A 228,656-nucleotide genomic window follows, 5' to 3' on the forward strand; every position below is an offset into this window, starting at 1 on the left:
CCCTGGACGCCGGCACCGGCCACGGCCGCATCAGCAACGCGCTCAAGAACGACGGCACCACCGAACTCGACATCCGCGCCACCACCTCCCACGGCGACATCACCGCCCGCAGCCTGTAGATCCGCAGTCAGTAATAGGGGGCACCTCTCATGACCAACCTGGCCATCGCGGCGAACGGACTGCGCAAGTCCTACGGCGACAAGGTCGTGCTCGACGGCGTCGACCTGGCCGTTCCCGAAGGAACGATCTTCTCCCTGCTCGGCCCGAACGGCGCAGGCAAGACCACCGCCGTAAAGATCCTCTCGACCCTGATCAGCGCTGATACCGGCGTGATCCACGTCGGTGGCCATGACCTGGCCACCGACCCCCAGGCGGTCCGCGCCGCGATCGGGGTCACCGGGCAGTTCTCCGCCGTCGACGGCCTGATCACCGGTGAGGAGAACATGCTCCTCATGGCGGACCTGCACCACCTCTCCCGCCGCGAGGGCCGGCGCACCGCCGCCGAGCTGCTGGAGCGCTTCGACCTCACCGAGGCCGCGAAGAGGCCCGCATCCACCTACTCCGGCGGCATGAAGCGGCGCCTCGACATCGCCATGACCCTGGTCGGAGGCCCGCGGATCATCTTCCTCGACGAGCCGACCACCGGCCTCGACCCACGCTCCCGCCACAACATGTGGCAGATCATCCGCGAGCTCGTCTCCGACGGCGTCACCGTCTTTCTCACCACGCAGTACTTGGAGGAGGCGGACGAGCTCGCCGACCGTATCGCCGTGCTCAACGACGGGAGGATCGCCGCGGAGGGCACTGCCGAGGAGCTGAAGCGGCTCATCCCCGGCGGGCACGTGCGGCTGCGCTTCGCCGACCCGGCCGCGTACCAGAGCGCCGTCCTCGCCCTGCGCGAGGTCACCCGGGACGACGAGGCACTGGCGTTGCAGCTCCCCAGCGACGGCAGCCAGCGCGAGCTGCGCTCCATCCTCGACTGGCTGGACTCGGCCGGCATCGAGGCGGACGAGCTGACCGTGCACACCCCCGACCTCGACGACGTGTTCTTCGCCCTGACGGGCGGCGGCGACGTCCCCAACCAGCCCGAGGAGACCGTCCGATGAGCTCTTTCTCCCTCGCCGTGCGCGACTCGTCCACGATGCTGCGCCGCAACCTGCTGCACGCCCGGCGCTACCCGTCCCTCACGCTGAACCTGCTGCTCACCCCGGTCATGCTGCTGCTGTTGTTCGTCTACGTCTTCGGCGACACCATGAGCGCGGGCATCGGCGGCGGCGCCGACCGCTCCGCATACATCGCCTACCTCGTGCCGGGCTTGTTGCTGATGACCATCGGCAGCACCACGATCGGTACCGCGGTGTCCGTGTCCAACGACATGACCGAGGGCATCATCGCCCGCTTCCGCACGATGGCGATCCACCGCGGGTCCGTGCTCGTCGGGCACGTCGTCGGCAGCGTGCTGCAGTCGATCATCAGTGTGGTCCTCGTGGGGGCCGTCGCCGTGGCCATAGGCTTCCGGTCCACGAACGCCACGGCCCTGGAGTGGATCGCGGCGTTCGGGCTGCTGACGCTGTTCGCCCTGGCGCTCACCTGGATCGCGGTCGGGATGGGCATGGTCAGCCCGAACGCCGAGGCCGCCAGCAACAACGCGATGCCGCTGATCTTCCTGCCGCTCATCTCCAGCGCCTTCGTCCCGGTCGACGCGATGCCGGGCTGGTTCCAGCCGATCGCCGAGTACCAGCCGTTCACGCCGGCCATCGAGACCCTGCGCGGCCTGCTGCTCGGCAGCGAGATCGGCCACAACGGATGGCTCGCGATCGCCTGGTGCCTGGCGCTGACCGTCCTCGGCTACCTGTGGTCGAAGTCGGTGTTCAACCGCGACCCGAAGTAGCCGACACGAGCACGCGGGCCGCCTCCCACTGCCCGCCCCCGCCCGAGGGCGGCGTACACCGACACCGCGTCGGCCGTACGCCGCCCCGTCGGTGTTCTCGGCGATCCGCCGGGCCGGCGCCGTCCGCACCCGGCGCCGCAGCCCCGGCCGGAGGAACTGCCCTCCTGCCGGTGGACCCCCGCCGGAACGGGGGGTTGTCCCCAGTGCGGGGAGGCTCCCGCGTCCCTACCGTTGGGCGCATGAACGGAATGGACGCGCGCGACGCCGACCTGAAGAAGGAACTCGACGCCACCCTGCAGGCGCGCAGGGAACTGGGCGAGGAGTACGAGTCGGCACTGGTCGAATCCTTCCTGGAGAAGGTCGACCAGCGCATCGACGGCGCGATCGACCGCCGGGTGCAGCGGCAGCTGGCCGAGCAGCGCATGGTCGTGGCGCGCGGCGCTCGCTCCCCTCGGGCGACGGACTCGTGGGGCGAGCGCTTCGGCTTCGGCATCGTGTCGCTGGTGGTGGCGATCCCGCTCTCGGCCATCGGCGGCTCCTTCGGGGGCATGTCGGGCCTCGTGGCCGCCTGGTTCGGCATCGTCGGCGTCAACGTGGTCCAGGCCGCCCGCACCAACCCGGACCTCTTCGCCCGCCGCCGCAAGTCGCGCCAGGCCGCCGAGCGGGAAGACTGATCCCTCCCAGGCCCAGCGTTCCCGCGAGCCGAACAAAAGACGCGACGACCACCGCAACCATCAATTGAGCAGCCCCGACGGCGAGCAACCAGGCCCGCGAGAGCGGCGCCGGCTCAGGCGCAAAAGGGAGCCCGCGAGAGCGGCGCCGGCTCAGGCGCAAAAGACTGTGCGCGGGGACCGCCGCACCCCCGTTGCCGGGGGGCGGGACGACGGCGGTCCCCGCGGGGGACGCGGGCCGGGTCAGGGCCGGGCTTGCGCGTCCGTGGCGTCCATGGAGGTCCGGGAGCCGCTCCGGAGGTCCTTGGCGCCGTTCGCTGCCGACCGGGGCGGGGAGCCGCTCCCGCCGCCTGCCGACACCCACTAATGTGCCGGAACCGTGTTAAGCGGGTGCTGCGCGGACGTGACGTGCTCGTACCACTTCCGAGAAGCGGCTCTTCCCGCCCGTCACCGGAAGTTCCCCGGCGACACGCCCGGTTCACCGGACGTTCGCTACTGCTTTCCCCCCTTGGCCAGGAACGCCAGGAGGTCCTGCCGGCTGACCACCCCGGTCGGCTTGCCCTCGACCAGGACGATCGCCGCGTCGGCCGCACCGAGCACCGACATCAGGTCCGCGACCGGCTCACCGGAGCCGACCTGCGGCAGCGGCGGGGACATGTGCTTCTCCAGCGGGTCGTCGAGGGAGGCGTGCTTGGTGAACAGGGCGGCCAGCAGCTCGCGTTCGACGACGGACCCCACGACCTCGGCGGCCATCACGTCCGGGTGGCCCGCGCCCGGCTTGACGATCGGCATCTGCGAGACGCCGTACTCGCGCAGCACCTCGATGGCCTGGCCGACGGTTTCGTCGGGGTGCATGTGGACGAGGGAGGGGATGGCGCCCTCCTTGTCCTTGAGGACGTCGCCGACGCGCGCGCTCGGGCCCGTGTCCTCGAGGAAGCCGTAGTCGGCCATCCACTCGTCGTTGAAGATCTTGCTGAGGTAGCCGCGTCCGCTGTCGGGCAGGAGCACCACCACGACGTCGTCCGGACCGAGCCGCTCGGCGACCCGCAGGGCGGCGACGACGGCCATGCCGCAGGAGCCGCCCACCAGCAGGCCCTCCTCCCGGGCCAGCCGCCGGGTCATCTGGAAGGAGTCCTTGTCGGAGACGGCGACGATCTCGTCGGCGACGGTGGGGTCGTACGCGGTCGGCCAGAAGTCCTCACCGACGCCCTCGACCAGGTACGGGCGCCCGGAGCCGCCGGAGTACACCGAGCCCTCGGGGTCGGCGCCGATGACCTCGACCCGGCCGTCGCTGACGTCCTTCAGGTAGCGGCCGGTGCCGGAGATGGTGCCGCCGGTGCCGACGCCGGCGACGAAGTGGGTGATCTTCCCCTCCGTCTGCTCCCACAGCTCGGGGCCGGTGGAGTGGTAGTGCGACAGGGGGTTGTTGGGGTTGGAGTACTGGTCCGGCTTCCACGCACCCGGGGTCTCACGGACGAGCCGGTCGGAGACGTTGTAGTAGGAGTCCGGGTGTTCCGGGGCCACCGCCGTCGGGCACACGACCACCTCGGCGCCGTACGCGCGCAGCACGTTGATCTTGTCGGTGGAGACCTTGTCCGGGCAGACGAAGATGCACTTGTAGCCCTTCTGCTGGGCCACGATCGCCAGGCCGACGCCCGTGTTGCCGCTGGTCGGCTCCACGATCGTGCCGCCCGGCTTCAGCTCGCCGCTCTGCTCGGCCGCCTCGATCATGCGCAGGGCGATGCGATCCTTGACGGAACCGCCGGGGTTGAAGTACTCGACCTTCGCGAGAACGGTCGCCTGGATGCCGGCGGTCACGCGGTTGAGCCTGACCAGCGGGGTGTTGCCGACCAGGCTGATCATCGAGTCGTGGAATTGCACCGTTGTCTCCGGTTGCTGCACAGGAAGTGGTCGTGATGGTTCCGCCAGCGTAAGCGCTCGTACCGCCCGGGCGGGTGCGCTGAGCGAACGAGCCCTCGGGCCGGGGCCGTCCCGGGGCGTTCACGCGTCGTTGAGATTGGGCGACGGGGCGTACGGGGCAAGCAGTGGGTGTACGGCTACGAGGAGGTGGCGGCGACGCATGTCGAGCATGTCGAGGGCGAGAGCGGCCCGGCGCATCGCGGCGGGCGCGGCGTACGGCGGCGGCGGTATCGGCCTGGTCGGGGCGGCCGCCGTCGGCCTGCTGGTCGCCGAGGTACAGCTGGCCAAGCGCCATGTGGGCAACGGACACAGCCCCCATCCGCCGAGCGCGGACGGCCTGTACGGGTGGGGGTCCCCCCGCTCGAGCGCAGCCGGGAGTGGGGGAGGCCACAGCGCCCTCGGCGAACCACCGCTGAGGCTGGTGATGCTCGGCGACTCCACCGCCGCGGGGCAGGGCGTGCACCGCTCCCGCCAGACGCCGGGGGCGCTGCTGGCATCGGGGCTGGCGGCGGTGGCGGAACGGCCGGTGGAGCTGCGCGTCATCGCCCTCCCCGGGGCGCAGTCGGACGACCTGGACCGTCAGGTGACGCTGACGCTCGCGGCGCAGGACCGGATTCCCGACATCTGCGTCATCATGATCGGCGCGAACGACGTGACGCATCGGATGCCGCCGACGCGGTCGGTGCGGTATCTGTCGGCGGCGGTACGGCGCCTGCGCACGGCGGGCGCGGAGGTCGTCGTCGGCACGTGTCCCGACCTGGGCACGATCGAGCCGGTCCAGCAGCCGCTGCGGTGGCTGGCCCGCCGGGCCTCCCGGCAGCTGGCCGCAGCCCAGACGATCGGGGTCGTGGAGCAGGGGGGCCGGACCGTGTCACTGGGCGATCTGCTGGGCCCGGAGTTCGAGGCGAACCCTCGGGAGCTGTTCGGCCCCGACAACTACCACCCCTCGGCGGAGGGGTACGCCACGGCCGCGATGGCGGTCCTGCCGACGGTGTGCGCCGCGCTCGGCCTGTGGCCGGCGGAGGAGGAGCGCCCGGACGCGTCCCGCCGCGAGGGCTTCCTGCCGGTGGCCCGGGCCGCGGCGGAGGCCGCGGACGAGGCGGGCACGGAGGTCGCGGCCGCGATGCCGACCGGGCCGCGGGGGCCGTGGGCCCTGCTCAAGCGGCGCCGTCGCCGCCGCCTGCCGACACCGGAGGCGGCCCCGACCACGGCCCCGGAACCATCCGTATGACGCCGGGGGCGCGCCCTCCGCCCCCGCGTCACACCGGAGGCGTTCCTCGCCCCCGCCGCCCCTACCCGTCCCCGCGTCCCCCAGCCGGGGCTGCGCCCCGGAAGGGGCGCGGGGAACTGCGCGACCAGCCACACACAGCCCGCAGCCGCTGTACCTGCCCCACCACCCCTCCCGATGCGCGAGCGGCGCCGCCCCGCGACGTTCGGCCCGTCCGGCGGTCGATGGACTCGGCCGCAGCCGCAGCCGCAGGCCGAAACCGGGCCCCTGGGGGCGCAGCCCCGAGCGAACAGCGCGCCCACCCCACCGGCACTGGTTCCGGCCCAACCGCCCGCGACCCAAGCAAGCGCTTAGAAAATTGCGGCCCGAGTCACACGCCCATGCCCGTGACCTCCACCGTACGTACGGGTAACTTCCCCCACAGCCCTGCTCATCCTCGCGCAATGGAGCCGTGATGCCCGAAGCCGTCATCGTCTCGACCGCCCGTTCCCCGATCGGCCGTGCCTTCAAGGGCTCCCTGAAGGATCTCCGCCCGGACGACCTCACCGCCACGATCATCCAGGCCGCCCTCGACAAGGTCCCCGCCCTGGACCCGAAGGACATCGACGACCTGATGCTCGGCTGCGGCCTCCCCGGCGGCGAGCAGGGCCACAACCTCGGCCGTGTCGTCGCCGTACAGATGGGGATGGATCACCTCCCCGGCTGCACCATCACCCGGTACTGTTCCTCCTCCCTCCAGACCTCCCGCATGGCCCTGCACGCCATCAAGGCCGGCGAGGGCGACGTGTTCATCTCCGCGGGCGTCGAGACGGTCAGCCGCAGCGTCAAGGGCACCTCCGACGGCCTCCCCGACACCCACAACCCCCTCTTCGCCGACGCCGAGGCCCGTACCGCCGCCGTCGCCGCGTCCGAGGGCGCCGACTGGCACGACCCGCGCGAGGACGGCCTGCTCCCCGACCCGTACATCGCGATGGGCCAGACCGCCGAGAACCTCGCCCGACTGAAGGGCGTCACCCGCGAGGAGATGGACGAGTTCGGCGTCCGCTCGCAGAACCTCGCCGAGCAGGCCATCGCCAAGGGCTTCTGGGAGCGCGAGATCACCCCGGTGACCCTCCCGGACGGCACGGTCGTCAGCAAGGACGACGGGCCGCGGCCCGGGGTGACCCTGGAGGCCGTCTCCGGCCTCAAGCCCGTCTTCCGGCCCGACGGCCGTGTCACCGCCGGCAACTGCTGCCCCCTCAACGACGGCGCCGCCGCCCTGATCATCATGAGCGACACCAAGGCCCGGGAGCTGGGGCTGACGCCGCTCGCGCGGATCGTCTCGACGGGTGTGTCCGGCCTGTCCCCGGAGATCATGGGCTACGGTCCCGTCGAGGCCAGCAAGCAGGCCCTCAAGCGCGCCGGTCTCACCATCGACGACATCGACCTCGTCGAGATCAACGAGGCCTTCGCCGCCCAGGTGATCCCGTCCTACCGCGACCTGAACATCCCGCTGGAGAAGCTGAACGTCAACGGCGGTGCCATCGCCGTCGGCCACCCCTTCGGCATGACCGGCGCCCGCATCACCACCACCCTGATCAACTCTCTCCAGTGGCACGACAAGCAGTTCGGCCTGGAGACGATGTGCGTCGGCGGCGGCCAGGGCATGGCGATGGTCATCGAGCGCCTCAGCTGACCTCCGCCCGCACCAGCCGCGCAACGGCCCGGAGCTCCGCCGTTCCAGGATCCGGCGGAGCTCCGGGCCGGTTTGTAACCCAATCTCCCCCAGGATGTGACCTATCTCCCTCCGAGAGGGAGATCCGCAGGTCACAGCGGTTCCCCTGGTAAACATTGAGGGCAACCTCATGTCCGTTTCGTGACGTTACGCACTGACAGCTGGTTAGTCCACCCTTCAAGCTGATGTAGGAAGTCGGGGGCCGACCTTGAACCAGGAGTACGTCAGTGAGCGCCATGCCGATAGCTCTGCTGCTCACCACCGCCGCGACCGCGGGCGTGGGCGTCGCCGTCCTGTGCAGCGTGCGGGCGCTGCGCCGGCAGGTCGCGGCCCTGCACGCCGAACTCGTCGAGAGCCGTGCCGTGCAGGCACGCGGGCTCGTGCCCGCCGCCCGCACCGCCGCCGACACGGAGGACATACGCGCCGCCGTGGCCGAGGCGCTCGCGGAGGAGCGGGAGCGCGAGCTGGCCGAGGCGCGCGCCTTCTGGGCCGCCCAGGAGGCCCGGGACATCGCCGACGCCCCCACCCTGTTCGGTCTGCCCGACAGCGAGCTGTTCCTGCCCCGTCCCGCGGACTTCGCGGGCCTGGAGCACGACAGTCTGGAACCGGTGACCGAGGCCGGCGCCGACGAGACCGAGTTCCCCGGGGACTCCCCCGAACTGGCCGCCGCCCGCCGCCGTCACCCCTCGCACCCCGACTTCGTCCCGGCCCCGTCGCCCGTCACGGGCGACCACGAGCGCACGGTCGCGTGCCTGGAGAGGCTGGCCGACGCCGGCACCGAACTCGCCGACGTCCGCCCGGGCCCGCTGGGCACCCTGGACGTGTACGTCTTCGCGGACGGTACGACGCTGTGCATGACCCCGGGCCACCGCGAGACCGCGGAGCGCCTGGTCGCGGCCCTGACCGCCGGCCACACTCCGGTCCTGCTCGGCGGCTCGGGCGTCTCGGGCGCCTACGCCCTCACATTCGCGTGCGGCGAGGAGACCGTCTACGTCCTCGCGGACCGCGTCATCGCATCCCTGTAGTCACGCCGCCACGCCATCACGGTAGCCGGGCCGGCACGGCATCACGCCGTCACGCCGTCACGCCGTCACGCCGTGACAGCACGGGGCCGCGCCGGGGAGCGGGAATCGGCCGTCCCGCTCCGGCGCGTTCCGGCGCGTTCCGGCGCCTCCTCGACGCCGGCGCGTCGCGTGCCCCCTTCACACCCCGGCGCGTTTCTGCGCCTCCTCCACCAGCGCCACGGCCTCGGCGAGTTCCCTCTCGTCCCGCAGGACGACGGCCAGATCGTGCCCGGCGACCGTGATCTGGTCGGCGGCCGCGAACATGCCCGCGTCCGGCATCTCCCGCGGCTCGGCCGAAGGGTCCTCCAGAAGCTGGGCGCGGCGCGCCAACTCCCTGGCGAGCGCGAGCGCTTCGGCCGCCGCGCCCCGTTGCAACCGGCTCTGCGGAGCGGCCCGCAACCGGTCGGCGAAGTGATCCACGGCCCGGGTCAAAGGCGTCGTATCAAGCACGCGGCGAGCGTACGCGTCGCGGCAGCACTGTTGCCAACGGGCGAACGCTCAGGCACGGTGACCTGAAGGACCGGCTTCATCGAGTGCGTCCGGAGGCGCCGATGTCCCAAGTCTTCTCCGAGGAGACCCATCGCAACCTGCTCGCCCGCATCCCCCACTGCACCGGTCGTGAAGTGTCCGACTGGCTGCGAACCGTCGACGAAGGCCCCGCTCTCTGCTTCGAGGAGAAGGTCAGCTGGCTCCGGCACGAGCACAATCTCGCGTACGGGCACGCCAAGGCGATCATCCACGAGTACGACCTGAGGAGGGCCGCGCGCAAACTCATGTGAGCCGCGCACAGTGAAAGGGCCCGTGAACCACGGTTCACGGGCCCTTCAAAGCGCCGGGAGCGCCGACGGCGACTAGTCGTTGCTACTGAAGATCGCGACGAGCCGCAGCATCTCCACGTAGATCCACACGAGGGTCATGGTCAGGCCGAACGCGGCCAGCCAGGCCTCCTCGCGCGGTGCCCCGTACGCGATACCGTCCTCGATCTGCTTGAAGTCGAGCGTCAGGAAGAACGCACCGAGCAGGATCGCGATGACACCGACCAGCGCGCCCAGCGGGCCCATGCTGCGCAGCCCGCCGTCCGGCGCGACGCCGAACGCGACCAGCAGCAGGTTGACCGCCATGGTCAGGACGAAGGCGATGGCGATGGCCATGCCGATCCGGGCGTACCGCGCGGTGACGCGGATCCAGCCCGCCCTGTAGACGAGCAGGGTCGCGCCCGAGACCGCCATCGTGCCGAGCACGGCCTGGAACGGTGCGCCGTGCCACTGCGCGTTGTACATCTCGCTGATGACACCGAGGAAGACGCCCTCGAAGGCGGCGTACCCCAGGATCAGCGCGGGCGACGGCGTGCGCTTGAAGGACTGCACCATCGCCAGGACGAACGCGACCAGCGCGGAACCGAACGCGAGGCCGAAGCTGGTGGACGAGACCGGCAGCAGCGCCCAGGCGAGAATCGCGCCGACGGCGACCGTGCCGAGCGTCATCGCCGACCGCATGACGACGTCGTCCATCGTCATCCGGCCGGGGGCGGCCGGGGCCTGCGGCGGGGCGCCGTACTGCGTCTGCTGTCCGTACGGGTTCTGCGCGTAGGGGTTCTGCGCGTAGGGGTTGCCGCCCGCGTAAGGGTTCTGCGCGTACGGGTTGCCCTGCGTGCCGACGGCGGCTCCCCCGGCCTGCGGCGCGGTGTTGAAGCCCGCGTAGCCGTTGTCGCGGCTGAACCCCCGTCGCGAGAAGACCGGGTTGCTGCTCCTCATTTCACTCCTCCATGACCACCCTGCGTGGCCTTGGCTCAAGAGTAATAGACAGGCAAAGAATTGGCCGTACTGCTTGAGGAGGATCTTCCCCTCCTCATCGCAGGCAACACGCTACGCGCTGGTGTGATTCCCGGCGAGGATCCGCCTCACCCATGACGAAGCCGGTACAGAGTCGAGACCGGCCACTGATCATCCGGGCCGGCGACCAGTGCCCTCTTCGCCCGGACGGGTGACGCCATCCGCGTCACCCGTGACGTCCACCCGCGGACGTCACCCCGGGGACCCACCGGCAGCCGTCACCCCAGCGGGAAGCCCGTGTATCCGTCGGCGAGCTCGGCCTCGGCAGCGCGCGAGGTGGTGAGCCGTTCCAGCCGGGCCAGCTGGATGCGGTCGTCGAACGGCGTGGCGTCCGGGGCGCGGTGCAGCAGCGTGGTCATCTCGTAGGAGAACCGCTCGGCCTGCCAGACGCGGCGCAGACACGTCTCGGAGTAGGCGTCGAGCAGCTCGTCGGAGCCCGTCTCCTGCTGGTGCGTCAGCGCCCGCGCGAAGGTGACGACGTCGCCGACGGCGAGATTGAGCCCCTTGGCACCGGTGGGCGGCACGATGTGGGCGGCGTCCCCGGCGAGGAAGAGCCGGCCGTGGCGCATCGGCTCGTGGACGTAACTGCGCATCGGGGTGACCGACTTGGAGGTGATGGGGCCCCGGGCGAGTGTCCAGCCGTCGGCGGTCTCGAAGCGGCGCTCCAGCTCGTCCCAGATCTCCTCGTCGGCCCACTCCCCGGCGTCCGTGCCCTCCGGCACCTGGAGGTAGAGCCTCGAAACGAAGGATTCGATGGGAAGCGAAGCGACTTCCTTGGAAGGGTGGTGGCGGGTGGCGGGCGGGCGCATGCTCAGCAGGGCGAAGCCGCGGTCGTGGCGGGCGTAGACGAGTTCGTCGTGCGAGGGTGCGACATCGGCGAGGACGCCGAGCCAGCCGAACGGGTACGTACGTTCGAAGACACGGGACAGTCCGGCGGGAACCGCCTTGCGGGACACGCCCCAGAAGCCGTCACACCCGACGACGTACTCACACTCCAGGACGTCCTCGCCTCCCTCGTGCCGGAAGCGCACCCGCGGGCGCTCGCCGTCGACGCCCTCGACGGCGAGCGCCTCGGCCTCGAACAGCAGCGGGCCGCCCTCCTTGAGCTGGAGCGCGATGAGGTCCTTGCAGACCTCGGTCTGGGCGTACACCATCACGGAGCGGCCGCCGGTGAGCGCGGGGAAGTCGACACGGTGGCGGCGGCGCGCGAAACGCAGCTCGATTCCGTCGTGCCGCAGCCCCTCACGGTCCATGCGCTCGCCCGCCCCGGCGGCCCGCAGCACGTCGACGGACCCCTGCTCCAGGATCCCGGCCCGCTGGCGCCGCTCGACATAGGCCCTGTCGCGGGCCTCCAGCACGACGGAGTCGATGCCGGCGTTGTGCAGCAGCCGCGCGAGCAGCAGCCCGGCGGGCCCCGCTCCGATGATGCCGACGGTGGTACGCATCCCGACGCCCCTTCGTGCTGTTCGCATGGTGAAACTTACTTCACATATGCCCGGGGAGAAGTCTCCGGCCGCACGGCCGCTCCTGTCAACGACTGCTCCTTCCCCTCCTTCCCTTGTCCACGAAGAGCCGCGGCGCCGTGCCGCACCCCGGCTGAAGCCGTTCGGCTCAGCAGCGGTGGTGGGCCGCACCGGCCGCGCCCAAGGTGGAGCTGGCGGGGGCATGGGCAGGGAGCGACGGCCGGAGGACACGCGTGGTACTCGATGAGGTCCAGCTGCTCAAGGCTGGCGAGCAGCGGCTCGAGGACATCTTCCGCACGAGTCCGCCCGGAGAGGTCCCGAGGGGTCCGCTGGAGGGCACCGCGATTCTGCCCTGGGCCGGATCGGCGGGAGCCCGGTTCGTCGCCGTGTTCGTGAGCCTCGGCCTGTGGCGGGGCAAGGTTTTCAGTCCGGACGGCCATCTGAGCAACCGGTTCACGGCCCTGGACGTGCTCGCCTTCATCGCGAAGGTCTCGGTGGGGCCGAGCCGGCTGGACGGCAAGGACTGCATCGTCGTCGACTACTCGCGGACGTCCCTGCTGGCCATGGGCCTACGGGACGAGGTGCGCGAGGTGGCCCCGAATCTGTACCTGGGCCTCGTCTGGCTGTTCGGCCACAAGGTCGGCTGGTTCTCGCTGCGGTTGCCGGGAGGCGAGACCACGAAGCCCGCGACCCACCTCGACGAAACGTACCTCTGACGCCCCGCCCCTGAGTGCCACCTGCCCGCACAGCCGACGGCACCCCGCCCCCCGGCTCCGGCAGGAACTGGAAGAGTGACCAACGGGTTACCGATGAGGGAAGTGCCCGGAGCCGGACTCGAACCGGCACGCCCGCGAAGGGGCAGCGAGGTTTAAGCTCGCCGTGTCTGCATTCCACCATCCGGGCAGGCCTGGGCACCGCATCGAGCGCTCCGAGCCTATCGGGACGCATCCCTCGAACAGCGGGCCCGGGACGCGATGTTGTCTTATTTTATTGATGTCTGAGGGTGCATCAGCACCGGGTACGGGCCATCCGCACTTGCCAATAGCCTTTCGGGGAAGCGCAGCCCTTGTATGCGAAATGACGGAATTTCACCGCCCTGAAGGAGGGGTGCGGGAGCGGTTCCACTTCGGGTGATCAACCGCTTTCCACAGCCCGCGGCTCAGGGGAGCGTGTCATCCCCAGGTATGACGCGGGCCGTGGCGGTCCGACCGAAGGCTGTCCCGGGAACCGGAGCAGCGACTGACTCCACGGCGGCGAAGCGCCGCGACGATGGGACACGTCCTCCTCACCGTCGCCTTCCCGACAGGAGCAGCTCCCGTGACCAGCACCCCCCTCGCCGACCGGACCACCACGGTGGCCGCCCGCGCCACGGACCTGTCGAAGGTCTACGGTCAGGGCGAGACCCAGGTGGTGGCCCTGGACCGGGTCACCGTCGACTTCCAGCAGGCCCAGTTCACGGCGATCATGGGACCCTCGGGCTCCGGCAAGTCCACGCTGATGCACTGCGTCGCCGGGCTCGACTCCTTCTCCTCCGGTTCGGTGCGCATCGGCGACGTCGAGTTGGGCTCGCTGAAGGACAAGCAGCTCACCAAGTTGCGCCGGGACAAGATCGGGTTCATCTTCCAGGCGTTCAACCTGCTGCCGACGCTGACCGCGCTGGAGAACATCACCCTCCCGATGGACATCGCGGGCCGCAAGCCGGACAAGCAGTGGCTGGACACCGTGATCCAGATGGTCGGCCTGTCGGACCGGCTGAGCCACCGGCCCGCACAGCTGTCCGGTGGTCAGCAGCAGCGCGTGGCGGTCGCGCGGGCGCTCGCCTCCAAGCCGGACATCATCTTCGGCGACGAGCCCACCGGGAACCTGGACTCCCGGTCGGGCGCGGAGGTGCTGGGCTTTCTGCGGAACTCCGTACGGGAGTTGGGGCAGACGGTGGTGATGGTCACCCATGACCCGGTGGCCGCGGCGTACGCGGACCGGGTGATCTTCCTGGCGGACGGGCGGATCGTGGACGAGCTGTACGGGCCGAGTGCGGAGGGGGTGCTGGACCGCATGAAGCGGTTCGACGCGAAGGGCCGCACGTCCTGACGCGGGCTGCCCCCGTCACTCCCGAGAGCTCCGCCCTCGGCCCCCGGCGGGGCTGCGCCCCGGACCGCCGCGCGGGGACCACGTCCCCAGCGGTCCCAGGGGCTCCGCCTCCGGACTCCCCGATCGTCCTGCGGCCTCGTCCTCAATCGCCGGACGGGCCGGTTCCGCCTGCACTCGGCTGAAAGGCCCCCGGCTCGGCTGCACACTCAGCCCCTCCGCCGTCTGAGGAGCGAGGCCCAGGGGGCGGCACCCCCTGGCGCGTCGAAGGGGCGGAGCCCTGGGGACGAACACCACTCACCGCAACCACCAAGCCCTGGACAGACACATGTTCCGTACCGCCCTGCGCAACGTGCTCGCGCACAAGGCCAGGCTGCTCATGACCGTGCTCGCCGTGATGCTCGGCGTGGCGTTCGTGTCGGGCACCCTGGTGTTCACCAACACCATCTCGAACGCCTACCAGAAGAGCTCCGCCAAGGGCTTCGACCACGTGGACGTGGCCATCCAGCCCGAGAGCCGCAACGACACCGGCGACACCGTCGGCAAGGAGCCCAAGCTGACGCAGGCGCTGCTCGACAAGGCGGCCAAGGTGCGCGGCGCCGACAGCGCCGTCGGGGTCGTCAGCGGCTTCACCGCCGTCGCCGGCAAGGACGGCAAGCTCATCGGTAACGGCTTCCAGTCCCAGGGCGGGAACTACTGGGGCGACAAGGACCCGCGGTACGCGCTCGTCAGCGGGCACGCGCCCAAGGGGCAGGACGAGGTCCTCATCGACTCCCACACCGCGCAGCGCGCCGGCTTCAAGGTCGGGGACACCGCGCGGCTCTCCATCGACGGTCCCGTGCTGACGCCGAGGATCGCCGGCATCTTCACCACCGACGACGGCAACGTCGCCGCCGGAGGCAGCCTCGCCCTCTTCGACACGGCCACCGCCCAGCGGCTGTTCCACAAGGCCGGCGCGTACGACGAGATCGATGTGAAGGCGGCCCCGGGCACCAGCCAGACCGCGCTGCAGGACGCGCTCGACGCCGTCCTGCCCAAGGACGTCGCCTCCACCACCACCGGCAAGCAGCTCGCCGACGACCAGGCCACGCGGATCGCCGACCAGACGAGCAGCCTGCGCAGCTCGCTGCTGGTCTTCGCGGGGATCGCGCTGTTCGTCGGCACGTTCATCATCGCCAACACCTTCACGATGCTGGTCGCCCAGCGCACCAAGGAGCTGGCGCTGCTGCGGGCGGTCGGCGCCTCCCGCCGACAGGTCACCCGGTCCGTGCTCGTCGAGGCGTTCGTGGTCGGCGCGGTCGCCGCCGTCACCGGGCTCGTCGCCGGCATCGGTATCGGCGCGGGCCTGCGGTCCCTGATGGGCAGGCTCGGCGGCAGCGTTCCGGACGGGCCGCTCGTCATCTCCCCCGGCACGGTCGCCACCGCCCTCGCCGTCGGCATCCTGATCACGATGCTGGCCGCCTGGCTGCCCGGCCGCCGCGCCGCGAAGATCCCGCCGGTCGCCGCGATGAGCAGCGTCCACGCGAAGGCCACCACCAAGTCCCTCGTCCTGCGGAACACGCTGGGCGCCCTGCTGGCCGCCGCCGGGGTCGTCACCGTCCTGTACGCCACCACGCTGGACGACACCTCGGACGCGCAGGCCCCGATGGGACTCGGCGCGGCCCTCCTGGTCGTCGGCGTCTTCGTCCTCACGCCGCTGCTGTCCCGCCCGCTGATCGCGGCCGCCGCGCCCGTCCTGCGCGTCTTCGGTGTCGCGGGCAAGCTGGCCCGGCAGAACTCGGTGCGCAACCCGCGCCGTACCGCGGCCACCGCCTCCGCCCTGATGGTCGGCCTGACCCTGATCACCGGTCTGACCGTGATGGCGGGCAGTCTGCAGACCGCGATCGACAAGATGGCGTCCTCCGCGATCAAGGCGGACTACGTGGTGTCCATGGCGAACCGCTACCCGCTCTCCCCCGACGTCGAGAAGACCCTGAAGTCGACCGAGGGCGTCACCGCGACCAGCCCGCTGCGCAACGCGCCCTCCCGCATCGACGGACAGACCGAGTACCTGACCGGCGTGAACGGCGCCACCATCGGCGAGCTGACGGACCTGAAGCTCGACGACGGCACCTTCAAGGTCGGCGGCACCCAGGTCGTCGTCGACGACGACACCGCCGCCTCCCACCACTGGACGGCCGGATCCCGGTTCACGGTGTCCTACGAGGACGGCAGGAAGCAGCAGCTGACGGTCACCGGCGTCTACCAGGGCACCGAGATGATGCGCGGCATCATGCTGGACAATGCGACGCTCTCCCTACACCAGAGCGACCCGTCCGACATGCAGGTGATGGTGAAGACGTCCGGCGGCGCCTCCTCCTCGGCCAAGGACCGGCTGGTGAAGGCCCTCGGCGACAACCCGGCCATCGAGGTGCAGGACAAGAAGGACATCTCCAACAGCGTCGCGCAGGTCTTCACGCTGATGCTGAACATCCTCTACGGCCTGCTCGCCATGGCGGTGATCGTCGCCGTCCTCGGTGTCATCAACACCCTCGCCATGTCCGTCTTCGAGCGTGCGCAGGAGATCGGGATGCTGCGCGCGATCGGACTTGACCGCAAGGGCATCAAGCGCATGGTCCGTCTGGAGTCCCTCGTCATCTCGCTGTTCGGCGGGGTGCTCGGCATCGGGCTCGGTGTGTTCTTCGGCTGGGCGGCCGGTGAACTGCTCGGCACGAAGATGGCGACGTACGAACTGGTCCTGCCCTGGACCCGGATGGCCGTGTTCCTCCTGCTGGCGGCGGTGGTCGGCGTCCTGGCCGCGCTGTGGCCGGCCCGGCGCGCGGCGCGCCTGAACATGCTGACGGCGATCAAGTCCGAGTAGCGGTGCGTACGACGGAAGGGGCCCCGTTCCACGCCGGAACGGGGCCCCTTCCGTCGTACGGGCGAGACTCACGCACCCCAGGTGCGCGCCCGCAGCGGCATCCCGGACCCGCCCGACTCCGGTGTCCGGACCGCGAGGACCTGGTTGACGCCGATGCGGTTGCGTTCGAAAGCGAGGGCGGAGGCCGCCATGTACAGGCGCCAGACGCGGGCCCGGCCGGGGCTGGTGAGCGCTTGCGCCCGCACCCACTCGGCCTCCAGGTTGGCGACCCAGCGGCGCAGGGTGAGGCCGTAGTGCTCGCGCAGCGACTCCACGTCGCGGACCTCGAACCCGGCGCGCTCCAACTGGGTCACCGTGGAGCCGATGGGGGCCAGTTCGCCGTCGGGGAAGACGTAGGCGTCGATGAACGCGTCGACGGAGTACGCGGACTCGTCCTGCTCGGGGCGACGGGCGATCTGGTGGTTGAGCAGCCGCCCGCCGGGCTTGAGCAGGGCGTGCAGAGCGCGGGCGTAGTCCAGGTATCTCTCCGCGCCGACGTGTTCCGCCATGCCGATGGAGGAGACGGCGTCGTAGGGGCCGTCGGCGACGTCGCGGTAGTCCTGCACCCGGATCTCGACGCGGTCGGTGAGTCCCTCGTCGGCGACCCGCTTGCGGGCGTAGGCGGCCTGCTCCTGGGAGAGGGTGACGCCCACGACGCTCACGCCGTGCTCGCGGGCGGCGTGGATCGCCATGGATCCCCAGCCGCAGCCGACGTCGAGGAGGCGCTGACCGGGCTTCAGATCGAGCTTGCGGCAGACGAGTTCCAGCTTGTCGCGCTGGGCGTTCTCGAGGGTGCCGTCCGGCGATTCCCAGTAGGCGCAGGAGTACACCATGGACGGGCCGAGGACGATCTCGTAGAAGTCGTTGCCGACGTCGTAGTGGTGGCTGATGGCGCGTTTGTCGGTGCGCCGGGTGTGCAGATGGCCGCGGACCCTGCGCGCCTCCTCACGGGGCGGTGCGGGCGGCGGGAAGGGCCCGGCCAGCTTCACGAGTCCGCGGACGGCGGCGCGGACGTCGGGGTCGCGGAGCGCCTGGGTGAGGGTGCGGGCGTCCTCGCCGCGTTCCCAGATCAGGCCGGCCATGAGGTCGAGGGCGGTGTACAGGTCGCCGTCGACGCCCAGGTCCCCGGCGACCCAGGCGCGGGCGAGGCCCAGTTCGCCCGGCTTCCACAGCAGGCGGCGCAGGGCGCGGCGGTTGCGCACGACGAGGGCGGGAGCGCCCGGAGGCCCTGCCTCGGAGCCGTCCCAGGCGCGGAGGCGCACGGGGAGCGGGGCTCCCACGATCTGTTCGACGAGGCTCTTCAGCCGCGGCGCGGCGTCTGCCATGGTGCACACCTCCGTGACGGGGGATCCCGGAATGTCCGACACCACGTAAACACCTGCAGGGCTCGGACGCAGTCCCCCGTTGGCGTTACGGCTGTGCAAAATGCCTGCGTACACCGCGGAACGGCCGGGCCGGCCCGACCACGCCGAAGGGGCCGCCCGCACCACGGATGGCGGGCGGCCCCTTCGGGCGCTGTCGGTGACCTGGGGTCAGGAGGCCTTGGCCTTCTCCTCCGACTTGGGCGCGGCGGCGACCGGGGCCGGCTTGGCGGCCTCGTAGAACTCCTCGCGCGGGGACTCGATCGCGCCGAGCGAGACGACCTCGCGCTTGAGGAACATGGCGAGCGTCCAGTCCGCGAAGACGCGGATCTTCCGGTTCCAGGTCGGCATGGCCAGACCGTGGTAGCCGCGGTGCATGTACCAGGCGAGGCGGCCCTTGAGCTTGATCTTCATCTTGCCCATGACGATCATCGCGACGCCCTTGTGCAGGCCGAGGCCCGCGACCGCGCCCTTGTTGGCGTGGCTGTACTCCTTCTGCGGGAAGCCCCGCATACCGGAGACCACGTTGTCACCGAGCACCCTGGCCTGGCGCAGCGCGTGCTGGGCGTTGGGCGGGCACCAGGCGTTCTCCACACCGGCCTTGCGGGCGGCGAGGTCGGGCACCTGGGCGTTGTCACCGGCGGCCCAGATGTAGTCCGTGCCCTTGACCTGGAGCGTGGGCTCGCAGTCGACGTGACCGCGCGGGCCGAGCGGCAGCCCGAAGCGGGCCAGCGCCGGGTTGGGCTTGACGCCCGCGGTCCACACGATGGTGTTGGAGTCGACCTCGAGGCCGTTCTTGAGCACCACGTGGCCGTCGACGCAGGACTCCATGGAGGTGGACAGGTAGACCTCGACGCCGCGGCCCTCGAGGTGCTCCTTGCCGTACTTGCCGAGCTTGGGGCCGACCTCGGGGAGGATCTTGTCGGCGGCGTCGACGAGGATGAAGCGCATGTCCTCGCGGGACACGTTCTTGTAGTACTTGGCCGCGTCCCGGGCCATGTCCTCGACCTCGCCGATGGTCTCGGCGCCGGCGAAGCCACCGCCGACGAAGACGAAGGTGAGCGCCTTGCGGCGGATCTCCTCGTCGGTCGTGGAGTCGGCCTTGTCGAGCTGCTCGAGAACGTGGTTGCGCAGGCCGATGGACTCCTCGATGCCCTTCATGCCGATGCCCTGTTCGGCGAGGCCGGGGATCGGGAAGGTGCGGGAGACCGCGCCGAGCGCGATGACCAGGTAGTCGAAGGGCAGCTCGTACGCCTCGCCGACCAGCGGGGCGATCGTGGCGACCTTGCGGTCCTGGTCGATGGTGGTGACCCGGCCGGTGAGGACCTCCGCCTTCGGCAGCACGCGTCGCAGCGGGACGACGACGTGCCGGGGGGAGATGCTGCCGGCGGCGGCTTCGGGAAGGAAGGGCTGGTAGGTCATGTACGAGCGCGGGTCGACGACCGTGACGGTCGCCTCGCCGTAGCGCATCTTCTTCAGAATGCGACGAGCTGCGTACAGGCCTACGTACCCACCGCCTACTACGAGGATCCTGGGACGCTCCGTGGTGCTCATGCCATCGAGTATCCACCCGCCTCAGGGGGGTGGCTCGTGCGCCCCTTCACAAGCTCGGGTGGGGTATCTGCTACACTCCGCCGCCCACGTGACCGAGGTCATGGTGCCGAGCAGTGGGCCTCGGGGGGAACTGTCCGTTGTCAAGGCCGCGTGAGCTGCCCTTCCGGGTTCCGAAGCGCCCCACCGGGGCTCCGCACAGAGCCTCTCGGACCCCCTTGTGACACCCTCCGACACGCTGACGCGAGGGGCCTCGGAGGCCCCATGAGCCACACGGACGGCCCAACGGCCGCGAATCGTCGCCCAACAGGGGCGTTTCTCTTGTGAAGAACTTCACGAAGTTTTCCGGCGGCCTGTCGGCCGGGGGCCGGGAAGGCCCCGGGGACCGCGCTCATACGTTACCCAACCTGCTCAGGAGAGGCTACCGGCGGGTAGAAAAATCTCGGCATGAGGACACGTGAGGGGCTGTCAGCGGGCTGGCGAGAAGGAGGAGTCGGGCTCCATGGGGACCGCGACGCGCGGAGGGGCTGCGGGCCGCTCGGGGCTGACGGCCGGGGTTACGCGTCCCCACCGCCCCGCCCGGGCCTGGGGGGCTGCCGCCCCCTGGTGCCCGCTGAGGCGACTCGAGTGAGGACGGCTCGCTCGGGACGGCTCGCCAGGGACGGCTCGTTGAGAACGGCCGCCCATGGCTCACTGAGGGCGGGCCGTGGGCGCGCGGCACCGGCCAGGCCGACCCGCGGGCAGAGCGCCCGGCGGCGGCGAGCCGGCGCCGTACGACCGTACGGAACGGGCGCGGACGCACGGCTCCGGCATCGGCCACCGCGCCGGTCGACGACCACCCCACCGCCAGGGGCGGCGGCGGTTACGCGATCGACCAGGCGATGCCGTCGAGGATGTCGTGCTCGCTGACCACGACCTCCGTCGCGTCGATCCGTTCCATGATCGCCAGCAGTACGAGCGCGCCGGCGCCGATGACGTCCACCCGGCCCGGGTGCATCGACGGGATCGTCGCGCGCTCGGCGTGGGTGGAGTGGAGCAGCGCACTTGTGATCTCCCGAACCCGGTCGAGGGAGATCCGGGAGTGGTGGATCCGCGTCGAGTCGTACTCCGGGAGGTCCTGGGCGATCGCCGAGACCGTGGTGACCGACCCCGCGAGACCCACCAGCGTGTGCGCCTCCCGCAGCGGCACCGTCTGCTCCGCCAGGTCCAGCGCGGCCTCGATGTCGGACCGTATGGCCGCGATCTGCTCCTCGGTCGGCGGGTCGGTGACCACCCCGTCCCGCACGAGGTGGCGTTCGGTCATACGGACACAGCCGATGTCCACGGACCGCGCGGCGCGCACGTGGCCGTCGCCGACGACGAACTCCGTGGAGCCGCCGCCGATGTCCACCACAAGGAACGGTGTGGCCAGATCCGTGCGGCCCATCAGCTCCCGGGTCGCCCCCGTGAAGGAGAACTCCGCCTCCTGGTCGCCGGAGATGACCTCCGGCTCGACGCCGAGGATGTCCACCACGCCGCGGACGAACTCGTCCCGGTTCTCCGCGTCCCGGGAGGCGGACGTGGCGACGAACCGGATCCGCTCGGCGCCGTGCTTCCTGACGACCTCGGCGTACTCCCGGCAGGCGGCGAACGTGCGCTCCAGCGCCTCGGGCGCCAGACGTCCGGTGCGGTCCACGCCCTGCCCCAGCCGGACGATGGTCATTCGCCGGTCGAGTTCGACCAGTTCACCCGTGCCAGGGTCGGCGTCCGCGACCAGGAGCCGGATGGAGTTCGTACCGCAGTCGATGGCGGCGACCCGCGTCACTTGGTGTCCTCCTCGGAAACCTCGGCCCCCACGCACGACCCCTTGCGCCACCACTCCGGCAGCATCGCGATGGCCTCGTCCCCGAGCGGGTTGACGCCCGGTCCTGCGGCCAGGGAGTGCGCCACGAGGACGTGCAGGCACTTCACCCGGTCCGGCATGCCGCCCGCGCTGGGGAAGCCCTCCAGGACCTCGATGGCGTCACGGCGGGAGATGTAGTCCTCGTGCGCGGCGCGGTAGGCGGCGGCCAGTTCCGGGTCCGCGCCCAGGCGCTCGGTCATCTCCTTCATGACGCCGTCGGCCTCCAGCGTGCCGATCGCGGAGGCCGCCTTCGGGCACGTCAGGTAGTACGTCGTCGGGAACGGGGTGCCGTCGGGGAGCCGCGGCGCCGTCTCCACGACGTCCGGCTGCCCGCAGGGGCACCGGTGCGCGATCGCGCGCAGCCCGCGCGGGGGGCGCCCGAGCTGCTGCTTGACGGCCTCGACGTCCGCGTCCGTCGGCTCGGTGCGCGGGGTGGGCGGCGGAGGGGTTTCCATGGCTCTCTTTCGGACTGTCTTTCTCATGGGTGCGTCGGGGTGCGTCGGGATGCGTCCGGGTGCGTGACGGGTGCGTCAGGGCGCGGTGCGCTCACCGGTCGGACCGTCGGCCCCGTCCGCCTCGTCGGCCCTGTCCACCGCGTCCCAGAGGCCGGCGTACCAGGGGCGTACGGCCGTCGTCCGGTCCGCGCGCGACGGCCTGACCGCATCCGGGTCGATCATGATGTAGCCGGTTTCCCCCGGCATCACATAGTGCAGCCGCTGCCGGATCTGCTGCTCCGCGTAGGCGTCGTCCTGCCAGCGCGCCTTCAGGTCACGCAGCTGTTCGACGCGCGTGCGGGCCTGCTCCTGCTGCCGCTCCAGGTCGGCGATCTCGCCGCGCTGGGAGACGTACTGCCGCATCGGGTAGGCCAGCGCCACGATCAACGAGCACAGGACGAGGGCGAGGAGCGCGGCCCGGCCGGTGAGCCGGGAGCGGCGGGCCTGGCGCCGGGTCTGGGAGCGGTAGACCCGGGCGGCCGTCTGCTCGCCGAGCAGCCTGAGCCTGGTCGCGGTGGAGAACCGGTCGCGGTCCTTCCCGGCCATGTCTCCCGCCTCCCCTTCACACGCGCGTACGTCCCCGCACACGGTACGGGACCGAGTACAGGGACGTACGTACCACCGGCCAAGCCTTGCCCGGGCTTGTCCCGGCGGCTTGCTCCGGCCTCGTCTCAGCCCTTGAAGCGCGGGAAGGCCGAGCGGCCGGCGTACACCGCGGCGTCGTCGAGGATCTCCTCGATGCGCAGCAGCTGGTTGTACTTGGCGACGCGCTCGGAGCGGGCCGGGGCACCAGTCTTGATCTGGCCGCAGTTGGTGGCGACGGCCAGGTCGGCGATGGTGACGTCCTCGGTCTCGCCGGAGCGGTGGGACATCATGCACTTGAAGCCGTTGCGCTGGGCCAGCTCGACGGCGTCCAGGGTCTCCGTCAGCGAACCGATCTGGTTGACCTTGACCAGCAGGGCGTTGGCCGCGCCCTCCTCGATGCCGCGGGCGAGGCGCTCGGGGTTGGTGACGAACAGGTCGTCGCCGACCAGCTGGACCTTGTCGCCGAGCTTGTCGGTGATGACCTTCCAGCCGGCCCAGTCGTCCTCGAACAGCGGGTCCTCGATGGAGACGAGCGGGTAGGCCGCGACGAGCTCCTCGTAGTACTCCGTCATCTCGGCGGCGGAGCGCTCCTTGCCCTCGAAGAGGTACTTGCCGTCCTTGTAGAACTCGGAGGCGGCGACGTCGAGGGCGAGGGCGATCTGCTGGCCGGGGGCGTAGCCGGCCTCCTTGATGGCCTCGAGGATGAGGTCGAGGGCCTCGCGGTTGGAGCCGAGGTTCGGAGCGAAGCCGCCCTCGTCGCCGAGGCCGGTGGCGAGGCCCTTGCTCTTCAGGACCTTCTTCAGCGTGTGGTAGACCTCGGTGCCCCAGCGCAGCGCCTCGGAGAAGGACTCCGCGCCGATCGGGGCGATCATGAACTCCTGGATGTCCACGTTGGAGTCGGCGTGCGAGCCGCCGTTCAGGATGTTCATCATCGGCACCGGCAGCAGGTGCGCGTTCGGGCCGCCCAGGTAGCGGAACAGGGGCAGGTCGCTGGCCTCGGAGGCGGCGTGGGCGACGGCCAGGGAGACGCCGAGGATCGCGTTGGCGCCGAGGGAGCCCTTGTTGTCGGTGGCGTCCAGGTCCATCATCGCCTGGTCGATCAGGCGCTGTTCGGTGGCGTCGTAGCCGACCAGCTCCGGGCCGATCTGCTCGATGACGGCGAGGACGGCCTTCTCGACACCCTTGCCCTGGTAGCGGTTGGGGTCACCGTCGCGGAGCTCGATGGCCTCGAAGGCGCCGGTGGAGGCGCCGGACGGGACGGCGGCACGACCGGTGCTGCCGTCGTCGAGGCCGACCTCGACCTCGACCGTGGGGTTGCCTCGGGAGTCCAGGATTTCCCGGGCTACGACGACGTCGATGGACGGCACGAGCATCTCCTTCTTGGATGTGACGCTGGAAGTGCGGGGCTGTGTGCCTTGCGGCTGTGCCTTGCGACTAGAGCCTAACCGCCCCGGGCTGTCGGCCGGCCTACCGACCGTCCCGTGGACAGGGTGACGGTACACATTGTTCCCGTCCGGAACAAAGAGCCGGGGAAAAGTGAGGTGAAATCCGCGCGGCCGGGCGGCGGAGCGGCCGGACGACGAAGGGGCCGTACAGCAGAAAGCCCCGCTCCGGTGCGTACGGGGGAACACGCACCGGAGCGGGGAGCCCGTGGGGACGGGGGTGGGCCCTCACGTGACCCCCACGGTGGGGGGTCACGCCCGAAAGGGGCCTGTGGCCCGGCTACCGGGTGGCTGTCACTTCAGGTGCAGCTGCTGGCCCGGGTAGATCAGGTCGGCGTCCTGAATGATGTCCTTGTTCAGGTCGAAGAGCTTCTTCCAGCCGCCCTGGACGTGGTGGCTCGCGGCGATGGAGCTGAGGGTGTCGCCCTTGACCACCTTGTACTCGCCGTCGCCCTTCTTGACCTTCTGGCCGGTCGGGGTGGTGACGGTCTTCTTCGGGGCCGGGCGCTGCGCGGAGCGGTTGGCCGCCTGCTGCCCGGTCGAGCGGGTGGTGGTGCTCTTCGGGGTGGCGCTCTTCGCGCTGCTCGAGGAGCCGGTGGCCGCGGAACCGTTGTACGTGGCGCTGGTCAGGCCCTTGCCGCACACCGGCCAGGCACCCTTGCCCTGGCCCGCGAGGACCTTCTCGGCGACGGCTATCTGCTGGCCCTTGGTGGCCAGGTCGGCGCGGGAGGCGTAGGCGGTGCCGCCGTACGCGGCCCAGGTGGAGTTGGTGAACTGCAGGCCGCCGTAGAAGCCGTTGCCGGTGTTGATGTGCCAGTTGCCGCCGGACTCGCACTGGGCGACGGCGTCCCACTGGGCGGCGGTGGCCGCGGAGGCGTTCCCGGCCGCGAGAAGCGGGCCGGCGATGGCAGCGCCGGCGACACCGGCGAGCGCGATGGCACGGGTGGCCTTGGACGGGCGGCGGTGCTTTCCGTTGCCGGAACACAGCATGGTTCGTTCCCCTCACCGACGCCTGCGAGGTGAGCTGTCGGGTTCGGGCCGGTTGAGTTGCCCGGCCGTGTCCCTTGCGGGACACGGCTTCACCCCGAGCCGCTTCCGGTCAACTCCCGGACGCGGCGCCTACCTTGGGTCCCCCGCTCCTGCCTACGGCGCTTGACGCGACGACTGTTCCCGTACGGCCGCTGGCAGGATTCGGCGTTGCGACCGCAGGGGCTCGCTGTGGCGAGCGATCACGACCGTAAGCAGTCGATCGCCGGAATTTCAAAGACGATCAGGGCTTATGAGACCCATATCTCACTTTCATCAAACAGGACATTCGCCGCGAAGTGGGTCGCGAACTTCCGCCACACAAGGGGCAGTTCAGGACGACCCGCCGACCGGGTCGACGTCGAGCGCAAGGCTCTGACCGGGGAGGATGAGGTTCGGGTCGGCACCGACCGTCTGCTTGTTCACCTCGTACAGCGCCGCCCATCCGCCGCTGAGGTCAAGGGAGTCGGCGATGGACGACAGATTGTCCCCGGGGCGAACGGTGTACGAGCCGTCGACGGCGTCGCGCGCGTCCGCGGTGCCGCGTGAGGCGTGCCGGCCGGACACGTCCGACGTACGGCCGTCCGCGGCACTCTCGTCGGCGTTGTCGCCGCGATGACGACCGGCACCCGAGGTCTCGGTCGAACTCGTCCCCGACGAGGCATCGTTCTGTGCCGACTTGTCCGACTCACTGCTCTTCGTCGTGGCCGTCGGCGCACTACCGGACTGCTGTGCGCTCTCGGCGGTGCCGGCGGTCGACGCCCCGGACGAGGGGGAGGACGAGGAGGGCGAAGCAGATGAAGAGGGCAAAGAGGGCGACGGAGTGGTCGACGCGGACGATCCAGACGAGTCGGACAGGCCGGAGTCCAGGCCGGAATCGGAGGAGGATCCGCCGCCGGACGACGAGTCCCCGGCGACACCCGTGTCGACGTCGGCGGAGCCGGAGTCCTTGCTCAGACCGTTCAGCAGGCCGCAGGTGCCCCAGACCCCGACACCCCGGGCCGCCAGGACCTTCTCGGCGACGGCGATCTGCTGCGAACGGCTCGCCTGGTCGGGGCTCGGCGCGTAGTCGAGACCGCCGTGCTTGTCCCAGTCGTCCTGCGTCAACTGCAGCCCGCCGAAGCGGCCGTTGCCGGTGTCCGCGCTCCATGAGCCGCCGCTGACGCACTCCGCGACCTGGTCCCAGGTGGTGCCGGTGGCCGCGCTCGCGCCGGTGGCGCCGAGCAGCGGGATCGCGATCGCTGATCCGGTCACCCCTGCCGCGACGAGGAGAGCCGGAGCCTGACGGGGGCGACGGTGACGACCGTTCCCGGAGAGCATGCGGTTGCCTTTCACACGACAGCATCGACCTACGCGACGGCCGTGGCGTGCGGACCGCCGCGTTGCTGCGTGAACGTATCGGCACTAGATCGCTTGTCACAAGTTAATGCAGCGTAGATCACGTGAAGATCACAGAGGTGAGATCCTGTCACCTTCTTGTGACCATCGGCGTGTTCGCGTGTCATGTCTGGATTTCGGCGGGACGTTCGCGACCTTTCTCCGGTACCGGTGTGAACGCCACGGGCAGCGTGCGCAGGCCCCGCATGATGAGTCCGCCGCGCCAGCGCAACGCGGACGGGTCGACCGCGAGCCGCAGGTCCGGCAGGCGGGTCAGGAGCGTGGCGAGCGCCGTCTGTCCCTCCAGGCGGGCCAGGGGCGCGCCCAGGCAGTAGTGGATGCCGTGCCCGTACCCGAGGTGCTGGTTGTCGCGGCGGGAGAGGTCGAGGACGTCCGGGTCGGCGAACCGCGCCGGGTCCCGGTCCGCGGCGGCCAGGACCACCAGGACGGGGTCGCCGGGGGCGATGTGCTGCCCGCCGACGGTGAGCGGCCGGGTGGCGAACCGCCAGGTGGCCAGTTCCACCGGGCCGTCGTAGCGCAGCAGCTCCTCGACGCCCGTCTCGAGCAGGTCGCGTTCCCCGGCGGCGAGCGACCGCTGCAGACGCGCCCGCTGCCCGGGGTGCCCGAGGAGCGCGAACGTGCCGTTCCCGATGAGGTTGACAGTGGTCTCGAACCCGGCGAAGAGCAGGATGAAGGCCATCGCGGCGGCCTCGTTCTCGGTGAGGTGCTCGCCGTGGTCGGAGGCGCGGATGAGCCCGGAGATGAGGTCCTCGCCGGGGCCGGGCTCGGCGGGCAGCGCCTGGCGCTTGCGGTGGATGAGGTCGGCGAGGTAGCCGCGCATCTTCTTCACGGACCGCGCGACGCCGCCTCGCGGTCCTCCCCCGTGGCGGATCATCATCCCGGCCCAGTCCCGGAAGTCGTCCTGGTCCTCGCGCGGGACGCCGAGCATGTCGCAGATGGCGTAGATGGGGAGCGGAAAGGCGAACTCGTGGATGAGGTCGGCCTCTCCCCTGCCCGCGAACCGGTCGATGAGCTGGTCGGTGAGTTCCTGGACCCGCGGCGCGAACTCCGCGACACGCCGGGGCGTGAAGGCCTTGGAGACCAGCCGGCGCAGCCGGGTGTGGTCCGGGGGGTCGATGTTGAGCAGATGGGTCATCAGCTCGGCCTTGCGCTCGCCGGGGATGCCGGTCTTGCCCTTGGCGTGCGCGGGCTCGTCGTGATGCGCCGGGTTCTTGCTCAGCCGCGGATCGGCGAGCGCCTGCTTGGCATCCGCGTACCGGGTGACCAGCCAGGCCTCCACACCGCTCGGCAGCCTCGTCCGGTGCACGGGGGCGTGCTCACGCAGCCAGGCGTAGGCGGGGTACGGGTCGGCGGCGAACTCCCAGGTGAACAGTTCGGGCGCCGGGGAGGCGGTCTGGCCGTTCACTGTTTCGAGCCCCCGCTCTCCACCTCCCGGATCGCGTCCCGGTACGCGCGTGCCGCCGCGCGCAGGGCCGCCTCCGGGTCCACGCCCTCCGCCTCCGCGCGCGCGGCCAGCGCCAGCAACTCGTAGCCGATGCCGTCGCCCTGTGGGAGCGGGACCTGTAGGCCCGCCGTGCGGACGCGCGAGTGCAGCTTCGCGGCGAGGGCGAGGCCCGGCTGGCCGAGCGGGATGCCCTCCGTCACCGACGTGCGCCGCTTCTCGACCGCCTTGGTCCGCAGCCAGTGCTCCTTGACCTCCTCCGGTGTCGTCGCGGTCTCGTCCCCGAACACGTGCGGGTGGCGGTGGATCAGCTTGGCGACGATGCCGCCCGCCACGTCGTCGATGGAGAAGGGCGCCTGAGGGTGCTCCTCGGCTATCCGGGCGTGGAAGACGACCTGGAGCAGGACGTCGCCCAGCTCCTCCCGCAGCTCCTCGCGGTCGCCCGCCTCGATGGCCTCGACCAGTTCGTACGCCTCCTCGATGCCGTACTTGGCCAGGCCCAGATGGGTCTGCCGGGACGACCAGGGGCACTCGGCGCGGATGCGGTCCATGACCTGCACCAGGTCCAGGAGACGGGCGCCCGGGAGGTCGTACGACGCGGGCAGCAGCTCCAGCTCCGGCATCTGGACACGGCCCGATCCGGCGAGGCGCGCTAGGCCGTCGGTCAGCGCGGGTTCGCCCTCACCCGTGGCGACGACGACCACCGTGCGGCCGCCGGCGCAGGCGTCGACCAGCTCCTGCGCGCTCGGAGCGGCCTCCTCGACCGCTACGCCCGCCTCGCGCAGATAGGGCAGCTGCGGGTGCGCGCCGTCCGCGCACAGGACCCGGTCGGCGGCGTGCAGTGCCTGCCAGGCGGGCCAGGACAGGAGACCGGGCGCGACCCGGTGGCTGGTGGTGAGCAGGACGATCCGGCCGGGCTCGGCGGTCGCCTCCGGTCCCGGGGCCGCTTCGAAGCTGGTTGCGTTCACCCTCCGAACGTAACGCACGCCACGGACGGCCCCCGGAGTCATCCACAGGCATGGGCCCGTCGCCGCCGGAGTCATCCACAGGCATGGGCCCGTCGCCGCCGGAGTCCTCCACAGGCCCGCAGCACCGCTCCCGGACGCCTACGTCCCGGCCCCGCTCCCGGACCGCCCGTCTACGCCGTCTGCTGCGCAGCCGCCGCCGTGACCTCCTTGACCCACGGGGTCTTCGCGTCCGCCAGGCTGCTCTTCTGCACGTCCCAGGTGCCGTAGCGGGGGTTGAGGTCGACGTGCAGTTCCCGGGACGCCTGCGACATGGCCTTCCAGAAAGCGGCCTTGCCCTCGGTCGTGCTCATGTCGGCGCCGAGCGCGGCGGCCAGCTTCTGCGCCTCGACCTCCGTGCGGAGGCTGTCGTCGAGGCGCTGGGGGGCCACCCCGTACTGCTGCAGCCACACGGTCTGCAGCTCCTTCGCGCCGCCCGCCTGCGCCTGGAGGCCCGCCCGCATCTGTTCGACGTCCCTGGCGGTGACGCTCACGCCCGCGTTCTTCGCGGCGCGGTCCAGGACCCTGTCCAGCACCAGGCTGTGCAGCGTGTCGCGGGTGAGGCTGCTGGTCTGGGCGACCGCCTGCTGGTATTGGGCGCCGTCCGTGGCGGCGGCGCGCTGCGCCGCGCGCACCTCGTCCACCCGGCTCTCCAGCTGCGCGACCGTGATCCGCTCACCTCCGACGACGGCCGCGGCACCCGGGTGCGCGGTGCCGCCGCACGCGGTGAGGAGAGGGGCCGCGACCAGGGCGGCACTGAGGGCGATCGCGGGGCGACGGCGGTGCAAAATGACCTCCCAGGGTGGGGGATTGTGCGACGGTGCACAAGGTCTTGCGGTGATCGATGGTAAGGAGCGGACCGGCTCCGGCCAACCCATTCGACCAACGATTCACCGGCGCTTCGGGCACCGCCCGCCCCTGGTGAGCCCCCGTCCGGCCGCTCAGCCCCGTCCGTCCACCGCTCGCTCGACCGCCCCGGCCACGTCGGCACGCAGCTTGTCGCCGGTGTCGAGCCTGGTCACATTGGCATCGGCGGCCTCGCCGCCCCCGGTGCCGACGAGCACGAAGCCGACCTTCCGGTACCCCGGTGCCGTCTGCGCGGCGGCCGAGGTCTCGGCCCGCCCGACGGCGAGCACCACGTCGCAGGAGCGCTGAAGCAGACCGTTGAGGTACGGGCGCGCGTTGGCGGCGCTCTGCTCCCCGGTCACGGGGGCGTAGCTCACGCGCGCGTGCGTCTTGAGGGAGGCGTCCTGCATGCCCTGCCAGACCTCGGCGGCGGTCGTCCCCGCCGTGATGCCCTTGGCGTCGGTGAGCAGGCAGGCGTCGACGTCGTTGTAGTGCCTCGCCCGGGTGTCCGGGATCGGCGGCCGGTCGTCGTGCCGGAGGAGCAGCGTGCCGGCGACGACCACCGCGGCGACGACGGCCAGCGAGCCCGCCGTCAGCGCGATGGTGCGTCCGCGGAGCGAGCGCAGCCAGGTGACGGCGGCGCGCCCCACCGCGGCGAGCCGCCCTCCGGATCCCGCCTGCCCCGCATTCCCCGGGCGCGCCTGCGCCACCTGCCTGACCTTCTTGGCCACCGGTTCCCCGCTCTCCTGCCGTACGTCGATGTCTGGTCCCCTGCCGTACGAGTGTCCGCTGTCCTGCCCCGTACGTCTGTGTCAGCCGTCCTGCCCGCCGTACGTCTGGGTCAGCGGCCGCCGGGCCGTCGCGGCCAGACCTTCCAGGCGTGGATCGAGGCGCCGGCCATCGACAGCAGGATCAGCAGGACGTCGAGCGCGAACAGCGGCCCGTGCGTGGTGTCCGGCGTCAGGTCCAGCTCGGCGACCCAGGCCGCGAGGACCGCGCTGAACGCCACGAAGGCCCACCAGTCCGTCGCCCTGCGCCGCCGCAGGGCGAGCACGAGGGACGGCACGGGGCACAGCAGCCCCAGGCTGACGACGGGCAGTGCGGCGATGCCCGCCCGCACGGCGAACAGCCGGACTGCCGGTATGGCGACGACCTTCATGTACCACCCCTCGTGTCGTGGCTCGGCGGCCGGTTCAGCCGGTGATGGCGACGGGCGCGTCCCAGGCGTCACGGTCCACGGTGATCGTGTAGCCGTTGCGCGTCTCCTTGCTGTTCACCATGTACTGGTGGGCGCGACTGTGGTTGGTGTACTGGGTGGAGCCCCACGGCCAGTCCGTGGTCGTGGTGTACTGCTTGTCCCACAGCGCGTACCAGAGGTTGCCCGGCAGGTCGGTCTTGTTGGTCGCGGTGGCGACGGCCTTGGCGCTGGAGCTGCTGAAGCCGTAGTACCCGGCGCGGTAGACCTTGGCGCGCAGCTGCTTGTCGAAGGCGCGGACGTACGTCAGCACGGCGTTGTTGCACGACGTGTTCGTGATGTCGTACGGCTCCATGTCGAGGTAGATGGGGCTGCCGGCCTTCATGCCCAGCGCGGACGCCTTGGCCACCGCGTCGTTCGCGTCGCTCGTGCCCAGGGAGGCGGCGGTGGTGGCGGTGAGCTTCTCCGGGTTGGAGCCGCTCTGGCAGGGCGGTTGGGCGCCGACGTAGATCGGGATGAGCTTCCAGCCCATCGAGCTGACGGACTTCACCCAGGACGCGGTGAGGTTGGGCTGGCTGCAGCCGCGGTTCTTGCCACCGACGTAGACGGCGGCCGCCCCGTAGGCACCGGTGTTCCAGGCCTTCATCGCGGCCGTCGAGGGCGCGGTGCAGGTGTCGAAGGCGTGTCCGGTGTACGTCTTCTGGGCGGGCCAGGTCGTGGCCGCCATCGACGTCTGCGCCGCTATCCCGGCACCCGCGACGACGGCGGCACCCGCCACCGACCAGGTGATGTACCTGAACTTCTTCGACTGCCGATGGCCGGCCATCCCCACCCCAATTCACGACAGGCGGACGCGTGCGGCGTCCGCCGGAAAGTCTTCTGAGCCCCTGAAGCGACGCGGGTCCGGCACGGCGACGTCTGTACGGATTTGCAGGGAAACGTCCGCAGGCACACGGGACTTGAGCGTCCGAAGCGGATCGCACCGTAACCGACGGCGCCCTTCCGCTTGGAAAACGGACCCCCTCGATCGCCACAAGATTATCCCAGGGAACAGCAAAAACACCGGCCACGGGGAACGGGGACCCTGCCCACTCCGTCGCTCCTGCCTGATGTGGCGGTCACGCGGGCCGCCCCAGGGCTGTGCGTGACCTGCACATGACCTGGCCGCATACGGTCCGTTCGGCGCGGCGCCCCCGCAGACGCTCTAGCCTTGCCCCCTGCGCTCTCCCCGCCTGTCTGCGCGGGAGAGCCGTGGGTTGTGGGTCGAGGGTCGGGGACTGGGGGGTTCGGATGGAAGGACGAGTGGAAGCCGGCTGGCTCCAGCGGATCGCCTGGGCGGTCCTGGTGTGGGGATCGCTGGGCCTGCTGGTGTGGGTGCCGTTCCTGTACGCGGCGATCCGCCGCAGGCGGCCGTCGGACTGGGGCGCCTTCGGGTCGTTCGTGCTGTACGAGTGCGTGACCCTGCCATGGGGGGCGGCCCGGGGAGAGGGGGCGGGCGACCCCGTCCTCGGCGCGGTCGTGATGTTGAGCCTGCTGACGGCGACGGGTCTGCTGCTGTTCGCCCTGTTCGACAGGCGGACGCCGCAGCGGGCGACGGTGCACGGGGCGATGCCCGCGCCTCCACCGCCGCAACGGAACCCGTACATGCGGTAGTCCGGTGCCGTAGGCCCGTACGAGTACCGTCCCGGCGCCCCCGCAGTGTCCCTCATGCCCTCCGCGTCCGCCGCAGGATCCGTACGGCGGGCCAGGCCGGCAGGGCGGTGACGCCCCACATGAAGCCCGCGATGCCGAGCCACTCTCCGGTGCTGGTCTGCGCGTCGTGGCCGAAGACCGTGACCGCGAGGGCCAGGAAGGCGAAGAGGCCGGCGAGGAGGCCGAACACGACCACCGCCGCCGTCTGCCGTCCGGTGCGCCGTGCGGGTGCGGGCCGCTGCTCGCCGTTCGCCGAGGTCACCCCGTTCCCCTGGGCTGTCGCGGCCGGTCGCGGCTTCGGCTGCTGTTGCCGGGGCGGCAGCCACACCACCGCGGACTGCGGCACGGCGGCGTCGACGGCCGCCATGGTGTGCGCGTCGACGCCGTACAGGCCCGGCTCCACCTCCACGATCAGCCCGTCGGTCCCGATGAGCTGACGGCCGCCGTCGGGCCAGCTCAGCACCGCCGCGCAGGCGCGGTAGGCCACGGTGACCGCCTTCTCCGTCCCGTCCTCGGCGCGCACGGTCATGCTGACGCCCTCGTCCCCGACCACCAGCGCCGACCCGTCACCGCCCACCGAGGCGAACCGCCGTCCGGTCACCGCGTACGTCGAACGCGTGGGTGCCGCCGTGTACCCGGCCCAGTCCGCGCTGTGCCCGCCGGGCACCTGCATCAGGGCGGTCCCGGCCGCCTCCAGGGCGACCGCGTGCAGATGCTCCGGCGTCACCGCCCACAGTTCGGAGCGCAGTTCGTCGAGGCCGCGCACCGGCCGCCCGACGAGCAGGTCCTCCGCCGCCCCCGGCAGCCTCCGTGCGGCTGCCTCGGGCACGGTCAGCGCCCCGTCGGCCCGGGTGCGCACGGCTTCCAGGTCGCCCTGCCCGATCCGGCCCACCTGGAGCCCGGCGAGGACGTCGGCGAAGCCGCCGAGGACCGCGTCCTGCTTGGCGGGCAGGCTGTCCGCGAAGGCGGTCACGAGGGCGAAGCCGTCGCGGCGCGAGGCGTAGTCGGTGGCCGCCGTATAGGAGTAGCCGCCCTCCTGCCGCAGGGCGCGGGACAGCTCGCGCTCGAGGACGCCCGCGTACACCCGGGCCGCGGTGGTGTCGGTGACGACGGCGTCCAGCAGGACGCCGCCCTTGCCGTCGGAGAAGTAGGCAGGAGCGGTGGGCAGCGCGGAGGTGACGGCGGGCAGGGGGCGGCGCCGACCGGCGGGCAGCTTGAGGGTGAGCCCGGCCGGCAGCCGCTCACCGGCGATCCACAGCGCGGCGTTGCCCTGGGTGAACCAGGTGTGCACCCACTCCCGTACGTCGTCCGGGCGCAGGCTCCGCACGCCCCACTCCGGGTAGCTGACCAGGCCGTACCCCTGGGCGCCGTAGCGCCACAGCGGGAGCTGCCCGACATCGCGCCGGGACTCCTCGGTGCGCAGGATCTCCTTCTCGGTCTCCAGGCGCTCCATCGGCAGATCGGTGAGGGACGCGCAGACACCCTGGAGGTAGGCGACGACCTCGTGTTCGGCGCCCTCCACGTGGAAGTGGGTGAAGGCGGCCTTGGTGGCGCCGTTGAAGTGGTAGTCGGCCAGGCCCTGGCGGTGCAGGGCCAGGTGCTCGACCAGGTGCGTGACGCCGGTCCGGGCGAGCGTCTCGTCGGCGACACCGACACGGAAGACGAGTCCGGCGCGCATCGGGCCGGTGGCGTGGGCGAAGAGGGTGGGGATGCCGTCGACGTCGGTGAGGAGGATGTCGGCCTGCGGGTTCATGAGCGGTTTCTCTGTTCTGATGCGGGCAGCGCCGGTCAGCCTCGGGCGAGGGCCGCGTCGCGGTGGCGTATGTAGGCCTTGGCGGGGTCGCCGAGGTAGTCCCACGGGTAGTCGGAGGCGAGGTTGCCGAGGGTGCGGAAGCAGGCTGCGGCGCGGGCCAGGTCCCCCATGAGGGAGAAGAGCGCGGCGAAGCAGCCGGTGACGGTGACCCAGCCGTACCCGCGCTGGAACCGCGGATGGAAGACGGACCGGTCGGCGGCCTCGGCGAGTTCCTTCTGTACGTGGGGCTGACGCAGGTAGGCGTCCCGCTCGGCCCCCTTCAGCGTGAACCAGTGCTCGACGTGGGCCTCGGCGACGAGACCGGCGCTGAGCGCGCCCTCGGGAGCGGCGGCCGCGCACTCCCGTACGAACCCGTGGGCGGCCTCCCAGCTCCCGCTCCACTTGGGGCAGAGCTGCTGGAGGAGCCGGGCCTGCCCGGTCAGGTGGTAGGGGTGGTGCTTGGCGAGCTGGTCGTACCGCCTGCGGGCCTCGTTCTGACCGAGCTGGAGCCCCATGGCGGTGGTGATCCGCTCGGCCCAGGCGGCGTCGAAGGCCGGGTCGAGGGCGGTGGCCCGGATGAGCAGCTGCTCGGCCTGCCGCAGGTGGGCGTGGAGCCCGGCGAACTGCTCCCGGCTGACGTGCTCGGCGGCGTACGACGTCCGGATCTCCCAGCCGATGTTGACCTCGCGGGCGCCGAGGACGGTGAGCGCGAGGACGTCGTGCGGCTGGGCCTCGACGAGGGGCCGCAGCCACTCCTCCACGCCCTTCACCTCGGCCACCTGCCGCACGGCGAAGGCCCGGTCGGTGCCGGCGGGCAGCGAGTCGACGTACGTCCGGATCCCGGCCCAGTCCTGCGCGGCGGCGGCCTGCCGCAGCCAGGCGGCCTCGGGGTGCGCGGAGGCGGCCTCGAAGTCGGGAGGCGGGAGGGCGGGGGCGGATGCGTGCGACATGCGGCGCATCGTAAGGGAGGGCACTGACAGCGGCGCCCGCGGGGGCGCCTGGTCTGACTTGCGCTTTACCGTTCGGGGGTCGCCTTGAGGGGGGTCGCCTTGAGGGCGCGGAGGAAGGGGGCGAAGGCGGTGGGCGGGAAGGCGAGGGGGGCGCGGGTGGGGGTTTTGGAGTCGCGGACGGCTATGTGAGGGCCGACGTGGGCGATCTCTACGCAGTTGTTGCCGTCGCCTTCGCCGGAGTAGGACGACTTACGCCAGCGGTCGGGGCTGATCACGGGGCGCCTCACAGTTCTTTGGCCAGTCGGTGGATGAAGTCACGCGAGCGGTCGGGTGCGAGTGACACTGCCTCCACCTTACGGAAGCGCGTTCGATAGGCACCGAGTTGTGCCTCGGAATCGACGAAGACGGAGCCAACGCCGCCTCGGACGCGCCGATCGGGACGAGCCACACGACGATGGTCTCGAGGCCGTTCTCCAGGACGACCGACGCGAAGTCGTCGTCGAAGCAGACCGGGAGTGCGGCGTAGAGAGCGGTCATCGTGCCGCCTGGGACGAGCGGCATGGGGAGGGGGACGACGTCGCCGCGCAGGAGGGCCTCCCCGCCGGTCAGGAGACGCCCGGCGATCCACTCCAGGACGCCCGGCAGCGGGCCGGGGTCGTCCCCGGGGGCGGCCCGGCCGCACGCCAGCAGTTCCATGTGCTGGTGCCGGCCGAACACGCGCGACGTCAGCGGGGCCTTGAACAGGCCGATGGTGGCGAAGGCGTGGACGCCCGGGAGGACGCCCCCGCTGAAATACCCGATCCGCGGGGCGCCCTCGGGCGCCCCCTCCTCGGGCGACCATGCGCCGGCCAGGGGGCCGAGGCGGCTTTCGAGGTGGTCGACCAGGGCGGCCATCGTCAGCTTCGCTGTCCGGCCGTCGGCACCGGTGCCGGTGTGCGCCGCTTGCCCGCCTTCACGATCGCCAGGGCGCGGGCGCGGTCGTACATGGCGACGGGGTTCGCGTGGTAGGTCCAGGGCTCTCCGCCGACCCAGGGCTCCAGGAGGCGGAAGTGGTCCAGGGCCTCGGCGCCCTTCCCGGCCAGGGTCAGGGCCGCGGCGAGGCGGTGGCGGACCAGGGGGGCGCGGGGGTCGTCGGCGGGTACGGCGGCCAGCGCGGCGCGGACGGCGTCCAGTTCGGACTTGGGGTGGCGGCCGGCGAGGGGGACCGGGCCTCCGCCCTGGAGGGCGCGTTCGAAGGCGGCCTCCAGAGGGAGGACCGAGAGGAGCGACTGCGGTGGGGCCGAGGCCGCTGCCTCCTGGGCGAAGCGGTGGGCCAGGCGGTCCGAGCCGCACCACTTGGCGCACCAGTACTGGAGGGCGTTGAGGTGGGCGTAGAAGTGGTGGGGGGCGCGGGCGGTCAGCTCGGACCAGAGGCGGCGGAACTCCTCGTGCGGGAGGACGAGGCCGCGGGCCGCGGTGACCAGGGTGACCCAGGGGGACGGGTCGTGGGGGGCGAGGGCGGCGGCTGTCCGTGCTTCTTCGAAGGCCGCCTGGAGCAGCTGCTTGAAGCGGGCCAGGCGGTCGGCGGAGGTGTCCTTGGCGTAGCCCTCGCCGCGGGCGTGCCAGGCGCGGTAGAGCAGGGCCTGGGCGTGGACGGCCGCCGCGTCGGGGTCGTCGGGGCGCTCGGTGCGCCAGGCGTTCAGCCAGGCGTCCTCCTCCGGGGTGATCCGGGCGAGGCAGGTCAGCACGTACCAGCGGCGGTCCCAGTCCTGGCCCGCCGCGGCGAGCAGGGCCGCGCCCGGGCGCCAGTCGCCCTGGCGGGCGGCGAGGGTGGCGTCGGCGAGCTCGGGGGCGATCGGGCCGTACTCCGCGGCGTCCAGCTCCTCGCGCGGCAGCAGGCCGTACGCGGTGACGTCCATGCCGGCCGTGCCGTTGCGGTTGGCGCGGGCCAGGCGGGCGCTGTTCCAGAGGGCCCAGGCGAGGACCGGGAGGCCTATGGCTATGGCGGTGTACTGGAGGAGGGGCGGCATCGGCAGGTGGTGCTTTCGGATCGGTGTGTGAACGGGTACCGAGACGATCATCCCGGGCGGCCGATCACAGAACGCACACGGGTCGGTCACCTTTCAGATAGCAGTGTGGGCGCCCCACCGGATTGATCCGGCGGAGCGCCCACCTTTGTTCACGGATTCCGAGGGATTACTCGGATCAGCCTGATTTTCAGCGGGTGGCCGTCAGGGAGACCGGCTTCCGGTACGGATTCCAGAAATCGACTCCCGCTCGTTCCTGAGCGTCGACCAGCGCACCGATCCCGTGCCGCACGGCGAAGTCCAGCTCCGCGGGGAAAGCGGGAACGAGCATCAGGAATTCCACGTGCCTGCCATCGGCAAGCACCATGCTCGTCATCTCGCCTTCGAAGGGATCCATGACCACGAAGCCGGCGAGTTCGGTCCCCGGCCAGAGCGGTCCCGGCGCCCGGTAGATGTTCTGCGCCGCGAGGGCCTTGCCCGATCGCGCAGCGTAGATCCCCACCTGGGCGATCGACTCGGCGATGTCGTCGCACTCCGGATCGCACGACAGGAAGAACTCCTGCCGGTGCTTTCCGTCAGCGCCCGGCACCGGGACGTCACAGGCACCCGAGGTGCGGTAGAAGGTCAACTCGTCCTCCCCCTCACCTTCGACCCACTTCAGGATCCGGATGTCGTAACCGTCCCGGGTCTGGAACGACGCCTCGCGCAGTGGTTCACCCCACTTGCGGATGAAGAACTCCGCGGGACTCGACGGGAGATCTGTCATGGTGCTCCTCCAAATGGCCAAGAAGTTCCTGCCGGCCACCCTGGGGGCCACCATTGCCCTGGCCCTGTTCCGATGGGTTTGTCCTGCTTGGAAGAATTACACGGCCCGCAGGCGCCGGTCGTGTTCGACGGTCGATTCACTCGAGAGGACCGGGCGTTACGGCTGTTCAGCCAGCCGCCCTTGCTCCAGTCTTCCTTCTGCGGTGTCACGTGCTCGAAGTCCGTAGACCTGCTCTGTCCGCAGTAGGGACACGTGGGCGACTTGTTGATCGCCGCGGTCCGCACGGCACGTGTCGGCCTCTTGTACTTCTTCCTCGCATAGCTCGGCGGTTCGATGTCCTGGACACCACCGACCGCGCAGGCCTCGCCGACCTCGCCGATGGCTCCATTGTTGTTGTGGACGAGGATCGCCTCGGTCCCGGCCACGACATAGTACGTGTGCAGGCCGTCGATGCTCAGGTCGTAGGTCACGCGCTGCGCCGTGTACGACCTGACCTCGATGATCCCGCTCGTGGAACCGTCGTCGGTCTGGAGCTTCTGGCCGGCCTTGAGGTCGCCCGCCTGGGTCCAGGAGTTGCGGCTGACCTCGTAGAACTGGTGGTGCTTGGTGGTCTGGATCGTCTTCGGACCCGACTTGGTGGCCACGACGACATCGACGTAGTCACGGTCGGTCTTGGTGACGATCACCTCCTTGACCTTGTGTTTCTCCTGCTCCTTCTTGCCGGGCTCGGCCGTCAGGACCCAGTCGCCGGCCTTGATCTCGGAGATCGGCTTGACCGTGCCGTTGGCCATCAGCACACCGGTCAGGCCGGTGAAGCTGTGCGGAGTCCTCCGGCAGCCGCCGCCGGACGACTCCCCGTCCGCCTCGCGCGACTTGCCCTTCGGACCGTACTTGCTGGCTGCCGCACCGAAGACACCACCGGTCACGGCACCCACGGCCGTGGCCTTGGCCGCGCCGGAGACGCTGCAGCCTTCCTCACTCGCGGCACAGGAGACGCCATAGCCGACCGCGCCTTCCGCAGCACCGCCCGCAGCGCCCATGGCCGCGCCCTGGACCACCTTGCCGCCGACACCGGCGAGCAGGCGGCCCACGGCGCCGGAGGCCGCACCGCCGGCCGCGCCACCGAGAGCACCGGTGACACCGCCGATCGCGACCGCGCCGAGGAAGCCGCCGACGGACTTGGGTCCGTCGCTCATCATGTAGCCGACGCCGTTGGCCGCGGCGCCCGCGAGGGCCGCGCAGCCGATCGCACCGGCACCGGCCGTGGCCGCCGTACAGCCCGCGAAGACCACGACACCGACCGCCACCGAGGCGATGGTCGCGGCGTGCTGCTTCACGAAGTGGGCTGTGGCCTTGGCCGCCTTCTTGAGGCCTCTGCCGATCTTCTTGACGGCCTTCTTGGCCGCCTTGACCGCCTTGCTGGCTACATGTTTGACCGCCTTGGCGACCTTGCGGATGGTCTTCTTGACGTGCTGTACGACCTTATGGACGTACTTCTTTACTCGTTTGTATGTTCGTTTGACGTATCTCTTGATCTTTTTGACGCTGTCGTGCACATAGTGCACGGCCTTCCGGACCGCCCGGCGGGCCTTCCGGACCACATTCTTGGCCGCCTTCTTGATCTTCTTGGCGGCCTTGCGGACGACCTTGGCCGCCTTCTTGACGGCGTGCTTGGCCTTCTTCCAGGCCGACTTGGCGACCTTCTTGACCTTCTTGGTGACCTTCTTGATGGCCTTCTTGATGAAGCCGAACCAGTGCCCCGTCGGGTCGGTGCCCGTCATCGGGTTGTCGTTGGCGTACGCGTACTGGTTGGCGTTCACCGAGTCCGGCAGCGGCTCGTTGCTCACCGTGTCCCGGCTGTTGAACTGGCCGGTCTGTGGCGAGTACCAGCGCGCGGCCATGTTGACCTTGGCCGTCTGCGGGTCGGTCCACCCGGACTGGTAGCCCAGGTTGCCCACCATGCCGGACGAGGACGACGTTTTGCCGAACGGCGTGTACGTCGCCGAACCGGTCAGCGCCTCCGCCGAGTCGGTGAACTGGGCCACGACGTCGTCGTGGACGTCCGTCATGACCAGGGCCGACGACACACCCGTCTTCACGCCCAGCAGAGAGCCGTCGGCGTCGCGGCTGTAGGACGCGTAACCGTCCGAGGCGACGTCGTTGCCGATACCGCTGTACTTGAAGGAGAAGACGTCGGCGCCGGTACCGTCCTTGGCGCTCAGGACACGGTCCAGACCGTCGTAGACGTACGTCCGTTCACCCTCGTTGATCACCCGGTTGAAGGCGTCGGCCTTGAGCAGGGTCTGTATCCCGCCCTCGTCCGTGATCGTCTTCAGCGTGCCGCGCGCGGTGTACGTGTACGAGTTGTGCCCGTCCGACGTGAGCCGGTTGCGGGCGTCGTACGTGTACGTGTCGCCGCCGACGCGGGTGCGGTTACCCGAGGCGTCGTAGCCGTAGGACTCCGTCGTCGTGCCGTTGTTCCACGACGTGAGGCGGTTCGCCCAGTCGTAGGTGTACGTGTTCGACGAGGCGCCGCTGACCCCTGTCGTCGTCTTCGACGTCAGGTTGTCGTTCTCGTCCCAGCCATAGGCGATGTTGGCGAGGACCTTGCCGGTCGGCGAGGTCAGCTTGTCGTTGGTGATGCGCTCCAGGGAGTCGTAGGAGAACTCACGCTTCGACTTGCCGGTGCCGTAGTCGACCTGCTTGACGTTGTTGTTGACGTCGTAGGTGTAGGTCAGCGCGGAGCCGGTGGCCCCGTCGTTGACCGTCTTCAGCCGGCCGGCCGTGTCGTACCCGTAGGTCGTCGTGCCGGAGGCGTCCGTGCGGGAGGTCAGCTCACCGTCGCCGTTGTAGGCGAAGGACGAGCCGCCCGACGGGCCGGACGTCGACAGCAGCAGACCGCGGTCGTCGTAGCTGAAGGTGTTCAGGTCGGTGCCCGCACCCGCGACGGCCGTGATGTTGTCGTCCGAGTCGTACGCGTAGGTGTGGTCGACCGTGGCGGCCTCCGCACCCGTACCGGTGGTCTTCGTCAGCCGGTTCTTGGCGTCGTACTCGTTGGTGACGACCACACCGCCCGGGGAGCGCTGCTCCTTCACCCGGCCGTTGGCGTCGTACACCGTGGTGAAGGTGCGGTCAGCCGGGTCGGGGTGGGCCGGGGTGGACGGCTCGATCAGAGACTCGGGCAGCCCCCAGGTGTTGTAGGTGGTGATGAACGGGTTGCCACGGCCGTCGGTGAAGCGCGTGCGGTTGCCCGCCGCGTCGTAACCGTAGGTCGTGGTGATCGACTCGGTCGCCGAGACCGGCTCGACCGCCTTGGTGACCAGGCCCGAGGGGTCCACGGTGAACGTGGTCGTGTGGCCGCGGGCGTCGGTCACCGACAGCGGGTTGCCCGCCCGGTCGTAGGTGGAGCGGCTGGTGCGCAGCACGTTGCCGAGCGCGTCCAGGTCCTGGGTGGTGACCAGGTTCCCGAACCCGTCGTAGGTGTTCTTCGTGCTGGTACCGTCCGGGTCCTTGGCGACCAGGACGTCGCCGTCCATGTTGTACGTGTACGACGACACGTTGCCCGCCGGGTCGGTCACCTCGGTGACCTCGCCGAGCGCGTTGTATGTGTACGACGTGCTCACACCCGTCGGGCTGGTCTCCCGGGAGAGGTCGCCGCCGGGCGCGTTGTACTCGTTGATCGCCGTGTAGGCCCGCTGCGTCGGCTGGCGCACGATGTCCGTGCTGGTCAGCTCGTTGCCGAGGTAGTCCCAGGTGGACTCCTCACGGGCGCCGTTCGGGCGGGTCGTCGAGAGCAGGTCGCCGTTGGTGTCGTAGACGTACGTCGTCTTGTCGCCACCCGGTTCCGTGACCGAGGCCACGTCGCCGAGCTGCGTGTACGAGTACGTCGTCCGGTTGCCCAGCGCGTCGACCTCGGCCGAGACCTGTCCCAGGTCGTTGTACTCGTTCCAGGACGTGGCCGTGATCGGCGTCGAGGACCCCGGCGGGGTGTAGTTCGGCAGCCTGGTCGAGGTCTCCTGGCCCTCGGCGTCGTAGGCGGTGACCGTGACGTTGCCGTTGGCGTCCGAGGTCTCGGTCACCTCGCCGAACGTGTTGTAGCCCGTCATGGTGACCGGGCGAACGGCCGTGGCCGTGCCACCGTTCGACTCGGCGTTCACAACCGGCTCGGTGATCGTGGTCTGCTGGGCAGCCTCGTCGTACCCGTAGTCGGTGACGCTGCCGTTCTCGTCGGTCATCGACAGCGGCAGACCCCGCTGGTCCAGCTGGTACGTGGTGGTGTGCACCGCGCTGCCGGCCGCCGGAAGCGTGCCGTTGTACACCGACGACACCTGCGAGCCGGTCAGTGCCTCACTGTAGACCTGGACGTCGGCGATCGAGCCGTTGGCGTTCTCGGCGTACGTCCCGTTGTAGAGCCGTCGTCCGATCTGCAGCGGGCCGGTGGCCTCCCAGGGAGAGGTGAAGGCGGTCGTGGTCCCGGACTGGGAGCCGTTGACGTACAGCTTCAGCGACGCGGTGGCCTGGTCGTAGACACCGGTGAGGTGGGTCCAGGTGCCGGGCGTCACCGCGGACGTGCCGGAGTAGGTCCGGATGGTCGCGGCACCCGTGGTGTCGGTGGCGTGCCGGTTGAACGTCCAGCCGTACGTCGTCGAGTAGTACAGCTGGAAGCCGCTGGCCACCTTGCCGTCCTGGCCGAGGAAGGTGCTGTTCGCGCTCGTGGAGGCGAGCTTGACCCACGCCGAGACGGTGAAGCTGCCGCTGGTGTTGACCGCCGGGCCGTCCGCCTGGCCGTAGGCGTTGGCGGTGCCGTTGAAGACGGCCGAGCCGCCCTTCTCGGTGGAGCGGGTGACGGCGCTGCCCAGCGTCACCTTGCGGTTGCCGCCGGAGGAGTCGCCGACCGAGTAACCCGTGGTCTCGTCGAGCTTGTAGCGGGCCACGGGGGCCGTGGTCCCGTCGTGCTCGACGGTGCCCTTGACGTTGCCCAGGTCGTCGTAGAGCGAATCCGTCGTCGCGACGTCACCCGTCGCCGGATCCGTCTCCGTCTCGCTGACCACATTGTCGTCGGGGTCGTAGGAGACCTTCGTGGTCCGGTTGGCCCCCGTCGGGTCCAGAACCGACGACGTGACCCGGTCGTCCGCGTCCACGGTGAACGTGTTCGTGGTGCGGCCGTCGTTGGTCACCTGCTTGATCAGGTTCCCGGCCATGTCGTACGTGTTGGACTCCTCGACGAACTGCTTGCCGTTCGCCGGGTCCTTCCGGGTGACGCTGGCCGTGAGGCCGTCGTCGGTGTAGGTGTACGCCGTCACCCAGCCCATCGCGTCGGTGATGGACGCGAGGCGGCCGGCCGGGTCGTAGGCCCGGGACTCCTGCACCAGCGTGGTCGGCGACGACGGGTTGTTCGGGTCGCCGGTGTAGTTGAGCAGGTTCGTCGTGAGCGGGCGGCCTTCGCCGTCGAAGGTGTAGGTGTTGACGTTCCCCGCGGGGTCGGTCTCCTTCACCTTGTTGCCGTAGACGTCGTACTCGAACGACGTGGTGTCGCCGCCCGGGTCCGTGCGCGTGGCGAGACGGTTGTAGGCGTCGTACGTCATCGACGTCGTCCGCGAGGCGTCGCCGCCGGTGAGGTCGGCGACGGTCTGCGAGGTGACGTCTCCGTCGTAGTCGTAGACGGTCGTCGTCTTCGCCTGGTGCACCGCGCCGGTGACGCGGTTGGTGACCGCCGGGGCGGTCTCCGTGGTCACCTGGTCGTTCTTGTCGTACGTCCAGGTGGTGGTCAGGCCGTTCGGCTGGGAGTCGGATATCTCCTTCTGGGAGACCTTACGGCCCAGGTTGTCGTACGTGTACGTCACCTTGGCGCCGTTGGCGTCCGTGACCGAGGCCAGGTCGCCGTTGGCGTAGTAGACGTTCTTCGTCGTCTTGCCGCCCGGCGTGGTGACCGTGTCGACCAGACCCGCGGGGGCCACCGCCGTACCGCCCTCGGCCGCGGGGGTCGTGGACGTGGTGTAGGTGGTGGTGGCGGTGCGGCCGTTGGGGTGGCCGGGCACCGGCGGGGTGGTCACCGACAGCAGGTTGCCGCCGGTGTCGTAGGTGTAGCTGGTCAGGTACGTGTTGTCCGTCGCGGACGCCGAACGCGCGTCCCGCTCGGTGAGGAGCAGGTCGTTGCGCGGGTCCATCGGCGGGAACGCGGTGGTCGCGTCGGGGTAGTAGGTGTAGTACTCCGTCGCGCACTTGTTCGCCGCCGTGTCCTGGCAGTCGGTCTGCGAGACCGTGTTGCCGCGCACGTCGTGACCGGTGATGCTGCGGTTGCCGTTGGCGTCCGTCACGGTGTGCAGGAAGCCGCCCGTGTCGTAGCCGTACGTCGTCCGCTTGCCCTCGGTGTCGATCGCGGCGAGCAGGCGGTCGCCCATCTCCGCGTCGTACACGTACGTCAGCGTCTTGTTCGTCGGGTCGGTCAACTGGACCGTCTTGACCGGCGCGATGCCGGAGGACGCCTTGTACGCCGACCAGTGCCGGTCGACCTCGTCCTCGCCGAGCGCGTGGTCATAGGCCGCGACCTCGGCGACGGAACCGGTGAAGTAGCTGACGTCACCGGGCGACTGGTACCAGTTCTTGCCGTAGCCCGCGCCGATGAAGGTGCGGGTGTTCGACTGGTCGGCCGGTGCTCCGGTGAAGTCGGCCACCTTGGCGCCGTCGAGGTACATCGTCTGGGTCGTGCCCGAGGAGGACAGGACCGCGTGGTGCCACTGGTTGTCGGTGACCGTGCCGGTGGTGCCGAAGGCCGTGCCGCCGGTGCCGGCGGTGGTCCACCAGTGACCGTGCAGCTTGTTGTCGGCGCCCACGTACAGCAGCGGGTTCCAGGTGCCGCTCGGCGTGGTGCCGGTCGGTGCCGTCGACTGGTCCGAGAGGATCACGCCGGGCTTCGCCGTCTTGAACCACAGTTCGACCGCGCGGTTCGCGGAGGAGTGCCACGGGGTGAACGGGATCTCCGCGTAGGAGGAGGTGCCGTTGAAGGACACCGCCGTCACGTCACCCGTGCCGAACGGACCCGCCACACCCTGCGTGACGGTGTTGTACGTGCCGAAGCCGGTGTGGATCTCGTTGGCCGCCTGCGCGGCGCCGCCCGTGTCGGACAGCCTCCAGTAGCCGGAGGGGGCGGAGCCCATCACGGCGGAGCGGTAGACCTGCGAGGAACCGGTGATGGTCGGCGGGTTCAGCTTCCAGGTGCCGCCGTCGCCGTCCGTGGCCTGCGTGACCAGGTCGTCGGTGGGACCGTAGGTGATGGCCGCCTGCGTCTTGCCGCCCGGCGTGGTGATCTTGCTGAGCAGACCGGCGGACCGCTTGGCGGCCTGGTACTGCGCGGTGATCACCGACGGGTCGAGCGGCTCGGAGTAGATGGCGACCTCGGCCATCTGACCGGTGTAGTGCCCGAGCTGGTCGTTCGGGTTCATCGCCGGCCAGCCCTGGGTGTTCACACCCGCGCCGAGCGAGATGTACGGCTGGTTCCAGTCGTTGATCGTGCCCGACAGGGAGCCCTGGGCGACACCGTCCAGGTAGAGCGTCTGGCTGGTGGCCTGACCGGTGAGGACCGCGTTGTGCCACTGGCCGTCGGTGACGGTGGCGGTGGACACGATGTTGGGGCTGCAGCTGGGCGACATGGCCAGGCAGCCGCGCAGCTTGCCGTCGGTGCCGACGTACACCGCGGGGGTGTTCTTCGTCGTGTTGGCCACCGGGTTGGCGTCGCTCAGCGGCTTGTCGCCGTAGTAGAAGAGCACGCCGCCGGCCGTGGTCGTCTTGAACCACAGCGAGACCGACGTGTACGACGGCGTCGCACCCGGCGCGGACGGCATCTCCACGTAGGAGGTGGTGCCGTTGAACGTGGCCGTGGTCTGCGTCGAGCCCGCGAGGACCGACGAGCTGCCCAGGGTCACGTTGTGGTACAGGCCGTTGTAGCGGCCCTGGTTCAGGTCGACCGTGTCCTTGGCGACGGTCGCCCCGGCCGCCTCGCCGAGCCGCCAGTACGCGTACGGGTCGGCGTCCAGCACCGTGGTGCGGTAGTGGTTGCCGGTGACGTACGAGTACGACGTGCAGTGCGTCCAGTCGGCGGGCGGGCAGACCTTGGTCAGCTGGTCGCCGCTGTAGCTGTACTGCCACGTCTGCGCGGTGTTGGAGTCACCCGCGGTGGACGGGTCGGTGGCCACGGTCGCGACGTGCGCGGTGGTGGCACCGGCCGGGGTCTGCCACGCCAGCGTCAGGGAGCGCTTGGACGTGTCGTTGGTGATCTTTGTGAGCTGCTTGGACGTGTTGTACGTGAACGTCTCGGTGCGGCCCGCGTAGTCCTTGATGCTGGAGATGGCGTAGGTGCCGGCCTTCGCGGTCGCCTGCTTGAAGGCGTACTCCGTGAAGTCCTTGTCCGTCAGCGTGTAGCCGCCGGTCACCGACTGGAGGCGGGCGTAGCGGCCCAGCGGGGGCTGAAACGTTCCGTCGCTGTTGCGGCCGAAGGCGACCTGCTCGCCGCCCGGGTAGGTGACGATGACGCTGGTGACCGCGCCCGCCGGGTCCTTGACCTCGGCGGCCTTCATGTCGACGACCGTCGACCAGCCGGCGCCGAAGGCGCTGTCGATACGCGGGTCGATGCTGTTGTACGACCGCTCGATCTCCAGCGAGGGGCCGACCACCTCGACGTCCGCGTCACTGTCGTCGGTGGTGTAGTTCGCCTCGGACGGGTCGAACTCGTGGCCGTCGTTGTTCTGGGCCAGGCCCGAGGTCACCGGCGGCTGCGGCACCGCGGTGGTGAAGCGGCTGGAGTAGGTCACCTCCTCGTAGCCGTCGGTCACACCCACGTACCAGGTGTAGTTCTTCGACCAGGTCAGCTTGCCCGCGGGGATCTTCCAGCTGCTCTTGGTGAGGTTGCCGGAGGTGACCACCGGGGTGGTGCTGCCGGAGTCGGCGTCGTACACCTCGAAGCTGTAGGTCAGGCTCGCGTTCGGCCACTTGTCGGCGTCGCTCGCGTAGACCAGCAGCTCCGGCTGGAGGGTGTTGGCCTGGAAGTTCTCCGGCGGGTACTGGGCGTTGACCTGCGGCGCGGTGTTCGGCGCGTAGGTCAGGTCCAGCGAGGGCCGCCAGGCGGCGGTGGCCGAGTCGTCGGAGTGGAACTTCTTCCAGTGCAGGCCGTCGCCGGTCGGCGCGGCCATGGCCAGGCCGTAGTTGGCACCGCCGGTGGCGACCTGCGTGAACCACGAGGTCGACAGCGTCACCGGCATCTTCACGCCGACACTGGCGCTGCCGGAGCTGTTGGTGCAGGAGGCGCCCGGGTCGGGGGTGGTGGTGCCGATGGCGGAGCCGTAGGACGGACCGGGGTAGGTGGTGGTCGTCGACGGCGACCACGACTGGGTCACCGGGTAGACCGAGAAGGCCTCCGGCGTGCAGGTCGAGGACCACAGCGCCCAGACGTTCAGCTGGGCGGCGGACACCTTCTGGCCCGCCAGCGTCGTCCCCAGGTTGGAGAACTGCAGGAACGAGTTGGCCTTGGTGGTGCCGCTGTCGTAGGAACCGACCTTGATCTGCGTCTCGGCGGAGCGGTTGGCGGCGTAGTCGGTCTGGACGTACGTCGCCTCGCTCGCGAGGACCGTGGTCGGGTCGACGGTGACCGGGTAGACCCGCTCGGGGTCGTCCAGCCAGGACCGGTCCGCGGTCATCCGCAGCGCCGGCTCGCCGTCCACCGTGGTCAGCTCGTACGAGACCTTCGCGGAGCGCGCGCCCTCACCGGAGCGCCGGTCTATGTTGGCGTCCTCCATGTAGGCGTGCGGGACGGTGGCGGCGACCTTGCCGTCGGCGCCCACGAAATCCACGTCGCCGTTCTCGGCCAGGCGCGGGGTCAGGCCCTGGGCGTCCAGCTTGAAGACCCAGGAGTTGGCGGCGTCCGGCGAGCGCAGGACGACGTTCTCCTTGAAGCCGTCGGCGATCGGGACGAGCTGGACGTCCGTGTCGGGCAGCACGCCGTTGTAGACGACTGTGCCGTCGGTGCCCTTGGTCGCGGCCACCTTGGCCGCGCCGTTCAGCTCGTAGGCGAGGGCACGGCCGGAGCCGAGGCCGACGGAGGCCAGCTCGTCGTCGGCCGCGTTCGGGGCGAAGTCGACGTCGAGGGAGTTGGCCTTCTGCGCGAAGCGGCCCTCCTCGTCCTTGACGAGGCGGGTGTCGATCGGCTGCCAGGTGCCGTCGGCCGCCTTGAAGTTGGTGCGGCCGCTGTAGTGACGGATCGTCGTGGAGCCGTCCTCGTTGACGTAGTAGTCCGAGGTCTCCGTCGACTTCTTCGCGTCGCGCTTGCTGGTGGCCGGGTCGAAGCTCTTGCCGTTGCCCCGGGCGGGGCCGGTCGTGGCCTGCTCCGGCTTGTCCACGGGGCGCTGGTAGGCGTCGAGCTCGCCCTTGCCCTTGCCGGGCGCGCGGCCGACGCCGCGGTCGGCGTCGGTGGCGTCGGCGGAGGCGTGGTGGCTCTTGCCGCGGGCGGTGCCGCCCTCCTGATCCGGGGTGTCCGGATCGTCCGGCTCGCTCACCCACTTCCAGAGACCCGACAGGGACATCTCGGGCATTTTCGGTGCCGAAAGGGTGGCACCGGTGGCTTCTGCCGTCTCTGTGGTGAGCATGAACGACAGGGACACAAGGACAGAAAGTGCGGTAGCCCTCGCTCTACGCCGTCCGGAACCACCCGGAGGGTACAAGCGAGGGCTACGCACCCAGCGAACACGCATGGGCAAGCCTTTACTCACGAGCCGACAAAAGCTTCGCAAGTTTGCCCCAAGAACGTGCAAAGACTCCAGACGAGATCGACAACGTTAGCCGATCTTTACCGAAGAGCCGGAACCCCGGGAGCAGTTCACGCGTTAGATGACCTCACGGCCTGTCTGATCGCCCGCGCCACCGCCTCCTTGAGACCTTCGTCCGGCTTCGCGACGGTCACGTTCCCGGCCGTCTCCGCTTTCGCCGCCGACGCGTCGTCGACCAGGACGAAGCGCACCGCGGCGTTCTTCGCGGCGGCAGCCCGCGTGACCTGGACCTGCGGTGCGCCGACCGCCACCACGACATCGCACTGACGCTGGATCAGGCTGTTGAAGAACGGCTGGACGTTGCCCACCGACTGCGGCCCTGTGACCGGCACATAGGTGACCCGGGCCAGCGTGTCCCGGGATGCCTGCTGCATGCCCTCCCACGCCGAGGCGGCGAGCGTGCCCCGCGTGATGCCCTTGTCCCCCGTCAGCATGCACGCGTCGAAGTCCCGGTACTGGCGCGCCCGCGGATCAGGGGGCGCGGCCCGCTCCTCCCCGGCGAACAGCCAGGCGCCCACCAGCCCCAGCACGACGACGGCCGCACCGCCGGCCACCCAGGCCCCACGGCCCCGCAGCGCGCCGGCCGCCGCCGCCAACGCGCGGACCACCGGAGCCCCGCGCGTGGATCGGGCCTTCTTCTTGCCGACCCGCCAGCCACGCCGGGTCTTCATCGGGCGTCTCCGCCCGACGGCCTGACGAACAGGCAGTGCAGCGCCGCTCCGAGCGTGGAGGCGAACAGCAGCAGGATGTCGGCGGCGTACTGCGGGCCGTGGGTGTCCACCGGGGTGAGGACGGCCTCGAACAGCCATGCCACGTTCACCGCGGTGAAGACCACCGCCGCCAGCCAGTCGGCGCGCGTGCCCCGCCGGAAGGCCAGCACAAGCGAGGGCACGGCACCCAGCATTCCCAGACTCAACAGGGGGACGGCCGCCAGAGCCGCCCGGGACAGCAGTCCGGGCACGGTGCCTGTCACCGCTTCAGTCGCGCGCGCGGCGACAATGTCGTGCTTCACGGCCGTTTACCTTCGCCTCTCAGGAACGCCTACATAGAGGTCCGTACATATACACGAATATGTACGGGACGCCGTAGGCTACCTCCCCGGCCGGACGATGCCGACGGGGGAAGTCGCCCGCGAGGCCACCGCCTCAGCCGCCGCACTGCCGCAGCATCATCTGCTTGTCGGCCGCCGTCACGGGAAGGTCGTACTTCAGCGACACCTGGGCGAAGCGGACCGAGTAGGCGCAGCGGATCTGTGTGTTCGGGGGCAGCCAGGTCGCCGGCCCGGAGTCGCCCTTCGCGCCATTGGTCGGCCCGTCCACCGGGATCAGGTTCAGCGGGTCGTTGGCGATGTCCTCCCGTTTGTCCTTCGACCAGCGCGAGGCACCCATCTGCCAGTCGTACGACAGCGGCATGACATGGTCGATCTGGACCGTCGCCGCACGGGACTTGGTCCACTCGATCGTCTTCCCGGTGTACGGGTCGTGCAGCGTCATGGAGGTGACGACGCAGTCCGAGCCCGCCCGGAAGCGGACCTTCTCGCCGTCGCGCTTCAGGAGATCGTTGCGCGAGTCACACCCGTTGTGGGAAAAGGGGATGCCGCCCGGGGCCGAGTCGGTCCAGGCGTAGCCGAACTTGTCCCGCTCGTAGCCCGTCTTCGGTCCGCGGCCCTTCGTCGCCACTTTCTCGATCAGCGACCGGGCCTTCGCCTTGTCCGCGCTCGAAGTGACGGCTGCCAGGCCCGGCTTCGTCCCGTCGGGGTTGTCCAGCGGGTTCACCGCCCGGCCGTAGGCGGCCGTCGGAACGGCGGAACCGGAGGGTCCGCCGTCCACGGGCGGGGCGACGCCCTTGCACCCGGTCACCATCGATCCGGTGGCCAGCAGCGCGGCGGATGCCAGCAGGACGCGCCGCCATCCGCCACGGTGCCCGACGTGCCGCTCAGTACGCATTGCGCGATGCCCTCCCCTTGCCTGTACCGCCCGCGCCGGGCCGTTCTCCCGGTCTCACGGTAGCCGTCAAGGGGTTATGTCCCTCACATCGCCTCCGTCATGCGTACGAGAACCGCCCCGCTCACGCGCCGCGACCCGATACGACCGCTCCGACCAACTAGGCCCGATTAGGGCCCACTAGGTCCCCATCCGGGCCGCTCAGGGCCGGATGGGGCCGGATGGGGTCGCTAGGACCCGCTAGCCCGCTAGGCCCGCTACGACCCCAGGATCGACGTCAGGAACTCCCCGACCCAACCCAGCAACTCCCGTCCGACCAGCGGCTTTCCGCCGACCTTCGCCGTCTTGGGGCGGGGGACCAGGACCTGGTGGACGGCCGGCTTGACGATGGTTCCGGGGTACAGGCGCTTGAGCCGCAGCTCCTGGGACTCCCTCAGTTCGACCGGGGCGAAGCGGATGTTGGTGCCCTGAAGGACGATCTCGCCGACACCGCAGGCGCGGGCGAGCATGCGCAGGCCCGCCACCAGGAGGAGGTTCTCGACGGGCTCCGGCAGCTTGCCGTAGCGGTCGACGAGTTCCTCGCGGACGGCCTTGATGTCCTCCTCCGAGTTCACGGAGGCGATCGCGCGGTAGGCCTGGAGGCGCAGCCGCTCGCCGGGCGCGTAGTCGTGCGGGACGTGGGCGTCGACGGGCAGCTCGATCTTGACCTCGAGCGGCGCCTCTTCCTCGATCTCGCCGGTCTCCAGCTGGCGCCGGTAGTCCGCGACCGCCTCGCCGACCATCCGCACGTACAGGTCGAAGCCGACGCCCGCGATGTGGCCGGACTGCTCGCCGCCGAGCAGGTTGCCCGCGCCGCGGATCTCCAGGTCCTTCATCGCCACGTACATGCCCGCACCCATCTCCGTGTGCTGGGCGATGGTCGCCAGCCGCTCGTGGGCGGTCTCCGTCAGCGGCTTCTCCGGCGGGTAGAGGAAGTACGCGTAGCCGCGCTCCCGGCCACGGCCGACGCGGCCGCGCAACTGGTGCAGCTGGGACAGGCCGAAGGTGTCGCCGCGCTCCACGATCAGCGTGTTCGCGTTGGAGATGTCGATGCCCGACTCGACGATCGTCGTGGAGACCAGCACGTCGAACTTCTTCTCCCAGAAGTCGACGACGACCTGCTCCAGTGCCTGCTCCGACATCTGGCCGTGCGCCGTGGCGATCCGCGCCTCCGGGACGATCTCGCGCAGCCGCGCCGCCGCCCGGTCGATCGACTCCACCCGGTTGTGGATGTAGAAGACCTGGCCCTCGCGCAGCAGCTCACGGCGGATCGCGGCGCCGATCTGCTTCTCCTCGTACGGCCCGACGAAGGTCAGCACCGGGTGCCGCTCCTCCGGCGGGGTGGTGATCGTGGACATCTCACGGATGCCCGTCACCGCCATCTCCAGGGTCCTCGGGATCGGCGTCGCGGACATCGTCAGCACGTCGACGTTCGCACGCAGCTTCTTCAGCTGCTCCTTGTGCTCGACGCCGAAGCGCTGCTCCTCGTCGACGATGACCAGACCGAGGTCCTTGAACTTGGTCTCCGACGAGAACAGGCGGTGCGTGCCGATGACGACGTCCACCGAGCCCTCGCGCAGCCCCTCCAGGACCGCCTTGGCCTCCGTGTCCGTCTGGAAACGCGACAGCGCCCTCACGTTCACCGGGAACTGCGAGTAGCGGTCGGAGAACGTCCCGAAGTGCTGCTGCACCAGCAGCGTCGTCGGTACGAGGACGGCGACCTGCTTGCCGTCCTGGACCGCCTTGAACGCGGCCCGCACCGCGATCTCCGTCTTGCCGTAGCCGACGTCGCCGCAGATCAGGCGGTCCATCGGGACCGACTTCTCCATGTCCTCCTTGACCTCGGCGATCGTGGTCAGCTGGTCCGGGGTCTCCGCGTACGGGAACGCGTCCTCCAGCTCCCGCTGCCAGGGGGTGTCCGTGCCGAAGGCGTGGCCGGGGGCCGCCATGCGCGCGGAGTACAGCTTGATGAGATCGGCGGCGATCTCCTTGACGGCCTTCTTCGCGCGCGCCTTCGTCTTGGTCCAGTCGGCGCCGCCCAGGCGGTGCAGGGTCGGGGCCTCGCCGCCGACGTACTTGGTGATCTGCTCCAGCTGGTCGGTCGGGATGTAGAGGCGGTCGCCGGGCTGGCCGCGCTTGGCGGGGGCGTACTCCACCACCAGGTACTCGCGGGTGGCGCCCTGGACCGTGCGCTGCACCATCTCGATGTAGCGGCCCACGCCGTGCTGCTCGTGGACGATGTAGTCGCCGGACTCCAGGGTGAGCGGGTCGATCGTCTTGCGGCGGCGGGCCGGCATCCGGGTGCCGTCGCGGCCGGCCGCCCGCTGGCCGGACAGGTCGGTCTCCGTGAGCACGGCCAGTTTGAGGGCCGGGTCGACGAAGCCGTACTCGATCGAGCCGCACGCCACGTGCACGACCGACGGGGACAGCGCCCCGAGGTCGGCGTCGAGGCGGGCCGCGATGCCTTCGTTGCCCAGCACCTCCACGGTGCGGGACGCCGGGCCGTGGGCCTCGGTGACGTACACGGTGCGCCAGCCGTCGGCGAGCCAGCCCTTGGTGTCGGCGAGCGCCTTGGCGGTGTCGCCACGGTAGGTCTCGGGCGCGTGCATGCCGAGCGTGAGGGTGTCCGCGTCGAGGTCGGCGTCCGCGGCGAACGGGGACACCGACCACCACATCATGCCCAGCTCGCCGGCCCGGTCCCGGACGTCCGCGAGGGACCACAGGGAGGCGGCGCCGACGTCGATGGGTGCCTCTCCGCCGCCGGCCGTGGCCGCCCAGGACGCCTGCAGGAACTCCTGCGACGTGGCCACCAGGTCCGCGGCGCGCGTGCGCACCCGCTCCGGGTCGCACACGACGGCCATGGCGCCCGCGGGCATGACGTCGAGCAGCAGCTCCATGTCGTCGACGAGGACGGGCGCGAGGGACTCCATGCCCTCCACGGCGATCCCCTCGGCGAGCTTGCCGAGCAGTTCGCCCAGCTCCGGGTGGTCCTCGGCGAGGGCGGCGGCGCGCTGCCGCACGTCGTCGGTGAGCAGCAGCTCGCGGCAGGGCGGTGCCCACAGGCCGTGCTCGGCGACCTCCAGGGAGCGCTGGTCGGCGACCTTGAAGTAGCGGATCTCCTCGACGTCGTCGCCCCAGAACTCGATGCGCAGGGGGTGTTCCTCGGTGGGCGGGAAGACGTCCAGGATGCCGCCGCGCACGGCGAACTCGCCGCGCTTCTCCACCAGCTCCACGCGGGAGTACGCGGCGGCGGCGAGGGCGTCCACGACGTCGTTCAGGTCGGCGCTCTGGCCGGTTCTCAAGGACACCGGTTCCAGGTCGCCGAGGCCTTTGACCTGGGGCTGGAGCACGGAACGCACGGGGGCGACGACGACGGAGACCGGGCCGGTCTCGGGGTCGTCGGAGCTCGGGTGGGCGAGCCGTCTCAGGACGGCGAGGCGGCGGCCGACGGTGTCGCTGCGGGGGCTGAGGCGCTCGTGCGGGAGGGTCTCCCAGGACGGGTACTCCACGACGCCGTCGGGCGGCAGCAGGGAGCGCAGCGCGGCGGCGAGGTCCTCGGCCTCGCGGCCGGTCGCGGTCACGGCGAGGACGGGCCTGCCCGCGTCGCGGGCGAGTGCGGCCACGGTGAAGGGGCGTGCCGCCGGGGGGCCGACGAGGTCGACGTGCATACGGTTGCCGTCGGTCGCGGCCTTGACCGCTTCCGCGAGTGCGGCGTCCTTGACTACGGCGTCGAGCAGACCGTGCAGGCTCATGGAGGGGCATCCGTCCCGGGGTGGGCAACACGAACACCCGGCCGCGAGATTTTCTGGGGCCGGGGTTGTCCAGCCTACGACGCCGGGCGCGTGACCGTCGGGGCTGTGGACAACGTCCCGCCGTGGGGCTGTGGACAACGTCCCGCCGGTCGCGGGGTGCGGGCGCCGGACGGTGTTCGCCCCCGCCGGACCGGACGGCGCCGGGAAGCCCGGCGTCGGAGAGCCTGTGCTCCCCGGCGCCGGGCTCCGCCCGATTCCCCGTGCTCCCCGCCTCGGGGGCTACTCCGTCGCGATCGCGTTCAGCACGTTCATCCGGCCCGCCCGGAACGCCGGGATCAGGGCCGCGAACAACCCCACGAAGGCCGAGGCGACGAAGACGCTCGTGATCGTGCCCCACGGGATCTGGAGGACGTTCAGGCCCTCCAGGGCGAGGAGCTTCTGGGCCGTGGCCCCCCAGCCCATGCCCAGGCCGAGTCCCAGCAGGGCGCCGAAGAGGGCGATCACCACCGACTCCATGCGGATCATGCGGCGCAGCTGGCGGCGGGAGAGGCCGATCGCCCTGAGCAGGCCGATCTCCCTCGTCCGCTCCACCACCGACAGGGCCAGCGTGTTCACCACGCCCAGGACCGCGACGATGATCGCGAGGGCGAGCAGGCCGTAGACCATGTTGAGCAGCTGGCCGACCTGGTCCTTCAGCTCCTTCTTGTAGTCGGTCTGGTCGCGCACCTGGTACTGCGGGTACGGCTTCATCGACTGCTTCAGCGCCGCGTACGCCTGCTTCTCCTGGCCGTCCTTCGCCTTGGCGAACATGATCTGGTTCGGCGGGATCCTGTCCTTCGGGACGTACTTCTCCATGGTCGCGATGCTCATGTAGCGCGCGCCCTGGTCAAGGGCGGTGTCGTCGCTGGTGATCGCCGCGACCTTGAGCTTCGCCGTCCGGCCGCCCTTGAAGGCGACGGTGATGGTGTCGCCGACGTGCACACCGTGCTTCTTGGCGTAGTCGGAGCCGACCGACATGGCGTCGTCGCCGTAGGCGGCGGACAGGGTGCCCTGCGTGGTCGTACGGCGCAGGTCGTCGGCGTACGACGGGTCCGCGGCCGTGATCCCGGTGTCGTCGGCCTTGCCGTCCGGCGAGGTCAGCGTGGCGTCGAGCATCTTGTAGCGGGTGACGTGCGCCAGGTGCGGGCTCAGCTGCATGGCCTTCTCGGCCTGCGGCACGATCCGCTGGTTGCCCTGGACGATGAAGTCCGCGCCGACCGACTTGTCCAGCTCGCTGGTCGCCGAGGCCACCATCGAGGAGCCGACCACCGACAGGCAGGCGACCAGTGCGAGGCCGATCATCAGGGCCGCGCCGGTGGCGCCGGTGCGGCGCGGGTTGCGCAGGGCGTTGCGCTCGGCCATGCGGCCCACCGGACCGAAGGCCCGCAGCAGCACCGCGCTGATCACCCGGACCACCCCGCCCGCCAGCAGCGGGCCGATGACCACGAAGCCGATCAGGGTCAGGACCACGCCGACACCCAGGACGAGCGAGCCGTCGCTCGCCTTCTTGGCACTCGCCGCCGCGTACAGGGCGGCGGCACCGGCGCCGGTGAGGACGAGGCCGATCAGGGCGCGCACCCGGCCCGCCTTGCCGTCGGCCGGCGTGCCGGCGTCCCGCAGGGCGGCCATCGGGGAGACCTGGCCGGCGCGGCGGGCCGGCAGGTAAGCGGCCAGGACGGTGACGACGACGCCCAGGACCAGGCCGGCCACCGGTGTGGTCGCCTTGATCGTCAGGTCCCGCGTCGACAGGTCCATGCCCATCGAGCCCATGACCTTCATCAGGCCGATCGCGATACCGACACCCGCGCCCACACCGAGGACCGACCCCAGGACGCCCAGCAACAGCGCCTCGACCAGCACGGACCGGTTGACCTGGCGGCGGGAGGAGCCGATCGCCCTCATCAGGCCGATCTCCCGCGTCCGCTGGGCGACCAGCATCGAGAAGGTGTTGATGATCAGGAAGATGCCGACCAGGAACGCGATCCCGGCGAAGCCGAGCATGGCGTACTTGATGACGTTCATGAACGACCCGACGCTCTTGCGGTTCTCGTCGGCGTTCTCCTTCGCCGTCCGGATCTTGTACGACCCGGTCCCGGCGAGCGTCCGCGCCACGTTCTGCTTGAGCTGCTCGTCCGAGACGCCGGGGGCGGCGGTGATGTTCAGGTGCGTGAACCTGCCGGTGCCGCCGAGGAGTTCGCGCTGCGCGGTGGCGGTGTCGAACCAGACGATCGCGGCACCGGGGTTGGTCACCTTGAAGGTGGCGATGCCGACGATCCGCGCCTTGAAGTCACCGGTCTGCGCGATGGTGCGCAGCTCGTCGCCGATCTTCAGGTGGTGCTTGTCCGCGGTGTCGGCGTCGACGAGCATCTCGGCCGGCCCGCGCGGGGCGTGACCGGAGGTGAGGTCCATCGACTTCAGGTCGTTGCGCGTCCAGTTGGCGGCGATCGTCGGAGCGCCGGTCGAGGAGCCCATGTTCTCGTTGTCGTCGTCGACGACGGTCACGTTCGACGAACTGACGCCGCCCTCGGCCGACTTGACGTCCTGAGCCTTGCGGACCCGGTCCAGCACGGAGGCGGGCAGCGACTCGGGCACGCCGTTCTGCGGGGTCTCGTCGCTCTTGGCGGCCTTCGGCGAGACGGACACGTCGGACGCCGTCACCGCGAACAGCTTGTCGAACGTCGTGTTCATCGTGTCCGTGAACACGAGCGTGCCGCACACGAACGCCACCGACAGCAGGACCGCGACGGCCGACAGCGCCATGCGTCCCTTGTGCGCGAAGAAGTTGCGCAGCGAGGTCTTCAGGACGGTCATGACGTGCGCCCCCGGGCGTCGAAGTCCTTCATGCGGTCCAGGACGGTCTCCGCGGTCGGCTTGAGCATCTCGTCGACGATCCGGCCGTCGGCCAGGTACAGCACGCGGTCGGCGTAGGAGGCGGCGACCGGGTCGTGCGTGACCATGACGATGGTCTGGCCGAGTTCGTCCACGGACCGGCGCAGGAAGCCCAGCACCTCGGCGCCCGCGCGGGAGTCGAGGTTTCCGGTCGGCTCGTCACCGAAGATGATCTCGGGGCGGGCGGCCAGGGCGCGGGCCACGGCCACGCGCTGCTGCTGTCCGCCGGAGAGCTGGCTGGGCCGGTGCTTGAGGCGCCCGGCGAGCCCGACGGTCTCCACGACCCGGTCCAGCCACGCCTTGTCCGGCTTGCGGCCGGCGATGTCCATGGGCAGCGTGATGTTCTCGATCGCGTTCAGCGTGGGCAGCAGGTTGAACGCCTGGAAGATGAACCCGATGCGGTCCCGGCGCAGCTGGGTGAGCTTCTTGTCCTTCAGGCCGGTGATCTCGGTCTCGTCGAGGTGGATCTGGCCGCTCGTCACGGTGTCGAGCCCGGCCAGGCAGTGCATCAGCGTGGACTTGCCGGACCCCGAGGGGCCCATGATGGCGGTGAACTGGCCGCGGGCGATGTCCACGTCGACGTGGTCGAGGGCGACGACCCGGGTCTCCCCCGCCCCGTACGCCTTCACGACCTGCCGAGCCCGCGCGGCAACGGCCGTACGCCCTCCACTGCCCCCGTGCCTGGGAATGGTCACGGCCGATGTCATGGTTGATCCCCTTTTGTCCATCAATGAATGCCATGCGCGTGAGTGCGCTGATCGGTGATCGATCGGTGCCGATCGGCGGTCGGTCGGCGGTCGATCGGCGGTCGGTCGGTGTGATGAGTACGCCGGTCAGTCTGGTGCCGGCGCTCGGTCCGGCGCGCTGGTGCCCGGCCCCGTCTTCCGCTGGGGAAAACCCCACCCCCCTCTGGTGCGGCCGGCGCGACCCCCGTGCGCCCCGACCGCTCCCCAGCGGCGTAAAGCCAGGCTAAGGAACGGCACCGGTCCCTCTCGTCCTCCGGTGGGACGAGCCCTCCCCGAGCCCTGATACGGAGGAACCCCTAGGGGTCCTCCACCTCGAGGTGGACCGGCTTCGGGGCCCTCCTCCACCCGTCGGCCCACCCACTCTCCACCCTGACGCCGCGTGAGGGTCAACTCTCCCCAGGCGGGGGCCGCGAGTGAGAGGGTGTCGTACGGCAGATACGTGCACAGGGAAACGACCAGGAGAGGATTCCTGTGGACCAGGGGGACACGGACATACGGACCGCTGCGGGCGGCCGAACCCAGGACGCGACACGACGCCGCGGGGCCGTCGTAGCCGCGCTGATGCTGGCGATGGCGCTGGCCGCGCTGGACTCGACGATCGTCTCGACGGCCGTACCGCAGATCGTCGGCGACCTCGGCGGATTCTCCGTCTTCTCGTGGCTGTTCTCCGGCTATCTGCTGGCCGTGACGGTGACGCTGCCCGTCTACGGCAAGCTGTCCGACACCTTCGGCCGCAAGCCGGTGCTGATCGCGGGCGCGTCCGTGTTCCTGCTGGGCTCGCTGTTGTGCGCGCTCGCCTGGAACATGGGCGCGCTGATCGCGTTCCGCATCGTGCAGGGCCTGGGCGGCGGCGCCCTTCAGGGCACGGTGCAGACGCTCGCAGCCGACCTGTACCCGCTGAAGGAGCGTCCGAAGATCCAGGCGAAGCTGTCCACGGTGTGGGCGGTGTCCGCGGTGGCGGGCCCGGGGCTCGGCGGGGTGCTCGCCGCGTACGCGGACTGGCGGTGGATCTTCCTGGTCAACCTGCCGATCGGGGCGGTCGCGCTGTGGCTGATCGCCCGCCATCTGCACGAGCCGAACCGGGAGTCGGGCCCGCGGCCCCGCGTCGACTGGGCGGGCGCCCTCGCGGTGTTCGCGTGCGGAGGCGTGCTGCTGACGGCTCTGGTGCAGGGCGGGGTGGCCTGGCCGTGGCTGTCGGCGCCGTCCCTGGCGCTGTTCGGGACGGGGCTCGCGCTGGTCGCGGTGGTGGTGGCGGTGGAGCGCCGGGCGGCTGAGCCGATCATCCCGGGGTGGGTGTGGCGGCGCCGGACGATCGCCGCGGTCAATCTGGCGCTCGGCGCGCTGGGGCTGCTGATGGTGGCCCCGACGGTCTTCCTGCCGACGTACGCCCAGGCCGTCCTCGGTCTCGCCCCGGTGGCGGCCGGGTTCGTCCTGTCCGTGTGGACGCTCAGCTGGCCGGTGTCGGCGGCGCTCAGCCAGCACGTGTACCGGCGCATCGGCTTCCGTGACACGGCGATCCTGGGCATCGGCCTGGCCGCGCTGCTCCTGCTGGCGTTCCCGTTCCTGCCGTACCCCGGCTCGCCCTGGCAGCCGGCCCTCGTGATGCTCCTGCTGGGCGGTGCGCTGGGCCTGTTCCAGCTGCCGCTGATCGTGGGTGTGCAGTCGACGGTCGGCTGGGCGGAGCGCGGCACGACGACGGCGTCCGTCCTGTTCTGCCGTCAGACCGGTCAGACGATCGGGGCGTCGGTGTTCGGCGCGGTCGCCAACGGGGTCCTGGCGTCCCGGCTGGGCGGCTCGGGCGACCTGGACGCGGTGACGCGCGGCCTGAACGCGGGCACCACGCCGGAGGCGACCCGCCGGGCGATCGCGGACGCGGTGCACGCCGTGTATCTGGGCGCGTCGTGCGCGGCCGCGCTGGCGTTCCTGGTGCTGCTGTTCGTGGCCCCGCGGAAATTCCCCGTGCTCAAGGACTGAGCGGCCCCCAGCCTGTGACCATGGTGAAGCTGGAGCGGCTGCGGGCCGACCATGCCGAGGCCCTGCTGGCAACGGCCAGGCCAACCAGAAGTGGAACGTCAACTCCGACGGCACGATCACGAACGTCAACGCGGGCCTGTGCCTGGACGCGTCGGGCGCGGCCACGTCCAACGGCACGAATCTCGTCCTGTGGTCCTGCAACGGCGGCGACAACCAGAAGTGGACGCTGACGTAACGCGCACGCGCACAGGAGCGACAAAGACGAACCCCCACCCCGCAGACCGCGGGGTGGGGGTTCGCATCAGAGCGCCGGGCAGGCCTTGCACCTGCATCTCCCCGCAGGAAGCGGGGCGTCTTTCCTTGGACCACCAACGCACGACCGGGCACCGGGAGTTCCGGGCGACCAGCACATGATCAAGTGTAGCGCACTCCTGTCAGGCGCCGCGCCTCGCGCCTCAGGACGGCGGCTGCTGCCGGTACGCGGCCAGCGCGGGCGCCGTCTTCGTCGCCAGGAACTCGGTGATCCGGTACGCGCACACGCCCGCCGCCACGAACGGGTCGGTCGCCGCGAGCCGCTCGATCTCCTCGCGGTCCTCGCCTGCGGCCAGGATGACCCCGCCGTCACGCGGGACCTTGCGGCCGGAGGCGAGGAAGACACCGGAGGCGTACTGCTCCTCCAACCAGGCCACATGCGCCGGCAGGGCGGCGTCGACGGCTTCGAGCGGGGCGGTGTAGGTCAGCTCCAGTATGAACACGCGCGCCAGCCTATCCGCCCGCACCTCACCGGCCCGATGGTCGTCCACGCCTGAAGCAACCAGAGGTAACCGTGGGTAACATCACAGGTCGGTGTAGTAAGCGCATACCGACCGGCCAGTTTGCCGAAAAGCCTTCGCGGCCCGAATCCCCACGAGTAGCGTGCGTCGCTCACCCCCCGCTCCCTGCGGTCCGCCGCACCGGACCCGAGCCACGCAAGGAGAACCGGGATGTCCGACGCGTTCATACCGCGGCACTCGTCCCCCGAGTACTCAGTACCGCACCACTCACCACCGCCGTACCCGACGTACCCCTGGCAGCCGCCGCCCGCCCCGCCGGCCCGGCCGCGGATGCCGGCCCATCCGCCGCTCGGACACCACAGCGACCTGCGCCTCCTGCGCACCGCCTACCGGTGGCAGCGGCGCGTGGCCACCCTGACCGCCCTCGGCTACTTCGTGCTGTTCCTCCTGCTGTCCGCGTTCGCGCCCTCCTTCATGACGGCCACCGTCTCCGGCGGCCTCACCATGGGCCTGCTGCTCGGACTGCTCCAACTCCCCGTCACCTGCGTGGCGATCGGCGTGTACGAGTACACGGCACGCCACGGCGTCGACCCGATCGCCGACCGCATCCGCAGACAGGCCGAACTGGACACCGGGCGGGGGGCAACACGATGACCACGGCGAACGTGCCGGTTGGCATCACCGGGTTCAGCAGCTCCGCACAGGCCATGTCACTCGTGGCGTTCACCACGGTCGCCACCATCACGCTCCTGCTGTGCGTGATGACCGGACCCGACCGCGACGACCTCGTCGAGTTCTACACCGGCTACAACTCCCTGTCCCCGATGCGCAACGGCCTCGCCATCGCGGGCGACTACATCTCCGCCGCCACCGTGCTCAGCACCGGCGGGATCATCGCCCTCACCGGATACGACGGTGTCGTCCTCGCACTGAGCACGGCACTGTCGCTGATGCTGCTCATGTTCCTGCTGGCCGAGCCCCTGCGCAACGCGGGCCGGTTCACCATGGGCGACGTGCTGGCGCGGCGGATGCCCGGCCGGGCGGTGCGCATGACGGCGTGCGCCGTGACCATCGCCGCGCTGCTGCCGCTGATGCTCGTCCAACTCGCGGGCACCGGCGACCTGCTGGCCTTCATCCTCGGCTTCTCCAACGACGCCTTGAAGACGGGCTGCATCATCGGAATCGGCGCACTGATGATCAGTTACGCGGCGATCGGCGGCATGAAGGGCACAGCCCTCATCCAGATCCTGAAGATCGTGATGCTGCTCGGCTCCGGCGCGGCCGTCGCCGCGCTGATCCTGCACCGCTTCGACTGGGACCCGGGCGCGCTGTTCGCAGCCGCCGCGAAGAACAGCGGCGTCGGTTCCGCCTTCCTGCACTCGGGCCTGGAGTTCGCGGGCGGCCCGGCGCCCCGCCTCGACATGATCAGCTCCGAGCTCACGGTGGTGCTCGGCGGCGCCTGTCTGCCGCACATCACCATGCGGATGTACACGGCGAACAGCGCCCGGCAGGTGCGTCGCTCGATGTCCTGGGCGGTGCCGTCGGTGGCCCTGTTCGTGCCCGTCATCACGGTCGTCGGCTTCGGCGCGACCGCCCTGATCGGGCGCGCCACCATCGCGGCGGCCGACCCCCAGGGCCGTACGGCCTATCTGCTGGGCTCCCGCGCCGCGTTCGGGACGGACGTGTCGACCGGCGCGACACTGCTGTTCACCGCGGTCACGGCGGCGATCTTCCTGACTCTCCTCGCCTCCGTGGCCGGAATGATCCTCGCCTGCGCCAACTCCCTCGCACACGACGTCTTCGCGGCCCGGAAGCACGAGATGCCCCCGCGACGCGAAATGACCACGGCGCGTCTGTCGGCGATGGCGGTGGGCGCCGTGGCGATCCTGCTCGCCACCCTCGTCCAGCACCGCAGCCTGCAGCCGCTGGCCACGCTCTCCTTCTGCATCGGCGCATCCTCGATCGCACCGGCCCTGGTGTACAGCCTCTTCTGGCGCCGCTACACCCGAACCGGCCTGCTGTGCACGCTGGTCGGCGGCACCGTGACCACCCTCGTGCTCATGACCGGCACCAGCCTGGTCTCCGGCTCCCCCGCCGCGGCCTTCCCCGACGCCGACTTCAACTGGTTCCCCTTCACCACCACCGGCCTCGTCTCCATCCCGCTGGGCTTCGCCTACGGCTGGCTGGGCACGCTCGCCTCCGGCCGCGACAGGGCCGCCGAGCAGCGCCGGCAGTACGAGGCGATCGAAGGCCGGATCCTGGCGGGGGCGACCCGCAGGAACGGCTGACGAACGGCCGGGCGCGCGCGGAGGCCGTAAGAGCCCCGAACAAAAGGGGAGTCCGATCAGCTCGCGGCGTCATGGGGGTCTCCCCTGCTCGAAGAGCCAGGGGGAGTACGTGCCGGGCGTCGCGAGCCGGGCGCCCATTTTGTCCGGGGCTCTACGGGCCGTCTACTCCGCGGGAGCCCGGCCCGTCAGCATCGCCAGGCTGTTGCGCACGTGGTCCATCTGGGCCTGCACACAGTCCCAGACCTCACCGTGCTCCCGCAGCACCCGCTCCGTCTCCCGGGCGATACGGTCCTCCCGCAGCCGCGCCTCCGCGACCAGCTCGGCGGCGCGCGCCTGGGCGTCCCGCTGCACCTGCCGGGCCGACTCCTCGGCTCCGGCCAGCGCCTGCTGCGCCTCCGACAGCGCGGCCTCCGCGCGCGCCACCCGCTCCGCCTCCCACGCCTCGACCTCCGCGACCCGTTCGGCCGCCACCCGCTCCTCGTCCGCCCACCGCTCGGCGTGCTCCCGCTCCTGCTCGGCGAGCAGCGCCGCCGTGCGCTGCCGCACCTCGCGCAGCGCGGCCAGCGCCTCCCCGCGGCCCTCCTTCACCTCACGCCGCGCCGTGATCCGTACATCGTCGGCCTCGGCCCTCGCCGCCAGCAGCCGGGTGCGGACCCGTTCCTCGGCCTCACCGCGCACCTCGTCGGCGTACGCCTGCGCCTCGTCCCGCACCCGCCGCGCCTCCTGCTCCGCCTCCGCGAGCACACGCCCGGCCTCCTGCCGCGCGTCCTCCCGCAGGGCCTCGGCCTCCTCCCGCGCCAGGTCGAACAGCCGGCCGGCCCGATCGCCCAGACCCTCGTAGGTCTGGGCGGGAAGCTGCGCCACCCTCTCCCGCAGCCGCAGCAGACCGGCCTCCATCTCCTTGGCCAGCACCGTCAGCCGGGCGGCCCGCTCCCAGGCGGCGTCACGCTCCCGTGAGAGGGCCGAGGTGTAGGCGTCGACCTGGTCGGGACGGTAGCCGCGCCGCACGGACACGAAGCCGTACGGCGGCCTCGATGCGCTGCTCATCGTGGAACCCCTCTCCAGCTGACCCACGAATCGATGATTTTGCGCACATCTTGATGGATCAGTCAGAAGTGTTCATAACGCGACACTCCACGCACAAGCAACGGATCGCCCCGAAGATCACTCGAAAAAGGGGCCGGGCCCGGTCGTCCGTACGACCGGGCCCGGAACTGACGAGACGTCAGAACAGAGGTGTGCGCGATGAGCTCAGAGCAGCCCGTCCCACATCTGCTCCAGCAGCACCGACCACCAGCTCTCCGGCGAACTCAGCGCCGCCGGGTCCAGGGAGGCGAGCTGCGCCTGGAAGTCCACCGTCCAGCGGCCCGCCTGCTCCTGGTTGAGGCCGTAGCGCAGCCGCCACATCCGGCCGAGCAGGGCCAGAGCGCGGACGAACTCGGGCAGACCGGTGTTCACGAACTGCGGCGGCACGGAAGCACCGCCCGGCCCCGCCTCCACGGGCACCGCGACGATGTTCGCCGTCCCGTACTGCACACAGATCGCCTTGCCGAAGTCGCTGCCCATCACCAGGTACGAGCCCGCGTCAGGGGCCGGCTGCACCCCGCGCTCCTGCGCCAGCTCCGCCAGCGTCGGCACCGGACGGCCCGGCTGGGCCTGCGCCCAGAAGAACGGGCCCATGTCGAACGGCAGTCCCGCCACCACCAGGGTGTGCGCCACGATCGGCGGCACACCCTGCCGGGACACCGCGGCCTGCTCGAACCGGAAGATCCCCGGGCCGAAGGAACCCGCCAGCTCCTGCGCGATGCCCTCCGGGGGGACCGGCGGCGCGGGCTGCACCGCGGGCAACGGCGCACGCACCGGCCCCGGACGCGCCGGACCGTCCGCCACTTGGTGCAACTCGCCCTGATGGGCCAGCAGTTGCCGCATGCCCTGCTGGCGGGAGGCGTGGTCGGTGCCGTACGGGGCGATGCTGGTGATCCGCGCCTGCGGCCAGTTCTCCCGGATCATCCGCGCACAGTACGCGCCCGGCAGCTCGCACGACTCCAGCTCCGTGTGCAGCTCCAGCACCTGGCCCGGCGGCACGTTCATGGCACGCAGCTCATGGAAGATCTGCCACTCCGGGTGCGGCATGCCCGGCGCCGAACGCCGGATCAGCTGCTGCTCGGAACCGTCCTGCGCACGGTAGCGCAGCACGGCCTGGTAGCCGGGGCCGACGGTCGGCGGGCCCTGCGGCGGATACCCGTACGACGGCTGCGCACCGGGCACGGGCTGCCCGGGCGGCTGCTGCCCCGGCACGGGCTGTCCGGGCGGCTGCTGCCCCGGCACGGGCTGTCCGGGCACGGGCTGTCCGGGCGCCGGCTGTCCCGGCACCGGCTGTCCCGGCACCGGCTGTCCCGGCACAGGCTGTCCGGGCGCCGGTCCGCCCATGGGCTGTCCGGGCACCGGCTGTCCCGGCGGCTGCGGGGCGCCCGGAGGCATGCCGGGGGCGCCCGGAGGCGGCGGCGGGGGCGGCGGGGCCGCCGCACCGGGGCCTCCGGCCGGCGGCCCGGCCAGCATGGTCTCGGCGTGATGTACGGCACCGGGGGCACCCGGCGCCCGCGAAGCACCCGACGGGTTCGGCGCGCCGGGGACACCGGGCTGTCCACTGGCCGCGGGCTGCCCCGGAGCACCGGGCTGCCCCGGAGCCGCGGGCAGGGCCGAAGGGCTCGGCGGGCCCGGGGGATTGGGGGCGTCCGGAGCGCCGGGGCCGGGCCGGTTCGGGTCCGCGAGCATGGTGGCCGCGTGGTGCACACCGCCCAGGGGCGGGCCCGGAGGGGTCGGCGCCGCGGGAGCACTCGGCGCCCCCGGAGGGTTCGGCACACCGGGCGGCTGGGGGCCGCCCGGCGGAGGAGGCATCCCAGGACCCGCCGCGCCCTCGGGCCCACCCGGGCCGAGCTGCGAGACGAGCTGGGTCGGCACATACCCGCCCGCCGAAGCACCCGGTGCGGACGGCGGCGGGGGAGGCGGCGGAGGCGTGACACCCGGCCGCGCACCCGGAACCCCGGGCGCGCCCGGCGGATGCGGCGGACCACCGGCGCGCGCAACCCGCGGAGGCACCGCCTTGCTGGTCGCGGCATCCGCGATGTCCGCGGCGTTCGGCGCGGGAGCCTGCGGCACGCCGGGCGCAGGGGCGCCGGGCGCAGGGGCGCCGGGCGCAGGCGTGCCCGGAGCCTGCGGATAGCCGTACGACGCAGCGCCCGGCGTCTGCGGAGCACCCGGCACACCACCGGGAGGCTGCGGGTAGCCGTACGCCGCCGCCCCCGGAGCACCCGGGGCGTGGGCGGCACCCGGCGCACCAGGCGCGCCCGGAACCTGCGGAGCACCCTGCGGCGTACCACCAGGCACCCTTGCCGCCTTCTCATCCGGCGGCGCGGCGCCCTCGTCCGAGTCGCTCAACGGCGGCGCGAACACCGTCTCCGGCAGCGGCACCGAACGGTCCTCGCCGACCTCCGCGTTGGTGTCCGTCCCCGCCCACGGCGTATCCCCCGCGGACGCACCCGGCACCTCCTCGCCACCACCGGCCGCAGGCCACGCCGTACCCGACGCACCCGGAGAAACCGCCGCGGCCGGACGTGAACCCGCCCCGTCCGACACGCCGTCACCGGACGTCCGGCGCTCCGGAACCCCCCTCCTGTCCGCCGCCTCCTGGAGCCACTCCGGCGGCGTCAACAGGAACGACGTCTGGTTCAGATCCACCCGGGCCGCAGGCGCCGGAACCGCGGATGCCTCCGCGTCCCGCGCCCCGTACTCCTCCTCGTACCGGCGGATCACCTCACCCACCGGCAACCCCGGCCACAACGTCGCCTCACCGCTGTCCCGGGCGATCACCAGCCGCTGAGCGCCCCCGTCCGAACGCGGCCCCCCGTCCCGGTCCTCCGCCCACACCACGAACCCGAGCTCGAACTCCCGCACCCGCACCTCACGATGCAGATACGCCGGAACATCCCCGTTGATCCACTCTTCCGCGCGCTCCTGCGCCTGCGCGAACGTCACCATCGCCCGAACTCACTCCCCCACCGAAGACGCCGACGGCTCCGACGACACCGACACCGCACGCGCGAACCCACCGTCCACCATCAGATTCGCCACGGTCTCCAACTCCGGCGGACGACCCGCGAGCCGCCCCAGGAACTGGTCGAAGTCGTCACCGCACGGCAGCAACAACCGCTCCACCCGCTCCGCAGGCGACCACGACGCGTCCACATCCCGCGCATCGTCATACGCGCAGAACCACACCGAACCGATCCGGTCACCCTTCACCTTCACGGCCAGCAACCCGCCCTGCACAAAACCGACGCCCAGGTAGTCCTTCGTCAGATGGTCACGCAGACACTTGTTCACATACACCAGGTCATTGACCGCCGCCTCGTCCCGCACCGTGAAGAACGGCTGGTCCACCAGCAGTCCCAACTCCGCGTCCAACGCCGCACCCACCGGCGCACAACCACCCGCCGCCTTCAAAAACGACCGGTACGCACCCGGCAGCCGATACCCCAGGTCCTCCTCGACCCCCTGCACCTGCGACTCCGTCACCGCCACCGACGACTTCGGCAACCCGAAATGCACCGGCCGCGTCTCCTGCAACGGCCGCGTCCCCCGCTTGCCCTGATCCACCTTCGCCGTCGCGATCCCCCCGTGATGCCGCAACAACGCCTTCACCTCGACCGGAACCAACTCCAGCCGCCGCGAACCCCGCACGTGATGCCACGTCCAACCATGCGGCGTCGCCACCGACGCGACCGTGTCCCACAACTCGTGCCCCGACGCCGCCAACGCCGCGTTCGCCGACACATAGTCCGTCAGCCGCAACTCGTCCACACCGAAACCCTCCGGCGGATCCGCGATCTCAGCGGCCGCACGGGCATACGGCGAGAAATCCGGATAACCGTACTCGTCGACCCGCACCCCCCTCGGGTGCCGAGCCGCCCTCACCGGATCCGGAAAGTGCACGACCTGCCCGGCGTACGCCGCGTTCGGCGGCGCGGCCTGCTGCCCGAGCCGACCTGTCGTCACGGTTGCCCCCTGCGGCTTTCTGTCTGGCCTGTACGGCGATACGGATCGCGGACCCCGACAGCCTATGCGGTACGACGACACCGGTCACCGGCCCACTACTCCCCCGCCCCCGGCCCACCACCCCCACGTGACCAGCCGTCACCCCACCGTGACCGAACACCCCGACCCGGGCGTGTCACAGCGCCCCAGCTTCCGCACCCGCCACGGCATTTGGCAGTCTGTGTCCCCACCGGGGGGATGCACGGGAGGGGAAAGACGATCATGAACACGGCACCGACAGACACGTCCGGCGACCCGCGCATCGGCTGGAGCACCACCGACGCGCCCCCCGCCCCCACCCTCCGCCACCGCCGCGACGGCATCCTCCCCACCATCGCCGCCGCCCTCTCCGTCCGCGGCGCCACCCTCACCGGCACCGCCGCCCGCGGCGACCAACCCCCCGCCCTCCACCCCCTCGTCCAGGACTTCCTCGACACCCTCACCAGCAACCAACGCGACCGCTACACCGGACGCTGCGCCGAAACCATCCTCATCTCCCGCCACATCACCGCCGCCGACGCCGCCCGCAGCAAACGCGCCGCCCGCAAACCCATGACCAACGGCGAAGCCCGCAAAGCCCTCAAACACGCCAAACTCACCACCCGCCGCATCCGCGAGGACGGCGACCCCCTCCACGGCAGCTTCGCCCCACCCTGCCGCGCCTGCACCGCACTCAGCGCCCACTTCGGCGTCCGCATCATCGACCCCACACCGCAGGACTGACACCACCCCCCACACACACAACGGCCCCCCACGCCGGACCAGGAACCCGACGAACGAAGAGCAGATGCACGCCAACCGCTCCACCTCCCCCAAGCTCTCCACTCCGCTCGAGCAGGGGGGACCCCCATCCCGCTTCTCCGTCCCCGTCGACGCCGCACTGCGCACCGCAGGCTGGCAACCAGGCCGCTGGGACATAAAGCAAGCGGAAATCTGGGCCGACACCCTCCGCAGCCACACCTCACCCGCAGGCCACCGGCACGCCGTCTTCCCCGCCGCCGTCGAAGCCTGGGCCGAATTCGGCGGCCTCCACATCACCGCCCAAGGACCCGGCCGCCAACTCGCCCCCGCCACCCTCCACCTCGACCCCCTGCACGGCCTCCACATGGCCCGCACCCTCGGCGACCTCGGCCGCGCCCTCGACACCGAAGTCAGCCCCCTCGGCGAAGAAACGGACAGCCACACCCTCATCGCCATCGACACCGAAGGCCGCGTCTACGCCCTCGACCACACCGGCGACTGGTACCTCGGCGCCGACATCGACCACGGCCTCACCACCCTGCTCACCGGAATCACCCCCGCACGACTCACCACCGGGTGACTCAGGCCGCCACCGCCGGAATCACCGCCGACACCCGGAACCCACCCGCATCCGTCGGCCCCGACACGAACACCCCACCCAGCGCACCGACCCGCTCCTTCATCCCCAGCAGACCATTGCCCCCACTCGGCAACCGCGCCGCCACCACCGCACCCGGCTCCGGCGGCGGCTCGTTCTCCACCTGCATCGCGATCTCCGCACTGCGATGCGCCAACCGCACATGCGTCTTCGCCCCCGCCGCATGCTTGTGGACGTTCGTCAACGCCTCCTGCACCACCCGGTACGCCGTCTGCTCCACCTCCGGCGCATACGACCGCACCTCCCCCTCCACCGACAGATCCACCACCATGCCGGCCGCAGCGGACTGCCCGATCAACTCCTCCAACTCCGCGAGGCAGGGACCGTCGCAGGACTCAGGCTCACCCGCCCGGGACGCCGCAGCGGCAGCCGCCACCCCCACGGCCGCAAGAGACACAGCAGCCCGAGCAGGCCGCGCCACCACCCCGTCCCCGCTCCGCAGCACACCCAGCATCTGCCGCAACTCGGTCAGCGCCTGCCGCCCCATGTCCCCGACCAGGGCGGCGTTCTTCACCGCCTTCTCCGGATCCTTCCGCGCCACAGCCTGAAGCGCCGCCGCATGCACCACCATCAGACTCACCCGATGCGCGACGACGTCATGCATCTCCCGCGCGATCCGCGTCCGCTCCTCGTTCCGCGCCCACTCCGCACGCTCCTCCGCCCGCTCCGCAAGCAGCACCAGCTCCCGCTCCAGCGAATCCGCCCGCTCCCGCAAGCTCTCCATCAGCCGCCGCCGGGCACCGACGTACAGACCGAGAAGCACCGGAGGGGCGGTCATACCAAGAGCGGTCGTGACAGACAGAAACGGGATGAACCCACCAGCGATCGACAGATCCCCCCGAACCATCCCCTGATGCGCCCGCACATACGTGACGACGAACATCCCCACGAACGACATCCCCGCCAACGCACCGATGATCCGCCGAGGCAACTCCGAAGCCGCAAGGGTGTACAACCCGACGAGCCCCATCAGGAACCCCATCTGCGCCGGCGTGACGGCGATGCCCACCAGCACGACAGCAACGGGCCACCGCCGCCGCAACAACAGCGTCAGCCCCGCGAACAGCCCGAACACCATCCCCACCGGAGCCGGCAACCCGGCATCCCGCGAGAACTGAAGCCCCTCCACCGCACACTCCACGGCGGACACCGCCGCGAGCCCGATATCGAGCACGGCACTACGCCACCGCACCCACCACCACGGCCCCCCGGCCGCGATGTGCACTTCCCCCGACGTGGTCATGGCTCCAGCCTACGGGCGCCCACCGCGGCTTTTCCGGTGAGTTTCCACGACTGCGCCACACCACACTCCGTAACCGAACAGAAGCGAAACGCCCCGGAATCCCTCGAACTGCTGAATCGCACACCGTTCGACCCCGGAAGGACGGATTCCGCCCAGAGGTTATGCCCATGGCACACGCACGGGGCAAGTACGCGGACTTCGAGGGGCTACGGGAGCGGGCGGTGGCGCTGCGGCGCGGCGGCGCGGCGGCTACAGCCTCCGGCAGATCCGCGACGAGCTGAAGATCTTCAACAACGACATCCTCAACCAGCTGGTGAAGGGAGAGCCGCCCCCGGAATGGACGAAGCGCCCCCGCGCCAAGGACGACCTGAGGGCGAGGGCACGCGAGCTACGGCTCCAGGGCTGGACGTACGACCAGATCGAGGCGGAGCTGGGGTGCTCCCGGAGCTCGGTGTCGCTTTGGGTGCGGGATCTGCCGAGGCCGGAGCGCAAACGCAGCCGCGAAGAGGCTGCCGAGATCGCGCGGCGCGGTTGGGAGGCGAAGCTCCGCATCCGCGACGAGGAACGACAGCGAACCAAGGATGCGGCCAAGCAGGCGATCGGCAGTCTGTCGGCCCGAGAGCTGTTCCTGGTGGGTGTGAGCCTCTATTGGGCCGAGGGCGGCAAGGACAAGCCGTACGACCGCCGCGAGCAAGTCACCTTTGTGAACAGCGATCCGGGGATGATCAAGGTCTTCCTCACCTGGCTCGACCTGCTCGGAGTCGAGCGCGAGCGCCTGCGGTACACCGTGATGATCCACGAAAGCGCCGACGTCCCAGGCGCCGAACAGTACTGGGCCGATCTCGTCGGCGCTGATCGCTCGGCCTTCAACAAGACGACCCTCAAGAAGCACAACCCCAAGACGGTTCGCAAGAACGTCGGCGAGGCCTACCGAGGCTGCCTCGTGATCAAAGTCCTGAAGGGAGCAGAGTTGTACCGTCGCATCGAGGGCTCTTGGTACGGCATAGTGTTGGGAGCCGACTCGGCGATCTAACCGAATGTCCGGTTTAGTCGAGTTTGATCCCCCATGGTGTAATCAGGCAGCACTGAGGGTTTTGGTCCCTTAAGTTCAGGTTCAAATCCTGATGGGGGAGCTGCTCGCACGCGGGCCCTGACTGACCCAGTCAGGGCCCGCTCGCATGTCCCCCGAGAAACGCCCCGGTATCCTGCGGGTGTCCACCCCACCCCTTGAAGCCGAAGGGCATCCCCGTGAGCGCCAACCGCCCGGCCGCAGTCGTTGTTCTTGCAGCGGGTGAGGGCACCCGTATGAAGTCGGCCACACCCAAGGTTCTGCACGACATCTGTGGTCGTTCCCTCGTCGGGCATGTGCTCGCCTCCGCGCGCGAGTTGAAGCCCGAGAATCTCGTCGTCGTCGTGGGCCATGCCCGTGAGCAGGTCACCGCGCACCTGGCCGAGATCGACCCGGATGTCCGCACGGCCGTGCAGGCCGAGCAGAACGGCACGGGGCATGCCGTGCGGATGGCTCTGGAGGAGCTGGGCGGGTCCGTCGAGGGGACCGTGGTGGTCGTGTGCGGGGACACTCCGCTGCTGACCGGTGAGACGCTGCGGCGGCTCGCCGCGACCCACGGTGAGGACGGCAACGCCGTCACGGTGCTGACGGCCGAGGTCCCGGACGCCACGGGTTACGGCCGGATCGTGCGGGACGACTCGGGTGCCGTCACCGCGATCGTCGAGCACAAGGACGCGACTGACGCGCAGCGGGCGATTCGTGAGATCAACTCGGGTGTGTTCGCTTTCGACGGCCGGTTGCTGGCCGAGGCGCTGAAGCAGGTGCGGACGGACAACAGTCAGGGTGAGGAGTACCTGACGGATGTGCTGGGGATCCTGCGGGAGGCCGGGCACCGGGTGGGGGCGTCCGTCGCCGCCGATCACCGTGAGATCGCCGGCATCAACAACCGCGTGCAACTCTCGGAGGCGCGCCGCATCCTCAATGACCGGTTGCTGACGGCCGCGATGCTGTCGGGTGTGACCGTGGTGGATCCGGCGACGACCTGGGTCGATGTCACTGTGACGTTCGGGCAGGACGCCGTGGTGCATCCGGGGACGCAGCTTCTGGGTTCGACGCACGTCGGTGAGGGTGCCGAGGTGGGTCCGAATGCGCGGTTGAAGGACACGGAGGTCGGTGCGGGGGCGCGGGTCGTCAACGCGGTGTCGGACGGTGCGGTGGTCGGGCCGCAGGCGTCGGTCGGTCCGTATGCGTATCTGCGTCCGGGTACGCGTCTTGGGCTGAAGTCCAAGGTCGGTACGTACGTGGAGACGAAGAACGCGTCGATCGGTGAGGGTACGAAGGTCCCGCATCTGTCGTACGTCGGTGATGCGACGATCGGTGAGTACACGAACATCGGTGCCGCGAGTGTCTTTGTGAACTATGACGGACAGGACAAGCACCACACCACGGTGGGGTCGCATTGCCGTACCGGTTCGGACAACATGTTTGTGGCTCCTGTCACGATCGGGGACGGCGCGTACACCGCGGCGGGTTCTGTGATCACGAAGGATGTGCCGCCCGGTTCGCTGGCTGTGGCCCGTGGTCAGCAGCGGAATATCGAGGGTTGGGTGGCTCGTAAGCGTCCGGGGAGTGCGGCTGCGAAGGCGGCTGAGGCGGCTTCCCGGGAGTCGGATGGCGAGGGCTGACCGGAATCAGGTGCGTCTGTGACGGCGTACCGTGATAAGTGCACACCCGCACCCCACCAGCTGAGACGGTCGTCCGTTTCCAGCCGTTGTGGCTGTGGCGGCCTCTGGATGCCCAGCTGAGTTATGACCTCTGAGGAGACAGTGTCGTGACCGGGATCAAGACGACCGGCCTGAAGAAGTTGATGTTCTTCTCCGGCCGCGCCCACCCCGAGCTTGCCGAGGAGGTCGCCCAGCAGCTGGGTGTCGGGGTCGTCCCGACGAAGGCCTTCGATTTCGCGAACGGTGAGATCTATGTGCGGTATCAGGAGTCGGCGCGGGGTGCCGACTGCTTCCTGATCCAGAGCCATACGGCTCCGATCAACAAGTGGATCATGGAGCAGTTGATCATGATCGACGCGTTGAAGCGTGCGTCGGCGCGTTCCATCACCGTGATCGTGCCGTTCTACGGTTACGCGCGGCAGGACAAGAAGCACCGGGGACGTGAACCGATTTCGGCGCGTCTGATCGCTGATCTGATGAAGACGGCGGGTGCGGACCGGATTCTGACGGTGGACCTGCACACGGATCAGATCCAGGGTTTCTTCGACGGTCCGGTGGATCACCTGTTCGCGTTGCCGCTGCTGGCGGACTACGTGGGCGGGAAGGTGGACCGGGACAAGCTGACCGTGGTGTCGCCGGACGCCGGCCGGGTGCGGGTGGCGGACCGGTGGTGTGACCGGCTGGGTGCGCCTCTCGCGATCGTGCACAAGCGGCGGGACAAGGATGTCGCGAACCAGGTGACGGTGCACGAGGTCGTGGGTGAGGTCGAGGGCCGGGTGTGTGTCCTGGTCGATGACATGATCGACACGGGTGGCACGATCTGTGCGGCGGCGGACGCGTTGTTCGCGCACGGTGCGGAGGATGTCATCGTGACGGCGACGCATGGTGTGCTGTCGGGTCCTGCGGCGGATCGTCTGAAGAACTCGCGGGTGAGTGAGTTCGTCTTCACGGACACGCTGCCGACGCCGGGTGAGCTGGGCCGGGATCTGGACAAGATCACGGTGTTGTCGATCGCTCCGACGATCGCGAGTGCGGTGCGTGAGGTGTTCGAGGACGGTTCGGTGACGAGCCTGTTCGACGAGCAGTAGTACCGGTGGTGCCTACCGGCCCTGGAGCTGGTGGTGATCGTTTTGGGTGCGGCCTCCTTGTGCGAGTAAACTGCTGCAGTTGCTCGGCGAGGGAGGCCGCACTCGTTTTTCGGATGCGGCGGTCCGTTATCGACGCGCTCTTCGTAGCAGGCCGTTCGTGGCCGGGTGACCCCGACCGTTTGTCCTACGTTCTACTACGAGGAGTGAGAGATGTCCGAGGTGAAGATCGCCGCTGAGACGCGCACCGAGTTCGGCAAGGGTGCCGCGCGTCGTATCCGCCGTGCCAGCAAGGTTCCGGGTGTGCTGTACGGGCACGGTTCCGACCCGCTGCACCTGACGTTCCCGGGTCACGACCTGCTGCTGGCGCTGCGTACGCCGAACGTCCTGATCGCGCTGGACATCGACGGCAAGTCCAACGAGCTGGCGATCCCGAAGTCCGTGCAGCGTGACCCGATCAAGGGCTTCCTGGAGCACGTGGACCTGCTGCTGGTGAAGCGCGGCGAGAAGGTCACGGTCGAGATTCCGGTGCACGCCGAGGGTGAGCTGGCTCCGGGTGGCAACCTGCTGGAGCACGTGCTGAACGCGCTGCCGGTCGAGGCGGAGGCCACGCACATCCCCGAGGCGCTGACCGTTTCGGTCGAGGGCCTGGAGGCCGGCGCGTCGGTGCTCGCGAAGGACGTCGCGCTGCCGAGCGGTGTGACGCTGGCTGTGGACGAGGACGCGGTGGTCCTGCAGGTGCTGGCCGCGCAGGCCGAGGAGGCCGTTGAGGGCGAGGCCGAGGGCGAAGAGGCCGCTGCCGAGGCCTGATCCCTCACCGACACCGTTTCGTCAGCCGCTGCTCCTTCGGGAGTGGCGGCTGGCGCGTATCGAGGAGACGTGGACGTGACGACCGATCCAGGCGCGCCCTGGCTCATCGTGGGGCTCGGTAATCCGGGGCCCGAGTACGCCATGAACCGGCACAACGTGGGGTTCATGGTGGTGGATCTGCTGGCGGGGCGGGTCGGGGGGAAGTTCAAGCGGGCGGGGAAGGCTCAGGCGCAGGTGGTGGAGGGGCGGATCGGGCCGCCTGGTCCGGGGAGCCGTCGGGTGGTCCTGGTGAAGCCGATGTCGTACATGAACCTGTCGGGTGGCCCGGTGAACGCGCTGCGGGATTTCTACAAGGTGCCGGTGGGGAATGTCGTCGCGGTGCATGACGAGCTGGACATCGATTACGGGACGCTGCGGTTGAAGCTCGGTGGTGGCGACAACGGTCACAACGGGTTGAAGTCGATCACGAAGGCGTTGGGGTCGGACTATCACCGGGCGCGGTTCGGGATCGGGCGTCCGCCGGGGCGTATGCCGGTGGCGGACTTCGTGTTGAAGGATTTCTCCTCGGCGGAGCGCAAGGAGCTGGACTACTTCGTCGACCGGGCGGCGGATGCGGTGGAGTGTCTGGTGATCGACGGGCTGGAGCGGGCGCAGGGTACGTACAACTCGTGAGGTGTCGCCCTGCGGGGTTGACCGGGTGTGCGGGGATGTCCCATGATCCCCGCCATGTCTGCCACCGCCGCCCGTTCTCGTCGGGCCTCGTCCGCTGCGCTCCGCTCGGTGCGGGTGGTGGTGATGGGGGCGGTCGCCGCGCTGATTCTGGTCGGTGGGGTGTGGGGGTCGTGGGGGACGGCTCAGCTTGTGATGCTGACCAAGGGTCGTGAGCGCGGCACGGTCGAGGTGACGCGGTGTGGGGCGGATGCGTGCAGTGGTCCGTTCAGGCCGGTGTCGGCGGGGGCGACGGCGCGTGGGCGTGTGACGATCGAGCAGACGGTGGCGGTGCGGCGGGGGCGGACGTATGCCGTGGTGGTGAAGCCGGGCACGGACGATGTGGTGCGTTCGGGTCCGGCGGGGGTGCTGTATGCGTGGCTTCCGCTGGCCGGGGCGTTGTTGATGGCGTCGGTGGTGGTGGCGGGCGGGCTGCGGCTGAGGCGGACGGGGTGGGTGCTGGCGGGGTCGGGAGTGGCGCTGCTGACGGCTGCTTTTGTGGCGTTGTGACTGCTGTCGTCTGAGCTGGCGTTTGTGATTGAAGTGGCTGTTGTCTCTTCGTGATTGACGTGTGGTGTTCGTGCGCCGGATGCTGAGCTGCCCCCTCCACGTCTTCCGTTCGTTTCTCGAAGATGGACTGCCCATGCGTACCCTCATGCGCGCCGGTGCTTTTGTCGCCGTCGCCTCAGCAGCGTTGCTGACCGCTCCGTCCGCCCATGCCTCGGCTCGGGGCGACAACGGCGACGTCAAGATCCACAAGTCCGCCACGGACGAGTACGACCAGCGGAACGAGCCGCATGTGTGCTCGTTCTACCTGGATGGCTTCAACTTCGATGGCCGGCAGCAGGTGGACTGGCACATCGAGGCGTGGGCCCCGACCGCCGCCACCAAGGGTGAGACCGTGAAGAGCGGTGCGATCACCTTGGACGCCGACGGCCATGGCCGTACGGCCGACATGACGCTGCCCGACGGGCACTACAAGCTGTTCTGGAACTTCGACGGCGAGAAGGGTGCGGCCAAGCACAAGGTGTTCTGGACGGAGTGCGAGAGCTCCGGCGGGGGCGGTACGACGCCGTCCGGCTCGGCCTCGGCCTCCGTGTCGGCGTCCGCGTCCGCCTCCCCGTCGGGCTCGGCCGGGGCGAGCGCCTCGCCGGGTTCGTCGTCCGGTGCGGGCGCGGTCCCCTCGGCCTCGGTGTCCGCGTCGCCCTCGGCGCAGGGTGGCGGCGGTGACCTGGCCGAGACGGGCAGTGGTGCTCCGGTGGGGCTGTTGTCCGGTGCGGCGGCGGCGCTGGTGGCCGCCGGTGGTGGTCTGGTGCTGTGGCGCCGCAGGGGCGCCCGGGGCTGACGTCCGCGGGATGTGACGGTGCCCCCGAGCCTGGTACGGGCTCGGGGGCACTGTCGTGTCCGGGGCGGTGTCAGCCGGTGTTGCGCAGGCCGGCTGCGACGCCGTTGACGGTGAGGAGCAGGGCGCGGGAGAGCAGCGGGTCGGGTTCCTCGCCCGCGGCGGCCGCGTCGCGCTGGCGCTTGAGGAGGGCGACCTGGAGGTAGGAGATGGGGTCGAGGTAGGCGTCGCGGATGGCGAAGGTCTGCTTGAGGACCGGCTGGGCGTCGAGCAGTTCCTGTTCGCCGGTGACGCGGAGTACCTCGCGGACGGTGAGTTCGTGTTCGGCCCGGATGGTGTCGAAGATGTGCCTGAGGTTGTCGGGGACGAGTGTGTCGACGTAGTGCTGGGCGATCCGCAGGTCGGTCTTGGCGAGGGTCATCTCGACGTTGGAGATGAAGTTGCGGAAGAAGTGCCACTGTTCGTGCATCTCGGTGAGCACGGTGTCGAGGCCGGCTTCGCGCAGGGCCTTGAGTCCGGAGCCGACGCCGAACCAGCCGGGGACGATCTGCCGGGACTGGGTCCAGCCGAACACCCAGGGGATGGCCCGCAGGCCGTCGAGCGAGACGCCCGAGCCGGGGCGGCGGGAGGGCCGCGAGCCCAGGTGCAGGTCGGCGAGCTGGTCGACCGGCGTGGAGGCGAGGAAGTACGTCGGCAGGTCCGGGTCCTCGACGAGCTTGCGGTAGGCGGCGTGGGCGGCGTCGGAGACGACGTCCATGGCGGCGTCCCAGCGGGCGAGGGCTTCGCCGGACTGGCGGGGTGCGGTGTGCAGGGCGGAGGCCTGCAGGGTGGCCGCGACCGTCAGTTCGAGGTTTTCTCGGGCGAGGGACGGGATGAGGTACTTGTCGGAGATGACCTCGCCCTGTTCGGTGACCTTGATCTCGCCTTCGAGGGTGCCCCAGGGCTGGGCGAGGATGGCGTCGTGGGTGGGGCCGCCGCCGCGGCCGACGGTGCCGCCGCGACCGTGGAAGAGGCGCAGGCGCACGCCGTGGCGGTGGGCGACGTCGCGCAGGCGGCGCTGGGCGCGGTGGATCTCCCACTGGCTGGTGGTGATGCCGCCGAACTTGGAGGAGTCGCTGTAGCCGAGCATGACCTCCTGGACGTCGCCGCGCAGGGCGACGAGGCGCCGGTAGGAGGGGTCGGCGAGCATGTCCTCGAGGATGGTGTCGGCGGCCTTGAGCTCGTCGGTGGTCTCCAGGAGGGGGACGATGCCGATCTTGGCCCAGCCGGCGTGGAGGTCGATGAGTCCGGCTTCGCGGGCGAGGACGGCGGCGGCGAAGACGTCGTCGGCGCCCTGGCACATGGAGATGATGTAGGACTCGATGACTTCGGGGCCGAAGACCTTCAGGGCGCGCTTGATGGTCTCGAAGGTGCCGAGGGTCTTGGCGCCGGCCGCGTCGAGCGGGGCGGGGGTGGGGGCGAGGGGGCGGCGGGAGCGGAGTTCCTTGGCGAGCAGCTTGTGGCGGTACTCGCGGGGCATGTCGTCGTAGCGCCAGGATTCCTCGCCGAGCCGGTCGAACAGCTGGCCGAGGGCGTGGTGGTGGGCGTCGGCGTGTTCGCGGACGTCCATGGTGGCGAGCTGGAGGCCGAAGGCGGCCAGGGTGCGGATGGTGCGGGCGAGGCGGCCGTCGGCGAAGAGGCCGCCGCGGTGGGCGCGCAGGGAGGTCTGGATGACTCTGAGGTCGTGCAGGAGTTCGCTGGTGCCGAGGTAGTCGCGGCCGGGCTCGTGCTGGGTGCCCTTGGCGAGGCGCTGCTTGGTGTTGACGAGCTTCTGGCGGATGCAGGTGGCCTTGAGCCGGTAGGGCTCCTCGGCGTTGAGGCGCTTGTAGCGGGGGCTGATCTCGGGCAGGAGCTCCAGGTCGGCCTTGAGGGATTCCAGGAGTTCCTCGGTGGCGCCGGTGTAGCGGATGGAGTTGGACAGGAAGCCGCGCAGCTCGTCGATCGTCTCCAGGGCGTCGTTGATGCCGTGCTCGTGCTGGAGGATGAGGACGTCCCAGGTGACCTGGGGGGTCACGTTCGGGTTGCCGTCGCGGTCGCCGCCGATCCAGGTGCCGAAGGTGACGGGGCGGGTCTCGTCGGGGAGCTTGACGCCGACGCGTTCGAGTTCCGCGGTGAGGTCCTCGAGGACGTCGCCGACGGCGCCGGCGTGCAGTTCGTCGAGGTAGTAGATGGCGTTGCGGGCCTCGTCGGCGGGTTCGGGGCGCACGACGCGCAGCTCGTCGGTCTGCCAGATGAGGTCGATGTTCTCCGCGAGCCGGGTGTCGTGGCGGCGGCGGTCGGACTCGATGACGGGGGTTTCCAGGAGTGCGGCGATGCGCCGGAGCTTGTTGAGGACGGACCGGCGCGCGGCCTCGGTGGGGTGCGCCGTGAAGACGGGGCGCACGTTGAGGTTGCGGACGGTCTCGCGCAGGTGGTCGGGGTCGGCGTCCTTGAGGCGGTCGGCGGTGCGGGAGAGCAGGCCGCCCTCGGCGGCGCGCTTGGCGCGCAGCTCTCGGCCGCGGTGCACCTGCTCGGTGACGTTCGCCAGGTGGAAGTAGGTGGAGAAGGCGCGCACCAGCTTGGCGGCGGTCTCCAGTTCGGTTCCGCGCAGCAGTTCCGCGGCGGCGTCACCGTCCTCGCGGGTCAGCCGGCGGACCCTTTCGACCAGTTCCAGGAGCTCGGGGCCTTCCTGGCGGACGAGGGTCTCGCCGAGCAGGTCGCCCAGTCGGCGGATGTCGGCGCGCAGTTCACTGCTGGTCGTCGTCGTCTGGTCGTCGGCACTGCTCACAGGTGCGGCTCCTTGCAGTGTTGAAGCTCGTCTGGGAGGGGACCCGGATGGGTGCCGTGCGCGGCGGGTGCCGCATACGGTCCGGGCATCCGGGAAGAATTCAGAGCGGACCGCGCTGTCCGACCGACTCCAAGGATAGGTGGCTATGCGGACGCGCTGGCTTTCGGGCTCTTGCCGCCGGGCGACGCACTGCCATACTTACGACGCCGTAGGTTACGGAACCGTAGGTGTCCCGTCAGGTGGCGGGAGCACGTTGGGTGCCGTATCCGGGCATTTGTCTTGACCCTCGACCCCACAGGGGACGCCCCATGACCACGAGCTCCGATGTGATCGAAGACGCCCCGAAGGCGAACGACGACTCTCCGCTGCCCTCCGCGACGCTGGGTGGCGAGCAGAAGCGCTCGATCGAGCAGATCACGCTGCTGCTGTTCATCACCGTTCCGTTCCTGGCGCTTGTGGCGGCGGTGCCGCTGGCGTGGGGATGGGGCGTGAGCTGGCTCGATATGGGCCTGCTGGTCTTCTTCTACTACCTGGGCTGCCACGGCATCACGATCGGTTTCCACCGTCACTTCACGCACGGCTCGTTCAAGGCGAAGCGGCCGCTGAAGATCGCGCTGGCGATCGCGGGGTCGATGGCCGTGGAAGGGCCGCTGGTGCGTTGGGTGGCCGACCACCGCAAGCACCACAAGTTCTCCGACGCGGAGGGCGACCCGCACTCCCCGTGGCGGTACGGGGAGACGGTCCCGGCGCTGATGAAGGGCCTGTGGTGGGCCCACCTCGGCTGGATGTTCGACGAGGAGCAGACGCCTCAGGACAAGTACGCCCCGGACCTGATCAAGGACCCGGCGATGCGGGCGATCTCCCGCCAGTTCGCGCTGTGGACGACCGTGTCGCTGCTGCTGCCCGCGCTGATCGGCGGGCTGGTCACGATGTCCTGGTGGGGAGCGTTCACCGCGTTCTTCTGGGGGTCGCTCGTCCGGGTGGCTCTGCTGCACCACGTGACGTGGTCGATCAACTCGATCTGCCACGCGGTGGGCAAGCGGCCGTTCAAGTCGCGCGACCGTTCGGGCAACGTGTGGTGGCTGGCGGTCCTGTCGTGCGGGGAGTCGTGGCACAACCTGCACCACGCGGACCCGACGTCGGCACGGCACGGTGTGGAGCGGGGCCAGCTGGACTCCTCGGCGCGGATCATCCGCTGGTTCGAGCAGCTGGGGTGGGCGTACGACGTGCGCTGGCCGTCACGCTCGCGTATCGATTCGCGTCGCAACGGTGACGGGAGTGGCTCCCGACGCGGGAAGGTGACCGCCGACACGGCATGATGGCGGTGTGGCGACCGACTCCAGCACCCCCAGCAGCGACAAGCCGCGGCGCCCGCGCCGTACTCGGATGACCGGTGCCGAGCGCCGCCAGCAGCTGCTGGAGATCGGTCGCACGTTGTTCGCCGCGAAGGGCTTCGAGGGCACGTCGGTGGAGGAGATCGCGGCCAAGGCCGGGGTGTCCAAGCCGGTGGTGTACGAGCACTTCGGCGGCAAGGAGGGGCTGTACGCGGTGGTGGTGGACCGCGAGATGCGGCGCCTGCTGGACATGGTGACCAGCTCCCTGACGGCGGGGCACCCGCGTGAGCTGTGCGAGCAGGCCGCGTTCGCGCTGCTGGACTACATCGAGGAGTACACGGACGGTTTCCGGATCCTGGTCCGGGACTCCCCCATCCCGCAGTCGACGGGCTCCTTCGCGTCGCTGATCTCGGACATCGCGACGCAGGTGGAGGACATTCTGGGCCGCGAGTTCAAGAGCCGCGGCTTCGACCCGAAGCTGGCGCCGCTGTACGCGCAGGCGCTGGTCGGGATGGTCGCGCTGACGGGCCAGTGGTGGCTGGACGTGCGCCGCCCGAAGAAGGCGGAGGTGGCGGCGCATCTGGTGAACCTTGCGTGGCACGGGCTGGACGGGCTGGAGCCGAAGCCGCGGCTCATAGGCCACCGCAAGAGCTGAGGCACGCCCGCGCGACCCGCGTGCCGCGTGCTCAGGGCGATGTGGCCACCGGCTCCAGGAACTCCAGCCGGTTGCCCACCGGGTCCTGCGAGTAGAAGCGCCGGTGCCCCGGCAGGTTGCCGTCCCAGGTGACCGGTGCCCCGCGTTCGGCGAGCCGCGCCGCGTACGCCTCGATCCCCGTGACCCGCAGCCCCGGATGGGCCTTCTTCGCGGGCTGGAAGTCGTCCTCGACGCCCAGGTGGAGCTGCACGGCCCCCGCCCGGAACCAGCAGCCCCCGCGCGCCGCGAGCACCGGCGGCTTGGGGACCTCCGTCATACCGAGGACGTCGACGTAGTACGCGCGCAGCAGGTCCTCGGAGCCGGGCGGGGCGGCGAGCTGGACGTGGTCGACGGCGGTCAGCATCGGTCAGGCCCCCTTCGTCGCGACGGCGAAGATACGGCGGAACGGGAACACCGTGCCGTGCTCGGTCGCCGGGTACGCCTCGCGCAGCGCCGCACGGTAGTCGGCGACGAACTCCTCCGCCTCCTCCCCCAGCTCGGTGAGGACCGGCCGCAGTCCGGTGCCCTTGACCCAGTCGAGGACCGGGTCCTCGCCCTGCAGCAGATGCAGATACGTCGTCTCCCAGACGTCGGCCGCGCAGCCGAGCGCGGTGAGGTGGTGCAGATACGCCTCCGGGGTGAGGACCGCGTCGTCGTGGCGCAGGGTTTCGGCGAGGCGGTCCGTCCAGCGGGCGGAGTGGGCGAGTTCGCGCATCAGCCGGTGGCTGGGGGAGGCGAAGTTGCCGGGGACCTGGAAGGCGAAGGTGCCGCCCGGCTTCAGGGCTGTCACCCACTCGGCGAACCGCTCGGCGTGTCCGGGTACCCACTGGAGGGTGGCGTTGCTGATGATCAGGTCGTACGGCTCCTTCGGCACCCAGGTGCGGGCGTCGGCGTGCGCGAAGTCCAGGCGGCCGCCGCCGGCCGTGGGGCCCGCGTAGGCGTCGGTCTTCGCGAGCATCTCCGGGGAGTTGTCGTAGCCGGTGATGTGCGCGGTGGGCCAGCGCTCGGCGAGCAGGACGGTGACGTTGCCCGGTCCGCAGCCCAGGTCGGCGATGCGGGGCGGGTCGCCGGGAAGTCCGGGCACGCGGGAGAGCAGGTCGGTGAAGGGACGGGCGCGGTGGTCCGCGTGGCGGAGGTACTGGGCGGGGTCCCAGGTGGGGCCGGTGGCGGGCATGGCGGGGCCTCCTCGGAGCGGGCGGGCGGACGGACGGACGAGCGGGCGCCGCGGCGCGGACGCGCGCCGTCGTACGGAGGCGTCGCCCCCGTTTGACGCCGCCTCCGTACGGTTTGCCATCCTCGTACCGCAACTCTCTCGACGTCAAGAGACTCAACATCAAGATGTCTCACGTCAAGAGACTTCACATCGACACAACCACTACACTGATCGCATGGAGGACGAGGTCGATCGGCTGGTCGCGGCGTGGCGCAGGGAACGCCCGGACCTCGACGTGGAACCGCTCGAGGTGCTCAGCCGGGTGAGCAGACTGGCCCGGCATCTGGACCGCGCACGCCGGCTGGCGTTCTCGGAGCACGGCCTGGAGCCCTGGGAGTTCGACGTCCTCACCGCGCTCCGCCGCGCCGGCAGCCCCTATCAGCTCTCCCCCGGCCAGTTGCTCACCCAGACGCTGGTCACCTCCGGCACGATGACCAACCGCATCGACCGCCTGGCGAAGAAGGGCCTGGTCGAGCGGCTCCCGGACCCCAGCGACCGCCGGGGCGTGCTGGTGCGGCTCACGGACGAGGGCCGGGACCGGGCCGACCAGGCCCTGGCCGGACTCCTCGACCAGGAACGCGCGATCCTCTCCGAGCTGAGCTCGGCCCAGCGCGGTGAGCTGGCCGCGCTGCTACGCCAGCTGACCGCCCCGTTCGACAACATCCCCGGCTAGGTCGACCGGCCCGACACCGGCGCGGCGGGCGAGGGCGACGGCGGCGAGGGTGGAGTGGACGCCCAGCTTCCCCAGCACGTTCTGCATGTGCGTGCGGACGGTGTGCGGGGACAGGAACAGCCGCTCGGCGACGGCCTTGCGGCCCAGTCCGGCGACCATGCACCGCAGCACCTCCCGCTCCCGGGGCGTGAGGGACTCCACCAGACGCTCGCTCTCGGTGCGGTGCTTGCGGGCCGCGGTCAGCTCGCGCAGCACCCCGGTGAGCAGGGCGGGCGGCAGGTGCGTCTCGTCCCGCAGGACGCCCCGGATGACCGTGAGCAGCCGCTGCAGCGAGCAGTCCTTGGCGACCCAGCCGGAGGCGCCGGCCTGCAGGGCGAGGGCGGCGCGGCGCGGGTCGTCCTTCTCTGCGAGGACGACGGTCCGCACGTTCGGCTGGCCGGAGCGGACGCCGGCGACGAGGGAGATGCCGTCGACGAGGCCGTCCTCGTCGCCGTCCTGGACGGGGACCGCCGGGCGTGAGCCCAGGACGTTGCCCCCGAGGTCCGCGTCGACGAGCATCACGTCGAATCTGCGGCCCTCCGCGGCGGCCCGCTCCAGGCAGCGCAGCGCGGCAGGACCGCTGCCGGCCGCGGACACGTCGACGTCCGGTTCGGCCGCCAGGGCGGCGGCGAGGGACTCGGCGAAGATGCGGTGATCGTCGACGACCAGAACTCGGATGCGAACCACTGATACCCCCACTGTTCGGGGGACGGCCCGGCGCGGATACGGCGCCCGGAGCGCTCCCCGGATGTTCTACCTGGGACGGGTAACGCAGCGGCACGGCCGCCGCCGTGCCGGAACTGCTACCCCCGCCCCGGGCGCCGTACCCGACTGTCTCGCCCCCTGATCAGCACCGGCCCCCACCGATGCTGTTCACAGGGTAGGGCTGCCGGCCTGGAGCGGAAGGAGATTTGCAGAACTGGCCGGCCGACGCGTTTATGGTGAGCCGCATGTTTCGTATCGAGACGGAAGTCGACAAGGAGCGGCGGGATCTGCTCCGGGCTCGGCTGCGCGAGACGAACACGGCGGCGTCCCCGGTGCTGCGCGCCCTGCGCGGAACACCGGCGGAGCGCGATGTTCCGCTCCATGTGTGGGCGTTGGACGCGGCGGGGGAGGTGGCGGGCGGGCTGGTCGGGCACACCTGGACGACGTGGCTGCACGTCGCGTACCTGTGGGTGGACGATCGGCACCGCGGCGCGGGCCTCGGCACGCGGCTGCTGGCGCAGGCGGAGCGGACGGCCCACGAGGACCGCGGCTGCACGGCGTGCCGCCTGGAGACGTGGGACTTCCAGGCGCCGGAGTTCTACCGGAAGCAGGGCTACGAGGTGGTGTGCGTGATCCCCGACTATCCGCCGGGGATCACGGAGTACACGTTGACGAAGCGGCTGGACTGAGCCGGGGCGCGATCAGCTCAGGCGGCGTGCCCCGGCCGACGGTACCGCCGGGAACACCCGAGGTGCCGTGTAACCGGCGGCGGCGAACGCCTCCTCGATCGCCTTGGTGATCGTGTCCGTGTCCGACGCCTCCACCAGGACGATCGCCGAGCCGCCGAAGCCGCCGCCCGTCATCCGCGCCCCCAGCGCGCCCGCGGCGTTCGCCGTGTCCACCACCAGGTCCAGCTCCCGGCAGGAGATCCGCAGGTCGTCGCGGAGGGAGACATGGCCCTCGGTCAGCACGGGACCGATCGCCCGGACCTCGCCCGCGTCCAGCAGCCGGACCACCTCACCGACCCGGTGATCGTCCGAGACGACATGGCGCACATAGCGGCGCACCCGCTCGTCCGACAGGCGCGCGAGCGCGGAGTCCAGCTCCTCGTACGCCACGTCCCGCAGATGCGAGACCCCGAGCTGCCGTGCGCCCTCCTCGCATCCCTCGCGCCGCTCGGCGTACGCCCCGTCGCCCAGCGCGTGCTTCACGCGGCTGTCGACGACCAGCAGCGTCAGGCCCTGGGAGGCGAGGTCGAAGGGGATCTGCCGGATGGACAGGTCACGGCAGTCCAGGTGCAGCGCGTGGCCGTCCGTGGCGCACGCCGATGCCATCTGGTCCATGATCCCGCAGGGCACGCCCACGAAGTCGTTCTCGGCGCGCTGGGCGGTCCTGGCCAGCTCGGGGCCGGTCAGACCGAGCTCGTACAGGTCGTTGAGCGCGAGGGCGACGACCACCTCCAGCGCCGCCGAGGAGGACAGACCGGCGCCCGTCGGCACCGTCGAGGACAGGTGGACGTCCGCGCCGGTGATCGGGTGGCCCGCCTCACGCAGCACCCACACCACACCGGCCGGGTAGGCGGCCCAACTGGTGTTGGTCAGCGGCTGCAGTTCGTCGACGTGCAGTTCGACGACCGGGCCCTCGATGTCCGCCGAGTGCAGCCGCAGCACCCCGTCGGTGCGCCGCGAGACCGCCGCGACCGCCGTGTGCGGCAGCGCGAGCGGCATCACGAAGCCCTCGTTGAAGTCCGTGTACTCGCCGATCAGGTTGACCCGGCCCGGAGCCGCCCAGACGCCCTCGGGAGCCGACCCGTAGATCTCCCCGAAGCCCTCGCGTACGCCCACCTACTGCTCCCTTGCGTTGCTTGCGACGTGCCGTGCGAACTGCCACGCGTCCGCGACGATCCCCGCGAGGTCCGCGCGGGACGGGTTCCAGCCGAGCTTCTCGCGGGCCGTGGCCGCGGAGGCGACCAGGACCGCCGGGTCGCCGCCCCGGCGCGGGGCCACGACCTCGGGGATCGGGTGCCCGGTGACCTGGCGCACCGTCTCGATGACCTCGCGCACCGAGAAGCCGTTGCCGTTGCCGAGGTTGCAGATCAGGTGTTCGCCGGGGGTGGCGGCGTCCAGGGCGAGCAGATGCGCCTCGGCGAGGTCGGCGACGTGGATGTAGTCGCGGATGCAGGTGCCGTCCGGCGTCGGGTAGTCGTCGCCGAAGATCGAGATGGCCTCTCGCCTGCCCTGCGCGACCTGGAGGACGAGCGGGATGAGGTGGGACTCGGGGTTGTGGCGCTCGCCGTAGGCGCCGTAGGCGCCGGCGACGTTGAAGTAGCGCAGGGAGACGGCGCCCAGGCCGTGCGCGGCCGCCTCGCCGGTGATCATGTGGTCGACGGCGAGCTTGGAGGCGCCGTAGGGGGAGGTCGGCGCGGTCGGGTCGGTCTCGGTGATCGGGGTGTTCACCGGCTCGCCGTAGGTGGCCGCCGTGGAGGAGAAGACGAGCTTGCGCACGCCGGCCTCGCGCATGGCGCCGAGCAGGGCCATGGTGCCGCCGACGTTGTTGTCCCAGTACTTCTCCGGCTTCACCACCGACTCGCCGACCTGCGAGAACGCGGCGAAGTGCAGGACCGCGTCGAAGGAGGCGTCGAGCCACTTGGCGGCGTCGCGGATGTCGCCCTCGATGAAGGAAGCACCGGCCGGCACGCCCTCGCGGAAGCCGGTGGAGAGGTTGTCGAGGACGACGACCTCGTGGCCGGCCTCCAGCAGGTGCTGCGCGACCACGCTGCCCACATAGCCGGCCCCGCCGGTGACCAGGTACTTCCCACTCATGAACTCGCTACCTCTCGCAGTCGCCGGGCCGCGGCCTCCGGCGGCACGTCGTTGATGAACACGTTCATGCCGGACTCGGAACCCGCGAGGAACTTCAGCTTGCCGGAAGTACGGCGAATGGTGAAAAGCTCGAGGTGGAGCGCGAAGTCGTCCCTGCTCACGCCGTCGAACTCGTCCAGGGGGCCGAACGGCGCCTGGTGCCAGGCGGCGATGTACGGCGTCGGAGGCTCACCCTCGCCGAAGATCCGGTCGAAGCGCTTCAAGAGTTCCAGGTAGACCTTGGGAAACTCTGTGCGTGCCGCCTCGTCGAGCCCGAGCAGGTCGGGGACGCGGCGGCGGGGGTAGAGGTGGACCTCGTAGGGCCAGTGCGCGGCGTACGGTACGAACGCCACCCAGTGCTCGCTCTGCAGGACGATCCGCTCGTCGGCGAGTTCGCGTTCCAGGACGGCGTCGAACAGGTTCTCCCCGCCGGTCGCCTCCTTGTGGGCGGCCAGCGAACGGAGCATCAGGGCGGTGCGGGGGGTGGTGAAGGGGTACGCGTAGATCTGCCCGTGCGGGTGGCCGAGGGTCACGCCGATCTCCGCCCCGCGGTTCTCGAAGCAGAAGACCTGCTCGACGGCCGGCAGGTGGGACAGCTCGGCGGTGCGGTCGGTCCAGGCGTCCAGGACCAGGCCCGCCTGCTCCTCGGTCAGGTCGGCGAAGGAGGCGTTGTGGTCGGAGGTGAAGCAGACGACCTCACAGCGGCCGGAGTCGCCGGCGAGCGAGGGGAAACGGTTCTCGAAGACGACGACGTCGTAGGACGAGTCGGGGATCTCGCTGAGCCTGCCGTCCTGGGAGGGGCACAGCGGGCACTCGTCGGCGGGCGGGTGGTAGGTGCGGCCCTGCCGGTGCGAGGCGATGGCGACCGAGTCGCCGAGCAGCACGTCCTGGCGGATCTCGGAGGTCGTGACGGTCCGCTCGAGCGGCCGGCGGTCGACCGCGTCCCGCACGACGTCGTCGCGCAGGTCGTAGTAGATGAGCTCACGACCGTCGGCCAGCCGGGTCGAGGTCTTCTTCACGTTCGACTCTCCATTCGAGCCACTCACCCTTCAAACATAACCCAACACACCAAAACACAACTCACCATCTGCGTCAACGTCACAATCCAACAAAGACCATCATCAGGAGTGTTCAAATATCGAACGCGGGGGCGTACGGTTCCGCACTGATTGGTTCACGCAACGAAGCGAGCACTCAATGGAAACCCCCACATATCTGGCAGCCGAGCTACGACTCCCCACAAACGGGCTCGACTACGCGATCCTCGGGATCTACTTCGCGGTCGTCCTCGGCATCGGCTTCGCGGCCCGCCGCTCGGTGAAGACCAGCCTCGACTTCTTCCTGTCCGGACGCTCCCTGCCCGCCTGGATCACCGGTCTCGCGTTCATCTCCGCCAACCTGGCCGCCACCGAGATCCTCGGCATGGCCGCCAACAGCGCCCAGTACGGCGCCTACACCGTGCACTGGTACTGGATCGGCGCCATCCCGGCCATGGTCTTCCTGGGCCTGGTGATGATGCCGTTCTACTACGGCTCCAAGGTCCGCTCGGTGCCCGAGTTCCTGCTGCTGCGCTTCGACAAGGGGGCGCACCTGCTGAGCTCGATCCTGTTCGCCTTCGCCGCGATCCTCATCGCGGGCGTCAACCTCTACGCCCTCGCGATCGTCGTGGAGGCCCTGCTGGGCTGGCCGCAGTGGGTGGCGATCGTGGTCGCCGGCTTCTTCGTGCTCGCGTACATCACCCTCGGCGGCCTGTCGTCGGCGATCTACAACGAGGTGCTGCAGTTCTTCGTGATCCTCGCGGCCCTCATCCCGATCACCGTGCTCGGCCTGAAGAAGGTCGGCGGCTGGGGCGGCCTGACCGACAAGCTCACCCAGGCCCACGGCCACGACTTCGTCACCGCCTGGGGCGGCACCGGGATCGGCCACGCCAACCCGCTGGGTGCCAACTGGCTGACGATCGTCCTCGGCCTCGGCTTCGTGCTGTCCTTCGGCTACTGGACCACCAACTTCGCCGAGGTCCAGCGCGCCCTGTCCGCGAAGAACCTCTCCGCGGCCCAGCGCACCCCGCTCATCGCCGCGTTCCCGAAGATCTTCATCGTGTTCCTGGTGATGATCCCGGGCCTGGTGGCCGCCGTCCTGGTCCCGAAGATCGGCACGCCCGGCTCGTCCCTGCAGTACAACGACGCGATCCCGTACCTGATGCAGGAGCTGCTGCCCAACGGTGTCCTCGGCATCGCGGTGACCGGCCTGCTGGCGGCCTTCATGGCGGGCATGGCGGCCAACGTGTCGTCCTTCAACACGGTGTTCACCAACGACATCTGGGCGCGGTACATCGTCAAGGACCGCGAGGACGCGTACTACGTCCGCTTCGGCCGCCTCATCACGGCGATCGGCGTGCTGGCGTCGATCGGCACGGCGTTCCTGGCGTCGTCGTTCTCGAACATCATGAGCTACCTGCAGACGCTGTTCTCCTTCTTCAACGTGCCGATGTTCGTGGTGTTCGTCGTCGGCATGTTCTGGAAGCGCGCGTCCGCGAAGTCCGGCTTCTGGGGCCTGCTCGCGGGCACGGTGACCGCGATGGTGAACTACTTCGTCATCTACAAGCACGGCGTCATCGGCATCCCCTCCGACCAGGGCGCCAACTTCGTCTCCGCGATCGCCGGTTTCGTGGCCGGCGCGGTCGTGATGGTCGCGGTCTCGCTGTTCACCAGGCCCAAACCGGAGGACCAGCTCCAGGGCCTCGTCTACGGCACCCGCTCGCCCGGCATGGCGGAGCCGCCCTCCGCGGGCGACGACGCCTGGTACCGCAGGCCCGCCCTGCTCGGCTGGGGCGCGGTCGTCCTCGCCGCCGCCTGCTACATCCCGTTCTCGCTCTGACCGCGGAGGATTGACCGACCATGTCCGAGTACTCCGAACACGACGTCCAGCACCAAGTCACCGAGCTGGAAGGCAAGTCCGCCACCGCGGCACGCATCTTCGACCTCCGCCGCATCATCGGCGGCCTGTTCGTCCTCTACGGCGTCATCGTGATGATCGCGGGCTTCACGGCCTCCGACGCGGCGATCCGCAAGGCGGAGGGCGTCAACATCAACCTGTGGACGGGCCTCGGGATGCTGATCCTGGGCCTGCTGTTCCTGCTGTGGCTGAAGCTGAGGCCGATAGCTCCGCCGTCCGTCGACGCGGGGTCGGACGAGAAGCCGGAGTAGCTCGGCCACGCTCCGCCGAGCGCGGGGGAACTGCGCGTCGCACGTCGGCTGCGGGTGATCCGTGGCCGACCGCGCCCGCGCGGCGGAGCCGCATGTCGACACGGCCCCGCGCCCACCCCTGTCCGGGCGCACCCTTCGGCTAATCGATCCCGGGCTGGACGGGCCCCGCCCGGTCCAGCAAGCCCGTCCGGGCGGCCAGCGCGGCAGCCTCGAGGCGGGAGCCCACGCCCAGTTTCATCAGGACGCGCTGGACGTGGGTGCGGGCCGTGGACGGGGCGATGCCCATGCCCGCCGCGATCAGGCGGGTGTCCTCGCCGTCGGCCACCCGGACCAGGACCTCGACCTCCCTCGGGGTCAGCATCTGCAACAGGCGCTGGCCCTCGTCGTCCGGCTGAGCCGCCGGGTGGAGCAGTTCGTTGAACGCGCCCTGCAACAACTGCGGCGCCACGGCCGCCTCGCCCGCCCGCGCCTTCATGATGGCCCGCTCGACGCCCTCGATGCGCTCGTCGTGCCGTACGTAGCCCGAGGCGCCGGCGGCGAACGCGGCCGCTATCCCGCGCGGGCTCGGCACCGGGCCGAGCACCAGCACCGCCACCTGCGGGCGCTCCCGCTTGATGCGCACCACCGGGTCGAAGGCGCCCGGCTCCGCGGGTGCCGCCGTGCCCAGCAGGCACACCTCGGGCGCCCTGCTGATCACCAGGTCCGCCGCCCCCGCGGCGGGCGCCGCCGCGGCGAGCACCCGGTGTCCCCTCAGCTTCAGAGCCGAGGCCAGCGCCTCGGCGAGCAATCGGTGGTCGTCGACCACCATGAGCCGCACTCCCATCGAGCAACCCCCCAGTCCGCCCCCGTGGATGCCCACTATGGATGCCCACTGGCCCGCATGGACAGAAGCCCCCCGGCGCACCCCCTGTCCTTCATGCCCCCGGAAGCTACACGCTTGTTCGACATCGCGCTTCCCCTACCGGCCAGAAGTGCCCCGGATTACGGAAATCCCGCCCAATGGCGCCTGATGACGGGTACGTGAAAGGCCCCGCACCCGAACAGGAGCGAGGCCTTCGCCGCGCGCCGCGTACGCGCTACTTGGCGCCGAAGCCGAGCGCGGTGTACGACTTCTGATCGGCCGTGAACGGCTTGCTGACCAGGTCCTTGCCGAGGAACAGCCGGCCGTCGGTGTAGAGCAGCTCGGACGTCTTCGGCACCATGCTCATGATCGCGCCCAGCACCTCGCGGGAGGCCGGGGTCTCCAGCAGTCTCGTCTGCTTCAGGGATCCGCCGTCGACCGAGACCACCTGGGCGCCCTTGTTGTACGGGCCGCTCTTGTACGCCAGCACGTTCCCGCCGTCCATGCGGATCGGGAAGATGTCGTAGCCGTCGCCGGCGTCGATCCGGTCACCGGTGGTCTTCCCGGTGGCCAGCGAGAACGCGATGATCTCGTTGGTGCGGGTGCCCTGTGCCGAGCCGTCGTGGTCGTTGGTCGGCACGTACAGCTTGTCGTTGCCCACCGTGATCGCCTGGCAGTCGTGCACCTTGCCGACGCCGCAGTGGTGCTCGTACTTGCCGTCCTCCAGCGTGATCTTCGTGCGCAGCCTGCCGGTGTCGTCCAGCGAGAAGACGTCCGTGGCGCCGGAGGCGGTGATGCCGCCCGAGTCCACACCGAACACGACCGGCTTTGTGGAGATCACCTTGGCGTTGTCGATGCCCTGGGGGAGCTTGTAGCTCCACCTGGCGCCCCCCGTCCCCGGGTCGAGCAGCTGGACCTCGTACAACTCCCTGCCGAAGGGGCCGCACTTGCGCACCGCTACGAGCTGATCGCCGCCCGCGTAGCCGACGTCCGCGCAGGAGCCCCTCTGGTGCTGCCACAGCACCTTGCCGGTGGTCAGGTCGAAGGCGGCACCGCCGTAGAGGCCGGCGCCGGCGGCGACCGTCGTGCCGCTGATCGAGACCTCACCGAACGGGACCGGGGCGCCACCGGTGCCGACCGATTTCGTCCACAGCTTCTTCCCGGTGGCGACCTCGAACGCGGTGACGTCGCTGCACGGCTTGCGGTCCCGCACGTCGGCCCGCTTGCCCGACTCGGAGACCACCACGGCGATCCCCGAGGAGCTGATCTCGGGGGAGCCCGCGCAGGTCTGGCCGTTGAGCGGCAGCGTCCACTTGGTCGCGCCGGTGTCCGGGTCGTAGCCCACGATCTTGTTGATGCCGGCCTTGGCGTAGACGGAGTCGGTGAGCCAGGAGCCCGCGACGTTGTCGAGCTCCTGTCTGTCCGTGATCCGCGGCGCCGGGATCTGGAAGAGGACCTTGGCACTGGGGTCGGCCGGCGCCTTCTCCTTGCCGGAACCGGAGCCGCCGGTGCTGCTGCCCTGGCCGCCCTGGCCGCTGTCGGCACCGGACGCGGAGCCGCCGCCCGTGTCGCCGCCGGAGGAGCTGTTCGCGTACCAGGCCCCGACGCCGACGATCAGCGCGATGGCCGCGACCGCAGCGACGACGATCCACACCGTGGCACTCGGCCCTTTGCCGCCGCCGCCCGGGGTTCCGTGCGGCGGTACGGGGACCATCGGCGACTGCTGATAGCCGTAGCCGGGGTGCTGGTTCGGGTAGCCGTACCCGGGCTGCTGGGCATACCCGTTCCCCGGTTGCGGCGGGGCCGGCGGCTGCGGGTAGCCGTAGCCGGGTCCCTGGGCGGGCGGCGGGGGCGCCTGGGGCGGCGGCTGGGGTGCGCCGAAGCCGCCCGGCGGCGGAGGCTGCGGGGCGCCGAAACCAGCGCCCGGGGCCGGGTTCTGCGGGGCGCCGAAACCACCGCCCGGCGGCGGCTGGTGGGGCGGCGGGGGCGGCTGGTGGGGAGGGGGCGGCGGCTGGCTCATGGCGTGAGGACCTCGAAGGACACAGGAACAGTGGGCGGGGACGGGCGGGTCGGCGGACCGCTCACTTGCCGTAGGCCAGCATCAGCTTCTCCTTGGACCGGGTACCGCCGGTCAGTCGGGTGGTGGAGAGGTAGAGGCGCCCGTCCACGTAGTCGATCGCCTTGGCGAAGAAGCCGCTCTCGACCTGCGCGGCGCCCGCCGGGTTCTGCAGCAGCCTCGCCGTGGTGTGGCTGCCGCCTGCCGTCGCGATGGACACGACCTGGCCGCCCGTGTCGTACGACGGCTCGACATACGCGATCAGATGGGTGCCGTCCATCTTGAGCGGGAGCATCGACTCGTCCGCGGGGGACTTCACCCGCCACTTCTCCTTGCCGGTGTCCAGGTTGATCGCGACGATCTCGTTCGGGCCGCTCTTCGCGTCGGTCGGCAGGTACAGGGTGCTCGCGTCGGCCACGGCGCCCGTGCAGCCCTGCAGGTCACGGTTGAGGATGGCCCAGCCGCACCGGGGTGCGAAGGACTCGTCGACGTCGAGCTGGGAGCGCACGCTGCCGTCACTCTTCAGTGTGGAGACGTTCCACCGCGTCTTGTCCTCGTTGGTGAGGTAGAGGACGACCGGGTCGACGGAGTAGATGCGGGCGAGCGTCCAGCCCTTGGGGATCTTCTTGGTCCACTTGGCCCTGCCGGTCGTGGGGTCGAGCTCCTGCACCTCGTCGTGCGCGTCGGAGCCGCCGGCGCCGCAGGAGGCGACCGAGAGGAGCTTGGCGCCGCCCGCGAACGCGGTCGGGAAGCAGGCCGCGCCGTACCGCTGCTTCTCCCACAGCTTCTTGCCGGTGGCCACGTCGTAGGCCAGGCCGGACTGCGCGCGGGCGACCAGCAGGGTCCTGCCCGTGACGGTCAGGTCGACGGCGAGCGCGCTGTCGAACAGGGCACCGTCTGCGATCTGCGCGCTCCAGCCCTTCTTGCCGGTGTCGAGGTCGATCTCCTGGATGTTGTTGCACTTGGCGCTGTCGCTCACGCCGCTCATGTAGGCGACCACGACCTTGTCGTCGGCCGTCTTCTGCGGAGTGACCGCGCAGATCTTCTGCGGGAAGGAGATCGGGTTCCAGGTGGGGCTGCCGTCCGCGACGTCGTAGGCGAAGACCTGCTTGTACGCGGCCTTCACCGCCGTCCTGCCGGTGATCCACATGCCGGGGGCGTCGGCGCCGTGACCGGGCGCGTCGGGCGCCTGCTGGTACCAGAGGACCTTGTCCTCGCCCGACTTGCGGTCCTGGTTGAGGTTCTCCGGGTCCGCGCCACCGCCGCTGCCACCGCCCGCGTCGGCCGGGGCGGAGGCGGTGGAGGACGGTCCGGAGCTCCGGTTCTTGCCGGCGGTGGGCTTGTCGTCCCCGCCGCCCCCGCTGACCGCGTACACGGTGCCGCCTATGAGGAGCAGCGCGGCGACGGCGGCGCCCACGACCAGCGCGGGTTTGCCCTTGAAGGGGTTCCCGGAGCCGCCGCCGGGGGGCGGGAGGGGCGCGCCGGGGAACTGGGGCGGCTGCTGCGGGTAGCCGTAGCCGGGGTGGGGAGCGGCGTAGGGGCCGGGCTGCTGGGAGTAGGGGCCGGGCTGACCGGGCTGCTGGGCGTACCCACCGGGCTGCTGGGCGTACGGACCGGGCTGACCGCCGTACGGACCCGGACCACCGTACGGACCCGGCCCGCCGTACGGACCCGGCCCGCCGTACGGACCCGGCTGTGGATACGCGCCCGGCTGCTGGTACGGGCCGGAAGGCGGCGGCTGCGGCGGCTGGGGGTAGCCGTACCCCGGCTGGGGTGGGGTCGCCGGGGGCTGGACGGGCGGCGGTGGGGTCGCCTGCCGGGGGTCCTGCGGGGCACCGGAACCGGCCTGCGGCGGCGGATTCTGCGGTATCCCGGAACTGCCGCCCCGGGGCGGCTGGTCGGGCGGCTGAGTCATCAGCGCTTTCCCCCTCAAAACTGATGTGTCCCCACGCCCGTGGTGCTCGTTTCCGCCACGCCGGTGGTACTCAGGCTGTTCTCAGACGGACCTTTCTATCACTGGGACGTCTTCGAACACCGGGCCGGTCCTGCCCCTGTTCCCAAGGGAGGACCGGCCCGTGATGCCCTCGTTACGCGCCTTCCCGCGCCCCTCGCGGCGCGCGCACCGTGACCGCCGACGCCTAGGCGTCCTCGGCGAGTTCGAGCCAGCGCAGCTCCAGCTCCTCGCGCTGACCGGCCAGCTCCCGGAGTTCCGCGTCCAGTCCTGCGACCTTCTCGAAGTCCGTGGCGTTCTCGGCGATTTGCTCGTGGAGCTTGGACTCCCGCTCGGAGATCTTGTCCAACTGCCGCTCGATCCGCTGGAGTTCCTTCTTCGCGGCCCGGGCGTCCGCGGCGGATGCGGCGGGCTTGGCCACGGCGGGTGCCGGTGCCGCGGCCGCCGCTGCGGCCTCCTCCATGCGGTGGCGCCGCTCGAGGTACTCGTCGATGCCGCGGGGCAGCATCCGCAGCGTGGCGTCGCCGAGAAGGGCGTAGACCTTGTCGGTGGTGCGCTCGACGAAGAAGCGGTCGTGGGAGATCACGATCATCGAGCCGGGCCAGCCGTCGAGGACGTCCTCGAGCTGGGTGAGGGTCTCGATGTCGAGGTCGTTGGTGGGCTCGTCGAGGAAGAGGACGTTGGGCTCGTCCATGAGGAGGCGCAGCAGCTGCAGCCGCCGCCGCTCACCGCCGGACAGGTCGCCGACCGGCGTCCACTGCTTCTCCTTGTTGAAGCCGAACGTCTCGCACAGCTGCCCGGCGGTCATCTCGCGCCCCTTGCCGAGGTCGACGCGCTCGCGGACCCGCTGCACGGCCTCGAGGACCCGCCAGGTGGGGTCGAGTTCGGCTACCTCCTGGGAGAGGTAGGCGAGTTTGACGGTTCTGCCGACGGCGATCCGGCCGCCCGCGGGCTGCTGCTCGCCCTCGCTGCGGGCGGCGTCGGCCATGGCGCGCAGCAGGGAGGTCTTGCCGGCGCCGTTGACCCCGACGAGGCCGATGCGGTCGCCGGGGCCGAGCTGCCAGGTGACGTGCTTGAGCAGCACCTTCGGGCCGGCCTGGACGGTGACGTCCTCCAGGTCGAAGACGGTCTTGCCGAGCCGTGAGGAGGCGAACTTCATCAGCTCGCTGCTGTCGCGGGGCGGCGGCACGTCCCTGATCAGTTCGTTGGCGGCCTCGACGCGGAAGCGGGGCTTGGAGGTGCGGGCGGGGGCGCCGCGTCGCAGCCAGGCGAGCTCCTTGCGGACCAGGTTCTGCCGCTTGGTCTCCTCGGAGGCGGCGATGCGCTCCCGCTCGGCCCGGGCGAAGACGTAGTCGGAGTAGCCGCCCTCGTACTCGAAGACCTCGCCGCGCTGCACGTCCCACATGCGGGTGCACACCTGGTCGAGGAACCAGCGGTCGTGGGTGACGCACACCAGCGCGGAGCGGCGCTCGCGCAGGTGCCCCGCGAGCCAGGCGATGCCCTCGACGTCGAGGTGGTTGGTGGGCTCGTCGAGGACGATCAGGTCCTGCTCGGCGATCAGCAGCTTGGCGAGCGCGATACGGCGCCGCTCGCCGCCGGAGAGGGGGCCGATCACGGTGTCGAGCCCCTGGGGGAACCCGGGCAGGTCGAGCCCGCCGAAGAGGCCGGTGAGCACGTCGCGGATCTTGGCGTTGCCCGCCCACTCGTGGTCGGCCATGTCCCGGATGACCTCGTGGCGGACGGTGGCGGCCGGGTCGAGGGAGTCGTGCTGGGTGAGCACGCCGAGGCGCAGCCCGCCGGAGTGGGTGACGCGGCCGGTGTCGGCCTCCTCCAGCTTGGCGAGCATCCGGATCAGGGTGGTCTTGCCGTCGCCGTTGCGCCCGACGACCCCGATCCGGTCCCCCTCGGACACGCCCAGCGAGACGCCGTCGAGCAGGGCACGGGTGCCGTACACCTTGCTGACGTTCTCGACATTGACCAGGTTGACGGCCATTTCACTCCTGACGCGGGGATCGATCAGCCTTCAAGCGTAGGGCCTCCGGGGGAAGGGCCGGGGCGCGTGCGGATCGTCACTCTTTGTGGTGACGTGGTTCGTGATCGACGGCTACGGTGGGAAGACAGGCCGCAGGATCCCGTCCATGGGAGGAACCATGCCCGCCGAGTCCGTAGAGCACCGCCACCACTGGCCGGTGCCGCCCCCGGACGGCTACACCGTGGACGACCTGTTCACACTGCCGGATCTCCCGCCGCACACCGAGCTGATCGACGGGAGCCTGGTTTTCGCGAGTCCGCAGCGCCGCTTCCACTTCCTTGCGATCGACCTTCTGGTGAACGGACTGCGCAGCACCGTACCGTCCGGCTTCAAGGTCACGCGCGAGATGACGGTCGTACTGGATCGGCGCAACGGCCCCGAACCGGACATCTCCGTGGTCCGTGCCGAAGCGGTCACCGACAGGCGTCAGACCCACTTCAAGGCGGCCGACGTCCTGCTCGCCGTCGAGGTGGTGTCACCGGACTCCGAGGCCCGAGACCGCGATTACAAGCCGCACAAGTACGCCGCGGCGGGCATCCCCACTTCTGGCTGGTCGAGATGGCGGGACAGGACGACCACCCTGCGGTCCAGGTGTACGAACTCGGCGAAGCCACCGGCACCTACGCACTGACCGGCATCCACCACGACCACGTCAAGGTCAGCGTGCCGTACGACATCGACATCGACCTGACCGCCATCGACCACCTCTGAGCCCTGTCCTCAGACGACCGTCGCCCCCGCCACCGGCCCTGCCGCCGTCCGCACCGACCTGCACGTGCCGGACGCTCGCAGGGCCGCTGCCACCTCCTCCGCCGCCTCGGCGTCGCGCGCCAGGAAGGCCGTCGTCGGGCCGGAGCCGGACACCAGCGTCGCCAGCGCACCGGCCCCGCGCCCCGCCTCCAGCGTGTCCGCCAGTTCCGGGAACAGGGACAGCGCCGCCGGCTGCAGGTCGTTCGAGACCGTCGCCGCCAGCGCGCCCGCATCGCCCTTCGCCAGTGCTTCCAGCAGGTCCTGGGAGGCGATCGGCTCGGGGGTCCGTACGCCCTCGTTCAGTCGGTCGAACTCGCGGAAGACGGCCGGCGTGGACAGCCCCCGGTCCGCCGTCGCGAACACCCAGTGGAAGGTGCCCCCCACCTCCAGCGCCGTAAGCCTCTCGCCCCGCCCGGTGCCCAGCGCCGCCCCGCCCACCAGGCTGAACGGCACATCGCTGCCCAGCTCGGCGCAGATCTCCAGCAGTTCCTCGCGCGAGGCTCCCGTACCCCACAGCGCGTCGCACGCCAGTAGTGCGCCCGCCCCGTCCGCGCTGCCGCCCGCCATGCCCCCGGCGACCGGGATGTCCTTGGCGATGTGGATGTGCACGGCCGGATCAAGGCCGCGGCGTCGCGCGAGCGTCAGTGCCGCCCGCGCCGCCAGGTTCGTACAGTCGAGCGGCACCTGCGCGGCGTACGGTCCCGAGCAGGTGACGCGCAGCTCGTCGGCCGGGGTCACCGTGATCTCGTCGTACAGGCCGACGGCCAGGAAGACGTTCGCCAGGTCGTGGAAGCCGTCGGGGCGGACACCGCCCACCGCGAGCTGCACGTTCACCTTGGCCGGGACGCGAACCCTGACACTCACTTACTCGGACTCCCTGTGCTCGGCGATGCGCGCGAACTCCTCCACCGTCAACGACTCGCCCCTCGCCTGCGGTGAGATGCCGGCGGCCACGAGCGCCGCCTCCGCCGCCGCGGCCGACCCCGCCCATCCGGCGAGCGCGGCCCGCAGCGTCTTGCGCCGCTGGGCGAACGCCGCGTCCACGACCGCGAACACCTCGCCCTTCGACGCGGAGGTCTTGATCGGCTCGGCGCGCCGCACCAGAGAGACCAGCCCGCTGTCGACGTTGGGCGCGGGCCAGAAGACGTTGCGCCCGATGGCCCCGGCGCGCTTGACCTCCGCGTACCAGTTGGCCTTCACGGACGGCACCCCGTACACCTTCGACCCGGGCGCGGCGGCGAGCCGGTCGGCGACCTCGGACTGCACCATCACCAGCGTCCGCTCGATGCTCGGGAAGGTGTCCAGCATGTGGAGCAGGACGGGGACGGCGACGTTGTAGGGCAGGTTCGCGACCAGCGCGGTGGGCGCGGGGCCCGGCAGCTCGCGGACGTGCAGCGCGTCGGAGTGCACCAGCGCGAACCGCTCGGCGCGCTCCGGCATGCGCGCCGCGATGGTGGCGGGCAGCGCCCCCGCCAGCACGTCGTCGATCTCGACGGCGGTGACGCGCTCGGCGACCTCGAGGAGCGCCAGCGTCAGCGAGCCGAGCCCTGGTCCCACCTCCACGACGACGTCGTCGGGCCGGACGTCGGCGGTGCGGACGATGCGCCGCACGGTGTTGGCGTCGATGACGAAGTTCTGGCCGCGCTGTTTGGTGGGGCGTACGCCGAGGGCCGCCGCCAGCTCACGGACGTCGGCGGGGCCCAGCAGGGCGTCGGGGGTGGGGCTGCTCACGGGGCAAGCCTACGGGGCGGCGCCCGGGCCCCGAGCCGGTGGCACCGTCACCGGTACAGCCGTGACCCGCAGTGCGGCCACGGGCTGGTCCCCTGGCGCGTGAACAGCTTCTTCGCCCGGTACGTCTGCTCCTCCGCGGGGGCGTCCTGCGGCCGGCCCGAGCCGCCGAGGCTGCGCCAGGTGCGCCGGTCGAACTGGTAGAGGCCGCCGTACGTGCCCGACGGGTCCACCGCCTGCGCGCGGCCGCCGGACTCGCAGGCCGCGAGCCCCTTCCAGTTCAGGTGCTCCGCGCCTTCCACCAGGTCCGGGCGCGGCTTGGTGCCGATCCGGACGAGCTGGGTCTGTGGCTGCCGCACCACCTCGTCGCTGATCCGCCGCGGTCTCTCCCTCACGCCGTTGACGGTGCGCACGGCGTACGTGACCCGGCGCGCGCCCGCCTGCCCGGGCCGCGCGACCACCTCCGTGCCCTTGAGCAGGTCCGGGTCCTTGGTGCGCCGTACGTCGAACGGGATCGGCTCCTCGCGGACCTCCTGGGAGCCCATCACCCGCAGCACGGTCACCGTCTGCCCGTCGTCCGGGAAGCTGTCCGGTGCCACGGACGTCGTGTCCTGCCGGTAGAGCACGACCCCGGCCTGGGCGACGGCCTCGCGGACGGTCGCCGCGTTGGTCCGGATGGTGCGGGCCCGCCCGTCCGCGAGGACCGTCACGGTGCGCTCGGTGCGGACGTCCAGCTCGAGCCCGTCCCGGCCGATCCCCTCGGAGCGCGAGGTCGACACGTAGGCGCCCTCCGCACGCACCCCGAGCTGCTGGAGCGCGGCCTCCACCGTGGGCGCCGTCGTCCACACCTCGCGCTGGATGCCGTCGATGGTCAGCCGCACGGGGCGGCCGTAGCGCACCGCGACCTCCTCGCCGCTCACGAGCGGTGTCCCGGGCGCCGGGGCGACGAGGTCGTGATCGCCGACCTTCACGCCCTGCTGGGCGAGCAGCTCGCCGACGTCGGAGGCGAAGGTGTGCAGCGTGCGGGTGCGGCCGTCAACGGTCAGCTCGACGGCCTTGTCGTTGGCGACGAACGCGGTGGTGCCGCCGGCGAGGAACGCGACGACGAGCGCCTGCGGGATCAGACGGCGCATGGAGTCAGGGCGCGCGCCGCCTTTTCTGCCGCGCGCCGCGTGCCGCGCGTGGGCGCGCCCTGAGGGGCGCGGGGCGGCCTCCGGCTGCCGGCGGGGTGGGCGGACCGTTATCTCCGTGTCCCGTACGGCCGTGCGGGCACGCGCCTCGTACGCGGGCCGGTACGTGTCCGGGTGGGCGTGACCGGGGGCCTCACGGTCCTGATACGCCCCGTACGGCGAGTACTGCCGGTTGCTCACGACGACACGCTCCAGAGAGGTTCCGACACGGCGACCAGAACCTAGCGGCTGGTCGTCACTCTCCAAAGCAACGCGGTTACACGGTGTCGCGACACGGCCCCCGGTGGACACCCCGGCCGGGCGGGCCGGTCAGTACGCGAACGCGCGGGCCGTGTTGCGCGCGACGGCCGCTGCCAGCGCGTCCTCCTCGACGCCCTTCACCGCGGCCATGGCGCGGACCGTGACCGGAATGAGATAGGGCGCGTTCGGCCGTCCGCGGTACGGCGCGGGCGTCAGGAACGGCGCGTCGGTCTCCACCAGGACGAGGTCGAGGGGCGCCACGGCGAGGGCGTCACGCAGCGGCTGGGCGTTCTTGAAGGTCACGTTGCCGGCGAACGACATGAAGTACCCGTTCCGCGCACAGATCTCGGCCATCTCGGCGTCACCCGAGTAGCAGTGGAAGACGGTCCGCTCCGGCGCGCCCTCCTCCTTGAGGACGCGCAGCACGTCGGCGTGGGCCTCGCGGTCGTGGATCACCAGCGCCTTGCCGTGCCGCTTGGCGATCTCGATGTGGGCACGGAAGGAGCGCTCCTGGGCGGCCTTGCCCTCGGGTCCGGTGCGGAAGTAGTCCAGCCCGGTCTCGCCCACGCCCTTGACCTGCGGCAGGGCGGCGAGGCGGTCGATCTCGGCGAGCGCCTCGTCCAGCGCCGCGTCCCCGCCCGGCTCGCGCGCGCCCTGCCGGGAGGTGCCCCCAGGATCGCCGTGCACGATGCGCGGGGCCTCGTTCGGGTGCAGGGCCACCGCCGCGTGCACGGAGTCGTGCGCCGTGGCCGTCTCGGCGGCCCAGCGCGAGCCCCGCACATCGCAGCCGACCTGCACGACCGTCGTCACACCGACCGACGCGGCCTTGGCGAGGCCCTCCTCCACCGTGCCGGACTGCATGTCGAGGTGGGTGTGCGAGTCGGCGACGGGCACGCCGAGGGGCGCGGGAAGCGGCGGCGGCGCGTTCTTCGCGGACTGGTCGGACGCTCGGGAAGGCATGCCCCGATCCTACGAAAGGGGCATGCTGCGCCCGGGGCCGGCCTTACGGCAGGACCGTCAGCCCGCCCTGCGGTGGTTCTGGAACGGGTGGAGCAGGTCCGACAGGTGCCAGTGGTGGTGACCGTCGGTGGCCTCCGGCTGCCTGCGCGGCGCCTCACGGTCCTCGCCGTCGGCCTGCTGGGCCGGGGCGTGGTGCCGGTGCAGGGAGTTCTGCACGGAGGACACCTGGCCCGGGCGCATGATGCGCACCACGTGGCTGTCGCAGTTGTGGCAGGACGGGCGGCTCAGCGGCGAGGGGACGACGCGGCCGTTCGCCACGTACATCACGAACTCGTTGCCGTCCGCGTCGAGGTGGTGCTCTATCTCGTACGACTGCTCCCAGCCGTGCCCGCAGCGCATGCACGCGAAGGAATAGGACTCGTGGACGACGGCGGTCGCCGCGCTGCGGTCGGGCTGCCCTGTGACCTGGCCGGCCGCTGTGGCCTGGCCGGTCCGCCCTGATATCTCACTCATTCCAGCTCCTCTTGTCCGCTGGACAAGCGCCTCCGCGGTGCGGGCCTCCCCCCGGAGCCCCGCGCGGCCCCACGGTGGCGAGGGACGGGTGCGTCCCTGTCCCCCAGTGGACGCCTTCACGAGCGGGAGCGGGAGCGGACCTGTCGAGTGTTGGGGGCGATTTGGACTTCGCTTGCCAAACTCACCCGATCGCCCCACTCCGGCTTTGCCTTCGACGACAGCCCTTTGCCGCCCTATGGGGCGCACGCTCAGGAGAGATGCGCCCTGCTCAGAGCGGGTATGAGCCCCCTCACAGGGGTATCCGGCGATCACGAATCCGGCGATCATGAATCCGGCGATCACGACGGCCCGCGTCACCAGGACGCCGCACCCAGAGGCCGGAACCGCCCGCCGACCAGGAGCAGGCCGGGGGCAGGCCGGGAGCGGGAGCTCCGGGCTCAGCCCGCCGCGTTCGCGTTCTTCGCCGCCACCACCGCGTCGAAGACCTCCCGCTTGGGCAGGCCCGCCTCCGCCGCGACCGCCGCGATGGCCTCCTTGCGGCGCTCCCCGGCCTCCTCCCGGACGCGCACCCGGCGCACCAGCTCGGCCGCGTCCAGCTCCTCGGGGGCCTTCTCGCCGGCGCCCTCCACCACGACCGTGATCTCGCCCCGTACGCCCTCGGCGGCCCACGCCGCCAGCTCCCCCAGCGAGCCGCGCCTGACCTCCTCGTACGTCTTGGTCAGCTCACGGCACACCGCGGCCCGCCGCTCGCCCCCGAACACCTCCGCCATCGCGGCGAGCGTGTCGTCGAGCCGGTGCGGGGCCTCGAAGTACACCAGCGTGCGCCGTTCCTCGGCGACCTCGCGCAGCCTTGACAGCCGCTCCCCCGCCTTGCGCGGCAGGAAGCCCTCGAAGCAGAACCGGTCCACCGGCAGCCCGGACAGCGCCAGTGCGGTGAGGACGGCGGACGGCCCCGGCACGGCGGTCACCCGGATGTCCTTCTCCACGGCGGCGGCCACCAGCCGGTACCCGGGGTCCGACACGGACGGCATCCCCGCGTCGGTGACGAGCAGCACCCGCGCCCCGCCCGCCAGGGCCTCGACCAGCTCCGGTGTCCGGGCGGACTCGTTGCCCTCGAAGTACGACACGACACGCCCCGCCGGCTGGACGTCCAGCGCCTGGGTGAGCCGGCGCAGCCGGCGCGTGTCCTCGGCGGCGATCACATCGGCGGTGGCCAGCTCCTCGGCGAGCCGCGGCGGCGCGTCCGCGATGTCCCCGATGGGGGTTCCGGCGAGGACCAGGATTCCGGTCGTAGTCCCAGGTGCAACTGTCACGTTTCCATCCTCGCAGGCGCCGTGCGCGGGACTCACACAGACGTGTTCCCTACGATGGCGCGGTGACCAGTACCGCGTCCTCCACGGACACCCGGCAGGGCCGGGCCGCCGAAGAGCCGCCGCCGTCGTGGCAGCAGCGGCTGCGCCGTTTCGGTTACGCGGCGCGCCCGAGAAGCGACGTCCGCGACCGGCTCGTGCCGCCGTACAACCGGCCCAGCCCGCGCATCTGGACGGCGATCGGCCTGCGGCCGGACATCGCCGACCGGATCACGCGCTGGTCGGCGTGGGGCGGCCCGCTGCTCGTGACACTGCTCGCGGGGCTGATGCGGTTCTGGAACCTGGGCAGCCCCAGGGCGGTGATATTCGACGAGACGTACTACGCGAAGGACGCGTGGGCGCTCGTCCACAACGGGTACGAGGCGAACTGGGCCAAGGACGCCAACGACCTCATCCTTCAGCACAACGGCCATGTGCCGGTCCCGACGGACGCCGCGTACGTCGTGCATCCGCCGGTCGGCAAGTACGTCATCGGCCTGGGCGAGCTGATCTTCGGCTTCGACCCGTTCGGCTGGCGCTTCATGACGGCCCTGCTCGGCACGCTGTCGGTGCTGCTGCTGTGCCGTATCGGCCGTCGCCTGTTCCGGTCCACCTTCCTGGGCTGCCTGGCGGGCGGGCTGCTGGCGGTGGACGGGCTGCAGTTCGTGATGAGCCGCACCTCGCTGCTCGACGGAGTGCTGGAGTTCTTCGCGCTCGCGGCCTTCGGCTGCCTGCTCGTCGACCGGGACAGAACGCGCGCCAAGCTGGCGGCGGCCCTCCCGGTGGACGCGGACGGCCGGGTGCGCCCGGACGCGCACGCCGCCGAGACCACCCGCCTCGGGTGGCGTCCGTGGCGCTGGCTGGCAGGCGTGATGCTCGGCCTCGCGATCGGCACGAAGTGGAACGGCCTGTACTTCCTGGCCGCGTTCTGTGTGATGGCCCTGCTGTGGGACGTGGGCGCGCGCCGGGTCGCGGGAGCCCGCCGCCCTTACGTCACGGTCCTCAGGCGGGACACGGGCCTGACCTTCCTGGCGACGGTCCCGGTCGCGCTCGCGGTGTACCTGGCCTCCTGGACCGGCTGGATCCTGTCCCCGGCCAACGGCTCCGGCGGCTACTTCCGCAACTGGGCGGCCACCGACGGCAAGGGCGGCGACTGGACCTTCCTGCCCGACTGGCTGCGCAGCCTGTGGCACTACGAGCACGAGGTCTACCTGTTCCACGTCGGCCTGACGTCGCCGCACACGTACCAGTCGAACCCGTGGAGCTGGATGGTCTTGGGCCGCCCGGTCTCGTACTTCTACGAGTCCCCGAACCCGGGTGAGGCGGGCTGCCCCGCGGACGCGGGCGGCAAGTGCGCCCGCGAGGTCCTCGCACTCGGCACCCCGCTGCTGTGGTGGGCGGCCTGCTTCGCGCTCGTGTACGTGCTGTGGCGCTGGGCGTTCCGCCGCGACTGGCGGGCGGGCGCCGTCGCGTGCGGTGTCGCGGCCGGCTACCTGCCCTGGTTCCTGTACCAGGAGCGCACGATCTTCTACTTCTACGCGGTCGTCTTCGTGCCGTTCCTGTGCCTTGCGGTCGCGATGATGATCGGCGCCCTCCTCGGCCCACCCGGCGCGGACGAACGCCGCCGGATCGCGGGAGCGGCGGGCGCGGGCGTCCTGGTCCTGCTGATCGCGTGGAACTTCATCTACTTCTGGCCCATCTACACCGGCACGGCGATCCCGATCGACTCCTGGCGGGCGCGGATGTGGCTCGATACCTGGGTCTAGCCGGGCGGACACACGACGAGGGCGCGGCGGCCGGCCGCGCCCTCGTCGTCGTTGCCGGGCGGCGGGGGCCGGGCGGCGGGGCGACGGGGCCGCCCCGCTCACGTCTCTGGCATTCACGTACGTGGCTGGATATGTGGGTTCAGGTCATATTTCTGATCACTCTTCGACAACGAACGACCACACAGCCCCCAACCGCCCCTCGGGCTGCCTACAGTGCGAGGCCTACGGGGAGGGGGCTGTGTGCCATGCGCAAGGGGGTCAAGGTCGTCATCGTGAGCGGGGTGTTCGCGGTGATGGTCTCAGGGGCCGGATACGGCGCCTACAACGTGCTGAGCGCGTTGAACGAGAGTTCCGGGGGCGGGTCCCAGGGGGCCGCGCAGGTGAAGACCGGGCCGCCGTCGGCCGGTGAGGTCAAGGAGACGACCGGCAAGTTCTTCGCCGCCTGGGAGAAGGGCGACGCGGCCACCGCGGCCTCCTACACGAACAACGCCGACGCCGCGGGGCAGCTGCTCGGCGCCTACGGGTCCAGTGCGCACATCACCGGCGTGCACATCACGCCGGGCGCGCCCAGCGGGGACACCGTGCCGTTCTCCGTGAAGGCGACCGTGTCCTACGAGGGGAAGTCCAAGCCGCTCGCCTACGCCGGCAGGCTGACCGTCGTGCGCGGCGTGACCACCGGGCGGGCGCTGGTCGACTGGCAGCCGTCCGTCGTCCATCCGGACCTGCAGAAGGGCGACACGCTCGTCACCGGGGAGGCCAAGGCCCCGCCGATCGAGGCGGTGGACCGCAACGGGGCGGTGCTGACGAAGGACAAGTACCCCTCCCTCGGCCCGATCCTGGACGCCCTGCGCGAGAAGTACGGCGACACGGCCGGGGGCACCCCCGGCATCGAGCTGTCCGTCCAGCGCGCCGACGCCAACACGCCCGGCAAGACCCTGCTGACCCTCGTCGAGGGCACGCCCGGCAAGCTGCACACCACGCTCAGCGCCACCGTGCAGGCCGCCGCCGAGCGGGCGGTGCAGAACTACGCGGAGTCGTCGGTGGTGGCGGTCAAGCCGAGCACCGGGGAGGTGCTCGCGGTCGCCAACCACCGCCGGGACGAGTTCAACGCGGCGTTCGAGGGGCGGCTCGCCCCCGGCTCCACGATGAAGATCATCACGTCGGCGATGCTCATCGACAACGGCGTCACCACGATGAACGGCCCCGCGCCCTGCCCGCCGACGGCCGCCTGGCAGAGCCAGACCTTCCACAACCTTCAGGGCATGGTCCCCAACGAGGGGGCCACACTGGCGAACAGCTTCATGCGGTCGTGCAACACGGCGTTCGTCAAACTGATCGACGAGAAGCCCCTTACGGACGAGTCGTTGACCGACGAGGCCGAGGAGCGGTTCGGGCTCGGGCAGAACAACTGGAAGACGGGCATCGTCTCCTTCGACGGCAGCGTTCCCGCCTCCACCGGACCGGACCGCGCCGCCAACGCCATCGGCCAGGGCCAGGTCCAGATGAGCCCGCTGAACATGGCGTCGGTCACGGCGACCGCGATCACGGGCACGTTCCGCCAGCCGTACCTGGTCTCCCCCGACCTCGACCACCGTGAACTGGCCACCGCCAAGGGGCTGTCCGCGAGCACGGTCGCGCAGCTGCGGGCGATGATGCGGCTGACGGCGACCCAGGGCACCGCCGCGCACGTGATGGCGGGGCTCAGCGGTGACATCGGCGCAAAGACCGGGTCCGCGGAGGTCGACGGGCAGGCGAAGTCCAACAGCTGGTTCACCGGCTACCGGGGCGACATCGCGGCGGCGGCCATGACCCAGGAGGGCGGGCACGGCGGCGACGCGGCCGGTCCTATTGTCGCAGCTGTGCTACGAACGGGCAGCTGAAGTCACCCGTGTCACCGCGGGACTCTAGTGTGTTGTTCTCGTTGAGGACTGTGAGGGTACTGGGGGACCTGGGGACTGCGGAGGACCGGGAGCTGTGGGCAAGAGAAGGCGCGTCGCCGGGCGCAACAACAGCCGGCCGCTGGTGATCGGCGGGCTGATCGCCGTCGTCGGGCTGGGCGGCGCCGTCGGCGCCTACAGCCTGCTCGGCGGCGGCGCGGCGGCCGACGACCGCAACGCGGCCTCGGGCCACCGGAAGCTGGTGAGGATCGGACCGCCGTCCGCCTCCGAGGTCCGTACGGCGGCCACCGCGTTCCTCACGGCCTGGCAGCGGGGCGACGCGGCGAAGGCGGCGGGTGCCACGGACGACTCGGCCGCCGCGACCGCGGCGCTGACCGGCTACCGCAAGGACGCGCACATCACGGGCGTCACGCTGACTCCCGGCACGCCCACCGGGGCGACGGTCCCGTTCTCCGTCAAGGCCACGGTGTCGTACAAGGGCGTGAGCAAGCCGTTCACGTACGACTCGAAGCTGACCGTGGTGCGGCGGGCGGACGACGGCGTGCCGCTGGTGCGGTGGCAGCCGTCGGTGGTGCACCCGGACCTGACGGAAGGCGACCGCCTGGTGACCGGCGAGGCGGGCACACCCCCGGTCAAGGCGACCGACCGCAACGGCGGCGAGATCACCGTGGCCAAGTACCCGTCGCTGGGCACGGTGCTGGACGGCCTGCGCGAGAAGTACGGCAAGAAGGCCGGCGGCAAGGCGGGCATCGAGCTGCGGATCGTGCGCAAGGCGGCGGCGAAGGGCAAGGAGAAGACGCCCGACAAGACGCTGGCGACGCTGAGCGAGGGCACGCCGGGCACGCTGAAGACGACGCTGAGCCCCACGCTCCAGGCGGCTGCCGAGCAGCAGGTCGCCAAGCAGGCGAACGCCTCGGTCGTCGTCATGCGCCCGTCGACCGGCGAGATCCTCGCCGTCGCCAACACCAGCCACGGCTTCAACGTCGCCTTCCAGGGCTCGCTGGCCCCCGGCTCCACGATGAAGATCATCACCTCGACGATGCTCTTCGAGAAGGGGCTCGTCAGCCCCGAGGCGTCGCACCCCTGCCCCAAGACGTACAAGCTGGCCGGCTGGACGTTCCACAACGACGACGACTCCGAGATCAAGCAGGGCTCGTTCAAGCTGAGCTTCGCGGCCTCCTGCAACAACGCCTTCATCAACTTCGCGCCGAAGCTGTCCAACAGCGACCTGACCGAGGAGGCCCAGCAGGTCTATGGCCTCGGCCTGGACAACTGGTCCACCGGCGTCCCCACCTTCGACGGGTCGATCCCGGTGCAGAGCGGCGCGCAGATGGGCGCCTCGCTGATCGGGCAGGGCGGGGTGCGCATGAACCCGCTGAACATGGCGTCGGTCGCCTCGACGGTGGAGACCGGCGTCTTCCACCAGCCGTACCTGGTGGCCCCGACGGTGGACGACCGGACGCTCGCGAAGGCCTCGCGCACCATGTCCGCGAAGACCCAGTCCGAGCTGAAGGAGGTCATGCAGTACACGGCCGCGTACGGCACGGCCGCCAAGGCGATGGCGGGGCTCGGCCCTGACGCCGGCGCGAAGACGGGTTCGGCGGAGGTCGACGGCCAGAAGAAACCGAACGGCTGGTTCACGGCCTACAAGGGCGACCTGGCCGCCGCGGGCGTGGTCCAGGCAGGCGGCCACGGCGGCGACACGGCGGGCCCGATCGTGGCGGCGCTCCTGCGCGCAGGGAGCTGAGCCCCGGGGCGGGAGCCGTCCCCGAACCGGAAGCCGTCCCGCCGGGCGGGAAGCCGGTCCCGCGGGCGAACGCCCTACCGCCCCGGCCCCGCCCCCACCGTGTACGTCCGGCGCAGGAACCGCATCAGGGCCTTCGACTCGAACTGCACCACTTCCACGCCCTGCGGCGAGTGGAACTCCATCACGGCCTGGACCCGACCGCACGGCCAGATGCGGACCTCGCCCGTACCCGCCGGTGCGTTCAGGCCCTGCTCCAGGAGGTCCCGGGAGAAGGCCCACTCGTGCGGGCCGGGCAGGCCGATGCGCACCGAGCGCGGGTCGGCGTCCGGGTCGTAGCGCAGGACGACGGGGACGGCGTCAGAAGTTTCCGGGGAGTCGGTGACGACATGGGCTCGCGCGTACTGTTCCACCACGGACATCGGACCACTCCTCACGCTGCGTCACCCGAGCAGAAGCTGTGAATCCGCTACCCATCCAATGTCGCACATATGGGCGCCGCCGACCTCCGATGCGAGTGTCGCTTGCCACAGTGGCGCGCCTCCTGCGCGCCCCCTGCACCTTCTACGTCGCTCAAGCTCTTGCAAAGAGGTCGCAATAAGCCGCTATCCTCGAACGGTGCATGTCCCGGACGGATTCATCGACGCCCCCATCTCCGCCGCGACCGGTGTCCTCGCCGCCGGCGCCCTGGCCGTCAGCCTGAAAGGTGCCCGGCGTGAGCTCGACGAGCGCACCGCCCCGCTGGCCGGCCTGGTGGCCGCGTTCATCTTCGCGGTCCAGATGCTGAACTTCCCCGTCGCCGCGGGCACCAGCGGGCATCTGCTGGGCGGTGCGCTGGCCGCGATACTCGTCGGACCCTGCACCGGGGTCCTGTGCGTCTCGGTCGTCCTGCTCATGCAGGGCATCCTCTTCGCGGACGGCGGTCTGACCGCGCTCGGCGTGAACATCACCGACATGGCGGTCGTGACGACCGTCGTGTCGTACGCCGTCTTCCGCGGCCTGGTGAAGGTGCTGCCGCGCAGGCGGCGCTCGGTCACCGTCGCCTCCTTCGCCGCCGCGCTGGTGTCGGTGCCCGCCGCCGCGGTCGCCTTCACGCTGATCTACGCCGTGGGTGGCACGACCGACGTGGCCCTCTCCAAGGTCGCCACCGCGATGATCGGCGTCCACGTCCTCATCGGCGTCGGCGAGGCCACGATCACCGCGCTCACGGTCGGCGCCGTCATCGCCGTACGGCCCGACCTGGTGTACGGCGCACGGGGCCTGGAGCGGAAGCTCAAGCTGCGGGTGAACGGTCAGCTGGTCGACGCGCCCGCCGCCGAGCCCGCCGTCCCAGCGACCGCCCTCCCCCAAGCTCTCGACTCCGCCCGAGCAGGGAGGCACCCCCACCACCGCAAGCTGTGGGCCACCGGCCTGGTCATCTCTCTGCTCCTCGCCGGCTTCGTCAGCTTCTACGCCTCCGCCAGCCCGGACGGCCTGGAGAAGGTCGCCAAGGACCAGGGCATCGACCGGAGGACCGAACCGCACGCGGCGGCCGACTCCCCGCTCGCCGACTACGGCGTCAAGGACATCGCCGACGCCCGCCTCTCCGGCGGTCTCGCGGGAGTGATCGGCGTCGGGGTCACCGTGGTCGCGGGCAGCGCTGTCTTCCGGGTCGTCCGCAGGCGGCGGACGACCGAGCCCTCGCAGGCGCGCTGAGATGGGCGCCGGCCACGCCCATCGGCTGTACCGTCACGGGCACTCCCCCGTGCACGCCCTGCCGCCGCACACCAAGCTCGCCGCCGCGTTCGCGTTCGTGGTGGTCGTGGTCTCCACCCCGCGCGAGGCGATGTGGGCGTTCGCGCTGTACGCCGGCCTCCTCGCCCTCGTCGCGTACGCGGCCCGCGTGCCGGCCGGGTTCCTGCTGAGGCGGCTGCTGATCGAGGTGCCGTTCGTCGCCTTCGCCGTGCTGATGCCGTTCGTGGCCGAGGGCGAGCGCGTCGAGGTCCTCGGGCTCTCGCTGAGCGTGAGCGGCCTGTGGGGTGCGTGGAACGTCCTCGCCAAGGGCACCCTCGGCGTCGCCGCCTCCGTCCTGCTCGCCGCCACCACCGAGCTGCGCGAACTGCTCCTCGGCCTGCAGCGCCTGAAGCTCCCGCCCCTGCTCGTGCAGATCGCCTCCTTCATGATCCGCTACGGCGACGTCATCACCGACGAGATGCGGCGGATGCGGATCGCGCGGGAGTCGCGGGGCTTCGAGGCGCGCGGCGTCCGCCACTGGGGTGTGCTCGCGAAGTCGGCGGGCGCGCTGTTCATCCGCTCCTACGAACGGGGCGAGCGCGTGCACCTGGCCATGGTCAGCCGGGGCTACTCCGGCTCGATGCCGGTCATCGACGAGGTGACCGCGTCCCGTACGCAGTGGTCGTACGCCCTCACCCTGCCCTTCGCCGCCCTCGTCGTCTGCCTGCTGGGATGGACCCTGTGACACCTTCACTCGAAGTGGCCGGGCTGGCCTTCGCCTACCCGGACGGCCACCAGGCACTGTTCGGTGTCGACTTCCGCCTCGAGCGCGGCGAACGGGTCGCGCTGCTCGGGCCGAACGGCGCCGGGAAGACCACGCTCGTGCTGCACCTCAACGGCATCCTGACCGGCGGCACGGGCACGGTGAAGGTCGCCGGACTGCCGGTCGGGAAGCCGCACATGGCGGAGATCCGCCGCCGGGTCGGGATCGTCTTCCAGGACCCGGACGACCAGTTGTTCATGCCGACGGTCCGCGAGGACGTCGCGTTCGGACCGGCCGCGGCCGGACTGAAGGGCGCGGAACTTCAGGAGCGCGTCGACCACGCCCTCGAGCGGGTCGGCATGGCGGAGTTCAAGGACCGCCCGCCGCACCACCTGTCCTTCGGTCAACGCCGCCGGGTGGCCGTGGCGACCGTTCTCGCCATGGAGCCGGAGATCCTGGTCCTGGACGAGCCGTCCTCCAACCTCGACCCGGCCTCGCGCCGCGAACTCGCCGACATCCTCAGGTCGTTGGACGTGACGGTCCTCATGGTCACGCACGACCTGCCGTACGCCCTGGAGTTGTGCCCGCGCTCCCTGATCCTGAGCGACGGTGTGATCGCGGCGGACGGCAAGACCGCCGACCTGCTCGCCGACGAGGAGCTGATGTGCGCCCACCGCCTGGAACTGCCCTTCGGCTTCGATCCGCGGTCCGTGACAATGGGCGCGTGACGAACGAGGAGATGGACGGCTCGCTGCTCCTGGACGACCAGCTGTGCTTCGCGCTGTACGCCGCCCAGCGCGCGGTGACGGCCGTGTACCGCCCGCTCCTGGAGGACCTCGGTCTCACCTACCCGCAGTACCTCGTCCTGCTGGTCCTGTGGGAGCGAGGCGAGACGACGGTCAAGGAGCTGGCGGCCGCCCTGCGCCTCGACTACGGCACCGTTTCCCCGCTGCTCAAGCGTCTTCAGGCGGCGGGTCTGGTCCGGCGTGAGCGGTCGGCGCGGGACGAGCGGTCGGTGCTCGTCGCGGTCACCGCGCGTGGGGAGGAGCTGCGGGAGCGCGCGGCGCGTGTGCCCGGTGCCGTGCTCACGGCGACGGGGCTCGACGCCCCGGGGATCGCCCGGCTGCGCGAGGAGCTGTGGCTCCTGGCGGAGAGGGCGGAGGCCGCGGCGGCCCGCACCCGCTGATCTCGGCTTACCCACGGTTGCCGCCCCCTGGTGACGGCGGTCGACCTACCAGTCGGTACCTTGTGCACGATGTACTTGCGCACACTTGTTCCGGGGGAGGCAGACCATGTCTGACGGCACCGCTGTCGACACCCGTCCGACGAAGATCATGTACGTCGCCGAGGCCACCGCGCACGGCGGCCGGGACGGGTACGTGACCAGCCAGGACGGCCACATCGCGCTGAAGGTGGCGATGCCGCCGGAGCTGGGCGGCGACGGCAGCGGCACCAACCCCGAGCAGCTGTTCGCGGCCGGCTACAGCTCCTGCTTCCACAACGCGCTGATCCTCGTCGGCAACCGCGAGGGCTACGACCTGACCGGCTCCACCGTCGCCGCGAAGGTCGGCATCGGCCCCAACAAGCAGCGCGGCTACGGCCTCGCGGTCGCCCTGAGCGTCTCGCTGCCCGTCCTCGACCAGGAGGTCGCGGCCCGGCTCGTGGAGGCGGCCCACGAGGTGTGCCCCTACTCGAACGCCACCCGCGGGAACATCGATGTAACGATTGTGCTGGGCTGAGGAACCCCAGGAATCGCAGGCTCGAAGCGCGTGTTACGCCCATAGTCGCAGGCGATCCACCATCGACAGCGGGACGGGAGTACGGACGTGGACGTGAACGGCGCTGTGGCCGAGGGCTTCGAGCCGGTCAGGGAGGCGTTCGTACGGAACTTCGAGGCGCGCGGCGAGCGCGGGGCGGCCGTCGCCGTCTACCGGGACGGGCGCAAGGTCGTGGACCTGTGGGGCGGCACCAAGGACGTCGACGGCACGGCGCTCTGGCAGCGGGAGACGGCGCAGATCGTGCGCTCGGCGACCAAGGGCGTCGCGGCGGCCGTGCTGCTGATGCTGGCCGAGCGCGGGGAGCTGGACCTGGACGCCCCGGTCGGACACCTCTGGCCCGAGTACAAGGCGCAGGGCAAGGAGCACACGACGGTGCGTCACGTCCTGGCGCACCGGGCGGGGGTACCGGTCCTGGACCGCGCGCTCACACCGGCCGAGGCAGCCGACCCCGACCTGGCGGCCACGGCGCTGGCCAGGCAGACCCCCGTCTGGGAGCCGGGCACGGACCACGGCTACCACGCGCAGACGTACAGCTGGCTGACAGGTGAGCTGGTCAGGCGGGCCACGGGCCGTTCGATCGGCGAGTGGATCGCCACCGAGATCGCCGGGCCGCTGGGCCTGGACCTGTGGGTGGGCCTGCCGGAGGCGGAGGCGCACCGGGTGGGCCGCGTCGGCCGCATCGAGGCCCCGGCCCGGGAAGGCGCGCTGCGTACCCGCCCCAAGCGCGCGGTCGCCGACGCGTACGCGGACCCGGAGAGCCTGACCCGCCGTGCCTTCGCGGCGATCACCCCGCAGCCCGACGAGAACGACCCCGCCTACCGGGCGGCGGTCCTTCCCGCGTCGAACGGCATCGCGACGGCCGACGCGCTGGCCCGGTTCTACGCGGCGCTGACCGGCGAGGTGGACGGCGTACGCCTCTTCTCCCCTACGACGGTGGAACTGGCCCGCCGGGAAGCCTCGGCGGGCCCGGACCGCGTGCTGGTGGTCCCCACCCGCTTCGGGCTCGGCTACATGCTCCACGGCAGCGCGTCCCCGCTGCTCGCCCCCGGTTCCTTCGGCCACCCGGGCCGCGGCGGCGCGCTGGGCTTCGCGGACCCGGAGTCGGGCATCGCCTTCGGGTATGTGACGAACGGCTTCCACAAGAGCGTGACAGCGGACCCGCGGGCACAGGCGCTGGTACGGGCGGTGCGCACGTCGCTGGCGTAGCCGGGCACGACACGGTGGTGCCCGCACGCCTCGACGTGCGGGCACCGCCGGAATCGGTACTCCTCGCTCTCGCTGTTCGATCTCACTGCGGGCGTCAGTGGAACGTGAGCGGGTGCGACGTCCTCCCGGACGCCTCGTCGATCTCGTCGTGCGCCTTCGTGAGCAGCTGCATCGCCAGCTCGTTCAGCGCACGCGCCCCCGCGATCTCCTCACCGACGCGCGGCTGATTCGAATCCGAACGGTGGCGGCTGGCGTACCCGCGTGCCCGGACCTCCTTGCCGTCGGGCAGCCGGACGAGCGCCGCCGCCCGCGTCCGCTGATCGTCCTCCTCGAACTCGAGTTCCACATGCCATCCGACTGCGGTGTGCATAGACATGACGATCACCTCCGGAACCGCTGATTCCAGGGTGCTCCTCCTCGTCCCCCGATGCACGGCGCGGGCACCTTCGAAATCCTTGGGAGTCTTCAGGAACCGGACTTCTCGTCGAAGCTGGCGAAGTACGCGGCGGCCATGTCCTCGTCGGCGTGGCCCTGGGCGGCGGCGCGGGCGAGGCGTTCGGCGGTCGCGGCGGCCACGTCGAGGCGGACGCCGTGCTCCTCCCCGGCCCGGACGATCAGACGGGCGTCCTTCTCGGCCGTCGCCACGGCGAAACTGGCCGGGGTCAGGGCGCCGTTCAGGAGGAGGTCGGCCTTGGCGTGCAGGTAGCCCATGTCCAGCGGGCCGCCCGCGATGATGTCGAAGAACTTCTGCGGGTCCACGTCCAGTGCCTTGGCCAGGGCCAGTACCTCGCCGGTCGCGGCGGTGGCGGCGAGGACCCAGCTGTTGGCCACCAGCTTCAGACGGCTGGCGCTGCCGGCCGCACCGTCCTGACCGGTCCACAGCGTGCGGGCGCCGACGGCGTCGAAGACGGGCGTCACCGTTTCCCGCCCCTCGGCGGGCCCGGCGGCGAGGACGGTCAGCTGCCCGGCCTCCGCGGGCTGGCGGGTGCCGAGCACGGGGGCGTCGTAGAAGGCCAGGCCGTGTTCGCGGGCGAAGGCGGCCAGCTCGCCCGTGGCCTCGATCCCGGCGGTGGTCGACTGCACCCAGGCGGTGCCGGGACGCAGGGCGTCGGCGGCCTCCCGCATGACCTGCAGCACGGTGGCGCCGTCGTAGAGCATGGTCAGGACGACGTCGGCATCCCGCACCGCCTCGGCGGGGGTGCCGGCGACCTGCGCGCCGTCGGCGGCGAGCGGCTCGGCCTTGTCACGGGTGCGGTTCCAGGCGCGGACGGTGTGTCCGGCGCGAGCGATGTTGCGGGCCATCGCGGCGCCCATGATGCCGGTACCGAGGACGCTCACGGTGAGCTTGTCTGTCATGACGTCAACTTCCTGATCCCACGGTGACTGATGCGCTTCCCATGCTCCCCCAGCGGGCGAGCGTCCCGTCGACGCGTACCGGGCGCGCGGCATCACTCCGCGTCCGACCGCCGGACCAGCGGTCAGCCGTGGCGTCCGTCGCGGCCACTCATACGACGGAGGCCGCGGGCGGTTTCGGCCTCGGGTCGGTGAGGTGGCCCTCCTGGACCTGCCGGGTCGATTCTCCTAATCGGTCCAGACCGGCTTGCGCTTTTCGAGGAAGGCGGCCATGCCCTCCCGGGCCGCAAGGGTCTGGGAAGCAGCCGCCATCACCTCGACGGCAATCGTGTAGGCGTCGGCCTCGGGGCGGTCCAGCTGCGCGTACAGGGTCTGCTTGCCCAGGGCCTTGCTCGCGCGACTGCCCCGCGTCGCTCTGGCCAGCAGCCCGGCGACCCCCTCGTCGAGTTGGGAGTCCGGCACGACCCGGTTGACCAGTCCCCAGTCGAGCGCGGTGGCGGCGTCGATGACGTCGCCGGTCAGAGCAAGCTCCATCAACCGCTTACGGCCGACCGCCCGGGCCACCGGCACCGCCGGGGTGTGGCAGAACCAGCCTCCCTTGCCGCCGGGCAACGCGAAACCGGCCGACTCCGCAGCCACCGCCAGGTCGCAGGACGCCACCAGCTGGCAGCCCGCGGCGGTCGCCAGGCCGTGCACCCGGGCGACGACCACTTGCGGCACGGACTCGATGGTGTGCATCAGCTCGGTGCACAGCTGCAGCAGCTCCCGGACCCCGGCCAGATCCCGAACGGCGACGTCGCCGAAGTCGTGCCCCGCGGAGAACACCGGCCCCGCACCGGCCAGGACGACCCCGGTCGCGTCGGACTCCGCCGTCTCGCGGAAAGCCGCCAGCAGCTCGGTGAGATGATCCGCGGACAGAGAGTTGCGCCGCGAGGCCCGGTTCATGGTGATGGTGACCGTGTCACCCTCGCGCTTGAGCAGAATGTGTTCGTACTCACCCATACCCTGACGTTACGTCGTCCGCAGCCGGAGGAGAACTCAACCGTGGCCCGCGGGAGGAGGTGTCCGAACACGACGGTGACGCTCGCGGCCAGCCGTCGACCGCCCAGTCGCTCGCGGAAGAGCACGGTGCCGAGCAGTGCGGCGATGACAATGCTCGTCTCCCGGAGTGCGGCGATGGACGCCAGGTCACCGTGGTCCTGCGCCCACACCGCCAGTGCGTACGCGGTCAGTGAGAGCACCCCACCGGTCAGTCCACGCATCGGGCGCCGCGCAGCCGGGATGACAGGCGCCGTACGCCCGTGCCGTCGACGACCGTGTATGAGGCGATAATGATGCCGGTGCCGAGGGCAGCCGTTAGTGCCGGCAACTGGGTACGGTCCGGCAAGCAGTCCGCCAGAGCGAAGGCGACCAGCCCGGCGGAAATGATCAGGACGCCGGTGAGTTCGGGGGCTGACAGCCCCTGGCCGAGAACGCTCACCGAGAGGACGGTGACCAGCATGGGTGCGACGCCGCGCGCCACCGGGTACATCTGGCCGAAATCGCCGAGCTTGCAAGCCTGGAGCAGCAGCGTCTGATAGACGACCTGGAGCACGGCTGACCCCGCGATGAACGGCCAGGCGACAGAGCCGGGGAGCGGGGTGAAACAGACCCAGATCGCGCTGACGCCGACGAAGGCGAGGTTGATCAGCGTGAAGCCGGCGAGTTTGTTCGGAATCGCGTGCGCCAGTGCGTTCCACACGGCGTGCAGCACCGCTGCGGTCAGCACCACTACAGGCACAGCAGTGCCTGCTTGCGCAGCCACATCCATGAGCGTCGACCGTTGCATAAGCTCAAGCGTCGGGGAATTTCATTCCGCACTGCTCGCGCCACGGCCGGTTGCGCGGGACATGACGGCAGACTCTCAGCATCCCTGAACAGCGTTGTCGTTACGGCATCAGCAACGCTTGACTGAGCGTCTCCCAGCGCGGCGACGGACGCGAACCCGGCTCTGCGACTGGACTCACAGGCCGCGCTTGTACCTGCGACGGGCAGGACGGCGCCGGGACCCCCACGTCGACGAGGGATTACGAAGTCAGCGGGGGAGCAGCAAGGAGCCGCAGGTCAATGCCACACACACGCACGCGCTCGTGTGCTCAGACTGTGCAGCTCGCGGGAGGAAGTGGCCTGTAGCACTAGCCGAAGTCCGAGATGGCAGGGGATGTCCAGAAGGTCACAGTCGGCCCGTAGGAGCCGTCCTCCTCGTCGCTCACCTCGACGGTGATCTCCCGGTCCGGATAGCGCGCGGACAGGACTCCCTGCCAGCACTCCCCCAGAGCCAGCGCGAGTTGGGGCAGTTCTTCCCCGAGCTGATCGTCATCTGTCAGGGGGGTGTTGCCGAAAGTGGCCCACAACTCGACGTGGTTGGCAACGGCTTCGATACGTTCCCGATCGCCGCCCAGGTTCGTGAACCAGTCGTCGACAGTGTCCTTAGGGAAGCGCTCCTTGAGGAACACGCAGCCCCGGTACTCGACCGTCTCGGGACAGAACAGCCAGGCCGCGGCCAGAACGAAGCGCAGACCGCCCTCGAAGTCGAGGTAGTTCTCCGGGGAGAGCTCCTCGTCCTTCCAGTCAGTGCGCCACTGCCTGAAAAACGCCGGCAGCTCACGCTGGGACCACGACGGTTTGCTGGTGCTCACGGGATCTCCCAGGGGAACGCGGCGCGTGGATGGCGGAGGAGGTGAAGAGGTACGGCCACGCCCGCGCCGCGGGGAACGCCGCGAACAGGGCGATCGCCAGTCCGATGAGCGCCCCGCCGCCCGAGATCAGCGTGAAGCCGACGAGTTTGTCGGTGATGCGGTGGGCGATCGCGTTCCAGCTGGCGTGCGTGACGGCGGCGAGCAGCACCGCCCCGGCGACGGCGGGCGTCACGAGGTCTGCTCGCGCACATCCACCAGCGTGCCGCCCGCGTGGGCGATCAGCGACTTCGGGTCCATCGGGAACACGGTGTGGGGGGTGCCGGCTGCGGCCCACACGGTCTCGTGGTCGAGCAACGCACGGTCGGCCAGCACCCGTGTCCTCGTACGGTGCCCGAAGGGCGGCACGCCACCGATCGCGTACCCGGTGGTCTCCCGCACGACATCGGGCTTGGCGCGGGTCACCTTCTGCGCTCCCAGCTCCTCCCGGACGCGCTCCACATCCACTCGGGAAGCCCCGTCCATGAGGACGAGCACCGGCACCCTGTCCGCCGCGAAGACAAGCGACTTGCAGATCTGACTCAGCTCACACCCGATCGCGGCGGCGGCTTCGGCGGCGGTCCGGGTCGCGTCCGGGAAACGGCGGATCTCGGCATGGAGCGCGCCGAGCCCCAGCTCCTCCAGGGCCTCGGCGAAACGGGGGTGGGCTCCGGAACCTTCGGGGGGCGTCGTCGTCATGAACGGCAGGTTAGCTGCCGGATACAAAGGTCACGAACGAGTTCCAGGCGGTGGGGGCGACGGTGAGGTGCCGGGCTTCGGGGGTCTTGGAGTCGCGGATGTGGATGGTGGTGGGGACTACGGCTATCTCGACGCAGTCGCTCGGGTTGCTGCTGTCGCTGTAGCTGCTCTTGAACCAGTGGAGTTCCGGGGTGCTCATAGTGCTCCCAGCGCTTTCTCGATAAAGGCCAGGGACTCCCGCGGCGGGAGAGCCTGAGCCCGGATGATGCCATACCGCAGTTCGAGGATCCGGAGCTGCCGGGGGTCGGAGACCGGACGTCCACCGAAGTCGTCGTCGGTCCTCCAGCAGGCGCTCAAGTTGCCGTCGCAGGACCGCTGTCCCCCCGATCGGACGTTCGAGCGTCACCTGTTCCTGGACGAAGCCGAGTTCAGGCGCAGGGTCCTTCTCGAAGATGGACTGCCGAGCCATGCGCGCTGCGACACCGCGTTCCAACTCGCCCACTGACAGCCTGGGCCGCCAGGTCTGCAGCAGCGCCCGGGCGTACTCCTCCGTCTGCAGCAGCCCATGGATGTTGTGGTTGCCGTACAACTGGAGCTCGACAGCCCGCTCCTCCAACTGCGCCAGTTCCCGGACCTTCTTCGGATACCGGGCCCGCTCCATGTCTCCCTTGAAGGCCTTCAGATGCCCCTGTGCCTTGAGGAGGTCGTCGGCCTTGTCCAGGAAGTCGGCTCGTGGAATGCGCGCCCCACGCTCGACCTTCCGGATCAGGTCCTCGCCGTACCCCATGACGTCGGCGAACTCCACAACCCTCATCCCGGCCGCCTCACGGCAGAACTTGAGAAGCCGGCCGACCGCCTCCACCAACGGCGCGATCTCGTCGCCGGGCTCGACTCCCCACCCCGCCTCGTCCCCACCCTCGCTCATGGCACCCCACCTCCGGACGGCCGAGACAGCCAGGACCAATGCCAGACGGTCACCTTACGTACACGCCAAGTCACGCAACAGCCTAGGCGCAGCCCGCCATCCTGAGTCACCTGAATCAGCGAACGGCCTCTCAGCAACCGCAACCCGGCTCGCCCATCGGCAACTTCACCACGAGCCCGGCGACGCAGAGCACTGAGCGCCCGCCACGGGAGAAAGAGCGACGGGGCGCCCCACCCACCGGTGAGACGCCCCGTTCGCGTTCGGAAGGAGCCGCTCAGACCTGTACCAGCCGCCGGTCCTGGTCCGGATCCACGTCCGGGTCCCGGCGATCGGCCGCGTCGGCCGCCGCGCGCAGGCCCTCACCCTCGACGTCCACGTTCGGCAGTGCCCGGTCCAGCCACTTCGGCAGCCACCACGCCCGGCGGCCCAGCAGGGACAGGACCGCCGGAACCAGCGCCATGCGGACCACGAAGGCGTCGAAGAACACCGCGATCGCGAGACCGAAGCCGATCATCTTGATCATCGACTCGCTGGAGCCGATGAAGCCGGAGAACACCGCGATCATGATGACGGCCGCCGCCGTCACCACCCGCGCACCGTGCCGGAAGCCGGTCACGATCGCCTGGCCGGGGGTCTCCCCGTGGACGTACGCCTCACGCATACGGGTCACGAGGAAGACCTCGTAGTCCATCGCCAGGCCGAACACCACGCCCACCATGAAGATCGGCATCATCGACATGATCGGGCCCGTCTGCTGGACGCCCAGCAGACCGGACAGCCAGCCCCACTGGAACACCGCGACCACCGCGCCGAGCGCCGCCGTCACCGAGAGCAGGAAGCCGAGCGCCGCCTTCAGCGGGACCAGGATCGAGCGGAAGACCACGATCAGGAGGAGGAAGGCGAGGCCGACCACCAGCGCCAGGTACGGGATCAGCGCGTCGTTGAGCTTCTGCGAGAAGTCGATGTTCATCGCCGTCGTGCCGGTGACCAGCAGCTTGGCGTCCGTCTTCGCCCCCAGCCCGGCGCCCGTGTCCCGGATGCCGTGCACCAGGTCCTCGGTGGTCGTCGAGGACGGCTTGGAGCCGGGGACGACCGTGATCATCGCCGTGTCGCCCGCCTTGTTGTACGTCGCCGGCGTGACCGTCGTGACGTCCTTCAGGCCCTTGATGTCGTCGGTCACCGTCGCGACCGCGGCCTTCGGGTCGTCGCTCGCCTTGGCGTCGACCACCACCATCAGCGGCCCGTTGAAGCCGGGCCCGAAGCCCTCCGACAGCAGGTCGTAGGCCCGGCGCTGGGTCGTGGACGTCGGCTGGGAACCGTCGTCCGGCAGGCCCAGCTCCAGCCGGGACGCCGGAACGGCCGCGGCCCCGAGGCCGATCACACCCAGCAGCAGGACGGCCACCGGGCGGCGGACGACGAAGCTCGCCCAGCGCGTACCCATGTTGGGCTTGCCCTTCTTGCCGGCGGCGGCCCGGCCGCCGCCCAGCAGCCTGCTCTTCTCTCCCGCCGGCTTGACCCTGCGGCCCGCGTAGCCGAGCAGCGCCGGGACCATCGTCAGCGCGATCAGGACCGCGACGGCCACGGTGCCGGCCGCCGCGACGCCCATCTTCGTCAGCATCGGGATGTTCACGACCGACAGGCCCACCAGCGCGATCACCACGGTCAGGCCCGCGAAGACCACCGCCGAACCCGCCGTGCCGGCCGCCCGGCCCGCCGCCTCCTCGCGCTCACGGCCCTCGGCCAGCTCGGCCCGGTAGCGGGAGACGATGAACAGCGCGTAGTCGATGCCGACCGCGAGGCCGATCATCATGGCCAGCGTGGAAGTCGTGGTGCCGAGGTCCAGCGCGTTCGCCAGCGCCGTGATCGAAAAGACGCCGATGCCGACGCCGATCAGGGCGGTGAGCAGCGGCAGCCCGGCCGCCACCAGCGAACCGAAGGTGATGACGAGGACGACCGCGGCGACCGCGATGCCGATGACCTCGCTCGCGCCCGTCTCCGGTGCGGCCTGCAGCGCGTCACCGCCGATCTCGACGGTCAGCCCGGCGTCCCGCGCGTCCTGCGCGGCCTGCTTCAGGGCGTCCTTGGACGAGTCCTTCAGCTCCATCCCGGAGACCTTGTACTTCACCTGCGCGTACGCGATCGTGCCGTTCTTGCTGACGGCGTGCGCGGTGAACGGGTCGGCGACGGAGACCACTTCGGAGCCGGAGCGCAGCTCCCTGACGGTCTTCTCGACGACCGCCTTGTTGTCCTTGGCCGTCAGCTTCTCCCCGCCGGGCGCCTTGAAGACGACACGGGCGGTCGCACCGTCGGCACTCATCCCCGGGAAGCGCTGTTCGAGCAGGTCGAAGGCCTTCTGGGCCTCGGTGCCGGGGATGGAGAAGGAGGAGGAGCCCGCCGCCGGGGCGCTGGCGGCGCCGACGCCCGCGAGCGTCAGCAGCGCCACCCAGATCAGGGCGACGAAGTGCCGTCGCCGGAAGGCGAGACGGCCGAGTCTGTGGAGAAAAGTGGCCACGAGGGCGTACTCCCGGTCAGTCGTGGGTTTTCAGGGCAGGGGTGATCAGCCCGACGACGTGAGCGGTGACGTCAGGTGGGGGCCGGCTCGGGGGACAGGTCAGGTGGTGGGCGCGCCGAGGGCGGGGAGGACCACGGCGTCGATGTACGAGCGCAGGAACGCCTGTGTGGGCGGTTGGTTGTCGATGAGGGAGCGCGTGGCGAAGGCGCCGATCAACATGTGCACCACGTACTGCAGCGCCGGGTTGTCGGCGCGGATCTCCCCGCGGTCGACGGCCCGCTGCAGCACACGCCGGAACTCTTCCCTCTCCGGTTCGACGAGGTGCTCCCGGAACGCCCGCAGAAGGTCGGGGTTGGTGTGCGTCGCCATGGCCAGACCCCGCATCAGGGCGTGGTTCTGCTCCATGGTGCAGTCGTCCTGGTGTGCCGTGAGGGCGTGGAAGTCGCCCCGCAGGGACCCGGTGTCGACGTCCGCGAAGCGGCTCGGCTTGCCGTGCCGGATCGCCTTCGCCACCAACTCGGCCTTGCCGCCCCACTGGCGGTAGAGCGTCGCCTTGCTGGACCGGGTGCGGGCGGCCACGGCGTCCATCGTCAGGGCGTCGTAGCCGACTTCACGGAGCAGGTCGAGCACGGCCTCGTACAACTCGGCCTCGCGCTCGGGGGTGATCCGACTACGACGCCCTGTCGCGACATCGGTCATGCGACTCACCTCTCCTGCTCGGTGTTCCTGCTTCCCGCCCGGAGCGGCAGGGCTCCGAACGAGACTGTTTCGTACGTCATGACGATACCCCGGCAGCCAAACGAAACGAAACAGTTTCGTACGTGTTCTGGGTCACGCGGTTGTCGACGCCCTTGCCGACACACCCTCCCCACGAGTTGCCGCGCACCGTCGCCGGACGAAGCATGGGTAGGTGAATGAAGCGCGCGACGAGTACGAGAACGAGAAGGCACCCGGCTACCTCCGCTTCCCTCACCTGAACGGCGACCGCTTGTGCTTCGCCGCAGAGGACGACCTGTGGACGGCTCCGCTGGACGGGTCCGGCCGCGCCTGGCGGCTCACCGTGGACCGTACGAAGATCGGGCACCCCCGCTTCTCGCCGGACGGCCGGTTCATCGCCTACACGAGCTGGCGCAGCCTGGTCCCGGAGATCCATCTGACGCCGGTGGACGGCGGCCCCGGCCGACGGCTGACCTACTGGGGCAGCGTCGACACCCGGGTGTGCGGCTGGACTCCGGAGGGCGACCTCCTCGCCGTCGCCTCGCACGGCGAGCCCTTCTCGCACTACACCTTCGCCTACAAGGTCCCGACCGACGGCGACCCCGGCGGCAAACTGCCCTGGGGCCCGGTCTCCGACATAGCGGTGGCCGACATCGACGGCGAACGCAGAACGCTGCTGCTCACCGGCAAACCCCCGCACGAACCGGCCTCCTGGAAGCGCTACCGCGGCGGCGCCATGGGCCGGCTGTGGCTGCACGGACAGCGGCTGCTCGCCGACCTCGAGGGCCACCTGGACTCGCCGATGTTCGTCGGCGGGCGGATCGCCTTCCTCTCCGACCACGAGGGCATCGGCAACCTGTACTCGTGCGCCTACGACGGCTCCGACCTGCGCCGCCACACCGACCACGACAGTTTCTACGCCCGCCACGCCGCGAGCGACGGCACGCGAGTGGTGTACCAGTGCGCGGGCGACCTGTGGATCGTCGACGACCTGTCCCCCGACTCGATCCCACGCCGCCTGGACGTGCGCCTGGGCGGGCCGCGGGCCGGGCGCCGCAAGTACCAGGTGCCGGCGGCGCAGCACGTCGACGGGATCTCGGTGGACGACACGGGGCGGGCCAGCGCGGTGGTCGTCCGCGGCAGCCTGTACTGGCTCACGCACCGGGACGGCCCCGCGCGCACGATCACGGACACCCCCGGGGTGCGCATCCGGCTGCCGGAGATGCTGGGCGCCGGCGGACAGATCGCGTACGTCACGGACGCCGAGGGCGAGGACGCCATCGAGATCGCGTATCTGCCGCGGGCCTCGGGCGACCGCGAGCCGCGCCGGCTGGCCGCCGGGCAACTGGGACGCGTCCTGGAGATGGTGGCGGACCCCCAGGGCGAACGGCTCGCGATCGCCTCGAACGACGGACGCCTGCTGCTCGTCACCGTGGCCGACGAGGAGTCCGGCGGCGAGGAAACCGGCGGCAAGGAAACCGGCGGCAAGGAGTCCGGCGGCGAGGAGTCCGAGGGCGCCGTCACGGAGTTGGCCCGCTCGGACAACGGGCCGGTACGAGACCTGGCGTTCTCCCCGGACGGCGCGTGGCTGACGTGGTCGCACCCGGGGATCGGCCGGTCGCTGAGGCAGATCAGGATGGCCCGCATAAAGGACCGGTTGATCGTCGACGTCACCAACGGCCGCTTCGAGGACGAGAACCCGGTGTTCACCCGGGACGGCCGCTACCTGGCGTTCCTGTCCTGGCGTGGCTTCGACCCCGTGTACGACGTACACACCGGCGACCTGTCCTTCCCCCTCGGCTGCCGCCCGTACCTGGTCCCGCTGTCCTCCGCGACCCCGTCCCCCTTCGCCCTGAACCCGGAGGGGCGTCCCGCGGCCGGCGGTCTCGACCCGCTGGAGGAAGAGGAGGAGGGCGGCGGTGTGGTGACCGTCGAGGTCGAGGGGCTGGAGAACCGGGTGACGCCGTTCCCGGTCCCGGCCTCGAAGTACTCGGAGCTGCGGCCGGTCGCGGGCGGCGGCCTGGTGTGGCTGCGCTGGCCGATCTCGGGCGCGCTGGGCGAGACCTTCGTCAACCCGGACGACGTCTCCGGCCGTCCCACCCTGGAGCACTTCAACCTCAGCAAGGCGAAGAAGTCCGAACTGGTCGGCCATCTGGACTGGTTCGCGGTGAGCGGGGACGGGACGCGGCTGGTGGTCGTCGACGAGGGAGACCTGCGGGCGGTGCCGTCGACCGAGGCCGGCGACTCCGACACGACGGTGTGGATCGACACACGCCGGATCATGCACGAGGTGGACCCGGGCGCGGAGTGGCGGCAGGCGTACGCGGAGGCGGGCCGGCTCATCCGGGCCTACTTCTGGGAGCCGAACATGTGCGGGATCGACTGGGACGCGATCCTGGAGCAGTACCGCCCACTGGTCGAACGGGTCGCCTCCCCGGACGAGTTCGCGGACCTGCTGCGCGAGGTGCTGGGCGAGCTGGGCACCTCGCACGCGTACGTGGCGGCGGCCCGGCGCAACGAGGGCCCGCCGCACTACCAGCGCTTCCAGGGCCTGCTGGGCACCAACTTCGTGCGCCGCGACGGGCGCTGGGTGGTGAAGCGGATCCTGCCGGGCGAGTCGTCGGACTCCAAGGCGCGCTCCCCGCTTGCGGGCACCGGCATCCGCGAGGGCGCCGTGCTGACCCATGTGGACGGGCGGCCCGTGGACCCGGTGACGGGACCGTATCCGCTGCTGGCCGGGGCGGGCGGTACGACGGTGGAGCTGACGTTCCTGCCCGCGGACGGGGAGGGCGGGCCCCGCCGTGTGGCCGTGGTGCCGCTGATCGACGAACGGCCGCTGCGCTACCAGGACTGGGTCGCCAAGCGCCGCGCGGTCGTCAAGGAGTTGAGCGGCGACCGCTGCGGGTACCTGCACATCCCGGACCTGGGCGGCTCAGGCTGGGCGCAGTTCAACCGGGACCTCAGGAAGGAGGTCTCACGGCCGGCGCTCATCGTGGACGTACGCGGCAACGCGGGCGGCCACATCAGCGAACTCGTCATCGAGAAGCTGACGCACACCATCCTGGGCTGGGACCTGACACGCAACGCCCAGCCGGTGTCGTACACCTCCAACGCCCCGCGAGGACCGATCGTGGCCCTCGCCGACGAGGCCACGTCCTCCGACGGCGACATGATCACGGCCGCGTTCAAACTGCTGAAGCTCGGCCCGGTGGTGGGCCTGCGCACCTGGGGTGGTGTGGTCGGCATGACGGGCCGTCACCGCCTGGGCGACGGCACGGTGATCACGGTGCCGATGAACGCGGCGTGGTTCGACGCGTACGGATGGTCCGTCGAAAACGGGGGTGTCCCCCCGGACTTGGAGATCGAGCGCACCCCCGTGGACTGGGCGGAGGGCCGCCACAGGCAACTGTCGGACGCGGTCGAAGTGGCCCTGAACCTCCTGGACACCCGGCCGGCGGCAACCCCACCGGACTACAGCCAGGTCCCGAACAGGGCCCGCCCGAAACTCCCACCGAGGCCAACGGGCTGACCCCGCTGCCGGTTGCCGCTTTCCGCCACCGCTGTGGGCAGTCAGCGGGCGCAGGCAGTGGGGCGCCCTCAATGCAAAGGGCGCCCCACTCATCGCTGCTGAAGCCGACCGCAGGCCGACCGCAGGCTACCGCTCGCGGTCCTCGTCGAAGCGGTCCTCCGCTTCCTCCTGCATCCGCTGCGCCTCTTCCCGCGACTGCTGGCCCCGCTGCTGACCACGCTGCTGAGCCTGCTGGCCGCGCTGCTGCGCCTGCTGCTTGGCCTGCTCCATCTTCTGCTTGGCCTGCTGCTTGATCTGCTCGGACTTGTCCTTCATACCCATGTGGGTTCACTCCCGAAGTACGTGAGGGGATCGGGCTCGACCAGACTGACACGCAGGAACAAGGCACGCATTTCGATCAGTTACCGAGCGTACTCCGTCGCTGCTCATCGGCCTGACCACCGGCCCCGACGAGCCCGGTGCGCACCTTCTTGAGCCGCGGCTCGAACCGCCGTATCTCGCGCTGCCCCACGGTCGCGATGATTCCCGGCAGATACCCGCGCACCGCCTGCATCCCGCGCAGCCACGCCTGCCCGTACACATGACTCGACCGCCGCTCGATCCCGGCCACCAGCCGGTCGACCGCGGGCCCCAGCGGATACGTCTTGTTGGACGGCCACGGCAGCCGCTGCCGCAGCTCCCTCATCACCTCGTCCTGGTCGGCGCCCCGCACCATGTCCGTGTCGGTCCAGGACAGATACCCGACGCCGACACGTACGCCCCGGTGCGCGACCTCGGCGCGCAGGCTGTGCGCGTACGCCTCCACGCCCGACTTGGACGCGCAGTACGCCGTCATCATCGGAGCCGGAGTGATCGCCGCAAGGGAGGCGATCTGGAGGAGATAGCCCCGGCTCTCGATCAAGGCCGGCAGGAAGGCACGGGCCGTCACCGCGGAGCCGATCAGATTCACCTCGATCACCCGCCGCCACACCTCGGGGTCGGACTCGGTGAACGGCCCACCGCCCGCCACACCGGCGTTGGCGACCACGATGTCGACCTTCCCGAACCGCTGCCGAACCTCCCGCGCGACCCGCGTCATCGCCTCGTGGTCGGTGACGTCGGCGTACCAGTGCCCGCCCTCCCCGTACAGCTGCTCCGCGACCCGCTTGAGGGCGTCCGCCTCCAGGCCGACCAGGGCGACCGTGGCCCCGCGCGCCGACAGCTTGCGGGCCAGCAGTTCGCCGACGCCCCGCGCCGCGCCGGTGACGACCGCGACCTGCCCCTCGAGGCTCACCCTGCTCATGCGCCCTCCTTGACCGGCTCGTTCGGTGTGTCCGCCGCGTATGCGGTGACGAGTTCGCGGATCTTCCCGGTGACCAGCTCCGGTGCCTCCACGGGTGTCATATGGCCGAGCCCCGGCAGCTCGGTGCCGCCCACGCAGTGCGGCAGCGCGGCGACCAGCGCCCGCGCGTGCACCGGCGGGGTGAGCCGGTCGGCGGTGCCGACCACGACGGCCGTCGGTGCGGTCAACTCGCGTACGGCGTCCTCGAGATCGAGCCGTTCGAGCACACGCGACCAGGCATGGCGCACCTCGCGCGGACAGGCGTGCACCACCCGCGCGCACGCCTCCACCATGGCCGGCGTCGAAGCGGCGCCCATGGTGGCGTACTTGAGGATGCGCCGCGCCGCCGGTGTGACCGGCCCGAGCGGGGCGCGCGAGCCGAGGACGCGCGCGGTGAGCCAGGTGCGCAGGCGCCCGGCGCGCATCGGCACCACCAGCGACTCGGACACCAGGCGCCCGCTGCCCGTACTGCACAACAGGACGGCCGCCGTGTGCGCCCGGAAGCGGGGGCGCGCCGCGGCGGCCAGCACCGTCATCCCGCCCATGGAGTGCCCCACGACCACGGCCCTCTCGCCCGGCGCGAGCGTGGCGGCGAGCACCGCTTCCAGATCGTCGGCGAGCGCCTCGGTGGAGCAGGTGGGGCTCGCGGGGCTGCGCCCGTGCCCCCGCTGGTCGTAGGCGATCACCCGGTGGTCGGCGGCGAGGCCCCGGATCTGCGCCGCCCAGAAGGCGGTCGAGCAGGTCCAGCCGTGGACGAGGACCACCGGGGGCGCGCCCTCGGGTCCGTGCACCTCGACATGCAACCGGGCGCCGTCGGCGGAGAGGACCGTCAGCTCACGGTCCGGGGCCGGGGGCGCGTAGGGGCCTGTGGCCACCGGTGTCGGGCGCCTCATGCGCCGGCCTCCACGCGCTCCTCGGCCTGCGCGCTCCGCCGGGCGGGTGCCCGCAGCACGTCGTACTCCGCGAGGTTCACGCGCCGCGTCGCCGCCCGGAACTCCGTCGTCGTACCGGGCCAGATGGTGGTGTTGCGGCCGTCCGCGTCGAGGTACCAACTGGTGCAGCCGCCGGTGTTCCACACCGTGCGCTTCATACGTTCCTGCACCTTGTGGTTCCAGGCCGCGACGGCGCTCGGGCGGGCGTCGAGCGCTACCCGGCCGCCGAGGACCCGCAACTGCCGCAGGAAGTCGGCCATGTAGTTCAGCTGGGACTCGATCATCAGGATCATCGAGGAGTTCCCGAGCCCGGTGTTGGGCCCGATGATCGTCATCCAGTTGGGGAACCCGGCGGCCGAGGCCCCGCGCAGGGCCTGCATCCCACCCCTCCAGGTCTCCGCGAGCGTCCTGCCGTCGGCGCCGACGACCCGCTCGGCGATCGGCATGTCCGTCACATGGAACCCGGTGCCGAAGACGATCGCGTCGACCTCGGCCTCGGTGCCGTCCGCGGCGACGACCGTGGAGCCGCGTACCTCCGCGAGTCCGCTCGCGACGACGTCCACATTCGGCTGCGCGAGGGCCGGGTAGTACTCGCTGGAGAGCAGGATCCGCTTGCAGCCGATGCGGTAGTCCGGGGTCAGCCTGGCGCGCAGGGCCGGGTCCTTGATGGCGCGGGCCATGTTGGCCTTGGCCAGCTTCTCGACGAAGCCCAGCTCGTTCGGGTGCTTGGTGAACGCCTGCACCTGCACCTCCCGTATCCCCCACAGCAGTCCGCGGCGCAGCCGGGCGGTGACGGGCAGCGCGCGGTGCAGTGCCCGCTCCGGGCCGCTGATCGCGCGGTCGACGCGGGGCAGCACCCACGGCGGGGTGCGCTGGAAGAGGACCAGCTTCGCGACGTCGCGCTGGATGGCCGGCACGATCTGGATCGCGGAGGCCCCGGTGCCGACCATGGCGACCCGCTTGCCGCGCAGGTCCTGGTCGTGGTCCCAGCGGGCGGAGTGGAAGACCGCGCCCGGGAAGGAGTCGAGGCCGGGGACGTCCGGGATCCTCGGGTCGGAGAGCGGGCCGGTGGCGGAGACGACGACGTCCGCGGTGAGCGATCCGCTGCTGGTCTCGATGTCCCAGCGCAGCCTCGCGGCATCCCAGGTCATCAGCTTCACCTCGCTGCGGAAGCGGAGGTGCGGCCGCAGCCCGAAGACGTCCGCCACATGCTCCAGGTACGCGCGGATGTGCTCCTGCCCGGAGAAGGTGCGCGGCCAGTCGGGGTGCGGTGCGAACGAGAACGAGTAGAGGTGGGAGGGGACGTCGCAGGCGCAGCCCGGGTAGGTGTTGTCGCGCCACGTGCCGCCCACCGCGTCCGCCCGTTCCAGGACCACGAAGTCGGTGATCCCTTCCCGGCGCAGTCGCACGGCGGCACCGAGCCCGCCGAACCCCGTACCGATCACCGCCACCCGTACATGCTCGTGCTCGGCCATCCCGCAGCCTCCCGGTCCGCCAGACTCTGCCAGTGAACACTGGCGCAATCGGGAGGGTAGGGCAGCGGCCCTACCGATGGGTAGGGGTGGGGCAAGGAAAGTTACCGGCGGTACGACGTAGGGTTCGGGCGTGGCAGGCAACGGGGAGCGGCGCGAGTACCGCATGGAGGAGCTGGCCGGGAAGGCCGGCATCACGGTGCGCACCCTGCGCTTCTACCGCGAGCGCAAGCTGATCCACCCGCCGCGCCGCGAAGGCCGTATCGCCTGGTACGACGACACACACCTGGCCCGGCTGCGGACGATCTCCGCACTCCTGGAACGCGGCCACACTCTCAGCGGCATCGCGGAACTCGCCGAGGCCTTCGACCACGGCCGCAACGTCGGTGAGTTGCTCGGCCTCGGCACACCCAGCGAGGAGACCCCGGTCCGGCTCACCCCCGAGGCGCTGGCCGACGTCTTCGGCAACCAGGCCACGCCGGAGAACCTCTCCGCCGCACTCGAACTGGGCTACCTCGGCACGGACGGCGGCGAGATCGTGCACGTCAGCCGCCGACTGCTGGACGTCTCGGCCGCCCTGGTCCGCGAGGGCATCCCGCTGGCGGACGTCCTGGCCACCGCCCGCCGCGTCCGCCAACACGCGGAAGCCCTGGCGGAGGTGTTCAACGACCTGGTGGCCACGGAGAACCGCTCCCCGGAGGACGTCAAACGCCTGCGCCCACTGGCGAAGAGCGTGGTGGAGGCGGAACTGTCACTGGCGCTGGACCGGCGACTTCTTGGGGATCAGAGGTCGTAGACCACCGTCACCGGCGCATGGTCCGACCAGCGCGCGGTGTGTGTCGCCGCGCGCTCCACGTACGCCTTGACCGCCTTGGCGGCGAGACCCGGTGTGGCGACCTGGTAGTCGATGCGCCATCCCGTGTCGTTGTCGAAAGCGCGCCCGCGGTAGGACCACCAGGTGTACGGACCCTCGCTGTCCGGATGCAGCGCCCGGACCACGTCGACGTACCCGCCGCCCTCGGGTTCGAAGACCCGCCCCAGCCACTCGCGTTCCTCGGGCAGGAAGCCGGAGTTCTTCCGGTTGCCGCGCCAGTTCTTCAGGTCGGCCTCGCGGTGGGCGATGTTCCAGTCGCCGCAGACGACGACCTCGCGCCCCTCCGCGGCGGACCACTCCCGCAACTCCTTGAGGTAGCCGAGGAACTCGGCCATGAACCGGACCTTCTCGTCCTGCCGTTCGGTCCCGACCTCACCCGAGGGCAGGTACAGGCTGGCGACCGTGACACCGGGCAGATCGGCCTCGACATACCGCCCGCCGCCGTCGAACTCGGCCGACCCGAACCCGATCCGCACCCGGTCGGGCTCGCGCCGCGTGTAGAGCGCCACCCCCGCGCGCCCCTTGGCGGCGGCCGGGGCGTGCACGACATGCCAGCCGTCGGGCGCCCGGACGCCCTCGGGGATCTGCCCGGGCTCGGCGCGCACCTCCTGGAGGCACAGCACATCGGCGGAGGTACCGTCGAGCCACTCCACGAAGCCCTTCTTCGCGGCGGCACGGATCCCGTTGACGTTCACGCTGGTCACAGTGAGCACCCGGGAACGATACCGGCAGGCGGGCGCGGCTCCATCGGCAGTATTCGTATAGATGTACGCTTTCCGGCGTGAATATTCGCCGTGCTTCCTTCGACCATCCCGACGCCGTCAAGCTCAACGACCTCGTCCAGGCCGAATACCACGTTCGCTACGGCGACGGTGGCGACGCCACGTACCTGGACCCGGCGATGTTCGTACCGCCGGCCGGCCTCTACCTGATCGCGTACGACGCGCAGGACCGTCCCGTGGCCACGGGCGGCTGGCGCTCCCAGGAGAAGAACGACGAGGGATACGAGGACGGGGACGCCGAACTCAAGCGGATGTTCGTCATAGAGGAGATGCGCGGCCGGGGCCTGGCGCGCCGCATCCTCGCCGCCCTGGAGGAGGACGCCCGCGCGGCCGGCCGCACCCGCATGGTCCTGGAGACGGGCACCAAGCAGCCGGAGGCGGTGGCCCTGTACACCTCCAGCGGCTACGAGCCGTGCGCGAAGTTCGGCTACTACCGCTTCTACGAATCGAGCCTGTGTTTCGCGAAGCCGCTGTAGGCGTCGGGCGAGGCTCGCCAGTGGCACGAGAAAGAAAGTGGCCGGGGAACCCTCGCGGTTTTCCGGCCCTTCCCTTCGGGATCACCGCTTCGGGGTGACCACCGGGCGGAGTTGGGAACGCCGCCCCGCGAAAGCCGGGGCGGGCATGGCAAGAGGCCCGCCCCCCTTGCGGGGAGCGGGCCTCCATGCTGCGTGGACCTGAGGGGATTTGAACCCCTGGCCCCCTCGATGCGAACGAGGTGCGCTACCGGACTGCGCCACAGGCCCTTGCAACGAGTGAAACTCTAGCATCCCCATCGGCTGGTCAGGAAATCCGTTCCGGAGCCGCCCCGGATGCGGGCAATCGTGCCGTCACCCGCCCCCTACTCGTTCGCGGCCCGCGGCCGCTCCCCCTCCTCGTACTGGTCGAACAGCGGGGTCCGCCCCCGCTCACGCGACCGCCGGGCAGACGCCGCCCGCCGGGCATCGCTCCGGCCGGAGACCTCCACGTCGGCGGCTTCCGCCCGCTCCCCCGGCTCCGCCCCCGACGCCGGCTCCGCGCCGCCCGCCGAGGGCGTGGCCTCCGCCGTACTCGACCGTGCCGAGCTCCACGCGTCCGGCGTGCCGAGGTCCACACTCGGCGTCGCCCGCGGAGCGACCGGCGCGGTCACATACGTCGGCAGCGGCACCGGCACCGGGTCCCAGCTCTCCCCGTGCCCGGGCCTGCGCTGCCGTTCCCGCTGCTGGTCCACCCACTCCGCGTGGTCCGTCTGCTCCACGAGCGCCCGTCGGTCGGCGGCCAGTGCGGACAGCCCGGGGTCGTTCTCCGGCTCGGGGCCGTCCTCCGCCTCGTCCCCGTCGGAGTCGACCGGCGGACGCCGCCTCGGCTGCCGCTCCCGCAGCCGCCGCGCCGCCGCCTCGGCCCGTCGCCGGTCCATCGTGTACGTGAACCGCTTCCGCTCCTGCGCCCGCAGGTACGCGATGTACGCGCTCAGCAGCACGGCCGGCACACCCGGCGCCCACAGGAACGCGAGCCCCCCGACCGCGGCCACGATCGCGCCGAGCGTGAAGGCGAGGAAGAGCATCACGGTCGTACGCCGTCGGCGCGCGAGCACCTTGGAGCGCCGGGCGCGCGCCATGGCCTCCGCCGAGGAGACCTTCCGCGCCCGGGGCACCGGTCCGGGGGCACCCGACTCGGCCGCGCGCGGCTCCCCCGGCTCCGCCCGTTCCCCCTGCTCCCGCCGGGGATGGCCTTCCGGCTCCGCCTCCACCCGCGTCCGCGGCTGCCGCCGGGTCGGGGGCATGGCGAAGGACCGGACGTCCACCGAGCCGGTGGCACCGTCCGGCTGTGCGCCGGGCTCCCCCTCTTCGGCGGAGCGCGCCCGCAGGTCCTTGGCGTATCGGCGCTCCATGCCCGCCCGTCCGGACAGCAACCGGATGGCGGTGCTGAAGCGTTCCGTCGGACGAGACTCGTTCAGCTCGTCCTGCCTACGGAGCCACATCGGCACCAAGTAGGCGGCCCAGGCCCCGACAATGACTGCGTAGATGAGGCCGCTGCTGCTCACGCCTCACACGGTAGAGGGGTTTGCGTGAGGCCATCTGCCAATTGAGCCGGTGTGTCGCACGATCTGGCTGATATTTCGAACTTTTTTTGGGACGGATGCGATCAGCAGATCGACGGGGCCGCTAATTCATTGCCCCCAGACGGACGCGAGACGATCGCCATCCGATCAAATTCGAACACATTTTTTATTTCCCGGGATGGCGGTGGGCCTGCTGAGAGCGTGCCCGGTGCCAGCGCGCCAGCAACCCCTCGGGCACCTCCTCCGCGGTGAGCGCAAAGACCAGATGGTCCCGCCAGGCCCCGTCGATGTGCAGATAACGGGGCCGGAGCCCTTCCTCACGGAATCCCAGTTTCTCCACGACCCGGCGGCTCGGACCGTTCTCGGGGCGAATGCAGACCTCGATGCGGTGCAGCCCGACGGTGCGGAAGCAGTGGTCGACGACGAGCGCCACGGCCGTCGGCATCACCCCCCGGCCCGCGACCCCCTCGTCCACCCAGTAGCCGACGTGCCCCGAGCACATCGAGCCCCAGGTGATCCCCGCCACCGTCAACTGACCCACCAGGCGCCCCTGGTACTCGATGACGAAGGGCAGCATCCGGCCCGCCCTGGCCTCGGCGCGCAGGTGCCGGACCATCTGCCGGTAGGTCGGCCGGTGCGCTGTCGGGCCGCCGGGCGCGGGCGGCGGAACAGTCGCCTCCCACGGCCGCAGCCACTCCCGGTTGCGCCGGTTGACCTCGCGCCAGGCCCGCTGGTCGCGCAGCCGTATCGGCCGGAGGACGACGTCGCCGTCCACCAGCTCGACGGGCCAGGATGGGCTGTTCAGCTCGCACCCCCACTCGGTCTGGGCCGGTCCTCGCGAACCGCGGACCCGCCGGCGTCGGCCCGGGGGTGGTCCCCGCCGCGGATCTGGTCGACGGCGTGGACCAACAGGGGCTCCAGAACGGCCAGTCCGTCCCTCACCCCGCCGGTGGACCCCGGCAGGTTGACGATCAGCGTCCCGCCGGCGACTCCGGCCAGTCCCCGGGAGAGCGCCGCCGTGGGCACCTTCTCCCTTCCGAACGCCCTGATGGCCTCGGGAATGCCCGGCACCTCGTAGTCGATCACCGCGCGGGTCGCCTCGGGGGTGCGATCGGTGGGGGATATGCCGGTTCCCCCGGTGGTCACGATCACGTCGTAGCCGGCGCGTGAGCCCGTCCGCAGCGCGTTCTCCACCGGGTCACCGTCCGGGACGACCCACGGGCCGTCGACCGCGAAACCGAAGCGGGTGAGCGCCTCCGCGATCAGCGGGCCGCCCTTGTCCTCGTACACGCCCGCGGCCGCGCGGTTCGACGCGGTCACCACCAGGGCCGCGTACGGCGCCAGAAGGGCTCCGCCGATCGGAGGCTCGACCGGTGCCGTCATGCCCGGCTCCAGTCGCCCGACTTCCCGCCCGTCTTCTCCTCCACGCGCACGTCCGTGATCACCGCCGCCTTGTCGACCGCCTTGACCATGTCGATCACGGTGAGCGCCGCGACACTGACCGCGGTGAGCGCCTCCATCTCGACACCCGTGCGGTCGGTGGTCTTCACGGTGGCCGTGATCTCCACGGCGTCGTCCGCGACCGACAGATCCAGCTTCACACCCGACACCGCGAGCGGGTGGCACAGGGGGATGAGGTCGGGGGTCCGCTTGGCGCCCATGATGCCCGCGATGCGCGCGGTGGCCAGCGCGTCGCCCTTGGGGACGCCCTCACCGCGCAGCAGTTCGATCACGCGCGGTGAGACGAGCACACGGCCGCTGGCGCGCGCGGTGCGCTCGGTGACGTCCTTCCCTGAGACGTCGACCATGCGGGCCGCCCCCGCGTCATCGATATGGGTCAGTCTGTCCTGCGAACTCATGTGCTGCGGCACTCCCGGTCCTGGCCCGGCACGCGGGCCTGCTGTGCGCGACACGGTACCGCCAACCGGGCAGGATCAGCCGCCCAAGGTCCACGGACCGGATACGGAACCGCGACCGGACCGCACGGACAGACCTGTCCGACCGGGCGCAGCCTCCGAACCCGGACACCCGGGGCGCCCGCCGTCAGCCGAGCAGGAGCACCTCGACCTCCGTGCCCGGCTCGACGGAGGTGTCGTCCTCGGGGACCACGATCAGGGCGTCCGCCTGGGCGAGGGCGGCGATCAGGTGGGAGCCCGCGCCGCCCACCGGGGTCACCGTGCCGTCGGCGTACGTGCCGCGCAGGAACTGCCGGCGGCCCGCGGGCGACGTCAGCGCCTTGTCCGCCTTCAGGACGGCTCTGGTCCGGGGGCGGTGCACGTCCGGCAGTCCCATCAGGGTGCGGATCGCCGGGCGTACGAACAGCTCGAAGGAGACGTACGACGACACCGGGTTGCCCGGCAGCGCCAGCAGCGGCGTGTGGTCGGGGCCGATGGAACCGAAGCCCTGGGGCTTGCCGGGCTGCATGGCGAGCTTGCGGAACTCGACGCCCCCGCCCGCCTCGTCCGCGTCGCCCACGGAGGAGAGCGCCTCCTTGACGACGTCGTACGCGCCCACGCTCACCCCTCCGGTGGTGACCATGAGGTCGGCCCGGACGAGCTGGTCCTCGATGGTGGAGCGCAGCGTGTCCGCGTCGTCGGCGACCGCGCCGACCCGGTAGGCGATGGCGCCGGCGTCCCGGGCGGCGGCGGTGAGCGCGAAGCTGTTGGAGTCGTAGATCTGGCCGGCCGCCAGTTCCTCGTCGGGCTGGACCAGTTCGCTCCCGGTGGACAGGACGACCACGCGCGGGCGCGGGCGCACGCGTACCGTGCCGCGGCCGATCGCGGCGAGCAGCGCGATCTGCGGTGGCCCGAGGACGGTGCCGGCCGCCAGGGCGAGGTCGCCGGCCCGGACGTCGCTGCCCTCGGCGCGCACGTGCGCGCGCGCCTCGGCCGGGCGGTGGACCCGCACCTGCCCCGCGGCTCCCTCGGGCGCGAGACTGCGGGCGCGCATCCCGGAGACCGGGCCGCCGCCCAGCCCGCCGTCGGTCCACTCCACGGGGACGACGGCCTCGGCGCCCGGCGGCAGCGGGGCGCCGGTCATGATGCGTGCGGCCTGGCCGGGCCCGACGTGCAGCAGGTCGGCCGCGCCCGCCGCGACGTCGCCGATCACCGTGAGGACGGCCGGGAACTCCTCGCTCGCGCCCGCGACGTCCGCGACCCGCACCGCGTACCCGTCCATGGAGCTGTTGTCGAACGGCGGCAGCGACAAGGGCACCATGACGTCGTCGACCAGGACGCAGTCCTGGGCGTCGAGCAGGTTCAGCTCGATCGGCTCCAAGGGGCGGACGGTGGTGAGGATGTCCTCCAGGTGTTCGTCCACCGACCACAGGCGGTCCTGGCCGGTGGTGCGGGTCGCGGCGGCGCTCAAATCGCTACATCTCCTCGGCTACGAAGCTGCGAAGCCAGGTCCTGAATTCAGGGCCCAGGTCTTCACGTTCGCATGCGAGTCTGACAATGGCACGCAGGTAGTCGCCACGGTCGCCGGTGTCATAGCGGCGGCCCTTGAAGACCACGCCGTGCACCGGGCCGCCGACCTTCTCGTCCTCGGCGAGCTGCTGGAGGGCGTCGGTGAGCTGGATCTCGTTGCTGCGGCCCGGCTCCGTCTTGCGCAGGATGTCGAAGATGTGCGGGTCGAGGACGTAGCGGCCGATGACGGCGTAGTTCGACGGGGCGTCCGCCGGCTCCGGCTTCTCGACCAGGCCGGTCACCTGGACGACGTCGCTGTCCTCGGTGGTCTCGACGGCCGCGCAGCCGTAGAGGTGGATCTGCTCGGGCGCGACCTCCATGAGCGCGATGACACTGCCGCCGTACTGCTCCTGAACCTCGATCATGCGCTTGAGCAGGGGGTCGCGCGGGTCGATCAGGTCGTCGCCGAGGAGGACCGCGAACGGCTCCTGGCCGACGTGCGGGGCGGCGCACAGGACGGCGTGGCCGAGGCCCTTGGGGTCGCCCTGGCGGACGTAGTGCATGGTGGCGAGGTCGCTGGACTCCTGGACCTTGGCGAGCCGCTCGGCGTCGCCCTTCTTCTCCAGGGCCGACTCGAGCTCGTAGTTGCGGTCGAAGTGGTCCTCGAGGGGGCGCTTGTTGCGGCCGGTGACCATCAGTACGTCGTCGAGCCCCGCGGACACGGCTTCCTCGACCACGTACTGGATCGCGGGCTTGTCGACGACCGGCAGCATCTCCTTGGGCGTGGCCTTGGTGGCCGGCAGGAACCGGGTGCCGAGGCCGGCCGCGGGGATGACAGCCTTGGTGATCCTGGGGTGCGACTGAGTCATGTCCGCAACGATATCCGGTAGGTATGTGCGGAAACTGTGGCTCCGGTTAATTCGCTCTCATATGAGCGCATCGTGAACGAGGAGGCCACTGACCTGTGGGTCCCATGGAACACCAGGCAGATCCTGGCAAGCGAATGTTGCGGCGAGGCTTCCTCGCGGTGAGGAGCGCATTGACCGCCGATGACGTGCGGGAAGCGGCGACGGCGCTGGCCGAACGGGCCCTGGAGCTGCCCGAGCTGGCGCACGCCCGCACGGTGGCCGCGTACGTCTCCGTGGGGAGCGAACCCGGCACGCTCGCGCTTCTGGACGCGCTGCGCGCGCGGGGCGTGCGCGTACTGCTCCCCGTGCTCCTGCCGGACAACGACCTCGACTGGGGGACGTACGCCGGGTCGGATTCCCTGGTGACCGTGGGGCACGGCGGGCGGATGGCCCTCCTGGAACCCGCGGGCGAGCGGCTGGGCCCGGAGGCCGTCCGGGAGGCCGACGCCGTACTGCTGCCCGGGCTGGCGGTCGACGCCCGCGGCATGCGCCTCGGGCGCGGCGGCGGCTCCTACGACCGTGTGCTGTCCCGACTGGAGCGCGCGGGCGCCGACCCCGCCCTGGTGGTGCTCCTGTACGACACGGAGGTCGTCGAGCGGGTCCCCGAGGAGGCGCACGACCGCCCGGTGCACGCCGTGGTGACCCCGTCGGGCGTACGCCGCTTCCACCGTCGGCCGTGACGCCGGCCGTGAGAGCCCCGCACGTGGAAACGGCCCTTCACGCGCGCGTGAAGGGCCGTTCTCACGGTGCGGCGCCCGTCAGGGCTTGAGCACCAGCGCGTCGGTCGTGCTCTTGTCCACCGCGTCCTTCGAGAAGTTCCACGGCAGCAGCTCGCCCTTGACCCACTTCTCCGTCTGGTCGGTGTAGTGGGCGCTGTAGGCGTGGCCCGAGGCACCGCTGAGGTTGATCCACTTGGACTTGTCGAGGTCGGCCAGGTTGACCACCATCCGCATCGACGGCACCCAGACGGCGTTGTAGCCGCCCGCCGCGTTCCAGCCGGTGGCGTTCACGGTCGCCTCGCCGCCGTCCAGCTTCCAGGGGCCGCGGTTGAGCATGTACTGCAGTACGCCCGGGCCGTCGGTGCCCAGGGTCTGGTTCTTCAGGAACAGGCGGTGCAGCCGGCCCCAGCTCCAGGTGTCCATGTCCTTGCCGAGCTTGGCGACCAGCTCCCAGGTCGCGTCCTTCATGGCGCGCCCGAACAGCTCGTCACGCGTCGTCGTGGCCGGGTCGGTGCGCGTCGCGGGCGACTGCCACCAGTCGTTCTTCTCGTCGTCGACGATGTTGCGGACCACCTCGAACCAGCGGTCGCCGCCGTCCGGCTGCGCCTGGTCCGCTTCGCGCTGGCCGCACTCGCGCACCTTGCGGTCCTCGTCGGCCGGGCCGGTGGAGTCGGCGGGCTCCACCCACAGGCACTGGCCCTTGACCCGCAGCTCCTTGGGCAGCTTGTTGCCGAAGGCGAGCTTGAGGATGTTGCGCCAGACCGCGTTGAAGTACGCGGCCGCCGCCGAGTCGGAGTCCTGGGTGTAGTCCCAGCCCTCCAGCAGCTTCTGCGCCGCGCGGACGTGCTTGTCCGAGACGTCGATCTTCAGCAGCTTGGGCACCAGCAGCTTGGCGATCTCGCTGCTGTTGTCGAGCTGCATCTGCCGCATGTCGTCGGTCGAGATCTTGCCGCCGCCCTTGATCTTCGACTCGATCAGGTCGGTGATCCGCTGGCTGCGCGAGCCGTACCCCCAGTCCGTGGTGAGCGTGTAGGGGTACTTGCCCTTGTCGATCACGGCCTGGTTGGCGGTGACGATGTAGCCGCGCTTGGGGTTGAACTCGTAGGGCAGCGCGGCCTTCGGGATGTAGCCGGTCCAGTCGTACTTCGAGTCCCAGCCGGGCGCCGGGATCGAGCCGTCGTCGCCCTGGGCGCGCGTGGGGATCTTTCCGGGCAGCTGGTAGCCGATGTTGCCCTGGGTGTCGGCGTAGATCAGGTTCTGCGAGGGCACGTCGAAGGAGCGGGCCGCCTGGCGGAACTCGGACCAGTTCGACGCCTTGTCGATCGCGAAGACGGCGTCCATGGTGTTGCCGGGGTCCAGCGCGGTCCAGCGCAGGGCGACGCCGTAGCCGTCGGCGCGGTCGGGGGCCAGGGTGTCGACGGTGGCCTTCTTGCCGACGTTGACGAGTTCGTCGTCGCGGTCGGACAGCAGGGGCATGTTGTTGTTCGCCTCACGGACGACGATCTTCTTCGAGTCGCCGCCCGCCACCTTGATCGTCTCGGTGCGGGTGGTGAACGGCACGACCTTGCCGTCCCTCAGGTAGCCGTCGCCGGAGAGCTTCTCCAGGTAGAGGTCGGTGACGTCGACGCCGGAGTTGGTCATGCCCCAGGCGATGTGCTGGTTGTGGCCGATTATCACGCCGGGCATGCCGGCGAAGGTGTAGCCGGTGACGTCGTAGCCGCACTTGCTGGAGACGGTCGTGCAGTGCAGGCCCATCTGGTACCAGACCGACGGCAGCGAGGCCGACAGGTGCGGGTCGTTGGCCAGCAGCGGCTTGCCGGTGATGGTGTGGCTGCCGGCGACGACCCAGGAGTTGGAGCCGATGCCGTGGCCGTTCACGCCGACGGCGGTCGGCACGTCGGCCAGGAGGTTCGTGAGACCCGCCAGCTGGCTGCGCAGGGGCGAAGAGGCCGAGGTCGACGTGGACGTCGAGCTCGACGTGCCGGTCGTCGACTGCGAGCCCGTCGTCCCCGTCGCACCCTTCGAGCCTGCCGTGGCCGCGGTACCCGTCGAGTCGGTCTGCTCGAACGCCTTCGTGAGGGCGTTGTACTCGCCCTCCTGGACGATCGGCTTGTTGCGGCTGTACGGGTACTCCGGGTACAGGTCGGCGATCTGCTTGGGGCCCAGGCGGCTGGTCATCAGGGAGCGGTCGATCTCGTCCTGCATGTTGCCGCGCAGGTCCCAGGCCATCGCCTTGAGCCAGGAGACCGAGTCGACCGGGGTCCACGGCTGGGGCTTGTAGTCGTTGGTCAGGCCCAGCGCCGCGTACTCCAGGGAGATCTCCTTGCCGTCCTTGCCCTTCAGATAGGCGTTGACTCCCTTGGCGTACGCCTGGAGGTACTCCTTCGTGGAGGCCGACAGCTTGGTGTCGTACTCCTTCTGCGCCACCCGGTCCCAGCCCAGGGTGCGCAGGAACTCGTCGTTCTTGACCTGGCTCTTGCCGAACATCTCGGACAGGCGTCCGGACGTCATGTGGCGGCGCACGTCCATCTCGTAGAACCGGTCCTGCGCCTGGACGTACCCCTGCGCCATGAACAGGTCCTCGTCGGAGGACGCGTAGACCTGCGGGATCCCGTAGCCGTCGCGCTTGACGTCGACGGGACCCGACAGGCCCTCGAGCGTGATCGTCCCCTTGGTCTGCGGGAAGGAGGCGCGCACGGTGCTGACGGACCAGTACCCGCCGTATCCGAAACCTCCCACAAGGGCCACAACCAGGACGATCACGATCAGTCGGGCTCTGCGCCCCTTCTTCCTGCCGGACTTGCCGGGCTTCTGGCCGGAAGAGGCGGTGGTGTTGGGGGGCATCGCTGTCCTTGCTGTCCTAACACGAGCGGCAGGGCGGGCTGTGCTTTCTACTGAGCGCTGGAGCAACCATAGGCGCAGGGCCCGGTCCGCCTTGACGCGGAGTCGGGAACCAGCCCGGACTGGAGTTCGATCATGCAGCCGAAGCGTCAAGAAAGCGTCAAGAGTTAGGTAAGCTAATGAAGTAGTCGGAGTGAAGTCCGCCCCAGCACCGGGCTTCGCGTGCTCGGATCGTGGCGTCGCACCGCGGCCCACGGATTGGCGAGAAGGGAACGGCCGCTGACTGTCCACCACCTCAACCAGCTCCTGCTCCTCTGCTCGCTCGTTCTGCTCGTCGCGGTGGCAGCGGTTCGGATCTCGTCGCGCAGCGGCCTCCCCAGCCTGCTCGTCTACCTGGGCATCGGCATCGCCATGGGCCAGGACGGATTCGGCATCCACTTCAACAACGCCGAGCTGACCCAGGTCATGGGATACGCGGCACTGGTCGTGATCCTGGCCGAGGGCGGTCTCGGCACGAAGTGGAAGCAGATCAAGCCGGCCCTCCCGGCGGCCTCCGCGCTGGCGCTCCTCGGCGTCGCGGTGAGCGTCGGCGTCACGGCCGCGGGCGCGCACTACCTGAGCGGACTGGAGTGGCGGCAGGCGCTCATCATCGGAGCGGTGGTGTCGTCGACCGACGCGGCGGCGGTCTTCTCGGTACTGCGGAAAGTGCCCCTCCCCGCGCGCGTGACGGGCGTTCTGGAGGCCGAGTCCGGCTTCAACGACGCTCCCGTCGTCATCCTCGTCGTCGCGTTCTCCACGGCCGGGCCGATCGAGCACTGGTACACGCTGCTCGGGAAGATACTCCTGGAGCTGGCCATCGGCGCCGCCATCGGCCTCGCGGTGGGCTGGCTCGGCTCCTGGGGTCTCAGACACGTGGCGCTGCCCGCCTCCGGCCTCTACCCGATCGCCGTCATGGCCATCGCGGTCATGGCGTACGCGGGCGGCTCGCTGGCCCACGGCAGCGGCTTCCTCGCGGTGTACCTCGCCTCGATGATGCTCGGCAACGCCAAGCTGCCGCACTGGCCCGCGACCCGGGGCTTCGCCGAAGGGCTCGGCTGGATCGCCCAGATCGGCATGTTCGTCCTGCTCGGTCTGCTGGTCACGCCGCACGAACTGGCCGACGACGTACTGCCCGCCCTGGTCATCGGCATGGTGCTGACGATGGTGGCGCGTCCGCTGAGCGTCGTGTTGAGCCTCGTGCCCTTCCGGCTCCCCTGGCAGGAGCAGACGCTGATGTCGTGGGCCGGGCTGCGCGGTGCGGTGCCCATCATCCTGGCGACGATCCCCATGGTGAACGGCGTCGCCGGCAGCCGCCGCATCTTCAACATCGTCTTCGTGCTCGTCGTCGTCTACACCCTCATCCAGGGGCCGACCCTGCCCTGGCTGGCCCGCACGCTACGCCTCGGCGAGGTTCCCGAAGCCGCGGACCTCGGCATCGAATCGGCGCCCCTGGAGCGGCTGCGCGGGCATCTGCTGTCCGTCGCGATCCCCAAGGGCTCGCGGATGCACGGCGTCGAGATCAACGAGCTGCGGCTGCCGGCCGGAGCCGCGGTCACCCTCGTCGTCCGGGACGGGAAATCGTTCGTTCCGCTGCCGACGACGGTGCTGCGGCGCGGGGACGAACTGCTCGTGGTCGCCACGGACCAGGTCCGCGACGCGGCGGAGAGGCGTCTGCGGGCCGTCGGCCAGGGCGGCAAGCTGGCGGGCTGGCTGGGGACCACCGGGAACGGCGCGCCGGGGCGTTGAGGGGGCCCTTGGTGAACGGCACGTTTCGTACCGTTCACACTGCCGGGAATCCCAGGTCGACCGCCGGATGGTGCTCTGTTTCACAGGCGTCCGGTGCGGCGCCCCTGTACAATCCAGGCGCACCCTGATCGAACCAACTCTGCCTGACGCAGAGCTGGCGCGACCGTATGGCGGCCGGGCGCCCTTCCTCCGTAGGGGCCGGTATCTACCGCAGTCCGCGCAAGAGGACAGCTCTCGGCGCGCACCCGCGCTACCAGGCAGCAGAAAGGCACGGGCCGTGGAGTCCACGGTCACCTCGAAGGCGTCCCGCCCGGGCTACGGGCAGCTGCTGCGCACCCGTGGCGCCTGGACGTTCCTGCTCCCCGGCTTCGCGGCGCGTCAGCCGTTCGCGATGCTCACCCTCTCCATCGTGCTGCTCGTCCGGCACACCACCGGCTCCTACGGAGCCGCGGGCGCCGTCGCGGCGGTCACCGGCGTGTCCATGGCCCTGTTCGCGCCGTACAGCGGCCGTCTCGCCGACCGCCACGGCCAGCGGGCGGTACTGCTGCCCGGCGTCCTGCTGCACGCCGTGGCAGGCATCTCGCTGACCGCGCTCTCGCTGGCCCACGCCCCGCTGTGGGCCCTTTTCGCGGCGGCCGTCCCGACCGGCGCGTCGGTGCCGCAGATCGGCCCCATGGTTCGCGCCCGGTGGGGCGTGAAGCTGAAGGACTCGCCCCTCATGTCGACGGCGGCGGCCTTCGAGTCGGTCACCGACGAGCTGACCTTCGTGCTCGGCCCGCTCCTGGCGACCGCCCTGTGCACCGCCGTGGCCCCCGCCGCGGGCCTGCTCACGGAGGCGGCGCTGACGCTGGTGGGCGGGGCGCTGTTCGCGGCGCAGAAGCGCACGCAGCCGGCCGTCGCCGCCGTCACGCACGCGCGCGTGGAGCACGCGTCCGCCCTGCGCGTCCCCGGGGTGCGGGTTCTGGTCGTGACCTTCCTGGGCATCGGTTCCGTCTTCGGCGGCATGCAGGTCTCGCTCTCCGCCTTCAGCCAGTCGATCGGCGAGCCCGGCCTGAACGGCGTCCTGTACGGCGTCTTCGCCGCAGGCAACATGCTCTCCGGCGTCGTGTGCGGCGCCATCGCCTGGAAGGCCGCCCCGCAGCGCCGCCTGGTCATCGGCTACACGGCCCTCGCCCTGGCCGCCTCCGCCCTGTGGACCGCGCACTCGGTGGCCGTGCTGGCCGGACTCGGCCTGCTGGTGGGCATGTGCATCGCGCCCTCCCTGATCACCGGCTACACCCTGGTCGAGGCCTTGGTCCCGGACGGCGCCCGCACCGAGGCCTTCACCTGGCTGACCGGCGCGGTCGCACTCGGCCAGGCGGCGGCGGTCACGGTCGCCGGACAGCTGGAGGACCGGCTGTGGACCGGCGCCGGCTTCCTCGTCCCGATGGGCGGTACGGTGCTGGCGCTGCTGACCCTGCTGTCCCTGCGGTCGTGGCTGGTCACGCGACCTCACGGCCGCACCGTGGCACGTGGCGTCGGTCACCGCGCACCGGTGACGGTGGACTGATCCCGCGGAATAGGTCACTATGGATCGTCGTTAGCACTCATTGAGTGAGAGTGCCAGGAGGAAGACAAGTGCCGACCTACCAGTACCAGTGCACCGAGTGCGGCGAGGGCCTCGAGGCGGTGCAGAAGTTCACCGACGACGCCCTGACCGAGTGCCCCAACTGCGGCGGCCGCCTGAAGAAGGTGTTCTCCGCGGTCGGCATCGTTTTCAAGGGCTCCGGCTTCTACCGCAACGACAGCCGCGGCTCCTCGTCGAGCAGCAGCCCGGCGTCGTCGAAGTCGTCGAGCTCCTCCTCGTCGTCGTCCGACTCCGGATCGTCGTCCTCGTCGGCTTCGTCGTCTTCGTCGTCGAGCACCAGCTCCTCCGCCGCATAGGTCCGTGTCGCGGGACCCCGCCGTCGTCCGACGGCGGGGTCTTCGGGGTTTCCGACCCGCCGGGGATGGCTGCTGCCGAGTTCTCCCCAGCCGGCTCGCACGCCCGTACGGGGCGGCTACTGTGCTCGCCATGACGAACGCGGAGATCGGTGTCATCGGCGGCTCGGGCTTCTACTCTTTCCTCGACGAGGTGACCGAGGTCCAGGTCGACACCCCGTACGGGGCTCCCAGCGACTCTCTCTTCCTCGGCGAGATCGCCGGCCGGCGGGTCGCATTCCTCCCCCGCCACGGCCGCGGCCACCATCTGCCGCCGCACCGGATCAACTACCGCGCCAACCTGTGGGCGCTCCGATCCGTCGGGGTACGCCAGGTCCTCGGCCCGTGCGCGGTGGGCGGGCTGCGCCCGGAGTACGGGCCGGGCACGCTGCTGGTCCCCGACCAACTGGTGGACCGCACGAAGACCCGGGTGCAGACGTACTTCGACGGGCTGCCGCTGCCGGACGGCACCGTGCCGAACGTGGTGCACGTGTCCCTGGCCGATCCCTACTGCCCGGTCGGGCGGGCGGTCGCGCTGAAGGCCGCCCGCGGGCGGGACTGGGAGCCGGTGGACGGCGGGACGCTGGTCGTGGTCGAGGGGCCGCGGTTCTCCACCCGCGCCGAATCGTTGTGGCACCGGGCGCAGGGCTGGTCCGTGGTGGGCATGACCGGCCATCCCGAGGCCGCGCTGGCTCGTGAACTGGAGCTGTGCTACACGTCGTTGACCCTGGTCACGGATCTGGACGCGGGGGCGGAGACCGGCGAGGGCGTCTCGCACGACGAGGTGCTGAAGGTGTTCGCGGCGAACGTGGACCGGTTGCGGGGCGTGCTGTTCGACGCGGTGGCCGCGCTGCCCGCCACCGCCGAGCGGGACTGCTTGTGCGTGAACGCGCTCGGCGGGATGAACCCGGGGTTCGAGCTGCCCTGACGGGGGCGGCCGCGGTGGGGGCGGCTGTAGTCGGGGCGGCTGTGGTGGGGGCGGCCGTGCGGAACGTCCCGTTCGGGTGAGCGAGTTGTCCACATCCGCGGAGTAACCCACAGCCGCCTGCGGCCTCCGCCGCGAAGCGTCATCGTGGATCGCGACCCGATCACTCGCGACGCAGGTGGTGACCAGCATGCCCCGCATCTCCCCCTCCGCCCCTCAGCCCTACGCGGCGGTCCCGGCACCCGCGTACCCGCCCGCCGGACTCTCCCCGCGTTCCGACACGCCTCCCACCTGTGCCGTGCCCCACTTCGCTCCCGTACGGGTGCGAGGAGGGCGGCAGCGGTTGCGGCGGATGCTGCGGTGCCGGAGGCGGGCCGTGGCCGCAGGACTGGCCGTCACCGCTGCCGCGCTCGTCGCGGCGGGGCCCGGCGGGTCCGAGGGTGCACGCGGACATCCGGACGCCGGGGACCGCCCGACCGCGGCGGCCGTACGGGAGCCGCGCCCGATGGAGACGGTGACGGCGCCCGTGCGGATCGCGGACGCGGCCACCGTGCGGCTGTTGCGGCCCGGCGACCGTGTCGACGTGATCGCGGCCGACGGTGGCGGCGAGGCCAGGGTCGTCGCGGCCGGGGCCCGGGTGACGCGGGTGCCCGATGTCGATCCGACGGAGAACGGCGCGCTGCTGGTGCTGTCCGTGCCGCGCCCCACGGCCGCGCGCCTGGCCGGCGCCGGCGCCACCTCACGCCTGGCGGTGACGCTGTGCTGAGCCAGGCTCTGTTTCACACTGCGGGCGACCGCGCTGTGGCGAGCCCGGTCCCCTTCCTCACGGCATGCGGTTGGACAGCCGTGGTACGCCCTGCCGTAGGTTGCGGAGCTGTTCGTTCCGAAGCGTGTGCAGTCGAGAAGGGTTCCAGTGGTGAGCGAGATCAAAATGCCGGGCGTCCTGCAGGGCTTCAAGGCCTTCCTGATGCGTGGAAACGTCGTCGACCTGGCGGTCGCCGTGGTCATCGGTGCCGCCTTCACCGGCATCGTGAACTCCGTGGTGAAGGGCGTCATCAGCCCGGTCGTGGGGGCGCTCGGCACCAAGAGCCTGGACGGCTACAGCTCCTGCCTGAAGGGACCGTGCACGGGCACCGGCGCCAACGCGACGGGCGTCCGCATACTCTGGGGCTCGGTCCTCGGCGCCACGCTCAACTTCGTGATCACCGCCGCCGTCGTCTACTTCCTGATGGTCCTGCCCATGTCCAAGTTCCTGGCCCGGCAGGAGGCCCGCCGCAAGGCCAAGCACGGCACCAGGGACGTGTCCGAGGTGACCGAGCTGGAGGTGCTCGAGGAGATCCGCGACGCCCTCGTCGCACAGCGCGGCCAGAACCGGACCGACGCCTGACGGACGCCAAGACGCACCGCGGGATGCAGGACAGTGCCCACAACGGGCCCTGTGACGTCTCTCACAGGTGGTGGGGGGGCTTCTCGTCCAGGAACCGCGCCAGATCGGCAGCGCTGTCACCGCTCGGGCGGGGCCGCTCCCCCCACCCCTGGTCCGTGTCGTCCGACGACTGCGTGGTCAGCGGGTCGTCGAAGACCAGGGCGTCCTTGGGCTCGGGCTTCGTATCCCGCGGTTCGCGGTCGGGGGTGGACGTCGGGGTGGCGCTCATAGCCCCAGCCTACGTCTCCGGTGCACCGGGACGGGGCGTCCCAACCTCGCAGACCGGGGCGCTCACCACGGGGTGACACCGACGGTGCGCATTTCTGCGGCGTGGTGTCATGACCGGCGCGCGGCGAAGGATCATGGGTCCATGACACGTGACGCTCTGACAGATGTCGTCGGTCTGCGCGTGGGTCACGCCACCCGGATCGGGGACGGCTGGCTCACCGGCACCACGGTCGTCCTGGCTCCGGAGGGCGGCGCGGTCGCGGCGGTCGACGTGCGCGGAGGCGGACCCGGCACAAAGGAGACGGACGCGCTCGATCCACGCAACCTGGTGCAGAAGGTCGAGGCGGTCGTCCTGACCGGTGGCAGCGCCTACGGGCTCGACGCGGCGTCGGGCGTCATGGCCTGGCTGGAGGAGCACGGCCGCGGGGTGCGGGTGGGCCCCGAGCCGTCACACGTGGTGCCGGTCGTGCCGGCCGCCTGCGTCTTCGACCTGGGGCGCGGCGGCGACTTCAAGGCCCGCCCGGACGCGGCCATGGGCCGGGCGGCGGCCGAGGCGGCGGCCGCGAGCGAACCGGGCGCGCCCGTGGCGGAGGGCTGCGTGGGTGCGGGCACCGGCGCGACGGTCGGACCGCTCAAGGGTGGTGTCGGCACCGCGAGCACCGTGCTGGACTCGGGGATCACGGTGGGCGCCCTGGTGGTGTGCAACGCGGTGGGCTCGGCGATGGACCCGGAGACGGGCGCGCTGTACGGGGAGTTGGTCCAGGGCCGGGTCGGCTGTCCGGCGCGGGAGGTGCACGAGGCCGCGCGGCGACGGCTCGCCGAAACCGCCGCGCATCTTGCGCGCCCGCCGCTGAACACGACCCTCGCCGTGGTCGCGACCGACGCCGACCTCACCAAGGCGCAGGCGCAGAAGTTCGCAGGCGTGGCGCACGACGGTCTGGCGCGCGCCGTACGGCCGGCGCACCTGCTGCACGACGGGGACACGGTGTTCGCGCTGGCGACCGGCACCCGCCCGCTCGCCGCCGCGGATCCCCTCGCGCTGAACGAGGTCCTGGCGGCGGGCGCGGACCTCGTGACGCGCGCGATCGTACGGGCGGTGCGCGCCGCGGAGTCGGTGGACGGGCCGGGCGGGGCGTGGCCGTCGTACGGGGAGTTGTACGGCGCGGCAGAGACGATATGACAGGAGGGCATGAGAGGCCGAACGGCCCCGGGGTGGCGGGCGATTGTCCCGGTTCTGTCACGTAAGGGCGTGCGGCGTGGCGGAGGGGAACCCTTCAGCGCGGCGTTCGCTCTCTCTCCACGTACTCGAACGGATCACACACTCGAACGCACACCCCGACGACCTGGAGAAGCCTGTGACAACGCCGGACATGCGAGCGCGGCGCGCGCTGGGGGCCTGTGCCGCCCTGATGGTCGGCGCCCTGACCCTCACCGCCTGCGGCGGCAGCGCCACGGCCGACAACGACAAGGGCGGCAAGGACTCCCAGGAGTCCGCCAAGGTGTCCGCCGCCAGGATCATCATCTCCGCCAAGGACGGTTCGACCGGCGCGTCGATCAACACCACCGGAGTGAAGGTCAGCGACGGGAAGCTGACCCAGGTGAAGATGACGGCGGCCGGAACCGGCACGGCGGTGCCGGGGGAGATCTCCGCGGACGGGACGACCTGGAAGCCGAAGGAGCAGCTGGACCGAGGGACGAAGTACCAGATCTCGGCCACCGCCAAGGACGCCGACAACCGGGTCGCCGCCGCCAACTCCATCTTCACCACGGTCACTCAGGCGGGCAGCTTCATCGGCACGTACACGCCCGACGACGGGGCGACGGTCGGTGTAGGTATGCCGGTGTCCTTCACGTTCGACAAGGCGATCACCGACAGGAAGGCCGTTCAGTCGCACATCACGGTGACGTCCAGCAGCGGCCAGCAGGTGGTGGGGCACTGGTTCGGCGCTCAGCGCCTGGACTTCCGGCCCGAGGAGTACTGGAAGGCCGGCTCCAAGGTGACGATGAAGATCGACCTGGACGGTGTGGCGGGCGCGAACGGCGTCCGCGGTGTGCAGAAGAAGACCGTCACGTTCACCATCGGACGCTCCCAGGTCTCCACGGTCGACGCGAAGACCCAGACCATGACGGTCGTGCGGGACGGCAGGACCATCAGGACGATTCCCGTGTCGACCGGCAGCCCGCAGCACACGACGTACAACGGGCGGATGGTGATCTCGGAGAAGTTCCCGCAGACGCGCATGAACAGCCAGACGGTCGGCCTCGGCGGCGAGTACAACATCCCGGACGTGCCGCACGCGATGCGGCTGACGACCTCCGGGACCTTCATCCACGGCAATTACTGGTACAACCAGGGCAATCCACCCTTCGGCCGTGAGGGCACCAGCCACGGCTGCGTCGGCATGCAGGACGTGCAGGGCGCGCAGGGGAACACGATCGCCAAGTGGTTCTACGACAACTCGCTCATCGGTGACGTCGTGATCGTCGAGAACTCCCCCGACACGACGGTCGCACCGGACAACGGCCTCAACGGCTGGAACATGCCATGGAGCGAGTGGACCGCCGGAAGCACGGTGTGACCAGCCGCCCGATCGGCCTGGTGAGCTGCCCCTCTTCCAGAGGCATATGACTGCGGATCAGGCCGCACGGGAATACGCCGTGCGGCCCGTCCGTTTTCCCACCGTGGGTTTTCCCGGTTCCCGGGCACGATGTCCGAGCAAGGGGCTACGGTATGCACCCACAAGGTGACATGCAGCAACGCCGGGAGAAACCTTGAGCGTTCCGTACGAGACGGCAGCGTACGAGCCGGCCGAGTCGCCGGAGTCCCCTGAGGAGCACCTCGCGCGACTCCTCGGCCGCGCCGTGAACTCCTTCGAGCTGCCCGACGAGACGATCGGGTGCCTGGACTGCGCGCTGGCGTACGACAGTTCACTGCACTCCGCGCACCACAGCGCGGGGCTGCACCGGGAGACCTACCGGCACACCTGGCTGCTCGCGGACGGCACGGCCGTCACCCTGTGGGAGCTCGTCCACAACACGGCGCCGGGCGGCCATCTCGAGCACGAGGTGTACGTGGACGCGGAGGAGCTGCGCACCGCCACGGCCCGGCTCCCGCTGTCATCGGACACACCGGACTTCGAACTGCCGGTGCCGGCACAGCTGTCTCCGGTCCCCGAGCCCCGTCACGCCTACGTGCCCGACGACTCGGCGGACCACGCGCGCCGGCTGCTGCGCCGGGCGGAGAACCCGGACCGGCCGGGCGCGGACCTGTCGACGTTACTGCTGGACTCGGCCTTCGCCCACGAGATCACGCAGGCGTTCGGGCGGCCGCCCCGGGCCGGTCAGGCGGGGGCGGCGCTGCGCTTCTCGCTGTACGAGCACGCGTTCCTGCTGCGGGACGGCAGGGAGCTGTCCCTGTGGGAGGTCGAGCACACGGCGACACCGGACGGCCGGCACATGTGCGAGGTGTACGCGACCGAGGAGGCGGCCCGGGAGGCGATGGAGCGCCGCGCGGCGACGCTGGGCCAACCGGCGGACACCGTATAGCGCCTGCCGCGGCACTAGCTTCCGGAGTGCCCCTGGGAGCGGCCGTCGCCGAAGCGCCGTACCAGGTGGGCGAAGGCGTCCCGTTCGGCAGGGGTGAGGTGGACCGAGTCCCAGTGGGGGGCCGTCCATCGCTGCCGGGGGACGCCGCGGAGGGTTCCGCGCCGCATCACGCCCTTGCGGTACTGGCGGTGCATTTGGAACAGGCCGATCACCCAGAGGCCGGTCGCTACGGCGGCGACGACCACGGAGACCACCAGAGGGATCGACTCGTGCGCGGGCATGCCTCCAGTAGACACCACCAACCGGGCTTCCAGCACCGGACCGTGACCAATCTCGCAGGCGCGACCAGCGTGATGAGTACGACGTCTACGGCCAGTCGCGGCGAAGGCGGGCAAAGGACGAGGTAAGCACGCCAAGAACGCGGTTGGGCCGCGCCCCTGTTGAGGGGCGCGGCCCAACCGCGTTGTCAGCGCCGCCGGATCAGGCGGCGACGGGCTGCTTGGAGTCACGGGCCGACACCGACGCTCCCGCGGCCTCCGTCGCGGAGCCCTCGGGGCTCTGCTTGCGCATGCCCTTCAGGATCACCACCAGAGCCGTGGTCACGCACACGCCGGCGACGAGGGCGACCAGGTAGAGGAACGGGTTGCCGATCAGCGGGACCACGAAGATGCCGCCGTGCGGGGCGCGCAGCGTGGCGCCGAAGCCCATCGACAGGGCGCCGGTGATGGCGCCGCCGACCATGGACGAAGGGATGACGCGCAGCGGGTCGGCCGCCGCGAACGGGATCGCGCCCTCGGAGATGAAGGAGGCGCCGAGCACCCAGGCGGCCTTGCCGTTCTCGCGCTCGGTGTGCGTGAAGAGCTTGCCGCGCACGGTGGTGGCCAGCGCCATCGCCAGCGGCGGGACCATACCGGCGGCCATCACCGCGGCCATGATCTTCATCGCGGAGTCGCTCGGGTTGGAGACCGCGATACCGGCGGTGGCGAAGGTGTACGCGACCTTGTTGACCGGGCCGCCGAGGTCGAAGCACATCATCACGCCGAGCAGGGCGCCGAGCAGGATGGCGTTGGTGCCGGAGAGGCTGTTCAGCCAGTCGGTCATGCCCTTCTGCGCGGAGGCGATGGGCTTGCCGATCACCACGAACATCAGGAACCCGACGATCGCCGCGGAGATCAGCGGGATCACCACCACCGGCATGATGCCGCGCAGCGCCGGCGGGATCTTGACCTTCTGGATCCCCATCACCACGCCACCGGCGATCAGGCCGGCGACCAGGCCGCCCAGGAAGCCCGCATTGATGGTGAGGGCGATCGAGCCGCCGACGAAGCCGGGCACCAGACCGGGACGGTCCGCCATGCCGTAGGCGATGTAGCCGGCCAGGACCGGGACGAGGAAGCCGAAGGACACCACGCCGATCTGGAAGAGCAGCGCGGCCCAGCTGTCGCCCTGGGACCACACGAAGTGGTCCATGACCGAAGGCGCCTTGTTGATCTTGTAGCCGCCGATCGCGAAGCCGAGGGCGATGAGCAGACCACCCGCGGCGACGAACGGGACCATGTAGCTCACGCCGGACATCAGCCACTTGCGCAGCTTGGTGCCGTACCCCTCGCCGGACTCACCGGCGCGCTCCACGGGCGTACCGCCGGAGGCGGGAGCGGTCACCTCGCCGCGCTCGGCCTTCGCGCGCACCTCGGCGATCAGCTCGGCGGGCCGGTTGATGCCCGCCTTCACGCCGACGTCGACGGTCGGCTTGCCGGCGAAGCGGTCCTTCTCCCGCACGGGGACGTCATGGGCGAAGATCACCGCGTCCGCCGCCGTGATGACGGCCGGGTCGAGCCGGGTGAAGCCGGCCGAGCCCTGCGTCTCGACGACGAGTTCGACACCCGCCTCGCGGCCCGCGTTCTCCAGCGACTCGGCGGCCATGTAGGTGTGGGCGATACCGGTCGGGCAGGAGGTGACGGCGACGATACGGAACGGGCGCCCGTCCGCCTCCTCACCGGCCGCCTCCGAGGAGGCGGCGGCGGTGCGCTCCTCGACCGCCGCAGGAGCCTCGACCGCCGCCGGGGCCTCGGCCGCCGCCGGGGCCTCGGCCACCGCAGGAGCCTGAGCCGCCGGAGCCTGAGCCGCCGCGGGAGCCTCGTCGCCGCGGATGAGCGCGGCCGCGGCCGCCGCGTCCTTCACGGACCGCAGCGCGGAGGTGAACTCGGTGTTCATCAGCTGGCGGGCCAGTGAGGACAGGATCGTCAGGTGCGCGTCGTCCGCGCCCGCCGGGGCGGCGATCAGGAAGATCAGGTCGGCCGGGCCGTCCGCGGCACCGAAGTCGATGCCCCGCGCGCTGCGCCCGAAGCCGAGGGTCGGCTCGGTGACGTGCTCGCTGCGGCAGTGCGGTATGCCGATGCCGCCGTCGAGGCCGGTCGGCATCTGCGCCTCGCGGGCGGCCACGTCGGCGAGGAAGCCCTCCAGGTCGGTCACCCGGCCCTGGGCCACCATCCGCTCGGCGAGGGCACGGGCCGCCGCTTCCTTGGTGTCGGCGGACAGGTCGAGGTCGACCAGGTCCGCGGTGATCATCTCGCTCATCGCGGGCTCCTTCGCACGCGTATCGCCCGGGGGTTGTCGTGGGCGGTGGTGGGGACGGGGGTGAGGTGAGGTGCTACGGGGAGGGAGGGGGCGGCGAGGCCGGGGAAACCCCGCCTTCGGGTGGCTGCGGCGGGCACGAGGGCCGCCTTCCGCCGCGTCGGGTGCGCGCTCATGAGACGGGCTCCGTCAACACGCGGTCCACGGGTACCTCCGACGTGACGGTGACGGCGGAGAGGTCGAGGTCGGCGGGGGTCGGCATCACGCTGCCGGGCAGCTGGACCGCTGCGGCGCCATGGGCGACGGCCGAGGCCAGGGCCTCCGGGCCGCTGCCGCCCGCGATCAGGAAACCGGCGAGCGAGGAGTCGCCGGCCCCGACGTTGGAGCGTACGGCATCGACGCGGGCGCTGCCGAACCATGTGCCGGCGGCGTTGACCAGCAGTTGTCCGTCCGCGCCGAGGCTCGCGAGCACGGCGCTCGCGCCCATCGCGCGCAGCTCCTCTGCCGCCTTGGCCGCGTCGCCCACCGTGACGAGGGGGCGCCCGACGGCCTCCGCGAGTTCCTCGGCGTTCGGCTTCACCACGTCGGGGCGCTCGCGCAGTGCTTCCAGGAGCGCGGGACCGGAGGTGTCGAGCGCGATCCGGGCGCCCGCGGCGTGGGCACGGGCCACCAGGTCGGCGTACCAGGACGGGGCGAGGCCGCGCGGGAGGCTGCCGCAGCAGGTGATCCAGGTGGTGTCGGCCGCCTGGTACTGCGCGCGGACCGTCTCCAGGAGGAGTTCGGCCTCGGCGGGGGACAGTTCCGGACCGGGCGCGTTGATCTTGGTGAGGGTGCCGTCGGGTTCGGCGACCGCGATGTTGGAGCGGGTGGCTCCGGCGATCGGGACCGGTGCGACGTCGATGCCCTGGGCGTGCAGCAGGTCGGCGACGAGCGCGCCGGGGGCACCGCCGAGGGGCAGGACGGCGACCGTGCGCTGCCCGGCCGCGGCTACCGCGCGCGAGACGTTCACGCCCTTGCCGCCCGGGTCCACCTGTTCGCCGGTGGCCCGGATGACCTCGCCGCGGTCCAGGGACGGGACCTCGTACGTGCGGTCGAGGGAGGGGTTCGGGGTGACGGTGAGAATCATGCGCGCACTACTTCCGTGCCGCCGCGCTCGATCGCGGTGGCGTCCTCGGGGCTCAGCCCGCTGTCGGTGATCAGCAGGTCCACATCACCGAGGTTGCCGAAGCGGGCGAATTGCTCCTGGCCGTGCTTGGAGGAGTCGGCGAGCAGCACCACCCGGCGCGCGGCGCGGATCGCCGCACGCTTGACGGCCGCCTCTGCGAGGTCGGGCGTGGTCAGTCCGTGGTCGGCGGAGAAGCCGTTGGCGGCGATGAACACGACGTCGGCGCGGATCTCTCCGTAGGCGCGCAGCGCCCAGGCGTCCACGGCGGCGCGCGTACGGTGCCGGACGCGCCCGCCGACCAGATGGAGTTGGATGCCGGGGTGGTCCGCGAGGCGAGCCGCGGTGGGCAGGCTGTGCGTGACGACGGTGAGCTGCGCGTCCAGCGGGATCGCCCCCGCCAGCCGTGCGACCGTCGAACCGGCGTCGAGGATCATCGTGCCCCCGCTCGGCAGCTCGGCGAGGGCCGCCTTGGCGATCCGGTCCTTCTCGTCGGCCGCGGTGGACTCCCGTTCGGCCAGATCCGGCTCGAAGTCGAGGCGCCCGGCGGGGATGGCGCCCCCGTGCACCCGGCGCAGGAGGCCCGCCCGGTCGAGGGCCTTCAGGTCGCGGCGGATGGTCTCGGCCGTGACCTGGAACTCCTCGGCCAGCGAGACGACATCGACCCGGCCGCCGTCACGGGCGAGCCGGAGGATCTCCTGCTGTCGCTCCGGCGCGTACATGTCTGTTCACCTCCGACCATGCCCGAACGTGTGGTTTCAGGTCGGAGGCTACGTCCGAATTTCCGGAAAGTAAACAGGTTGGTGCTACAGAACGGACACGAACGGGCGCGGTGTGCTGCGTCGGCTTGCGGCCTCGGCTACCGGGCCGCCCCGACGGGTTGTGCGCCGTCTGCGGGTTGGGTGTGGCTGCTCGCGCCGTTCCCCGCGCCCGTTTCGGGGCGCTCCGCGGCACGGTCCTCGGCACCGCCCTCGACATGCTGCGCCGGCCGCTCGGGCAGCGCGAACATCAGCAGGAAGATCACCAGCATCACCGCCGCCACCCAACCGAGCGCGTCCTGGAAGGCGTGCACGAAGGCCGGGCCCACCTGTGCGGGGGTCAGCCGGTCGCCGATCTCGCCGAAGAAGACCACCGACACGAGCCCGAGCCCGAGCGCGTTGCCCATCTGCTGCACCGTGTTGATGAGGCCGGACGCCGATCCGGAGTGCTCGCGGGGCACCTCGGACAGGATCGCGTCCGTCAGCGGGGCGACGATCAGCCCCATGCCCACGCCCATGACCACCAGCGGCAGCGCCATCTGCCAGGAGGGGATCGACTGGCCGTACCGGTGGGCCTCCGCCATGTAGAGGAGCACGCCCGCCGCCATCACCAGCGCGCCCGCCTGCAGCACCTTGCGGCCGAAGCGCGGGACCAGCTTCTGCACCGACATCCCGGCCGCGGTGGAGACCGCGATCGAGAACGGCACACCTGTCAGTCCGGCCCGCAGCGCGCTCCAGCCGAGGCCGACCTGCATGTACAGCGTCCAGACCAGGAAGAAGATGCCGAGGCCGACGCCGAACACCGTCTGCACCGCGATGCCCGCCGCGAAGCTCTTCACCCGGAACAGGGACAGTTCGACGAGCGGGGAACCGTCGCGCGCGGTCTTGCGCTTCTCGTACGCCACCAGCGCACCGAAGACGACGAGCGCACCCGCCATCGACGCGTACCCCCACAGCGGCCAGCCCAGCTCCCGGCCACGGGTGAGCGGGTAGAGCAGCATCAGCAGGCCGAGCGTGACCAGGGCGACGCCGGCGAGGTCGAGGCGCAGGGCCCTCGGAGCCTTGGACTCGGTGATGAAGCGCCGGCCCAGGAAGTACGCGACCACGCCGACCGGCAGGTTGATCAGGAAGATGGGCCGCCACTGGAGCCCGAACAGGTTCCACTCGGTGAGCAGCGCGCCGAGGAGCGGCCCGGAGACGGCACCCAGCCCGACGATCGCGCCGAACAGGCCGAAGACCTTGCCCCGCTCGTGCGCCGGGAAGGTGGCGTGCACGATCGACAGCACCTGCGGCACCATCATGGCGGCCATCGCGCCCTGGAGGATCCGCGAGGCGACGAGCATCTCCGGGTTCGCGGCGAAGCCGCACAGCGCCGAGGCGAGCGTGAAGCCGCCGATGCCGATCAGGAAGAGGCGTTTGCGGCCGTGGATGTCGCCGAGCCGGCCGCCGGTGATGAGTCCCGCGGCGAAGGCGAGGGCGTAACCGGCGGTGATCCACTGGATCTGGCTGAACGAGGCGCCCGCGTCCCGCTGGATCGACGGGATGGCGATGTTGACGATCGTGACGTCGACAAGGTCCATGAAGGCCGCGGTCATCACGATCGCGAGCGCGAACCAGCGTCGGCGGTCGCCCGCACCGGCCGTACGGCTGCTGAGTGTCTCGGTGGAGGTCATGCCCAGAAGCTAGGAGCCCATTAGGTCAGATCACGTCCTAGTTCTCCGGCATCCTCGACGTATGACGACCGACACCCCGGCACGGCTCCTCCAGTTGCTGTCCCTCCTGCAGACACCGCGCGAGTGGCCCGGCGGCGAGCTCGCCGAGCGGCTCGGGGTGTCCCGGCGCACCGTGCGGCGTGACATCGACCGGCTGCGCGAGCTGGGCTACCCCGTGGAGGCCAGCAAGGGCGCCGACGGCGGCTACCGGCTGGTCGCCGGAAGAGCCATGCCACCGCTGGTGCTCGACGACGAGGAGGCCGTCGCCATCGCGGTCGGGCTCCGGGCGGGCGCCGGGCACGCGGTGGAGGGCGTGGAGGAGGCCTCGGTACGGGCCCTGGCCAAGCTGGAGCAGGTGCTGCCGAGCCGGCTGCGCCACCGCGTCACCACGCTCCAGGCCGCCACCACCGCCCTGGTCAGCGGCGACGGGGCGAGCATCGCGCCGGAGACACTGACCGTGATGGCTTCGGCGATCGCGGGCCGGGAGCGGCTGCGGTTCGCGTACCGCTCCGGGGACGGCACCCCCTCGCGGCGCCTGGCGGAGCCGTACCGGCTGGTGTCGACGGGGCGCCGCTGGTACCTCGTCGCCTACGACCTGGAGCGCGAGGACTGGCGTACGTTCCGGGTCGACCGGGTCACCGAGCCGTTCGCGACGGGTGCCCGGTTCGCGCCGCGGGAACTGCCGACCGGGAGCGCGGCGGAGTATCTGCGGCAGTCGGTGTACCGGCGGCAGGAGACCTACGAGTTCGAGGCGACCTTCGCCGCCCCCGCCGACTTCGTCGCGGCGCGCATACCCCGGTGGGTCGGCGCCCCGGAACCGCTCGACGAACACAGGTGCCGACTGCGGGGCGTGGCGAGCGACTCGGTGGAGTGGCTGGCAGTACGGCTGGCGCTGGTGGACTGCGAGTTCACGGTGCACCGTCCGGCCGACCTCGTGGCTTCGGTACGGGACCTGGGGGCGCGGCTGAGCCGGGCGGCGGGGTGAGGCCGCGGCTGAGTCGGGCGGCGGAGTGGCGGCTGCGCTTGAGCCGGGCGGCCGGTGGACGGGTGGCCGGGTGAGTCGTGGCTGAGCCGCCCCCTCACGGGGATTCCGGCTCGGCCGCTGTCCACGGGAAGTCCCGCAGGGCGTCCAGGTTGCGTACGGCGAGTGCGGCGGGCCCGCCCGGGCCGACGGCCGGTGCGTCGCCCGCGGCCCAGCTCTCCACCGCCACACGGACGGCCGCACCGGCCACAGCGGCAGCGAATCGGAGGGAGGGGGTGACCTGACCCGGCGTTCCGTCGCCCGCCCGTGCCGCGAGCACCTCCGCCAGCTCCCGCTCGGCCGCCTGGCAGATCTCCGCCCACACCTTGGTGAGCGCGGGGTGGGACTCGGTGAGGCGCAGCAGGGTGCGGACCCACTCCAGGGACGTGGCGGACACACCGGTGCCCGGGGTGAGGGTGTGCCGCACCGCGTGACGCAGGGCCTCGGCGACGGTGAGGCCGGCGGGGGCTTCGCGGACGGCGTCGGTCCACCGGTGGGCGCCCGCGGTGAAGAGCGGCGCGAGCGCTTCCTCCTTGGTCGCGAAGTAGCGGTAGAAGGTGCGCGGGGCGATCCCGGCGGCGCGGGCGATGTCCTCGGCTCGGGTGGCACGCAGGCCGTTCGCCATGAACAGCCCCGCGGCGGCCCGGGCGATCTCCATACGGGTCGCCGCCTTGCGCCGCTCGGTCAGGGACGTGCCGCGTGCGGTACTGCTCACAACGGCAGGTTATGCCGCTGTGGCACAATCTGCCATCCGGGCCGCCCCGGGGTTCAGGTCCGGGGCGCCCCGCCGACGTGCCCCTGCCGTGGCCGGACAGACGAAGAGCCGGCCCCCGGCGCCAGGGGGGAGTGGCGCCGGGGACCGGCCCGGGGAGAGTCCCGGCGCCGGGGGGAGTGCGTCGGGACCCGGCTCTGTGGATGTACGAACCGTGCGGTCGCTGGACCCGGAGGTCTTGTGCCCCGGGCCCGCGTGTTCGATGCGGGGCAACTGCACTGTCGTTACGCCGCCGCGTCGAAGCCGGTCTGGCGGGCCAGCTTCTTCAGCTCCAGCAGGGCGTGCTTCTCGATCTGGCGGATGCGCTCACGCGTCAGGCCGTGCTCCTTGCCGACCTCCGTCAGCGTGCGCTCCCGACCGTCCTCGATGCCGTACCGCATCTTGATGATCGAGGCCGTGCGGTCGTCGAGCCGGCCGATGAGGTCGTCCAGCTCCTCGCTGCGCAGCAGCGTGAGCACCGACTGCTCCGGCGACACCGCGGAGGTGTCCTCGAGCAGGTCGCCGAACTGGGTCTCGCCCTCGTCGTCCACCGACATGTTCAGCGAGACCGGGTCACGCGCCCAGTCGAGGACGTCGCTGATGCGCTCCGCCGAGGAGTCCAGCTCGGCCGCGATCTCGGCGGGCTCGGGGTCCCGGCCGTTCTCACGGTTGAACTCCCGCTGGACGCGGCGGATGCGGCCCAGTTCCTCGACAAGGTGGACGGGCAGCCGGATGGTGCGCGACTGGTCGGCTATCGACCGCGTGATCGCCTGACGGATCCACCAGGTGGCGTAGGTGGAGAACTTGAAGCCCTTGCGGTAGTCGAACTTCTCGACGGCGCGCACCAGGCCCGCGTTCCCCTCCTGGATCAGGTCGAGCAGCGGCAGGCCGCTGCGCGGATAGCGGCGCGCGACGGCGACGACCAGTCGGAGGTTGGAGCGGATGAAGATGTCCTTGGCCCGCTCCCCCTCGGCGACCAGGGCCTCGAGCTCCTCACGGGTGGCATCCGCCTTGGCCTCCTCCTCACCGTCGAGGATCTGCCGTGCGAACACGCCCGCCTCGATGATCTGTGAGAGCTCAACCTCCTTGGCGGCGTCGAGCAGGGGCGTACGCGCGATCTCGTCGAGGTACATGCCGACCAGGTCACGGTCGGCGATGTCTCCGCCCTGGGCGCGAACACTGCTTGCCGCGGCGTCGATGGTTTCGCCCTCGGCGGCCTGGCGACGGGCGACGGCACGGGTTGCCATGCGTGCTCCCTTGCGTTGAGGGTCCCCCCGCTCGAGCGAAGCCGAGAGTGGGGGAGAGCTAGCGGATGGTCTGGTAACGATTCGGCCACCCTTCCGGGTGCCCGGCATCCGAAGGAAACAACGACTGGAATCCGGACAGAATTCCCAACCCGCCCCTCATTTTTTCTGATCATGCAGTACCCTGTCCCGCCACACTGGGAGGCGGGGTAATGGCACAGCGTAGCCACGTGCAGGTCAGGCCGGGAGCGGAGAGTGACCTCCAAGCTCTCACGGACATCTACAACCACTACGTACGTGAGACGCCGATCACATTCGACACCACGGCGTTCACGGCGGAGGAGCGCCGCCCCTGGCTGCTCTCCCACCCTGAAGACGGGCCGCACCGGTTGATGGTTGCCGCGGACGGCGAGTCACAGGAGATCCTGGGGTACGCCACATCCAGCTCCTTCCGCCCGAAGCCGGCGTACGCGACCTCGGTCGAGGTCACGATCTACCTCGCCCCGCACGCGACCGGCCGCGGCGTCGGCGGGCACCTCTACAGGGCGCTCTTCGAGGCCCTGGCGGGCGAGGACCTGCACCGCGCGTACGCGGGCATCGCCCAGCCCAACGAAGCGTCCGTGCGCCTGCACGAACGCTTCGGTTTCCGCCACGTCGGCACCTACCGGGAGGTGGGCCGCAAGTTCGGGCGGTACTGGGACGTGGCCTGGTACGAGAAGGACCTCCAGCAGGGCCCGCAGCGGGACGTCTAGCCGGAACCAGCGCCGGCCACCGTCATCCGAACTGCACCGACCGCTTCGCCATTCCCATCCAGAAGCCGTCGATCACGGACTTCTGGGCGTCGAGCTCACCGCCGGCCTCCGCCGCGCCCATCGTCACGAACAGCGGGGCGAAGTGCTCGGTGCGCGGGTGGGCGTAGCGGCCGGCCGGGGCCTTGTTCAGGAAGTCCAGCAGGGCGTCCCAGTCGCGCGACTCCAGGGCGCGGCGGCCCCAGTCGTCGAACTCCGAGGACCAGGTGGGCACTCCCCCGCCCGCGTGCCGCAGAGCGGCCAGGTTGTGGGTGAAGAAGCCGGAGCCGACGATCAGGACGCCCTCGTCGCGCAGCGGGGCCAGCTTGCGGCCGATCTCCATCAGCTTCACCGGGTCCAGGGTCGGCATGGAGATCTGCAGGACCGGGATGTCGGCCTCGGGAAACATCTCGACGAGCGGGACGTACGCGCCGTGGTCCAGGCCGCGGTCCGGGATGTCCTGGACGGGGGTGCCGGGGGCGTGCAGCAGCTTGCGGACGGCTTCGGCGAGCTGCGGGGCGCCCGGGGCCTCGTACCGGACCCGGTAGTAGTGCTCGGGGAAGCCCCAGAAGTCGTAGACCAGCGGAACGGTGCGTGTCGCGCCGAGGGCGAGCGGGGCCTCCTCCCAGTGGGCCGAGACCATCAGGATCGCCTTGGGGCGCGGCAGGTCGGCGGACCAGGCGGCGAGCTGGCCGGGCCAGACCGGGTCGTCGGCCAGCGGGGGCGCACCGTGGCTCAGGTAGAGGGCGGGCATGCGCTGGGGCGCGGTGCGCTCCTCGACGGCGGCGGACATGACGGCGGCTCCCTTCGTGCGGCAACGGTGCGACGTGCCCCTGGAGATCGGATTGCTTGAAATCTCAAGCTCTCTCGCCCATGAGGTTACGCCCGACTTGTTTAAACTTCAAGAAGGCGCCTCGTACAGTGGAGTCATGAAGACGGCACCCGCTGAGGACACCCGCTGGCTCACCGACGAGGAGCAGCGCATCTGGCGTGCGTACATGCACGCCGTCACCCTTCTCGAGGACCACCTCGACCGCCAGCTGCAGCGCGACGCGGGCATGCCGCACGTCTACTACGGACTGCTCGTCCAGCTCGCCGAGGCGCCGCGGCGGCGGCTGCGGATGACCGAACTGGCCATGCGGGCGAAGATCACGCGCTCCCGGCTCTCGCACGCCGTCGCGCGCCTGGAGAAGAGCGGCTGGGTGCGTCGCGAGGAGTGTCCCTCCGACAAGCGCGGGCAGCTCGCGGTCCTCACGGACGAGGGGTACGAGGTGCTGGCGCGCACCGCGCCCGGCCATGTGGCGGCCGTACGCCAGGCCCTGTTCGACCGGCTGACCCCCGAGCAGCAGAAGTCCCTCGGCGAGATCATGTCGATCATCGCGGAGGGACTGCAGCCCAAGGACGCGGGGGCGGACCTGCCCTGGCTCCGCTGAGCCGCGGGCCGACGCTCACAGACGGGCCCACCCCGCCCGCACCGGACACGGCTCCGCCCCGGGCCCGCACGGCTCCGCCCCGGCCCCACGGGATCGGCGGAGCCGGGGCGGACCCCCTTCAGACGTACGGCCGAGACGTCCCCTTCCTCGTCCGTACATTCATGCTCGGTTCTCTACGGGTACCCCTGCGCAGGCGCCTCAGTGGGCGACCACCGGGACGGCCAGGTCGTCCTCGGCGCCCTCCTCGGAGCCGGAGACGGTGGTCGAGCCGGGGGTGCCGGCGTTGACCAGGGTCACCACGATCACCGCGGCGAGCACCAGCATGCCGACGGCGAACCAGATCGCGTTGGTGTAGCCGTGGACCTGGCCCTGCAGCGCCACCAGCTGCTGCTGGGGCTTGGAAGTCGCGCCGGCGATGTGGTCCTTGATGTACGACGTCGTCGCGGACGCGGCGATCGTGTTCAGCAGGGCCGTGCCGATCGCGCCGCCCACCTGCTGCGAGGTGTTGACCATCGCGGAGGCGACACCGGCGTCCCGGGGCTCGACGCCGAGCGTGGCCAGGGACATGGCCGGCATGAACGCCGTACCCATGCCGAGACCGAGCAGCACCATGGCCGGCAGGATCGTCGAGGCGTACGAGGAGCCGATCTCCAGCTGGGTCATCAGCAGCATGCCGGCCGAGGCGACCAGGAAGCCGGGGCCCATCAGCGCCCGGGCCGGGACCCGGGTCATCAGCCGGGTGCCGATCTGGGTGGAGCCCACCATCATGCCGGCGATCATGGGCAGGAAGGCGAAGCCGGTCTTGATCGGCGAGAAGCCCTTCACGACCTGCAGGTAGTAGGTCAGGAAGAGGAAGGTGCCGAACATCGCGATGATGGCGATGCCGAGCGAGAGGTAGATGCCACCGCGGTTGCGGTCGGTGACCACGCGCAGGGGCAGCAGCGGCGCCTTCACCCTGGCCTCGGTGACGACGAAGGCCAGCAGGAAGACCACGGAGGCGACGAACAGGCCGACGGTCAGCGAGTCGCCCCAGCCGTCGGACTCGGCGCGGGTGAAGCCGTACACCAGCGAGACCAGGCCGAGGGTGGACAGCAGGACGCCGGGGATGTCGAGCGGGTTGCGGTTGCGGCCGCCCTCCGGCTCACGGATGACGAAGTACGCGCCCAGCGCGGCGACCACGGCGAACGGAATGTTGACGAAGAACGTCCAGCGCCAGTCCAGGTACTCGGTCAGCACACCGCCGAGAATGAAGCCGACGGCGCCGCCACCACCGGCGATCGCGCCGTAGATGCCGAACGCCTTGGCGCGCTCCTTGGCGTCCGTGAACATCACGGCGAGAAGGGAGAGCGCGGCCGGGGCGAGCATGGCGCCGAAGACGCCCTGGAGGGCGCGGGCGCCGAACATCATCGCGCCCGTGGTCGCCGCGCCGCCGAGTGCGGAGGCGGCGGCGAAGCCGGTCAGGCCTATGACGAAGGCCCGCTTGCGGCCCCACAGGTCGGCGATCCGGCCGCCGAAGAGGAGGAGACCGCCGAAGGCGAGGGCGTAGGCCGTGACGACCCACTGCCGGTTGCCGTCGGATATCCCCAGGTCCTGCTGGGCGGACGGGAGGGCGATGTTCACGATGGTGGCGTCGAGGACGACCATCAGCTGGGCGAGCGCGATGAAGACGAGCGCCCTCCAGCGGTTGGCGTCAGGGACGCCGGGGGCCGTTGAGGCTGCTTGAGACATGGGGGTACCCACTCCGGGACGTCGTAGAGGAAAAAGGTGACGGTTGGTGACGGCTCGTCGTCGTTGACGGCCGGAAGCTCTGCTGTGAGGGATGACTTCGGTGGAGCGCGGAACTAATCGCTATGGATCGCTACGGATCGCTGCTGATCGCTCAGGCCTGGCGAAGCTCCTCCACGGTCACGGCCGTGCCCGGCAGCGTGGAACGGGCCGGAGCCCGCAGACCGTCCAGGAACAGCTGAAGATGGCGGTGGACGAAACGGTCGGCACTGAAGCACGCGGTACCGGCCGGGGGGCGGCTGAGCTGGGCCACGACGACCATCAGGTCACCGACGCCCACGTCGGGACGGAGCGTGCCGACCGCCTTGGCGCGGTCCATGAGCTCCTCGACGAGCCGCTCGATGCGCTCGCGCGCCGCTTCCAGGTCCGGGTGGTGCTTGTCGAACGTGCTGGAGAGCATCGGGCACAGCGCGCTGACCCGCTCGTCGGCGGCGGCGTGCGCGAAGCGCTCCAGCGCCTCGAAGGGGTCGGTGTCCTCGGCCAGCGCCCTTTCCGCGACCTCGGAGGTACGGTCCATGACCGAGCAGACGACGTCGCGGACGAGGGCGTCGCGGTCGGGGAAGTTGCGGTACACCGTGGCGTTGCCGACGCCGGCCCGACGGGCGATCTCGTCGAACGGCACGTCGGGGCCGAACTCGACGAACATCTCCCGGGCGGCGGTGACGATCCGCTCCCGGTTGCGCAGGGCATCGGCCCGGGGCCGGGACGCCCGTCGCTGCACGGGGGTGGCGGTCTGCACGGCGTACTCCTGGCTGAGTGACGGGGTGATCTCGATCCGGGGATTCAGTCCCCGTTTCGCTCGGACACAGGGCTAAACGGGGAATCGGTCCCCGGTTATTTCGCCAACACGGATTAATTTCATGTGACCTGAGTCACAGCACATCGGCGTCGGACGGCTCCACACCTCTCCGCCCCCACGGTCACCCCTCCCCCGCCCCCGAACCCCTCGTTCGGCCTCCCTCAACGCGCGTCCCGGCACCCCCCGGCACAGGGTGATCGCAAGGGTGCAGCCGGTGAGGCGCGGCTGCCGTGGAGCGAAGGGCCACCGCATGCAGCCGTTCCGCCGCCGCATACGCCCGCGCCGCGCCGCCTCGCTCGCCTCGGTCACCGTCCTGACGCTGGCGGTCTCCACCTCCGCCGGCACGGCACATCTGACCACGGGCTCCACGACGGCGGGCCCCATAGCCCCGGCCCGCTCCTCGACGCTGCGCCCCTGCATGCTCCACGGTCACAACCGCGTGCTGATGCCGGAGAGCATCCCCACCCCCTCCGGCTACGCCCGCTCCACCGGCACCGTCCACGCCCTGAACCTGATGATCGACTTCTCCGACGCACCCGGACAGGGCAGCGCGCTCGACCGGCTGGCGGAGTTCGTCCCGCAGACCCGTCAGTGGTTCACCACCAGCTCCTACGGCCGCCTCGACTACCGCACCGAGGCCCCGATACGCCACTGGCTGCGCATGCCGAAGCCGTTCAGGGCGTACGGCATACAGCGCGGCGCCCCCTTCGACCCCGGCTACCGCGAACTCGTGCAGGACATCGTGACCGCCGCCGACCCCCAGGTCGACTTCCGCCACTACGACCTGGTGAACGTACTCGTCACCCCGAACGCCGGCCCCTCCGCCCTGGACACCGTCCTGTCGGTGACCTTCGCCGGCAACGCCGAAGCCCCGGTCGCCGACGGCGTCCCCGTCTCCAACGCGTCCTTCATCTACAGCCGCCAGGACGACGGCTCCGGCTCCTACCCGCAGACCGGCTTCCGGGTCCTGCCCCACGAGAACGGCCACATCTTCGGCCTGCCCGACCTCTACACCCAGGAGGGCGGCGGCGCCGTCGGGCACTGGGACATCATGAGCGAAGACTGGGGCGCCGACAACGACATGCTGGCCTGGCACAAGTGGAAGCTCGGCTGGCTCGAGGACTCCCAGATCGCCTGTGTGACCGCGCACGGCTCATGGCAGTACACGCTGACCCCGCTGGCCCGCGCCGGGGGCCGCAAACTGGTCTTCCTGCCGTTCAGTTCCAGGGCGGGCTATGCCCTGGAGCTGCGCACTCGTGAGGGCAACGACGCGGCGGTGTGCCGGGCCGGCATCCTCGTCTACCGGGTCGACGCGGACGTCGACACCGGCAACGGCCCCATCCAGGTCTACGACTCCACGCCCGACAGCGGCGGCTGCACCCGCAGCCCGAACGTGCAGACCGAGCTGTCCGACGCGGCGTTCGTGTCCGGGCAGAGCTTCGCGGACCCCAAGGAGGGGATCGTCATCACCGTCGAGGCGAAGGCCCCCTCCGGCGACTACCGGGTACGGGTGACGCGGCGCTGACGCACCCGGAGGTGGTCCCACCGAAGGCATACGGGGGTCGGGGCGCCCTGCGCCGTATGTGAACACGGCGCAGGCGGCAGGCCCCGCATTACCGTGACCCCATGCTCCCGAACGTCACCCCGGCCCCGGACACCACCGCCCCAGCCGAAACCGTCGCCCCCCTCATGCGCGGCCTCAACGTGCTGCGCCGGCTCACCGACGCCGACGGCAGCTGCAGCCTCAGCGCCCTGGAGCGGGCCAGCGGACTCGCCCGGTCCACGGTCGACCGGATCACGGCGACCCTCGCCCGCATGGAGTACGTCCGGCTGGACGGCCGGGACGTCGTGCTCGCGCCGCGGCTGATGGAGCTGGGCAACGCCTACCTCGCGGCGCTGCGGCTGCCGAAGCTGCTGCACGCGCACGCGGACGCGCTCGCCGACGAGCTGGACGAGTCGGTGTCGCTCGCGGTCGCCGACCGGGACGGCATCCGCTTCATCCACCAGGCGACCCGACGCCGCGCGATGTCGCTGAGCTTCCGCATCGGCGATCTGCTGCCCGCGGAACGCACGGCTCCGGGGCCGCTGTTCGCGACCGAGTGGGACGAGGAGGACTGGGCGCGGTGGCACGCGCGGCGGGCGGCGGACCCCGAGGACCGCCGCTTCCCGGCGGTGCCGGCGCGCAGCCGCCCGCTCGACGGCTCCGACCGCTCGGTGGGCGACGACTTCGAGGAGCGCACCGGGCAGGCGCGGGCACAGGGGTGGGCGCTGGACGACCAGTTGATCGAGCCCGGCCTGGTGGCGCTGTCCCTGCCCGTGCGGGAGGAGGACGGCAGGATCGTCTGTGTGGTGAGCGTGGTGAGCCACACCAGCCGGCACACGGCGGACGATCTGCGCCGGGCGCTGCTGCCGCGGCTGCGCACGGCCGTCGCGGCGATGGAGCGGGAGCTGCGCGAGGCCCCGCCCGCCGTGCCCACGGCGCCGTCGGGGCTCGCGGCCTGGACGGGGGCGTCGAAGCAGGAGCTGGGGCGGGAGTTCGTGGAGTCGCTGGCCCGCGGGCTGACGGTGATCACGTCGTTCGGTGAGGGCCGCTCCGAGCTGACGCTGACGGAGGTGGCCGAGGCGACGGGTCTTGCACGGGCCACGGCACGGCGGGCGCTCATCACGTTGGAGCACCTGGGTTACGTCACCGTGCACGGCCGTTTCTTCCGGCTCACCCCGCGCGTACTGGGCCTCGGCTTCCCACCGCTGTCGCGGACGACCCTGTCGGACATCGCGACCCCGCACCTGACCGCCCTGTCCGACCGGGTGCACGAGTCGACGTCGTTGGCGGTGCTGACCGGCGACGACATCCAGTACACGGCCCGGGTGACCCCGAGCCGCATCATGAGCGTCAACATCACGGTCGGCGCCCGGCTGCCGGCCTACGCGACCTCGCTGGGCCGGGTGCTGCTGGCGGACGTCCCGGAGCCGCCGCTGCCCGAGCCGGCCCCGCTGACGCGGCTGACGGTCACGGACCCGGCCGAGTTGAGGGAGGTGCTGGAGCGCGTACGGCGCGACGGATACGCCCTGGTCGACGGGGAACTGGAGGAGGGGCTGCGGTCGATCGCGGTCCCGGTGCGGGAGCGCGGGGGCCGGGTGGTGGCGGCGGTCAACGTGGCCATGCACAGCAGCCGCCGTACGCCCGAGGAGTGCGTGACGGACGTCCTGCCGCAGTTGTACGCGACGGCGGCGCGGATCGAGGCGGACCTGCGTGTGGCAGGGCGGTTCCGGAGGGTGCCGAACAGCTGACGGGGCGACGGTCTGCGACCTTGCGCCCTTACGCGCTTGCGCCCTTGCGCCCTTGCGCCCTTGCGCCCACGCGCCCTCGCGACGGAACGGCGAACCGGTCAGACGACCTCCGCGTGTCTCCCCGTGGCCACCACCCTGTGCTGCGTCGGCGCCGTGGCGATGCGCGGCAGGAGCAGAGACCAGAAACGGGTGAGCGTGATACGGGACAGCCAGCGCACGTCGTGCCCGCCCAGCTCGGCGAAACCGACCGTCGCGCCGACCACCGTGGCGACGAGGTCCCGGGGTGCGACGTCGGAGAGCAGCCCGTCCCGCGCGCACCGGGCGACGATGTCCTCCACCCAGGCGTGCCACCGCTCGTGGAGGCTCACACCGCGACCGGCGTCCTCCGCGACACCGTCGAGGCAGAACCCTGCTCGCATCACGAGGTCCTGACGCAGGCTCAGCAGCAGAGCGTGGCTCGTGTCGACCAGCGCCTGCAGCGAACCGCCGAGCTGGGGCGGCGGTCGCTCGGCGGAGACGATCCGGTCGAACCGCTCGGCCGCCGCGCCCCGCACCGCCGCGGCGAGGTCGGCCTTGCTGGGGAAGTGGAAGTGCAGCGCGCCGTTGCTGACCCCGGCCCTGGCGCTGATCGCCGCCAGCGAGACCACCTCGTAGCCGTCGCGGCTGAACAGTTCGGCGGCGGACTCGATCAAGGCGTTGCGCGTGCGGACAGCACGTTCCTGCTTGGCCATCAGACGCTCCGTTGCTGCGCGGGTACGCTCAGGATAACAAACCGTCCGTGCGGTTTTCAGCCCGAGCGGCTTGGTCGCTCGGCGGCTCGGCGGATTCGGCGGCTCGGCGGCTCGGCGGCTCGGCCGACTCGGGTTCGCCCGGCTCTGGACCGGCTCGGTCAGCTGGGGCGGAGCACGACGGGCAGGGCCCCGTATCCATGGACGATGAAGGACCGCACCGGTTCGATCCCGTCGAGCGGCATCGCCGCCTCCAGGTCCGGGAAGCGGGTGAAGAGCGCCGCCAGGGCGGACGTCGCCTCCAACCGGGCCAGCGGTGCGCCCAGACAGCGGTGGACACCGTGTCCGAACGCCAGGTCGTCCCTCCGGCCGGACCGCAGCACGTCGAAGACGCCCACGTCGTCCCCGTACGCCTCGGGGTCCGAGGCCGCACCCGCGAAGGAGACCAGGATCGGATCGCCCTTCCTGATGAGCACCCCGTCGAGCTCGATGTCCTCGACGGCGAACCGCATCGGCGAGTACGCGGCGGGCGCGTGCGTGCGCAGCGTCTCGGCCACCACGTCGGCCCAGTCCGCGCGGCCCTGACGGACGTGCGCCAGCTGCTCCGGGTGGGAGCACAGCGCGCCGACGGCGTTGGTGATGAGCGTGCAGGTCGTCTCCTGGCCCGCGGCGATCATCAGGTAGAGCGTGCCGAGGAGTTCCTGCTCGGTCAGCCGGCCGTCGTCGCTGTCACGGACCTCGATCAGCGCGGTGGTCAGATCGTCGCCGGGCCTGGCCCGTTTCCCCGCGACCAGCTCGCCGAGCATTCCGAAGACCCGCACCTGCGCCGCGGCCATCTCGGCCCCGGGCACGGCCGTACCGAACACCAACTCCAGGTCTGCGCAAAGCGGTTCGCGCGCCTCCTCGGCGACGCCGAACAGCTCGCAGATCACTCGCATCGGCAGCACCTTGGCGAACCGGTCCCGCAGGTCGACCACTTCGCCGTCCGGCAACGCCTCCAGCTCGTCGAGCAGTTCTCCGGTGAGCTGCTCGACGCGGGGCCGCAGCGCCTCGGTACGGCGGACGGTGAAGGCGGCGGCGACCAGCCGGCGCAGCCGGGCATGGCTGTCACCGTAGGCGAAGAGCATGTTCTCGTTCGCCACCCACGGGTACAGCGGCCAGTCCTGGCCTATGCGGCCGGCGACGAAGTCGGGCCAGTGCCGGCGGGCGTCCTTCGAGACCCGGGGATCCGTCAGGAGCCGCTTGACGTACTTCTGCCGCACGACGGCCCAGGCGCGCACCCCGCCCGGCAGCTCCACCTCGACGGCGGGGCCCTGCGACCGTAACCGCGCGGTCTCGCCCGCCAGGTCACGTCCGGTCACGTCAAGGGTGTACGGGCACGCGGTCATGTCCATGGGGTGTGCACTCCGTTCGATCGGTCGGTCGGCCCTTCGGCTTTCGACGCGGTGCGCCGGCGGAGGCATCACCCGCGTTTTTCTTCTTCGCGTTCTTGCTCGAGCTCTTCGGCGCGGCGTCTCATCGCGGCTTCGAACACCTTCGGCCCCCGCTCCGGAGAGAAGTCCAGGCGGACCAGGATCCCCGGCACGGCCACGGACGGCATCAGGAACCGGTAGAGATCGGCCACCCGCTCGGCCAGGTCCACCCGCCCGGTCATGATCCGCGACAGGACCTGGACCCCGGTGAACGCCCCGACGAACAGCTTGGCGAGCGCGGCGACGTCGACGTGCGGAAGGAGTTCGCCCCTCTGCTTGGCCTCCTCGAAGAGGGCCTGCGTGTGCTCGGTCCACTCCTGCATCGGCACCCGGCGGTTGAGGTGGTCCTTGGGCGACCCCTGGTCCACGGTCAGGCGCACGCTTCCCTGGACGATCGGATCGCCCGTGTCGCTGCGGAGCAAGTACGACAGCAGCAGCGCCTCGTCCAGCGACTCCTGCAGCTTCAGCTCCTGCTCGGGGACGCGCGGCAGCGAGGAGACCTGCTCGGCCAGCACCGCCTGGGCCAGCTCTTCCTTGGAGGTGAAGTGGAAGTACAGGGCGCCCTTGGTGACCCCCGACCTGTTCAGCACGTCGGAGATCGTCGCCGCTTCGTACCCGACCTCGTCGAACACCTGCGCAGCGGCGACCAGGATCGCCCGCCGCGTGCGAATGGCCCGCTCCTGCCGCGCCACAAGCAGTCCCCTCTCCGTCGCACCGGACAATAAAACCAGCCAAACGGTTTGACAACCCTGCTGCACCGCCCCGACAAACGGACACTCGGGAGCGAAAGGGGCTGGCCAGTGCCGGGGAGAGCCCGGAGAGACTCATGAGGGGGTTGAAAAGAAAACCGGTTGGTACGTATCTTCGGTCCTGCTCAGCGCCTGACTCGAGATCCAGACCCACACCAGGGACCCACCCAGGGAAAGCCCCATGACTGTCATGACGTCCGAGACGTTAGGGACGGAAGCAACGTCAGGAACGCAAGCCGGGGACCAGGCACACCCGGTGGCCGACGATCTGGCGCACCTTCTCTTCGAGGGCGCTCGTCGCGATCGTACCCACGGCGTGTGGCGCACGGCGATCTCCGGCCGGGCGTTCGCGTACCGGCCCGGCCTGTCCGCCGCCGAGCGGATCGCTCTCTCCTACGAGCGTCTGCGTCTCGTCAACGATCGCCTCGACGATCCCCTGCGGTTCGCGGCCGACCCGCACCGGCTGGCCGCGCTGCACGAGTGGATCGGACCGGTGGACGGCGGGCTGACCACCCTCGCGAGCATCCACTACAACCTCTTCCTCGGCAGCCTCGTCGACCACGACCACGGGGACCGCGATCTGTCCGCCTTCGGCTCGCTCCGCAACACAGGAACGTTTCTGTGTACCGAGCTGGAGCACGGCAACGACGTGGCCGCGATGGAGACCGTCGCCGTCTTCGACCGCACGAGCGGCGGCTTCCACCTGCACACGCCGACGCCCGGCGCGCAGAAGTTCATGCCCAACACGACCTTGACGGGCGGTCCCAAGACGGCGGTCGTGGCAGCCCGGCTCGTCGTGGACGGCGAGGACCGGGGCGTGTTCCTCTTCCTCACCCCGCTCAGCGACGAGACCGGGCACCTGCCGGGGGTGACGGTCCGCCGGCTGCCGGAGCGCACCGGCACCCCGGTCGACCACGCCCTCACATCCTTCGACCACGTGTGGCTGCCGCGCGAGGCACTCCTGGAAGCCGACCACGGCCGCCTCGCCCCGGACGGCACGCTGACCAGCAACCTCGGCAACAAGCGCAAACGGTTCCTGCGCTCCATCAACCGCGTCACCATGGGCAAGCTCTGCATGAGTGCCGGCACCCTGGGCATGGCCCGCGCCGCGCTCGCCATCGCGGTCCGCCACGCCCACAGCCGTCTGATCGCCGGTCCCAGGGCCGCCGAGCGCATACCGGTCGCCGCCCACCGCAGCCACCACAGCCGGCTGCTCGACGGCCTGGCGACGGCGTACGCGATGACGTTCCTGCACCGCACCGTGGTGGACCGGTTCGCCGCGCACACCGAGGAGGACCGCGAGGAGGTCGAGCGGCTCGCGGCGATCGCCAAGGGCTGGATCACCTGGCAGGCACGCACGATCACCACCGAGTGCCGCGAACGGTGCGGCGCCCAGGGCCTGTTCCCCGCCAACGGCATCTCGGAGCTGCCCGGCAACATCGAGGGCGGCATCACCGCCGAGGGCGACAACCTGGTGATCTGGGTGAAGGCCGCCTCCGAGATGGTCTTCGGCCACGATCCGAGGCCCCCGCACGCACCCCCGGCCGACGCAGACCTGACAGACCTCGCCTTCCTACGGGGCCTGCTCGCCCGGGTCGAGGCCATCTGGCAGCAACGGGCTCGCACGGCCCTGCGCGAAGGCCCGTCCGGCGACCCGGTCGGCCGCTGGAACACCACCTCGGAAGCCGCCCTGGAGATGGTCTCGGCCCACGCCCAGCTCCAGGCGGCGAACGCGTTCGCCACGGCCTCGGAACGGCCGACGGACCCGAGGTCCCGACGGCTGCTGCGCAACCTGTGCCGCCTGTTCCTGCTCCGCCACCTGCGCGCCCACACGGGCGACCTGCTCGCGGAGGGCCACCTGTCGCCGGACCACGTACGCTCGTTTCCCAAGGCACGGGACGCGCTCATCACCGAACTGGCACCGCAGATGACGACCTTGGCCGACGCGTTCGACTTCCCGCTGGAGATGCTGTCGCGCATACCGATCGCGAGCGGGGGGACGGTCGAGCCGCTGGAGCCGACGGAGTAGCTCCAGCCGATCGGGCGAGCACGACCTTCCGGCGGCCGGAGATGACCGGGGCGCCCATGGTGAATTGGTCTGCTCGGGCCGGTCCGCGAACGCAAGAGGTGCCACCGGTCAGCAACGGCCCCGTGGGTCAACTGCGGACGCGAACAGGCGGGTTGACCGGCGAGTAGGCGTGGAACGCCCATCTGAGGGAGCTTGCGTGGTCGATCTGCACGACCTTGGCGATCTCGAACTCGACCATGCGCAGGGCTCCTGGGTGCTTCTGGGCGCCGGCGGGGTTCCAGTCGATCCGGCCCCGCCCGGTCAGCTGCAGCGTGTGGCCGTTCTCCCAGTCCAGGAAGAGCAGACCGGCCGCTGGGTTGAGATGCATGTTGCCGAGCGTCATGTAGAACTGGTTGCCGGCGTAGTCCGGCCAGACGATCTTGCGCGGGTTGACCACCGTGACGAATCCCGGCATGCCGCCGCGGTGCGAGGAGTCGGCTCCGTGCTCGGGTGAGAGACTCGCGATGAAGAACGTGTCGGCACCCCCGATCCACCGCTGCTGGTCTTCGCTGAGCTCTTCGCCGGTCACGGCCGGTCCGGGGCCTTGGGGTGCGGTCTTCTCGATGGTGCGTGTCTGAAGGTACTTCGGGCAGTTGCCCAGTACCTGCTCGGTCCGCACGATGAGGCGGTCCCCGTCGCGTCCGGCGACTCCGTTCATCCGGATCCGGCGCCGCGTCTGCGGCTGGAGGGCGAGCACTCCGATGTCCCGTTCGGTGTCGAAGACCTCGCGGAGTGGGTCACCCGGCGCAGGCAGTGCGTTGATGACGACGGTCCGTTCGTCCACCGGCTCGGCGAAACCGGGCGGCCCGTCCACGATGGTCGACCAGATCGCACCGTCATCGTCGGCCCCGCCGACGACGAGCATGCGCTGGTCCCTGATGAAGGGGACGAACCCCCGGGGGATGTCGGGGCCGAACATGGGAGAGCCCCATCCGGGGCCGCCTTCGCCCGCCTGATGCTGGATCGCCTGCTCGCCCTCGTGTACGAGGTTCTTCACGCTCGTCAATGCTCCTTGTGTCGATGCGACGGCCGGACGCGGGTCTGCTTACTTCCAGACGCGGTCGAGGAAGTCGGCGATCAGTGGGGCGATCTCCGGCAGATGGGTCTCGAGGGCGAAGTGCCCGGTGTCGAAGAGGTGGAGTTCGGCGTCGGGCAGGTCGCGGAGGTAGGCGCGGGCCCCGGGCTCGGGGAAGAAGGGGTCGTTGCTTCCCCAGGTGATGAGGGTGGGCGGGGTGTGCAGGCGCAGCCAGGCGTGCCAGTGGTCGTAGCGCTCGACGTTGGAGTGGTAGTCGAAGATCAGTGCCTGCTGGGCGTCCTTGCGGCCGGGCAGGTCCAGGAAGTACTGGTCGATGATCCAGCCTTCGGGGGCGATGAGGCCGGGGCTGGTGACGCCGATCTCGTACTGGCTGCGGGTGCCGTCGAGGGTGAGCATGTCCTGGATGGCGCCCTGGGCGCCGGGGGTCTCGGGGGTCAGGCCGAGGAGGCCGCGGGCCGCGTCCGAGAGCCCTTCCTCGTAGGCGTTGCCGTTCTGTACGACGAGACCTGCGATCCACTCGGGGTGGCGTTCGGCGATGCGGAAGCCGATGGGCGCGCCGAAGTCGAAGACGTACATCACGAACCGGTCGAGGCCGAGGGTCTGGATGAAGCCTTCGGTGATGTCGGCGAGGCGGTCGAAGGAGTAGGTGAAACCGTCCGGGACCTGGGTGTTGCCGAAGCCGGGATGGTCCGGGGCGATCAGCCGGTAGTGGGAGCCGAGCGCGTCGATGAGACGGCGGAACTGGTGGGAGCCGGACGGAAAGCCGTGCAGGAGCAGCAGCACGGGCGCGTCGGCCCGGTCGGGGAGGGATTCCCGGTAGAAGACGCGGACGCCGTCGACCTCAAGGTGGCGATGGACGGTGCGGGCGACAGGAGCGAGCATGTCTAATCCTTCTTTCGATATCTGATGCATTAGGTATACCGAAGGCGCGACTAACATGTCAACGCAGCGATGTACCATTAGTCATATGAGTGATCTCGTGCCGCTGACCGGAGAACCCCTGGCGCTGGACCTGGTGAACACCCGTCCGTCCGTCGGTGACCTGCTCGCGACCCCGGACGACCTGCGGGCCTGGTGGACCCTCGAGGCGGACCGCCTCCCGGACGAGGCACCTCGCGAAGTGACCGCCGCAGACCTGGCCGCCGTGCGCGCCGTACGCGAGCACACCGCCCGCGCCCTCGATCGGGTCCGCCGAGGCGACGAGCCCTCGGCCGCCGACTTGGAGGCGCTCAACCAGGCGCAGCGTGCCGCCCCGGCGATCAATGAGCTGGCGTGGAACGGGTCTGCGGTGGTCGCCACACGCCGACGCGACGGCTCACCGGGCCTGCGACTGGCCGCAGGCCTCGCGGAGGCCGCCGCCGAACTGCTGGCGGATCCGGCGGTCGCCAGGATCCGGGAGTGCGAGGCCGACGACTGCGTGATGCTCTTCCTGCCCGCCCATCCGCGCCGCCGCTGGTGCTCCGCCGCCCGCTGCGGCAACCGGGTGCGCGTCGCCCGCCACTACCAGCGGCACAAGGCCGGATAGCGCAGACGTTCCGTCGCTCACGTCCGGGGTGAACCGGGGTGACCAGCGGTGCGGGAGCGAACCGAACCGGCCGACCTCGCAGCCTGACGCCTCCCCGCCGCCCGTCCCATCCCCTCGCCCAGCCCAGCGACACCCACTTCCGACCTGACCTGCCTCGCAGCCGCCAACCTGACCAACCTTCCGGCCGACGCGGCACCAGCCGCTACACTGTGGGCGGTGGCACGGCTGTAGGCCAGCCCTGCCATCGCAACACTGCCGGGAACGCGTCTGACGAGGTCCGCCTAATTGGCACCAATTTCAGACATGCCTTCCGACAGATCCCTGCCTTCGTAGCTCAGGGGATAGAGCACCGCTCTCCTAAAGCGGGTGTCGCAGGTTCGAATCCTGCCGGGGGCACAGAGAAACACCAGGTCAGGAGCCCTTCCGTCCAGCGGACGGGAGGGCTCCTGCGCTTGCAGCACACACATGGCACACATGCCGTGCGCGCGGATGGTGGGGAGCTGTGCAGGATGCCCGTCAAGGATGAGCTGGCCCGGCGCCGGTACGAGAAGCTGATCGACCGGCTTGAATCGCTGATGCGGGCGACCCTGAAGCCGCAGTTCAAGGGCTACCACGGTCAGCTGATCCTGAGCGGCGACGATCTTGCGGAGTTGGGCGACCTCAAGGACGTCCGGCATGCCGCTCGGGAAGCGGGACGTCGTCTCGGCTGGAAGACCACCACCCGTCTTGTCGGTGACCGGCTCTTCGTGCTGGACGAGCGGAAGGTACCTGAGGAGATCGAGCGGCTGGCCGGCGACGAGACCGCCGCTGCGATCGACCGAGCCCGGCAGGAGAGCCAGCGACCGCGCGAATGACCTGAGCCGAGAGTGACACAAGGGGCCGCCCCACCGCTCAGCGCGGTGGGGCGGCCCCTTGTGTTGCGGCTCCCCGGCACGGATCAGACCCACATCACGCTGCATCGTCCTCCAGGGCGGCCACCTCCTCGGCGGCCTTGCGGGCCTTCTTCTCCGCCTTCTCCAGCTTGGCCTTCGCCTTGGCCAGTTGCTTGGAACGGCGCTTGTGCATCTTCTTCGAGACCTCGTCCAGGCGGTCGGGGAAGAGATGGCCATACGTGTCCAACGTCAGGGTCGCGGACTTGTGGCCCAGCATCGTCTGTACGACGTTGACGTCCGCACCGCTCGCGATGGCCAGCGACGCCGCCGTGTGCCGCAGCTTGTGCGGGGTGACGTTGAGGTCCCCCAGCCCGGCCTTCACAACCGCCGGTGCGAAGAACCGCTGCCGGAAGTTGCGGGCCCGCAGCGGTCCGCTCTGCGGGGCGGTGAAGAGCAACTCCTCGTCCCCCCGCCCCTGGACGTGCGGCTTCAGCTCCTCGGCCAGGAACCGCGGGATCGGTACCGACCGGCGCTCGTGGTTCTTGGGGGTGTCGAGGTAGAGCTTGCCGTTGTCCTCGGCGTACGCCTCGACGATGTGGGCCCGGCAGGCGTCGAGGTCGACGCGGCCCACCTTCAGCGCGGACGCCTCGCCCCAGCGCAGGCCGGTGTAGGCCAGCAGCAGGATGAACACCCGGTAGGCGCCTGACGCGTTGGCCAGCGCGTCGACCTGCATGTCATCGAGGTACACGTGGTCGGCCGGCGCCGCCTTCGGCAAGGGCACGCCGACAGCCGGGTTGACCGCCAGACGACGAGCCTTGACCGCGTAGCCGAGAACGCGGCTGAGGACGACGTACGCCTTGCGGACCGAGCGGGGGCTGAGCTTCCTGCCGCCGGTCGCCTCGCCGGACAGCAGGTCCGCGAGCCACTCGGCGATGTCCTCGAAGTGGATGCGGTCCAGCGGAGTGGTGCCCCACTTGGGGATCACATGGACGTCAAGAACGCCGCGATAGCGCCCCCGGGTCGAACGCTTGAGATGAATCTGCGCGGCCAGCCAGGACTCCGCCACCTCCGCGAACTTCACGCGCGCGGCGGCCGGATCACGGTAGGAGCCGTCATTGAGTCGGGACTCCATCCTCGTCCGCTCGATCTCGGCGTCGACCTTGCGGGCGAAGGTCTTCATCTTCGGCTTGCCGTCGGGGCCGTACCAGCGCACGCGGTAGCGCCCCGGTGGCGTACGACCCGCCCGCTTGGCCTTCGCCACGGCCTCGGCATACGCCGCGTGCCCTATGCGGTCCTCAATCCAGACTCGCGCCAACTAGCACCCCCTCCGGTCGTCGGTGGACGCCGAGGGGAGCGGCAGGAGCAGGGTCGTGGGAGGGGTACCGAGCGCGGTGGCGATGGCGACGAGGTCGTCGATGTCGCAGCGCCGGCGGCCGCGTTCGGTACGGCTGAGGGCGGTGTTGGTCATCGGGCGGCCCAGTGCGGTGCAACGGGCTGCGAGTTGGTGCTGGGTCAGGCCGCGCACGAGGCGTAGGTGCTCGATGGCGCGGGCGGTGTGAAGGCCGGCGGGCCCTATTTCTACAGGTCGGGTTGCCATAACAGTTAGCTGTAACTTGCAGCCGGACGTTATGGCAAGAGTTGGTTCTTAAACTCTACAAAAGTCGTACCGAGGCTGAGTGGCGTTCCTCTCATCGAATTCCGGCACATCGCGAGCCGTTTCGTCGTGGGCGCCGTGCTACCTTCCCTTCGCGTCGCGAAAGTGGGCGATTTGAGCAAGTATCAGCCGAACCATCCGGCGAGCTCAGCAAGTGGCATCTGACCGATCCGAGCTATCTCTGAGCTGCGGAGGTATCGGATTCCGACACCTCTACTGATCGCCTCGCCGCAAAAAAATTTCATGTTCCGCAGGAGCGATTTCGGCAACCGGGGATCCACCCTTACTGTTCTCGTCTCACCGGCCACACCGAGAGAAGTAGTACAGAGTTTCAGAACCAACTCTGGACTTCCCTCTGGATGGTGTGGCTGTGTTGTCCAGGCACGTTGTCCAAGACCGAAAAGGAGCCCTGTGCCGACCCCTTCCCCCCGCAACACCAGCGCCCCTGCCACCGCTGCGGCTGGCCAGCGCGGCCCGCTTGCCACCCCTGCGGAGGTCGCCGCGTACCTCGGGGTGCCGGTGAAGACCCTCTACCAGTGGAAGTACCGGGGCATCGGCCCCAACGTGCACAAGGTCGGCCGCCACCTGCGCTACCGCTGGCACGACGTGGACGCCTGGGTGAACGCCCACTCCACGTACGACCTCACGGCCTGAATCCGCCCTTCCGGGACAGCGAAACGGCCCTCGGCGTGCCACCGCCGAGAGCCGCAGAGTCCCTGCCCCATCGCCCTTGAACGATCGAATCGGTGGGCCGGGCCTTGCCCGTCCGGCCCACCAGGAAGGAACGCCTGTGGACGAATCTACGTCTCCCGCCACCCCCGCCGCATCCTCCACATCCGCCTGGCCGCCCGTCGCCGCCCCCGGCCAGGCTGCCACTGCGAGAGACTCCACCACCGAGGACGACGAGCCCGCGCAGGTCGGCGAAGGCGCACAGCTGCTGGACGAGCTGCGGCAAGCGATCGCGCGGTACGTGATCCTCCCCAGCAGTGACGCGTTGACCGCTGTCACGCTGTGGGTGGCAGCCACGCACATCCAGCCCGCGCTCCAGCACGCGCCCCGTCTCGCAGTAGTCGGGCCAGCGAAGCGGTGCGGCAAATCCCGCCTTCTGGATGTGATCACGGAAACCGTGCGTGAACCGCTCATCACGGTCAACACCAGCCCGGCGGTGGTCTTCCGCGCGATCGGCGACGATCCGCCCACCCTGCTGGTGGACGAGGCCGACACGATCTTCGGCAGCATCAAGGCCGCAGAGAAGAACGAGGAGCTGCGCGGCCTGCTCAACGCCGGCCACCAGCGCAACCGGCCCGCCCTGCGGATCTCCGGCCCGGAGCACAAGCCGCAGGCTTTCCCCACCTTCGCGATGGCCGCGCTCGCTGGCATCGGGGACCTGCCGGACACAGTGATGGACCGGGCGGTGGTGATCCGTATGCAGCGTCGCAAGGACGGCGAGCGGGTGGAGCAGTTCCGCTCCCGCCGCGACATCCCTGCTCTGCACGCCCTGCGTGACCGGCTGACCGCCTGGTTGCGCCCGCTGTTGGACACCGCAGCGGACCTGGTGCCGCCGATGCCGGTGCAGGACCGGGCAGCGGACACCTGGGAGCCGCTGGTGGTCGTCGCCGAACTGGCAGGCGACTCCTGGCCGGAGCGAGCACGGGCAGCGTGCGTGGCGATGTGCGCGGCCGAGGTCGGCCAGGACGACGAGTCCAATGTGAAGACGCGCCTGCTGAAGGACATCCGCCGCGTCTTCGGGTGCTATGGAGATCCCGACACCGTGCGCACGCGGGACCTGCTGGAGGAACTACTCAAGGACCAGGAGGCTCCGTGGGCCGAGTACCGCAACACCGGTCTGACCCCGCGCCACTTGGGGATCATTCTGAAGGACTTCGGCATCCAAGCGGCCGTCCTCCGCTTCGAGGGCGGACGGCAGGCCCGGGGATTCACCCGCAGGCAGTTCACGGACGCCTGGGCCCGCTACTGCCCCGAGGAGCAGCCACCCGGCAGCGGCGATGAGATCACGCGTCACAGGTCGGCCGTACACCCGTAAACACCCGTCGCACGCGTCGCATCGCAGGTCACCCCCGTGACGGGTCCGGTAGCTGTGACGGGTCCTCCCGTATCACGCCGAGCTCCCGTACCTGTCCTGACCAGGCATGCGACGGGTGCGACGAGTCCGCCGCACTCCCCGTCGGCAGCCCTGCCCCGTGCCTATGGCACCCGTCTCCCTCCGGAGTAACACGCTTGCCCTCACGCACCGCCCCAGCCTCCGTGCCAGTACTGACAGTAGCGATCCGCCTCGGGGTCGCCCTCGTCGGCACGATCGGCTTCGCCCTCTCCTACGACGCCCTGCGGCAGATGGCCGTCGCCATCCACGTGCGCGGGGTCCTCACCTACGCCTTTCCCCTCGTGATCGACGGGTTCATCGCCATCGGCGTCGCCGCCCTGCTCATCCTGCGCACCGCACCCTGGCGCTCGCGCCTGTACGTCTGGGCTTTGGTCGGCCTCGCCACCGTCACCAGCATCTGGGCGAACGCCCTGCACGCCGTGCGCCTCAACCAGCAGGCCCGCACTGCCGGACTCCACCTGGACGATGTCACCGTAGGCGCCCTGTCTGCCATCGCCCCGCTCGCTCTGGCCGGCGCCGTCCACCTCGATCTCGTCATCCGCCGCCACCCCACACCCCGCGCCCAGGAGGCCGCCGCCACAACAAGCCACAACACCCACGGCCACAGCCACAACGGCTCGCACAACGCCGAACCGACTGCTCATGCGGAAGACGACACCCGCCTGCCGGAGCAAGTGCAGAGGTTGCCCGATGTGGCCGTGGCCGACAGCCCCCATGTGGCGGAGGCAGCCGTCAAGGTGCCGCAGCCCGCTAAGCTGCTCACCGCGGCAGAGGGCCACGAACGCGACGCCACGTCGGACGAACTGCTCGCCATTGCCCGCACCGCACCATTGGGACGCGGAGGTCGCGCCTCACGCCGCAACATCGAAGCGGCCATCCGGGCCGCGAGGTACCGCATCGGCAAGGACCGCCTCACCCAGATCAAGGACCAGGTGCAGGCCGAACTCGAGCAAGCCGCCCGCCAACGGCAGACCGAGCCCGACGAAGCCCCCATCGGCGCGCACTGAGGCCCACACCCCCTCCCGCTCGATCCGGTGCTGCTCGTCCCCGCACAGACCAGAGCCGGGACGAGCGGCCCACCGTCGGCGCGATCTCCTCCCCAACCCCGCACGGAGTAGCACTTAATGCACGACCCGCTCCACGAACTGGCCACCAGCCAGCGGCCGATGATCACAACCGCCACCAGCGCAGCAAGGTATGACGTTAGACCGTCCAAGGGTCGGCCCAACGCAGTCCCCTCCGCCCCGGGGGTGGCGGGGGACTTCGGGCACCAGGGGGTGCCCGGGGTGGAGACGCCCGGCGACGTAGCCGAGCAGTCGGCCGCCGACTCCGCCGACGAAGTCACCCTGCGTCATATCGCTCGCCGACGTACCCGCGAAGACGTTCAGCGCAAGCAGCGTGTCGATGTCCGCTACAGCGCCGATGAGAAGACCCGGATCCTCGCCCGCGCGCGCAAGATGGGCATCGCCGGCGCTCACCTCGTCGGCGCCGTGGTCATGGCGTACCTCGACGGTGACCTTAGCGTGGGCCTGGCCGGGCAGCGCACCCAGCTCGATGACTGCCTCGACAAGCTCGACGCCCTGCGGGCCGAGGTCGCCCGTATCGGCAACAACGTCAACCAGATCGCCCACCGCCTCAACGCCGGAGGCGATCCGTACCCTGTGGACACCACCGTCCTCGCCCAGACCGAGCACACCCTGGACGCCGTCCGCGCCGCGATCGGCGACATCGCGCAGACGATGAACCGCGCCGTCTCCGCGAAGGCGGCCCGGTGATCGCCAAGATCGGCAGCGGCAAGAGCACCGCTGGCCTGATCCGGTATCTGTTCGACACGAAGAAGGCGAAGGACCACACCGACCCGCACCTGGTCGCGTCCTGGGACGGTTTCGCCCCCGACCCCGGCCGCGCCAACGACTCCGACGCCACAAAGAAGCGCCTCGTGGCCGACCTCGACCTGCGGGTCAAGCAAGCCCGCCGACTGGGCCGGGCGCCCGAGCGGCACGTGTGGCACTGCTCGGTACGTGCCGCGCCCGGCGACCGGCACCTCACCGACGCCGAGTGGGCCGACATCGCCCACCGGATTGTGGCGGCCACCGGCATCGCGCCACAAGGCGATCCCGATGGGTGCCGGTGGGTCGCCGTACGCCACGCGGACGACCACATCCACATCGCCGCCACCAAGGTCCGAGGCGACCTGCGCACCGCCCGCCACTGGAACGACTACCTGACCGCGGACAAGGAACTCGCGGCCATCGAGAAGGAATACGGCCTGAAGCGGGTGGTGCGCGGCGACCGCACCGCCGCCCAGCGCCCCACCCGCGCCGAGACGGAGAAGGCCCGCCGCACCGGCAAGACCAAGACCTCCCGCGAACGCCTGCGCACCACCGTCCGCCAACTGGTCTCCATCGCCACCAGCCCCGAAGACTTCCTCCACCTGCTCGACGGCGTCGACGGCGTCCTCGTCGACTTCCAGCGCTTCCCCTCCGGCGACGTGCGCGGCTACAAGGTCGCCGTGGAAGGCGACACCAACACCGCCGGCGAGCCGATCTGGTTCTCCGGCGCCAAACTCGCCCCCGACCTGTCCTTCCCCAAGATCGCGGAACGCCTCACCGCGGTCGAGGCCCCGTCCGTCTCGCAGGCGGGCAGCCGGCGCAGGCCCAACCCCTGGCACCAGGCCGCCGCAGCAAGCGAGCGCATCCGCCACCACCTCGACCACGGCGACGACTCAGCCGCCCAGGCCCACATTGCGGCCTTCGGCGAAGCCATAGACGTCCTGCCGCTGCTCGCCCCTAGACACCTGCGGCCACACCTGCAGCAGGCCGCCATCGTCTTCGAACGCGCCACCCGCTCCCGCATCCGCGCCCAGCAGGACCAGGCCCGCGCTCTGCGGAGCGCAGTGCGCGCCCTGCGTATCGCACCGGTCACCGGCGACGGCTCCGGGCTGGCCATGTTCCTCGACATAGCCGTCCTCGTCGTCATAGCCACAGCCCGCTGGCACCAAGCCCGCCGGCACGACCAGCAGGTCACCGCCGCCCACCAGGCCCTGGTCCATCTCCAGGCCGCCTACCGACAGGCTGCTGCCGAGCCGCTGGCCGCCCTGGCCCAGCGCCAGCCACCCGCCGACATCGTGGAACGTCACGCCCAGCGCATCATCGCGATCCTGCCCGAGCACGCCCAACAGGTATTCGACGACCCCGCCTGGCCGGCACTGGCCGCCGCCCTGACCGAAGCCGAGAACATTGGCCACGACCCCGAGCGGCTCCTCCGGTACGCCGCACAGCGGCGCACCCTCGACGACGCCCGCTCCACCGCCAGAACCCTCACCTGGCACATCCAACGGCTCGCTGCCCGGCAGTCACCCAGCGATCGAGCACGAGCCGCACAAGCCCACACGAGCGCGACAGCACGACCGGCACAGCCTGGCCAGACCCCGCCGAACCCGTCGGGACCTGGTACTGCGGCACCTGCTCGGTACCGGTAGGCCCGGCGCTGACGGCCTCGCCACCGGGAGGCTGTCCGCAGAAAGGAAGGTGCCTCACCCCGCCCGACCCTGAGCTGGCTGCGGCGATCCGGAATGCGGATGATCAACCACATTCTGGGCACAAGACTGAACCGAGACAGTCAGACACTGGAGAAGGTGATGGTGCACTCATCCGAGGAGGACAATGACCACGGAACCTCCGAGGCGTACATACGCACGGCAGCCCAGGCGCGTGACATCACCCGCAGCTTCTTGGAATCGGTGGGGCCGTCGAACGGCGCGGAAGCCGAAGCGGTGCTCCTCGTGGTATCCGAGCTGGTGACGAACGCCGAGCGGCACGCTGGCGGCGTCAAAGGGTTCCGGCTGGCTGCCGGGCCCGGCAGCGTCGTGGTCACCGTCTCCGACGCCAGCACCGACCCTCCACGACTCAGTCGCACCAACGCCTTCCAGCCAGGTGGGTTCGGCTGGTACCTCGTCCAGGAGCTGGCCACCGACATCACCGTCGAGGTCCACAGTCAGGGCAAGTCCGTCCGTGCCGTCCTGCCAGTGGCCCACTGAGTTGCGACATGGCCATGGGTGCTGTGGGCGGCGGTCGATGTCAAGGGAAGAGTGCCCGTTTCTGCCGCAGGAGCGAGCAGTTCCGCCCAGATGATTTTGCCGTCCGAGGTGTGGCGGGTACCCCAGCGCGCGGCGAACTGTGCCACCAGGAAGAGGCCGCGGCCTCCTTCATCGCCGGCTTTCGCCCTTCGCATGTGGGGTGCGGTGCTGCTGCCGTCCGAGACCGCGCAGATGAGACGGTTCTCCGTCCGGATGAGCCGCAGGGAAACGGGGCCGCGCGCATGCCGGACCGCGTTGGTGACCAGTTCGCTGACGATCAACTCGGCCGCGAAGGTCAGTTCCTCAAGCCGCCACTGAGCGAGGCGCTCGCCGGTCAGCGCGCGGGCCCGTCCGGCCGTTTCCAGTTCGAAGGCCAGCCCCCATGAGGCGACGCAGTCGGCAGGCAGGGGGCGAGGCCGGGCAACCAGGAAGGCGACGTCGTCCGGAGGACGATCGGGCAGCAGGATGCGCTCCAGGGTGCCGGTGATCTCTTCCAGTGGGCGGTCCGGATGGGCGAGCGCAAAGCTCAGTCGCGCCAGACCGATGTCCATATCGGACTCGGAGGCCGTGATCAGACCGTCGGTGTACAGAGCCACGACGCAGTCGTCCGGGATGTCGACCTCCACCGCTTCGAAGGGCATACCGCCCACACCGAGCAGGGGGCCGATCGGGATGTCGCAGAACTCCACCGGCTTGTTCCTGTGTGCGATGGCAGGTGGCGGATGCCCGGCGCTGGCGAACGTCGCACGCCGCGTGACCGAGTCGTAGACGCCGTACAGGCACGTGGCACCGACCACGCCCTCGGCTCCCTCGGGATGCGCGATCTCGGCCTCCTCGGCCAGGCGCTGGACCAGGTCGTCGAGGTGTGCCAGCAGTTCGTCGGGGGGCAGATCCAGATCGGCGAGCGTGTGCACGGCTGTGCGCAGCCGGCCCATGGTGGCAGCGGCACGCAGGCCGTGTCCGACGACGTCGCCGACCACCAGCCCCACCCGGGCACACGCCAGGGGCAGGACATCGAACCAGTCTCCGCCCACCCCTGCCTCAGAGTCGGCCGGCAGATAGCGGTAAGCAGCTTCCACGGCCGCGCGGGCGGGCATTTCGTGCGGCAGCAGACTGCGCTGGAGCATCAGCGCGGAGTGCCGCTCTCGGGTGAACCGGCGTGCGTTGTCGATGCAGACAGCAGCCCGGGCAGCGAGTTCCTCGACGAGGAGCAGGTCTTCCGGTGTGAAGGGTTCAGGGCTGCGCCACCGCATCAGGGTCGCCACTCCCATGGTCACGTCCCGGGCCCGGAGCGGAACCACCATGTGGGAGTGGATGCCCAGCTCTCGTCTGAGGGTGCTGCGCGCGCTGTCCTCCACCAGCCAAGGACTCGAAGGCGCCAACACCGCGTTCAGGACGGGGCGCCCGCTTGCAAGACACTGCCACTGCGGGGACCCGTCTGCATACCCCACCGTGCCGCCAGGTGGGACGACGACTTCGGGCAGGTCCTCGCGGACGGATCGGTGGACGGCCCGGCGCATGTCGCCCGTCCGGGCGACGGAACGGGCATCGGGTTCACGGCCGTCCAGAACGGCCCCGATCAAGTCGACAGCGATGAAGTCGGCGATCTCGGGCACCAGGATCTCGGCGAATTCTTCTGCCGTGCGGTCGAGGTCCAGGGTGCTGCCGATCCGGGCAGCGGCCTTGTTCAGCAGTATCAGTCTGTGCTGGGCTCGGTACAGATCGGTGACGTCGACCGACTCCTCACACACGCCCAGCGTCCGGCCTGCCGCATCCTGCAGTCGGTAGTAGGACAGTGACCACACGTGCTCGCGATCCGGATCCGCCAGAGTACGTCCCCGATACAGAAGATCTACGACGGACTGCCCGGAGGCGAGCACCTCGCCCATCAGCTGCGTCACCGAAGGCGGGTGCCCAGCGGAGAGCACCTGGCTACCGGGATACAGATCGCCCTCACTGCGCCCCAGATACTGCGCGAACTCCCCCGGCAGCTCTTTTCGCGCCGCGGCATTGGCCCAGGCCACCCGCAGGTCCGGGCCATAGATCGTCAGCGCGATCGAGGAATCAGCGGCAAGGCCGTGGAGCACGGCCTGCCGAAACTGCCACTCCGCATGGTCCTCGGCATCCGCCAGCAACAGGAGGTAGGCGGTGCCCGCCGGGAGCCGGTGCAGCGCCGTCGCTGCCCGAAGAGAGTGACCGGAGCGGTGACGCAGAACCGCTTGAACAGGCATGCCATGGTCCGCCTGCGAGCCAGGCCAGTCCCCGTTCGCTTCACCCGCCCGCGCCGACAGCACACCGACCGGTCGGCCAAGCACTTCCTTCGCATGGTAGCCGAGCAGCCGCTCGGCCTGCGGGCTCCAGCCGGTCACCCGTTTCCGTTCGTCCAGCGTGACGACGGCTGCGCGCGTGACACCCAGCGGGTCGCCCCGATCGGCCGCCCCAGGGACGGGTGTCAAAGTAGCCACGACGTCCATCCTCGCTGTTACTACGGCACGGTCAGCGCGCCTCCTTCCAAGAATCTGCTTGCTGGAGCGGAGGCACAACGGCTGGGCGGGAAAGGTAGCGCTGTGCGCGCAGTGACGCACCTGCCCGGCAGCCCGCAGCCGCGCTAAGATACGCCGCACAGGCCCCGGTCCGGCCTTTCCCCCGTAGGGCGTGACCGGGGCTTTTTGCTGCCTGGTCGCCAGGAGGGGAGTCAGTGCGCGGCCACGACCGCCCAGGGCACCATGAGGCCGATTGAATGAACGGGCCGCCACGATGCCGACGGACCCATCACCGTGCACACAGCCGGCCCTAGTTCATGACCTCCCCCTTCCAGGAGAGCGGCCCTTGGCCCGGCCCGGGCGGACCGCCCGGCCGTGGCCGCGACATCGACCCAGGCTGATCACCCTCCGCACGTTCCAGTTCGCGGACTGCACCAGCGACGAAAAGGTGCACCCGATCGTTGAACAAACCAAGGGCGGGACGAGGACTGCGAGTCACCGCCGTCAGCGCAGACCAACGTCGAGGGAATGACACATGATTCCGTTGCAGCACCGTACGAAGGGGCCGCGCACGCTCGGCGCCACGCCTGAGCGGCCCATCGGTCCGTTCGGCCGCTGGCCGGACGGCAGCGAGGACGAAGAGACGGACTCGGTCGCGGACCAAGCTGCTCACCCCACCCAGCCCCCAACGCCAGGGTCCCCGGAAAGCAGCATCAACGCCTCATCAGCATGATTTGCTCGCCGATCCGGTCACTGACCAGGTCGGGCGGCGGCCTCGGCAAGCTGCGAACTTGCCGAGTCAGAGCGCAGGGCGTCATCGCCCCCGACGGCGTCGGCCTTGCGTTACGACTCTTCGTTCGGCCGACCCAGCCGACCGTTCTCCGGTGTCGCGCCCTGACTCGGCCCCCACCATCCGGACCGGTGGAGGAAGCAGCGTCACCGCGCCGGGCTGACCAGAGGCTCCAGCAAGTCCAGTGCTTCCTCCCAGCTGAAGCGCTCCGCCGCGCCGCCGGCCCTCGGCCGGTGCGGCTCGCACGAACCGACCACGACACCCATCCCCCGCAGCCGGTCCAGGCTCTGCTGGTAGGCGGGGTGGGCGGCCTGGGCGGAGTTCAGGTAGGGCAAAGCCACCGTCGGGATGCCCATGCCGTACGCCTCGCACAGGATGCCCAGGGCGAGGGTGTCGGAGATCCCGGCGGCCCACTTGTTGATCGTGTTGAACGTGGCGGGAGCGACGGCGATCGCGTCCGCCGGGGGCAGTGGGCGCGGGTCTCCCGGTGAACGCCAGGCGGAGCGGATCGGGTAGCCGGTCTGGGCCTCGATCGCCTTGGTATCGATGAAGCCGAGTCCCTGCGGTGTGGCGATGACGCCGACGTCCCAGTTTGACTCCTGGGCGGCCGTGATGAGCTTGCCGACGTCACGGGCAACGCCCGCCGCGCACACGACGACGTACAGGAAGGGCTTCTCGTCCGGGGCGGTCGGTTCGGTCACGCGGGGACTCCCAATTGGCGGCTGAAGTGGTGCAGTTCCGGCAGGGTACGTCGGCGGTCGCGGGCGGCCATATCGGCGACCAGGTGGCGGACATCGGGGCGGCGGATGTCCTGGGCGGCACAGGTCTCGGCGATCCTCAGGGCTTGGTAGCCGTCGGCAAGGCGGCCCTGCTGGCTGTAGGCGCGGGCCGCTTCGACCCATAGTGCGGCCCGGCGTTCGGGGACCGGGATGTGCCGGCGCATGAGGGGCCGGGCCGCCTGAAGGGCGAGGCCGGCGTCGCCGAAGGCCACCAGGGCGCTCAGCTCGTGCAGGGCGACGTTGGTCGGGCTGAAGGTGGCCCAGGCGTCGGGCCGGTCGAGAGTGACGTACCGCGAGACTTCTTTCGCCTCGGTGAGGAATTCCTTCGTGGCCGCGCGATCACCACGACTGCTGGCCGCGGTCACACCGCGCAGGAGCAGCAGTCCCACGGCGGCAAGGTACTTCGGTGAACGCCGGTCGTAGGAGCCGGTGAGCTGGTCGGCGGTGTGCCGGACCAAGGTGACGGCCTCCGTGGCGTGCTTCTCACGGACCAGCACGTGGGCCTGGACACGGACGCTGGAGGCGAGGACGACTGGGTCGCCTGAGCGTTCGGCTTCTGCCATCGCCCGGCCGACGGCGAGCCATGCGTTGCCCTGGTCGTGCTGCTTGAGCAGCAGGCTCGTCGTCGTCTGGTACGCCGTGGCCAGGAGCCGGGACACCGTGTCCCTGTCCGTCGCATCACCGGCCGCCAGTCGCAGGTCGGCAATCAGGCTTGGGAGGGTGCGCTCCAACTCCGTGTATTGACAGGTGTGGAAAAGCCTCAGTGCTGATCCGACGCGTTCGTACAGGACGGCCGTGTCCTGTGGGCCACCGGTGCCCGCGGGGCCGGGACCGGGCAGGAGGGCCTGGACGAGGGCGGTGTGCGAGGCCGAAGAGCCGGCCGGGGCCGCGAGCGCTGCGATGCTCGCGGCGAGGAAGGTGCGGCGGTGCATGTCGTCAGCTTCTTGATCGGCGGCGGAGACGTCCTGAGACGGGGCGAGGCCCAGCTCATGAGGCGGGATGTTCAGTTCCTGCGCGATGGCGCGTAATACGCGGATGTCCTCCGTGCCGCGACCGCTCTCCAGACGGCTCACCTTGGACTGGTGATACCCGAGCGCTGCGGCCACGCCGTGCTGTGAACGCCGCTGTAACACCCGCGCCCGACGGATCCGGTCTCCGATCCGTCTCGCTTCCCCATGCGCGTCGGCCATCTGCCACGGCTCCTTCCGCCGTCGCTGATCCTGCCTGCTCAATCGAGCATAGATCAGCCGTAGTTGGCCGTGATGCAGCCCCTGCATAAGTCATGCATCGCCCGCGTCAGGGCTCACCACTCACGGCGACGGACTGGTTGCTTGGTGTGGCCCCACCTACACCGGGAGGCCGCTCATGGAAGCGCACCAGCTCGCTCTTTCCCTACCCGCGACGCCCGCCGCAGCAAGCCAGGCCCGGCACCAGGCCGTGGATGCGATAGCGGGCTGGGGCTCGGGACTGGGCGCCGAGGTGGTGCACACAGCCGAACTGCTGGTCAGCGAGCTCGTCACCAACGCGGTCCAGTACGCCGGCACCGGATCCGTCTCGCTCGCGGTCTGTCTCGACGAGGCCGTCCTGCGGATCGAGGTCTGCGACACGAGCCCGGTCCTGCCCCAGCCGGCTCTGCCCGACGCGGACAGCGAGGGCGGCCGGGGTCTGTTCCTCGTCGCCGCTCTCGCCGACCGGTACCACGCCGAACCGACGAAGAACGGCAAGCGCTGCTGGGCCGAAATCGACCTGACCAGCAAACCCAGCCAGGAAGTCGCCTGTTTCCTGCCCCTCCAGAGGAGTTGATGATGACGACCACCCACGCCCCCGGCGTGGCCGCCGAGGTGATCGCCGTACGCCCTGGGCCGCCGCTCGCCGGCACCGTGAGCGTCGACGGCTCCAAGAACGCCGCTCTGCCGCTCCTGGCCGCCGCGGCGGCCCTCGGTCGCGCGGTCCGGCTGAGCAACGTCCCGGACAGCACGGACGTCCAGATCATGCTCACTCTGCTGCACCAGGCGGGTTGGCATGTCACGCAGCCCGTCGGCGAACCAACCACTTACGTGATCCTGCCGACGGAGGCATCTCAACGACTGCCCGATCTGGCGCAGGCAGCCCACATCCGCGCCTCGTACTACCTCGTCCCCGCCCTGCTCGCGCGTTACGGCCAGGCGCGGCTGCCTTGGCCGGGTGGCTGCCGGATCGGTGCGCGCGGGATGGAGCTGCACTTCAAGGTGTACGAGGCGTTCGGCGACCGGAGCCGGCAGGACAGCTCCGGGTACGGCATCGAAGCCCTCAGCTCTCACACGGGCACCGTCTCCATCGCACTGCCCTTCCGCTCTCGCGGTGCGACCGTGGCCGCGACACTGCGCGCCCTCACAACCGGCCGGCCCTTACGGCTGGGCCAACCCAACCTCTCGCCCGAAGTCCTGAGCGTGCTCGACGCCCTGAGTTCGGTGGGCTGGGAGACGCGCGCCAACGAGCATGTACTGACTCTCTCGCCGCCCTCCTCGCCGCCGACTGCCCCCGCTGCCTGGACCGTGCCCGGAGACAAGATCGAGGCAGCCACGCTGGCCTGCGCGATCGCCGCGACGCGCGGTACTGCCCGTATCGACGGCGTGCAGGGCAAGGACGTAGGCCCGTTCGTGGCTGCCCTTCATCAGCTCGGCATCCCCGCAGACGCGGAGCCGGGTGGCCTTACTGTCCGCGCGCATGAGACAGCCCCCACTGGTCGTCCCCTGCGGGCCATCGCCTCTCTGAGCCCTGCGGGCCTCGACGCCGACTTCGAACCACCGCTCATGGCACTCGCCCTCGGACTGCCCGGCACGCATCTGTTCGCCGACGCCATCAATCCCGGCCGCCACGGCAACCTGCTGCCGCAGCTGACCCGCCTGGGCGCCCGGATCGAGGAGATCTCCCCCACCGAATGCCGCCTGACCGGGCCCCAGCAGCTGACGGGCGCGGGCGTCGAAGCCACCGACATCCGCACCGGGTCCGCCCTCATGGTCGTCGGCCTCACGGCCCGGGGCGTCACCACCATCGGCGGCCTCGACCAGCTGCGCCGCGGCCACGCCGACCTGTCCGGCAAGCTGCGCATCCTGGGCGCCGACATCTGCGAGGTCACCCCATGACCACCGACGGCCGGAACCTGCGCCAGATCGTCGCCACGACCGACGTCCATTCCGCTTTCGACAACGCCGCGCCCTTCCTGACCCACCTCCACGCGCTGCGCCCGACCTCGCTCATCGTGGACTGCGGCGACTTCTTCGAAGGCAGTGGGTACTACCGCCTCGGTCGCGGCACGATCGAGCGCGAGATCCTGCTCGGGCTGTACGACGTGCTGGCCCCTGGCAACCACGGCTGGCCCCACCACTTCGAACCCGACCTCCACCTGCACACTGTCTGCGCCAACGCCGTCGATGCCAACACTGGCGACGCTCTCTTCAGCCGCCTGCACATCGCCGACATCGATGGACGGCGCGTCGGCGTAACCGCCGTAATCGGTCAACAAGCCTTCCACTCGATCCCGGCCACCCAACGAGCCGGCCACTGCGTCACCGATCCCCTCCAGGCCCTGCGCGAGGTGATTCTCGCCCACGTTCACGAGGTGGACAGCTGGGTTCTGCTCAGCCACTCCGGCTTCGACGAGGACCGGAAACTCGCGGCGGCTTGTCCGTTCCTCGACGTGGTCTTCGCCGGGCACTGCCACAGCGATCAGTACGGGCCGGTCCGAGTCGACGGCACCCTGGTCGTCAAGGGTCGGGAGCTCGCCGAAGGCTATGCGATCGCCACGCCCGTGGGCGCGGGATGGGGCGCGGGCACTACATCCTTCCCGGATCAGGTCCCGAGCTTCGTCCCTGCGGAGCTTGCGGGCCCGCGCTCACGCATCGAGGACGTCAGACAGCAGCTGGCCGCCGTCCTCGGCGCCATCAGTCCGACCTACAGCCACCAGCCCCTCGACCGGCGCAACGTGCTTCTGGACCTCGCCGCCCGCCTGCGTACGGCACTCGGCGCAGACGCGGTCATCCTCAACGAGACGGCACTACGCGCCGTACCACTCGGCGACACCCTCACCCAAGGCGACCTGCTCTCCATCGAACCGTTCGCCAACCAGCTCGTGCACGCCCACGTACCTGAGCCGGCACGCGGCGACCTCCCCGGCTGGCTGTCACAGCTGTCCACCCAGACCGGCCCGCTCGTCACCGCCCCCGATCCCTTGCCGGACACCATCACCACCGTCCTGACCACCGACTACCTCGCCGAGACCTACCTCGGCGAGCGCACGCACGAGGCCGGCCTTCGTCTGGACCAGGCCGTCCAGCACATCCTCACCGCTCCCGACACCGCGGAAGGAGGCAGGTAATGATCCTCACCGGCCCGGAGATCACCGCTGCCGCTCACGACGGCCGCCTCCGCATCACCCCGTTCGCCGCCGACCAGGTCAACCCCAACAGCTACAACGTGCGTCTGGGCCCCACCCTGATCAAGTACACGAGCACGATCCTGGACGCCCACCGGCCCAACCCCACCCGCGAAACCACCATCGGCCCGGACGGGCACGTCCTCCAGCCAGGCGAGCTCTACCTCGGCCACACCCTCGAAGAGGCCGGCTCCGACACCTTCGTGCCGCTGCTGTTCGGCCGCTCCTCCGTCGGCCGCCTCGGCCTGTTCGTCGAGATCACCGCACCCATCGGCGACATCGGGTTCCACGGCCAGTGGACGCTCATGCTCACCCCGATCCGACCGCTGCGCGTGTACGCCGGCATGAAGATCGGGCAGATCATGTTCTTCGTCTCCACCGGCGCCGTGGACCTCTACCGCGGCAAGTACCAGGCCGCCGCAGGTCCGCAACCCTCCGCCTACTGGCGAGACCTCGCCCGACTCCGGGTGGTGGCATCGTGATCCTCACCGGCCCCGCCATCGCCGCCGCCGTCCAGGCCGGCGAGATCACCATCGACCCGTACGAGCCCAGCCGCCTCTCCCCCAACGCCTACGACTGGCGGCTCGGCGGCACGATCCGCGTCTGCCACGGCAACCTCGACGCCGCAACCCCCACCGCCTTCACCGAGCAGCCCATCCCCGACACCGGCCTCGTGCTGCGCCCTGACATGCTCTACCTCGGCATCACGCTGGAGCGGACTGGTTCGGAGACGTACGCGCAGCTGCTGAACGGCGACCGCACCACCGGCTCCCTGGGCATCTGGGTTCACGTGTCGGCTCCGCTCGGACACCAGGGCCATGCGATCCGCTGGACGCTGGAGATCCGCGCCGCCCGACCGGTGCGCGTGTATCCGGGCATGACCTTCGGCAAGCTCGTCTTCCTCACCACCTTCGGCGCCCCGGCCAGTTACCAGCAGCAGCCTGCCAAGTACGCGTCCACGGAAGGCATCGACATCTCGCGCCTCTACGAGGAGATCGACGGAGGAGCGCGGTGAACGCTCGCTCGGCCACCGGCCCGATGGCCGCCACCTTCCTGGACCTCCCCGTCGGAAGCCCCGGCGGCAGCGTCGAACTCTTCCTCGACCTCTACACCGGACAGCAACCCCTCATCCCGGCCCGCGCCTTCATGCTCGCACCGCCTGGTCACTCTCCCCGTCCACCCGCCGGACTCAACGTGCTCCCCGTAGCAGGTAAATGCCTGGAAGGAACGGCCTTCAGCCGCTACGTCGCCACCCTGCGCAGAGCGCTTACAGCCACGCTCGATCCCACACAGATCGGCGTCCTCCACTTGCAGCACCTCGCATTCGGCGCCACTCCTGCCCTCATCCGCGCTCTGCCCACGCATCCCCGGATCGCCCTCGTCCACGGCACGGACCTGCTCTTCGCCGAGACCACCCGAGACCAGCTCCAGGTGCTGCGCGAAACAGCCAGGGCCGCCGACGCCATCGTGGTCCCGACCAACGCGATGGCCGACCGCCTCCTCAAGCTCGCCCCGCAGATCGAACGCCGCAAGATCACCCACATCCCCTGGGGCATCCCCGACCACCTGCTCACCGAACCGCCCGCCCGGCCTGCGCGCGCCACCACCAGCCACCTACGGCTCCTGTACGCAGGACGCCTGACCGCCGAAAAGGGCGCCGAAGTTCTGGTCAAGAGTCTGGCTCCGGTGCCCGGTGTCGAGCTGAGCGTCGCGGCGCCCAGAGCCCAATTCCACGCACTGGCCCCACTGCTGCAACGAGCCGGCGTACGAGCCCGCTACCTCGGCTGGCTCCGCCGCCCACAGCTGTGGAAAGCCTTCGCCGAACACGACGTACTGGTCGTGCCGTCCACCACCTTGGAAGCCATGGGACTGGTCGCGCTGGAAGCCCAGGCATGCGGACTACCCGTCCTCTACCAGCCCGTACCCGGCCTCAACGAAGCCCTCGCCGCATCCGGCATGGCCACCGACTTCACTCACTCTGCGGCGCTGACGCGTGACCTCAACCGACTGCGCACCTACCCGGGCCTGCAGGCCGCCCTGCGGCAGGCGGGGTATACGAATGCGGCACGCTACCCCCTCTCGGCGACCGCACGGTCATTGACCGACCTTGGTCGCCAGCTCTCTTGAACTGCTTCCGATGGCCTGACACGTCACTACCCGAACCGCTCCACCAACGTCACTACGCTGATCGACGGGATGTCCCGGCGAAAAGGGAGACCATGACGTACGACCGCGACCGCATCAAAGCCCTGCTCGACGAGGGAGTCCGCGACAAGGTGTATCCCGGCGCCGTGTGGGCCGTCGGCGACGCCACCGGCACCCTCGCCCAGGGCACCACCGGCGTCCTCGACCCCGACGAGCCGGACGTGCCGATGCGCACCGACACCGTCTTCGACGCCGCCAGCCTCACCAAGATCCTCGCCGTCTGGTCCTCCATCGGCGCCCTGTGGGACGACGGCACCCTCGACCTCGACCAGCCGCTCGGCAGCTTCTGGCAGGAGGTCACCGGCCGCCCGCTCGGAGCCGTCACCGCCCGGCAGCTGCTGACGCACACCGCCGGCGTCCCACTGCGAGCCCAGCTGAAGAACCTCTACGGCACCAACCCGGACCACATCCGCCGCGGGGTACTGCACGAGCCACTCCACCGGTCACCCGGCGAAGCCGTCGAGTACACCGACCGCGCCGCCCTCATCCTTGGCTACCTCGCCGAACACCTCTCCGGCCACCCCTTGGACCAACTGGCCACCGCCCGCACCTGGCACCCACTGGGCATGACCTCCACCCGCTTCGGCCCCCTGCCCGCCGAAATCGCCGCCCGCTGCGCACCGACCGAACTCGACCAGGACACCGACACCCACCTGAAGGGAACGGCCCACGACTTCTCCGCACGCCTTCTGGGCGGTGTCTGCGGTATCGCCGGCGTCTTCACCGTCCTGGACGACCTCGCCGCATTCCTCCGCTACATGCTTGACGGCTCCACGTCCCGCACCAGCGCAGGCTTCACGACCGCGTGGACCGCATGCTCACTGACCATTCAGACCGGCGGACTCCAGCCGGCCCGTGGACTGTTCTGGCACCCCGCCCCTGGCACGTCCGTGGAAGAGGACGTGTGGGTCCACTACGGCTTCACCGGCACAGGGATGTGGATCTCGCCTGCTCGGGGCCGGTGGGCGGTACTCCTGACCAACAAGCTCTACTACACCCGCGACCGCGCGCCACTGACCGATGTCCGCAACGCATTCCGCGCACTCGCCTTCATGTAGGGAACTGGACGAGGGGCCGGGTTCTAGCCCAGACACCGATCCGAGAAGCCCCTCCAGCTGCGGGAGCCGCCGGCACGGTCGTACCCGCTGACGGACGCCTCGCAAGCAACTACTATTCCGGCATTCGGGCTACGCCTGGGGGCAGAGTGAGTCTGTGGGATGCTCGCGTCGCTGAAGCGCGATTCAATCGTCGCCGAGAAGCTCGCGAGAGGGGGTGAATCATGAGCTTCCCCGTAGACCTCACAGCGGCGCTCAGCGGCGCCTCGGTCGCGCAGTTGCACAGCTGGCGACGTACCCACTTGCTGGAACCGGAAGTGCAGGACAACCCGGTCCGCTACTCATTCCGAGATGTGGTGGCACTGCGCACGTTCGTATACCTGCGTAGCAAGCTGCCCCTGCAGCGCATCAGGAAGGCGATGGATCAGCTGCGCAAGTGGGACCTGACCGAGCACCCGGCGGCCTACAAGCTTGTCACTGAAGGGGATTCAGTCTTCCTCATACAGGAGGAACGGGCCATCGACCTTGTCCGCCGGCCCGGTCAAGAGGTGATCTACAGCTTGGCCAACGTCTTCGCGCCCTTCGAAAACATGCAAGGACGCTCGGTCGCAGACTTTCGCCGTCCTCGGCCACACCTGGAGGTCAAGGAGAACCGGCTCGGAGGATGGCCGACCATCCAAGGGACACGCGTACCGTACGACGCTGTCGCCAAATTGGTCGCCGGAGGCGTCGCGCCTGCCGAAGTACATCGTTTCTACCCGACCGTCGAAGTGTCCGGAGCGGCAGACGCAGCAGACTTCCACCAGGAGGTCGTGCAGATCGGCGGTCGCGCCGCATGAGGTTCTTCCTTGACGAGAACGAGACGCCGGCCATCCTGCCCCCTCTGAGTACAGTCTTCTTCCATCACGAGTTCCGCACCGCCCACGACGAGGGGCTGTCCGGGGTGATGGACACAGAACTCATACACGCAGTCAGTGATCGCGGCTTCGACGCGATCATGACGCAGGACCGCAACCAGCTGTCGAACCGGGACGAGCGCGACGCACTCATAGAGACCGGCCTCCACTGGATCGGCCATCGTCAACCGGACGCGGACGGCCTGCTGTACATCGTGAACTCCACGGCCGCCTACCTCGCGGCCATGCCGCATATCCTGGACGAGATAAGCAACGTCACGGGCGCCCACGCCTTCCACGTGCGCAACCTGCCCCTGCTGAAGGGCCAGCGCGTCACAGTCAGCCGCCTCAAGACCTGATCCTTCAGACGCCCTGTCGTCGGGGCAAGTCCGCCCGCGCGTCAGGCCGCCTGACGGCAGGGCGTTCGGTTCACCACGTCATAGGGGTGGAGGACAACGCCGGAGGTGGCCTTCGCAAGCCGGGCCTGGCGCGGACCCACGCGCTCGTACTCGCCAAAGAGCCCGGACCGGGGGGACGGCCCGTGAGGTGATGCGGCACCTACCGTGCCGCGCGCCCGTCGCCGCAGCCGCTTCCGGTTGCGGCCCACGTACGGTTGAAGTACCGAGGGCATTACGCACTCCGGCTGCCCCGCCGAGTCGTCCTCGGCGAGAGACGAACCCCGGGCCGCCCCAGTGGTCGGCGCGGAGACGGGTCGGCATCATGTCCGCCGCGGTCGGAGCAACTCCGCGCAAGCTCATCATGGCAGGGGCCGCGCTGAGCACCCGTGCAGGTCCGCAACCCCGCCGAGGGGAGGCGTGATGACCTATTCCCGGCTGGACATCCATCGGCGGAACCGAGGAGAGCGGACGCTCGTCACGCTTGCCGGTGACATCGGGCCGACCACGACGCCGCTGCTGCGGGCCGCAGTGGAGCAGTGTCTGCTGGACGGCGTCACCGTGATCGATATCGACCTGACCACGGTCGGGTCCTGCGACGCCAGGGGCTTGGACGTCCTCCTGTCGGCATCACGGCGCGCCGGCCGGGTCCACGCTCGCCTGCGGCTGCACCATCCGTGCGCGCAGATCACCCGGCTCCTCGATGCGACCGGATCGACTTCGCTGCTCCTTACGGCCCCCGTGAGTCCCGTGCCGCCCGCCGCGCCCGGTGACCTCACGAGTACCGTGCCGCGGGCGCTCGATGACCCCGCTCGTCGGCCGGATCAGCCGGTCCTCAAGGACGGGATCCGGCTTCGCCGGCTGACCCGCTGGCAGGCCGAAGGTATGCGCGAGGACATCGCGGACCTGGCTGCGGAGTCCGTCGCGGGCACCGCTGGCGAGGCGTACCACGACCGCAGAGACTTCCTGCACCGCTTGGCGGTCACTGCCCACCGCCCCGGCTTCGCCCTGCTGGTCGCCGAGACGACGGTGCTAGTCGGTTGCGCCTTCGGTTTTCCGGTGGGCTCTGACGGCTCCGGTCGCGGGGGGTTCGACGGAACGCTCCAGGAGATGATCCAGCGGCTCACCTCCCGCGCACGGTTCGTCGTCCTCACCCAGGTCGTGGCCCATCCGCACGCTCAGCACCGCGATATCGCCCGCCGCCTGCAACAGCGTCTGCTCACAGACCTGCACTCCTCCCTCGGGGTCACCCTGCTGCATCCTGCCGACCAGGCAGGACAAGCCGCCTTCTCGTCCTGGGGCTGGCAGAACATGGGTGAGGTCGTCGGGCTGCCCGGCCCTGTCGCCCCTTGCGTGTTGACCCTGCCTGTCGAAGGGGTGCCCTTGGCACGCCGATGATGTGGCAGAGGAGCGATGAGCCGACGGTCGTACCGGCCGGGGCGGTCACGGCACCCGTCGTCCGCCGTACGGACGTGTCTCCACGCGGTGGCTGCCTGCCTCTCCGCGCGATGGTTGCGCACCACGCCGCCCGCCACAGCCGGGAGTAGCCTGACAGATACCGAGAGCTTTTCGGGCGCACGACCACGGCGGCGCCGTTCCCGGCGAGTGACAGACACGGGCAGCCTGAAGCCGCCTGGAACGGGATCGCACGATGAACGCCATCACAAAGCCCGCCGAAGGTACGGCGCCAGGTGACGGACACTCCTACCGGATGCCCTTGCCCCGGCTGCGCCTCACGCCGGACGTCAGTCATGGCCCGCTGGACGGGGCATGGTGGCCGCGCTGCGACGCACTGGAACTGGAGCTGCCCGCGCTGGTCGGCTCCTTGGATCCGAGCATCGGCACCGTCACCCGCGTGACCGTGGGGACCGCCGCCTGGCCCGATGCCCCGCAGGAGGTGATGGCGCCCGGCCATGTGATCGAGGTGATCCTGACCGACTTCGCCGCCGAGGCGCATGCCATCACCGTGGACTGCGGCACCGTGGGACGCTGGCAACTGCTGGTGATCCCCCCCGACGAGCCGGCCGGAACGGCAAGCCAGCTGCTGACCGCTGCCGCCGACCCCGAAAACCCACTGTCGGCTCCGCGCCTGCTGGCACTCGCCGAGAGCGGCCTCGACGGACAGGACACATGGGAGTCGGAAGGAGGGTCCGGACTCAGGTGAGAGGCCCGATCCGGACGGGCCCGGGTGACGGGGCCAGTCCCGGGGCGTCTACGACCCCTCGATGGAGCGATGACACTGGCAGACCCTGCGCCGTCCCAGCCCGCCGCTCCGATCGACTCGGATCATGGCGGGTGAGGGGATGACGGCCGGACAGCGTGCGGACCGCTCCGAGAGCTTCGGGGAAGCTCTGCTGGGAGAGGTCCTCGATCGCGCGCATGAACTGCCGCCCCATCTCATCGGGCCATTGGTCGCCGACGTGGTGGAACGGCTCGGGGGCCGTCGGCCGCAGGTGCTGCTGCAGGACTACGGCCAACTGCTGCTCGTACCCCTGCCCGGCGACGGCCTCACGGACGGCGAACCGGAGGTGATCGACGACTCCGAGGCAGGCCGCTGCTTTCTCGACGCTCACCCCGTCGAGCTGCCCGAGGACGACGGCGTGCGAATCTTCCTGCCGCTACTGGACGGCGGCGACCAGGTCGGGGTCATGGCAGTGACGCTGGACAGCATCGATGACGACGACCGCCGCATACTGCACAGGATCGCCGGCCTCGTGGCCGACCTGCTCGTGACCAAGCACGGCTACTCCGACCTCTTCTTCGGCGTCCGACGCAGGGAACCGATAAGCGTCGCCGCCGAGATCCAGTGGGCTCTGCTGCCACCGCTGGCGATGATCATGCCTCGGGTCGCCGTGGCCGGGATCCTGGAGCCCGCCTATGACGTGGCGGGTGACAGCTTCGACTACGCCCTCAACGGAGACATCCTGCACGTCGCCATGATCGACGCGATGGGGCACGGACTGGGCGCGGCCACGATGGCGACCGTGGCCATCGGCTCCTACCGCCACGCCCGCCGCGCCAGCACCGGGCTGCCGGAGATCTACGCCTTCATGGACCGCGCCGTGGCGGACCAATTCGGCCCCGAGCACTTCGTCACCGCGCAAATGCTGCAGCTGGACACCAAGACGGGGCATCTTCAGTGGGTCAACGCCGGGCACCCGTCACCGATGCTCATCCGTGATCACCGCGTCACACTCCGGCTGACCGGTCCGACGACCCTCCCTGTCGGCTTCGGGGGTCCGCACCCGCAGACGAGCGAGATGAAGCTGGAGCCGGGGGACCGCCTCCTCTGCTTCACGGACGGACTGATCGAGGAGCACAAGACCGGGGAGGACGAGTTCGGGGAGGACCTGATGATCGACTGGGTGAACCAGTTGGAGAGAACCGGCCGCGGAATCCGGGCGGTGGCGCGGTCCCTGTCCCACACGCTCAAGCGGGCGCGGGGCGGACACACCACGGATGACGCGACGCTGCTCCTGGTGGAGTGGCGCGGATGACCTCACTCTGGTGGCACCTGCGCGCTTACTGTGTCGATGAGTATCTGATTCGCCTGGGTGACGTTGTCGGCCCGGACGGCCTGAGCCATCGCGGCATGGGCGGCCTCGGGTGCTGTGTCCGGCGGAACCACCAGCATCGAGAAGATGTCCTGGTCACCTCGGGTGATCAGCACGGTGTCGTCGCCCAGCGGAAAGGAGTCGATGTGTACCACTCGGTCGTCGACGACGATCCGCGTCGGGAGCCCTTCCCAGGCCGTGGTGTCCAGCCCGACGCGCGTGACGGGGCCGAGATGACCGGTGAGGGCGCTCAGCAGCGCGGGCAGCTCGGCGGCGATGTCGCGCGACCGCGGCCACCACGCACCGTCAAGGACGCCTTCGCGCGACTCCGTGGTCTCCAGCCTGAGCAGCGCACATCCTGGCTGCACGGCCTCGTGAACACCGCTGGGCAGATGCCGGGAAACAGGCCGTGCATCGGAGCCGGTCATGAGGATCACCCGTCTTCGGGAATCGGCGCGATCACGGGACTCGCCTCGCCTTTTACACGCTACTCCTCGTGCCACGGGGCCGATTTTCAAGATTCGCCCTGTCCCGGGCAGCCAGCTGGCCAGAACGGATTCGGCACACATGAGACCGGGAAACCCCGTGAACACGTGAGAACTACAGAGGGGTGTTTCCCCAGGCCAGACGCCATTTGGCTGCTGTTTCCGCAGGTCACAGCCCCTTCCAGGGAAAACTCCTAAAGCGGGTGTCGCAGGTTCGAATCCTGCCGGGGGCACCAGCCAAAAGGCCACCTACCGATCTTGGTAGGTGGCCTTTGACATCCAGCTTTGACATCGACGAGGGCGGTCACTGACGACCGGGGCGCCTCCTGAGCAGGCGGTCCATGTGGCTCATGGCCTCCCGCTGGGTGTCCTGGACGACGTGGGTGTAGACGTCCATGGTGATGCTGATCTGAGAGTGGCCGAGGATCTCCATGACGACGCGGGGCGCGACCCCGGCCGCTGTGAGGAGGGTCGCCTGCCTATCGCCCACCGGCAGGGCGCCGAACTTCCCGCCTGCGCCTACGACTTCAAAGCCCGCGCCACAGTGTCGGATCGGCTGGCAGGTCCACAGACTGCCCGACGCGCCGGCCTTCGTCGATGCCGAGTTGGTAGATCGTCAGGACCTGGCGGGCATGCTCCGCGTCCATCGCAGCGATGCGGTACTCGGCGGTCGTGTCCATGGTCAGCTCGCCGAAGTGATCTCGTCGACCAGGCCGCGGATGCGCTTCTCGATCTCGTCGCGGATCGGGCGAACCGCTTCAACTCCCTGCCCGGCCGGGTCGGGGAGTTCCCAGTCGAGGTAGCGCTTGCCGGGGAAGACGGGGCAGGTGTCGCCGCAGCCCATCGTGATCACGACGTCGGACGCCTGGACCGCCTCCACCGTGAGCACCTTGGGCACCTCGGCCGAGATGTCGATGTCCAGCTCTGCCATGGCTTCGACGACGGCCGGGTTCACGGTGTCGGCAGGGGCGGAGCCGGCGGAGCGCACCTCGACGCGGTCGCCTGCCAGGTGGGTGAGGAAGGCGGCCGCCATCTGGGAGCGCCCGGCGTTGTGGACGCAGACGAACAAGACAGACGGTCGCTCAGAGGGAGAGGGCATAGCGGGTGTCTTTCCGGGCGGCGGGTCAGAAGCTGGAGGAGGGAGCGGCGAGTTCGGGTTCGCCCTGTGCGGGGACGGATGCGATCGGCGTCGGTGCGGGCTGTGCGAACACGGCGGCCACCAGGCCCAGGCCGACCACGGCACCGGCGACTTGGGCCGCGATGAACGGGCCGACCGAGGCTGGCGCGATACCGGCGAAGGTGTCGGTGAAGGCGCGGCCGACGGTGACGGCGGGGTTGGCGAACGATGTGGATGACGTGAACCAGTACGCAGCGCCGATGTAGGAAGCCACGGCCACCGAAGCGAGGTGGGCGCGACCGATACGTTCGAGCCCGAAGATCAGCAGGACGAGACCGGCGGTGGCGACCAGCTCGCCGAGCCACAGGTGACCGGCGGAGCGGTCATGGCCGGACCACTGCACCAGGGGCTTGGCGAACATGGCATCAGCCAGGACGGCGCCGCCGATCGCTCCGGCCGTCTGGGCGGAGATGTAGACGGCCACGTCCCGGAGGGTCAGGCCGTCAGGGGTGCGCCGACCGGTGGACCAGGCCGCGAGCGTGACGACCGGGTTGAAGTGCGCGCCGGAGACCGGCCCGAACAGCGCGATGAGCACGCCCAGCCCGAACACGGTTGCCAGCGAGTTGGCGAGTAGTTGCACGCCGACGTCGTGGGTCAGCTGTGTGGCCTGGATGCCGGAGCCGACCACCACGGCGACCAGGGCCGCCGACCCCACGGCTTCGGCGAGGGCACGGCGCCCCAGTGGCGCCCTCACGCGGTCGCCTCGGCCTTCTGCGCGGTGGCGAGGAACGCGGCGAGTCGGTCCAGGGTGCCGGGCAGCACCCAGTAGTAGACCCATGTGCCTCGGCGCTCGCAGTCGATCAGCCCCGCCTGCCTCAGCAGCTTGAGGTGATGCGAGATCGTCGGCTGGGACAGCTCGAAGGCCGGGGTCAGGTCGCACACGCAGACTTCGCCACCGGCCCGCGATGCGATCAGCGACAGCAGACGCAGGCGTATCGAGTCGCCCAGCGCCTTGAAGATCTTCGCCAGCTCGGCCGCCTGATCCTCGTCCAAGGGGGCGGTCACCAGCCCCGGGCAGCAGGCAGCGGACTGATCGTCCTGCCCGAGCACCACCAATTCTTGCTTCGACATACTTCTATATTGACGATTCTCGATCCAAGGCGCAAGCTCTGTATTGACAGACATCAATGCAAGCAGATGGGAGTCGCCTCATGTCCCGTGCCCAGCTCGCCCTGCGCGTCAGTGATCTGGAAGCGTCGATCACCTTTTACTCGAAGCTGTTCGGCACCGAACCGGCCAAGCGACGCGAGGGATACGCCAACTTCGCCATCACCGAGCCCCCGCTCAAGCTCGTCCTGATCGAAGGCAGGCCCGGCGAGGAGACCCGTCTCGATCACCTTGGCGTCGAGGTCGAATCCACCGAGCAGGTCAACGCCGCCACCACCCGGCTTAAGGACGCCGGCCTGGCCACATTCGAGGAGAACGACACCTCCTGCTGCTACGCCCTCCAGGACAAGGTCTGGGTGCACGGCCCCGGCAAGGAGCCGTGGGAGGTCTACGTCGTGAAGGCCGACGCCGACACGCTCGGCAAGAGCGCCGAGCCCAACACAACCGGTGACGGCTGTTGCACCAGCCAGACCTCCGCTTCCACAGGTTGCAGCTGCGGCTGAACCAACACGAGCACCCGCCGGTGGTTGCTGTACAGCAACGGAGTACGGCAACCACCGCAACCGCAGCCGACCGACAAAGGCCCTCGAAGACCTCACGACCAGCGCCCTGGACCGCAATGGCCGTCCAGCCAATAGTTCGGGACGAAGCGGTCGTCCCGTTAGGGTGCGCTACATGACCGACGCCCCGGCCTGTCCCGAGTGCAGCAAGCCCATGCAGTTCGGCGGCTTCGTCCTCGTCAAGCGGGAGGACGATGGCCGGCGGACCTGCCGGGCGCTGTGGCGGTGTACCGGTCGGCATGTCTGGTGGCGCTGGGACGACCGGCCGGAGGAGCCGTTGGAGGCCTGCCCGATACCGAGCTGTTCCGCTGACATCCGACGCTGGCGCCGCCATCGCCGTACCCGCCGCCTCGGCCGCCGAGGCCGCCCCTGGTCAGCGAAGCCACGATCGGAGACTCCGGGAGCATGCTGCTGCCGCTACCCCATGGGAAGACCGAGCTCATCGAGGTCGTCCGCATCACCGACCCCGTCAGGCACCTCAGTTCGGACGACCTGGCCGGCGACACTGCCGCGATCTGGGAGGGAGACCAAGCCCAGCAAGCCCTGTCCCTGATCGCCGAGCTACCAGGAAGTGAGCCGTACCGCTGCTTCCTCCCAAGCTGGGGAATCCGGGCGCACAGCTCCACCGACCAGCTCTTCGAGATCGCCTTCTGCTTCCGCTGCCACGGTGCCCGCATCTGGGGACCGGGTCTTCCTGTCGAACAACAAGGCCAGAACTTCGACGCAGCAAGCCCTGCCGCACTTGAACTGCTCCACCGATTCCGCTCCTGCCTGCCGGACTGAGGTCTCAGCAGCTTGGGGACGAAGAGGTCGCCGTGCCAGATGCAGGGGTCAGCAGCGGTCAACAAGGGTGGCTGGTGAGTGCATCCGTGCCCGCTCGCTCGGCCAGCGAAGCCGCAGGTCACCTGCCCTACGCCTCACCCTCTCTCCTAAAGCGGGTGCCGTAGAGCATGTACGAGGCCCCTGACGAACTCAGGGCGCTCGGCGGAGAAGGACGTCGTGACGTTGACGATTTGGGTCGATGACTGGCAGATCCAGTGCTGCGGAACGAACTTCGCGCCTGGGGACGTTGTCTCCTGGACGCTCCTGGAGGTCGATTCGGAGGACTACGCCGACGTCGTCGGTAGCGAACGTGCGGATGAGATCGACTTCCGCGAGGAGCACCACGGCCAGGAGGAGGGACATGAACCCACCTCGGTGGAGGTACTGTCGATCGCTGAGGTCCACTGCCGTTACGAGGTACCCCCGGGCGCCACGGACAAGGTGAACTACCCCGTTCCGGGCACGACTGTGCTGGTTCCGGTCAATAAGGCGGATGGGTGGGCACAGGCCCGGCCGGACGTTCGCTTCACGGGCTACCTGGTGACCGCCCGACGTATCACAGACCTGCCGGAAGCCGCGGTTGCTCCCGGTCAATGAGGAAACCGGCGGGAGAGGCTTACGGCCCGTTCGCTGTACAGCAGCACAGTACCCGCAACCCCAGCAACCGGCCCCGTCCACCAATGTTCTTCCATGGCCTCGGCGCGGCCGGCATGGGCCTCACTGACCGATCCGGCTAGAGCTACGGATCAGAAGGCTTCTGACATCCACCACTGACATCAACGACGCCGGACAGGGGCATACACCAGCGTCTCTGTCCTGCCGTCGCACCAGTCGATGGCAGCAGCTGCAGCGGACGCGGATCGAACTCCTAAAGCGGTGTCGCAGGTTCGAATCCTGCCGGGGGCACAGAGAGAAGGGCCAGCTCAGGAGGAGTTTCCTCCCAGGCTGGGCCTTCGGTGTTCGAGCCTGGCCGAACCGTGCACGCCTCGTTGGATGAGTTGCAGGCCCTAGTGGGATTCGCAACGCTTCGTCCCGGTTGTTTCAGATTCCCCGTCTAGCCGACCGCGACAAACTCGAGTGGGATGTTGTCCGGGTCACGGAATACGACCGTCGAGTACACGAACGGTTCCTTTTCATCCCTGATCGGAGTGTGCTCGATTCCCAAATCGTCCAGCCATGTCATCCAGGATTCCAGGTCGGCACGCGTACGCACCTGGAACGATACGTGGTCCAGACCTGTCCGGGCTTCGAGGAATCCCTCATGCTGGTTTCCTGTGTTGGTGTGAAGCCCGATCACCAGCCCCGATTCCGGAACCACCAACAGGATGCCGTAGCCCGTCCTCTCGCGGAAGAGGTGGTTGAACTTGTAATCCACTTGCTCGGCCCGGAAAACTCGCTTGTACCAGTCCAAGCTGTCTTCCAGGTTCGTGACGGTGAAGGACAGGTGGTGCAGGCCAGTGATTGTCGGCCCAGTTCCCTCAGTCATGGCTTACCTCCGGTCTGAGCACTGGGCGTTGAAGTCGTCGGGGTGCGTCCAGCACAGGCCATAGCCGGCGCCTTCGATGGCCGCACCGGCAGGGCTAGGTCCTCGGTACAGTGCAGGATCAGCACCAGGAGGTCGATCGTCGACAGATCGGTCCGGAAGTGGGTGTGCCACGTGGCCAACGCCAGCGACGGTTGCGATCGGTGATGCGCCGACCGCCGTGTTCCGCGGTCCTGCACGGCCTCGGCGCTGATCCGGCTTACGACCGGTTTGGGACCTGCATGACAAGGATGAGCGGACATCCCGGAGTCGGCAACTTGCGACCGATGGATGCGCGCGTATCGTATGTAAGCGCCGAGAAGCGGGAACAGGATTCTGGCGCCAAAAAACAGGATTTACGCGTCGCACTTTTGGCCGACTGCTCGGCGTCCACACCGCAAACCAAAGCGGAGCCCGACAACGGCCACACCCTGTCTGAATTCCTCACCTTCACGGGCGAGATCAAAGGCTTCCTGACGGCGGGGCTGAACGCGCGCGGCAACATCCATGGGCAGCCGAGCCAGGGAGTGTTCGCCCAGACGAGTTGCGCCACATACAGACTTGGCGCCGATGACGACCCGCAGAAGAACTGCGTGACAACGCCGACGCACAGTGGCGAACAACCGCGGACGTTTGCGGACCGTCGTAACAGGTGAGAGGCGCACCGGGCCAAGGTCAAGTGGCTCGCGAAGTTGCTTCAGGACGAAGAGGTCCGTGCCCCACCCGTGCCCGATCGTGCGGGAAACCAATCTCCGCAGCTTGACGAGGCTGGGAACAGCTGCCCGCCTGAGCCGGCGGCGCCGGTTCTGTCTACCCTCGATATAGGGGGTGACCAACCCGGAAAAGGACCGCCATGGACCTCCAGCTCAAGGACAGGGTCGCCGTCGTCACCGGAGCGAGCAAGGGCATCGGCCTCGCCATCGCCGATGCGTTCGCCCGTGAAAGCGCACACGTCACCGTCGGCAGCCGGAGCATTACTCCCGAGCTCAAAGGGCTCCGCGAGAAGTACGGCGTCACCGCAGTCCCGGTCGACCTGTCCACGGCAGACGGACCGGGCGCACTCGTCCGACACGCGGTGGACCAGTACGGCAGGGTCGACGTCCTGGTCAACAATTTGGGCACCGCGACGCCCCGTCCGAGCTTCCTGGACATCGACGACGCCGAGTGGCAACGGATCTTCGACATGACCCTGTTCAGCGCGGTCCGGGCCAGCCGCGCTGCGCTTCCTCACCTGCTGGTCGTGGACGGGGGTTCCATCATCAACATCAGCTCCATCAACGCGCGTCTACCCTTCCCCATGGTCGTGGACTACTCCGCGGCCAAGGCCGGGCTGAGCAGCCTGACCAAGTCGCTGTCCGAGGAGTTCGCACCGCGAGGCGTCCGGGTCAACGCGATCGCCCCGGGGCCGGTTCGCACTCCCTTCTGGACCGCGCCGGGCGGCTTCGCCGATGCCACGGCAGCCCAGGCCGGCACCACCGCGCAGGAAGCCATCGATGCAGTCGTGCCGCAGAGCATGGGCATCTCCACAGGACGAGTCACCGAAGCTCACGAAGTCGCCGATCTGGCTCTCTTCCTCGCCTCCCCGCTCGCCGGCAACATCACAGGAGCCGAGTTCACCATCGATGGCGGCCAGGTCAAGACATTGTGATCTCTTGCCCCTGCCTGCACACCCCGTTGCTGAGCACCGGGCGGTAGGGATCGAAAGATGGCGCCGCGAACTGGTCCTACAGGTATTCGAGCAGACGCGATGGCAGGACTGTCACGAGCCCTCCACTGATCACTGAGCACAGAGAACTCCATGATCATTCAGGCGCTGGTGCTGTACAGCAGCGAAGTACAGCAACCACGCCCTCCTCGGCCTGCAGCTGCCACCGGACTGCACCTTCGTCGGCTCGATCAACTGGGGCTCGATCGGCTACTCGGTCGCATGGGCCTACGCGGATCTACCGAGAGTGCTCCGCCCGGACACCACGGCGCGATCGTTCGTCGTCAAGACCACCGCGGACCTGGCGGAGGCCCTCAGCGCGCCCAACGACACGCTGATCTTCATCGAAGCGGTCATGGATCCCTACGACGCTCCCACCGCGGTCATGACCAGCAGCAACACCGGCGCGGACATCGACTACGGGCCTCGCGGCCCCCAGCACCGCGACAACGCACAGCTCAGGCCGGCCTGACTCCCCTGCCGACACGAATCAGCGGCGCGGCCAAGAGACGCAGCTGGACCAGCTCCCCCAGCCCCTGCGGCGGTGCTCAGACCGTGAGGCTCTCGATCGCCACGGGAAGGTGCCGGGGGCCGCGCAGCACGGCGTTGGCGCGGTACGGCGGCGGGTCCTCGAGCAGCCCGGAGAACCTGACCCGGCGGAAGAGCTCGGGTACCGCCACATGGAGTTCTATCCGGGCGAGGGGGGCGCCGAAGCAGTAGTGGATGCCGGTGTAGAAGCCCAGGTGTTCGTTGTCCCTGCGGTCGGGGTCGAAGCGGTCGGGGTCCTTGAAGCGTTTGGGGTCGCGGTTGGCCGCGGCCAGCATGAGCCAGACCGGCGAGCCCTTGGGGATCGTGGTGCCGGCGACGTCGATGTCGGCCAGGGCGGTGGTCCACGGGACGAACTGGACCGGGGGCTCGTAGCGCAGCACTTCCTCGATGAGGGGGACGGCCAGGTCCGGGTCCTTCTGGAAGCGGTCGAGGACGTCAGGGTGGCGCAGCAGGGTGAGGGTCGTGTTGGTGATGGCGTTGACGGTGGTCTCGTGGCCGGCGACCAGGAGCAGCACGGCGGTGGCCTCCAGGTCGGCCGGTGTCATGTCGGGGGCGAGCGCGCTGAGCATCCCGGGGCCGGGGTGGCGGCGTTTGGTCTCGATCAGATCGGTCAGGTAGACGCCCATCTCCTGGCGGGCCCGCTGTGCCTTTTCCGGGCCGCCGTCGTCGCCGGAGTGGGGATCGATTGACGACGCCAGGGCATCGGCCCAGCCGTGGAAGCGCGGTTCGTCCTCGCGCGGGACGCCGAGGACCTTGCAGATGGCGGTGACGGGAAGGGGGTAGGCGAAGTCCTCGACGATGTCGACCTGGTCCTTGCCTTCGAAGGCGTCGAGCAGTTCGGTGACCGCCTTGGCCAGCTCTCCGCGCAGGCCGTCGAGGAATCTGGGGCTGTGCGGGGGACCGAACGGCCGGTTGATGGTGTCGCGCAGCCGGTCGTGGACGGGCGGGTCGGTGAAGATGAAGCTGGGCGGCAGACCGGTCTCCGGGTCCGGTTGCCCGACGCGGGCGTAGCCGGACGGGCGGTTGCTCGTGTCGTTGCTCAGCCGTGGGTCGTTGGCCAGGCTCCGCACCTCGTAGTAGGTGCTGACCAGGTAGGTGCCGTCGTCCTCCCGCCTGACCGGTTGCTTGCGCAGTTCCGCGTAGAGCGGGTACGGATCGGCCCGGTTGGCGTAGTCGGTGATCTGCGCGAGGAGTGTGCCGGACGTCATGGTGACTCCTGAGTGCTCCGGGCGGTGCAGGGCCGGTGATCAGGCATGCGCCGGAACGAACGCGACACGCCGCTCGCTCGGCGAGTGACCCGTCAGCGTGACCGTGGCGCCGTGGGTGGGCAGATGGGGGTCGGGGAAGGCCGGGTCGACCGGATCCAGCGTCTCGGTCCGGCGGTCGACCGTGCGGTACTCCGGCGGGAACGGCGCGCCGGACGCGATCTGCTGCTCGTAGAACCCCAGCCACTTGGCTCCGTCGAAGGACGCCGCGGCGATGACGCGGCCCCGGTACCCGTACACCGCGACGAACCGCGCCTCGGTGAGCGCCCCCTGGGCGACCACCAGTTGGTCGCCCAGCGAGGGAACACCCACCGACTTGATGTTCACGCCGAACTGGGTGGACCAGAACATCGGCAGCCACAGGTGCGGACGGCGATCCGGACCCGCACAGATCATGTTGTGGGCGGCGATCTCGGCCTGTTCGACCGCGTTGCCCCAGTGTTCCAGCGCCAGGAACTGGTAGTCGAACAGCGGGTGGGGGCTGCGGGCGACGTCACCTGCGGCGTAGATGTCGTCGGTGACGATGCCGTTGACGTCGAACACCCGACACCCGGCGTCGCACGCGATCCCCCGAGGACCTGCGGCCACCCCCGAGCCGGCGAGCCATTCCGTGTTCCGCATGGCACCCAGCGAGACGACCGCCACGTCCACGTCGATCGCCGAACCGTCGGACAGATGGGCGCGCCTGAGTCGCCCCACATCGTCGCCCTCCAGGGCAGTGACGCTGACACCGCAGCGCAGGTCGACCCCGTGCTTGCGCTGCAGCCGGTCCGCGACCGCGCCGATCACTCCGCCGAGCGCGCCCACCAGCGGTGCCGGGCCGCGTTCGGCGACCGTGACATCGAGGCCCAGCTCGCGGCAGGCGGAGGCGACCTCCGAGCCCGTGAAACCGGCGCCGATCACCAGCACCCGGGACACGCCCCCGGTCAGCTTCCGGCGCAGGCGTGCGGAGTCGTCGCGCGTACGCAGCCCGAACACCCCGTCCAGCGCGGCCTCTTCCGGGTGGAACCAGGGCCGTGCTCTGGTCCCGGTGGTGATCAGCAGGCGGTCGTAGGGGACGGTGTCGCCGTTCGTCAGCCGTACCTGCTTGGCGGCCCGGTCCAGGCTCTCAGCGGCGACGCCCAGACGCCATTCGGCGTCGATGTCGCGCCGCCGCGGCAGCGCGGTGTCCTCGGGCCGTGCCCGTCCGAGCAACGCCTGCTTGGACAGCGGCGGCCGGTCGTAGGGCTCGTACGGCTCGTCGCCGATCATGGTCAGCGATCCGGTGAAGCCCTGCTCGCGCAGCGTCTCCGCAGCGCGCAGACCGGCCAGCGAGGCGCCGACCACGACGATGCGGCCCTGACGCCGCAGGGCCTGGACGTCCGTGTCAGCCGACATGGGGCTCGACCCGCCTCGTCGGCTCGTCGGAGTAGTCGACCAGGATGGCCTGGACCGGACAGGCGGCAGCGGCCTTCTCCACCCGGTCACGTTGCGCCTCGTCGAAGCGAGGGGAGAACAGCAGCGCTTCTTCCCCGTGGAGGGAGAAGACGTCCGGGGCGAGAAAGACGCACTGTGCGAATCCCTGGCACCGGTTGAGATCGACGACAAGCCTCATCAGGAACCCGCTCCCTGCGCGGGCCGCGGTCCCCGCAGGTTCCGCAGCCGTCTTCGCTCGGTCCATACGGTGGTCGGCATGCCTCTTTCAGGATGGGCCTCTGTGCAGGGCGCTCGCAACGCGAAGGCCGCCGGGCAGGCCGATGCGCACCCGACCGGTCAACCGCAAGGGAGACGAGGCACTATCGGCCTCCTGAACACCGGACGGACGGGGGACGCGACTCGGGCGGCTGTATGCGCTGGCTCCCCTCCGGACCGCCGCGACGGGCAGGCTCGGGGGCCGGTAGACCGGCAAGCTGAGTCGGGCGGTCCGCGGGAGCTCCGGACAGGCGCCGAACGATGCGTGTCGTGACAAACAGGCCGCTACTGGGCTGTGGTTGCGGGCGGGAGGCTCTGCTCGGCCCAGACGGTCTTGCCGTCGAGCGTGTAGCGGACGCCCCAGTTCTGTGCGAGTTGGGCGATGATGAACAAGCCGCGCCCGCCTTCGTCGATGGTCTTCGCGTGGCGCAGCCGTGGCGCGAGGGAATTGCTGTCGTGGACTTCGCAGGCGAGGGTGCGGTCCTTGATGAGCTGCAACTGGACAGGCGGGGTGCCGTAGCGGATGGCGTTGGTGACCAGTTCGCTGACGATCATTTCGGTGGTGTAGGCGGTTTCCTCATCGACTCCCCAAAGGATGAGCTGGTGGCGGGCGTGGGTGCGCGCCGCAGCAACGGCTTGGGGGTGGTGGTCGAGATGCCACGTGGCGACCTGGTCGGCGGGGAATGGGTGGGTGCGTGCGAGGAGGAGGACGACGTCGCTGTGGCGGGTGTCGTTCCGCAGCCGGTAGAGCACGTCGTCGCACAGATCCTGCAGTGGCCGCTCAGGGTGGGCCAGCACCCGTTGGAGAGTGGCCGGTGACGGTGAGTTGCGCGGCAGTGACACAGTGAGGAAGACGAGGACGCTGCCTTCGGCGACGGAGATTGTGGTGGCGGCGAAGGGGGGTCCCTCGGTTGTGCCCAGAGGAGGTCCGGCGGGCAGATCGGGCATCTCGGTGGTCCCGTCGGGATGGGCGATGACGGGTGGGGGATGGCCTGCCAGGGCGATGGTGCAAGTTTGGGCGAGGGGGTCGTGGACCGCGTACACGCAGCTTGCCGTGAGTGGCATGGGATCGCCGGGCGGCAGAGCTGCGCGTTCCTCGGCGAGGCTTATTGGCGGTGTCGTCAGGGCCCCTTCGTTTTCACCTCGCGGCCTCTACGACGAGTCAAGCGGTTTCCAGGGACAACGGGCACCTCGACAGCTGCATCGATCGTGGAAGCAGCGCTTGCGGCGAATACCGCCTGCGCGGAGTCGATCCGTGGCTTCGCCGGCCGGTACCACGCATTCGCCTTCGACTGGCTCGGCCGAGAGATTGCGGTCGACGTACGACCAGGACAGACCGACGGCGCTGTGATCGTGGTAGACCCCGGTGGGGCGGAGTACCTGGAAAGCGATCTCCCGCTGTCGGCTTGGCACGACGTGGTGGCCGGCGAGGAGGACCTGCTGGCGTGCCGCTTCTACATGGCGTGGCGGGCGGCGAACCCGGAGGCTGGCGATCTCGGATTCGATCAAGCCATCGGGTACAAGCACCCGCTGTTCCTGGGAGGCGGTGACGAGGTCGAGAATCTGGAACTGAGCGACCGTAACGTGCACTTCTCCCTCCGCCAGAGCCAGCAAGTCTGCCGGAGCCAGACGCAACGCCGGTGAGGCTATCGCGCACCTCAAGAGCCGTTCGGCTGACATCACCAGCTGACTGTGAGGATGTCGGTGGCGCCGCCCGAGACGGTCTGACCCGCCGACTGACCTACGCAGAGGCTGTCTTGTTGATGAAATGTCGGCCGACTCGGGTGGTGCCGCCCGCGTCCCCGCCCGCGGGGCTGGGCAGGAGCGGCGGAGACGGACGGTCCGGTGAGGCGCTGACGCCGTGCGCATCTCGATGGCGCAGCGTCAGTTCGAGCTCGGCTGCAACGTCGAGCCACGGATCACGAGGCTGGTGGGAATGATGCGTGAGGGGGCGGCCTCGGGCGATCCGCGCACGTGATCCAGCAGCAGACGCGCCGCCGCCTCGCCCATCTCCCGCATGGGCTGCCGGACGGTGGTCAGTGCCGGATAGGTGTACGACGCCATCTCGACGTCGTCGAACCCCACCACGGCGACATCCTGCGGCACCCACAGACCGGCCTCGTGCAGGGCGGCGAGCACGCCGGCCGCCGAAGGGTCGTTGTGTGCGAAGACCGAGTCGAACTCCAGGCCGTCCGCGAGGGCACGCGCGACCGCGCTCCGGCAGCGTTCGAACTGGAAGTCGCCGCTGATGATGCTGCGTTGGTCGATCTCGATCCCGGCTTCCGCGTAGACGTCGACGAAGCCGCCCAGCCGTTCCCGAGTACAGCCGAACGCCTCAGGACCGGTGACCACCAGAGGACGACGGCGCCCGATGTCCAGCAGGTGCCGCGCGGCCTGCTCACCCCCCTCGCGGTTGGTGGTGGCCACGTAGGGGAATCCCGGCCGCTGGAAGCGATCGTCGATCAGCACGACCGGCAGCCCCGCTTCGTGCAGTTCCGTGATGTAACCCAGGGCCCCCTCGGGCTCTATCACCAGCAGACCGTCGAACGACTTGGCGGCGACCTGCAGACCGAGCCTGCGCAGTGACTCCTCACCGCGGTTCCAGGTCAGCATGCGCAGCCCGAAGCCCTCGGCCTCCAGCGTTTCGACGACCGCCTGCACGATGCCGGCCCAGGCCCAGGCCATGTCAGGGACGAGCATGCCGATCATCTGTGTGGTGCCGCGTGCGAGGCCCACTGCTCCGGCGCTCGGCACATAACCGAGCTCCGATATCGCCTTGCGGACCTTGAGGACGGTGTTCTCGTTGATCTCGCCTTTGCCGTTCAGCACGCGCGAGACCGTCGTCTTGCTGACGCCGGCCCGTGCGGCCACGTCGGCGATGGTGACTCCCATGCCACCTCCTCTCCCTCCACTCAGGGGCGGGAGACGTCCTCCCGCACCGAAGGGCTGATCGTACAGAGATCCGTGGAACCGCTACCGGGAGCGGTTCCGGAACCGGTTTCGGTACCGGTTCCGGCAGTGAAGCACCGAGAGGCCCGACCCGTCAACGCGCCGGAAACAACTCGTTCACGGTGACGTACCAGGAAGGTCGTCAGCCGTCCTCGGGAGCGGGGAGTTCACCGGAGCCGCGGGCGAGGTAACGGGTGGGCAGTACCCGGTGGCGAGCGGGTCCGCCCTCACCCTCGAGTCGCTCGAACAGCAGGCTCGCGGCCTCCCGGCCGATGGCGGAGTGATCCTGGGCGATCACCGAGATGCCGGGTTCGAGCAGGTCGGCGAGGGGCAGGTCGTCGAAGCCGATCAGCGCCACGCGGCGCTGCAACCGGAGCTCCTGCAGGGTCCGGCGGGCCCCGATGGTCAGGAGGTTCTGGCCGGAGACGAGTGCGGTGGGCGCGTGGGCGAGGGCCAGGAGTGCGCGAGTGGCATCCTGAGCGGCTGCCGCGCCGTGCAGGCCACGCCTCACAAGAGAGGGGTGCAGGACGCATCCCACCTCGGCGAGCCCCTCCACGAAGCCGGCGTAGCGCTCTTCGGCGGTCCAGATCGAGCGGAGGTCCCCGAGGAAGGCGATGCGCCGGTGACCTGCCTCGTGCAGCCTTTTCACCGCTGCCCGCACGCCCGCACGGTTGTCCACCGTCACGGTGTCCACCTGCGGCGCCGTGGTGCGGCGGTCGACGCAGACGACGGGTGTACCGGCGCGGCGGGCCGCGTCGAGGTCGGTGTCGTTCTGTCCGGTGGGCACCACGATGAGGCCGTCGACCCGGCGGGCGGTGAAGGTCTTCAGCAGACCGCGTTCCCGGACCGGGTCCTCGTCGGTGGACCCGGTCAGGACCAGCACGCCACGGTCGGCGGCGGCATCCTCCACCGCGCGGTGGAGCGCGGCGGAGAAGGGGTTGGCCGCGTCCTCCAGGACCAGGCCGAGGGTGTGGGTGCGGCGGTCGGCCCGGCGCAGGCTGCTGGCCGTCAGGTCATGGCGGTAGCCGAGCAGCTCGGCCGCGCGCGTCACCCGTTCCGCCAGGTCAGGGGTGACGGGCTTGCCGTTGACGACCCGCGAGACGGTGGCGATCCCCACCCCGGCCATGGTCGCGACGTCGCGCATGGTCACCGGTCGCCGGCCTGTGTCGTTCTGCTCGCTGGGCAACGTTTTCTCCCGGGGTCGACGGCTGGGATCGATAGCACCGCGCAGCCGTCTCGATCCTCGCATTCGGGAGTTTTCCTGCACAGGGTCTGGACTTCGGCAGCATGGTGCCCGTACGTTCGGCGAAACGTTTCCAGCCGCTGGCTGGAGCTGCCGGTGCCGTGCTGCCCCTCACGGCCGGCTCGCCTGTGGCCTTGGACGAGGCCACGGCCAAGCCGCCGCCCGCACCCGACACGCGTCAAGCGCCACTCGTCACGCGTCAGTCCCTACGGCTGAGCCGAAGCCGCACGCCTGCAAGGAGAGCCATGTCCAGAAACACTCGTCCGCGCCGCAGACTCCTGGCCGCGCTGGCCGTCCTGTCCGGGCTCGGCCTGGTCGCCGCGTCTCCCGCCATGGCCGACACGCTCTACCACGAGCAGTACCGCCCCCAGTTCCACTTCACCCCGGCCCAGAACTGGATGAACGACCCCAACGGCCTCATCTACTACAAGGGCCAGTACCACCTGTTCTTCCAGTACAACCCGTCCGGGAACACCTGGGGCAACATGTCCTGGGGCCACGCCGTCAGCACCGACCTCGTCCACTGGAAGCAACTCCCGCTGGCCATCCCCCAGGACGACCAGGAGATGATCTTCTCCGGCAGCGTGGTGCTGGACAGGAACAACACCACCGGCTTCGGCACCAGCAAGAATCCTCCGCTCGTCGCCATCTACACCAGCGCGCAGAAGGCGTCCGGCAAGCAGCAGCAGGCCCTTGCCTACAGCACCGACGGCGGTACCACCTGGACCAAGTACTACGACAACCCGGTGCTCGACATCGGCTCGAACAACTTCCGCGACCCCAAGGTCTTCTGGTACGCCCCCACGCAGCGCTGGCTGATGGCAGTCTCCCTCGCCGACCAGCACAAGATCTCCTTCTACAGCTCCGCCGACCTCAAACACTGGACCCACCAGAGCGACTTCGGCCCGGCCGGCGCGACCGGCGGAGTGTGGGAGTGCCCGGACCTGTTCCCGCTCCCCGTCGACGGCGACCCGAAGAAGACGAAGTGGGTGCTGGCCGTCAACCTCAACCCCGGTGGCATCGCGGGCGGCTCCGGCGCCCAGTACTTCGTCGGCGACTTCGACGGCAAGAAGTTCACCTCCGACGACTCCGGCACGTACACCCCGCCGAGCGGTACCGTCCTGCAGGACTTCGAGTCCGGCTCGTTCGGCGACTGGACGGCCACCGGTGACGCGTTCGGCAGCGCGCCGGCGGCCGGGCCGGTGGACGGCCAGCAGACCGTCACCGGATTCGAGGGCAAGGGCTTCGTCAACAGCTTTCACGGCGGCGACGCCTCCACCGGCACGCTGACCTCGCCCGCGTTCACCGTGACCAGCAACTACATCAACTTCAAGGTCGGCGGCGGCAACCACCCGTACGCCCCCGGCTCCGTCCTGGGCGACCAGCCGGCACCGACCGGCGAAACCCTCGCCGACTTCGAGGGCAGCACGTACACCAGCCCCATCGGCGACTGGACCACCACCGGCGACGCCTTCGGCACCGGACCGGCCCAGGGCACCCTCCCCGGCCAGCAGCAGGTCACCGGCTACCTCGGCCACGGCCTGGTCAACTCCTTCCTCGACGGCGACGCGAGCACCGGCACGCTGACCTCTCCGACCTTCACCATCGACAAGAAGTACCTGGACTTCCTCATCGGCGGCGGCTACCACCCCGCCGGCTCCGACGCCCCCACCGCCGTCGAACTCGTCGTGGACGGGAAAGTGGTGCGCTCCGCCACCGGATCCAACGGCGAAGCCCTGAGCTGGGCGTCCTGGGACCTGTCCGACCTGCAGGGCAAGCAGGCCCAGATCAAGGTCGTGGACGACAACACGGGCGGCTGGGGCCACCTCAACCTCGACCAGGTCGTCCTCTCCGACACCCAGGCGAAGCCCCCCTCCATCGAGACCGGCGTCAACCTGCTGGTCGACGGCAAGGTCGTCCAGAGTGCCACCGGCGCCGACTCCGAGAACCTCGACTGGGCCTCCTTCAACACCACCGCCTACAAGGGCGAGAAGGCCCAGATCCAGATCGTGGACGCGAACACCGGCGGCTGGGGACACGTCCTCGCCGACCAGTTCACCGCCGCCGACAAGCCCGCCCTGACCACCACCCAGCGCGCCCACTGGCTCGACTACGGCGCGGACTTCTACGCCGCCAACACGTGGAACGACGCTCCCGGCGGCCGCCGCGTCATGATCGCCTGGATGAACAACTGGAACTACGGCCAGGCCATCCCCACCAGCCCGTGGCGCAGCGCCGACTCCTTCCCCCGCCAGCTCTCCCTGCAGACCGTCAACGGCAAGGTCCAGCTGATCCAGCAGCCGGTCCGCGAACTGACCACCCTGCGCGGCGTCCGCACCCAGTTGCCCAGCACACGCGTCGCGAACACCACCACCCCCCTCGCAGCGCACGGCAACAGCCAGGAACTCCAGGCCGACCTCACCGCCGGCACCGCCGACCGCTTCGGGCTGGACGTCCGTACCGGCGGCGGGCAGCGCACCCGCATCGGCTACGACACCGCCACCGGCGAGGTCTACATCGACCGCACCGCCTCCGGCGCGACCGACTTCGACCCCACCTTCTCCGGTGTCCAGCGCGCCCCCCTCGCGCTCGACGGCGGCCGGCTGAGCCTGCACGTCCTGGTCGACGCCTCCTCTGTCGAGGTCTACGCCCAGAACACGCGGGGCGAACAGGTGGTCCTCACCGACCAGGTCTTCCCGGATTCCTCCAGCACCGGCGTCGACGCCTTCGCCGAAGGCGGCACCGCCACCCTCGATCAACTGCAGGCGTGGCAGCTGAAGTCCATCTGGCCCTGATGAGCGTCAGGCCCGTGCGCCGGACGGCCGGGAACGGCTTCCGGCGCACGGATATCGGCGCGGGAGCCAGGCCGGCACATCCTGTGGGGTCTCGGCGCCTACGGAGAGGAGCCTCCGGGAGCTGTCTCCTCCCCGTTCCTCTCACCCCTGTCCCGCTTCTGACCAGCAGTTCCGGCCAGTCACGGACCAAGCCGCGTTCACGCGACTCCGGAGCAGCAGGCCCGCCCCGCCGGGCGGGGACTCGGCCGAACCTCTCCGCCCAATGTGGTCACGGTGTGGGTCCGAGGCCTGTCTTCAGCCGTCGGCGGTCGGGCCGGCCGACGGCGTCCGCGTCGGTCAGCAGGGTGCGGAGACTGCCGGTGTACACGTCCGTACGGTTCTGTGGTGCGCCGGAGTGGGTCTCGGTGAGCACCGCCCGTACTCCCTTGCCGTCTGCCACCAGGCCTTGGTAGTCGCCGAGGAAGTAGCCCCCGGCGAACGGCGCCTGCAGCCAGTCGAAGACCCGCGAGATCCGCCGTTCGGTCCGGAGCTTCGGGTTTCCGTGCTGCAGCGTGGCCAGTTGGTAGGCGGTGGGCAGGGTGGTGGTGTCGCCGGGCTTGAGGAAGCGCAGGTCGTAGTAAGTGAGCGCGACCGTGCCCCGCTCGGCGACTGCGATCGACGGTGAGAAGGCCGGAACGCCCTCGGGGCTGATCAGCTCCGGGGTCCCCCAGGTGCGTCCGCCGTCGGTGGACCGCACAAGCTGGACGGAGTCGAACTTTCCACCGGAGAAGTCCGAGCCCTCGTAGGCCATGTACAGCGTGCCCGTCCTGGGATCGACGGCCGGGCTCGGCAGGGTGGCGGCGGCGCGCAGCAGTTTGGTGGGGTCGTTCGGGTCGACCTCCGGTACGGAGGTGTCCCGGGCCACGGTGACCGGGGCGCTCCAGGTCTCTCCGGCGTCGGTCGAGGTGACCACCTCGTAGCGGGCTTCGACGACGGTGCTCAGGTCGTCGGAGTGGGTGATCCGGTCGAAGAAGTCGTACAGGGTGCCGGTGCGCCGGTCGACGACGATCAGATGGCCGATGGTCTGGGTGTTGGGAACGGTGCTGGTGTCGACGAACGGCCGCGCCTTGCTCCAGGTGCGGCCGCCGTCGCGGGTGACGGAGATGTAGCCGGGACCGTCGAGGGAGCTGGGGCCGGGTGGGTCGTTGTCGAGGCGGTTCCAGACCTGGTAGGCGGTGCCCTTGCGGATCGGGTCGGCGGTGAGTGACGGCTTGTCGTTGAAGAACGGCTGCTCGTCGACGTGCGTGGTGGTGAGGTTCTGCCAAGTGCGGCCGCCGTCGCGGGAGGTGACGGCCAGGAGGGCGCTGCGCGTGCTCTTCGTGAAGTCGACACCCTCCCCGCCGGCGTAGACCGTGCCGTCCGGTCCGGTGCTCACCCAGGGGTCGGAGGCCCGCTCGTAGTCCGCGCCGCCGGGGGCGCACAGGCTGAACGGCAGCGTGCTCCGGTGGAAGGTGTGGCCGTCCGTGGTCCAGCCGGCCGCCAGGCCACGGGCGCCGCCGTCGTTCCAGCGATCCTGCTGGAACACGGTGACCACGCGCTCGGGGTCGCGCGGATCGACGGACAGATACGGCTCGACCTCGGTGCCCGGGTAGACGATGCTGTCGGGGGACCTCGCTCCGATGGTGCACTTCGCGTACGGGTCGCCCTGGGACACCTTGACCAGTGAGGTGCCGTCGGGGTCCCGGTCTGCTGCGGCGGGAGTCGCGCCGGTGACCGTGACGAGCAGGAGCGCGGCGGTGGTGACGGCGGTCAGCGGCAGGACGACGCGCATGCGGGATCTCCTCCGGGCCTGTCAGCCGGGGTACGGGACCGCCGTCATCGGGGCGGCCTGGGGCGCGGAGGCGTACCGGAACGCGAGGGTGGGGCGACTCCGCTTGGTCCTTTTCGGCGTTGCAGCCGGTGCCCTTGATGGGCCGAACGACGGAGTCGTCCCCGGGTCGTCGAGGAACACGTCGGAGCCGACCGGCGGGTGCACCGTGCCGGTCGGCTCCTGGTCGTGCTGTTACGGCGCCGTCTCGTAGCTCCCCGGAGAGGGCCGTGGGCGGCGTGCCGGTTGGCGATGCCGACGGGGTCGGCCTTGACTCGGACGGGTTGGAGCGCGATGACCTGCTGGACCTCTTCCGCGGTGGGGATGAGTCAGGGCATCGGCAAGTACAGCTGGGAAATCCGAATCAATACAGCTGGGACATGCGAACGACCTCGCCGGTCACTGTCTGACGACATGGCCGAGGCCGTTCAGGACGGCGGCGAGCGCGGTGTTCAGGACGGCGCGGACCGTCTCGAAGCGGTGACGGCCTCGGCTTCGAGCCGGTCGGCGTCCACCATCGCGAGTGCGTCCGACGCCGACGCCGTGGCCGAGCCGTCGGGCGGTGTCGAGACGGGCGCGGGCGATCCACCCGGCGGTGAACCGGGTGCCGTCACCCCATACGCACCGCAGCGGGTGCACCGGCCGGGCTGGTTGCCCAGCCGGGCGCCGACCGGTCAAGTGATCGGCTGCGTGGTCCCGTCAGGCAGCGCGCAGACCTCGCCGGCGTAGGGGCGTGCAACGATCTGTCCGCCGGCGGCCGTGCAGTCGTCTCTGGAGACGTTCGGAGACGAGGCGGCCCCGGCGCTGACAGCGCCGACGGCGCTCACGCCGGCAAGGGTTGCCGCGGCCAGGGCGAGGCCCAGGATTCTGCGCATGACTTCCTCCTCCTCTCAGGCGCCTTCGTTCGGCCTTCGGGAAGGACAAGTCTCAGACGACGGCGCCCTCTTACTCAGCATGGGGGCTCCGCATGAGGCCCGCGAGGCGAGGCGAGGCGGGGCTGGGCGCCGCGCCCGGGCGGTGACTGCCCGGCCTCGGAGGGGCATGACGTCACCGACCTCGACCGGCCGCATCGGTACGCCGCATGCGCGTCGGTAGGAGCGGGGCGACGTCGATGTCCTCGGCGTCGAGACTGCCATGTGTCCGGGCAGGCCGGTTCTAACGCGGTTCGTGGGCCGCCGCCCGGCAGGCAGCGGTCGCGGCGCCGCCCGCCACTCCGGCCCCGGTCAGCCCGGTCACACACCCCTGCAGGTCTCCGACCACGCCACGGCTGCAGGCCGCTGTGACGGAGTCGGAAGCGGTGGCACCGGCCAGTCCGGCCATCTGTGTGCAGGCGGGGATGTCCGCCCGGACCGCGGGAGCGGCGAGGACCGCACCGCCGAGGGTGAGGGTCAGGCCGGTGAGGGCACCGGCGATACGGGTCGACGTGCGCATGGGACGCACCTGCCTTCCGGGTTGGTCGCGCGGTCCTGGTCCCGACGGGCCGGATCCACGCGGCAAGGCCGCCTGGCGACGCTCGGTGAGTGGTGCCCCGGCCGACGGGCTCACAGACTGACGGCACGAGTCTGCGTCGAGTGCTTCCGGGCCGACACAGACCTGGCGTGCCCGACGGGTCGGCACAGTCCCTGTGACTCTCCCGGTTACGCTCGCCGCGGGAGCGCCCCGCGGCGCGTGGCTGCGGGGCGCCTTGTGGGCTTTAGTCGACCTGCTCGCCGTCGTGCGTACCGCCCCTGCAGTAGTTGCCCGCCTCATTGATCGCGGGCGTTCCGCCGCCCTGACTGCACTCAGAAGGGGTGACGTAGGATGGAGCACCTTGTGCGGTGGCGGCGGTGGCGGTGGCGGCGCCTGTGAGGCCGAGTCCGGTGAGGGCTGCCGTGGCGACGACGGCGGCGAGGATTCGCCGAATGCGCATTTGGTTCCCCTTTCACGCATTGCCTCGATTGGGGCACTACTCAGCTTGATCTTCACCCATGTGGGTGGCACGTCATGTTGCGCCATTCGGGTGATAGCGCTGTCGGGTGCGGGGTCGGTGACGCGACCCGTCGGGCAGGCCCTGAAACGAAGAGACCACCCCGGCCGGATGCGTGGTCTCTTGGTTGTTCCGCAGGGGGCGGCGTCCGCAACCGGCCCCCTGCGAAGAGCCGTGTTGACCTGCGGAAACGGTGACCGTATCCCTTGCTGGCAGATACCTCCATGGCCGCCGGCTCGGGAGGCGTTTCCTCGTTTCCTCCCAGGCCGGCCCTCAGCCGTTTCAGGCGCCTTGCCGGGGCCGACGGGGCCGACGGGGCCGCGGTCAGAACAGCCACGCCCCGAAGGCCGCGGCCGCCAGGCCCACGGCAAGGAAGAGGTGTTCGAGCACCCGATCGGTCGGCGCACTCGCCATCGTGGCCGACCGTCGTCGGCCGAGGTTCGTGCCACCACCGTGCCGATGCAGAGGTCAGCCACGGTCAGCGAAGGAGACCTGCGGTCGACTTTCGTCCTCACCGGACGTGGAAACCGCAGGTCAGTGGCGTGACGCGGTTGTTCCGTTCCTGATCTGTGCCGACGGCCACAGCGAAACGGGTTACGCGTAGGCTCATACTGAGTCATGACAAAGCCTGCTGCACCGAAGCGTCATCTGCCTACCAGCCCCTTCAAGGCCCCGGTCACACCGGCTCCCAAGCACTTCGCCATGGGCGATCAGGTCACCCACGACGTCTACGGCCTCGGCCGGGTGATCGGCATCGAGGACGGAATCGCGACGCTGGTGGATTTCGGCTCGGCACAAGTGCGGATCTTGAGCCCGTACGCCAAGATGACCAAGCTGTAGGACCGCTGTGCCCGGTCACGGCACACCAGGTCCCTTCAGGGACCTGTCACGAAAGAGAGACCTCTCATCGATCTGATGCCGCTGTTCTCCGCCCTGGACGGGCAACCCCGCTGCTCCGCTGCAGCATCGCCGCCTCCGACGACGAAGCCCTTCCATGCCCCTGACTTCGGGCAGGACGAGACCTTGCCCATCGAGGGCGCAGAGGAGCCCGCCTCGGGCATGTGTGGGGTGCGACCCAAGGCAGCTCGGCTCCACGACTGACGGTGGCTGTGGCGACCGGCCGCGGGCCGTGTCCGATGCTGCGGTGAGGAGTGCGGCCGTCTCAGCTTCCGTTTCGTTCAGTCCGGTTCACCGTCGTTCAGACGAGACCGTGTGCCGGGTCCAGATTCTTCGAGCTGGTCTTCGAGGATGACGATGCGGCAGGCGACCTCGATGGGGGTGCCCCGGTCGACGAGTTCGCGGGCGCGGGCGGCGATGCGCAGCTGGTGGCGGGAGTAGCGGCGGTGGCCGCCTTCGGGGCGCAGGGGGCTGATCAAGCCGTGTTCGCCGAGGGCGCGGAGGAAGGCGGGGGGGGGTGCCCAGCATGTGATCAACGGAGGCCGCTCCCCCACCGGAAACCGCTCCCCCCACCGCCTCGGATCATGGCGCCCGAGCCGGTCGGCGATGGCCCGGCCCCGGTCGCTGGTCATGTGCTGATGGATCGGCGCGGCCCGCGAGCTGCTGTGGCCCATGTGGGTCAATCAGCTCCCGGGTGCCGGCCCCGGCCGTCGAGGCGAGCGTATGGCCCGTGTGCCGAAGGTCGTGGAAGTGCAGCTCGGCCGTGACGCCCGCAGCCTTCCGAGTCGGGTCTGGGCCAACGCCTGCTGACCGCCGTGCCACCTCGGGTGCCATCGCTGCAGGGGAATGGTCCGGGGCCCGGGTCGTCCGACGTCACACGGTCACAGCAGCCAGACGCCGAGGGCGGCGATGGCAAGGCCGATCGTGAGGATCACCGGCCCGACCGCGTGATCGCCCCACTTCCTCGGGCCTTCGAGGCGCCGCATGCCGATGAACACGACCCCACCGGCAATGACGATCGCGCACCCGGCGATCACGACGAGCGCCGCGAAGAAGGGGCCCCAGCCTGGGTCGTAGTTCGGGTTGTTGTGCGCGACCCCCGCCAGGATCACGCCCCCGAGCCCACCGTGCACGGATCACTCGCCTGCTTTCTCGACGTCCTTGGTCAGGTTCTGGAAATCCGACTCGATACCGGAGCCCGCCGCGTACACCGCCGTGTTGAGGCCGGTGCTGAAGGAGTCCTTGTACGCGGCGTCGGCGCGCTTGCCCCTGTCGCTGAGGTGTTCGCCGCCGAGGCTGCCGTGTTCCTCCATGTGGTGGAAGTGGGCGTCGTTGGCGGCGTTTCCGACCGCCCCGGTCACAGTGTTCGTCGCCGCGTCCCACCCGATGGTCGCGCCGTCCTGGTGGTTCCACACGTCAGCCGTGAGGCCGCCGCTGATGTTGCCCAGCGAGCCGTTGACCGCGCTGCCGACCCGGCCCTCGCCGCCGAGGACCTTGCCGACCGCACCAGTCAGATGGGCGCCCTCGGCCAGCGCCGCGCCGCCCGTTGTGAATGCGGCCGTGCCCAGGGCTTCCTTGCCGGCGGTGGAGAAATCCTGGCCCACCGTGATCGGCTGCCCATTGAGCCCCTGGCTGAGCATCATGCTGCCCGAGTCCGCCACGAAGTTCGTGGCGAAGCTCTCCGCGCCCTTCGTGAGGAACTTCGCGCTGAATTCAGCCACCTTGGTGAGCACCCTCGCCAGCGCCGCCGCACCTTCCTCGCTGAGCGCGCCGAACCGCTCCAGCAGGGCCGCCACCTTCTCAGCGGCCGAGGTGAAGAGTTTCACCAGGTCGACGATCCTGGCGACCCGCGCGGCCACGGCCGTGTTCGCGACGAGGTCGGAGAGGAAGCCGGTGAAGAAGGACAGCGCCGCGCCGGCCACCTCCATCTCGGCGATCTCGACGCAGATGTCGATGATCTCCTCGTTGATCTGGTCGATCTCGTCGGCGTACGCCCGCAGCCCGTCGGCCACCTGGTGGAAGTTGTGTGCGACGTCCTTGACGACGCGCTTCTGCTCCCCCCAGTGTCTCTCGAAGGCATCGCGTGCCTCACCGTGCCAGCCCTGCTTGTCGACGCCCGCGACAGCGACGTCCAGGGCGTGCACGACCTCTGTCAGATCGGTGCCCATGGTGTCCCAGGCTCGGGCAATCGAGCGGAGCGTGTCGCCGTTCCCGCCCGGAAGCTCCACCCCGCAGGCCTGGAGGATCTCCAGAACCTTGCCGTCGATCCAGCTGTTGATGCTCACGCCGGGCCTCCAGCCGGCTGGGTCGCGGCACGGAGATGGTCCATGGCGGTCCGGTCCGAGTCCTTGTAGTTGGCGGCGTTGAGACGCAGCCGGTCGCCGTCACTGGTGAGCACCCCGGGCAGATGCCCGAGT

General features: G+C 70.4%; 199 protein-coding genes, 3 tRNA genes, 9 pseudogenes and 1 riboswitch (1 of these 212 running past the window's edge). Of the genes and pseudogenes, 90 read left to right on the forward strand and 121 right to left on the reverse strand.

Annotation, left to right across the window (positions count from 1 at the left end; all coding sequences use genetic code 11):
• Window positions 1-149 precede the first annotated feature (149 nt).
• From SY2F82_RS20600 to SY2F82_RS20610, 3 genes are all read left to right on the forward strand, one after another.
• The gene (locus SY2F82_RS20600; RefSeq protein ID WP_200420620.1) at window positions 150-1,106 is read left to right on the forward strand and encodes an ATP-binding cassette domain-containing protein; all 957 of its coding nucleotides are present in this window, start codon (window positions 150-152) and stop codon (window positions 1,104-1,106) included.
• Window positions 1,103-1,891 (forward strand): ABC transporter permease, encoded by a 789-nt coding sequence (locus SY2F82_RS20605; protein WP_200420621.1) that lies wholly within the window; start codon window positions 1,103-1,105, stop codon window positions 1,889-1,891. The genes SY2F82_RS20600 and SY2F82_RS20605 overlap by 4 nt, the downstream gene beginning before the upstream one ends.
• A 248-nt stretch (window positions 1,892-2,139) precedes the next feature.
• Window positions 2,140-2,565, forward strand: a complete 426-nt coding sequence (locus tag SY2F82_RS20610) for a hypothetical protein (RefSeq protein ID WP_200421071.1) — start codon at window positions 2,140-2,142, stop codon at window positions 2,563-2,565.
• A gap of 489 nt (window positions 2,566-3,054) precedes the next feature.
• Here the strand turns inward: SY2F82_RS20610 and SY2F82_RS20615 are convergent, their stop codons facing one another.
• Window positions 3,055-4,443, reverse strand: coding sequence for a cystathionine beta-synthase (locus tag SY2F82_RS20615; RefSeq protein ID WP_200420622.1), 1,389 nt, complete (start codon window positions 4,441-4,443; stop codon window positions 3,055-3,057).
• Window positions 4,444-4,642: 199 nt separating this feature from the next.
• On the opposite strand from SY2F82_RS20615, the gene SY2F82_RS20620 reads away from it, so the two are divergent.
• The 3 genes from SY2F82_RS20620 (at window position 4,643) to SY2F82_RS20630 (ending at window position 8,449) form a co-directional block, all read left to right on the forward strand.
• Window positions 4,643-5,713, forward strand: coding sequence for an SGNH/GDSL hydrolase family protein (locus SY2F82_RS20620; RefSeq protein WP_200420623.1), 1,071 nt, complete (start codon window positions 4,643-4,645; stop codon window positions 5,711-5,713).
• Window positions 5,714-6,164: 451 nt separating this feature from the next.
• Entirely contained in the window at window positions 6,165-7,385 is a 1,221-nt protein-coding gene (locus tag SY2F82_RS20625; protein ID WP_200420624.1) for an acetyl-CoA C-acetyltransferase, read from the forward strand.
• Window positions 7,386-7,651: 266 nt separating this feature from the next.
• Window positions 7,652-8,449, forward strand: a complete 798-nt coding sequence (locus tag SY2F82_RS20630) for a hypothetical protein (RefSeq protein ID WP_200420625.1) — start codon at window positions 7,652-7,654, stop codon at window positions 8,447-8,449.
• A gap of 177 nt (window positions 8,450-8,626) precedes the next feature.
• On the opposite strand, the gene SY2F82_RS20635 is transcribed toward SY2F82_RS20630, so the two are convergent.
• Window positions 8,627-8,938 carry a hypothetical protein gene (locus SY2F82_RS20635; RefSeq protein ID WP_200420626.1) on the reverse strand — a complete coding sequence of 104 codons (312 nt, stop codon included), beginning with the start codon at window positions 8,936-8,938 and terminating at the stop codon, window positions 8,627-8,629.
• Window positions 8,939-9,039: 101 nt separating this feature from the next.
• Between SY2F82_RS20635 and SY2F82_RS20640 the strand changes: the two genes are divergently transcribed.
• Window positions 9,040-9,267 (forward strand): DUF4287 domain-containing protein, encoded by a 228-nt coding sequence (locus tag SY2F82_RS20640; RefSeq protein WP_200420627.1) that lies wholly within the window; start codon window positions 9,040-9,042, stop codon window positions 9,265-9,267.
• Between the two features lie 72 nt (window positions 9,268-9,339).
• Here the strand turns inward: SY2F82_RS20640 and SY2F82_RS20645 are convergent, their stop codons facing one another.
• Together SY2F82_RS20645 and SY2F82_RS20650 are read right to left on the reverse strand one after the other, a co-directional pair.
• Complete coding sequence (locus SY2F82_RS20645) at window positions 9,340-10,242, reverse strand: Bax inhibitor-1/YccA family protein (RefSeq protein WP_200420628.1); 903 nt, start codon at window positions 10,240-10,242, stop codon at window positions 9,340-9,342.
• 296 nt (window positions 10,243-10,538) lie between these two features.
• On the reverse strand, window positions 10,539-11,765 hold the full coding sequence (locus tag SY2F82_RS20650) for a 4-hydroxybenzoate 3-monooxygenase (protein ID WP_200420629.1): 1,227 nt from the start codon (window positions 11,763-11,765) through the stop codon (window positions 10,539-10,541).
• Between the two features lie 251 nt (window positions 11,766-12,016).
• On the opposite strand from SY2F82_RS20650, the gene SY2F82_RS20655 reads away from it, so the two are divergent.
• Complete coding sequence (locus tag SY2F82_RS20655) at window positions 12,017-12,499, forward strand: hypothetical protein (RefSeq protein WP_200420630.1); 483 nt, start codon at window positions 12,017-12,019, stop codon at window positions 12,497-12,499.
• Between the two features lie 103 nt (window positions 12,500-12,602).
• Here the strand turns inward: SY2F82_RS20655 and SY2F82_RS20660 are convergent.
• Window positions 12,603-12,686, reverse strand: a tRNA-Leu gene (locus SY2F82_RS20660).
• Between the two features lie 414 nt (window positions 12,687-13,100).
• On the opposite strand from SY2F82_RS20660, the gene SY2F82_RS20665 reads away from it, so the two are divergent.
• Both SY2F82_RS20665 and SY2F82_RS20670 read left to right on the forward strand, forming a co-directional pair.
• The gene (locus tag SY2F82_RS20665; RefSeq protein ID WP_200420631.1) at window positions 13,101-13,871 is read left to right on the forward strand and encodes an ABC transporter ATP-binding protein; all 771 of its coding nucleotides are present in this window, start codon (window positions 13,101-13,103) and stop codon (window positions 13,869-13,871) included.
• Window positions 13,872-14,196: 325 nt separating this feature from the next.
• Window positions 14,197-16,728 (forward strand): ABC transporter permease, encoded by a 2,532-nt coding sequence (locus SY2F82_RS20670; protein WP_200420632.1) that lies wholly within the window; start codon window positions 14,197-14,199, stop codon window positions 16,726-16,728.
• Between the two features lie 68 nt (window positions 16,729-16,796).
• Here SY2F82_RS20670 and SY2F82_RS20675 read toward each other — a convergent pair whose 3' ends face one another.
• The 14 genes from SY2F82_RS20675 to SY2F82_RS20740 form a co-directional block, all read right to left on the reverse strand.
• Complete coding sequence (locus tag SY2F82_RS20675) at window positions 16,797-18,092, reverse strand: cyclopropane-fatty-acyl-phospholipid synthase family protein (protein ID WP_200420633.1); 1,296 nt, start codon at window positions 18,090-18,092, stop codon at window positions 16,797-16,799.
• A gap of 207 nt (window positions 18,093-18,299) precedes the next feature.
• On the reverse strand, window positions 18,300-19,682 hold the full coding sequence (locus SY2F82_RS20680; protein WP_200420634.1) for an NAD(P)/FAD-dependent oxidoreductase: 1,383 nt from the start codon (window positions 19,680-19,682) through the stop codon (window positions 18,300-18,302).
• Window positions 19,683-20,541: 859 nt separating this feature from the next.
• Window positions 20,542-21,483 carry a Ppx/GppA phosphatase family protein gene (locus SY2F82_RS20685; RefSeq protein WP_200420635.1) on the reverse strand — a complete coding sequence of 314 codons (942 nt, stop codon included), beginning with the start codon at window positions 21,481-21,483 and terminating at the stop codon, window positions 20,542-20,544.
• Window positions 21,480-22,016, reverse strand: a complete 537-nt coding sequence (locus tag SY2F82_RS20690; RefSeq protein ID WP_200420636.1) for a DUF501 domain-containing protein — start codon at window positions 22,014-22,016, stop codon at window positions 21,480-21,482. The genes SY2F82_RS20685 and SY2F82_RS20690 overlap by 4 nt, the downstream gene beginning before the upstream one ends.
• 75 nt (window positions 22,017-22,091) lie before the next feature.
• Window positions 22,092-22,601, reverse strand: a complete 510-nt coding sequence (locus SY2F82_RS20695) for a septum formation initiator family protein (protein WP_200420637.1) — start codon at window positions 22,599-22,601, stop codon at window positions 22,092-22,094.
• A gap of 125 nt (window positions 22,602-22,726) precedes the next feature.
• Entirely contained in the window at window positions 22,727-24,013 is a 1,287-nt protein-coding gene (gene eno / locus SY2F82_RS20700) for a phosphopyruvate hydratase (RefSeq protein WP_200420638.1), read from the reverse strand.
• 363 nt (window positions 24,014-24,376) lie between these two features.
• Window positions 24,377-25,072, reverse strand: a complete 696-nt coding sequence (locus SY2F82_RS20705; RefSeq protein ID WP_200420639.1) for a transglycosylase family protein — start codon at window positions 25,070-25,072, stop codon at window positions 24,377-24,379.
• A gap of 4 nt (window positions 25,073-25,076) precedes the next feature.
• Window positions 25,077-25,243: riboswitch (cyclic di-AMP (ydaO/yuaA leader) on the reverse strand.
• 198 nt (window positions 25,244-25,441) lie between these two features.
• Complete coding sequence (locus SY2F82_RS20710) at window positions 25,442-26,428, reverse strand: transglycosylase family protein (protein WP_200420640.1); 987 nt, start codon at window positions 26,426-26,428, stop codon at window positions 25,442-25,444.
• 181 nt (window positions 26,429-26,609) lie between these two features.
• Complete coding sequence (locus SY2F82_RS20715; RefSeq protein WP_200420641.1) at window positions 26,610-27,911, reverse strand: cytochrome P450; 1,302 nt, start codon at window positions 27,909-27,911, stop codon at window positions 26,610-26,612.
• A complete protein-coding gene (locus SY2F82_RS20720) occupies window positions 27,908-28,915 on the reverse strand; it encodes a nucleoside triphosphate pyrophosphohydrolase (RefSeq protein WP_200420642.1) in 1,008 nt (335 codons plus the stop codon). The genes SY2F82_RS20715 and SY2F82_RS20720 overlap by 4 nt, the downstream gene beginning before the upstream one ends.
• A 170-nt stretch (window positions 28,916-29,085) precedes the next feature.
• Complete coding sequence (locus SY2F82_RS20725) at window positions 29,086-29,739, reverse strand: SurA N-terminal domain-containing protein (protein WP_200420643.1); 654 nt, start codon at window positions 29,737-29,739, stop codon at window positions 29,086-29,088.
• Between the two features lie 153 nt (window positions 29,740-29,892).
• Entirely contained in the window at window positions 29,893-30,528 is a 636-nt protein-coding gene (locus SY2F82_RS20730; protein WP_200420644.1) for a hypothetical protein, read from the reverse strand.
• Between the two features lie 110 nt (window positions 30,529-30,638).
• Window positions 30,639-30,956 carry a hypothetical protein gene (locus SY2F82_RS20735; RefSeq protein WP_200420645.1) on the reverse strand — a complete coding sequence of 106 codons (318 nt, stop codon included), beginning with the start codon at window positions 30,954-30,956 and terminating at the stop codon, window positions 30,639-30,641.
• 34 nt (window positions 30,957-30,990) lie between these two features.
• Entirely contained in the window at window positions 30,991-31,818 is an 828-nt protein-coding gene (locus tag SY2F82_RS20740) for a glycoside hydrolase domain-containing protein (protein ID WP_200420646.1), read from the reverse strand.
• Window positions 31,819-32,282: 464 nt separating this feature from the next.
• On the opposite strand from SY2F82_RS20740, the gene SY2F82_RS20745 reads away from it, so the two are divergent.
• On the forward strand, window positions 32,283-32,645 hold the full coding sequence (locus SY2F82_RS20745; RefSeq protein ID WP_200420647.1) for a hypothetical protein: 363 nt from the start codon (window positions 32,283-32,285) through the stop codon (window positions 32,643-32,645).
• A 52-nt stretch (window positions 32,646-32,697) separates the two neighbouring features.
• Here SY2F82_RS20745 and SY2F82_RS20750 read toward each other — a convergent pair whose 3' ends face one another.
• The 14 genes and pseudogenes from SY2F82_RS20750 to SY2F82_RS20810 form a co-directional block, all read right to left on the reverse strand.
• A complete protein-coding gene (locus SY2F82_RS20750; protein ID WP_200420648.1) occupies window positions 32,698-34,437 on the reverse strand; it encodes an insulinase family protein in 1,740 nt (579 codons plus the stop codon).
• Window positions 34,438-34,472: 35 nt separating this feature from the next.
• On the reverse strand, window positions 34,473-35,426 hold the full coding sequence (locus SY2F82_RS20755; protein ID WP_200420649.1) for a hypothetical protein: 954 nt from the start codon (window positions 35,424-35,426) through the stop codon (window positions 34,473-34,475).
• Window positions 35,427-35,491: 65 nt separating this feature from the next.
• Entirely contained in the window at window positions 35,492-35,701 is a 210-nt protein-coding gene (locus tag SY2F82_RS20760) for a DUF397 domain-containing protein (protein WP_200420650.1), read from the reverse strand.
• 8 nt (window positions 35,702-35,709) lie between these two features.
• Window positions 35,710-35,838, reverse strand: a pseudogene (locus tag SY2F82_RS39040) (transcriptional regulator); the annotation flags it as partial.
• 56 nt (window positions 35,839-35,894) lie between these two features.
• A pseudogene (locus SY2F82_RS20765) lies at window positions 35,895-36,320 on the reverse strand (hypothetical protein); the annotation flags it as partial.
• 2 nt (window positions 36,321-36,322) lie between these two features.
• Window positions 36,323-37,435, reverse strand: coding sequence for a hypothetical protein (locus SY2F82_RS20770; RefSeq protein WP_200420652.1), 1,113 nt, complete (start codon window positions 37,433-37,435; stop codon window positions 36,323-36,325).
• Between the two features lie 187 nt (window positions 37,436-37,622).
• Entirely contained in the window at window positions 37,623-38,198 is a 576-nt protein-coding gene (locus SY2F82_RS20775; RefSeq protein ID WP_200420653.1) for a suppressor of fused domain protein, read from the reverse strand.
• Entirely contained in the window at window positions 38,195-48,769 is a 10,575-nt protein-coding gene (locus tag SY2F82_RS20780) for a LamG-like jellyroll fold domain-containing protein (RefSeq protein ID WP_236041685.1), read from the reverse strand. The genes SY2F82_RS20775 and SY2F82_RS20780 overlap by 4 nt, the downstream gene beginning before the upstream one ends.
• 293 nt (window positions 48,770-49,062) lie before the next feature.
• Window positions 49,063-49,683 carry a BMP family ABC transporter substrate-binding protein gene (locus tag SY2F82_RS20785; RefSeq protein WP_236041688.1) on the reverse strand — a complete coding sequence of 207 codons (621 nt, stop codon included), beginning with the start codon at window positions 49,681-49,683 and terminating at the stop codon, window positions 49,063-49,065.
• Entirely contained in the window at window positions 49,680-50,024 is a 345-nt protein-coding gene (locus tag SY2F82_RS20790; RefSeq protein WP_200420655.1) for a hypothetical protein, read from the reverse strand. The genes SY2F82_RS20785 and SY2F82_RS20790 overlap by 4 nt, the downstream gene beginning before the upstream one ends.
• Window positions 50,025-50,157: 133 nt before the next feature.
• Window positions 50,158-50,874: an HNH endonuclease family protein gene (locus tag SY2F82_RS20795; RefSeq protein WP_236041746.1), complete on the reverse strand. Its 717-nt coding sequence runs from the start codon at window positions 50,872-50,874 to the stop codon at window positions 50,158-50,160.
• A gap of 338 nt (window positions 50,875-51,212) precedes the next feature.
• The gene (gene mfd / locus SY2F82_RS20800) at window positions 51,213-54,746 is read right to left on the reverse strand and encodes a transcription-repair coupling factor (protein ID WP_200420657.1); all 3,534 of its coding nucleotides are present in this window, start codon (window positions 54,744-54,746) and stop codon (window positions 51,213-51,215) included.
• Between the two features lie 279 nt (window positions 54,747-55,025).
• Window positions 55,026-57,596: an ABC transporter permease gene (locus SY2F82_RS20805; RefSeq protein WP_200420658.1), complete on the reverse strand. Its 2,571-nt coding sequence runs from the start codon at window positions 57,594-57,596 to the stop codon at window positions 55,026-55,028.
• Window positions 57,593-58,381 (reverse strand): ABC transporter ATP-binding protein, encoded by a 789-nt coding sequence (locus tag SY2F82_RS20810; RefSeq protein ID WP_200420659.1) that lies wholly within the window; start codon window positions 58,379-58,381, stop codon window positions 57,593-57,595. The genes SY2F82_RS20805 and SY2F82_RS20810 overlap by 4 nt, the downstream gene beginning before the upstream one ends.
• A gap of 510 nt (window positions 58,382-58,891) precedes the next feature.
• Between SY2F82_RS20810 and SY2F82_RS20815 the strand changes: the two genes are divergently transcribed.
• Together SY2F82_RS20815 and SY2F82_RS20820 are read left to right on the forward strand one after the other, a co-directional pair.
• On the forward strand, window positions 58,892-60,394 hold the full coding sequence (locus SY2F82_RS20815) for an MFS transporter (RefSeq protein ID WP_374707192.1): 1,503 nt from the start codon (window positions 58,892-58,894) through the stop codon (window positions 60,392-60,394).
• 70 nt (window positions 60,395-60,464) lie between these two features.
• A pseudogene (locus tag SY2F82_RS20820) lies at window positions 60,465-60,629 on the forward strand (RICIN domain-containing protein); the annotation flags it as partial.
• 220 nt (window positions 60,630-60,849) lie between these two features.
• Here SY2F82_RS20820 and SY2F82_RS20825 read toward each other — a convergent pair.
• Complete coding sequence (locus tag SY2F82_RS20825) at window positions 60,850-61,149, reverse strand: YciI family protein (RefSeq protein WP_200420660.1); 300 nt, start codon at window positions 61,147-61,149, stop codon at window positions 60,850-60,852.
• A 228-nt stretch (window positions 61,150-61,377) separates the two neighbouring features.
• On the opposite strand from SY2F82_RS20825, the gene SY2F82_RS20830 reads away from it, so the two are divergent.
• Both SY2F82_RS20830 and SY2F82_RS20835 read left to right on the forward strand, forming a co-directional pair.
• Entirely contained in the window at window positions 61,378-61,821 is a 444-nt protein-coding gene (locus tag SY2F82_RS20830; RefSeq protein WP_200420661.1) for a DUF485 domain-containing protein, read from the forward strand.
• On the forward strand, window positions 61,818-63,455 hold the full coding sequence (locus SY2F82_RS20835) for a cation acetate symporter (RefSeq protein WP_200420662.1): 1,638 nt from the start codon (window positions 61,818-61,820) through the stop codon (window positions 63,453-63,455). Before SY2F82_RS20830 ends, SY2F82_RS20835 begins: the two co-directional genes overlap by 4 nt.
• A gap of 162 nt (window positions 63,456-63,617) precedes the next feature.
• Here the strand turns inward: SY2F82_RS20835 and SY2F82_RS20840 are convergent, their stop codons facing one another.
• The 3 genes from SY2F82_RS20840 to SY2F82_RS20850 form a co-directional block, all read right to left on the reverse strand.
• A complete protein-coding gene (locus SY2F82_RS20840; protein ID WP_200420663.1) occupies window positions 63,618-64,502 on the reverse strand; it encodes a cellulose-binding protein in 885 nt (294 codons plus the stop codon).
• Window positions 64,503-64,706: 204 nt separating this feature from the next.
• Window positions 64,707-67,493 (reverse strand): SUKH-4 family immunity protein, encoded by a 2,787-nt coding sequence (locus tag SY2F82_RS20845; protein ID WP_200420664.1) that lies wholly within the window; start codon window positions 67,491-67,493, stop codon window positions 64,707-64,709.
• Between the two features lie 9 nt (window positions 67,494-67,502).
• Window positions 67,503-68,510, reverse strand: a complete 1,008-nt coding sequence (locus tag SY2F82_RS20850) for an SMI1/KNR4 family protein (RefSeq protein ID WP_200420665.1) — start codon at window positions 68,508-68,510, stop codon at window positions 67,503-67,505.
• A gap of 261 nt (window positions 68,511-68,771) precedes the next feature.
• On the opposite strand from SY2F82_RS20850, the gene SY2F82_RS20855 reads away from it, so the two are divergent.
• Together SY2F82_RS20855 and SY2F82_RS20860 are read left to right on the forward strand one after the other, a co-directional pair.
• The gene (locus tag SY2F82_RS20855) at window positions 68,772-69,272 is read left to right on the forward strand and encodes a YwqJ-related putative deaminase (protein ID WP_200420666.1); all 501 of its coding nucleotides are present in this window, start codon (window positions 68,772-68,774) and stop codon (window positions 69,270-69,272) included.
• Window positions 69,273-69,336: 64 nt separating this feature from the next.
• Complete coding sequence (locus tag SY2F82_RS20860; protein WP_200420667.1) at window positions 69,337-69,870, forward strand: SUKH-3 domain-containing protein; 534 nt, start codon at window positions 69,337-69,339, stop codon at window positions 69,868-69,870.
• 1 nt (window position 69,871) lies between these two features.
• Here SY2F82_RS20860 and SY2F82_RS20865 read toward each other — a convergent pair whose 3' ends face one another.
• On the reverse strand, window positions 69,872-71,191 hold the full coding sequence (locus SY2F82_RS20865; protein WP_200420668.1) for a sensor histidine kinase: 1,320 nt from the start codon (window positions 71,189-71,191) through the stop codon (window positions 69,872-69,874).
• 167 nt (window positions 71,192-71,358) lie between these two features.
• Here SY2F82_RS20865 and SY2F82_RS20870 point away from each other — a divergent pair.
• The 7 genes and pseudogenes from SY2F82_RS20870 (at window position 71,359) to SY2F82_RS20900 (ending at window position 77,872) form a co-directional block, all read left to right on the forward strand.
• Window positions 71,359-72,224 (forward strand): annotated as a pseudogene (locus SY2F82_RS20870) (helix-turn-helix domain-containing protein).
• 215 nt (window positions 72,225-72,439) lie between these two features.
• The gene (gene glmU, locus SY2F82_RS20875; RefSeq protein WP_200420669.1) at window positions 72,440-73,885 is read left to right on the forward strand and encodes a bifunctional UDP-N-acetylglucosamine diphosphorylase/glucosamine-1-phosphate N-acetyltransferase GlmU; all 1,446 of its coding nucleotides are present in this window, start codon (window positions 72,440-72,442) and stop codon (window positions 73,883-73,885) included.
• A gap of 146 nt (window positions 73,886-74,031) precedes the next feature.
• Window positions 74,032-75,012, forward strand: coding sequence for a ribose-phosphate diphosphokinase (locus SY2F82_RS20880; RefSeq protein ID WP_103837606.1), 981 nt, complete (start codon window positions 74,032-74,034; stop codon window positions 75,010-75,012).
• Window positions 75,013-75,222: 210 nt separating this feature from the next.
• Window positions 75,223-75,819: a 50S ribosomal protein L25/general stress protein Ctc gene (locus SY2F82_RS20885; protein ID WP_200420670.1), complete on the forward strand. Its 597-nt coding sequence runs from the start codon at window positions 75,223-75,225 to the stop codon at window positions 75,817-75,819.
• A gap of 69 nt (window positions 75,820-75,888) precedes the next feature.
• The gene (gene pth / locus SY2F82_RS20890; protein WP_200420671.1) at window positions 75,889-76,491 is read left to right on the forward strand and encodes an aminoacyl-tRNA hydrolase; all 603 of its coding nucleotides are present in this window, start codon (window positions 75,889-75,891) and stop codon (window positions 76,489-76,491) included.
• 42 nt (window positions 76,492-76,533) lie between these two features.
• Window positions 76,534-77,037 carry a hypothetical protein gene (locus SY2F82_RS20895; RefSeq protein ID WP_200420672.1) on the forward strand — a complete coding sequence of 168 codons (504 nt, stop codon included), beginning with the start codon at window positions 76,534-76,536 and terminating at the stop codon, window positions 77,035-77,037.
• 133 nt (window positions 77,038-77,170) lie between these two features.
• Window positions 77,171-77,872, forward strand: coding sequence for an LPXTG cell wall anchor domain-containing protein (locus tag SY2F82_RS20900; protein ID WP_200420673.1), 702 nt, complete (start codon window positions 77,171-77,173; stop codon window positions 77,870-77,872).
• A 70-nt stretch (window positions 77,873-77,942) separates the two neighbouring features.
• Here SY2F82_RS20900 and ppc read toward each other — a convergent pair whose 3' ends face one another.
• Window positions 77,943-80,675 carry a phosphoenolpyruvate carboxylase gene (ppc, locus tag SY2F82_RS20905; protein WP_200420674.1) on the reverse strand — a complete coding sequence of 911 codons (2,733 nt, stop codon included), beginning with the start codon at window positions 80,673-80,675 and terminating at the stop codon, window positions 77,943-77,945.
• A 308-nt stretch (window positions 80,676-80,983) separates the two neighbouring features.
• Between ppc and SY2F82_RS20910 the strand changes: the two genes are divergently transcribed.
• Together SY2F82_RS20910 and SY2F82_RS20915 are read left to right on the forward strand one after the other, a co-directional pair.
• Window positions 80,984-81,994: a fatty acid desaturase gene (locus SY2F82_RS20910; RefSeq protein WP_200420675.1), complete on the forward strand. Its 1,011-nt coding sequence runs from the start codon at window positions 80,984-80,986 to the stop codon at window positions 81,992-81,994.
• A 67-nt stretch (window positions 81,995-82,061) separates the two neighbouring features.
• Window positions 82,062-82,664, forward strand: a complete 603-nt coding sequence (locus SY2F82_RS20915) for a TetR/AcrR family transcriptional regulator (RefSeq protein WP_236041747.1) — start codon at window positions 82,062-82,064, stop codon at window positions 82,662-82,664.
• Window positions 82,665-82,695: 31 nt separating this feature from the next.
• Here the strand turns inward: SY2F82_RS20915 and SY2F82_RS20920 are convergent, their stop codons facing one another.
• Together SY2F82_RS20920 and SY2F82_RS20925 are read right to left on the reverse strand one after the other, a co-directional pair.
• Window positions 82,696-83,067, reverse strand: a complete 372-nt coding sequence (locus tag SY2F82_RS20920) for a VOC family protein (protein WP_200420677.1) — start codon at window positions 83,065-83,067, stop codon at window positions 82,696-82,698.
• 3 nt (window positions 83,068-83,070) lie between these two features.
• Window positions 83,071-83,877, reverse strand: coding sequence for a trans-aconitate 2-methyltransferase (locus SY2F82_RS20925; protein WP_200420678.1), 807 nt, complete (start codon window positions 83,875-83,877; stop codon window positions 83,071-83,073).
• A 214-nt stretch (window positions 83,878-84,091) separates the two neighbouring features.
• Here SY2F82_RS20925 and tamR point away from each other — a divergent pair, with 214 nt between their 5' ends.
• Entirely contained in the window at window positions 84,092-84,589 is a 498-nt protein-coding gene (gene tamR, locus SY2F82_RS20930; protein ID WP_103837595.1) for a MarR family transcriptional regulator TamR, read from the forward strand.
• On the opposite strand, the gene SY2F82_RS20935 is transcribed toward tamR, so the two are convergent.
• Window positions 84,548-85,315, reverse strand: a complete 768-nt coding sequence (locus SY2F82_RS20935; protein WP_200420679.1) for a response regulator transcription factor — start codon at window positions 85,313-85,315, stop codon at window positions 84,548-84,550. The genes tamR and SY2F82_RS20935 overlap by 42 nt on opposite strands.
• A gap of 251 nt (window positions 85,316-85,566) precedes the next feature.
• Here SY2F82_RS20935 and SY2F82_RS20940 point away from each other — a divergent pair, with 251 nt between their 5' ends.
• Window positions 85,567-86,022 (forward strand): N-acetyltransferase, encoded by a 456-nt coding sequence (locus tag SY2F82_RS20940; protein ID WP_200420680.1) that lies wholly within the window; start codon window positions 85,567-85,569, stop codon window positions 86,020-86,022.
• A gap of 12 nt (window positions 86,023-86,034) precedes the next feature.
• Here SY2F82_RS20940 and galK read toward each other — a convergent pair whose 3' ends face one another.
• The 3 genes from galK to galT are packed head-to-tail and all read right to left on the reverse strand — an operon-like array spanning window position 86,035 to window position 89,213.
• Window positions 86,035-87,177 (reverse strand): galactokinase, encoded by a 1,143-nt coding sequence (gene galK, locus SY2F82_RS20945; RefSeq protein WP_200420681.1) that lies wholly within the window; start codon window positions 87,175-87,177, stop codon window positions 86,035-86,037.
• The gene (galE, locus tag SY2F82_RS20950; RefSeq protein ID WP_200420682.1) at window positions 87,178-88,155 is read right to left on the reverse strand and encodes a UDP-glucose 4-epimerase GalE; all 978 of its coding nucleotides are present in this window, start codon (window positions 88,153-88,155) and stop codon (window positions 87,178-87,180) included. It abuts the gene before it with no gap.
• Entirely contained in the window at window positions 88,152-89,213 is a 1,062-nt protein-coding gene (gene galT / locus SY2F82_RS20955; RefSeq protein WP_200420683.1) for a galactose-1-phosphate uridylyltransferase, read from the reverse strand. Before galT ends, galE begins: the two co-directional genes overlap by 4 nt.
• 178 nt (window positions 89,214-89,391) lie before the next feature.
• Here galT and SY2F82_RS20960 point away from each other — a divergent pair, with 178 nt between their 5' ends.
• Both SY2F82_RS20960 and SY2F82_RS20965 read left to right on the forward strand, forming a co-directional pair.
• Complete coding sequence (locus SY2F82_RS20960) at window positions 89,392-91,071, forward strand: sodium:solute symporter family protein (protein WP_200420684.1); 1,680 nt, start codon at window positions 89,392-89,394, stop codon at window positions 91,069-91,071.
• Window positions 91,072-91,091: 20 nt separating this feature from the next.
• Window positions 91,092-91,400: a hypothetical protein gene (locus SY2F82_RS20965; RefSeq protein WP_200420685.1), complete on the forward strand. Its 309-nt coding sequence runs from the start codon at window positions 91,092-91,094 to the stop codon at window positions 91,398-91,400.
• A gap of 139 nt (window positions 91,401-91,539) precedes the next feature.
• Here the strand turns inward: SY2F82_RS20965 and SY2F82_RS20970 are convergent, their stop codons facing one another.
• From SY2F82_RS20970 to SY2F82_RS20985, 4 genes are all read right to left on the reverse strand, one after another.
• Window positions 91,540-92,223 carry a LuxR C-terminal-related transcriptional regulator gene (locus tag SY2F82_RS20970; protein WP_200420686.1) on the reverse strand — a complete coding sequence of 228 codons (684 nt, stop codon included), beginning with the start codon at window positions 92,221-92,223 and terminating at the stop codon, window positions 91,540-91,542.
• Window positions 92,224-92,476: 253 nt separating this feature from the next.
• Window positions 92,477-94,261 (reverse strand): PQQ-binding-like beta-propeller repeat protein, encoded by a 1,785-nt coding sequence (locus SY2F82_RS20975; RefSeq protein WP_200420687.1) that lies wholly within the window; start codon window positions 94,259-94,261, stop codon window positions 92,477-92,479.
• A gap of 61 nt (window positions 94,262-94,322) precedes the next feature.
• Window positions 94,323-96,212, reverse strand: coding sequence for a PQQ-binding-like beta-propeller repeat protein (locus tag SY2F82_RS20980; RefSeq protein ID WP_200420688.1), 1,890 nt, complete (start codon window positions 96,210-96,212; stop codon window positions 94,323-94,325).
• 223 nt (window positions 96,213-96,435) lie between these two features.
• Entirely contained in the window at window positions 96,436-98,241 is a 1,806-nt protein-coding gene (locus tag SY2F82_RS20985; RefSeq protein WP_200420689.1) for an ABC-F family ATP-binding cassette domain-containing protein, read from the reverse strand.
• A gap of 157 nt (window positions 98,242-98,398) precedes the next feature.
• Between SY2F82_RS20985 and SY2F82_RS20990 the strand changes: the two are divergent.
• A pseudogene (locus tag SY2F82_RS20990) lies at window positions 98,399-98,991 on the forward strand (Uma2 family endonuclease).
• A 9-nt stretch (window positions 98,992-99,000) separates the two neighbouring features.
• On the opposite strand, the gene SY2F82_RS20995 reads toward SY2F82_RS20990, so the two are convergent.
• The 6 genes from SY2F82_RS20995 to rsmI form a co-directional block, all read right to left on the reverse strand.
• Window positions 99,001-99,894, reverse strand: a complete 894-nt coding sequence (locus SY2F82_RS20995; RefSeq protein ID WP_200420690.1) for a 4-(cytidine 5'-diphospho)-2-C-methyl-D-erythritol kinase — start codon at window positions 99,892-99,894, stop codon at window positions 99,001-99,003.
• On the reverse strand, window positions 99,895-100,761 hold the full coding sequence (rsmA, locus tag SY2F82_RS21000) for a 16S rRNA (adenine(1518)-N(6)/adenine(1519)-N(6))-dimethyltransferase RsmA (RefSeq protein ID WP_200420691.1): 867 nt from the start codon (window positions 100,759-100,761) through the stop codon (window positions 99,895-99,897).
• Between the two features lie 47 nt (window positions 100,762-100,808).
• The gene (locus SY2F82_RS21005) at window positions 100,809-102,128 is read right to left on the reverse strand and encodes a resuscitation-promoting factor (protein ID WP_308437779.1); all 1,320 of its coding nucleotides are present in this window, start codon (window positions 102,126-102,128) and stop codon (window positions 100,809-100,811) included.
• A gap of 129 nt (window positions 102,129-102,257) precedes the next feature.
• Window positions 102,258-103,148: a TatD family hydrolase gene (locus tag SY2F82_RS21010; RefSeq protein WP_200420692.1), complete on the reverse strand. Its 891-nt coding sequence runs from the start codon at window positions 103,146-103,148 to the stop codon at window positions 102,258-102,260.
• A 57-nt stretch (window positions 103,149-103,205) separates the two neighbouring features.
• A complete protein-coding gene (locus SY2F82_RS21015) occupies window positions 103,206-103,661 on the reverse strand; it encodes a hypothetical protein (RefSeq protein ID WP_236041690.1) in 456 nt (151 codons plus the stop codon).
• Window positions 103,662-104,098: 437 nt separating this feature from the next.
• Window positions 104,099-104,974, reverse strand: coding sequence for a 16S rRNA (cytidine(1402)-2'-O)-methyltransferase (rsmI, locus tag SY2F82_RS21020; protein WP_200420693.1), 876 nt, complete (start codon window positions 104,972-104,974; stop codon window positions 104,099-104,101).
• Between the two features lie 62 nt (window positions 104,975-105,036).
• Between rsmI and SY2F82_RS21025 the strand changes: the two genes are divergently transcribed.
• From SY2F82_RS21025 to SY2F82_RS21035, 3 genes are all read left to right on the forward strand, one after another.
• Window positions 105,037-106,776 (forward strand): dolichyl-phosphate-mannose--protein mannosyltransferase, encoded by a 1,740-nt coding sequence (locus tag SY2F82_RS21025; protein ID WP_200420694.1) that lies wholly within the window; start codon window positions 105,037-105,039, stop codon window positions 106,774-106,776.
• Window positions 106,777-107,021: 245 nt separating this feature from the next.
• Complete coding sequence (locus SY2F82_RS21030) at window positions 107,022-108,656, forward strand: penicillin-binding transpeptidase domain-containing protein (RefSeq protein ID WP_200420695.1); 1,635 nt, start codon at window positions 107,022-107,024, stop codon at window positions 108,654-108,656.
• A gap of 94 nt (window positions 108,657-108,750) precedes the next feature.
• Entirely contained in the window at window positions 108,751-110,421 is a 1,671-nt protein-coding gene (locus tag SY2F82_RS21035) for a penicillin-binding transpeptidase domain-containing protein (RefSeq protein WP_200420696.1), read from the forward strand.
• Window positions 110,422-110,495: 74 nt separating this feature from the next.
• Here SY2F82_RS21035 and SY2F82_RS21040 read toward each other — a convergent pair whose 3' ends face one another.
• Window positions 110,496-110,840: an SsgA family sporulation/cell division regulator gene (locus SY2F82_RS21040; protein ID WP_200420697.1), complete on the reverse strand. Its 345-nt coding sequence runs from the start codon at window positions 110,838-110,840 to the stop codon at window positions 110,496-110,498.
• A 196-nt stretch (window positions 110,841-111,036) separates the two neighbouring features.
• Between SY2F82_RS21040 and SY2F82_RS21045 the strand changes: the two genes are divergently transcribed.
• From SY2F82_RS21045 to SY2F82_RS21070, 6 genes are all read left to right on the forward strand, one after another.
• Entirely contained in the window at window positions 111,037-112,113 is a 1,077-nt protein-coding gene (locus SY2F82_RS21045) for an energy-coupling factor ABC transporter permease (protein ID WP_200420698.1), read from the forward strand.
• Between the two features lies 1 nt (window position 112,114).
• Window positions 112,115-112,876, forward strand: coding sequence for a cobalt ECF transporter T component CbiQ (cbiQ, locus tag SY2F82_RS21050; protein ID WP_200420699.1), 762 nt, complete (start codon window positions 112,115-112,117; stop codon window positions 112,874-112,876).
• A complete protein-coding gene (locus SY2F82_RS21055; RefSeq protein ID WP_200420700.1) occupies window positions 112,864-113,622 on the forward strand; it encodes an energy-coupling factor ABC transporter ATP-binding protein in 759 nt (252 codons plus the stop codon). The genes cbiQ and SY2F82_RS21055 overlap by 13 nt, the downstream gene beginning before the upstream one ends.
• Window positions 113,619-114,080, forward strand: coding sequence for a MarR family transcriptional regulator (locus SY2F82_RS21060; RefSeq protein ID WP_308437780.1), 462 nt, complete (start codon window positions 113,619-113,621; stop codon window positions 114,078-114,080). The genes SY2F82_RS21055 and SY2F82_RS21060 overlap by 4 nt, the downstream gene beginning before the upstream one ends.
• A 106-nt stretch (window positions 114,081-114,186) precedes the next feature.
• Window positions 114,187-114,633, forward strand: coding sequence for an organic hydroperoxide resistance protein (locus SY2F82_RS21065; RefSeq protein ID WP_200420701.1), 447 nt, complete (start codon window positions 114,187-114,189; stop codon window positions 114,631-114,633).
• A gap of 87 nt (window positions 114,634-114,720) precedes the next feature.
• Window positions 114,721-115,878 carry a serine hydrolase domain-containing protein gene (locus tag SY2F82_RS21070; RefSeq protein ID WP_200420702.1) on the forward strand — a complete coding sequence of 386 codons (1,158 nt, stop codon included), beginning with the start codon at window positions 114,721-114,723 and terminating at the stop codon, window positions 115,876-115,878.
• 94 nt (window positions 115,879-115,972) lie between these two features.
• Here the strand turns inward: SY2F82_RS21070 and SY2F82_RS21075 are convergent, their stop codons facing one another.
• From SY2F82_RS21075 to SY2F82_RS21125, 11 genes and pseudogenes are all read right to left on the reverse strand, one after another.
• Window positions 115,973-116,254, reverse strand: a complete 282-nt coding sequence (locus SY2F82_RS21075) for a DUF1876 domain-containing protein (RefSeq protein ID WP_200420703.1) — start codon at window positions 116,252-116,254, stop codon at window positions 115,973-115,975.
• Between the two features lie 89 nt (window positions 116,255-116,343).
• The gene (locus SY2F82_RS21080; RefSeq protein WP_200420704.1) at window positions 116,344-117,234 is read right to left on the reverse strand and encodes an NAD(P)-dependent oxidoreductase; all 891 of its coding nucleotides are present in this window, start codon (window positions 117,232-117,234) and stop codon (window positions 116,344-116,346) included.
• 225 nt (window positions 117,235-117,459) lie between these two features.
• Entirely contained in the window at window positions 117,460-118,233 is a 774-nt protein-coding gene (locus SY2F82_RS21085; protein WP_200420705.1) for an enoyl-CoA hydratase-related protein, read from the reverse strand.
• A 62-nt stretch (window positions 118,234-118,295) separates the two neighbouring features.
• Window positions 118,296-119,041 (reverse strand): annotated as a pseudogene (locus tag SY2F82_RS21090) (EamA family transporter); the annotation flags it as partial.
• A gap of 364 nt (window positions 119,042-119,405) precedes the next feature.
• Window positions 119,406-119,909 carry a hypothetical protein gene (locus SY2F82_RS21095; RefSeq protein ID WP_200420706.1) on the reverse strand — a complete coding sequence of 168 codons (504 nt, stop codon included), beginning with the start codon at window positions 119,907-119,909 and terminating at the stop codon, window positions 119,406-119,408.
• Window positions 119,910-119,934: 25 nt separating this feature from the next.
• Window positions 119,935-120,141, reverse strand: a pseudogene (locus SY2F82_RS21100) (EamA family transporter); the annotation flags it as partial.
• A complete protein-coding gene (locus SY2F82_RS21105) occupies window positions 120,138-120,644 on the reverse strand; it encodes a YbaK/EbsC family protein (protein WP_200420707.1) in 507 nt (168 codons plus the stop codon). The pseudogene SY2F82_RS21100 and the gene SY2F82_RS21105, both read right to left, overlap by 4 nt.
• Before the next feature lie 10 nt (window positions 120,645-120,654).
• On the reverse strand, window positions 120,655-120,843 hold the full coding sequence (locus SY2F82_RS21110; RefSeq protein ID WP_200420708.1) for a DUF397 domain-containing protein: 189 nt from the start codon (window positions 120,841-120,843) through the stop codon (window positions 120,655-120,657).
• Window positions 120,840-121,569, reverse strand: a pseudogene (locus SY2F82_RS21115) (Scr1 family TA system antitoxin-like transcriptional regulator). Before SY2F82_RS21115 ends, SY2F82_RS21110 begins: the two are co-directional and overlap by 4 nt.
• Window positions 121,570-121,843: 274 nt before the next feature.
• Entirely contained in the window at window positions 121,844-124,081 is a 2,238-nt protein-coding gene (locus tag SY2F82_RS21120) for an MMPL family transporter (RefSeq protein ID WP_200420709.1), read from the reverse strand.
• A 99-nt stretch (window positions 124,082-124,180) separates the two neighbouring features.
• The gene (locus tag SY2F82_RS21125; protein WP_200420710.1) at window positions 124,181-124,780 is read right to left on the reverse strand and encodes a TetR/AcrR family transcriptional regulator; all 600 of its coding nucleotides are present in this window, start codon (window positions 124,778-124,780) and stop codon (window positions 124,181-124,183) included.
• A 211-nt stretch (window positions 124,781-124,991) separates the two neighbouring features.
• Between SY2F82_RS21125 and SY2F82_RS21130 the strand changes: the two genes are divergently transcribed.
• Entirely contained in the window at window positions 124,992-128,327 is a 3,336-nt protein-coding gene (locus SY2F82_RS21130) for a S41 family peptidase (protein WP_200420711.1), read from the forward strand.
• Between the two features lie 126 nt (window positions 128,328-128,453).
• On the opposite strand, the gene SY2F82_RS21135 is transcribed toward SY2F82_RS21130, so the two are convergent.
• From SY2F82_RS21135 to SY2F82_RS21150, 4 genes are all read right to left on the reverse strand, one after another.
• Window positions 128,454-128,648 (reverse strand): hypothetical protein, encoded by a 195-nt coding sequence (locus SY2F82_RS21135; RefSeq protein ID WP_200420712.1) that lies wholly within the window; start codon window positions 128,646-128,648, stop codon window positions 128,454-128,456.
• Window positions 128,649-128,724: 76 nt separating this feature from the next.
• The gene (locus tag SY2F82_RS21140; protein ID WP_200420713.1) at window positions 128,725-129,609 is read right to left on the reverse strand and encodes an SDR family oxidoreductase; all 885 of its coding nucleotides are present in this window, start codon (window positions 129,607-129,609) and stop codon (window positions 128,725-128,727) included.
• The gene (locus SY2F82_RS21145; protein WP_200420714.1) at window positions 129,606-130,541 is read right to left on the reverse strand and encodes an alpha/beta fold hydrolase; all 936 of its coding nucleotides are present in this window, start codon (window positions 130,539-130,541) and stop codon (window positions 129,606-129,608) included. The genes SY2F82_RS21140 and SY2F82_RS21145 overlap by 4 nt, the downstream gene beginning before the upstream one ends.
• On the reverse strand, window positions 130,538-132,055 hold the full coding sequence (locus SY2F82_RS21150; protein ID WP_200420715.1) for an NAD(P)/FAD-dependent oxidoreductase: 1,518 nt from the start codon (window positions 132,053-132,055) through the stop codon (window positions 130,538-130,540). The genes SY2F82_RS21145 and SY2F82_RS21150 overlap by 4 nt, the downstream gene beginning before the upstream one ends.
• A 163-nt stretch (window positions 132,056-132,218) precedes the next feature.
• Here SY2F82_RS21150 and SY2F82_RS21155 point away from each other — a divergent pair, with 163 nt between their 5' ends.
• Window positions 132,219-132,848 carry a MerR family transcriptional regulator gene (locus tag SY2F82_RS21155; protein ID WP_200421077.1) on the forward strand — a complete coding sequence of 210 codons (630 nt, stop codon included), beginning with the start codon at window positions 132,219-132,221 and terminating at the stop codon, window positions 132,846-132,848.
• On the opposite strand, the gene SY2F82_RS21160 is transcribed toward SY2F82_RS21155, so the two are convergent.
• Window positions 132,836-133,630 (reverse strand): exodeoxyribonuclease III, encoded by a 795-nt coding sequence (locus SY2F82_RS21160; RefSeq protein ID WP_200421078.1) that lies wholly within the window; start codon window positions 133,628-133,630, stop codon window positions 132,836-132,838. The genes SY2F82_RS21155 and SY2F82_RS21160 overlap by 13 nt on opposite strands.
• 77 nt (window positions 133,631-133,707) lie before the next feature.
• Between SY2F82_RS21160 and SY2F82_RS21165 the strand changes: the two genes are divergently transcribed.
• The gene (locus SY2F82_RS21165; protein ID WP_200420716.1) at window positions 133,708-134,184 is read left to right on the forward strand and encodes a GNAT family N-acetyltransferase; all 477 of its coding nucleotides are present in this window, start codon (window positions 133,708-133,710) and stop codon (window positions 134,182-134,184) included.
• Window positions 134,185-134,377: 193 nt separating this feature from the next.
• Here the strand turns inward: SY2F82_RS21165 and SY2F82_RS21170 are convergent.
• The 7 genes from SY2F82_RS21170 to galU form a co-directional block, all read right to left on the reverse strand.
• Window positions 134,378-134,451: transfer RNA gene (locus SY2F82_RS21170), tRNA-Ala, on the reverse strand.
• Between the two features lie 95 nt (window positions 134,452-134,546).
• Window positions 134,547-135,728 carry a gephyrin-like molybdotransferase receptor GlpR gene (gene glpR / locus SY2F82_RS21175; protein WP_200420717.1) on the reverse strand — a complete coding sequence of 394 codons (1,182 nt, stop codon included), beginning with the start codon at window positions 135,726-135,728 and terminating at the stop codon, window positions 134,547-134,549.
• Between the two features lie 184 nt (window positions 135,729-135,912).
• Entirely contained in the window at window positions 135,913-136,521 is a 609-nt protein-coding gene (locus SY2F82_RS21180) for a GNAT family N-acetyltransferase (protein ID WP_200420718.1), read from the reverse strand.
• Between the two features lie 26 nt (window positions 136,522-136,547).
• On the reverse strand, window positions 136,548-137,129 hold the full coding sequence (locus tag SY2F82_RS21185; RefSeq protein ID WP_200420719.1) for a molybdenum cofactor biosynthesis protein B: 582 nt from the start codon (window positions 137,127-137,129) through the stop codon (window positions 136,548-136,550).
• Window positions 137,126-137,605, reverse strand: coding sequence for a cyclic pyranopterin monophosphate synthase MoaC (gene moaC, locus SY2F82_RS21190; protein WP_200420720.1), 480 nt, complete (start codon window positions 137,603-137,605; stop codon window positions 137,126-137,128). The genes SY2F82_RS21185 and moaC overlap by 4 nt, the downstream gene beginning before the upstream one ends.
• A gap of 184 nt (window positions 137,606-137,789) precedes the next feature.
• Window positions 137,790-139,112 carry a gephyrin-like molybdotransferase Glp gene (glp, locus tag SY2F82_RS21195; protein WP_200420721.1) on the reverse strand — a complete coding sequence of 441 codons (1,323 nt, stop codon included), beginning with the start codon at window positions 139,110-139,112 and terminating at the stop codon, window positions 137,790-137,792.
• 4 nt (window positions 139,113-139,116) lie between these two features.
• A complete protein-coding gene (gene galU / locus SY2F82_RS21200) occupies window positions 139,117-140,019 on the reverse strand; it encodes a UTP--glucose-1-phosphate uridylyltransferase GalU (protein WP_200420722.1) in 903 nt (300 codons plus the stop codon).
• A gap of 134 nt (window positions 140,020-140,153) precedes the next feature.
• Here galU and SY2F82_RS21205 point away from each other — a divergent pair, with 134 nt between their 5' ends.
• Window positions 140,154-140,738: a 5-formyltetrahydrofolate cyclo-ligase gene (locus tag SY2F82_RS21205; RefSeq protein WP_374707193.1), complete on the forward strand. Its 585-nt coding sequence runs from the start codon at window positions 140,154-140,156 to the stop codon at window positions 140,736-140,738.
• A gap of 78 nt (window positions 140,739-140,816) precedes the next feature.
• On the opposite strand, the gene SY2F82_RS21210 is transcribed toward SY2F82_RS21205, so the two are convergent.
• Window positions 140,817-143,621 (reverse strand): penicillin acylase family protein, encoded by a 2,805-nt coding sequence (locus tag SY2F82_RS21210; RefSeq protein ID WP_200420724.1) that lies wholly within the window; start codon window positions 143,619-143,621, stop codon window positions 140,817-140,819.
• Window positions 143,622-143,840: 219 nt separating this feature from the next.
• On the opposite strand from SY2F82_RS21210, the gene SY2F82_RS21215 reads away from it, so the two are divergent.
• From SY2F82_RS21215 to mscL, 6 genes are all read left to right on the forward strand, one after another.
• Entirely contained in the window at window positions 143,841-145,403 is a 1,563-nt protein-coding gene (locus SY2F82_RS21215) for a potassium/proton antiporter (RefSeq protein ID WP_200420725.1), read from the forward strand.
• Window positions 145,404-145,680: 277 nt separating this feature from the next.
• Complete coding sequence (locus tag SY2F82_RS21220) at window positions 145,681-146,952, forward strand: MFS transporter (RefSeq protein WP_200420726.1); 1,272 nt, start codon at window positions 145,681-145,683, stop codon at window positions 146,950-146,952.
• A 68-nt stretch (window positions 146,953-147,020) separates the two neighbouring features.
• Window positions 147,021-147,326, forward strand: coding sequence for an FmdB family zinc ribbon protein (locus tag SY2F82_RS21225; RefSeq protein WP_200420727.1), 306 nt, complete (start codon window positions 147,021-147,023; stop codon window positions 147,324-147,326).
• Between the two features lie 130 nt (window positions 147,327-147,456).
• Window positions 147,457-148,290 (forward strand): S-methyl-5'-thioadenosine phosphorylase, encoded by an 834-nt coding sequence (locus tag SY2F82_RS21230; protein ID WP_200420728.1) that lies wholly within the window; start codon window positions 147,457-147,459, stop codon window positions 148,288-148,290.
• Between the two features lie 187 nt (window positions 148,291-148,477).
• Entirely contained in the window at window positions 148,478-149,053 is a 576-nt protein-coding gene (locus tag SY2F82_RS21235) for a hypothetical protein (protein WP_236041692.1), read from the forward strand.
• A gap of 150 nt (window positions 149,054-149,203) precedes the next feature.
• Window positions 149,204-149,674 (forward strand): large conductance mechanosensitive channel protein MscL, encoded by a 471-nt coding sequence (gene mscL / locus SY2F82_RS21240; RefSeq protein WP_200420729.1) that lies wholly within the window; start codon window positions 149,204-149,206, stop codon window positions 149,672-149,674.
• Between the two features lie 61 nt (window positions 149,675-149,735).
• On the opposite strand, the gene SY2F82_RS21245 is transcribed toward mscL, so the two are convergent.
• Window positions 149,736-149,942, reverse strand: a complete 207-nt coding sequence (locus tag SY2F82_RS21245; RefSeq protein ID WP_200420730.1) for a hypothetical protein — start codon at window positions 149,940-149,942, stop codon at window positions 149,736-149,738.
• Between the two features lie 141 nt (window positions 149,943-150,083).
• On the opposite strand from SY2F82_RS21245, the gene SY2F82_RS21250 reads away from it, so the two are divergent.
• The 3 genes from SY2F82_RS21250 (at window position 150,084) to SY2F82_RS21260 (ending at window position 153,487) form a co-directional block, all read left to right on the forward strand.
• Entirely contained in the window at window positions 150,084-151,121 is a 1,038-nt protein-coding gene (locus SY2F82_RS21250) for a P1 family peptidase (protein ID WP_200420731.1), read from the forward strand.
• Between the two features lie 175 nt (window positions 151,122-151,296).
• Window positions 151,297-152,520 (forward strand): Ig-like domain-containing protein, encoded by a 1,224-nt coding sequence (locus SY2F82_RS21255; RefSeq protein WP_200420732.1) that lies wholly within the window; start codon window positions 151,297-151,299, stop codon window positions 152,518-152,520.
• A gap of 193 nt (window positions 152,521-152,713) precedes the next feature.
• Complete coding sequence (locus tag SY2F82_RS21260) at window positions 152,714-153,487, forward strand: DUF6227 family protein (protein WP_200420733.1); 774 nt, start codon at window positions 152,714-152,716, stop codon at window positions 153,485-153,487.
• 14 nt (window positions 153,488-153,501) lie between these two features.
• On the opposite strand, the gene SY2F82_RS21265 is transcribed toward SY2F82_RS21260, so the two are convergent.
• The 5 genes from SY2F82_RS21265 to SY2F82_RS21285 form a co-directional block, all read right to left on the reverse strand.
• Entirely contained in the window at window positions 153,502-153,768 is a 267-nt protein-coding gene (locus SY2F82_RS21265) for a hypothetical protein (protein ID WP_200420734.1), read from the reverse strand.
• A 199-nt stretch (window positions 153,769-153,967) separates the two neighbouring features.
• A complete protein-coding gene (locus SY2F82_RS21270) occupies window positions 153,968-156,064 on the reverse strand; it encodes a fructose-specific PTS transporter subunit EIIC (protein ID WP_200420735.1) in 2,097 nt (698 codons plus the stop codon).
• 169 nt (window positions 156,065-156,233) lie between these two features.
• On the reverse strand, window positions 156,234-157,187 hold the full coding sequence (gene pfkB / locus SY2F82_RS21275) for a 1-phosphofructokinase (RefSeq protein ID WP_200420736.1): 954 nt from the start codon (window positions 157,185-157,187) through the stop codon (window positions 156,234-156,236).
• Complete coding sequence (locus SY2F82_RS21280) at window positions 157,184-157,945, reverse strand: DeoR/GlpR family DNA-binding transcription regulator (RefSeq protein WP_200420737.1); 762 nt, start codon at window positions 157,943-157,945, stop codon at window positions 157,184-157,186. Before SY2F82_RS21280 ends, pfkB begins: the two co-directional genes overlap by 4 nt.
• A gap of 137 nt (window positions 157,946-158,082) precedes the next feature.
• On the reverse strand, window positions 158,083-159,654 hold the full coding sequence (locus SY2F82_RS21285) for an MFS transporter (protein ID WP_200420738.1): 1,572 nt from the start codon (window positions 159,652-159,654) through the stop codon (window positions 158,083-158,085).
• Window positions 159,655-159,715: 61 nt separating this feature from the next.
• Between SY2F82_RS21285 and SY2F82_RS21290 the strand changes: the two genes are divergently transcribed.
• Window positions 159,716-160,678, forward strand: a complete 963-nt coding sequence (locus tag SY2F82_RS21290; RefSeq protein WP_200420739.1) for a YafY family protein — start codon at window positions 159,716-159,718, stop codon at window positions 160,676-160,678.
• Window positions 160,679-160,772: 94 nt separating this feature from the next.
• Here the strand turns inward: SY2F82_RS21290 and SY2F82_RS21295 are convergent, their stop codons facing one another.
• Window positions 160,773-161,372, reverse strand: a complete 600-nt coding sequence (locus SY2F82_RS21295) for a TetR/AcrR family transcriptional regulator (RefSeq protein WP_200421080.1) — start codon at window positions 161,370-161,372, stop codon at window positions 160,773-160,775.
• A gap of 338 nt (window positions 161,373-161,710) precedes the next feature.
• A complete protein-coding gene (locus SY2F82_RS21300; RefSeq protein WP_200420740.1) occupies window positions 161,711-162,712 on the reverse strand; it encodes an RNA polymerase sigma factor RpoD/SigA in 1,002 nt (333 codons plus the stop codon).
• 209 nt (window positions 162,713-162,921) lie between these two features.
• Between SY2F82_RS21300 and SY2F82_RS21305 the strand changes: the two genes are divergently transcribed.
• On the forward strand, window positions 162,922-163,461 hold the full coding sequence (locus tag SY2F82_RS21305) for a GNAT family N-acetyltransferase (protein WP_200420741.1): 540 nt from the start codon (window positions 162,922-162,924) through the stop codon (window positions 163,459-163,461).
• 22 nt (window positions 163,462-163,483) lie between these two features.
• Here SY2F82_RS21305 and SY2F82_RS21310 read toward each other — a convergent pair whose 3' ends face one another.
• Window positions 163,484-164,290, reverse strand: a complete 807-nt coding sequence (locus tag SY2F82_RS21310) for a dioxygenase (RefSeq protein ID WP_200420742.1) — start codon at window positions 164,288-164,290, stop codon at window positions 163,484-163,486.
• A gap of 136 nt (window positions 164,291-164,426) precedes the next feature.
• On the opposite strand from SY2F82_RS21310, the gene SY2F82_RS21315 reads away from it, so the two are divergent.
• Window positions 164,427-164,930, forward strand: a complete 504-nt coding sequence (locus SY2F82_RS21315; protein ID WP_200420743.1) for a MarR family winged helix-turn-helix transcriptional regulator — start codon at window positions 164,427-164,429, stop codon at window positions 164,928-164,930.
• Between the two features lie 198 nt (window positions 164,931-165,128).
• Here the strand turns inward: SY2F82_RS21315 and SY2F82_RS21320 are convergent, their stop codons facing one another.
• Complete coding sequence (locus SY2F82_RS21320) at window positions 165,129-166,658, reverse strand: MFS transporter (RefSeq protein ID WP_200420744.1); 1,530 nt, start codon at window positions 166,656-166,658, stop codon at window positions 165,129-165,131.
• A gap of 151 nt (window positions 166,659-166,809) precedes the next feature.
• The gene (locus SY2F82_RS21325; protein ID WP_200420745.1) at window positions 166,810-167,454 is read right to left on the reverse strand and encodes a TetR/AcrR family transcriptional regulator; all 645 of its coding nucleotides are present in this window, start codon (window positions 167,452-167,454) and stop codon (window positions 166,810-166,812) included.
• Between the two features lie 310 nt (window positions 167,455-167,764).
• Between SY2F82_RS21325 and SY2F82_RS21330 the strand changes: the two genes are divergently transcribed.
• Together SY2F82_RS21330 and SY2F82_RS21335 are read left to right on the forward strand one after the other, a co-directional pair.
• Window positions 167,765-169,039, forward strand: coding sequence for a M6 family metalloprotease domain-containing protein (locus tag SY2F82_RS21330; RefSeq protein WP_200420746.1), 1,275 nt, complete (start codon window positions 167,765-167,767; stop codon window positions 169,037-169,039).
• A gap of 101 nt (window positions 169,040-169,140) precedes the next feature.
• A complete protein-coding gene (locus SY2F82_RS21335; RefSeq protein ID WP_200420747.1) occupies window positions 169,141-170,805 on the forward strand; it encodes an IclR family transcriptional regulator C-terminal domain-containing protein in 1,665 nt (554 codons plus the stop codon).
• A 98-nt stretch (window positions 170,806-170,903) separates the two neighbouring features.
• On the opposite strand, the gene SY2F82_RS21340 is transcribed toward SY2F82_RS21335, so the two are convergent.
• From SY2F82_RS21340 to SY2F82_RS21350, 3 genes are all read right to left on the reverse strand, one after another.
• The gene (locus SY2F82_RS21340) at window positions 170,904-171,536 is read right to left on the reverse strand and encodes a ScbR family autoregulator-binding transcription factor (protein ID WP_200420748.1); all 633 of its coding nucleotides are present in this window, start codon (window positions 171,534-171,536) and stop codon (window positions 170,904-170,906) included.
• Window positions 171,537-171,694: 158 nt separating this feature from the next.
• Complete coding sequence (locus tag SY2F82_RS21345; protein WP_200420749.1) at window positions 171,695-172,927, reverse strand: cytochrome P450; 1,233 nt, start codon at window positions 172,925-172,927, stop codon at window positions 171,695-171,697.
• A gap of 68 nt (window positions 172,928-172,995) precedes the next feature.
• Entirely contained in the window at window positions 172,996-173,697 is a 702-nt protein-coding gene (locus tag SY2F82_RS21350; RefSeq protein WP_200420750.1) for a ScbR family autoregulator-binding transcription factor, read from the reverse strand.
• A 313-nt stretch (window positions 173,698-174,010) separates the two neighbouring features.
• Between SY2F82_RS21350 and SY2F82_RS21355 the strand changes: the two genes are divergently transcribed.
• A complete protein-coding gene (locus SY2F82_RS21355; RefSeq protein ID WP_236041693.1) occupies window positions 174,011-175,783 on the forward strand; it encodes an acyl-CoA dehydrogenase in 1,773 nt (590 codons plus the stop codon).
• A 127-nt stretch (window positions 175,784-175,910) separates the two neighbouring features.
• Here SY2F82_RS21355 and SY2F82_RS21360 read toward each other — a convergent pair whose 3' ends face one another.
• Complete coding sequence (locus tag SY2F82_RS21360; protein ID WP_200420752.1) at window positions 175,911-176,819, reverse strand: pyridoxamine 5'-phosphate oxidase family protein; 909 nt, start codon at window positions 176,817-176,819, stop codon at window positions 175,911-175,913.
• A 48-nt stretch (window positions 176,820-176,867) separates the two neighbouring features.
• Window positions 176,868-177,740, reverse strand: a complete 873-nt coding sequence (locus SY2F82_RS21365; protein WP_200420753.1) for an alpha/beta fold hydrolase — start codon at window positions 177,738-177,740, stop codon at window positions 176,868-176,870.
• A gap of 85 nt (window positions 177,741-177,825) precedes the next feature.
• Between SY2F82_RS21365 and SY2F82_RS21370 the strand changes: the two genes are divergently transcribed.
• The 3 genes from SY2F82_RS21370 to SY2F82_RS21380 all read left to right on the forward strand — a co-directional run bounded on the left by SY2F82_RS21370 (window position 177,826) and on the right by SY2F82_RS21380 (window position 179,237).
• Window positions 177,826-178,383, forward strand: a complete 558-nt coding sequence (locus SY2F82_RS21370) for an ABATE domain-containing protein (RefSeq protein WP_200420754.1) — start codon at window positions 177,826-177,828, stop codon at window positions 178,381-178,383.
• A 323-nt stretch (window positions 178,384-178,706) separates the two neighbouring features.
• Window positions 178,707-178,779 (forward strand) — tRNA-Arg (locus SY2F82_RS21375).
• 113 nt (window positions 178,780-178,892) lie between these two features.
• A complete protein-coding gene (locus SY2F82_RS21380; RefSeq protein ID WP_200420755.1) occupies window positions 178,893-179,237 on the forward strand; it encodes a hypothetical protein in 345 nt (114 codons plus the stop codon).
• A gap of 94 nt (window positions 179,238-179,331) precedes the next feature.
• Here SY2F82_RS21380 and SY2F82_RS21385 read toward each other — a convergent pair whose 3' ends face one another.
• Window positions 179,332-180,570 (reverse strand): site-specific integrase, encoded by a 1,239-nt coding sequence (locus SY2F82_RS21385; RefSeq protein WP_236041694.1) that lies wholly within the window; start codon window positions 180,568-180,570, stop codon window positions 179,332-179,334.
• Entirely contained in the window at window positions 180,571-180,852 is a 282-nt protein-coding gene (locus tag SY2F82_RS21390; protein WP_200420756.1) for a helix-turn-helix domain-containing protein, read from the reverse strand. It lies immediately after the preceding gene.
• Window positions 180,853-181,320: 468 nt separating this feature from the next.
• Here SY2F82_RS21390 and SY2F82_RS21395 point away from each other — a divergent pair, with 468 nt between their 5' ends.
• From SY2F82_RS21395 to SY2F82_RS21420, 6 genes are all read left to right on the forward strand, one after another.
• Window positions 181,321-181,563, forward strand: coding sequence for an AlpA family transcriptional regulator (locus tag SY2F82_RS21395; RefSeq protein WP_200420757.1), 243 nt, complete (start codon window positions 181,321-181,323; stop codon window positions 181,561-181,563).
• A gap of 136 nt (window positions 181,564-181,699) precedes the next feature.
• Window positions 181,700-182,953 carry a DUF3631 domain-containing protein gene (locus tag SY2F82_RS21400; protein ID WP_200420758.1) on the forward strand — a complete coding sequence of 418 codons (1,254 nt, stop codon included), beginning with the start codon at window positions 181,700-181,702 and terminating at the stop codon, window positions 182,951-182,953.
• Window positions 182,954-183,174: 221 nt separating this feature from the next.
• Window positions 183,175-184,038 (forward strand): DUF2637 domain-containing protein, encoded by an 864-nt coding sequence (locus SY2F82_RS21405; protein ID WP_200420759.1) that lies wholly within the window; start codon window positions 183,175-183,177, stop codon window positions 184,036-184,038.
• Between the two features lie 279 nt (window positions 184,039-184,317).
• Complete coding sequence (mobC, locus tag SY2F82_RS21410) at window positions 184,318-184,806, forward strand: plasmid mobilization relaxosome protein MobC (RefSeq protein ID WP_308437781.1); 489 nt, start codon at window positions 184,318-184,320, stop codon at window positions 184,804-184,806.
• A complete protein-coding gene (locus SY2F82_RS21415; protein ID WP_200420761.1) occupies window positions 184,803-186,512 on the forward strand; it encodes a relaxase/mobilization nuclease domain-containing protein in 1,710 nt (569 codons plus the stop codon). The genes mobC and SY2F82_RS21415 overlap by 4 nt, the downstream gene beginning before the upstream one ends.
• A 99-nt stretch (window positions 186,513-186,611) precedes the next feature.
• Complete coding sequence (locus SY2F82_RS21420) at window positions 186,612-187,070, forward strand: ATP-binding protein (protein ID WP_200420762.1); 459 nt, start codon at window positions 186,612-186,614, stop codon at window positions 187,068-187,070.
• Here SY2F82_RS21420 and SY2F82_RS21425 read toward each other — a convergent pair.
• The 3 genes from SY2F82_RS21425 to SY2F82_RS21435 form a co-directional block, all read right to left on the reverse strand.
• Window positions 187,028-189,574, reverse strand: coding sequence for a SpoIIE family protein phosphatase (locus SY2F82_RS21425; RefSeq protein ID WP_236041695.1), 2,547 nt, complete (start codon window positions 189,572-189,574; stop codon window positions 187,028-187,030). The two genes, SY2F82_RS21420 and SY2F82_RS21425, sit on opposite strands and share 43 nt — an antisense overlap.
• 954 nt (window positions 189,575-190,528) lie before the next feature.
• Window positions 190,529-191,083: a flavoprotein gene (locus SY2F82_RS21430; protein ID WP_200420764.1), complete on the reverse strand. Its 555-nt coding sequence runs from the start codon at window positions 191,081-191,083 to the stop codon at window positions 190,529-190,531.
• Complete coding sequence (locus tag SY2F82_RS21435; RefSeq protein ID WP_200420765.1) at window positions 191,080-192,351, reverse strand: helix-turn-helix domain-containing protein; 1,272 nt, start codon at window positions 192,349-192,351, stop codon at window positions 191,080-191,082. The genes SY2F82_RS21430 and SY2F82_RS21435 overlap by 4 nt, the downstream gene beginning before the upstream one ends.
• 175 nt (window positions 192,352-192,526) lie before the next feature.
• Between SY2F82_RS21435 and SY2F82_RS21440 the strand changes: the two genes are divergently transcribed.
• From SY2F82_RS21440 to SY2F82_RS21495, 12 genes are all read left to right on the forward strand, one after another.
• Entirely contained in the window at window positions 192,527-192,964 is a 438-nt protein-coding gene (locus SY2F82_RS21440) for an ATP-binding protein (protein ID WP_200420766.1), read from the forward strand.
• A gap of 2 nt (window positions 192,965-192,966) precedes the next feature.
• A complete protein-coding gene (locus tag SY2F82_RS21445; protein WP_200421082.1) occupies window positions 192,967-194,286 on the forward strand; it encodes a UDP-N-acetylglucosamine 1-carboxyvinyltransferase in 1,320 nt (439 codons plus the stop codon).
• The gene (locus tag SY2F82_RS21450; protein WP_200420767.1) at window positions 194,283-195,518 is read left to right on the forward strand and encodes a metallophosphoesterase; all 1,236 of its coding nucleotides are present in this window, start codon (window positions 194,283-194,285) and stop codon (window positions 195,516-195,518) included. Before SY2F82_RS21445 ends, SY2F82_RS21450 begins: the two co-directional genes overlap by 4 nt.
• Entirely contained in the window at window positions 195,518-196,057 is a 540-nt protein-coding gene (locus SY2F82_RS21455; protein WP_200420768.1) for a dCTP deaminase, read from the forward strand. Before SY2F82_RS21450 ends, SY2F82_RS21455 begins: the two co-directional genes overlap by 1 nt.
• Window positions 196,054-196,590: a deoxycytidine triphosphate deaminase gene (locus SY2F82_RS21460; RefSeq protein WP_200420769.1), complete on the forward strand. Its 537-nt coding sequence runs from the start codon at window positions 196,054-196,056 to the stop codon at window positions 196,588-196,590. Before SY2F82_RS21455 ends, SY2F82_RS21460 begins: the two co-directional genes overlap by 4 nt.
• 23 nt (window positions 196,591-196,613) lie before the next feature.
• Window positions 196,614-197,702: a glycosyltransferase family 4 protein gene (locus SY2F82_RS21465; protein ID WP_200421083.1), complete on the forward strand. Its 1,089-nt coding sequence runs from the start codon at window positions 196,614-196,616 to the stop codon at window positions 197,700-197,702.
• 92 nt (window positions 197,703-197,794) lie between these two features.
• Window positions 197,795-198,838 carry a serine hydrolase gene (locus SY2F82_RS21470; protein WP_200420770.1) on the forward strand — a complete coding sequence of 348 codons (1,044 nt, stop codon included), beginning with the start codon at window positions 197,795-197,797 and terminating at the stop codon, window positions 198,836-198,838.
• 221 nt (window positions 198,839-199,059) lie between these two features.
• Window positions 199,060-199,674, forward strand: coding sequence for a DUF433 domain-containing protein (locus tag SY2F82_RS21475; RefSeq protein ID WP_200420771.1), 615 nt, complete (start codon window positions 199,060-199,062; stop codon window positions 199,672-199,674).
• Complete coding sequence (locus SY2F82_RS21480) at window positions 199,671-200,090, forward strand: hypothetical protein (protein WP_200420772.1); 420 nt, start codon at window positions 199,671-199,673, stop codon at window positions 200,088-200,090. The genes SY2F82_RS21475 and SY2F82_RS21480 overlap by 4 nt, the downstream gene beginning before the upstream one ends.
• Before the next feature lie 459 nt (window positions 200,091-200,549).
• Window positions 200,550-201,524: an STAS domain-containing protein gene (locus tag SY2F82_RS21485; RefSeq protein ID WP_200420773.1), complete on the forward strand. Its 975-nt coding sequence runs from the start codon at window positions 200,550-200,552 to the stop codon at window positions 201,522-201,524.
• A 253-nt stretch (window positions 201,525-201,777) separates the two neighbouring features.
• Window positions 201,778-202,290 (forward strand): DUF5994 family protein, encoded by a 513-nt coding sequence (locus SY2F82_RS21490; protein ID WP_236041696.1) that lies wholly within the window; start codon window positions 201,778-201,780, stop codon window positions 202,288-202,290.
• Window positions 202,291-202,429: 139 nt separating this feature from the next.
• Window positions 202,430-203,623, forward strand: coding sequence for a PP2C family protein-serine/threonine phosphatase (locus tag SY2F82_RS21495; RefSeq protein ID WP_200421085.1), 1,194 nt, complete (start codon window positions 202,430-202,432; stop codon window positions 203,621-203,623).
• 2 nt (window positions 203,624-203,625) lie between these two features.
• Here SY2F82_RS21495 and SY2F82_RS21500 read toward each other — a convergent pair whose 3' ends face one another.
• The 6 genes and pseudogenes from SY2F82_RS21500 to SY2F82_RS21525 all read right to left on the reverse strand — a co-directional run bounded on the left by SY2F82_RS21500 (window position 203,626) and on the right by SY2F82_RS21525 (window position 206,413).
• Window positions 203,626-204,108: a DUF5994 family protein gene (locus SY2F82_RS21500; RefSeq protein ID WP_200420774.1), complete on the reverse strand. Its 483-nt coding sequence runs from the start codon at window positions 204,106-204,108 to the stop codon at window positions 203,626-203,628.
• Window positions 204,109-204,469: 361 nt separating this feature from the next.
• Window positions 204,470-204,640 (reverse strand): annotated as a pseudogene (locus SY2F82_RS21505) (site-specific integrase); the annotation flags it as partial.
• Between the two features lie 52 nt (window positions 204,641-204,692).
• A complete protein-coding gene (locus SY2F82_RS21510) occupies window positions 204,693-204,845 on the reverse strand; it encodes a hypothetical protein (RefSeq protein WP_200421107.1) in 153 nt (50 codons plus the stop codon).
• Window positions 204,846-204,847: 2 nt separating this feature from the next.
• A complete protein-coding gene (locus tag SY2F82_RS21515; protein ID WP_200420775.1) occupies window positions 204,848-205,264 on the reverse strand; it encodes an arsenate reductase ArsC in 417 nt (138 codons plus the stop codon).
• A gap of 25 nt (window positions 205,265-205,289) precedes the next feature.
• A complete protein-coding gene (locus SY2F82_RS21520) occupies window positions 205,290-206,036 on the reverse strand; it encodes an MIP/aquaporin family protein (protein ID WP_236041702.1) in 747 nt (248 codons plus the stop codon).
• A complete protein-coding gene (locus tag SY2F82_RS21525) occupies window positions 206,033-206,413 on the reverse strand; it encodes a helix-turn-helix transcriptional regulator (protein WP_200420777.1) in 381 nt (126 codons plus the stop codon). Before SY2F82_RS21525 ends, SY2F82_RS21520 begins: the two co-directional genes overlap by 4 nt.
• Window positions 206,414-206,493: 80 nt before the next feature.
• Between SY2F82_RS21525 and SY2F82_RS21530 the strand changes: the two genes are divergently transcribed.
• From SY2F82_RS21530 to SY2F82_RS21540, 3 genes are all read left to right on the forward strand, one after another.
• On the forward strand, window positions 206,494-206,952 hold the full coding sequence (locus SY2F82_RS21530) for an ArsI/CadI family heavy metal resistance metalloenzyme (protein WP_200420778.1): 459 nt from the start codon (window positions 206,494-206,496) through the stop codon (window positions 206,950-206,952).
• Between the two features lie 462 nt (window positions 206,953-207,414).
• Window positions 207,415-207,792 (forward strand): hypothetical protein, encoded by a 378-nt coding sequence (locus tag SY2F82_RS21535; RefSeq protein WP_236041704.1) that lies wholly within the window; start codon window positions 207,415-207,417, stop codon window positions 207,790-207,792.
• Between the two features lie 216 nt (window positions 207,793-208,008).
• Window positions 208,009-208,428: a DUF6578 domain-containing protein gene (locus SY2F82_RS21540; protein ID WP_200420779.1), complete on the forward strand. Its 420-nt coding sequence runs from the start codon at window positions 208,009-208,011 to the stop codon at window positions 208,426-208,428.
• A 457-nt stretch (window positions 208,429-208,885) separates the two neighbouring features.
• On the opposite strand, the gene SY2F82_RS21545 is transcribed toward SY2F82_RS21540, so the two are convergent.
• Window positions 208,886-209,317 (reverse strand): VOC family protein, encoded by a 432-nt coding sequence (locus SY2F82_RS21545; protein WP_200420780.1) that lies wholly within the window; start codon window positions 209,315-209,317, stop codon window positions 208,886-208,888.
• Between the two features lie 287 nt (window positions 209,318-209,604).
• On the opposite strand from SY2F82_RS21545, the gene SY2F82_RS21550 reads away from it, so the two are divergent.
• The 3 genes from SY2F82_RS21550 (at window position 209,605) to SY2F82_RS21560 (ending at window position 211,530) form a co-directional block, all read left to right on the forward strand.
• Window positions 209,605-210,009 (forward strand): hypothetical protein, encoded by a 405-nt coding sequence (locus tag SY2F82_RS21550; protein ID WP_200420781.1) that lies wholly within the window; start codon window positions 209,605-209,607, stop codon window positions 210,007-210,009.
• A 197-nt stretch (window positions 210,010-210,206) separates the two neighbouring features.
• Window positions 210,207-211,001 carry an SDR family NAD(P)-dependent oxidoreductase gene (locus SY2F82_RS21555; protein ID WP_200420782.1) on the forward strand — a complete coding sequence of 265 codons (795 nt, stop codon included), beginning with the start codon at window positions 210,207-210,209 and terminating at the stop codon, window positions 210,999-211,001.
• Between the two features lie 304 nt (window positions 211,002-211,305).
• Window positions 211,306-211,530, forward strand: a complete 225-nt coding sequence (locus SY2F82_RS21560) for a hypothetical protein (protein ID WP_200420783.1) — start codon at window positions 211,306-211,308, stop codon at window positions 211,528-211,530.
• A 76-nt stretch (window positions 211,531-211,606) separates the two neighbouring features.
• On the opposite strand, the gene SY2F82_RS21565 is transcribed toward SY2F82_RS21560, so the two are convergent.
• From SY2F82_RS21565 to SY2F82_RS21580, 4 genes are all read right to left on the reverse strand, one after another.
• Window positions 211,607-212,815, reverse strand: a complete 1,209-nt coding sequence (locus SY2F82_RS21565) for a cytochrome P450 (RefSeq protein WP_200420784.1) — start codon at window positions 212,813-212,815, stop codon at window positions 211,607-211,609.
• A 39-nt stretch (window positions 212,816-212,854) separates the two neighbouring features.
• Window positions 212,855-214,249: an NAD(P)/FAD-dependent oxidoreductase gene (locus tag SY2F82_RS21570; RefSeq protein ID WP_200420785.1), complete on the reverse strand. Its 1,395-nt coding sequence runs from the start codon at window positions 214,247-214,249 to the stop codon at window positions 212,855-212,857.
• Window positions 214,239-214,466, reverse strand: a complete 228-nt coding sequence (locus SY2F82_RS21575) for a ferredoxin (RefSeq protein ID WP_200420786.1) — start codon at window positions 214,464-214,466, stop codon at window positions 214,239-214,241. The genes SY2F82_RS21570 and SY2F82_RS21575 overlap by 11 nt, the downstream gene beginning before the upstream one ends.
• Before the next feature lie 362 nt (window positions 214,467-214,828).
• Window positions 214,829-215,608, reverse strand: a complete 780-nt coding sequence (locus SY2F82_RS21580; protein ID WP_200420787.1) for an ATP-binding SpoIIE family protein phosphatase — start codon at window positions 215,606-215,608, stop codon at window positions 214,829-214,831.
• 144 nt (window positions 215,609-215,752) lie between these two features.
• Here SY2F82_RS21580 and SY2F82_RS21585 point away from each other — a divergent pair, with 144 nt between their 5' ends.
• On the forward strand, window positions 215,753-216,187 hold the full coding sequence (locus SY2F82_RS21585) for a hypothetical protein (RefSeq protein WP_200420788.1): 435 nt from the start codon (window positions 215,753-215,755) through the stop codon (window positions 216,185-216,187).
• Between the two features lie 240 nt (window positions 216,188-216,427).
• On the opposite strand, the gene SY2F82_RS21590 is transcribed toward SY2F82_RS21585, so the two are convergent.
• Together SY2F82_RS21590 and SY2F82_RS21595 are read right to left on the reverse strand one after the other, a co-directional pair.
• Window positions 216,428-217,435 (reverse strand): LacI family DNA-binding transcriptional regulator, encoded by a 1,008-nt coding sequence (locus SY2F82_RS21590; protein WP_200420789.1) that lies wholly within the window; start codon window positions 217,433-217,435, stop codon window positions 216,428-216,430.
• 199 nt (window positions 217,436-217,634) lie between these two features.
• Entirely contained in the window at window positions 217,635-218,678 is a 1,044-nt protein-coding gene (locus tag SY2F82_RS21595; RefSeq protein WP_236041705.1) for a LacI family DNA-binding transcriptional regulator, read from the reverse strand.
• A gap of 302 nt (window positions 218,679-218,980) precedes the next feature.
• On the opposite strand from SY2F82_RS21595, the gene SY2F82_RS21600 reads away from it, so the two are divergent.
• The gene (locus SY2F82_RS21600; RefSeq protein WP_200420791.1) at window positions 218,981-221,530 is read left to right on the forward strand and encodes a GH32 C-terminal domain-containing protein; all 2,550 of its coding nucleotides are present in this window, start codon (window positions 218,981-218,983) and stop codon (window positions 221,528-221,530) included.
• 268 nt (window positions 221,531-221,798) lie between these two features.
• On the opposite strand, the gene SY2F82_RS21605 is transcribed toward SY2F82_RS21600, so the two are convergent.
• Window positions 221,799-223,340, reverse strand: coding sequence for a sialidase family protein (locus SY2F82_RS21605; RefSeq protein ID WP_236041708.1), 1,542 nt, complete (start codon window positions 223,338-223,340; stop codon window positions 221,799-221,801).
• Between the two features lie 450 nt (window positions 223,341-223,790).
• Between SY2F82_RS21605 and SY2F82_RS21610 the strand changes: the two genes are divergently transcribed.
• Window positions 223,791-224,105 carry a hypothetical protein gene (locus SY2F82_RS21610; RefSeq protein ID WP_200420792.1) on the forward strand — a complete coding sequence of 105 codons (315 nt, stop codon included), beginning with the start codon at window positions 223,791-223,793 and terminating at the stop codon, window positions 224,103-224,105.
• Window positions 224,106-224,531: 426 nt separating this feature from the next.
• Here SY2F82_RS21610 and SY2F82_RS21615 read toward each other — a convergent pair whose 3' ends face one another.
• Complete coding sequence (locus SY2F82_RS21615) at window positions 224,532-224,807, reverse strand: hypothetical protein (protein WP_200420793.1); 276 nt, start codon at window positions 224,805-224,807, stop codon at window positions 224,532-224,534.
• Window positions 224,808-225,069: 262 nt separating this feature from the next.
• A complete protein-coding gene (locus SY2F82_RS21620; RefSeq protein WP_200420794.1) occupies window positions 225,070-225,285 on the reverse strand; it encodes a hypothetical protein in 216 nt (71 codons plus the stop codon).
• Window positions 225,286-225,960: 675 nt separating this feature from the next.
• On the opposite strand from SY2F82_RS21620, the gene SY2F82_RS21625 reads away from it, so the two are divergent.
• Window positions 225,961-226,182 carry a hypothetical protein gene (locus tag SY2F82_RS21625; protein ID WP_200420795.1) on the forward strand — a complete coding sequence of 74 codons (222 nt, stop codon included), beginning with the start codon at window positions 225,961-225,963 and terminating at the stop codon, window positions 226,180-226,182.
• Window positions 226,183-226,520: 338 nt separating this feature from the next.
• Here the strand turns inward: SY2F82_RS21625 and SY2F82_RS21630 are convergent, their stop codons facing one another.
• The 4 genes from SY2F82_RS21630 to SY2F82_RS21650 all read right to left on the reverse strand — a co-directional run.
• Window positions 226,521-226,871: a MerR family transcriptional regulator gene (locus SY2F82_RS21630; RefSeq protein WP_308437782.1), complete on the reverse strand. Its 351-nt coding sequence runs from the start codon at window positions 226,869-226,871 to the stop codon at window positions 226,521-226,523.
• A 249-nt stretch (window positions 226,872-227,120) separates the two neighbouring features.
• Window positions 227,121-227,351, reverse strand: coding sequence for a hypothetical protein (locus SY2F82_RS21640; protein WP_200420797.1), 231 nt, complete (start codon window positions 227,349-227,351; stop codon window positions 227,121-227,123).
• A 24-nt stretch (window positions 227,352-227,375) separates the two neighbouring features.
• On the reverse strand, window positions 227,376-228,524 hold the full coding sequence (locus SY2F82_RS21645; RefSeq protein WP_200420798.1) for a WXG100 family type VII secretion target: 1,149 nt from the start codon (window positions 228,522-228,524) through the stop codon (window positions 227,376-227,378).
• Window positions 228,521-228,656, reverse strand: partial view of a WXG100 family type VII secretion target gene (locus tag SY2F82_RS21650; RefSeq protein ID WP_200420799.1) — the 3' portion only. 197 nt of this gene lie beyond the right edge of the window; the window shows 136 of its 333 coding nt (coding positions 198-333); its start codon lies off the right edge, out of view; the stop codon is at window positions 228,521-228,523. Before SY2F82_RS21650 ends, SY2F82_RS21645 begins: the two co-directional genes overlap by 4 nt.

Source organism: Streptomyces sp. Y2F8-2, assembly GCF_014905555.1.
Lineage (GTDB): Bacteria > Actinomycetota > Actinomycetes > Streptomycetales > Streptomycetaceae > Streptomyces > Streptomyces cynarae.

Coding starts and splice junctions, on each gene's coding strand:
- SY2F82_RS21335 (WP_200420747.1), top strand. CDS start 169,141: ATGCTCCCGAACGTCACCCCGGCCCCGGACACCACCGCCCCAGCCGAA.
- SY2F82_RS20940 (WP_200420680.1), top strand. CDS start 85,567: ATGGTGAGCCGCATGTTTCGTATCGAGACGGAAGTCGACAAGGAGCGG.
- SY2F82_RS21380 (WP_200420755.1), top strand. CDS start 178,893: ATGCCCGTCAAGGATGAGCTGGCCCGGCGCCGGTACGAGAAGCTGATC.
- SY2F82_RS21015 (WP_236041690.1), bottom strand. CDS start 103,661: ATGAGTGAGATATCAGGGCGGACCGGCCAGGCCACAGCGGCCGGCCAG.
- SY2F82_RS20735 (WP_200420645.1), bottom strand. CDS start 30,956: ATGAAGGTCGTCGCCATACCGGCAGTCCGGCTGTTCGCCGTGCGGGCG.
- SY2F82_RS21390 (WP_200420756.1), bottom strand. CDS start 180,852: ATGGCAACCCGACCTGTAGAAATAGGGCCCGCCGGCCTTCACACCGCC.
- SY2F82_RS21620 (WP_200420794.1), bottom strand. CDS start 225,285: ATGCGCATTCGGCGAATCCTCGCCGCCGTCGTCGCCACGGCAGCCCTC.
- SY2F82_RS21295 (WP_200421080.1), bottom strand. CDS start 161,372: ATGGAGATCGCCCGGGCCGCCGCGGGGCTGTTCATGGCGAACGGCCTG.
- cbiQ (WP_200420699.1), top strand. CDS start 112,115: ATGGGCGCCGGCCACGCCCATCGGCTGTACCGTCACGGGCACTCCCCC.
- SY2F82_RS20865 (WP_200420668.1), bottom strand. CDS start 71,191: ATGACCACGTCGGGGGAAGTGCACATCGCGGCCGGGGGGCCGTGGTGG.
- SY2F82_RS20795 (WP_236041746.1), bottom strand. CDS start 50,874: ATGGTGACCGGGTGCAAGGGCGTCGCCCCGCCCGTGGACGGCGGACCC.
- SY2F82_RS21455 (WP_200420768.1), top strand. CDS start 195,518: ATGATCCTCACCGGCCCGGAGATCACCGCTGCCGCTCACGACGGCCGC.
- SY2F82_RS20680 (WP_200420634.1), bottom strand. CDS start 19,682: ATGAGCACCACGGAGCGTCCCAGGATCCTCGTAGTAGGCGGTGGGTAC.
- SY2F82_RS21555 (WP_200420782.1), top strand. CDS start 210,207: ATGGACCTCCAGCTCAAGGACAGGGTCGCCGTCGTCACCGGAGCGAGC.
- SY2F82_RS20920 (WP_200420677.1), bottom strand. CDS start 83,067: ATGCTGACCGCCGTCGACCACGTCCAGCTCGCCGCCCCGCCCGGCTCC.
- SY2F82_RS20675 (WP_200420633.1), bottom strand. CDS start 18,092: ATGGCAGACGCCGCGCCGCGGCTGAAGAGCCTCGTCGAACAGATCGTG.
- SY2F82_RS20690 (WP_200420636.1), bottom strand. CDS start 22,016: ATGGAAACCCCTCCGCCGCCCACCCCGCGCACCGAGCCGACGGACGCG.
- SY2F82_RS20710 (WP_200420640.1), bottom strand. CDS start 26,428: ATGCTCTCCGGGAACGGTCGTCACCGTCGCCCCCGTCAGGCTCCGGCT.
- SY2F82_RS21290 (WP_200420739.1), top strand. CDS start 159,716: ATGACGACCGACACCCCGGCACGGCTCCTCCAGTTGCTGTCCCTCCTG.
- SY2F82_RS21515 (WP_200420775.1), bottom strand. CDS start 205,264: ATGCCCTCTCCCTCTGAGCGACCGTCTGTCTTGTTCGTCTGCGTCCAC.
- SY2F82_RS20895 (WP_200420672.1), top strand. CDS start 76,534: ATGATCCCCGCCATGTCTGCCACCGCCGCCCGTTCTCGTCGGGCCTCG.
- SY2F82_RS21280 (WP_200420737.1), bottom strand. CDS start 157,945: ATGTACGCGCCGGAGCGACAGCAGGAGATCCTCCGGCTCGCCCGTGAC.
- SY2F82_RS21040 (WP_200420697.1), bottom strand. CDS start 110,840: ATGTCCGTGGTGGAACAGTACGCGCGAGCCCATGTCGTCACCGACTCC.
- SY2F82_RS21450 (WP_200420767.1), top strand. CDS start 194,283: ATGACCACCGACGGCCGGAACCTGCGCCAGATCGTCGCCACGACCGAC.
- SY2F82_RS21500 (WP_200420774.1), bottom strand. CDS start 204,108: ATGACCGGCTCCGATGCACGGCCTGTTTCCCGGCATCTGCCCAGCGGT.
- SY2F82_RS20640 (WP_200420627.1), top strand. CDS start 9,040: ATGTCCCAAGTCTTCTCCGAGGAGACCCATCGCAACCTGCTCGCCCGC.
- SY2F82_RS21465 (WP_200421083.1), top strand. CDS start 196,614: ATGGCCGCCACCTTCCTGGACCTCCCCGTCGGAAGCCCCGGCGGCAGC.
- SY2F82_RS20785 (WP_236041688.1), bottom strand. CDS start 49,683: ATGAAGACCCGGCGTGGCTGGCGGGTCGGCAAGAAGAAGGCCCGATCC.
- SY2F82_RS21125 (WP_200420710.1), bottom strand. CDS start 124,780: ATGACCGATGTCGCGACAGGGCGTCGTAGTCGGATCACCCCCGAGCGC.
- SY2F82_RS21550 (WP_200420781.1), top strand. CDS start 209,605: ATGAGCGGACATCCCGGAGTCGGCAACTTGCGACCGATGGATGCGCGC.
- SY2F82_RS21600 (WP_200420791.1), top strand. CDS start 218,981: ATGTCCAGAAACACTCGTCCGCGCCGCAGACTCCTGGCCGCGCTGGCC.
- galU (WP_200420722.1), bottom strand. CDS start 140,019: ATGACTCAGTCGCACCCCAGGATCACCAAGGCTGTCATCCCCGCGGCC.
- SY2F82_RS21235 (WP_236041692.1), top strand. CDS start 148,478: ATGCCCCGCATCTCCCCCTCCGCCCCTCAGCCCTACGCGGCGGTCCCG.
- SY2F82_RS21310 (WP_200420742.1), bottom strand. CDS start 164,290: ATGTCCGCCGCCGTCGAGGAGCGCACCGCGCCCCAGCGCATGCCCGCC.
- SY2F82_RS21440 (WP_200420766.1), top strand. CDS start 192,527: ATGGAAGCGCACCAGCTCGCTCTTTCCCTACCCGCGACGCCCGCCGCA.
- SY2F82_RS20885 (WP_200420670.1), top strand. CDS start 75,223: ATGTCCGAGGTGAAGATCGCCGCTGAGACGCGCACCGAGTTCGGCAAG.
- SY2F82_RS20855 (WP_200420666.1), top strand. CDS start 68,772: ATGAACACGGCACCGACAGACACGTCCGGCGACCCGCGCATCGGCTGG.
- SY2F82_RS20845 (WP_200420664.1), bottom strand. CDS start 67,493: ATGGTGACGTTCGCGCAGGCGCAGGAGCGCGCGGAAGAGTGGATCAAC.
- SY2F82_RS21270 (WP_200420735.1), bottom strand. CDS start 156,064: ATGAGCGAGATGATCACCGCGGACCTGGTCGACCTCGACCTGTCCGCC.
- SY2F82_RS21155 (WP_200421077.1), top strand. CDS start 132,219: ATGGAGGAGCTGGCCGGGAAGGCCGGCATCACGGTGCGCACCCTGCGC.
- SY2F82_RS21330 (WP_200420746.1), top strand. CDS start 167,765: ATGCAGCCGTTCCGCCGCCGCATACGCCCGCGCCGCGCCGCCTCGCTC.
- SY2F82_RS21605 (WP_236041708.1), bottom strand. CDS start 223,340: ATGCGCGTCGTCCTGCCGCTGACCGCCGTCACCACCGCCGCGCTCCTG.
- SY2F82_RS20925 (WP_200420678.1), bottom strand. CDS start 83,877: ATGCCCGCCACCGGCCCCACCTGGGACCCCGCCCAGTACCTCCGCCAC.
- SY2F82_RS21545 (WP_200420780.1), bottom strand. CDS start 209,317: ATGACTGAGGGAACTGGGCCGACAATCACTGGCCTGCACCACCTGTCC.
- SY2F82_RS20835 (WP_200420662.1), top strand. CDS start 61,818: ATGACCACGGCGAACGTGCCGGTTGGCATCACCGGGTTCAGCAGCTCC.
- SY2F82_RS21535 (WP_236041704.1), top strand. CDS start 207,415: ATGCTGCTGCCGCTACCCCATGGGAAGACCGAGCTCATCGAGGTCGTC.
- SY2F82_RS20620 (WP_200420623.1), top strand. CDS start 4,643: ATGTCGAGCATGTCGAGGGCGAGAGCGGCCCGGCGCATCGCGGCGGGC.
- SY2F82_RS20625 (WP_200420624.1), top strand. CDS start 6,165: ATGCCCGAAGCCGTCATCGTCTCGACCGCCCGTTCCCCGATCGGCCGT.
- SY2F82_RS20755 (WP_200420649.1), bottom strand. CDS start 35,426: ATGTCGCACGCATCCGCCCCCGCCCTCCCGCCTCCCGACTTCGAGGCC.
- SY2F82_RS21420 (WP_200420762.1), top strand. CDS start 186,612: ATGATCAACCACATTCTGGGCACAAGACTGAACCGAGACAGTCAGACA.
- SY2F82_RS21565 (WP_200420784.1), bottom strand. CDS start 212,815: ATGACGTCCGGCACACTCCTCGCGCAGATCACCGACTACGCCAACCGG.
- SY2F82_RS21470 (WP_200420770.1), top strand. CDS start 197,795: ATGACGTACGACCGCGACCGCATCAAAGCCCTGCTCGACGAGGGAGTC.
- SY2F82_RS21230 (WP_200420728.1), top strand. CDS start 147,457: ATGACGAACGCGGAGATCGGTGTCATCGGCGGCTCGGGCTTCTACTCT.
- SY2F82_RS21570 (WP_200420785.1), bottom strand. CDS start 214,249: ATGTCGGCTGACACGGACGTCCAGGCCCTGCGGCGTCAGGGCCGCATC.
- SY2F82_RS20970 (WP_200420686.1), bottom strand. CDS start 92,223: ATGGGAGTGCGGCTCATGGTGGTCGACGACCACCGATTGCTCGCCGAG.
- SY2F82_RS20980 (WP_200420688.1), bottom strand. CDS start 96,212: ATGACTCAGCCGCCCGACCAGCCGCCCCGGGGCGGCAGTTCCGGGATA.
- SY2F82_RS21010 (WP_200420692.1), bottom strand. CDS start 103,148: ATGCCTTCCCGAGCGTCCGACCAGTCCGCGAAGAACGCGCCGCCGCCG.
- SY2F82_RS21030 (WP_200420695.1), top strand. CDS start 107,022: ATGCGCAAGGGGGTCAAGGTCGTCATCGTGAGCGGGGTGTTCGCGGTG.
- pfkB (WP_200420736.1), bottom strand. CDS start 157,187: ATGATTCTCACCGTCACCCCGAACCCCTCCCTCGACCGCACGTACGAG.
- tamR (WP_103837595.1), top strand. CDS start 84,092: ATGGAGGACGAGGTCGATCGGCTGGTCGCGGCGTGGCGCAGGGAACGC.
- SY2F82_RS21530 (WP_200420778.1), top strand. CDS start 206,494: ATGTCCCGTGCCCAGCTCGCCCTGCGCGTCAGTGATCTGGAAGCGTCG.
- SY2F82_RS20750 (WP_200420648.1), bottom strand. CDS start 34,437: ATGAACCCGCAGGCCGACATCCTCCTCACCGACGTCGACGGCATCCCC.
- SY2F82_RS21055 (WP_200420700.1), top strand. CDS start 112,864: ATGGACCCTGTGACACCTTCACTCGAAGTGGCCGGGCTGGCCTTCGCC.
- SY2F82_RS20650 (WP_200420629.1), bottom strand. CDS start 11,765: ATGCGTACCACCGTCGGCATCATCGGAGCGGGGCCCGCCGGGCTGCTG.
- SY2F82_RS20805 (WP_200420658.1), bottom strand. CDS start 57,596: ATGACCGTCCTGAAGACCTCGCTGCGCAACTTCTTCGCGCACAAGGGA.
- SY2F82_RS21525 (WP_200420777.1), bottom strand. CDS start 206,413: ATGTCGAAGCAAGAATTGGTGGTGCTCGGGCAGGACGATCAGTCCGCT.
- SY2F82_RS21480 (WP_200420772.1), top strand. CDS start 199,671: ATGAGGTTCTTCCTTGACGAGAACGAGACGCCGGCCATCCTGCCCCCT.
- SY2F82_RS20965 (WP_200420685.1), top strand. CDS start 91,092: ATGTCCGAGTACTCCGAACACGACGTCCAGCACCAAGTCACCGAGCTG.
- SY2F82_RS21300 (WP_200420740.1), bottom strand. CDS start 162,712: ATGGCAACCCGTGCCGTCGCCCGTCGCCAGGCCGCCGAGGGCGAAACC.
- SY2F82_RS20915 (WP_236041747.1), top strand. CDS start 82,062: ATGACCGGTGCCGAGCGCCGCCAGCAGCTGCTGGAGATCGGTCGCACG.
- mfd (WP_200420657.1), bottom strand. CDS start 54,746: ATGAGCCTGCACGGTCTGCTCGACGCCGTAGTCAAGGACGCCGCACTC.
- SY2F82_RS20960 (WP_200420684.1), top strand. CDS start 89,392: ATGGAAACCCCCACATATCTGGCAGCCGAGCTACGACTCCCCACAAAC.
- SY2F82_RS20830 (WP_200420661.1), top strand. CDS start 61,378: ATGTCCGACGCGTTCATACCGCGGCACTCGTCCCCCGAGTACTCAGTA.
- SY2F82_RS21085 (WP_200420705.1), bottom strand. CDS start 118,233: ATGGGTGAGTACGAACACATTCTGCTCAAGCGCGAGGGTGACACGGTC.
- SY2F82_RS21630 (WP_308437782.1), bottom strand. CDS start 226,871: ATGACCAGCGACCGGGGCCGGGCCATCGCCGACCGGCTCGGGCGCCAT.
- SY2F82_RS21590 (WP_200420789.1), bottom strand. CDS start 217,435: ATGGGAGTCACCATCGCCGACGTGGCCGCACGGGCCGGCGTCAGCAAG.
- SY2F82_RS21105 (WP_200420707.1), bottom strand. CDS start 120,644: ATGACGACGACGCCCCCCGAAGGTTCCGGAGCCCACCCCCGTTTCGCC.
- SY2F82_RS21345 (WP_200420749.1), bottom strand. CDS start 172,927: ATGGACATGACCGCGTGCCCGTACACCCTTGACGTGACCGGACGTGAC.
- SY2F82_RS21615 (WP_200420793.1), bottom strand. CDS start 224,807: ATGCGCACGTCGACCCGTATCGCCGGTGCCCTCACCGGCCTGACCCTC.
- SY2F82_RS20910 (WP_200420675.1), top strand. CDS start 80,984: ATGACCACGAGCTCCGATGTGATCGAAGACGCCCCGAAGGCGAACGAC.
- SY2F82_RS20645 (WP_200420628.1), bottom strand. CDS start 10,242: ATGAGGAGCAGCAACCCGGTCTTCTCGCGACGGGGGTTCAGCCGCGAC.
- SY2F82_RS21510 (WP_200421107.1), bottom strand. CDS start 204,845: ATGGACACGACCGCCGAGTACCGCATCGCTGCGATGGACGCGGAGCAT.
- eno (WP_200420638.1), bottom strand. CDS start 24,013: ATGCTCGTGCCGTCCATCGACGTCGTCGTAGCCCGGGAAATCCTGGAC.
- SY2F82_RS20775 (WP_200420653.1), bottom strand. CDS start 38,198: ATGACAGATCTCCCGTCGAGTCCCGCGGAGTTCTTCATCCGCAAGTGG.
- SY2F82_RS20695 (WP_200420637.1), bottom strand. CDS start 22,601: ATGGCCGGGAAGGACCGCGACCGGTTCTCCACCGCGACCAGGCTCAGG.
- SY2F82_RS20975 (WP_200420687.1), bottom strand. CDS start 94,261: ATGAGCCAGCCGCCGCCCCCTCCCCACCAGCCGCCCCCGCCGCCCCAC.
- SY2F82_RS20610 (WP_200421071.1), top strand. CDS start 2,140: ATGGACGCGCGCGACGCCGACCTGAAGAAGGAACTCGACGCCACCCTG.
- SY2F82_RS20600 (WP_200420620.1), top strand. CDS start 150: ATGACCAACCTGGCCATCGCGGCGAACGGACTGCGCAAGTCCTACGGC.
- SY2F82_RS20670 (WP_200420632.1), top strand. CDS start 14,197: ATGTTCCGTACCGCCCTGCGCAACGTGCTCGCGCACAAGGCCAGGCTG.
- SY2F82_RS21445 (WP_200421082.1), top strand. CDS start 192,967: ATGACGACCACCCACGCCCCCGGCGTGGCCGCCGAGGTGATCGCCGTA.
- SY2F82_RS21340 (WP_200420748.1), bottom strand. CDS start 171,536: ATGGCCAAGCAGGAACGTGCTGTCCGCACGCGCAACGCCTTGATCGAG.
- SY2F82_RS20985 (WP_200420689.1), bottom strand. CDS start 98,241: ATGGCCGTCAACCTGGTCAATGTCGAGAACGTCAGCAAGGTGTACGGC.
- galE (WP_200420682.1), bottom strand. CDS start 88,155: ATGAGTGGGAAGTACCTGGTCACCGGCGGGGCCGGCTATGTGGGCAGC.
- SY2F82_RS20840 (WP_200420663.1), bottom strand. CDS start 64,502: ATGAGCAGCGCATCGAGGCCGCCGTACGGCTTCGTGTCCGTGCGGCGC.
- SY2F82_RS21135 (WP_200420712.1), bottom strand. CDS start 128,648: ATGGGTATGAAGGACAAGTCCGAGCAGATCAAGCAGCAGGCCAAGCAG.
- SY2F82_RS21305 (WP_200420741.1), top strand. CDS start 162,922: ATGGCACAGCGTAGCCACGTGCAGGTCAGGCCGGGAGCGGAGAGTGAC.
- SY2F82_RS21075 (WP_200420703.1), bottom strand. CDS start 116,254: ATGTCTATGCACACCGCAGTCGGATGGCATGTGGAACTCGAGTTCGAG.
- SY2F82_RS21110 (WP_200420708.1), bottom strand. CDS start 120,843: ATGAGCACCCCGGAACTCCACTGGTTCAAGAGCAGCTACAGCGACAGC.
- SY2F82_RS21140 (WP_200420713.1), bottom strand. CDS start 129,609: ATGAGCAGGGTGAGCCTCGAGGGGCAGGTCGCGGTCGTCACCGGCGCG.
- SY2F82_RS21495 (WP_200421085.1), top strand. CDS start 202,430: ATGACGGCCGGACAGCGTGCGGACCGCTCCGAGAGCTTCGGGGAAGCT.
- SY2F82_RS21490 (WP_236041696.1), top strand. CDS start 201,778: ATGAACGCCATCACAAAGCCCGCCGAAGGTACGGCGCCAGGTGACGGA.
- SY2F82_RS21245 (WP_200420730.1), bottom strand. CDS start 149,942: ATGAGCGCCACCCCGACGTCCACCCCCGACCGCGAACCGCGGGATACG.
- SY2F82_RS21320 (WP_200420744.1), bottom strand. CDS start 166,658: ATGTCTCAAGCAGCCTCAACGGCCCCCGGCGTCCCTGACGCCAACCGC.
- moaC (WP_200420720.1), bottom strand. CDS start 137,605: ATGAGTTCGCAGGACAGACTGACCCATATCGATGACGCGGGGGCGGCC.
- SY2F82_RS21370 (WP_200420754.1), top strand. CDS start 177,826: ATGAGTGATCTCGTGCCGCTGACCGGAGAACCCCTGGCGCTGGACCTG.
- SY2F82_RS21205 (WP_374707193.1), top strand. CDS start 140,154: ATGTTGCGGCGAGGCTTCCTCGCGGTGAGGAGCGCATTGACCGCCGAT.
- SY2F82_RS21475 (WP_200420771.1), top strand. CDS start 199,060: ATGAGCTTCCCCGTAGACCTCACAGCGGCGCTCAGCGGCGCCTCGGTC.
- SY2F82_RS20780 (WP_236041685.1), bottom strand. CDS start 48,769: ATGTCCCTGTCGGGTCTCTGGAAGTGGGTGAGCGAGCCGGACGATCCG.
- SY2F82_RS20705 (WP_200420639.1), bottom strand. CDS start 25,072: ATGCTGTGTTCCGGCAACGGAAAGCACCGCCGCCCGTCCAAGGCCACC.
- SY2F82_RS20860 (WP_200420667.1), top strand. CDS start 69,337: ATGCACGCCAACCGCTCCACCTCCCCCAAGCTCTCCACTCCGCTCGAG.
- SY2F82_RS21485 (WP_200420773.1), top strand. CDS start 200,550: ATGACCTATTCCCGGCTGGACATCCATCGGCGGAACCGAGGAGAGCGG.
- SY2F82_RS21080 (WP_200420704.1), bottom strand. CDS start 117,234: ATGACAGACAAGCTCACCGTGAGCGTCCTCGGTACCGGCATCATGGGC.
- SY2F82_RS20770 (WP_200420652.1), bottom strand. CDS start 37,435: ATGCCGCCCCTCCTCCAGTACACCGCCATAGCCATAGGCCTCCCGGTC.
- SY2F82_RS20740 (WP_200420646.1), bottom strand. CDS start 31,818: ATGGCCGGCCATCGGCAGTCGAAGAAGTTCAGGTACATCACCTGGTCG.
- SY2F82_RS21625 (WP_200420795.1), top strand. CDS start 225,961: ATGACAAAGCCTGCTGCACCGAAGCGTCATCTGCCTACCAGCCCCTTC.
- SY2F82_RS21145 (WP_200420714.1), bottom strand. CDS start 130,541: ATGAGGCGCCCGACACCGGTGGCCACAGGCCCCTACGCGCCCCCGGCC.
- SY2F82_RS21150 (WP_200420715.1), bottom strand. CDS start 132,055: ATGGCCGAGCACGAGCATGTACGGGTGGCGGTGATCGGTACGGGGTTC.
- SY2F82_RS21185 (WP_200420719.1), bottom strand. CDS start 137,129: ATGACGGCACCGGTCGAGCCTCCGATCGGCGGAGCCCTTCTGGCGCCG.
- SY2F82_RS20810 (WP_200420659.1), bottom strand. CDS start 58,381: ATGACATCGGCCGTGACCATTCCCAGGCACGGGGGCAGTGGAGGGCGT.
- SY2F82_RS21580 (WP_200420787.1), bottom strand. CDS start 215,608: ATGCCACTCACGGCAAGCTGCGTGTACGCGGTCCACGACCCCCTCGCC.
- SY2F82_RS21065 (WP_200420701.1), top strand. CDS start 114,187: ATGTCTGACGGCACCGCTGTCGACACCCGTCCGACGAAGATCATGTAC.
- SY2F82_RS21610 (WP_200420792.1), top strand. CDS start 223,791: ATGGCCGAGGCCGTTCAGGACGGCGGCGAGCGCGGTGTTCAGGACGGC.
- SY2F82_RS21575 (WP_200420786.1), bottom strand. CDS start 214,466: ATGAGGCTTGTCGTCGATCTCAACCGGTGCCAGGGATTCGCACAGTGC.
- SY2F82_RS21250 (WP_200420731.1), top strand. CDS start 150,084: ATGACACGTGACGCTCTGACAGATGTCGTCGGTCTGCGCGTGGGTCAC.
- SY2F82_RS21210 (WP_200420724.1), bottom strand. CDS start 143,621: ATGCCCCCCAACACCACCGCCTCTTCCGGCCAGAAGCCCGGCAAGTCC.
- SY2F82_RS21265 (WP_200420734.1), bottom strand. CDS start 153,768: ATGCCCGCGCACGAGTCGATCCCTCTGGTGGTCTCCGTGGTCGTCGCC.
- SY2F82_RS21365 (WP_200420753.1), bottom strand. CDS start 177,740: ATGCTCGCTCCTGTCGCCCGCACCGTCCATCGCCACCTTGAGGTCGAC.
- SY2F82_RS20605 (WP_200420621.1), top strand. CDS start 1,103: ATGAGCTCTTTCTCCCTCGCCGTGCGCGACTCGTCCACGATGCTGCGC.
- SY2F82_RS20745 (WP_200420647.1), top strand. CDS start 32,283: ATGGAAGGACGAGTGGAAGCCGGCTGGCTCCAGCGGATCGCCTGGGCG.
- SY2F82_RS20900 (WP_200420673.1), top strand. CDS start 77,171: ATGCGTACCCTCATGCGCGCCGGTGCTTTTGTCGCCGTCGCCTCAGCA.
- SY2F82_RS21435 (WP_200420765.1), bottom strand. CDS start 192,351: ATGGCCGACGCGCATGGGGAAGCGAGACGGATCGGAGACCGGATCCGT.
- SY2F82_RS21315 (WP_200420743.1), top strand. CDS start 164,427: ATGAAGACGGCACCCGCTGAGGACACCCGCTGGCTCACCGACGAGGAG.
- SY2F82_RS21285 (WP_200420738.1), bottom strand. CDS start 159,654: ATGACCTCCACCGAGACACTCAGCAGCCGTACGGCCGGTGCGGGCGAC.